Source organism: Shewanella aestuarii, assembly GCF_011765625.1.
Classification (GTDB): domain Bacteria; phylum Pseudomonadota; class Gammaproteobacteria; order Enterobacterales; family Shewanellaceae; genus Shewanella; species Shewanella aestuarii_A.
In genome coordinates this window covers 1-177,500 of the sequence record NZ_CP050313.1, presented here as the reverse complement: position 1 = coordinate 177,500, position 177,500 = coordinate 1, and the positions used below count along the sequence as shown (strand labels likewise).

The window sequence follows — 177,500 nt, the reverse complement described above, 5'->3', positions numbered from 1 at the left end:
GTACAAAATCACCATAACGGCTAGTCATAAACTCAACGATTTCATCGTCTGACTTCCCTTCATCGACCATTTCATATACCTCTAAACGTAAGTCTTGGGCAACCGGTGAATTGGAATCAATTAGGTTTTGATTTTGACATTGCGGACAACGCAATGAATGCGCTAATGAAAGCGCACGTTTCTGATTACTGTCAGATTTAAACTCATAAGTATCAACAGGTGTTGCCAATAACGTGTTGCTAAATAGCAAACCTACTATAAAGACAATTGTTAAACTCACTTGCTTCATGAAGTCGCTCCTTCGGCTTTAGCTTCGGCTTGTAACTGTTGAACCATTGGGTACAGTGTGTTTTGCCAAATATTTTGATCAATTGGCCCTGCATAACGGAATCGAATAATGCCGTTATGATCCACTACAAATGTTTCAGGCGCACCATAAACACCAAGGTCTAAACCTAAGCGTCCGTCTTTATCAAAGAAGTTAGTGGTATAAGGATCACCTTCTCGCTTTAACTCTTTAATAGCCGCAGCACGATCATCACGGTAATTAATACCATACATAGGTACAATATTACGGCGAGATAGCATAGTTAAAAAGGGATGCTCGTATTTACATGCTGGACACCAAGTGGCCCAAACATTCAACAGTGCAACTTGTCCTTTCATATCTGCTTCGGTCAACATCTCACCTGGAGTTTCAAGTCTCTCAAGTTGGAAAGCCGGTATCGGCTTTCCTTCTAATGCTGAATCCAACTGTTGAGGATTAAGAAATAAACCTTGATATAAGAATATTCCCATTACCAAAAATATCGCTAGTGGTAAAAACAGCACCAACTTTTTCATAAACTCTCCGTAATTATGCCGTTGCTAACTTTGCTTTTGCTTCGGTTTCAGTTGCGACTTTCTTTACACGATATCGCTTATCTGATGCTGCGATAAAGCCACCCACCATCATGAAAATTGAACCGAACCAAATCCAACGCACATAGGGTTTGTAATTTAGACGTACGGCAAATTCTGTAGTACTGATTGGATCGCCCATGGTGATATAGAGGTCACGGAACAAGCCCCAGTCGATACCTGCTTCAGTCATGTCCATTGTACGGACATTATACTGGCGACGGTCCGGCTTTAACAAGGTGACATACTTATCGTCTTGATAAACTTCAATTTGGCCCTGTTGCGCTGTGTAGTTTGGACCAACAACATTTTTAGTCTCAAGATATTTAAAGGTATATCCTGCTAATTCTTGGCTAACACCAGGCCCCATACGAACGCTGCGCTCAACTGAGTAGTTAGACACCATGGTTGCGCCAACAACAGAAACAGCGATACCTAAATGTGCAATGATCATTCCTGCTTGGCTACGACCAATACGATTTAAGCTGATCGCGCCATCTTTATCTTTCACCATACCGTAAGCAGCTCGGAATGTTGCTAAGGTAACCCACATGGCAGCAGCCATACCACAGGCAACCCAAATATTGAATTCACCACCCATCATAAATGGCACAGCTGAACCAAATAGAATTGCAACAATGGCTGGGATCAATAACTGACGTTTGATCTCGCCTTGCTTAGATTTTTTCCAACGAATAATTGGACCAATTCCCATAAAACCAAAAAGCACTAATACGATTGGTACAAATACGGCATTGAAATATGGAGGTCCTACCGAGATTTTACCCATGCCTAAAGCATCGATAAGTAACGGATATAAAGTACCAAGTAACACTGTACCCGCTGCAACAGTTAGTAAGACATTACATACCAGCAACATGGTCTCTTTCGATTTCAAATCAAATCGTGCAGGACTGCTCATTTCACTGGCTCGGAATGCGAATAGAGTCAGTGAACCACCAATAGCGATTGCAAGTAAAAGTAGAATAAACATACCCCGACTTGGATCAGCTGCAAAAGAGTGGACAGAAGTCAATACGCCTGAACGGACAATGAAGGTACCTAACAAACTTAGTGAAAAAGCGAAGATTGAAAGTAAAACTGTCCAGTTACGGAACGCGCCACGCTTTTCAGTAACCACTAAGGAGTGGACTAAAGCAGTACCAATTAGCCAAGGCATAAACGATGCGTTTTCAACTGGATCCCAGAACCACCAGCCACCCCAGCCGAGTTCGTAATAAGCCCACCATGAACCAAGAGAAATACCACCGGTTAAGAATACCCAAGCAGCTAATGTCCATGGACGAGACCAACGAGCCCATGCAGAATCAAGGCTACCGCTCATTAACGCAGCGATAGCAAATGCGAAACTTACAGAGAAGCCCACATAACCAAGATATAGCATAGGTGGATGGAAGATTAGTCCAACATCTTGCAGCATTGGATTTAAATCTCTTCCTTCCATTGGAATTGGGAATAATCGTTCAAATGGGCTAGAAGTTAGCAACATGAATAGTGTAAAACCAACAATAATCATTGCTAATACAGCGAGAACGCGCGCTGTGAAAACTTCTTCTAAGCCTTTACTGAATAAAGCAACAGCTGCTGCCCAGACAGATAATGAGAATACCCAAAATAATAACGACCCTTCATGACCACCCCATACAGCAGCGATTTTGAAGAAGATAGGAAGCTGAGAATTTGAATGATGAGCTACATAAGCAACAGAGAAATCATCAACAGCAAAGCTATAACCAAGCGTTATTACTGAAACAAAGATAAAAAAGAACATGCCGTAAGTAAGTGGCCAAGCATATCTGACCAAATACGGATCTTTCTTGAACGAACCGATTAATGGAACACTGGTTAAAAGGATGGCAAACGCCAAGCCTATAATCAGTGAAAAATGTCCAATTTCTGGAATCATGGGTATTCCTTAGTTAAATAAACATTGATTTGATTTTTACAAACCACGTTAAGTTTCATATGAGCATATCCGAATATACGCACATTAGCTTAAACGAATTTTAAAACATTCTAGAGCTTGCTAGTGCTGATGTCTGCCACTTTCGTGTAAAACTGGGTTACTTGTCTCATTATCAGTTCCAGTAATGATCTAAAAACAACTGATTACAATATCAATGTCTATGACTAACAAACTGTCTGATAGTTTCTACAAATTTACATCTGGTAACTAAATTGTGAACCAGTGCTCAACTATCAGGATTGCGTTTTATATCTCTCTTATATTACTGTTCAATGAATAATCTTTACGTATAATCGAGCACTCAAGCTCAGCGGAGTTCCGCTTTCCTATAAACTAAAAGTGAATATTGAAACGATGACCACATTTTGGATTTTTATCGCGCTTGTCCTCATCATCAGTTTAATTATGATTTGGGTGCCCCACTTCCGTCAGCAAAAAATGCTACAAGCAGAAGAGTCGGGAGTGCGTAAACAAACGAACCTCGAGCTATTCAATGAACGGCTATCTATCCTAGAGAAGGAATTAAAAGAAGAGTTACTTGATCAAACTGAATTTGATGCTTTAAAACAAGAACTCGAAATTAGCCTGCTGCAGGATATGAAGCATAAAGGTGATGACTCACTTAGCGCCGCAAAACCTAAAAGCATTTTATGGCCATCGTTAATGACAGTTGCAGTGGTTGCATTAGCTGGCTATTTTTACCAACAGCTTGGTGCATACAACGAACTTTCAAACCCTCCTCAAGCCCAAAGTCCACATCAAGGTATGACGGCTGAACAAATCATGGCTCAGCGTGTACAAATGATGGAAGCACAGGTTCAGCAACAACCTGAAAATAGCCAAGCTTGGTTTAGTCTGGGTCATGCTTATATTTCATCTAGTCAGTACTCTTTAGCGATTGCAGCGTTTGACAAAGTGATGGAACTCGTTGGCACTCACGCAGAATTATTAGGGCCTAAAGCCACGGCAATGTACTATCAAAATAATCAAAAAATCACCCCAGCTATTCAAGCAATCATTGACCAATCTTTGGCGCTAGATGCTCAAGATCCCTCAACGTTATTGCTCGTCGGCATGGATGCATTTTTCAATGCTCAATACCAAAATGCAATTGATGCATGGCAATTAATCCTAGATAGTAACCGTCAGGATGTTGATCGAACCGCACTAATGAATGCTATTGCGTCAGCAAAAATGAGCATGCAATCTGAAACGGGCGTAATGCCGAACGATGATAATCACAATCCGATGAAAAAACCTGCTCAAACACAACCGGCGGCCGCTACAGCTAAAACAGTCAATGTGGTTGTTCAAATTTCGCCTGAGTTAGCAGATAAAGTTGCTGCCACTGATGAGGTATTTATTTTTGCACGCGCAACCACAGGACCAAAAATTCCTTTAGCTGCAACGAAAGTAAGTGCAAGTGCATTACCATTAACCGTTACACTAGATGACAGCTCCTCAATGGGTAGTGATGTAACACTTAGCAGCGCAAATGAAGTTGAAATTATTGCTGTACTATCTAAGCATGGCAGTGTGAAACCGCAAACAGGAGACATTAAAGGCGTTATCGATGCTGTAAAAGTTGGCCAGCAAGCAACACTCACATTAAACACTTTGGTTCAATAACCACTAAATTGATGATTAATTATTGTTAATCAACCCAAAAGCCACATATAAATGTGGCTTTTTTGTGCCAGCTACAAGGTAAAACCGCACAATTTAACCCACTACAGACATAAAAAAACCGGCTGCTTAGCCGGTTTTTACATTCTTAAGAAGAATTACTTAGACATGAACTCAATTGCGTTCTTGTAATCTTCATCAGAACAATCAGTACACATACCGCCTGGTGGCATAGCATTTAAACCAGACTTAACTGATGTTACTAATGCATCCATCCCTTTTGCTAAGCGAGGCTCCCAAGCTGCCACGTCATGAGACTTTGGCGCACCAGCAACACCCATACTATGACATACTTGGCATGCCTTGTTATAAACAGCTTCACCTTCTTGAGCAAATACATTTGCAGACAAAGTTAATGCAGCTACTGCAGTCATTGCTAACAATTTTTTCATGTTCAACGTTCCTAAATTGCAAATACTTACAAAGCTTATCTCTGCCGTGTCATTTTTGAAGGCAGACTAATGTTTTAGCGTGGGTAGATTACTACATACGGCAAGAAAACTCACCTTTTTGTGATAATTATCTCAACTTGATGTTGAAATAAAAATCATAAGGTAAGATTAATTAATATATTAGGAAATGATGAAAAAGTTCAAAGTTTATTAATATTATTGGAACTAGCTCAAATAGCTCAAACATAATTTCTAGCAAAGGTAACTGCATAATACTGTTTATGTTAATATCTTTCAGCATATATAGCAGTCGTAAACAGAGGGTTCAGTGACAAAAACAACATCTACCACCCCCTTGATCAGTGCTCACAACTTAACCTGTATTCGAGAAGAACGTGTTTTATTTGACGAACTCAGTTTCAATATCAATTCAGGGGATATAGTACAAATTGAAGGTCCTAACGGGGCAGGCAAAACAAGTTTATTACGCATTCTAGCCGGGCTATCTCGCCCCTATGCGGGTGATGTTAAGTATCTCAATGACAACATTACTCACTCAAGGGATGAGTTTAACGAGGCACTTTTATATATCGGACATTTAGCTGGCGTAAAAAGCGAGTTAACTGCAGAGGAAAATCTTAACTTCAATTTAAGAATCAGTGGTTATGATAATCACAATACTTCTGACATATTAGCAAAAGTGAATTTAAGCGGGTTTGAAGAGGCACTTGCAGGGCATTTATCTGCGGGACAACATCGCAGAACAGCCTTAGCAAGAATGTGGCACACCAACTGTAAAATTTGGATCTTGGATGAACCATTTACAGCCATTGACAAAAAAGGTGTTGAAGAATTAGAAAAATTATTCTTAACACATGTAAGCAATGGCGGGTGCGTGATAATGACAACTCATCAAGATATGAGTTTAATTACCGAACCACGACTGCGTAAAATCAAACTTGATTACCGTTTCATATAAGGTGCTGAAATGAACAGAGGCATAAGCTATACCAGTGCATTTATCACCCTTTTGCAGCGTGATTTGAAAATTGCAATTAGACATCGGGGAGATATTTTTAACCCGTTACTATTTTTTATTTTGGTTGTAACACTATTCCCACTTGGTATAGGACCAGAGCCACAAGTATTAACTCGTGTTGCACCAGGTATTATTTGGGTATCAGCATTGTTGGCATCAATGTTGTCGTTAGAACGCTTATTTAAAGCAGATTATAATGACGGCAGCTTGGAACAAATGTTATTGAGTCCACAACCACTAGTAATCTTAGTATTGGCAAAAGTCTTAGCTCATTGGATTTTAACAGGAGTACCTTTGATCTTGGTTGCACCGCTTCTTGCAGTATTACTTCATCTAGATGCAAACAGTTATGGAGCATTAATGGCTACTCTTGCGCTAGGCACTCCAGTGTTATCATTATTGGGTGCGATTGGTGTGGCATTAACCGTTGGTCTCCGCAAAGGCGGGGTATTGCTAAGCTTGCTAATTTTACCTTTATACATTCCAGTATTAATTTTTGCGACAAGCGCAATCGATGCCGCTGGACTTAATTTACCTTACACTGGTCAACTCGCTATTATTGGCGCCATGTTGGTCGGATCGTTAATCTTGGCACCATTTGCTATTGGTGCATCATTAAGAGTGAGTACAAACTAAATGTGGAAATGGCTTAATTCATACGCTGATCCAGAGCGTTCTTACAAACTTGCTGGTACTTTGCTTCCTTGGTTTGCATGTTTAGCAATCGCAATGATTGGAGTAGGTACTACTTGGGGTTTACTATTTGCTCCAATGGATTACCAGCAAGGCGATAGTTTCCGTATTATCTACATTCATGTACCAGCTGCTTCTATGTCTATGGCTGCCTATATGGGCATGGCTACAGCATCTTTTATTGGTATCGTATGGCAAATTAAAGCTGCGGATTGGGCCGCTGCATCGATTGCACCAATTGGTGCCGTCATCACTTTCATTGCTTTATTTACCGGTTCTGCTTGGGGTAAACCCATGTGGGGGACCTGGTGGGTATGGGATGCTCGCTTGACATCTGAATTAGTATTGTTATTTCTTTATCTGGGCGTTATTGCACTTTATGCATCCTTTGAAGATAAGGTTTTAGCTGCAAGAGCAGCAGGTATTTTAGCCATAGTTGGCGTAATTAATATCCCTATTATCAAGTACTCAGTTGAGTGGTGGAACAGCTTACATCAACCTGCAACGATTAAAATTACCGAAAAGTCTACAATGACAGGCGACATGCTTTACCCACTACTAATTAACATATTCGGTTTTGGGATGATGATTGGCGCCATAACATTAGTTAGATTTAGATCTGAAGTCCTTGCACGTAACGCTATGCGTCCTTGGGTTAGGGAATTAGCAATACAAGAGGTAAGCAAATAATGCAATTTGATTCAATTAGCGATTTTTTCAATATGGGGGTTATGCCTTCTTTGTATGGCTAGCCTATGGTGTCAGTTTTTCAAGCTTAGCAGTACTCATTATTATGAGTGCTCGCAGAAAACGTAAAGTACTAACAGAAATTGCAGCCAAAATGGCCCGCGAAGCAAGACTTAAAGAATCAAGAGGTAATAAATCGTGAATCCTAGACGAAAAAAAAGACTCACTCTAGTAGTGGCATTAATCGCGGGTGTTTCATTAGTTGCATCACTGCTTTTATATGCGCTTAACTCAAACTTAAATTTATTTTATACCCCATATGAAATTGTTAACGGTAAGAATGACACTGGCGTTAAGCCTGAAGTAGGTCAACGGATACGCGTTGGCGGGATGGTGACGGTCGGGTCAATGATCCGCGATCCTGAAAGTTTATACGTTGAATTTGCAATTCATGACGCAGCCGGTGGTGAGATCATTGTAACCTTTGATGACTTATTACCGGACCTATTTCGTGAAGGTCAAGGTATTGTTGCTCAAGGCGTGTTGATAGAATCAGGTAAACTCGAAGCAACCGAAGTATTAGCAAAGCATGATGAAAACTACATGCCTCCAGAAGTTGCTGAAGCGATGGGACAAACTCATCAGAAACTGGAGTATCCAGAGCAAGAGAAATCTAAAGGGTATAAATACCAGTAGAGTTTTACTTAAATCCCCAAATGCCAATCTTTTGATTGGCATTTTTTTACCTCAAATTTGTAGTCATAAGCTATCGTAATCTAATTATCTTACTCATCCACCTATAGATTAAGCCGAATCTGATTAAATATACACTTAGCTGACACGAGAAGGTTTGACAATTACATCAGAGTTACGGCGACGACCAAAAATTATCATGCTTCATAGCAATCACTATAACCTTCGTAAACCTTGCAAACCTATACAAAGGCTATTGCATTACCAACTAAAACAAAGCATCAGAAGACGAGGTAATTGTTTATGCAATGTATCAATAGAGCAAATTTTTGATATTTAAAAACTGAATAGATACTAACATCCGACTATCCAAGTTTGAATGAAGCTAAGATATAAATTGTAAAAATACTATGAGTTATGACACTCAGATAAAGTCACATCAGTAAAAGAGTAACCAATACATAATTCGCCAGCATAAATCTCAACTGATAGTGGAAGTAACCCATCAATGATTTTTGCACCATCAAGATAGATTTAAACCGTAAATTGCATGAATTAAGGCTATTCAGTAAGGCTCAATCAATGTTGAAAATTCAGGTGATATTTTATGAGATGATACCCGTCTGAGCATATCTCAAATCAAGCTGTCAGCAAATGAGCCAGTAAAATACCGACAAGTTGATGTCGTTTATAGAAAAGTTAGGCTTGTGTATCAAAGCTATATTTATCAAATTGCAGAGGAATACTATTTTAAGAAAATTCAAATGCCAGCCGAGTTAATATGCGCAGACCTGACAGACTAGTTTATCCTCCAATAGCATAGATAACAAACGCCTAGGAAGGAAGTTAATGCTCTATTGATAGGACACTCAAGGCTGATCATTTACAAATTTGACGCCAAATCTAGACTTGAGTAAAAAGCTTTAGAGCTTTATCGGAATAACAAAGATAAAGGACTTCAACTTCCATAGGTATATCCATCCCTAAATATTCCCTAGGTAAAGCTTATAAGCGAAGTGAAATAATTCATTACTGATGTCGAATTCAAGCTAACTATATACCATTAGGAACTATTAACTAAAAGAATGCGAATGGTATATCACAACAAAAAATAATTACGAGCATAAAAAAACCGAGCCTAAGCTCGGTTTTTATTAAGTAATCCTAAGATTACTCAGCAGCTTCAACTTCAACAGCTTCAGCAGCTTCAGGGCGACCTACTAACTCGATGTAAGCCATTGGGGCTTTATCACCGGTACGTAGACCACACTTAAGAATACGAGTGTAACCACCAGGACGTTCCTGGAAGCGTGGACCCAATTCAGTAAATAACTTACCAACAACTTCAGCGTCGCGGGTACGAGCGAAAGCTAAACGGCGATTTGCAACGCTGTCTACTTTAGCTAGTGTTATTAGAGGCTCAACTACGCGGCGCAGTTCTTTCGCTTTAGCTACAGTTGTCTTGATTAACTCATGACGAACTAGTGAGCATGCCATGTTACGGAACATAGCTTGACGATGACTGCTGTTGCGGTTTAGTTGACGACCACTCTTACGATGGCGCATGACCTAATCCTTATAACCTTAATCTGTACTAACCTGAGACTTATAGGTCGTCTGCTAAACTAGCTGGAGGCCAGTTTTCAAGACGCATACCTAACGACAGTCCGCGAGATGCTAAAACGTCCTTAATTTCAGTAAGAGATTTCTTACCTAAGTTTGGCGTTTTAAGTAACTCAACTTCAGTGCGTTGTACCAGATCTCCGATGTAATGAATCGCTTCGGCTTTCAAACAGTTAGCCGAACGTACAGTTAGCTCTAAATCGTCGACAGGACGCAACAATATCGGATCGAATTCCGGCTTATCATCTTCCTCAGGCTTAGCTGCAGGCTCACGTAGATCAACAAACGCATCTAGCTGTTCTGCTAAAATTGTTGCTGAGCGGCGAATTGCCTCCTCAGGATCGATAGTACCATTTGTGGTCATATCAATAACGAGCTTATCTAAGTCTGTGCGCTGTTCTACACGAGCTGCTTCTACATTGTATGCAATGCGAGCAACAGGTGAGAATGAAGCGTCAACCAACAGGCGACCAATTGGGCGATCATCGTCTTCAGTTTGTGCACGAGCCGAAGCTGGCACATAACCACGACCACGCTCAACGCGGATACGCATGCTGATATCATTATTACCTGTTAAATGACAGATAATATGATCAGGATTCATAATGGTAACATCGCCATCATGCGTGATATCTGCTGCTGTAACAGGGCCTGCGCCGGACTTGCTTAATGTAAGCATAGCCTCGTCTTTCCCCTCGATAGTTACTGCTAAACCTTTAAGGTTTAACAATATCTCAAGGATATCTTCTTGTACGCCTTCCTTACTGCTGTATTCATGCAGTACGCCATCTATTTCGACTTCAGTAACTGCACAGCCGGGCATAGACGACAATAGGATGCGACGCAACGCGTTACCTAAGGTATGGCCAAAACCACGTTCTAGTGGCTCTAGTGTAACTTTAGCGCGAGTTGAATTAACCTGCTCAATTTCAACGAGACGCGGTTTAAGAAATTCTGTAACAGAACCCTGCATTGTGTCCTCTCTTGTTTGTTAGCTTTACTTAGAGTAAAGCTCGACGATCAGCTGTTCGTTAATATCCGCAGACAAATCGCTACGTTCTGGCAGACGCTTGAAAGCACCTTCCATTTTCGCACTGTCGACTTCTACCCATGTAGGCTTTTCGCGTTGACCAGCCACTTCTAAAGCCGCTTTGATACGAGCTTGAGTGCGTGATTTTTCACGGATGCTTACAACATCATTCGCAGACACTTTGAATGACGGAATGTTAACTACACGACCGTTAACCATAACTGATTTATGGCTTACTAGCTGACGTGATTCTGCACGAGTAGCTCCGAAACCCATACGATAAACAACGTTATCTAAACGGACTTCTAAAAGTTGCAATAGGTTTTCACCAGTATTGCCTTTTAAGCGTGCAGCTTCTTTATAGTAGTTACGGAACTGCTTTTCTAGCACACCATAAATACGACGAACTTTTTGTTTCTCGCGTAACTGTAAACCGTACTCAGACAAACGAGGCTTACGAGCGCCGTGTTGTCCTGGTGCAGCTTCAAGCTTACACTTCGAATCGATTGCTCTCACACCGCTTTTTAAGAAAAGGTCTGTACCTTCTCGGCGGCTGAGCTTGAGCTTAGGACCCAAGTATCTTGCCATGATCTTTCTCCAACTATCCTATAACGAGGTGTTATACACGACGTTTTTTAGGTGGACGACAACCATTGTGAGGGATAGGTGTCACATCAGTAATGTTGGTAATTTTATAACCAACTGCGTTCAGTGCGCGAATCGCTGATTCACGTCCTGGACCTGGACCCTTCACAAAAACTTCAAGGTTTTTAACACCATAATCTTGCGCAGCAATACCTGCACGCTCTGCCGCAACCTGCGCAGCAAACGGGGTCGATTTACGTGAACCACGGAAACCAGAACCACCAGAGGTAGCCCAAGATAAAGCATTACCTTGACGATCGGTAATGGTTACGATTGTGTTGTTGAAAGACGCATGGATATGAGCCATGCCATCTGCAACCTGTTTACGTACGCGCTTACGCGGAGAACGTGACGGAACTTTAGCCATTTTGGTTTACCTTCCCGTTACTTTCTAATTGGTTTACGTGGACCTTTACGCGTACGCGCATTGGTCTTAGTACGTTGCCCACGAAGAGGCAGGCTACGACGATGGCGGAGACCACGATAACAACCAAGGTCCATAAGACGCTTGATGTTCATTGAAATCTCACGACGTAAGTCACCTTCTACAACATATTTGGCAACTTCTTCGCGTAGAATGTCGATTTGAGCTTCGCTCAATTCCTTGATCTTAGCATCTTCAGCAATTGAAGTAGCTGCGCAGATTGCTCTTGCGCTTGTACGTCCAATACCAAAGATAGCAGTCAATGCAATGACTGTATGCTTTTGATCAGGAATGTTAATGCCAGCGATACGGGCCACTATGCACTCCTTAAAGTTAAAGGCCATCTGCGAAAAGCCCGAAAGGATACTCGACAGATGACAGATTTGCAAACAATTTTTTTGGTCAGCCCATAATTGAGCTGACCAAACTTCTTACTTAGCCTTGACGCTGTTTGTGTTTTGGTTCAACACAGATAACGCGTACAACACCACTACGCTTGACGATCTTGCAATTACGGCAGATCTTCTTCACGGAAGCTCGAACTTTCATTTCATCACTCCGTAAAAGCTAACTATTTGCCAAAGCGATCTAAATTCGCTTTGTTCACAAGGTTAGCTTTCTTCATCACAGACTCATATTGATGAGACATCATATGGGTCTGAACCTGAGCCATGAAGTCCATGATTACGACTACAATAATTAGTAGTGAAGTACCGCCAAAATAGAACTGTACTTTCCACGCAATTAACATGAACTCCGGAATTAAGCAGATAAACGTAATATACAACGCACCCGCAAGGGTTAAGCGTGTCATTACTTTATCAATGTAACGCGAAGTCTGTTCACCAGGACGGATCCCAGGAATGAATGCACCACTCTTTTTCAGATTATCCGCTGTTTCGCGTGGATTGAAAACCAACGCAGTATAGAAGAAACAGAAAAAGATAATTGCTGTCGCGTACAATAATGAATACAGCGGTTGTCCTGGCGACACAGCTAAAGCGAAATCACTTAACCATGACAAGGACTCATTTTGACCAAACCACTGAGCTAGTGTGCCTGGGAACAAAATAATGCTGGATGCAAAAATTGGAGGTATTACACCTGCCATATTAACTTTTAATGGTAAGTGGGTGCTTTGCGCAGCAAAAACCTTTCGGCCCTGTTGACGCTTGGCATAGTTTACAACGATACGACGTTGTCCACGCTCCACAAATACCACTAAGTATGTAACAGCAAATACAATAACTGCGAGCAACAGTAGTACCAATACATTCAAGTCACCTTGACGCGCCTGCTCGGCTGTTGAGCCGATAGCCGATGGTAATCCTGCAACAATACCTGCGAAAATAAGAATCGAGATACCATTACCAATACCACGTTCGGTAATTTGTTCACCTAGCCACATAAGGAACATAGTTCCTGTCACTAAGCTTACAATTGCCACAAAGTAAAATCCAAATCCAGGGTTGGCAACAAGGCCAGGCATTAAATTTGGTAAACCTGTAGCAATACCGACAGATTGCAGTGTACCCAACACAAGTGTGCCATATCTTGTATACTGACTTATTTTCTTACGTCCTGACTCACCTTCTTTTTTCAATTCAGCAAGTGCAGGATGCACAACAGTCAATAATTGCATGATAATCGATGCCGAAATATAAGGCATGATACCCAATGCAAAGATAGAAGCACGCTCTAAAGCACCACCCGAGAACATGTTAAACATGCCAAGGATGGTATCTTTTTGCTGAGCAAAAAGCTCTGCTAATACAGCTGCGTCAATACCAGGAATTGGCACGAACGAACCCGCTCTAAAGACGATTATCGCACCAATCACGAACAGAAGGCGAGTTTTCAATTCAGAAAGACCACCTTTCGCGCTTTTTAAATCAAGTCCTGGTTTTGCCATCGACGTATTATTCCTCGATCTTACCGCCGGCAGCTTCAATAGCTGCACGTGCACCTTTGGTTACCTTTAGACCTTTTACAGTCACAGGGCGCTCAATGGTACCTGAAAGAACGATTTTCGCAAACTGGATGTTGCGAGTAATTACGTTCGCATCTTTCAGAGCGTTCAAATCGATAACATCACCGTTAACTTTTGCTAGTTCGAGTAAACGAACTTCAGCTGACACCAAAGCTTTGCGCGAGGTGAAACCGAACTTAGGTAAACGGATTTTAAGAGGCATTTGACCGCCTTCAAAACCAACGCGTGGACCGCCGCCAGAACGAGACTTTTGTCCCTTATGACCACGACCAGCAGTTTTACCTAAACCAGAACCGATACCGCGACCTACACGCTTAGGAGCAGACTTAGCGCCTGCAGCTGGAGATAGAGTATTTAAACGCATTATTAATCCTCCACCTTAACCATGTAGTAAACTTTATTAACCATACCGCGAACTGAAGGTGTATCCTCAAGTTCTACAGTGTGGTTAATACGACGCAGACCTAAACCCGCTAAACATGCACGGTGCTTTGGTAAGCGACCGATGCTGCTTTTAGTCTGTGTTACTTTAATTGTTTTAGTAGCCATGGTGCATTACCCCCGAATTTCATCAACACTCAGGCCACGCTTTGCAGCGATTTGAGCTGGTGACTTCATGTGCACCAACGCATCGACTGTTGCGCGAACGATGTTGATCGGGTTAGTAGAACCGTATGCTTTAGACAGAACGTTATGAACGCCTGCAACTTCCAATACGGCACGCATTGCGCCACCGGCGATAATACCGGTACCTTCCGATGCTGGTTGCATGTAAACACGCGAACCAGTATGGCGACCTTTAACTGGGTGATGTAAAGTACCAGCATTCAGTTCAACGTTAACCATATTACGACGGGCTTTTTCCATTGCTTTTTGAATAGCAGCTGGAACTTCGCGCGCTTTACCATAGCCATAGCCAATCTTACCGTTACCATCACCCACTACTGTTAGTGCTGTGAAGCTAAAGATACGACCGCCCTTAACTACTTTAGAAACACGATTAACTGCAATTAATTTTTCTTGCAGATCGTCTTTTTGCTGAGCTTCTAATTTAGCCATTTTATAACCCCTTAGAACTTCAGGCCAGCTTCACGAGCAGCGTCTGCTAATGCAGCTACGCGACCGTGATACTTGAAACCAGAACGGTCGAACGCAACAGTAGTCACGCCCTTCTCGATCGCACGCTCAGCAACAGTTTTACCTACTGCTTTAGCCGCATCTACGTTTCCGGTACTCTTTAGTTGCTCTTTAACTGCTTTTTCGACAGTTGATGCAGCAGCTAACACCTGAGCTTCAGGACTGATCACCTGAGCATAAATGTGACGCGGTGTACGATGTACAACCAGACGATTCACGCCTAGCTCTTGGATCTTCTTACGAGCACGCAAAGCGCGACGTAAGCGAGATGTTTTCTTATCCATATCGCGTTACCTACTTCTTCTTAGCCTCTTTACGGCGTACAACTTCGTCGTCATAACGAACACCTTTGCCTTTGTAAGGCTCTGGTGGACGATAGCCACGAATGTTGGCTGCTTCTTGACCTACTAACTGCTTATCAACGCCTGAAAGCACGATGTCAGTTTGTGTAGGACACTCAGCAGTAACGCCTGCGGGTAGCTTGTGTACTAATGGATGTGAGAAACCTAACGTTAAGTCTAGATCGCTACCAGCAACTTTTGCACGGTAACCAACACCAACTAATTTTAGTTTTCTAACAAAACCTTCAGAGACACCAACAATCATATTGTTAACTAGTGCACGAGCAGTACCAGCTTGAGCCCAAGCGTTAACAACGCCTTCAACTGGACCAAACTTGATTTGTGCATCTTCAATAACAATATTTACCGCATTGTTGATTACTCGAGTCAGACTTCCTTTACTGCCTTTAACAGTTAAAGTCTGTTCGTTTAAAGTCACCTCTACGCCAGCAGGGATAGTGACTGGTGCTTTTGCAACACGAGACATTACTAACTCCTTACGCTACGTAGCAGATAACCTCGCCACCCGTGCCATTTTGGCGGGCGGCACGATCAGTCATCAAGCCTTTAGAAGTGGACACGATTGCGATACCCAGACCGCCCATCACCTTTGGTAACTCGTCTTTACCTTTGTAAATACGAAGACCAGGACGACTTACGCGCTGGATAGTCTCAACGACTGGTTTGCCTTGGAAATACTTTAAAGTGATTTCTAATTCAGGCTTAGCTTCGTCTGCTACGGCGTAGTCAGTAATGAAACCTTCTTCTTTAAGTAATTTCGCGATTGCTACTTTTAACTTAGCTGAAGGCATCTTTACAGATACGTGGTTAGCAGCTTGGCCGTTACGAATACGGGTTAACATATCCGCAATAGGATCTTGCATGCTCATATTAGCTTACTCCGTGACAAGTCTTACCAGCTGGCCTTACGCAGACCAGGAACTTCACCGCGCATAGTAGCTTCACGTAATTTAATACGGCTTAAGCCGAATTTACGTAAAACGCCATGTGGGCGACCAGTTTGATTACAGCGATTGCGTTGACGCGATGCGCTTGAATCACGTGGTAGTGCTTGCAACTTAAGTACTGCATCCCAACGATCTTCGTCAGAAGTCTCTGGGCTACTGATAGTAGCTTTAAGTGCTAAACGCTTTTCAGCATATTTAGCTACGAGCTGTGCACGTTTTGCTTCACGTGCTTTCATAGATGTTTTAGCCATTATGCTACCCTTATTTCTTGAATGGGAAGTTAAATGCGTCTAACAAAGCACGACCTTCTTCATCATTCTTCGCAGTAGTAGTGATAACAATATCCATACCACGAATCTTATCGATCTTATCGTAATCGATTTCTGGGAAGATGATCTGTTCTTTCACACCCATTGCGTAGTTACCACGGCCGTCAAACGCTTTAGCGCTTAAGCCACGGAAATCACGAATACGTGGAATTGCAATGTCAACTAAACGCTCTAAAAATTCCCACATACGCTCACCGCGTAGGGTAACTTTACAGCCAATAGGGTAGCCTTCACGGATTTTAAAACCAGCAACTGATTTACGAGCAACAGTTACAACTGGTTTTTGACCAGCGATTGCAGTCATATCACGAAGCGCGTGCTCCATAACTTTCTTATCTGCAACAGCTTCGCCAACACCCATATTAAGGGTGATTTTTTCAATCCGAGGGACTTGCATGACACTGCTATAACCGAACTTTTTAGCTAGTTCAGCAACTACAGTCTCTTGATATTTATCATGCAGTTTCGCCATCGTTTACTCCAAATTACTTAACGAGTTCGCTGTTCGACTTGAAAAAACGAACTTTTTGGTCGTTTTCAAATCGGAAACCAACACGATCTGCCTTGCCTGTGGCTTGGTTAAAGATCGCTACGTTTGATGCTTGAATCGGTGCTTCTTTCTCGATAACGCCACCAGTCACACCCAATTGAGGGTTAGGCTTTTGGTGTTTTTTAACAAGATTGATGCCTTCAACAATTAATTTACCAGTAGGTAGAACTTGAGAAACTTTACCACGTTTGCCCTTGTCTTTACCTGCTAATACAATTACTTCGTCTTCGCGACGGATTTTTGCTGCCATTTTGAAGCTCCTTACAGTACTTCAGGTGCCAGTGAAACAATCTTCATAAATTGCTCAGTACGCAATTCACGTGTCACTGGTCCAAAGATACGAGTACCAATCGGTGCAAGGTTTGCGTTTAGCAAAACCGCTGCGTTCCGATCGAAGCGAATGACAGAACCGTCTGGACGACGTACGCCTTTCTTAGTACGGACTACCACCGCGTTATATACATCACCTTTCTTCGCTTTAGCGCGAGGAATTGCTTCTTTAACAGAAACCTTGATGATGTCGCCGATACCGGCATAACGACGATGAGAGCCACCCAAGACCTTAATACACTGAACTCGACGAGCGCCACTGTTACATGCGACGTCTAGAGTCGATTGCATTTGGATCATTTTAAGTGCTCCGCTATCGTTACTACACAAATCCCATTATTGGGACAATATTTGACCAAATTTGAGGATAGTTTTACTCAAAAATGGCGCGCAAGTATAACACCACAATATCGGATTGCATAGTAAAAAAAACAAACGGCCCCAAAAAATTGGAGCCGTTTAGAATAACCTAATAAAATTAGGCCTTAGTTACTACTTCAGCTAGGGTCCAAGATTTTGTCTTAGATAAAGGACGACACTGACTAATAGTCACGATATCACCTTCATTACACTGATTAGTTTCGTCATGTGCATGGATCTTAGTAGTACGCTTAATGTACTTCCCATAAATAGGATGTTTCACTTGGCGCTCAATAGCAACAGTAATAGACTTGTCCATTTTGTTGCTAATTACTTTACCTTGCAAAGTACGGATTTTATCAGACATTACGCACCTGCCTTAGAAGTAATAATGGTCTTAACACGTGCAATGTTACGACGCACTGTTTTCAATTGATGAGTTTGGCTCAATTGACCAGTAGCGTGTTGCATACGCAGGTTAAACTGCTCACGCAGCAGACCAAGTAATTCAGCGTTAAGTTCTTCAACGCTCTTTTCTCTTAGTTCGCTCGCTTTCATTACATCACCGTCTTAGTTACGAAGGTAGTCTTTAATGGTAATTTCGCAGCAGCTAAAGCAAACGCTTCACGCGCTAATGCTTCAGATACGCCGTTCATTTCATAAAGAACCTTACCAGGTTGAATCTGACATACCCAGTATTCAACGTTACCTTTACCTTTACCCATACGCACTTCAAGAGGCTTAGAGGTAATTGGTTTGTCAGGAAAAACTCGAATCCAAATTTGTCCTTGACGTTTAATGTGACGTGTCATGGCACGACGTGCAGACTCGATTTGACGAGCAGTTAAACGGCCACGGCCGACTGCTTTCAAACCGAAAGTACCGAAGCTAACTTCAGTACCGTTCGCTAGACCGCGGTTGCGGCCCTTGAACATCTTGCGAAACTTCATACGTTTAGGTTGCAGCATTAAAGTTTCTCCTATTTACCACGAGGCTTACGCTTAGGTTGCTGCTTTGGCTCTTCAAGCGCTGGAATGATACCGTCAAGAACTTCACCTTTGAAGATCCAAACTTTGATACCAATCACACCATATTGAGTGTGACTTTCTGCAGTTGAATAGTCGATATCAGCACGTAGAGTGTGTAAAGGTACACGACCTTCACGGTACCACTCAGCGCGTGCGATTTCTGCACCACCTAAACGGCCGCTCACTTGAACTTTGATACCTTGAGCACCAATACGCATTGCGTTTTGTACTGCGCGCTTCATAGCGCGACGGAACATAACACGACGTTCTAATTGCTGTGCAATAGAGTCAGCAACTAGCTTAGCGTCTAATTCAGGTTTACGGATTTCAGCGATGTTGATTTGAGCAGTTGTGCCTGTAATTTTAGACACGTGTGCACGTAATACTTCAACGTCTTCACCTTTCTTACCAATCACAATACCTGGACGGGCAGTGTGAATAGTAACGCGGATGCTTTTCGCTGGGCGTTCAATAACAATCTTAGATACTGATGCGGCCTTTAACTTTTCAGTTAAATATTGACGCACTTCCCAGTCGCTGTTCAGATTATTTGCATAGTCTGACTTATCTGCGTACCAGGTAGAGATCCAAGGCTTCGTGATACCCAGACGGATACCATTAGGATGTACTTTCTGTCCCATTGCTCTCTTCTCCTAGCGATCTGATACAACCACAGTGATGTGGCTGGTACGCTTCATGATACGATCAGCGCGGCCTTTAGCACGTGGCATGATACGCTTCATAGTTGGGCCTTCATCTACGAAGACAGCTCCAACTTTTAGCTCATCAATGTCAGCGCCTTCGTTGTGTTCGGCGTTTGCGATAGCTGAGTCAAGTACTTTTTTAACTAGTACGGCGGCTTTCTTTGGGCTGAAGGTCAAAATTTCGAGTGCCTTAGAAACAGGCAAACCACGAATTTGATCAGCAACTAGACGGGCCTTTTGCGCAGACGTACGAGCAAAACGATGTTTAGCTAAAACTTCCATCTTATTCCTCCCGTATTAACGCTTCTTCGCTTTCTTATCAGCAGCATGGCCGCGATAAGTGCGAGTTGGTGAAAATTCACCAAGCTTGTGGCCGATCATTTCGTCAGTTACGAACACAGGTACGTGCTGACGACCATTATGGACAGCGATGGTCAACCCAATCATATTAGGGATGATCATTGAGCGACGAGACCAAGTCTTAATTGGCTTTTTATCTCCCGCTTCCATCGCTTTCTCTACCTTCTTCAGCAAGTGCAGGTCAATGAAGGGACCTTTCTTGAGAGAACGTGGCATGGCGAATCCTCTTACTATTTATTACGACGACGTACGATGTACTTGTCAGTGCGCTTGTTACTACGAGTTTTGTAACCCTTAGTTGGCACACCCCATGGACTCACTGGATGACGTCCACCAGAAGTACGGCCTTCACCACCACCATGTGGATGGTCTACTGGGTTCATTGCAACACCACGAACTGTAGGGCGAATGCCTCTCCAGCGCTTTGCACCTGCTTTACCTAACTGGCGTAGCATATGTTCGGCATTACCAACTTCACCAAATGTCGCGCGGCAATCAACTGGAACTTTACGCATTTCGCCAGAACGAAGACGTAGAGTTGCATATTCACCATCACGAGCAACAACTTGTACATAAGCACCAGCTGAACGAGCAATCTGAGCACCTTTACCAGGCTTCATTTCTACTGCGTGAACAACTGAACCGACAGGTATATTGCGTAACGCTTTAGCGTTACCAGTCTTGATCTCTGCATCGTTACCAGATTGGATTGCGTCACCAGCTTGCATACCTTTGGCAGCAAGAATATAACGACGTTCACCATCTGCATATAATACTAATGCAATGTGAGCTGTACGGTTTGGATCGTACTCAAGACGCTCAACTTTACCAGGAATACCATCTTTATTACGTTTGAAGTCAATAATACGGTAGTGCTGCTTATGTCCGCCACCTACGTGACGTACAGTGATACGGCCAGTGTTGTTACGGCCACCACTTTTAGATTTTTTCGCCAACAGGCCAGCAAAAGGTTTACCCTTGTGCAGATCCGTATTCACCACTTTAACAACGTGGCGACGACCTGGAGAGGTTGGCTTACACTTAATAACTGCCATGATAATTCTCCTTTGCTTACTCAGCGCCGCCGACGAAATCGATGTCAGCACCTGCAGCTAGAGTTACGTAAGCTTTTTTCCAATCGCTACGGCGGCCTGAACGGGCACCAGTACGCTTGGTTTTGCCTTTGTTAACTAAAGTGCGAACTGAATCTACTTCAACTTCAAATAGCTTCGCTACTGCAGCTTTGATCTCTGCTTTAGTCGCATCGATTGCTACGCGGAAAACTACAGTGTTGTTCTTCTCAGCTACGATAGTACTCTTTTCAGAGATATGCGGAGCTAGAATAACTTTTAGCAAACGTTCTTCGCGGATCATGCTAGCATCTCCTCGATTTGCTTCACTGCATCAGCAGTAACAAGAACAGTGTTGAACGCAATTAGACTTACTGGGTCAAGACCCGCAACGTCACGTACGTCAACTTTGTATAAGTTGCGAGCTGCTAAGAATAAATTCTCATCAACTTCTGCAGTAACAATTAGAACGTCTTCTAAGTTCATTGCTTTTAATTTAGCTTTTAGCTCTTTAGTTTTAGGAGCTTCAACACCAAATGATTCAACAACGATTAAACGCTCTTGACGTACCAATTCAGAAAGAATGCTCTTAAGAGCACCACGGTACATCTTTTTGTTAACTTTTTGGCTGTGATCTTGAGTTTTAGCAGCGAATGTTACGCCACCTCCACGCCAGATTGGGCCTTTAACACTACCGGCACGAGCACGGCCAGTGCCTTTCTGGCGCCATGGCTTTTTGCCAGAGCCAGTTACTTCCGCACGAGTCTTTTGAGCACGAGTGCCCTGACGCGCGTTTGCAGCGTAAGCTACAACTACCTGATGAACCAGTGCCTCGTTAAAGTCACGGCCGAAGGTAGTTTCGGAAACTTCAAGAGCGCTTTGCGCGTCTTTCAATACCAATTCCATTACTATCTCCTCAGACCTTAAGCTTTAACAGCTGGCTTGATAATCAGGTCACCATTGGTAGCGCCTGGAACTGCGCCGCGTACTAATAACAAGTTACGCTCTGCATCAACACGTACAACGTGTAGATTTTGAGTTGTTACTTGTTCAGCACCCATATGGCCTGACATTTTCTTGCCTTTGAAAACACGACCAGGCGTTTGGTTCTGACCAATAGAACCATTCGCGCGGTGTGCTAATGAGTTACCGTGAGTCGCATCTTGAGTAGCGAAGTTCCAGCGCTTAATACCGCCTTGGAAACCCTTACCTTTTGATTGACCAGTAACGTCTACTTTCGCCACATCTGCGAAAATATCAACATTTAGCTCAGCACCAACTTCAATACCTTCGCCTTCACCGTCAGCTAAACGCATTTCCCATAAACCACGACCGGCTTCTACGCCGCCCTTGGCAAAATGACCTGCTTCTGCTTTAGTGATGCGATTGGCTTTTTTGGTACCTGTAGTGACTTGAAGTGCACGGTAACCGTCAGTTTCTAAAGTTTTCACTTGAGTAACACGGTTGCCAGCGATTTCAATCACGGTTACAGGGATTGACTGACCATCTTCAGTGAAGATGCGAGTCATACCCACTTTACGACCAATAAGACCGATAGCCATCTCTCAAACCTCTTCTAAGGATCTCAATTAACCTAAGCTAATCTGAACGTCGACACCAGCCGCAAGATCTAAACGCATTAATGCGTCTACAGTCTTTTCTGTTGGCTCTACGATGTCAACTAAACGCTTGTGAGTACGGATTTCGTACTGATCACGTGCATCTTTATTAACGTGCGGAGAGATCAAAACGGTATAACGCTCTTTGCGAGTCGGCAGTGGAATAGGACCACGTACCTGCGCGCCTGTACGCTTAGCAGTTTCAACGATTTCCGCTGTAGACTGATCAATCAAACGATGATCAAAGCCTTTTAAGCGGATACGGATTCTTTGGTTCTGCATTGACCAGAGCTCCTAAAATGGACACATAAAAAATCACCCTCTAGCTACTTCCTTACTGGAAAAGCAGAGTGAGATGATTTAACCGTTCGACTCCCAATCGGAGTCGCTATTAATATGAAAAATCTAATCGATCTTTCTTTGTTCACACCACACTAGTGCGGCGAGACGGGCAATTATACAGATCTAAAACTGTAGATCAAGCCCATTGTGCGATAAGTCTACAAATAAATCTATCCACAACTTGGTGACGCGCATTTTACACATAAAAATTCAAATTGCTACTAAATTTTTATGAATAAAAAAGGAAGCCGAAGCTTCCTTTTAATTAGTGTGAACTAAAGTCGCTATTAAGCGATGATTTTAGCTACAACACCAGCACCAACTGTACGGCCACCTTCACGGATTGCGAAGCGTAAACCTTCGTCCATCGCGATTGGGTAGATTAGAGTAACAACCATCTTAATGTTGTCACCAGGCATTACCATTTCTACGCCTTCTGGTAGCTCGATAGTACCTGTTACGTCAGTTGTACGGAAATAGAACTGTGGACGGTAACCTTTGAAGAATGGAGTGTGACGACCACCTTCTTCTTTTGATAACACGTATACTTCTGATTCAAAAGTTGTATGTGGAGTGATTGTTCCTGGCTTAGCTAGTACTTGACCACGTTCTACGTCATCACGCTTAGTACCACGTAATAACACACCACAGTTCTCACCTGCACGACCTTCGTCAAGCAGTTTACGGAACATTTCTACACCAGTACAAGTTGTCTTAGTGGTTTCTTTTACACCAACAATTTCAACTTCATCTGATACGCGGATGATACCACGCTCAACACGACCTGTTACCACTGTACCACGACCTGAAATCGAGAATACGTCTTCGATTGGTAGTAGGAATGGCTTATCGATATCACGCTCTGGCTCTGGAATATAAGTATCAAGCGCTTCTGCTAACTCAAGTACTTTTGCTTCCCATGCTGCATCGCCTTCTAACGCTTTTAATGCAGAACCTTGGATTACTGGTAAGTCATCACCTGGGAAGTCATACTCTGAAAGAAGTTCACGAACTTCCATTTCTACTAATTCTAGTAACTCTTCGTCATCTACCATGTCACACTTGTTCATGAATACGATGATGAAAGGTACACCAACCTGACGTGAAAGCAGGATGTGCTCACGTGTTTGAGGCATTGGACCGTCAGTTGCAGCTACTACTAAGATTGCGCCATCCATCTGTGCAGCACCAGTGATCATGTTTTTAACATAATCCGCGTGACCTGGACAGTCTACGTGTGCGTAGTGACGAGTTGGTGTGTCATACTCGATGTGAGAAGTATTAATAGTAATACCGCGCTCACGCTCTTCTGGAGCGTTATCGATTTGTGCAAAGTTTTTAACTTCACCACCATAAGTCTTAGATAAAACAGCAGAGATAGCTGCAGTTAAAGTTGTTTTACCATGGTCAACGTGACCGATGGTGCCTACGTTTACGTGAGGCTTACTACGTTCAAATTTAGCTTTTGCCACGATATATTCCTTTCTTTTCAGAAGTGCTCGTTTAATTCGAGCAATATAACATTTATGTCGTAACCAATATTAGTTACGAGATTCAATAATCGCTTTTGCAATGTTTTGTGGTGCATCAGAGTACTTCAAGAACTGCATAGAGTATGAAGCACGACCCTGAGATGCAGAGCGCAAATCAGTTGCATAACCAAACATTTCAGATAGAGGTACTACAGCGTGAACGAGTTTAACACCAGCGATGCCATCGTCCATACCTTCAATTATGCCACGTCGACGGTTTAAGTCACCAACAACGTCGCCCATATAATCTTCAGGTGTAGTAACTTCTACTTTCATACAAGGTTCGAGTAACACAGGGCTTGCTTCTAACGCGCCCTTTTTGAAGCCCATTGAACCCGCAATTTTAAACGCCATCTCATTCGAGTCCACATCATGATATGAACCATCAAACAAAGTGACCTTAACGTCAAGCACAGGGAAGCCAGCTAATACACCGTTCTTCATCTGTTCTTGAATACCTTTATCAACGGCAGGGATAAATTCGCGAGGAATTACACCACCTACAATTTCATTGACAAACTCGTAACCTTTGCCTTCTTCGAGTGGTTCAATTTTGAGCCAAACATGACCAAATTGTCCACGACCACCTGATTGGCGAACGAACTTACCTTCCACCTCTACTGATGAGCGAATTGTTTCACGATAAGCAACCTGAGGTTTACCTACGTTACATTCTACACTGAACTCGCGACGCATACGGTCAACGATGATGTCTAAGTGTAGTTCACCCATTCCAGATATCAGCGTTTGAGCAGACTCTTCATCAGTTTCGACCCTAAAAGATGGATCTTCTGCTGCTAACTTCTGCAGCGCAATCCCCATTTTATCTTGATCGGCCTTTGAACGAGGCTCAACGGCAATGGTAATTACTGGTTCAGGGAACTCCATGCGTTCAAGAATCACTTTGTGATCATTATCGCAAAGAGTATCACCTGTTGTTACGTCTTTTAAACCAATAAGCGCAGCAATATCACCAGCGCGAACTTCTTTTAGTTCTGTGCGATCGTTTGCGTGCATTTGCACCATACGACCAATACGCTCACGTTTCTGTTTTACAGAATTGTAAACTCCAGCACCTGATTGAAGTACGCCAGAATACACACGCACAAAGGTCAATGTACCAACAAATGGATCAGTCGCAATCTTAAATGCCAATGCCGCAAATGGTGCATTATCATCAGATAAGCGTTCAACTTCAGCTTCGTTCTCATCAATACCTTTAATTGCAGGTACGTCGATAGGCGCAGGTAAAAAGTCAACCACAGCATCTAACACCGCCTGCACACCTTTGTTCTTGAATGCAGAACCACAGGTAGCAAGGACGATTTCATTATTGATAGTACGCTGACGCAGCGCTTGCTTGATTTCTGTTTCTGTCAATTCACCTTCTTCAAGGTATTTATCCATTAACTCTTCAGAGGCTTCAGCTGCTGCTTCCACTAGATACTCATGCATCTCAGCTGCTTTAGCAGCAAGATTTGCGGGAATTTCTTCATAAGTGAAAGTAGTACCCTGATCTTCTTCAGACCAGTTAATTGCTTTCATCTTAATTAAATCAATAACGCCTTTGAATGTTTCTTCTGCACCAATATTCAATTGAATCGGCACACAAGTTGCACCAAGGCGGTTACGGATTTGGTTAACAACACGATCGAAATCAGCGCCAGCACGGTCCATTTTATTAACAAATACCAAGCGTGGAACGCGGTATTTATCAGCTTGACGCCATACAGTTTCTGATTGAGGTTCTACGCCAGATGAGCCACAGAAAACAACTACTGCACCATCTAAAACACGTAATGAACGCTCTACTTCAATAGTGAAGTCAACGTGACCTGGGGTATCGATGATATTTATACGGTGTTCAGTGAACTGGGCATCCATACCACGCCAGAAAGTAGTAACAGCAGCAGAGGTAATAGTAATACCACGCTCTTGCTCTTGTACCATCCAGTCCGTTGTGGCGGCGCCGTCATGGACTTCACCAATTTTATGAGACAGACCGGTATAGAACAGAACGCGTTCTGTTGTGGTAGTTTTACCTGCATCCACATGAGCACAAATACCGATATTACGATAACGCTCAATTGGGGTTGTACGAGCCACGATTATACCCTCACAACTAAAGCAACTTTTGCTTTAGACAATATCAACAATATGGAGCGGGCTATTGCCCGCTCCATCATATTACCAACGGTAATGAGCAAAGGCTTTGTTAGCTTCAGCCATGCGATGCACGTCTTCACGCTTCTTAACAGCAGTACCTTTGTTTTCAGATGCATCTAGCATTTCACCTGCTAGACGTAGAGCCATAGATTTTTCACCACGCTTGCGAGCAGCTTCAACTAACCAGCGCATCGCTAGTGCGTTACGACGCACTGGACGAACTTCACATGGTACTTGATAAGTTGAACCACCAACACGACGAGATTTAACCTCGACTGAAGGGCGAACGTTATCAAGAGCTGCTTCAAGGATTGCCAAATGTTCTTCGCTTTTCTTTTCAGCGACAACATCTAGTGCCTTGTAGATAATTTTTTCTGCAGTCGACTTTTTGCCGTCCTGCATAATGACGTTGATGAACTTAGCCAACAACTCACTGTGAAACTTTGGATCTGGTAGGATTTTACGTTGTCCTACAACGCGACGTCTTGGCATATCAATTCTCCGTATGCTTCAGGTATTTCCAAAACTGGAATGTCAAATAAATACTAGCTTGGCCTTACTTTTAACGGGATACGTTAAGACTTAGGACGCTTAGCACCGTACTTAGAACGGCCTTGGCGACGTGTAGTCACGCCAGCACAGTCTAATGCGCCACGAACAGTGTGGTAACGCACACCAGGTAAGTCTTTAACACGACCACCACGGATTAGAATTACGCTATGCTCTTGCAAGTTATGGCCTTCACCACCGATGTACGAAGTTACTTCGAAACCGTTAGTTAGACGCACACGAGCTACTTTACGTAGTGCAGAGTTAGGTTTTTTAGGTGTAGTAGTGTACACACGAGTACAAACACCACGTTTTTGTGGGCACGCATTCAACGCAGGCACATTAGTCTTTTCGACTTTTGGCGCACGTGGCTTACGTACCAACTGGTTTACAGTTGCCATGTATAGCTCCGACAGTTGAATAACTCAACAATTAGGTGTGAAAAATCTATATCCCACAATGGTGGGACGCGGAATTTTAGAAAGGTAATGGCTGCCTGTCAAGAAATAGCCAACTTTTGATCGAAATTCGAATAAAAAAGGCGCCAAAGGCGCCTTTTTTTAACATTACTGCAACTTAATCTTGGCTACCAGCCAAATTTAACAAGTCTGCTAGGTTTTGTTCCGCTTCGCTAGCGGTTACCACTGAAGTCTCAACTTGAGCAGCGCCTTTACCTTTAGCACGCTCTTCGTTGCGAGATTTGTGATACGCATAACCAGTACCAGCTGGGATCAAACGACCTACGATTACGTTTTCTTTAAGACCACGTAATGGATCGCTCTTACCGCCAACAGCAGCCTCAGTAAGTACACGTGTTGTTTCTTGGAAAGAAGCAGCAGAGATGAATGATTCGGTAGCTAAAGAAGCTTTAGTAATACCTAATAATTCACGCTCAAACAATGCAGGCATTTTGCCTTGCGCTTCAAGTTCGCGGTTAGCGATCTTAACGCGTGCAACTTCTACCTGTTCGCCTTCTAAGAATTCACTGTCACCAGCGGCTGTAATGACACATTTACGTAGCATTTGACGGATGATCACTTCGATATGCTTATCGTTGATCTTTACACCCTGTAGACGGTATACATCTTGAACTTCGTTCACGATGTAATTGGCTACATGGTGGATACCGCGAAGACGTAGAATGTCATGCGCAGCTTCTGGACCGTCAGCAATAACTTCACCGCGTTCAACTTTTTCACCTTCGAACACGTTTAAGTTACGCCACTTAGGGATCATCTCTTCATAGTGATCGCCACCATCAGCTGGTGTAATCACTAGGCGACGTTTACCCTTAGTTTCTTTACCGAACGAAATCGTACCAGAAATTTCTGCAAGAATTGCAGGCTCTTTTGGTTTACGCGCTTCGAACAAGTCAGCAACTCGTGGAAGACCACCGGTGATGTCACGTGTTTTAGACGATTCTTGTGGAATACGTGCTAATGCGTCACCAACGTTAATTTTAGCGTTATCGTCTTTAGAAACAATCGCATTACCCGGTAAGAAGTATTGAGCCGGTACATCAGTACCTGGGATCATTAAGTCATTACCGTTAGCATCTACTAAGCGAATAGCAGGACGCATTTCTTTACCAGCTGATGTACGTGCACCTACGTCAAGTACAACAACAGAAGAAAGACCTGTTAATTCGTCTGTTTGACGTGTCATGGTAACACCGTCAATCATGTCAACAAACTTAACGCTACCCGCAACTTCAGAAATAATTGGGTGAGTATGTGGATCCCAGTTAGCGATGATTTCGCCAGCTGCAACTTCACTGTCTTCCAATTTTTCTAACACAGTACCATAAGGTACCTTGTAGCGTTCTTTCTCACGCCCTAGCTCATCAATGATGGCAATTTCAGAAGAACGAGAAACAATAACCAGCTTACCGTCGGTATTTGAAACATGTTTCGCATTGTGTAGTTTTAAAGAACCCGCGTTCTTAACTTGAACGTTGTTCTCTGCTGACGCACGAGACGCCGCACCACCAATGTGGAAAGTACGCATGGTAAGCTGTGTACCTGGCTCACCAATTGATTGTGCCGCAACAACACCAATCGCTTCACCATGGTTGATAATATGACCACGTGCAAGATCACGACCATAACATGCCGCACAAACACCAAAGTCAGTATCGCAGGTAATTACGCTACGAACGATAACCTCATCAACACTGTGCTCTTCTAACGTGTCACACCATGCTTCATCTAATAAAGTATTACGTGGTGCTAAGATTTCATCAGAGCCTGGCTTGATAACATCAACAGCAACAACACGACCTAATACGCGTTCACGTAACGGCTCAACAACATCACCACCTTCAATTAGCGGCTTCATTGTTAAACCATGCTCAACGCCACAGTCGTCTTCAACAACTACTAAGTCTTGGGCAACATCAACAAGTCGACGTGTTAGGTAACCAGAGTTAGCTGTCTTCAATGCTGTATCGGCAAGACCTTTACGCGCACCGTGAGTTGAAATAAAGTACTGAAGTACGTTTAGACCTTCACGGAAGTTCGCGACAATCGGTGTTTCGATGATCGAGCCATCTGGCTTAGCCATCAGACCACGCATACCCGCTAACTGACGGATCTGAGCAGCACTACCACGAGCGCCCGAGTCGGCCATCATATAGATGCTGTTAAACGATGCTTGTTTCTCAGGAACACCATCACGGTTAATCACTGTCTCAGTAGACAGGTTTTCCATCATAGCTTTAGAAACTTTTTCGTTTGCTGATGCCCAGATATCGATAACCTTGTTGTAACGCTCACCAGCAGTAACAAGACCAGATTGGAATTGCTCTTGAATTTCAAGCACTTCAGCTTCAGCGTCAGCCACTAAGGTGTATTTCTCGTCCGGAATAACCATGTCATCGATACCTACAGAGGCACCAGAAATGGTTGCAAAACGGAAACCGGCATACATTAATTGGTCAGCAAAAATTACAGTGTCTTTAAGACCTAGTTGGCGATAACAGGTATTGAGTAACTTAGAAATCTGCTTCTTACCCATGTTTTGGTTAACCAAATCATATGATAAGCCTTCTGGCAGAATCAAAGATAACAATGCACGGCCGACTGTAGTGTCTACAATACGTGTAGTTTTGGCTTTGTCACCATTGTCAGCAATATGCGTTTCTGTAATACGAACTTTTACACGAGCATGTAATTCAGCAGCACCAGTAGCATAAGCTTTTTCTACTTCAGCAACTGAAGCAAAAGCCATGCCTTCACCTTTACCGTTAATGCATTCACGGCTGGTGTAGTACAAACCTAATACAACGTCCTGAGACGGAGTAATAACTGGCTCACCGTTAGCAGGTGACAAAATGTTGTTGGTAGACATCATTAGCGCACGAGCTTCTAACTGAGCCTCTAGCGTTAATGGTACGTGTACCGCCATTTGGTCACCGTCGAAGTCAGCGTTGTACGCAGCACATACTAACGGATGCAATTGAATTGCTTTACCTTCAATTAGAACTGGCTCAAATGCTTGAATACCTAGTCTATGAAGTGTTGGTGCACGGTTAAGCATGACCGGATGCTCACGAATTACTTCGTCTAACACATCCCATACTTCAGCCTGTTCACGCTCAACCATTTTCTTAGCTGCTTTGATCGTAGTCGCTAAACCACGGCCTTCTAACTTGCCATAAATGAATGGTTTGAATAGCTCAAGTGCCATCTTCTTAGGAAGACCACACTGATGCAAACGCAACGTAGGACCTACGGTAATTACCGAACGACCTGAGTAATCAACACGCTTACCAAGTAAGTTCTGACGGAAACGACCTTGCTTACCTTTGATCATATCAGCCAAAGACTTAAGTGGACGCTTGTTAGAACCAGTGATAGCACGACCACGACGACCGTTATCTAATAATGCATCAACAGATTCTTGTAACATACGCTTTTCGTTACGTACGATAATATCTGGTGCAGCAAGGTCTAATAGACGCTTCAAACGGTTGTTACGGTTGATCACGCGACGATATAGATCGTTAAGATCCGATGTCGCGAAACGACCACCATCTAACGGCACTAATGGACGTAGATCAGGTGGCAGAACCGGTAATACTTTTAAGATCATCCACTCTGGCTTGTTGCCAGATGAGAAGAATGCTTCCATCAATTTCAGGCGCTTAGTCACTTTCTTACGACGCGTTTCTGAATTGATTGATGGTAGCTCTTCGCGCATTTGCTCAATTTGTTGCTCAAGATCGATAGCACGTAGCAATTCTAAAACTGCCTCAGCACCCATCTTAGCTTCAAACTCATCACCGTACTCTTCTAACGCATCTAAATACGTTTCTTCAGTAAGCATTTGGCCGCGCTCAAGCGTGGTCATGCCAGGCTCGATAACAACAAATGATTCAAAGTACAATACGCGCTCAATATCACGTAAAGTCATATCAAGCATTAAGCCGATACGAGACGGAAGTGATTTTAAGAACCAAATGTGGGCAACTGGGCTAGCCAGTTCAATGTGACCCATGCGCTCACGACGCACTTTAGTCTGGGTAACTTCTACGCCACACTTTTCACAAATAACACCACGGTGCTTAAGACGTTTGTATTTACCACACAAACATTCGTAATCTTTTACTGGACCAAAGATACGCGCACAGAACAAACCTTCACGCTCAGGCTTGAATGTACGGTAGTTAATGGTTTCTGGCTTTTTAACTTCACCAAAAGACCAAGAACGGATTAGGTCAGGCGATGCCAAACCAATTTTAATACCGTTAAATTCTTCAGTCTTGCTTTGCTGTTTAAGAAACTTTAATAAGTCTTTCACGTTTCTCTCCTGAAGGAGTTAAACCAGATGCTTTGCCTATGCAAAGCACCCTTGGTTACCAAACATTGCTTAAGTGCGATGCTTACTCTTGATCCAACTCGATATTAATACCAAGTGAACGAATTTCCTTCAACAATACGTTGAAAGACTCAGGCATGCCTGGTTGCATCTGATGATTACCGTCGACGATGTTCTTATACATCTGAGTACGACCGTTAACGTCATCTGACTTAACTGTAAGCATTTCCTGTAGCGTATAAGCAGCACCATATGCTTCAAGTGCCCATACTTCCATCTCACCGAAACGCTGACCACCGAATTGGGCTTTACCGCCCAATGGTTGTTGAGTCACTAAGCTGTACGAACCGGTAGAACGAGCGTGCATCTTGTCATCAACTAAGTGGTTCAGTTTGAGCATATACATATAACCAACAGTTACTTTACGCTCAAATTCGTTACCAGTACGGCCATCGTATAATGATAGCTGGCCAGAAGTAGGTAAGCCTGCAAGCTCAAGCATTTGCTTGATCTCTTTCTCTTTCGCACCATCAAATGCTGGTGTAGCGACAGGCACACCGCCTTTAAGATGCTTAGCAAGACGAACAACTTCATCGTCTGTGAATGAATCGATATCAACGCGCTGTAACACGTCATCACCTAATTCATACACTTGCTTGATATAGTCACGAAGTTCTGCAATCTCGCGCTGCTCTTCAAGCATAGCAGTAATACGATTACCGATACCTTTAGCTGCAGCACCCATGTGGACCTCTAATACCTGACCGATGTTCATACGCGATGGTACGCCCAATGGGTTTAGTACGATGTCGACAGGATTTCCTTCATGATCGTAAGGCATATCTTCAACTGGACAAATCTTCGAGATAACACCTTTGTTACCATGACGACCTGCCATTTTGTCACCTGGTTGAATAGTACGTTTAACTGCTAAGTAGACTTTAACAATTTTTAGTACACCCGGTGCTAAGTCATCACCTTGAGTGATCTTACGACGCTTAACTTCAAACTTCTTATCAAAATCAGCGCGCAACTCTTCATGCTGCTCAGCTAATTGCTCTAGTTCAGTTTGTTTAGCTTCGTCATCAATCACTTGGATTAGTAGGTCTTTACGTGGGATCTCATCTAATTTTGCTTCAGAGAAACCAGCAGCAAGTAACAAATTACGTGCACGGCCTAATACACCATCTTCAAGAATTTTGAACTCTTCGCCAAGGTCTTTACGAGCTTGACGAACGTGCATTTCTTCAATTTCAAGTGCACGTTTATCTTTTTCAACGCCGTCACGAGTAAATACTTGTACGTCGATGATGGTACCTTTAACAGAGTTAGGTACACGTAAAGAGCTGTCTTTAACGTCAGATGCTTTTTCACCGAAGATGGCACGCAATAACTTCTCTTCTGGAGTTAGCTGAGTTTCACCCTTAGGTGTCACTTTACCAACGAGAATATCGCCACCTTTCACTTCTGCACCAATGTAAACGATACCTGACTCATCTAATTTAGATAAAGCAGACTCTCCTACGTTTGGAATATCAGCCGTGATCTCTTCACTACCCAACTTAGTATCACGAGCAATACATGAAAGCTCTTGAATGTGGATAGTCGTGAAACGGTCTTCCTGCGCAACGCGCTCAGAAATTAAGATCGAATCTTCGAAGTTGTAACCGTTCCAAGGCATGAATGCGATACGCATGTTCTGACCAAGAGCCAAATCACCTAAATCGGTAGATGGGCCATCAGCTAAAACGTCACCACGAACCACAGGTTCACCAACAAAACAACAAGGACGTTGGTTAATACAAGTGTTTTGGTTAGAACGGGTATACTTAGTTAAGTTGTAAATGTCGATACCCGCTTCGCCTGGGCGTAGCTCATCTTCATTTACTTTAACAACAATACGGCTAGCATCAACGTAATCGACCACACCACCACGCTTAGCAGCAACAACCACGCCTGAGTCAACAGCAAGAGTACGTTCAATACCAGTACCCACTAACGGCTTATCAGCACGTAAAGTAGGAACGGCTTGACGTTGCATGTTTGCACCCATCAATGCACGGTTAGCATCATCGTGTTCTAAGAACGGAATAAGTGATGCTGCAACAGAAATAATCTGTTGTGGCGATACGTCCATATACTGAACATCAGCTGCGCGCATAAAGGTAGATTCACCTTTGTGGCGACAAGCAATTTGCTCTTCAACCATGCGACCAGTTGAGTCAACTTCAATGTTTGCCTGTGCAATAACATAACGGCCTTCTTCAATTGCTGATAAGTATTCAACTTCATCAGTAATCACACCATCAACTACCTTGCGGTAAGGTGTCTCTAAGAAACCGTAAGAGTTAGTACGCGCAAAACTTGCTAACGAGTTGATTAGACCAATGTTTGGACCCTCAGGAGTCTCAATTGGACATAAACGACCGTAGTGAGTTGGATGTACGTCACGGACTTCGAAGCCAGCACGCTCACGAGTCAAACCACCTGGGCCAAGTGCAGAAATACGACGCTTGTGCGTAACTTCTGATAGCGGGTTGTTTTGATCCATAAACTGTGACAACTGTGAAGAACCGAAGAATTCTTTTACAGCCGCAGAAATTGGCTTAGCGTTAATTAGGTCTTGAGGCATTAACTCGTTTAAGTCACCTAAAGATAGGCGCTCACGAACTGCACGCTCAACACGAACTAGACCAACACGGAATTGGTTTTCAGCCATCTCACCTACGCTACGAATACGACGGTTACCTAGATGGTCAATATCGTCGACTTCATCATAGCCATTGCGGATTTCGATGATTTTCTTCATTACTGCTACGATATCGTCTTTAGACAATATGCCAGTACCTTCATCTTCTGCAATTTCAAGACGACGGTTGAACTTCATACGACCTACTTTAGATAAGTCATAACGTTCTTCACTGAAGAATAAGTTTTGGAATAAACCTTCAGCAGCATCTTTGGTTGGTGGCTCACCAGGACGCATCATACGATAGATTTCAACTAACGCTTCTAAGCGATTAGTTGTTGAATCAATACGTAATGTGTCAGCAATATAAGCACCATGATCAAGATCATTGATAAATAAAGTATCAATTTCTTTAATGCCAGCTAAAGATAAATTGGCTAAGTCTTCTAACGTGATTTCAGTATTAGCTGTAACTAATACTTCACCAGTATCTTCGTCGATATAGTCTTGTGCAGCATACTTACCAACAATGTAATCAACTGGTACTTCAAGCTCAGTTGTATTGGTTTTTTCTAGCTGTTTAATATGACGAGCTGTAATACGACGACCAGCTTCAACTAATAAGTTGCCTTCAGCATCTTTAATGTCATAGCTTGCTGTTTCGCCACGTAAGCGATCAGGTACTAACGCCATAACTAAAGAGTCTTTCTTAATCTTGAATTGAATACGTTCGAAGAATAAGTCTAAGATATCTTGGGTGCTGTAATCTAAGGCACGTAATATGATAGTCGCAGGTAATTTACGACGACGGTCAATACGTACAAATAAGGCATCTTTTGGATCGAATTCAAAGTCAAGCCATGAACCACGGTAAGGAATAATACGTGCGTTATAAAGCACTTTACCGGAAGAGTGGGTTTTACCACGGTCATGATCAAAGAATACGCCAGGACTACGGTGTAGCTGAGATACGATTACACGCTCAGTACCGTTGATTACGAAAGTCCCATTTTCAGTCATTAATGGGATATCACCCATGTAGACTTCTTGCTCTTTAATGTCTTTTACAGTTCCAGCTGCGGCTTCACGATCAAACAACACCATGCGTAATTTAACGCGTAGTGGAGCAGAATATGTAACACCACGGATCTGACATTCTTTCACATCAAAAACTGGCTCGCCTAGTTTGTAGCTGACATATTGCAGCTCAGAGTAACCAGAAAAGCTCTTGATAGGAAAAACGCTACGAAATGCCGCTTCAAAACCGCGCTCACCCGTAGGGTCTTGATCGGTGAATTTCTTAAAAGAGTCTAACTGGATAGACAACAGATAAGGGATGTCCAAAACTTTTGGACGCTTACCAAAGTCTTTGCGAATACGCTTCTTTTCAGAATAGGAGTAAACCATGGGTTTCCTCTACTTACAAGATGTGACCAAGACTGAAATAAACTTAATTAATTCAGCACGTTTGTCCGTCACCGTTGTCGCAAGAACCTAACCAGTAATCTCTGCTAGGAACTGCTAAAACTGGCGATAAACGGTGATTAAAAATCGCCTGCGCATAAAGCGCAAAAAAGGCCGACGGTTAAAAAACCGCCAGCCTTCACCTAATTGCTTAGGTGACAGGTAAGTTAATTAAAACTTACTTGATTTCAACTTCAGCACCAGCTGCAACTAACTCAGCTTTAAGTGCTTCTGCTTCTTCTTTAGAGATAGCTTCTTTAACTGCTACTGGAGCAGATTCAGCCATAGCTTTAGCTTCTTTTAGGCCTAAACCTGTAGCGCCACGTAATGCTTTAATAACAGCAACTTTGTTAGCACCGTGTGAAGTTAGAACTACGTCAAACTCTGTTTGCTCTTCAGCTGCAGCACCAGCGTCAGCACCGCCAGCTACAACAGCAGCAGCAGCAGAAACGCCGAATTTTTCTTCCATAGCTTCGATTAGTTCAACAACTTCCATTACAGACATTGCTGCAAAAGCTTCTAAGATTTGATCTTTAGTGATAGACATTAGAAATATTTCCTATTGTTCTGAATTCAATTTAATTAAGCAGCTAATAAAATATTAAGCGGCTTCTTTCTGATCGCGTAGGGCGGCCAATGTACGTACAAACTTGCCAGCAGATGCTTCTTTCATAGTCATCATTAACTGAGCTAGTGCTTCTTCGTATGTTGGTAGTTTCGCTAAACGATCAATATCAGCTGCAGGGATAAATTCCCCTTCGAAAGCTGCACCTTTAACTTCAAACTTTTCTTGCGCTTTAGCGAAATCTTTTAAAAGACGCGCTGCAGCACCTGGATGATCAGTAGAAAAAGCTAATAAAGTTGGGCCAGTGAACGTTTCTGCAAGGCATTCAAATGAAGTACCTTCAACAGCACGTTTAGCTAATGTGTTACGTACTACACGTACATATACATTTGCTTCACGAGCTGCTTTACGCAGACCGGTCATAGCGCCTACAGTTACACCGCGAGAATCGGCAACAACTGCAGAAAGTGCACCTTTGGCAGCTTCGTTGACTTCAGCAACAATTGCCTTTTTGTCTTCGAGTCTTAATGCCATTGGCTTTACTCCTGGATTCTACCTAGGGTTAACCCTAGTATTTACCAAACCAAGCACAACATGTACTTAGTTACTTACGGTGCAGAGATTCCAGCAGAAAAAATTCTATCTGGGGCCTGTCACCGTCTACGCAGGAAATTAAGTAAATCGTTAGAAAAACACCTGCGGTCTTGGACGGAAGCCGACTTTTTATTCAGATTTAGTTAAAAATCAGACTAAATTACGGCTTCAACCCACAAAGTGCGCGCATTATAAACTAATGCACGCAATTTGTAAAATTACTTAACGTCTTCCAAGCTAGCTTGGTCAACTGCAACACCTGCACCCATAGTGGTAGAGATGCTAACTTTTTTCACGTAAACGCCTTTTGCAACTGCAGGCTTAGCCTTTTTCAGTGCAGACACTAACGCTTCTAAGTTTTCTTTAAGTTGTTCTGTGGTGAAATCCACTTTACCAATGGTAGTGTGAATAATACCGTTCTTGTCGTTGCGGTAACGAACTTGACCAGCTTTTGCATTTTTAACTGCTTCAGCAACGTTTGGCGTTACAGTACCAGTCTTAGGGTTAGGCATTAAACCACGTGGACCTAAGATTTGACCTAACATACCAACAACGCGCATTGCGTCTGGAGATGCGATAACAACGTCAAAGTTCATTTCACCAGCTTTAACTTGTGCAGCTAGATCATCCATACCCACAAGTTCGGCGCCAGCTTCTTTAGCAGCTTCAGCGTTTGCACCTTGTGTGAATACAGCAACACGAACTTCACGACCAGTACCGTGAGGAAGTACAGTAGCACCACGCACGTTTTGATCTGATTTACGAGGATCGATACCTAGGTTTACAGCTACGTCTACACTTTCAACAAACTTAGCAGTTGCTAATTCTTTTAAAAGAGCCACAGCTTCGTTGATGTCATACAATTTTGTTGCATCAACTTTTTCGCGGATTACGCGAGCGCGCTTAGTTAGCTTTGCCATTATATTAGTCCTCTACTACCAAACCCATTGAACGTGCAGTACCTTCAATTGAGCGAGTCATCGCTTCAATGTCAGCACCAGTCATATCAGCGGCTTTAGTTTCAGCAATTTCCTGAACAGCGCTACGCTTGATAGTTCCTACTTTTTGAGTGTTAGGACGACCAGAACCTGATTTCAAACCAGCTGCTTTAAGCAGTAGGAAAGACGCAGGAGGAGTCTTAGTTTCAAAAGTGAAAGAACGGTCGTTATAAACAGTGATCACAACAGGAATTGGCATACCTTTTTCGAACTTTTCAGTACGAGCGTTGAATGCTTTACAGAATTCCATGATGTTCACACCTTTTTGACCTAAAGCAGGACCAACTGGTGGAGATGGGTTTGCAGCACCGGCTGCTACTTGTAGCTTAATATAAGCTTCAATTTTCTTTGCCATGTCGACATTTCCTCTATTTGGGTTCAAACGCATCTCGGCGACATGCCAATCTGCTCCCCTGAAAACAACGGGTGCGGATTATACAAAAATCCTCACCCGCAAACAATTACTTTTTGTGGTTATTTTAATCAGCTTTTTTCAACTTGATTAAAATCTAGTTCTACTGGTGTAGAACGACCGAAAATCATAACTGAAACCTTTACACGACTCTTATCGTAATCCACTTCTTCGATTGTGCCGTTAAAGTCAGCAAAAGGACCGTCACATACACGAACCACTTCACCAGGTTCGTAGATAACACGATGAGTAGGTGAACTAACTGTGTCTTGTAAACGTTGTAAAATCGCGTTGGCTTCTTTGTCAGAAATCGGCGCTGGACGATCTGAAGTACCACCAATAAAGCCCATCACACGTGGGATGCTCTTCACTAAATGCCAACTTTCATCGTTCATTTCCATCTGCACTAATACATAGCCAGGAAAAAACTTACGTTCACTTTTACGACGCTGTCCTGCACGCATTTCAACAACTTCTTCGGTAGGCACTAAAATCTCACCAAAGTAATGTTCCATATTGTGCATTTTGATATGCTCAAGCAGTGTTTTTAATACACGGCCTTCATAGCCTGAAAAGGCCTGAATCACATACCATCTTTTTTTCGCTTCTGTAGCTTCAGTCATCTTAAATGCCTATACGCCTGTAATTAAATTCACAACTCGCAACAAGATTGCATCCAGACCCCAAAGGATCAATGCAACAACTGCTGTTGCAGCAAGTACAATAAAAGTCGTGTTAAGTGCTTCTTGGCGAGTTGGCCAAATCACTTTACGCACTTCGATGTGCGCTTCACGAGCAAAAGATAGTGCTTGCTTGCCTTTTACGGTTTGGAAGGCAATGAAACCAGCAATTGCAAAAGTAACAATTACGCCAGCGGTACGTGCAACTACGCTAGCTTCAGCAAAAAATTGGTTTGCAACAACTGCAGCTGCGATTAGCAGTACAGCTATGCCCCATTTTACGATATCCAGAGAGTTACCCTGGCTTTCAGTATTTGTTGTCATCGGTTAATTCCGTTACTCACTACGACCTGAGCTTAGTAACAGCTTTGCTGTCACACTATTATTCCGAGCATTCCCAGAAACTATACAGCACAGGGTCAAAAATCGGCCATAGATTGTATTCTGATTCGGCTTTATTCGCAACAAATCAGGCAATGTTATCGGCACAAATCAGAAAAATAGTTTGATTTTATTAATGAAGCACCATAGACAAAAAAGGAAGCCGAAGCTTCCTTTTAATTAGTGTGAACTAAAGTCGCTATTAAGCGATGATTTTAGCTACAACACCAGCACCAACTGTACGGCCACCTTCACGAATTGCGAAGCGTAAACCTTCGTCCATCGCGATTGGGTAGATTAGAGTAACAACCATCTTAATGTTGTCACCAGGCATTACCATTTCTACGCCTTCTGGTAACTCGATAGTACCTGTTACGTCAGTTGTACGGAAGTAGAACTGTGGACGGTAACCTTTGAAGAATGGAGTGTGACGACCACCTTCTTCTTTTGATAACACGTATACTTCTGATTCAAAAGTTGTATGTGGAGTGATTGTTCCTGGCTTAGCTAGTACTTGACCACGTTCTACGTCATCACGCTTAGTACCACGTAATAACACACCACAGTTCTCACCTGCACGACCTTCGTCAAGCAGTTTACGGAACATTTCTACACCAGTACAAGTTGTCTTAGTGGTTTCTTTTACACCAACAATTTCAACTTCATCTGATACGCGGATGATACCACGCTCAACACGACCTGTTACCACTGTACCACGACCTGAAATCGAGAATACGTCTTCGATTGGTAGTAGGAATGGCTTATCGATATCACGCTCTGGCTCTGGAATATAAGTATCAAGCGCTTCTGCTAACTCAAGTACTTTTGCTTCCCATGCTGCATCGCCTTCTAACGCTTTTAATGCAGAACCTTGGATTACTGGTAAGTCATCACCTGGGAAGTCATACTCTGAAAGAAGTTCACGAACTTCCATTTCTACTAATTCTAGTAACTCTTCGTCATCTACCATGTCACACTTGTTCATGAATACGATGATGAAAGGTACACCAACCTGACGTGAAAGCAGGATGTGCTCACGTGTTTGAGGCATTGGACCGTCAGTTGCAGCTACTACTAAGATTGCGCCATCCATCTGTGCAGCACCAGTGATCATGTTTTTAACATAATCCGCGTGACCTGGACAGTCTACGTGTGCGTAGTGACGAGTTGGTGTGTCATACTCGATGTGAGAAGTATTAATAGTAATACCGCGCTCACGCTCTTCTGGAGCGTTATCGATTTGTGCAAAGTTTTTAACTTCACCACCATAAGTCTTAGATAAAACAGCAGAGATAGCTGCAGTTAAAGTTGTTTTACCATGGTCAACGTGACCGATGGTGCCTACGTTTACGTGGGGCTTAGAACGTTCAAATTTAGCTTTTGCCATGGTATTGCCTCAATCCAATAGTTTGGTGATGGAAACGCACATATAATAAAAATCCGATGTATTAAGTACACATCGAATCGTTTAATTTAGTTAGGAACTTAATATGGTAGGTTGATACTGAAAGGGTAGCTATTATTGCCGACCTCACCTTTGTTTAGATGTGCTCTACAAACTGAGCTATATCAGCATTCAAATTTTGGAGCGGATGGCGGGAATCGAACCCGCGTTATCAGCTTGGAAGGCTGGAGTAATACCATTATACGACATCCGCGCAACCTACATAGGCTACCTAACTAGAAAATGGTGGAGGGAGAAGGATTCGAACCTTCGAAGGCTGAGCCGTCAGATTTACAGTCTGATCCCTTTGGCCACTCGGGAACCCCTCCAGAAAATGGTGCCGGCACCAAGAGTCGAACTCGGGACCTACTGATTACAAGTCAGTTGCTCTACCAACTGAGCTATGCCGGCTAATCATTTCGGAAACGGATATTAGGTAAATGTTCGCACAAGTGCAATAGAAAAATTATAAAAAAGCTAAAAAAAGTCTTAATCGATGTTTTTTTGTGCTCAAATGCCATTTCAAGCTAGATTTTTAATCAATTTCAATTATCAACTAGGTAATTGAATGGCAAAGTATTGTCGAGGTATTAGGGATCGTGTACTGTGCCAAACTCATTATAAAGGTTGGTTAGGTCAATGAAAAACTCCATTCAAGAAGCTTTATATCTTTCTTTTCAGCGCCAGCAATGGTCCAAATTAAGAAAATCAGTTCCATTGACTCTCAGTCAAGAAGAACTTGAAGACCTTCGTGGTATGAATGAAAAGTTATCATTGGACGAAGTTACCGATATCTATCTTCCCTTGAGTCGTTTATTAAATCTTATCGTGGGAGCAAAACAACAACGCGGTATGATAGTCAATAAATTTCTTGAGCAGAACTCGTCGCAGTCCCCCTACATCATCAGCATTGCTGGTAGTGTCGCAGTAGGTAAAAGTACTACTGCTCGTATTTTACAAACTTTGCTTCAACGTTGGCCTGAGCATCCAAAGGTAGATCTTGTAACCACTGATGGATTTTTATATCCATTAGCAGATTTAAAGCGCAAAGGCTTACTACAGCGCAAAGGCTTTCCTGAAAGCTATGACATGAAAATGTTGGTTGATTTTATATCGGCCGTAAAAGCGGGAGAAACTAAAGTCCTTGCACCTATCTATTCACATGTTACCTATGATAGATGCCATGATAAAAATCAAGTTATTGAACAACCCGATATTCTAATTTTAGAAGGCCTTAATGTACTTCAAACCGGTTTAGATTCCCCCGTTGATATCCGCAGACCATTTGTATCGGACTTTGTAGACTTTTCTATTTATGTAGATGCTGAAGAATCGTTATTGAAGAACTGGTATCAACAACGGTTTTTGCAATTTCGAAAAGGCGCATTTAGCGATCCTAATTCATTTTTCCATCACTATGCGGGTTTATCAGATGAGGAAGCCAACACCATATCAGCTAACATCTGGGACACCATTAACGGTCCCAATTTAAAGTTAAATATTCAACCCACTCGTGAAAGGGCCAACTTAATACTTAAAAAAGGTCAAAACCATCTCATGGATATTGTTTTACTGCGTAAATAACTATTAATAGCGCCTAAAGGGCATTAGGCGCTACGCAAACTAATTTCACCACCAATATAAGCTTTTACACTGTCTTCGGTCTCAATCAGCACTGCACCTTGTTCATCAATACCTTTGTAAAGACCGCATACTTCATTAGGTGACATGATCAATCTAATTGGTTGATTATCATACAAGTCATATTTCGCCCATTGCTTAATAAACGGCGCTAAACCAAATTTAGCAAACGTCTGAATATCTTGCTTTAATTGTTTGTGCAAACAAATAAGCAATTCAGTCTTATTAAGCGGCTCCATTAAACCACTTAAATCACTCCAAGGTTGATCAATTAACTCTCCCTGAGACAAAGGCATATTGAGATTAATTCCAAAACCAATAACTAACGATGTGCTACTTTGGGGAGTCGGTACCATTTCTATCAAAATGCCCGCAAGCTTCTTACCCTCTAAGTAGATATCATTTGGCCATTTTAACCCTAAACCCGTCACGCTAAGGTGCGACAACCCCTCAACAATGGAGCAAGCAATAACAAGGCTTAATCCCACCGTTTTAGCGGGTGGTTGATCGAACTGCCAGAACAAAGATGCATACAAGTGATGAGCATACGGAGATACCCATTGACGACCTCTACGCCCACGACCTGCAGACTGATATTCACTAACACAAATATCACCAGATTTTAAATCTTCATAATGATTCAGCAAAAAGCTATTAGTGCTTGTAATCTCATCAAAGTAAAAGCATCTATTATCGATTCCGTTAATTAATTTTTGCTCATCTACTAGCGTAATAGGAGTTGCAAGTTTATACCCCTTGCCTTTAACGCTAAAAATCTCAATTCCATAATCTGCTAGCGAATTGATATGTTGATTAATCGCCATACGAGACAAGCCTAATTCATTTGCTAACCATTCACCTGATACAAAATTCTTGGCATTGAGTAAGGCTAATATTTCTCGTTTACGAACCCAATGATTATTCATGATAAAATCACTTCTCCAAATTCAGCAATTATCCTAGGCTCAACTTCCAATTGCACATCAAACCGCTGTTCAATCTCATCAATTATTTTCAAAGCTAAATTACAAACATCGGCCCCTGTCGCACTATTGTTATTGACAATAACCAAAGCCTGTTGCTGATGAATACATGCACCACCAACACACACTCCTTTCAACCCAGCGTTATCAATTAACCACCCCGCTGCCAATTTATGTTGAGAGTTATCTAAGTTGTAATGCACCATATTCGGGAATTCAGTCAGTAACTGCTTAAGCTTTTCAGTATCGATTATTGGATTTTTAAAAAAACTACCCACATTGCCCAATACTCGAGGATCAGGCAGTTTAGATGCTCGCGTTTTGCACACTAAATCTACAATCATATCCGCATCAACTGTTTCTTTATTCAAAGAAGTCAGCGGCACATAAGAAAGATTCGGCTTCCAACATCTTGATAATTTCAAGGTGACAGCAGTGATTAAAACTTTATTCCTCAATTGCTGTTTAAAAATAGATTCTCGATAAGAAAATTGACAATCTTGATTACTGATTTCATACATTTCACCAGCATCCAAATCAACAAATTCGACAGAATGACAGACATCAGCAAGCTCAACACCGTAAGCACCAATATTTTGGATAGGCGCTGCACCAACCGAACCTGGGATCAGTGCTAAATTTTCAATGCCATAGATACCATGAGCAAGACAATATTTCACAAGATCATGCCAATTTTCACCTGCTTCGACAGTTAAATATACATTTTCGGCATCTTCCTGTTGAGTAATGCCCTTTGTATCCACCTGAATGACAGTTCCCGCAAAATTTTCTGAGAATACAACATTACTACCGCCGCCTAAGATCAGCATAGCCCGATCAGAATGATATGTTTCATAGCAGACATTAACTAATTCTTGCTTATCAGAGATTGAAAGAAACTCATCACAACAAACATCCAATCCAAGGGTATTAATTTCACGCAAACTGGCAGGCATAACAGATACTATTCAGGTCATATACAATTAATACATTGTAACAGGCTTCTTTACTTATGTAGAAGTACAGCTTTTTTGATGTTCAAAAATGATAAAAAGCAAAAAGCACATTACGTTAATAAAGGGCTTTTTGGCTTTAATTGGCGCTTGGAAATGACATACTTTCACATGGGCATATCGAGCACACTATCGTTTGTTGCAAAGCTTCAATAGTATTTGATAAGCACTATTCGATATTAAAAAACCAAAATGCAAAAAGCCCGTTACGTTAGTAACGGGCTTTTTGGCTTTAATTGGCATCTGGAAATGACCTACTCTCACATGGGGAGACCCCACACTACCATCGGCGATACTGTGTTTCACTTCTGAGTTCGGAATGGGATCAGGTGGGACCACAGCTCTATGGTTTCCAGACAAACTTTTCTCTAGGGCATAACACTAGACTATTCGTGGTGCTGATACCCAGAATCGAACTGGGGACCTCATCCTTACCAAGGATGCGCTCTACCGACTGAGCCATATCAGCAAAACTCAGTATGTCTTTTTTAAAAAGACATCAAGCTTAATGCTTGTATTAATTTAGCGCCTGGAAATGACCTACTCTCACATGGGGAGACCCCACACTACCATCGGCGATACTGTGTTTCACTTCTGAGTTCGGAATGGGATCAGGTGGGACCACAGCTCTATGGTTTCCAGACAAATTTGTCTATTTAACGCCTTGGCATTAAATAATAATTCGGAAAGCTGATTTGAGTTCACACTGCTTAAGTGCTTTATCCTAATACTAAGTATCAGTACGACCTCCACGGAAGGAGGAAGTGCTTTAAACGTCTGGAACGTTTTAAGTAAAACCCATCTGGGTTGTATGGTTAAGCCTCACGAGTCATTAGTACATGTTAGCTCAACGCCTCACAACGCTTACACACCATGCCTATCAACGTCCTAGTCTCGAACGGCTCTTTAGAGGTCTTAAAGACCTAGGGATGACTCATCTTAGGGCTCGCTTCCCGCTTAGATGCTTTCAGCGGTTATCGATTCCGAACGTAGCTACCGGGCAATGCTATTGGCATAACAACCCGAACACCAGCGGTTCGTCCACTCCGGTCCTCTCGTACTAGGAGCAGCTCCCTTCAATCATCCAACGCCCACGGCAGATAGGGACCGAACTGTCTCACGACGTTCTGAACCCAGCTCGCGTACCACTTTAAATGGCGAACAGCCATACCCTTGGGACCGACTTCAGCCCCAGGATGTGATGAGCCGACATCGAGGTGCCAAACACCGCCGTCGATATGAACTCTTGGGCGGTATCAGCCTGTTATCCCCGGAGTACCTTTTATCCGTTGAGCGATGGCCCTTCCATTCAGAACCACCGGATCACTATGACCTACTTTCGTACCTGCTCGACGTGTATGTCTCGCAGTTAAGCTGGCTTATGCCATTGCACTAACCGTACGATGTCCGACCGTACTTAGCCAACCTTCGTGCTCCTCCGTTACTCTTTGGGAGGAGACCGCCCCAGTCAAACTACCCACCAGGCACTGTCCTCAACCCCGATTAGGGGCCAGAGTTAGAACATCAACACTACAAGGGTGGTATTTCAAGGACGACTCCACACAAACTAGCGTTCATGCTTCAAAGTCTCCCACCTATCCTACACATGTAGGGTCAATGTTCAGTGCCAAGCTATAGTAAAGGTTCACGGGGTCTTTCCGTCTAGCCGCGGGTATACGGCATCTTCACCGCAATTTCAACTTCACTGAGTCTCGGCTGGAGACAGCGTGGCCATCATTACGCCATTCGTGCAGGTCGGAACTTACCCGACAAGGAATTTCGCTACCTTAGGACCGTTATAGTTACGGCCGCCGTTTACCGGGGCTTCGATCATGAGCTTCTCTTGCGATAACCCAATCAATTAACCTTCCGGCACCGGGCAGGCGTCACACCGTATACGTCATCTTGCGATTTTGCACAGTGCTGTGTTTTTGATAAACAGTTGCAGCCACCTGGTATCTGCGACTCCCAGCAGCTTAGAGAGCAAGTCTCATCACCACCAGGAGCGTACCTTCTCCCGAAGTTACGGTACCATTTTGCCTAGTTCCTTCAGCCGAGTTCTCTCAAGCGCCTTGGTATTCTCTACCCGACCACCTGTGTCGGTTTGGGGTACGATTCCCGCTAACCTGAAGCTTAGAAGATTTTCCTGGAAGCATGGCATCAACTACTTCATCACCTTAGTGACTCGTCATCAGCTCTCAGCGTTATGTGTTCCCGGATTTGCCTAAGAACACCGCCTACTACCTTAAACGCGGACTACCAACGCCGCGCTAGCCTAGCCTTCTCCGTCTCTCCATCGCAGTTAGCGGAAGTACAGAAATATTAATCTGTTTCCCATCGATTACGCCTTTCGGCCTCACCTTAGGGGTCGACTCACCCTGCCCCGATTAACGTTGGACAGGAACCCTTGGTCTTTCGGCGAGGGAGTTTTTCACTCCCTTTATCGTTACTCATGTCAGCATTCGCACTTCTGATACCTCCAGCGTGGGTTACCCCTTCACCTTCAACGGCTTACAGAACGCTCCTCTACCGCTTGCACCTAAGTGCAAACCCGTAGCTTCGGTGTATTGCTTAGCCCCGTTACATCTTCCGCGCAGGCCGACTCGACTAGTGAGCTATTACGCTTTCTTTAAATGATGGCTGCTTCTAAGCCAACATCCTAGCTGTCTAAGCCTTCCCACATCGTTTCCCACTTAGCAATAACTTTGGGACCTTAGCTGACGGTCTGGGTTGTTTCCCTTTTGACGACGGACGTTAGCACCCGCCGTCTGTCTCCCGAGTAGTACTCATTGGTATTCGGAGTTTGCAAAGGGTTGGTAAGTCGGGATGACCCCCTAGCCTTAACAGTGCTCTACCCCCAATGGTATTCGCTCGAGGCGCTACCTAAATAGCTTTCGAGGAGAACCAGATATCTCCCGGTTTGATTGGCCTTTCACCCCCAGCCACAAGTCATCCGCTCATTTTTCAACATAAGTCGGTTCGGTCCTCCAGTTGATGTTACTCAACCTTCAACCTGCCCATGGCTAGATCACCGGGTTTCGGGTCTACGCCTTGCAACTAAACGCGCAGTTAACACTCGGTTTCCCTACGGCTCCGCTATTCGCTTAACCTCGCTACAAAACGTAAGTCGCTGACCCATTATACAAAAGGTACGCAGTCACGGTCTCAAGAACCGCTCCCACTGCTTGTACGTATACGGTTTCAGGTTCTATTTCACTCCCCTCACAGGGGTTCTTTTCGCCTTTCCCTCACGGTACTGGTTCACTATCGGTCAGTCAGGAGTATTTAGCCTTGGAGGATGGTCCCCCATATTCAAACAGGATATCACGTGTCCCGCCTTACTCGTTTTCATCAATGGTTAGTTTTCGTGTACGGGGCTATCACCCTGTGCCGCTGTGCTTTCCAACACATTCCACTAACACCCCACTGACTTAAGGGCTAATCCCCGTTCGCTCGCCGCTACTAGGGGAATCTCGGTTGATTTCTTTTCCTCCGGGTACTTAGATGTTTCAGTTCCCCGGGTTTGCCTCCTACAGCTATGTATTCACTGCAGGATAGTTGCTTATGCAACTGGGTTTCCCCATTCGGACATCGTTAGCTCAAATGCTTGTTACTAGCTCGCCAACGCTTTTCGCAAGTTACTACGTCCTTCATCGCCTCTGACTGCCAAGGCATCCACCGTATACGCTTAGTCACTTAACCATACAACCCAAATGAGTTTCACTTGAGCTGTATTGCAACTAGCTGGTTTTTACTTTGATAATTCATGCACTTTCGCACACGAAATCGCCTTAGTTTTAGAATATTCAAGACACTTAAACAGTGTTTTGAGAACTCAATGTTTAATACTTATCGTATTAAACGATTTGTAAGTAATCACATGACAGACTCATGTAATTAAATACTATCAGCTTTCCAAATTGTTAAAGAACGGGCTTAAAAAAGCCAAAGATAAATTTCTCATTTATCTTTGGCATCTCTATCCATATACAGTGTAAATGGTGGAGCTATGCGGGATCGAACCGCAGACCTCCTGCGTGCAAGGCAGGCGCTCTCCCAGCTGAGCTATAGCCCCATTTACATGCAGTTGAGAATTACGTTTACGTTATTACCAAATCATTTCTAATCAAGGCGGTTGATGACGACATTTAGTTTACTAAACGACTTATCAGCCAACGCAGAATAGGAAAGATTTTGGTGGGTCAGAGTGGACTTGAACCACCGACCTCACCCTTATCAGGGGTGCGCTCTAACCAGCTGAGCTACAGACCCAACGTAATTTCTCTTTTCTTCTATCAAGTAATCTGTGTGAACACTCAGCAAATATTGAGTTAGTCGTATAGGTAAGGAGGTGATCCAGCCCCAGGTTCCCCTAGGGCTACCTTGTTACGACTTCACCCCAGTCATGAACCACAAAGTGGTGAGCGTTCTCCCGAAGGTTAAACTACCCACTTCTTTTGCAGCCCACTCCCATGGTGTGACGGGCGGTGTGTACAAGGCCCGGGAACGTATTCACCGTAGCATTCTGATCTACGATTACTAGCGATTCCGACTTCATGGAGTCGAGTTGCAGACTCCAATCCGGACTACGACGAGCTTTGTGAGATTAGCTCCACCTCGCGGCTTTGCAACCCTCTGTACTCGCCATTGTAGCACGTGTGTAGCCCTACTCGTAAGGGCCATGATGACTTGACGTCGTCCCCACCTTCCTCCGGTTTATCACCGGCAGTCTCCCTAAAGTTCCCACCATTACGTGCTGGCAAATAAGGATAGGGGTTGCGCTCGTTGCGGGACTTAACCCAACATTTCACAACACGAGCTGACGACAGCCATGCAGCACCTGTCTCAGAGTTCCCGAAGGCACCAATCCATCTCTGGAAAGTTCTCTGGATGTCAAGAGTAGGTAAGGTTCTTCGCGTTGCATCGAATTAAACCACATGCTCCACCGCTTGTGCGGGCCCCCGTCAATTCATTTGAGTTTTAACCTTGCGGCCGTACTCCCCAGGCGGTCTACTTAATGCGTTAGCTTGAGAGCCCAGTGTTCAAGACACCAAACTCCGAGTAGACATCGTTTACGGCGTGGACTACCAGGGTATCTAATCCTGTTTGCTCCCCACGCTTTCGTGCATGAGCGTCAGTCTTTGTCCAGGGGGCCGCCTTCGCCACCGGTATTCCTTCAGATCTCTACGCATTTCACCGCTACACCTGAAATTCTACCCCCCTCTACAAGACTCTAGTTACTCAGTTCCAAATGCAATTCCCAGGTTGAGCCCGGGGCTTTCACATCTGGCTTAAATAACCGCCTGCGCACGCTTTACGCCCAGTAATTCCGATTAACGCTCGGACCCTCCGTATTACCGCGGCTGCTGGCACGGAGTTAGCCGGTCCTTCTTCTGTAGGTAACGTCACAGCTAACAAGTATTAATTGCTAACCTTTCCTCCCTACTGAAAGTGCTTTACAACCCGAAGGCCTTCTTCACACACGCGGCATGGCTGCATCAGGCTTTCGCCCATTGTGCAATATTCCCCACTGCTGCCTCCCGTAGGAGTCTGGGCCGTGTCTCAGTCCCAGTGTGGCTGATCATCCTCTCAGAACAGCTAGGGATCGTCGCCTTGGTGAGCCATTACCTCACCAACTAGCTAATCCCACCTAGGTTCATCCAATCGCGGAAGGCCCGAAGGTCCCCTCCTTTCCCCCGTAGGGCGTATGCGGTATTAGCAGTCGTTTCCAACTGTTATCCCCCTCGACTGGGCAGATCCCTAGGCATTACTCACCCGTCCGCCGCTCGCCGGCAAAGATAGCAAGCTATCTTCCCGCTGCCGCTCGACTTGCATGTGTTAGGCCTGCCGCCAGCGTTCAATCTGAGCCATGATCAAACTCTTCAATTAAAAGTTTTTTCGAACTAAGTTCGACTCAATGAATTCTACTGTCATGCGCTAACTCTATTTAAAGAGTTAACTTGTCTAGTATGAACATTCTATTGAGATTTAAATTTTTGATTGCTTCCTAAGAAGCAATTTCGAATAACTCAATACCTGTGAATGTCCACACAGATTACTTGATAAATTGTTAAAGAGCGTTGACCGTTTCAACCGGTCAGGGCTGCGTATTTTACGCATTCCCGTTGTGGCGTCAAGTGTTTTTTCAAACTTTCTTTTCGCCTTAATTTGATTGCCTATTTGCTAATCAAATCAAGCTGGCTCGGTGTTGGCTATTGCTGTCTGCCGTGTCAGTGGATGCGCATTATAGGCAGATAAGATTTTAGCGCAAGAGGCAATATCGATCTTTTTATCCGACCGTCGATCTTTTGTTCAAATTGTATATTTGGAGTTCAATGACTACGTATTTGTTAGCCTAATCGGACAAAAAACGTGTATTTTTCATATTTAAGCTAATTTTAAGGTCGTTTTTTCAACACTACACTGGTTAATCTGCTGATTATTAATTAACATATAGCGGTTTTTTAACAGTTATTTTTCAATTTTCATTTTATTAGAGATTATTTTATGCAGAAATCATTCGTGATTGTATTAGTTTCGGCGCTTGTAGGTGCTTTTGTTTTTTTCCAATTTGTTAATATTGCTGCTTCTGTAGCTTTTATCGCTGGGATTGTAACCGCTAGTTTAATTTTTAGTTTTATTCCATCAAGTCAAGCTAAGGGATCTGATGAGCCTTACGTTGGACCAACAATGACTTTATATGTAGGTAACTTGCCTTATCGTGTACATGAAGGTGAAGTGAAGGAGTTGTTTGGTGAGTATGGTCCAGTGAATAGCGTGCGTTTAGTTCGAGATCGTAAAACTGGTCGTCGTAAAGGTTTTGGTTTTGTTGAAATGTCTGAAGCAGGTGCTCAAAAAGCAATGGGCAAATTAAACGACTACACTTTTCAAGAACGTACTCTGAAGGTAAGAGAGGCCAAGTCACAAGAATCAGAAGGTTCTGACTCTGCTAATTAATTTTACTTGCTGCCACTTCACCAAGTGACAGCTCAATTAACCAGTTATGTGATTAACAGATGTGAATCCGTAACTGGTTAATGCTTTATATAATCCCGCTGTAATTTCTCTTGTATAACTCACCGCTAAATGGCCACTACTTTTATTAGTTGATTGAATTAGTGATTTCACTCTATTCGCTATTGCTGAACCAGAATCCAACAATTTTATATCATCACCTAATATTTGCTGTATTTGTTGGGCGATGATTGGGAAATGAGTACAACCTAGCACCAACACATCCATATCAGCTTGTTTTATTGGTTCTAGAATATTGGCTAGCTGGGTTTGATTTATCTCACCTTGGGCGACATATTCTTCAGCCATCAATACCAGCTCTGATGATCCAAAAAGGATAACTTGGCAATCATGAGCAAACTGATTAATTAATTCATTTGTGTAATCGCGTTTTACTGTACCGGGAGTGGCTAGCAGTCCAATACGCTTTTTTACTGATATTGTTGCTGCAGGCTTAATTGCTGGCACAACACCCACAACCGGAATCGATAACCTATCTCTAAGTGCCGGTAAAACCAATGTGCTTGCGGTATTGCAAGCAACAACAACTATACTAGGATTAATTTTTGCTACTTGCTGCTCAATCAATGCAACACAGCCATTTACTAAATCTTGCTCACTTAAGTCACCGTATGGCAATCGAGCATTATCAAACAAATAATGATAATCATGCTGTGGTAACAGTTTACGAATTTCTGTCAGAACCGATAAACCACCAATACCTGAGTCGAATACAAGAATAGGTTCTAACAAAATTATCTCCATTAAAAAAGTGATGCTTAATCACACTATGATGTTTACATTGGATATCAGCGCTATTTGTTATAAAATTTGCGCCCTTTTTTATTGCCTTTGGTGGACAAGATGAATTTAGCAGCCATGGATCCTAAAAACTATGATGCGCAACTCGAGCAAAAACGTATCAAGCTTGAACAAATTTTTGCTGAGTTCTCTCCACCAGCACTAGAGGTCTTCCCTTCCGAACCTGCGCATTATCGTATGCGGACCGAATTTAGAATGTGGCACGAGGGTGACGACTTATATTACTACATGTTCGATAAAGAGCTGAATGAGAAAGTGCGTTGTGATCAATATATTGCAGCTAGCACCCTGATTAACCAAATGATGACAGCGTTAATTAATGAATTGAAGCTTAATCCGGCGTTACGTCACAAGTTATTCCAAGTCGATTTTCTTTCAACTCTAAGTGGCGAGATCTTAGTGTCTTTGCTTTATCACCGTCAATTAGATGATGAGTGGTTATCACAAGCAAAATTATTAAAAGCCAAATTATCTGAACAATTTAATGTCAATATCATTGGTCGTGCCCGCAAGCAAAAAATTGATTTAGATAGAGAGTTTGTGGTTGAAACTTTAACAGTTAATGGTCAAACGCTGCATTATAAACAAATTGAAAACAGTTTTACGCAACCCAATGCCAAAGTATCGGTCAAAATGCTTGAATGGGCCATCGATGCCACTAAAAACAGCCAAGGTGATTTACTTGAGCTCTATTGTGGCAATGGCAATTTCTCTATTGCACTCGCACAAAACTTTAATAAGGTTTTAGCCACTGAACTAGCAAAACCGTCAGTTGATGCAGCACAATTTAATATTGAAATAAATAAAGTCGATAATCTACAAATCATTCGCATGTCAGCAGAAGACTTTAGCGATGCCATGGCTAAAAAGCGTAGTTTTAGACGTTTAGAAGGAATTGATTTAGACAGCTACGATTGCAACACGATATTTGTTGACCCACCGCGTGCTGGGATTGACGATGAAACCTTAAAGCTAGTGCAAGGCTATGAGCGAATTTTATATATTTCTTGTAATCCACAAACCTTAAAAGATAACTTACAAACCCTAAGTGCTACTCATAAAATCACTCGTTTCGCCTTATTTGATCAGTTCCCATACACTGACCATATGGAATCAGGTGTTTTGTTAGAGCGAAAGTAAACCTATCGGATTAATCCACACCATTAAAAAGGGCAGATTGAATCTGCCCTTTTTGTCACTTAATGCTACATCGACTAACTGCTTCGCTCAGCTTTTAAATCCATCTTATGCTGTAGCGCCTCAGCGCCAGTCGCCACAATACGCAAATGCAATACCAGTTGGTCCGCCAATAACTTGCGCTCGCTGCGCTTCAAATCTAACGCACTCGCTCCAGCATTGAACACCAAAGTCACTAATGCCTCAGCTTGCGCACGTGCAAGCAGCGGATGACGATTGGCATGAACTTCTGTGTAGTGAGTCAATTCAGATATAAAGTGTTCAATTTCACGCTCTACCGCAGCGCGAAAAGCCGCTGATGTACCCGATCGCTCATGTAATAAAATACGAAAAACGTTGGGATTAGACTCAAGCACTTCCATAAAGGTGTCGACCGAAATTCGGATCACACTCCCCCCCGCTTCCGCACGTTGCCTGCCCTTGCGCATCATTTGTCGTAAAGTTAGTCCACCTTCATCAACCATGGTTAACCCAAGCTCATTCATGTCTTTAAAATGACGATAAAAAGAGGTTGGTGCTATGCCCGCCTCGCGAGCGACTTCACGTAAGCTCAAACTAGAAAAACTACGCTCTGCACTTAATTGATTAAATGCCGCATCCACTAATGCGCGACGAGTTTTCTCTTTTTGTTGTGCTCTTACACCCATTTAACAGCCCGTTTAGTCAATAATAATTAACAGATAATAGCGCTTTTATTCGTAAAACGCAGCCTTAATGAACTTGACCGCAAGGCAATCAGAGGCTAAATTAGCGTACATATGTACGCTCAATTAATCTGGTCTTATAATCTAAAGCTTGCAGGATATATATTTAATGAAAAAACCTCCTATTATTTGGCTTAACACTCTGCTGTTTGCCATCACTTTTATTGGTGCTATTGTGCTGGTTCCTTGGCGTGGTATTGCTCATGGTTTTGATGGCATAGAATGGTTGGCATTTGTGGTTTTAGCCTATGCAAGCGGGCTATCAATCACTGCTGGTTATCATAGATTGTGGTCTCATAAAGCGTATAAAGCGCATCCTGCAATGCGAGTTCTGTTTGCTTTAGGCGGTGCGTTAGCACTTCAAAACAGCGCACTACATTGGTGTAGTGATCACAGGGTTCACCACAAACATGTTGATAATAATGATAAAGATCCCTATTCAGCCAAAATGGGATTCTGGTATAGCCACATTGGTTGGATGCTGCGTGAGTATCAAGCGAGCCGCTATAGCGATTATAACAACGTACGCGACTTACAAAATGACCCCATCGTTATGTGGCAACATAAGCATTACCTTGCACTTGTTATATTAATGAACATAGGTCTACCAGCATTCTTAGGCTGGTTAAATGGTGATATTATTTCAATGGTATTACTGGCGGGCTTATTACGTTTGGTGGTTGTTCACCACTGCACCTTCTTTATTAACTCGTTAGCCCACATTTGGGGTAAACAACCGTACACTAACAAAAACACCGCCCGTGATAACGCCTTTTTAGCTTTGTTAACCTATGGTGAGGGTTATCACAATTTTCATCATATTTTCGAAAATGATTATCGTAATGGCATCAAGTGGTGGGATTACGACCCAACTAAGTGGTTGATTAAACTAATGAGTTGGACAGGCTTAGCCAAGGATCTTCGTAAAGCCCCCAAGAGCGTATTGAAGCCGCTAAATTGCAAATGCAGTTATTAAGGGTTAAGCGCAAAGTCGCTCATTTACCTAATTGCGATGAGATGGTTGAAAAATTTCAAACCGAATACGAGCTAATGAAGCAGCACTTAATGGAATACTACCAAGCGAAAAAGAGTTTGCTTGAGGCCAAACGTAAGCAAATTGCGGTGGGCAGTTTGAACCAGCAAGTTCAAGAATTGCGCCAGCGCTTTTTAGCACAGCAGCGTCATTGGAAATCATTAACTGCCGCTTATGCATAATCGCTAACGACTTAACGGTAAAGGCCACGTCAAAGCGTGGTCTTTTTGTATCTGACCTAAGCACCTTCGCAACCTTAAATACCTTAAACTGCGCAGATTAAGGTCAACTATTTATCTTCGAGTGATATTTTTAAGTTAATTGGCTCACTCAGCTAGACTAGCCATAGCCTAATCTGTAATTTAGCTTATACGCTAACATGCCAATGTATAACGCCAAGTAGTCAAATATGAAAACAAATTATCCTGAAGTTCGTTTAACCGAATACAGTCATGGCGCCGGTTGTGGCTGCAAGATTTCACCACAAGTATTAAGTACCATTCTTGCATCGCAATTACCCACTTTTACCGACCCCAACTTATTAGTAGGCAACCAAACCCGAGATGATGCTGCGGTTTATAAACTTAATGAACATACCGGGATTATCAGTACCACAGACTTTTTTATGCCGATTGTGGATGATGCCTTTACCTTTGGCCGTATCGCAGCAACGAATGCCATTAGTGATATTTATGCTATGGGCGGAACCCCAATGATGGCAATTGCCATTTTAGGCTGGCCAATTAATAAACTGCCTGCTGAAGTGGCGCAGCAAGTGGTTGATGGCGGGCGCAAGGCGTGTGCCGATGCGGGTATTATGTTAGCTGGCGGTCATAGCATTGATTCTCCTGAACCGATATTTGGTCTAGCCGTAACAGGACAAATTCCATTACCAGAGCTAAAACAAAACAGCACTGCCAAAGCCGGCGATAAATTGTATCTCACAAAACCAATTGGTATTGGCATATTAACAACTGCCCAAAAGCAGAAAAAACTGCAACCACAGCACAGTCAAATAGCGATTGATGCCATGTGTCAACTCAATCGAATTGGTTGTGATATTGCTAAAATAGCAGGCGTTAATGCGCTAACCGATGTCACAGGATTCGGGCTAGGGGGTCATCTTATTGAGCTATGCCTTGGTGCAAGCCTACATGCGAGGTTGAATTTTAATGCTATCCCTAAATTAGAGCAGGTTGATCATTACCTTAATCTTGGCTGCATTCCGGGAGGGACAAGTCGTAATTATCAAAGCTATCAACAGCATTTACCTGAACTGAGCGATTACCAACAAGCCATCATTTGCGACCCACAAACCAGTGGCGGCTTATTAATTACTGTTAATTCAGAGTCTGAACCAGCTTTAATTAACCTACTTGAGGCTAATCATATTGGTGTTGACTGCATTGGCGAGTTACATCAGTGCGACAACTTTGATCCTCAAGCAAGTCTAATCAGCCTTATCGAGAGCCACTAATGGCAAATATTGTTCCCGCATCTGAATATCGACAGCTACTGTTAGCCAAACGGCCACTCATAGATGTACGTGCGCCGATTGAATTTCACAAAGGTGCATTTCCGCAGGCCGTTAATTTACCTCTAATGAATGATGCAGAGCGTACTAAAGTCGGCACCTGTTATAAACAACAAGGACAACAAGCGGCTATTGAATTGGGTCATTCGTTAGTTGGCGGGAAGATTAAACAACACCGTATTGATGCCTGGTGTCAGCATATACAGCAATACCCTAACAGTTATTTATATTGTTTTAGAGGTGGATTACGCTCGCAATTAACCCAACAATGGTTAAAAGATGCTGGCGTTGATCTACCTTATATTCAAGGTGGCTATAAAGCCATGCGGACATTTTTAATCAACACCATAGACTACGCAGCGGAAAACAGTCCCATATTAGTGATCAGCGGCAGCACGGGGAGTGGGAAAACCGAGTTTATCCATCAGCGAAATGATGCTATTGATTTGGAAGGCATCGCCAATCATAGAGGGTCGAGTTTTGGCAGACAGATTTCTGCCCAGCCGAGCCAGATTAACTTTGAAAATAACTTAGCCATCGCGCTATTAACTCATCAAAAATACCATCAGACAAGCAATGCTAAATTAATCGTAGAAGATGAAAGCTTTCTTATTGGTCGCGCAGCTATTCCCCACCATTTTTTCCAATCTATGCAGCAAGCACCTGTGGTTATCGTTGAACAAAGCTTTGATGAAAGAGTACAGCGTTTACATCAAGAATACGTCCAAAAAATGCGTTTACAATTTTGTCAGCAATTCGGTGAGCAAGACGGCTTAAATGCTTTTGCAGATTACTTGCAGCAAAGTATCACTAATATTCGTAAAAGATTAGGGGGTAAACAGCATGATGAATTGCAAAAGCTTGTCCAACAGGCACTACAGCAAACTCACTTAGATGGTCATTATGGCTGGATACGTCAACTACTGGCCGAGTATTACGACCCTATGTATCAATATCAATTAGAAAAGAAAGCCAATAAAATCGTGTTTAAAGGCTCACATCAAGCAGTACATCAATGGCTAGATGAGCATTAAACACTGCAAACCTCATAAAAAAATCGCCTAATATTGTAGACGATTTTTATCATGGCATGCGCTTCAAAATGGGCTATGAATGACCAACCACAAGCGCATTCCACGCAATATTTTCTGTACCGACAACAATAAAGTTTGGATTTTCTAGGGTATCCCGCTCGTTGTATGTCATCGGGTGCAAATCAATATCAACTAACGCCCCGCCAGCTTCTTCGACAATTATTTGCGCCGCGCCAGTATCCCACTCACCCGTTGGACCTAAACGTACATAACAATCGGCTTGGCCTTCTGCGACCAAACAACTTTTTAATGCCGCACCACCGAGTACAACTAAATCACAAGTCGTTGGATCATTAAATAATCGCAGGACTTTTTGCGGATCTTGGCGGCGACTGACAGCAATTCGAAGATGGCCTTGTTGTTGCTCATCTAACTGAGTACTACTAATACGCAGCTCACCTTGCGGATCACGCTTATAAGCACCTAATCCTGCTATAGCGAAATAACACACTTCTGTCATTGGTGCATAAACAATCCCCATAATTGGACGATTATGTTCAACTAAGGCAATAATGACAGAAAAGTCACCACTACCCGCAATAAACTCCCCAGTGCCATCAAGTGGATCGACCAACCAATATGTTGACCAAGTTTGCCTTTCTGATAACGGCACATCTGCATCTTCTTCACTCAGAATCGGTATATCAGGGGTTAATTCGGCTAAACGAGAGCAAATAATATTGTGGGCGGCGAGGTCGGCTGAAGTAACAGGGGTGTTGTCAGACTTAATCTCACGCTTAAAATCACCTTCAATATAAATTTGGCGGATTTTTTTACCCGCTTCGATGGCGATTTCAATAGCTTGTTCAAGAACATCTTCAGGCTTCATTACAACTCCAATTGCTGGAAAATAAGCATGTTTGACTGATTAAATCTAACTTTAGCTAATATTGTCCAAAGTGCGAGGATCCGGTCAATATTACTGCTTTAGCCATGCTTCAAAAAAGAAATTATTTAATTGTTTGGGCTAAATACTGCTGCGCTAAAAAAAGCGCGCCTACACTGCGTGATTCTGAAAAATCTGCGTTATCAAGCAACGCTTGCCAGTCACTCAATGCCCAAGGGATCACTTCAATTGGCTCAGGCTCATCACCCTCAAGTTTGCTTGCAAAGAGATCTTCAGCGATAAAAATTTCCATCTTACTGGAGAAGTATCCGGGTGCCAGTGACAAGGTTTTAAGATGAGTTAATTTTTTACTGGCAAAGCCTATTTCTTCTTGCAGCTCTCGATTTGCCGCATCAACAGCCTGCTCGCCGGGGTCAATCAAGCCTTTAGGAAAGCCGAGCTCGTAATTATCGGTACCTGCCGCGTATTCTTTGGCGAGCAATAATTGCCCTTTATGCACAGGCACCACCATTACTGCGCCACGGCTACCGCCTTTCATTCGCTCGTATTGACGCTCTACGCCATTGGAAAATTTAAGATGCACTTGCTCAATTTGAAACAGTCGGCTTTTTGCGACAACTTCCGTGTGCAAGATTTCCGGCTTGCTATGCCGCTGTGTCATTGCAACCTCATGTGACGAATGAATATAGACAAGTTACAATCTTACTATCCTAAGCGTAATCTACAACCGGAATTTTCATGTTTCCTTGGCATAAGATAGATACAGTTTTACTTGATATGGACGGCACCCTGCTTGATTTGCACTTTGACAATCATTTTTGGCTGCAATTAGTCCCGCAGCAGTTAAGCCAACAACGACAAATAAGCCTTGATGCGGCCAAACAAATTGTTGAAACCGCATATCACAAGGTAGTTGGTACATTAGATTGGTATTGTATTGATTATTGGCAGCAGGAATTAGACTTAGACATACTCACCCTGCATTACTCAATGGTTGAACGCATTCAAATGCGCCAAGACAGCATGCCCTTTTTACTGGCTTTAGGGCAGCAAAACAAACGTCGAATTTTATTCACCAATGCTCACCCGAAAAGTTTGGCATTAAAACTTGAACACACTGAGCTTGCTCGCGGTTTAGATGACATGCTATCCAGTCACCAGACAGGTTATCCCAAAGAGCATCCGTTATTTTGGCAAATCGCGATTGAAAAATTCAACTTAGACCCTGCCCGCTGTCTATTTATTGATGACAGCGAGCCAATTCTTGAGGCGTCTAGAAAGGCAGGCATAGGCTATCAGTTAGGGATCAATAATCCGGACAGCCAAAAAAACCACAATGTATTTAACGACTTCCCAGCTATTGATGACTATCATCATTTATTTGATGAATTAATTCGCTAAATAACAGCAACAATAAAGGCGCATTTCAGCGCCCTTATTTTGGTTAATCAATCTGAACTCAGGTCTATCAGCAAGTAAAAACTATAACCCTGGCAGCGTACCTTGATAATTAATCGGATAATAACCTTGGCTATCTTGCTTGCCTAAAAAGCTTAATGCTTTACGTAAGTCATCTGGCTGACTATCTGTTGGTTTAATTTTGGCACTAATCTTAACTAAGTTTTTTTCAGCTAATATGAGCGTACCTTGCAAACCAAGCTGATTGGTTTGCTCGTCAGTATTAAGCTGCACTTGGCCATCGATACAGGATAAGCCTAACACCACATCCCCTAACGGATACTCGCCAAATTGATTGGTCACATTAGTGCTGTTTAAGAATAGTTTGCCATTAAGCTGCTCACACCAAGGTTGACCTTGCTCAAGGGTTTGCACCATCAAACTGACATCACCACTAATTTGGGTCCTAAAAGGTAAACGTGTACCCGCTAAAATAAAGCTATTAGGCGCTTCAAAACGCACATTTTCTGCACTTAAACCCGATAATGAATAACTTACACTGCCACGACCACTAACCGCAGTTGCACGATTACCAATTTGAAAATCAACATTGGCTTGGCCTAAAAAGAGCCCCAAAGGGCTCAATTGCCAACTGACGTTTTCAAGCTGACGATTATCTATCTTGACTAAATCAGCTTGACCATCCCACAAGGTGCCATCAACACCAGCTAATGAAACATTACTAGGCAGCGGCGCAATGCTGACCAACCAATTTGCTGGCAGGTAGGCCACGAGAAAGAAGAGATAAAGCAATACTGCTATGCCAATTTTGACAAATAACTTCACAAAAAATCCTTACTGGGAAAGCTGAATACGTCTGACTTTGACTAAGCCAAGCGTATCTGACTCAGCAATATCAACACTGTCTAAAGTTAAGCCTTTTTGGTCAACTAGATCATTTAGGTAACTTAGTAATGTATCGAAAGGCACTTCGTCCATCCATAACTGAATTTTGTTACCTTGAGGCTGCATACGAGTAATTTCCAACTTATATTGCCCCGCAGTTTGGTTAACAATGGAGCTTAAACTACCGGTCACTTTTGCTTTTGCACCCGTTTGTTTTAAGCCAGCAATTTTATTAGCCGATTGCTTTACATAGGTTAATGTTTGCTGCGCTGCCGCATGATTGCGTTCAGCGTTTTCTTGCGCATTAGATATTGGCGCCCAAATGCCCCAATACAAAATACCAATCACCACAAACACACTACAAAAAGCCACTAACTGCTGCTCACGTACCGCTAAGCCCTGCCACCAATTACGCAAATTATCCATGTTATTTGCTCCTCAAGGTCAAGGTACTGATTACGCTATCTTCGTTGCTGTTCATGGCGCCACCATCTAACTGAAAATCTTTTGCGACGATTTCTTTAAACGTGTCGATTTGCGCATAGGTTTCTGCTGTTACCTGCATACGTAACTCATTGCGATTTGCTTCAAAACGCAAGGAATTAGGCTTCAATTTTGGCACCTGAGTAAAAGCAGGTTCAAGCCCTTGAAGCATTTCAAAAAATGCCGCACCGCCACCTTGCCCTTGTAAACTTCGTAACTGACTATCCATTTGTGAGCGAATATTCACAATCCGGTTTACACCAGGATTAACTGATTTAAATATCGCCTCACTTTGTTGGCGTAGCTCAGCTGTTTGAGTATCAAGTTGATAAATCGCTAAACCTTTATTCACTAATGCCATCACTATCACCACTGCGGTGATAATCGCTGCATTTTTCCATAATAGTAAGTGTTTGCTGTATTCGCGCTTTGGCTTATAAATACCTTGCAACAGATTAACTGGCGCTTGCAAAATGCCTTTCGCCAGCACCATCATAGGTAGCTCAAGCGGCTTGGCCTCAAGGTTGACACCTTCTAGCACAATATCACTGCTATAGTTGGCCACATTAATATTGGCATCGGCATCATCTTGCTTCGCATGGTTAATGAGTTGCGGTATCGCAAACTCAGCCCAAGGTTTAGGTAAACTTAAGCCGGCCCCTTCACCTGTGCGTAATAGGTACTCATCTCCGACACTCATCATCGCCCATCGACACTGCCCTAAAGGTAGCGCAAGGCAATCTGGCACTATGCGTTTTGCTTTTAAGCCTGCCTCGCTCAGCCATTCAAGCCATTGCTGCATTTGTTCATGGGCAACTGCGATGACATTGATATTTTCACCATCGCGCGGGCCAACCACAAAATGCATGCTATCAACATCGCTGGCTAATGACTCTTCTAACATAAAAGGTAACGCTTTGAGTGCTTGGCGCTGACCTTTTTCAGGTAAGGCAAGCTCAGTTAACGTCATGCTGGCAGCGGGTACAAGCACGTCAACGGGGCGATTCCCCACCCGTTCCGTTAAGCTTGTCAGACTGTGCGCATCAGGCAACTCACCCGAGGCAATAATCTCTTGCTCTTGCTCAGACCACACAAGCCAAGCGCAAGGGTGCTCTGATGTTTTTCCTAATCGGATAAATAGCCTTTCAGACACTGTTTTTCTCCACCAATCTCTCGCCGTTTATATCACAGCTGAGCTTGTTATTATTGTTGACCACCGTACTGGCGGGTGATCACATCTATATTGTTGCCACTGCGCTTTAATACACTGTCCATTATGAATACGGCATTATCAACTTTGGCACCAGCGCGTAATAAAAAGTAATTGCTGGTGATCACAAAGCTTGAACGAAAATTGGCTTCGGCTTTCAAACTCGTTAAAGCCGAATTTTGCCAAAAATCATCTATGGTTTCATAACCATCCGCTGGACGTTGATTAATCACACTCTCAGCATCAGACAAGGATATTTGGTTATCTAACATACCCACAAGCAATGCAGCTTGCTCGACCTCTATAGAATTCACATTTAACAGTTGGCGATTATCGCCCGGTATTGCACAAATGTAAGGCCGTAACTTAAGATAAATATCTTGGTTATAACCCAACACGGCGCGTAACTCACTGCGATGCTGCATTAACGTATTAGCGGCGCGATACGGCACATTACGCGATTCATATTCAGAGTCTTCAGCGCCAAAGGGGCTAGCAACGGTATCTGCATCGATATAGTCTTTTAGCGTATGAGTTAGGCGCTCTGCGCCAAACTCATCCATGCCTAAAGCCACTAATAATCCTTGATATTGCTTAGCCGCTAGGGTCATTTTAGGCTGACCATTTTCAACTTCTTTTGATTCTTGTGACACTGAATTTAAATTAAAGCAAGCGCGCATATCACTTATTTCACCACCAATTTGGCCATATTCCGCAGGAAACACCATATCGGTTAATGCCCAATACTGCTGGCGATGAATCACATTGCCATCGGCATCTTCAAAATCTTGTTTGAGCACTTTCATGGCGAGCTCTTCACCCGACAAGGCATACCAATATGCTTGATCATACTGCGCCATATTCAGGGTGCGTCGCATTGATAATTGATTGCGACTGGTAATGTTAGTGGCAATAATGGCCACTACTGCCACAATTAATATCACCACAATAAGGGCGACGCCCTGCTGGTTATGATACTTCATTAAGTACCATCCCCATCATTTTCAGTGCCATCTTCACCGCTAGTATCATCCTGCGGATCATCTTCGTTACCAGAATTACCACTGTCATTTTCTGATTCGGTCGGTGCCGATGCGCCCTTAGGCAGCAAAAACTGGCGCTGAATTTTACCCAAACCGTCAATTTCAATTTCAATTGCAATTCCACGTGGCATCACAGTGCCATCGACTTTTCGTTTCCACTCTTTGTCAACATAAAAGGAATACTCTATCGATAACACGTTTTCAATAATCAAGGTTTTTAACGGTTCAGCCCCCGTTACCGGTTCAGGATATGGATAATACCAACGCTCTAAACGTCCTTCTTGCACGACATAAGCAACCGATTGAATACTGCCTCTAGGTAGTATTCCATCAGGGTTTAGCCAACCTAAGCGGTAAAAAACTAACGCTTCGGTTTCTGAATCAAACAGATTGTCACCGGTTTGAAAATAATTACTGCTGCGTTCGCCATCAAGACCTCGATAAGTTCGCGCCACCATTTGGCCTAAATCACGCTCAATGGCACCAAAACCTTGTTGCAGCGCTTTTAAACGAACTGAAAACTTTTTGGTCACTTCGTCATTGGCCATTACGGTCGATAAGACTGAGTTTGCCGCCAAACCAATCATGGCAAAAATAGCAATGGCAATCAGCATTTCAAGCAGGGTAAACCCTTTATTTGCTTTAACTACGGTTGTGTACATAACTACTCACTTGTGCCACAACACGCTGAAACCTTTGATCGTCACTGACAGTAATACGGATCATTCTAAAATTATCATCTGTGGTTTTAACCACCTCTTGACGCCAATACCAATCGCGGCCTGCAAGCTCAACTTCACCTTCTCTTTTACCAATTGGCGGAAACTCTTCAGGCAAGCGCGCTTCAACCATACGATTACTGGCAACCCACTGTGCTAAGGTGCGCTCTTCCAAAATTGGCATATTGGCCATTTGCTCGCCTAAGCTTTTGGTCACTGACACTGCTGCAATGGAAAATACCGCCAATGCCACAATGACTTCGAGCAAGGTCATGCCTTTATGCTTGATCATCAAAACGCCCTAGCGATAAACGCCCCAATGCATCACCAACAACTAAAGACTCAATCGGCTGACGACGATCATCGACAGTAGTAAAACGTAATTCAAATGGTGTCATTTCACCGCTTGGAAATAATAAAATTTGTGGTCGAGGATTTTTAATTTTTTCTTCAGCACTAAGCTCATCAATAAAGGGTTCATCAAACCAAGAGTCTTGTTCTTCATCCTCTTGCATTAATGGCATGCCATCAAGAATTAAATCCAGTTTAATCCCGGGCTCAAGTTGCTGGGTAGCGAGCATTTTATCTTGCTCGATTGGCACCCACTTCCCCTCGTTATAAAGCACAAATTGGTATTGGGTTTCGTCCACCACAATACCAATAAACTGGCCACTTAATACGGTTTCACCAAGCACAAGTTCAGTCGCCGCCATAAAACGCTGCGCCTGTTTGTTTAGAACCTGCTCGGGGCCTGCGCTGCTTATCGATAGGGTAACGGCTGATGCAGCCAACCCCATCAACAATGCCACCAACAAGACCTCTAATAAGGTAAAGCCTGCTTGACGATTGATTTGCATGGGTTATTGGAAATCTTGTAAGTTCCAGTTACCGATGTCGTCTTCAGTACCCGGTTGCCCATCAGGGCCCGCACTAAAGATATCAATTTTGCCGTTTTCACCAGGGCTTAATAACAAGTAATCATTGCGCCATGGATCTTGCGGTAAACGTTTCACATAACCGCCTTCACGATAATTACGCGGCTCAGGTGAAGAGGTTGGCTTTTGTACCAAAGCATCTAAACCTTGATCAGTCGTTGGGTAAATACTGTTATCTAACTTGTACATATCCAGAGCATTTTCCAGAGCAACAATGTCAGAAACTGCTTTTTGTTGATCGGCCTTGTCTTTGTTACCCATTAAGTTAGGCACAACCATTGACGCCAAAATACCTAAAATCACGATAACCACCATGACTTCTAATAAGGTAAAACCACGTTGTTTATGTTGCTTTTGCATTTATTACTTCCTCAAAACTCACTGATACAAAAAAATTAACCCAGATAATACTAACAATGAGTTAGCCACTGATTAAATTGTTTAACTCTAAAATAGGTTGCAAGATAGCCATGACAATAAACAACACGACCCCAGCCATGCTGACGACTAACAAAGGCTCAAACACCCCGATTGCAATATTGACATTTGACTCAAACTCGCGGTCTTGGTTATCTGCCGCGCGTTCTAGCATGTCCTCTAATTGACCACTTTTCTCGCCCGATGCAATCATATACAGCATCATGGCAGGGAACAATTTAGTATTCGTTAACGCCGCGCCTAAACTGGTACCTTCACGCACTCGTGCGGTGGCATCATCGACTGCCGCGCGAACTTTAACATTCAGTAATACCTCACTGGCAATACGCATTCCGTCCAACAAGGGGACTGAACTGGCCGATAAAATACTTAAGGTACGCGCAAAACGAGCCGTATTGATACTTTTACTGACCTTACCGATTACCGGAAGTTGCAATAAAGCAGTATCAAATTTCATCCGAATGTTAGGGTTGGTCAATAAACGCTGAGCTAAAATAATTAAGCCAACAATGGCCCCCACCAAAATCAAGCCGTAATCTTGCATAAAATCTGAAGCCGCAATTAAAAACTGAGTCGTTGCCGGTAGCTCTTGCCCCATATGCTCAAACTGACCAACCACTTTAGGCACAACAGTAGTAAGCAGCACTGCAATTACCGCAATGGCAACTGTGGTTAGGGCAGCAGGATAAATCATTGCTTGGGTAAGCTTGGACTTTAATTGCTGGCGACGCTCGGTGTAATCGGCAAGACGATTAAGCACGACTTCTAAATGGCCCGACTTTTCACCCGATGCCACCATGGCGCGATATAAATCATCAAATACATGGGGGAACTCGGCTAATGAGTCAGCCAAGCTGTACCCTTCTACTACCCGAGAGCGAACGGCCATAATCATATTACCCAAACGGGCTTTTTCAGATTGTTGCCCAACGGCTTTTAACGCCTCCTCAATGGGCAAACCTGCAGCAACCAAGGTCGCAATTTGACGGGTAATTAACGCAAGCTCAGCAACTGAGATGCGCTTTTTGAATAATAGACCTAGACTAAAACCACTTTTTTGCGAACGCGCTTCTTTTTCTGATACGGGTTGCAGCTCAAGCGGCATAAGTCGCTGCTCACGCAATTGACTGCGGGCATGACGCGCTGAATCAGCTTCTATAACGCCTTTTTGCTGCTTACCTTTACTATCTAGCGCTTTATACTCAAATGCAGCCATCGATTATTCCTCACGGGTAACGCGCAATACTTCTTCAAGGGTGGTGACCCCATCAAGCACTTTGCTCATACCATCATGACGAATACTCGGAATCGTTTTTCGCACGTATTTTTCAATGGCAAGTTCGCCGCGACCACCATGGATCAGCTCACGAACATTGTCATCAACCACCAATAACTCGTGAATACCGGTACGCCCACGGTAACCATTATGACCACAAGCTTTACAACCTTTAGCACGATATATCATCCGCGTATCGTTGGCCGTAATGCCTAACAACTCACGCTCACGATCATCAGGCTCATGTGCCTCTTTACAAACTGGGCATAAGGTACGGATCAAGCGCTGGGCTAACACACCCAATAAACTGGATGACACCAAGAAAGGCTCAACACCCATATCTTGTAAACGGGTAATCGCACCAGATGCAGTATTGGTATGCAATGTTGAAATAACTAAGTGACCCGTTAACGAGGCTTGCACAGCAATTTGAGCGGTTTCTAAATCACGAATCTCACCAATCATCACCACATCAGGGTCTTGACGTAAAATAGCACGTAAACCACGGGCAAAAGTCATATCCACTTTGGTGTTAACTTGAGTTTGGCCAATACCTTCTAGTTCATACTCGATAGGATCTTCAACAGTTAAAATGTTGGTATCTTTAGAGTTAATCTCAGTTAATCCGGCATACAGCGTGGTACTTTTACCTGAACCTGTGGGACCGGTCACCAAAATAATTCCGTGTGGTTTACGGATAAGTTGGTCGAAGGTATGGCGAATGCTGGCTGTCATGCCTAGCTGTTTTAAATCTAGGTTACCGGTATTTTTATCTAATAAACGCATTACCACACGTTCGCCATGGCTTGATGGCATGGTAGATACCCGCACATCAACCGCACGACCAGCAATACGTAGCGAAATACGGCCATCTTGTGGTACACGTTTTTCGGCAATGTCTAAACGCGCCATCACTTTAATACGTGATACCAGTAGCGATGACAATTTACGATTCGGTTTCAATACCTCTTTAAGTACGCCATCAATACGAAAACGCACAACCAACTGTTTCTCGTAGGTTTCGATATGAATATCAGACGCTTCTTCTTTAATAGCTTCAGATAATAACGCGTTAATCAGTTTGATGATTGGCGCATCGTCATCACCCTCTAGCAGATCTTCTGTTTGCGGCAGCTCTTCTGCTAGAGTAAATAGGTCCATCTCATTACCCAAATCTTCCATAAGCTGCTGCGCTTCAGAGGAGTTGGCTTGATAAGTTTGCGTTAGTTTGGCTTCAAAGGATGTTTTTTCGAGCTTAATTAACGGTAAATCAAGTCCTGAATAACGACGCACTTCCAACATGGCACTTAGCGGTGTCGAATCAGTATAAAATAACGTTAATTGCTCATTTTGCTTGGCCATCACCACTTCAAAGCGATGGGCAAATGAAAAAGGTAACCGCTCTTTACTGTTAGAGTGAAACGTCTGATCACCTTCCACTTCTAGCGCCAACTCTGATGATGCCTGCGCTAACGTTTCCGCTGCGATATCAGTCATCATTTTGCTCACTATCTAGTTGACTATCTTTAAGTTTACTTTCGCTGATCGATTTTAGTGCAGGATCAGTTTCGCGCATTTGAGTGTCTAACCCTTTACCACTTTTGTAGCGCTCAAGCACATCGTTAACTTCATCTGGTAAGTACGCTTCTTGATTCCATTCTTCAAGCACTGGCACCTTAGTTTTCGGCATTAAATTCACACCACGCTCTTGCTGCTCAAGCTGTAATGCACGGAAGTAGTTGTACTTACGACCAGCAATGCCTTCCATGGTAATACCATCACGAATAATGGTTGGCTTGATAAATACCATCAAGTTTTTCTTTTTCTTGCCACTTGAAGACGATCTGAATAAATGACCAATAACAGGGATGTCACCCAAGAATGGGACTTTCTGAACGCTTTCTTGCACTTCTTCGTTAATCAAACCACCCAGTACCACAATTTGACCCGAGTCAGCCATCACTGTAGTGGTTAAACGACGTGTAGCAAAGGTAACGTCTACACCTGTTTTACCATTAATGCCTGACACTTCTTGTTCGATGGTTAGCTTAACTGAAGTCCCTTCGTTAATTTGAGGCACCACTTTTAGTTTAACGCCCACTTCTTTACGTTCAACCGTTTGGAACGGGTTACTGTTACCATTGCTAGAATTTTGGCTACCCGTCAGAATTGGTACTTCATCACCAACGATAAATGAGGCTTCTTGATTATCCAAGGTGGTAATAGAAGGCGTTGCTAGTACATTTGATTTGGTATCACTGGAAACCGCTTGGATTAAGGCACCGAAGTCACCCATTGCCACGCCCCAGGCCATGCCATTCACTTTACCTAAGGCTTGAGCAAGAATAGTAATGTCGCCACGGCTATCTGGATTTTCAGTACATGTACCATTTTCAGTACAAACTTTTGTTCCCTCTTCACCTTGAGCTTGCCATACACCTGCGCCAATCTCACCAATGGTTGGGCCTAAGTTATTAAATTGAGTACCACCACCGGAAGCTGATGCCCATTGAATACCAAAACCAACATCATCACCTTCTGATACTTCAACAATAATGGCTTCAACCAACACCTGCGCGCGGCGAATATCTAATTGATTAATGACGCTTTCAATAGTACGCATTTGATCAGGCTCTGCGCTTATCACCAATGCGTTGGTATCAGCATGTGCCATGATATTGATTTCGCTACGACGTTTACCACCCGATTGCTGAGAGCCACCGTCTTTGTCGCTTTGCAGCTTTTGTGCAAATCCGGTTAGCACTTCAACCAAGTCTTCGGCTTTGGCATAACGTAAATAGCGCACTTTGGTATTACCAGTGCTAGCTTGCTCGGCATCAAGGCGTTTGATTAACTCAACCACACGTTGACGGCTTTTTTCATCACCACTCACAATAACCGCGTTCATGCGCTCATCTGCAACCACTTTAGGCGCTTGACCAGGCATTTGTGCTTGGTTAGCGCTGGCACGATAAAGGGTATCAACAATACGAACGATTTCACCTGCAGAAGCAAACTCTAATGAAACCACTTGAACAGCGGTATCACCTTGCTTATCAACACGACGAACAATATCAACTAGTTTGTTAACTACGGCGGCGCGGCCTGAGATCATCAATACGTTTGATGGGTCGTAGTTAACAACGTTACCGCCACCAGCGTTATCATTAAGTTGGCGTAATAAAGGGGCAAGCTGCTTCGCTTCGGTGTTGTATAACGCCACAATGCGAGTCACCATTTCATCACCGATCCCAGGGTCGGAGTCGTCAGCAACGCGAACCGCTGAAGTTTTAGCGTCTTTGTCTTTAATGACTTTAATGACGCTGTTTTCCATTTCAACAACGGCATAACCATAAACTTGCAGTACGTTTAAGAAGAACTGGTAATATTGCTCATCATCGAGAAGATCATAACTACGGACATTAATTTTTCCGCGTACTGTTGGATCAACAATGATGGTTTTATTCAAGTTTTTACCAACAATATTAATAAACTCTTGAATATCTGTACCTTTGAAATTGGCAGCATATTGTTCCGACCAAGCAGCATGAGAAGCAAGCATGGCGGCTCCTGCAAGCATACCCGCAATAATCTTGTGTCGAAGCCCTTTGTTATTCATTTTACTCATTCCCCTAATGCCACTGCTTATTCTTCTGGCAAACTAAACATGATTTCGACTAACTGTCCTTCGCGTTCAACCATGACTGACATTTCAGTCAATTCTGGCAGTTGCGCCATCACTTCTAATGCCTGACTCATATCGGTCAGTTCAAATCCATTAATTGATTTCGCCAAATCACTAGGTTTAAAGCCGGCTTGCTTAAACAGCGCCGCATCTTTGCCCGGATTAAGGCGATAGCCCACTAATTCACCTTCCACCTGCACAGGCGAAATAGCAATAAAATCGGTGATTTTACTTGGGTCAGCTAATAACTCATCACGAGAATTGGCTAACTCTTCTGAAAACTCACTATTACGTAAATCCACTTGACGTACATTACGATTGTTGGATTTGGCCTCTTGTAATTGTTGATTCACATCACTTTGACTGGTGTATTTAAGACCATCAAGCATCAAGGTTTCGTAACGGCCTGAGTTGGTGATAATGATACGGTCGGCATACACTTCTTTTAATGAGGCTGAAGTGCCTTTAATTTTGTCGCCAAGGCTGTAGGTTTCTTGGCTACCGCTAGACTCAATGATCGCTAAACCTTTGGTATCTGTGGTTGAGGCAACCACGCCGGTTAACTGAATAGATAAATTGGTTTTTGGGGCATCGGTGATTTGTTCAACCACCTCAACTTTCGGCTTAGCAGCCTCGCTATTGACCTTACCAAATAGCAATAAATTTTGCACAGCATCAAGGTCAACACGCTTACTAGCGGTTGTCGACACTTGGGATGGTTGCCAAACTGCATCTGATTGCGATGCAGGCATTAACTTCCATGTAATTTGCGCTGCCAGCAGCATCGCAATTATGAGACCAAACCAAAAAACAACATTGCTCAATTGTTTATGAGGAATAACTGCAGTTTTGGCGATCAGTTTATCTAATAAATCCATATCTTCTTGGACCCTCTATACTATTTTTAGTACAGGCCTCTGTTTTAATGTTAGTTAATTTAGTGATTGCGACTCAATGCTAACCTACACAGCACTATGCAACAAGCCCATCGCATTCAATTGGCGAAATACAGTCAAATATGCTAACTTTGCGCGCCTAAAAAGGCTGTGAGTATTGCCACCTTTTACGATGATACTTTTTAAGTACCACGGTAAAATGACTCAGCTTGTGAACTTAATCCAGTTTTGGAGGCCACTTGAGTAACGCTAAGCTTGAAAAAACCACAGTTCGCCTCGATAAATGGTTATGGGCAGCCCGTTTTTACAAAACGCGCGCCATCGCCAAAGAGATGATTAACGGTGGCAAGGTACATTACAACGGCCAGCGGACGAAATCCAGCAAGAACGCCGACCTCGGTGCCACAATAAGAGTACGCCAAGGACACGATGATCGTGAAGTCGTCATCATAAAATTATCCGAGCAGCGCCAAAGTGCGGCGATTGCTCAAACCCTATACGAAGAAACCGCTGCCAGCATAACCAAACGTGAGTTTAATGCCGAAGCAAGACGGTTGAATATTTTACACAATCCGGCGCCAGATCATAAACCGGATAAAAAGCAGCGCAGACAAATTTTGCGCTTTAAAGATTTATAAATGAGACATGCTATGACAAACGATATGTTACACCGCTACCTGTTTGATGATGCCGATGTGCGTGGCGAAATCGTCCAGTTAACACAAAGCTATCAGCAAGTACTATCTGCTCACGCTTATCCGTCTGCAGTAAAGCGCCTACTGGGTGAGCTAATGGCGGCAACCTCATTACTTACCGCAACCATTAAATTTAACGGTGATATCAGTGTACAGTTACAAGGCGATGGCCCAGTATCGTTAGCTGTGATTAACGGTAACAACTTACAAGTGCTGCGCGGTGTGTCTCGCTGGAAGGGCGACATTGCTGACGATGCTACGTTGCAACAAATGATGGGCAAAGGCTACATGGTGATAACATTAACCCCTGATGAAGGTGAGCGTTATCAAGGTATTGTATCCTTAGACCATGAAAACCTAGCTGCCTGTTTAGAAGAATACTTTAACCAGTCTGAACAGTTACCAACCCAAATTCAGCTATTTGCGAATGGCGAGCAAGCTGCAGGTATGTTATTGCAAGTGCTGCCAAGCAAATCAGATGAAAATACTGAATTTGAACATTTATCAACCTTAACCGCCACGATCAAAGCAGAAGAGCTATTTAGCTTAGAAGCTGAACAAGTGTTACACCGCCTCTACCATCAAGAACAGGTGCGTTTATTTGATCCTGTTGAGGTGACATTCAAATGCAGCTGTTCACGGGAAAGAAGTGCTGGTGCAATCCGTACGATTTCGCAACAAGAAGTGAACCAAATTTTAGCGGAAGAAGGCAAAATTGAAATGGGCTGTGAATATTGCACTGCACTATACAGTTTTGATGCTATCGACATTGCAGCAATTTACGCAGACAGCCCTAAACATAATACAGCGCAATAAACCTGCGTAAATGAGCGAGCACTAATGAATCATAAACTGTAACTCTTTCACAAAAGGCGCTAAAAATGCGCCTTTTTGCTGTTTGTTCGACACAAGGAATTAACAAACCTGAAAAACTTTCAAAAAAATTACCAAACTGTTCGCCACCCCACCGTTAACATAAGTTACAATCACCCTACTGAACAACATATAGCCCAATTAAATGAGGCACATAATAATAGTCTGTTCAGCCTACCTCTATTTGATGCTTAAAGCGGAAACGACCTTAAAAATTGGAGAATTACACTATGGCGGACTTATCAAACAGTGTTCACCTTAATCCTACAACAGCGCAACTTGTTGAAATCGCGCTTCTTCGTGGCGAAGGTCAACTCACCGCAAATGGTGCATTAGTGGCGAAAACCGGTGCAAGAACAGGACGTTCAACTAACGATCGTTTTATTGTTAAAGAGCCAAGCTCGGAAGCAGATATTGAATGGGGCAAGGTTAACCGCCCATTTGATGCGGGAAAATTCGATGCTTTATGGGGCCGTGTCGAGGCCTATTTATCGGAGAAGGAACTGTTTGTCTCTGAACTTGAAGTCGGCGCATCTGACGAACACTATCTCCCAATGAGAGTAACAACGGAGTACGCTTGGCATCAAATTTTTGCTCGTAACCTGTTTATCACTCCAGAAACCTTTAATCGTGGCAACAAAGATGTTTGGCAAATCATCAATGCGCCAGGGTTTGTGTGCGACCCAGAGCGCGATGGCACAAACTCTGACGCTGTAGTTATCCTAAACTTTGCTGAACGCAAAGTATTGCTAGCAGGCCTTAAATACGCCGGTGAAATGAAAAAGTCGATGTTCTCGGTGCAAAACTTCTTATTACCCGCCAAAGGCGTGCTACCAATGCATTGTTCGGCCAACGTTGGTCATGACGGCGATACCACTTTATTCTTCGGTTTATCTGGTACGGGTAAAACAACCTTATCAGCGGATCCAAAACGCTTTTTAATCGGTGACGACGAACACGGTTGGGCACCTGGTGGTGTATTCAATATTGAAGGCGGATGTTACGCTAAATGTATCGATTTAAGCCAAAAAAATGAACCCGTTATTTGGGATGCGATTCGTTTTGGCACAGTACTTGAAAACGTTGTACTTGACGAAAACCGTGTACCTGATTACACCGACACCAGCTTAACTGAAAACAGCCGCGCAGCTTACCCATTAGAGCATATTGCCCAACGTACAGAAGAAAACCGCGGTGCAGAACCTAATGCCGTCGTATTTTTAACCTGTGACGTATCAGGCGTTTTACCGCCAGTGTCAGTGCTAACGAAAGAACAAGCGGCTTATCACTTCCTGTCGGGTTATACCGCCAAAGTCGGCTCAACTGAAATGGGCTCAACGGCTGCCATTCAATCAACCTTCTCAACTTGTTTTGGTGCCCCATTCTTCCCACGTCCCGCAGGTGTTTATGCTGAACTATTAATGGAGCGTATTGAAGCATTCGGTAGCCGAGTTTATTTAGTAAACACCGGCTGGACAGGCGGCCCACATGGAGTTGGTAAGCGTTTTGACATCCCAACAACTCGTGCAATTGTTGATGCGATTGTCAGCGGTGAGCTTAAAGATGTTGAAACCGTACACATTGACCAATTGAATCTTGATGTGCCCGTGGCCGTGTCTGGCGTTGATACCCAACTACTCAACCCAGTCAACACTTGGGCAGATAAAGCCGAATACGCTAAATTTGCCGCGCAACTGGCGCAAGAGTTTGCGGCTAACTTTGCTAAATATGATGTGTCTGATGCAATTAGACATGCCGGCCCTAAAGCATAAGGCCATGATGCCTTAGCGCGAAAAAATTAATTTGTACAATAAGCCCTAACCTAGTTAGGGCTTATTTATTGCCCATAAAACAAAATGTAACAAGAGTTATCGTCCCCTTTCTTCTTAATCATTCACTGCTATGATGTTGGCTGCCTGTACTCACCACAATAATCAACAACTAACGAGTTCATTATGCGCCAACTAACCTTACACGCTGTCATTAGCGCGATACTGCTTTGCCCTTTGACCTTTGCCGCGACATCAGCAAGCCCAACACCCTATGTTAACGACAGCATTTTACCGCCGCCATTAACATGGCAAGGACAAAGTGAAGCCTTATTAAAAACGGCTAGCCACCCGTGGGCGACACCATTTGAGCAGCATGACTATTTAACAAGTCCAGACTATCAACACACAATGGCATGGCTAGATAAACTGGTTGCTAGCAGTGACCAATTACACAAAGTGAGTATTGGAAAAAGTCCACAAGGGCGGGATATTTGGATGATTATTGCCGCTAAAAATGGCGCAACCAATCCACAACAATTAGCTCAAAATAACGCTGCGACATTATTGGTACAAGCAGGGATCCATTCTGGTGAAATAGATGGCAAAGATGCCGGTATGATGTTGCTTCGCGATATTGTTCACGGAGATAAGCAAGCCCTACTTGAACATGCCAATCTACTATTTATTCCAATTTTGTCTGTCGATGCCCATGAACGTAGCAGCCAGTTTAATCGTGTTAATCAACGCGGTCCTGTCAATATGGGCTGGCGCACCACAGCCACAAACCTTAATTTAAACCGAGACTACGCCAAAGCGGAAGCCCCTGAAACTCAACATGTTATCAGCGTCATTAATCAATACCAACCAGACTTATATATTGATGTTCATGTAACTGATGGCATTGATTATCAATATGATGTCACCTTTGGCTATAACGTCAAGCAAGGTTACAGTCCCAGTATTTTCGATTGGTTAGAGCACACTTACCGACCCGAAATTGAAACCGCCTTAGCAAATAATGGCCATATTCCCGGTAAGTTAATTTTTGCCAATGACAACGCCGACATGAGCAAGGGATTATCTTATTGGAATGCCAGCCCGCGCTATTCAAATGGCTATGGCGATGCGCGTCACCTACCGACCATTTTAATTGAAAATCACAGCTTAAAACCCTTTAAGCAAAGAGTGTTAGGCACTTATGTGATGCTAGAGCAAAGCCTAAAAACCTTAGCCAAGCACAATAAAATACTCTCTGCAGCGATTCATCTCGATACTCAACGCCAAGCAAACCCGATCACCCTCACGTGGCAAGACGAAGCCCAACCCGATTGGGATTTTAAAGGAGTAGATTACCAGATCGAGCACAGTGAGATTAGCGGCGCAAATGTGGTTCGCTGGACAGGTCAGCCAAAGTTATACCCAGCATTGCCAGTGACAGGCAACACCAAAGCCGATATCCGCGTTACACGCCCTGCAGCGTATTATATTCCACCACAATGGGCCGCTGTGATTAATACACTGAGCATTCATGGCATTGAAATGAGCAAGACCACAGAAGCCATTACCCAGCAAGTGGAGCAATACCGTTTTACTCAGCCCAAGTTTGGTAAACAAGATTATGAAGGCAGACAAACGGTAAAAGCTAAAGTGCAAAGTGAAACACTAATGAAGACTATTCCAGCAGGATCAATAAAAGTCTCCACCGCACAGCCATTGGGTGACTTAGCAATACTATTACTTGAGCCGCAAGCTGAGGACTCGCTATTTTACTGGGGCATGTTTAATACTATTTTTACGCGCACCGAATACATTGAAGACTATGCCGTTGAGCCGATGGCCGCACACATGCTGGCCCACGATCCTAAGTTAAAAGCCGAGTTTGAGAAAGCGCTTGCTGATGAAGACTTTGCCAAAGACAGCAAGGCGCGTTTACGTTGGTTTTATCAACGCAGCCCTTATTATGACAAGCAGTATCAAGTTTATCCTGTGTTAAGGGCGCACCAATAATCGCCTAACATCAAGTTCAGTATGATCCAAAAGTTAACCAAGGTTTAAGACTGGGGAATAGATAACCAAAGCGCCGCGTCATCAATAGGAATTGAGCTTGGCAACATTGGGTTAGTTAACTCAAAAATCAGTGACTGGCTAAATTGCGTTAATGGGAAAATATCACGGGTGGTTGGATGCTGTTTTATAAAAGCATTTAACTCGCCCGAATCCACCATACGCTGAAGACCTAATGTAATCCTTTGCTGTAAGGCTTGATTGTTTTTAGCGACAAAAAAGTACATCGGCAAAGGATATCTAAGCACAATGCCCTCAAAAGCAATTAAATTCTTATTCGCGGGGGCGGTTAACTCGGCATAAACCTCGTTCATACCTCGAAGGAAATAATCGCAACGCCCTTGCTGTAACATTGAATACATAAGATTAAAGCTAATCACTCGCTCAACTTTATAGCCATTAAACGCTAAAATATCCGTGTCAGGCCATTGCGAACCCTGACAAGCCTCTAACTGCTTTAACTCATCTGCGGATGTGATAGCCTCAAATTGAGATAGGCTTTCTTGGCGAATAACCGGTACTCTTATGCCCAACAGCCCACCAATAAGCGGGATCGGAATGGCTGCAAATTGTTGCTCACGCTCAAGGTTAGTGCCTGCCCATATAACATCAAGCTGGCCAGTTTTAAGTAACTGAAAAGCACGAGCTTGAGAAACATAGATATCAACCGCCTGAACCTCAACCAAACCGTTTTCAGCATCGGTTTTAGCTAATACCTCATGCAACAAATCGACAAAATAAACATAGCTACGGTTGTCATCCGACTGAATCGCCTCCACTCGAATAACCTCTCGAGCCGTACTATAGGGCGCTGCGAAAGTAGCTAGAAAAAAAATGATGAGTAACCAATATGACTTCATTACAAATCTAAGTTGAAATGGCAATAGACGCTAGTGTAACGATTTATTCAGAGCAAACCAAAAAAATTAAAATAATAGTTTATACAACATAAACTTGTTTGCCTTTTGTTAATAAAAGCTTTTGTGCTCTACTCAGTTTTTTTACGGCTATTTCACGCTTTGAAGCGCTGCTTCGACAAGGGTGTATTTCTTGATAAACCAATTCAAGCGGCCCTTTACCTTTTAAAAACTTAGCCGCTTTAGGGCCACTTGATTGATGCTCACTAAAACGGCGATCTATATCTGTGGTAATCCCCGTATAAAGATGACCGTTGGCACATTTTATGATGTATAGAAACCAAGGTTTATCGACTGAATTTTGTGACATATAGTTTAAAAACCTTAAGTTTAATCATAAAAATTACCCGCTAACGTGGCATACTATCCAACAAATTTGGATAGATGAATCAAGACGCACCTTTCTAAGGAATATCTGATGGTAACAACTCAAGACCCATGCGCTCAACCCGCTTTACTGCATCCTGACGAAGCCATAGTACAATTACTCGCCCAAGTACAGCCAACAGATGATACTGAAATGGTTGATTTACCCAATGCTATTGGTCGAGTCTTAGCTGAAGATTTAGCATCAGGAATCGATTTACCACCATTTGATAATTCAGCAATGGATGGCTACGCCTTTAAGTTTTCAGACTTATCCCAACACAGTGAAAAAACCACATTAACATTAGTAGGCAGCTCTTTTGCAGGCCATCCCTATCAAGGGCCTATCAAACCAAATACTTGCATTCGCATTATGACAGGCGCACCAGTACCTGTGGGATTCGACACAGTACAAATGCAAGAAGAAACACAAACTAATGGTGAAGCGATCACCATAAACCATCCCGCAAAGATGGGCGCGAATGTACGTTGCTGCGGTGAAGAGTTAACGGCAGGAACGAAAGTATTGTATCAAGGCACATTGATTAGGGCCGCAGAAATGGGTGTGCTGGCTACCATAGGCATCAGCCAAGTGAGAGTTAAACGCCGTTTAAAAGTTGCCTTTTTCTCAACAGGTGATGAGCTACGCCCTGTCGGATCTGAATTGGCTCCTGGTCAAATCTATGATTCAAATCGTTATTCAATCCAAGGTTTAATGGCCAAGGCAAATGTAGACTGGATTGACTTAGGCGTTATCGAAGATGATAAAGAAGCCATTAGAGCTGCATTTAAAGATGCGGCGAGTTGTGCAGATATGGTCGTCACCTCAGGCGGGGTATCTGTAGGCGATGCGGATTATACTAAACAAATATTGTCAGAAGAAGGCCAAATCACATTCTGGAAGCTGGCAATAAAACCGGGTAAACCTTTTGCATTTGGCAAAATTGGCAAGGCCGTTTTTTGTGGTTTACCGGGTAACCCTGTGTCATCCATGGTGACATTTTATAAGCTGGTGTGGCCAATTTTAAATAAAATGCAAGGGCTACCACATATTGATGCCCTGACTTATCAGGCAAAATTAACCACCCCCATTCGAAAACAACCTGGGCGAGTCGAATATCAACGCGGCATACTTAGCCAAAATGCACAAGGTGAGCTCGAAGTTGCAGTTACCGGTGGTCAAGGGTCAGGCATGCTAACGTCAATGAGTATTGCTAATTGTTTTATCAATTTAGCCCAATACCAAGGCGATACTGAAGCTGGCGCCATGGTGAGTGTTGAGCCATTTAATAGCGTTCTCAGCTAAACACTTTAACAACAATAAGCCGACCTGTTGCTAATCTCAGCAACAGGAATAACAGGAGGCGGCATGAGCCAGCCTATAGATGACATTCTAAGCGACAATGAAATGCTGCGTTACAGTCGCCAGATTTCAATTAAAGCCATGGATATTGATGGCCAAGAACAATTAAAGCTCGCCAAAGTGTTAATTATTGGCGCCGGCGGATTAGGTTGTGCTGCCAGCCAATATTTGGCCGTCGCTGGGGTGGGTGAAATGACCATTGTCGACTTTGATACGGTTGAACTGTCTAATTTACAAAGACAAGTTTTACATCAGGATGCCAATATTGGCCAAGCTAAAGTCGATTCAGCCAAGCAAACCTTAGCGCAACTCAATCCGTTGATCACCATTAATACCATTAACGCTTTGTTAAATGAGCAGCAAATTGATCAACTCATTGCCCATCATCACCTAGTGCTAGATTGCACTGACAATATACAAATACGTGAACAATTAAATCAAAGCTGCTTTAAGCACAAGGTGCCATTGGTATCTGCAGCGGCGATTAGAATGGAAGGCACTGTAACTGTGTTTGACTATCAAGCTCACTCACCTTGTTACCATTGCTACAGCCAACTGTTTGGTGAGCAGCAACTAACCTGTGTTGAATCAGGTATTCTTGCGCCCGTTGTTGGGCTAGTTGGCTGCATTCAAGCTACAGAAGCCATTAAAGTTATCTGTCACATGGGCACCCATTTGGCTGGACGCGTTTTAATGATTGATGCCATGACTATGGAATTTCGAGAAATGAAGCTACCTAAACAAGCGCATTGTAAGGTATGCGGTAATGCTTAACCAAGGTTAGCATTTGTTGATAAGGTCTCAACTAAAGTTGCGGCCTGACTATTCAGCGCCTGCTTGTCCATAACAGAATAGCCATTCACTAGCTTTTCACGGTCAGCTTTCGCAATATATTTAGGTTTATTGCTTGTTCCTGCCAGTTTTTTATTGGCTTTTTTTGCCTTGGCTTTTAGGGTTTGATTGATTTTCTTTTTACGATTCACAACTCTGCTCTCACCTTCACATTGGCGAGAGATTATAGCTGTTTGAATCAATCTGTGCATTAAACAGCTATCAGACTTATACAAAACAAGATCGAAATCTAATCTTGTAAGATCACCCACAAAGCATGAATAATCCCTGGTACATAAAAGAAAATACACAGGATGATATTGATAAGCAGATCTTTACCTACGCCTTTTTTTAAAAATACAGCAACAGGCGGCAATAAAACTGCTAGTATAATTAATAGTATTTTGTTGGCACTCATGTTTATTCCCTTATTTTTAGTACACACTCATTACTTGCAACACAACAACAAGATACAACATAGGTTACAAGTTATATCTCAACATTAAAAGACTATCTTCTGTGCAAATAAAATTAATGTTAACTCATTAGAAAAATTAATTACTATCTAAATCAATGAATAGTCCATTAGCTCTAGTTTATGTTCAATTTTTTTGTGCAATGGCTTTAGCGGCAGCGTTTGCTTGGATGCTAATGGCCTCGCCTATTCGTATTGCGCCAAAAGCCAGCAAACTGTTCTCAATAACTAACCTGTGCATGTTTATTGGCATGATGCTGTATTACTTTCGCTCAGATACCATCAACTACTTATATTGGTACGGTGCAGATTTCATTTACCTCGTCGGATATTGCTGCTTGAGGTGGGGCGGACAAAGCATATTTAAACAACCGTTATCTATTAGTTTCGATCTAACCATTGTCAGTATTACCACTTTATGCATGTTTTTATTCCCACCCCAACAAGAGTTTGCGAGTTACTTAATGGTCATAGCATGTTTGGGGGCATTTATCATTTTTAGTTGCATTGTCTTTGATACTTACCACGCGGTTAGAAAAAACGTCTCTGTGTTTTATACCTCACTTATCACCTTACCTTTCGCTTTTGTTAGTCTATTTTTTATAGCAAAAGCAGTTTCGGTGATCATTTTCATAGATAATCAGCAACTTAGCAATGAACTAACCACATTGAACTCATCAACAGTTTCATGGCTTAACATTAGTTTTCTTTTTACTATTAACTGCATGTTATTTGCTAATGTATTAACCAGTTTAATCCTCAGAATTAGAGAACTAGCCAACAAAGACCAATTAACTGGCGTGTGGAATCGGCATGCGTTATTAGCACATTTGAAATTAGTTGATAACCTATGGAAACGAAACCAAATATGCTTCAGTTTAATAATGCTAGACTTAGATCGTTTTAAGAAAATTAACGATTCCTTTGGCCATCTAGCAGGGGATGCTGCCCTTAAACATGTTGCCAACTTACTGAAAAATACACTAAGAGAGGTCGACTTTATTTGTCGATATGGGGGGAGGAGTTCTTAATTATCTTGCCATCGACGAATGCTGAGCAAGCTTATTTAGTGGCAGAAAAAATCCAAGCAGCGTTAAATAAAAATCACTTAAAATGGCAGCAACAACACATTGCAGTCAAAGCCAGCATTGGATTTGCCACCATCAACAAAAATCAAACAGTTGAACAATTGTTGCAGATTACAGATGATGCGATGTATCAAGCAAAACAACAAGGGCGTAATACCATTTGCACAGGAACATTGACCGATAATAATCAATTACAGTCAGTACCAAGTATGGCTTCAGCTGAAAGCAAAAGCGTCTAGCAGTAAGCTTAAGGTTTGGCTGGCCAAGGTAATTGGTTGGGCTGCTGCCAATCATTTTGCAGTAATATTTGCATAGGTTGAGCTAAAAATCGCTCACCAGCATCAGGAAACTGACTAAAGCTAAACTCCTGCCCCTGATAATTGAAATGCAATTGATAAGCATGCAAATAACAACGATCACTTAACGCTTTGCCATATAACGTATCCCCTAATATCGGTACACCAATACTGGCCAGAGCCACTCTTAATTGATGGGTTTTACCGCTGTGAGGCTTAAGTAAATAAGCTCGAATCCCCTGCTCAATGGATACGGAAAAAAACTGGGTAATGGCTGGATTCTCTTTGCTACGAAGTAATTTGTACATGCTGCGACGCGACTTGGCCATATCACCAATCACCCAACCTTGCTTCTTTTTCGGCTTACCTTGCGCTAAGGCTAGGTAATACTTTTGCACTTGATGAGCACTAAACATCTGAGTAAATTGATTGGCTGCAAATGCCGATTTAGCCAAAATAATTAACCCAGATGTGGGTGTATCTAATCGATGAACCGCAAATAACTTAATGCCTAAATCAGCCTCAGCTTGTGCAACGACACCAGCACTGCCATCTTGACTATGAAAGTGCACATTGGCAGCTTTATTAATCACAATAAAATCGGTTTCATCGCTCACAAGTTTATACATAAGATTAGATTGCTCTGTGTGGGCACACGCTGACTATTTGAAATGAATTTTAACTAATAACCCAGGATGATTATCGCTAAGTTCAATACTGGCTTGATGGCGAGATAAAATCGCTTTCACCATCGACAAGCCAAGCCCTGTGCCTTTGTAATGGCGACTTGGGTCAAGCCGGACTAAACGCTCAAATACCCGCTCTTTATCTTCATCCGCAATGCCAGGGCCATTATCGGCAATGTGAATGGACTTTCCTTGCTGCGAAATATGAATAGTCGCGCCTTCAGGTGAATACTTAATTGCATTATCAACTAAGTTAAACAGCGCTTGGAATAACAAGTATTTGTCACCTTGAATCGTCGCATTTTGCTGCAAGTCTAAGGTAAATTGCTGATCTTTGGCTTCAGCTAATACCTCTGCCATTTCAAATAAATCTTGGCAAATATCTTGTAAACTTATGGGTTGTACATCTAACGATTGCTGACCTTCTTCAATCCGAGTTAACGACAACATAGCGTCAAAGGTTGCCAAGCAATCATCCAATTCTTCTAGCAACTCTGCACGCGCATCGGCGAGCTCTTCCATTGGCTTTTGTGATAATTGCTCAATCCCAATGCGCAAATGCGACAACGGGGTACGTAAATCATGGGCAATATTATCGGTCACACCTCGTACGGCCAGCAGGTTTTGCTCTAAAGTATCCAGCACGCGGTTAAATTGCAGTGCCAGCATGTCAAACTCATCTTGTTGAGAACTAACTGGTAAGCGGGTTTCATAATGACCAGCTTCAATTTGCTCACTCAGTTGATTGTATTGCACCAGTCGTCGCAAGATGGCTTTGGAAAAAATATAGCCCAGCGCTAAGGTTAGCCCCAATGTGAAAGCAACGGCCCAAAAAGCTGCGTTGATAAACTTTTCAATTAATATCGCCAATTGGTCGGTACGCGTCGCAATCAAAACCGGCCCATAATTGGTCATTGCTAAACCGCCAGTAAGAATATGAAGTTTTTCTGGCCCGCCAGAGAAAATGGGAAATTCTCTGGTTTCAGGCAAAATAGGCATGTCATCAGGCAAAAAGGTTAATGCGCCGACCATATCAACGCTATTTTTCCAAGCAATCAGTGCCGTTTTAGGATCTGCGGCTTTAATCTGCGCAGCAAAGCTTCTACGATTAACCGTAAGAGCTAATTGCTGGTAGCGCTGCATTTCTGCGGCAAGATGACTATCTACTTGATTTTCTTGCTCGATAATCAGCTGTCTGTATAAGCTGAAAACAAGCATCACGATCAAAATCGTCACCAGAGTGGAGAAGATTAAGGTGATCCGCCATGCGCTACTTTGATAAGGCTTAATGGCCTTTGCAGAGGCGATAGCCAGAACCTCGCACGGTTTCAATTAACTCACCATGACCAAGCTCTTCAAACTTACGTCGTAGTTTAGCAATATGCACGTCAATCACATTTGTTCGTGGGTCAAAGTGATAATCCCATACGGCTTCAAAAAGCAAAGTTCGGCTGATAACTTGATTAGGATGCTCCATTAGATACTTCAATAACTGAAACTCTTTGGGTTGCAGCATTAGCTCTTTGCCATCTAAAGTGACCTTACGTGTTAACAGCTCCATTTTTAAGCCACCCACTTCAATATCTGTTGAAGCTGGCTCAACAATAGTACGCTGCGCTAATTTCTCGGCACGCACTAATAGCTCATCAAATGAAAATGGCTTAGTCATATAATCGTCACCGCCCGCGCGCAGGCCTTTAACCCGCTCATCAACATGGCTAAGTGCCGATAAAATCAGTACCGGTGTTTTGTTGCCGCTAGTACGCAACGCCGATAATAAGGTTAGGCCATCAAGTTTCGGCAACATACGATCTAACACTATCAAGTCATATTGATTATGCTTAGCAAGTGTTAGCCCTTCTTGACCATCTGTTGCGCTATCAACGCTATATTGTTGTGCGGTAAATCCCTGCGCCACATACTTCAATGTTGTGGCATCGTCTTCAACGATCAAAATACGCATAGTCATAGTCGCAGTTAATCCCATTTAAGTAGTGGTAATGGACGGAGATTTTCAATATCAAAGGCAATCGTCTTTTGCTGTTGTTGATTTAACAACTTCAGCTCAAGATAACTAATTGATAAATCATGATCTAATTCGGCTTGAATTAAATGCCCGCTTTTATTCTGGGTCGCTAAGTTAATTAAAGAAGAGAAGGTTAGGTTTTTTTTAAGCATCAAACTTACTGCATGTAATTGTTCAATGCTGTCGCCATCATAGGGTTGGCTAGATTCAGCCAATAGCTGACCATCGGCGGCATTATACTCAAGTTTATAGAGTAATTTGGCTTTGGTATTGATTGCAGAAAATAAGTAAACAAGCTGCTCGTTGTCGATATCAAGATTGAATCCACAGATGGTACCCAAATCTTGTTGCTCCCATTTTTCCATTACAGAAACGGGAGTCAATAAGCCTTCTTGGGATAACAGTGATTGCATGGATGGAGCCGCCATCGACACAAATGGAACCAAGCACAGCGCGAGTAGCAACCGAACCATTTTAAGCCTCAAGTTAGAAGATTTATACACAGTGTTACTTTACCTAACTCCAACACAAGACCCAAGAAATCTAAGATTAATAATTGATCATGCAAATGAAATATCGACAAATCATCACTTAATCTGCCTGTAAAATATGAATTTGATCAGACTTTAATGCAACTGTAGTTCTCATCCCATTTTCAAGCCCAAGCTTTTGGCATAAATGAATCGGTATATCCGCATTCATCACTTGTTGAATACCATCTACTCGTGCAATCACCCTGACGGTTTCACCCATCACCAGCAATGACTCAATTTGCACATCCAATTTATTCAAGCTTTTACATAAACGGCCACTGGTAATGGCATTAAAGCGTATTCCCTGATTTGGAATTACCCAACGGACATGCTGACCCACAGTTAAAGGCGGAGCGTTTTCTGTGGCAATTTGGTGATCACCAAACCTTAACCAGGTCATGTTTTTACCAGCCTGTTGATCAACCACAGTTGCATCGAACATATTGCGCAACCCCATCTGCTTGGCGACCGCCTCATTGCGAGGATGCGACATCACCTCAAAAGGTTTACCTTGCTGTAGCATTTGTCCTTGGCTAATTAAAATCATTCTGTCGGCAAGCAACTGGGCCTCATGAATATCATGAGTCACCATAATAACTGGGATAGCCAATTGAGATTTTAACCGCGCCAATTCAATATATAAGCGCTCACGGGTTTCTCTATCAACCGCAGAAAAGGGCTCATCCAATAACAACACTGCAGGCTCGCGGGCTAACGCTCGTGCCAAGGCGACTCGTTGGCGCTGCCCGCCAGATAAATGATTCGGTAAGCGATCAGGAAGCCCCTCTAAATTTACCCTTTCTAACCAATCTAATGCGCGCTGTTTACGCTTAATTTTTGGCACATGCTCAAGCCCAGACATGACATTTTGAATCGCTGTCATATGTGGAAACAACCCAAAGTGCTGCGGCACATAACCAATATGACGCTGTTGCGGGGTTAAAAATACCTTGTTTTGACCATTAAACCACGTTTGCTCGCCATAGCTAATACTACCCGATTGCGGTTGGCTTAAGCCTGCAATCATTCTAAGCAAAGTTGTTTTGCCGCCGCCAGAAGGGCCAACCACAGCCAATAACTCACCCGCCTTGCAACTAAAGTGGGCTTCTAACGGTATGGGATGTTGCTGCGAAATATCACAATGCAGATCAGCGATGGCTGCCAAGATGACCTCCTAATCGCCGAGACATGCTACTCGTTAATGCTAACGCTGAAATGGCGAATATGAGTAGCACCAATGACATGGTGCCTGCACCATCAAAATCGAACGCCTGCACACTATCATAGATAGCAATTGAGATGGTTTTCGTTTCGCCGACAATATTGCCACCTAGCATTAACACCACGCCAAATTCACCCAATACATGCGAAAAACACAATACCATAGCCGTTAACACTCCCGGCCACACCATAGGCAGTTCAACTTTAAAAAATAGGCTTAAACGACTCATACCACAGCAAGCTGCGGCATCACGAATATCAACAGGAATGGTTTCAAATGCGCGCTGTATCGGCTGCACAGCAAATGGAATATTGACCAACATTGAAGCAATCACCAAACCAGAAAAATGGAACACTAACTGTTGGCCAAAGATTTGCTCTACCCATTGCCCAAGCCAGCTTTGATTACCCATCCCCACCAGCAAGTAATAGCCCACGACAGTTGGTGGTAATACTAATGGCACCATGATTAGTGCCTCAAACCAAGACTTACCTCGAAACTGGTTGTAAGCTAAAAAGCGTCCCACCCATAGCGATGATGGAACCAGTAGTAATACGGTAACAGTGCTTAATTTGATTGATAACCACAACGCCTGCCAATCCAAAGTTAGCGCCCTTCCATTGTTGTTAACTCGTTTGATTTGCTTGCCGTTATTGGTGGCACATCAAAACCATACTGGCGCAAAATGTGGTGTGCTGGAGCAGACAAGATAAAGGCATAAAATTGCTGCGCGACACTAGAAGCATTGTTTACTAATACCATCCGCTGATTGATAGGATCATACAGCTCATCAGCAATCACCACATAATTACCCATGCGCGAAAAATTGTCTGACATAGCGAGCGAGAGCGGCACGATACCGCCTTGGGTTGAACCGCTCACTGCAAATTGAGCTGCTTGGGAGGCGTTTTCACCTAAAATGATATTTTTTTCAATATCTTGCCACAAACCTTTAGTTTGTAATGCTTGTTTGGCTCGTTCGCCATATGGTGCATGTTCAGGATTAGCAATCGCAAAACGTTGCAGCTTGTGTCCATCAATCAACTGCTTTAGGCCGTTTAATTGGCCATCAAGGTGCATCTGCGAATGCTTAGGCACGGCTAGGGCTAAACGACCAATGGCATATACCTCACCGGCATCTTGGGTTAACCCTGCTTCAATAAGTTTGTTTGGATAAATTTCATCCGCGCTAAGCAAAAGCTCAAACGGAGCGCCATGCTGAATTTGACTCGCGAAATTCCCTGAAGAACCATAGCTTAAGCGTAATCTAAAACCAGTTTGTTGAGTAAACTGCTTGGCAATATCGTCAATGGCGAATTTCATGCTGGCAGCTACGGCGATATTGGGTGGATTAGCGGCCACAACAGTAAATGTCGTGAACACACTTAAAAAGCAAACAAGAAAGGTCACCTGCAAAATATTAATCTTGCTAGATAAAGCTTGAAAACAACCCACCAGAATCAACTCCTAACCCATGATGCTTTACTTAGATGTTCACTTTTTGAAAGCAGATAAAACAACTAATCCTGTTGCCACATTTTGGCCGCTTGTTCATCGCTATCACGGGCTTCAACCCAATGACTACCAGTGTCACCGGCTTCCAATTTCCAAAAAGGAGCTTTGGTTTTTAAAAAATCGATTAGAAACTCACATGCAGCAAAAGCCGCTTTACGGTGGGCGCTAGTTACGCCAATAAATACGATTTGCTCACCTAGTGCCATGGTGCCAACACGATGAATAATCGTCACAAAGTTAAGCGGCCAACGCTCATGCGCTTGCTGCGCAATTTGCTGCAATACCGCTTCAGTCATACCTGGGTAGTGCTCTAATGTTAAATCCGTTACAGGATTACCATCATTGAAATCACGCACTTTACCCACAAAAGTAACTACAGCACCATCGCTGTTATCCTTTGCTAGTAACTCATACTCATGGGCCACATCAAAATCAGCAGTTTGCACCCGAATAGTTGGCAGTTGGCTCATATTAGCCCCCGGTTACTGGTGGGAAAAAGGCCACTTCGTCACCATCAGCAACGCTTGCCTCCCAGTTGCTAATGGTTTGATTGACCGCGACCAATAACTTGTCAGATGCCATCACTTTGGCCCATTTATCATCTTGAGCAGCTAAAGCGGCACGTAATTGCTCTGTGTTGTTAATGCCTTGCGCAGAAAACTCAAGCTTTGCAGTACCCAATAACTCACGCACTTGGGCAAAAAATAATACTTGGATCATAGGTATCTCTACTTAATTTAAACCAATCGATATACTAAAAGGGGCTGAATAGTTTTAGGCTTTAAAGTGACCCGATTTGCCGCCACGTTTTTCAAGCAATTTAACCTGTGAAATCACCATGTCTTTTTGTACGGCTTTACACATATCATAAATGGTTAATGCCGCTACAGACGCCGCGGTTAACGCTTCCATTTCAACACCTGTTTTACCTGATAACTTACATAAGCTGTTAATACGTACACGATTAAATTCAGGCTCAGCCACCAAATCAACCTCAACTTTAGTGAGCATGAGTGGATGACATAAAGGGATAAGATCGGCGGTTTTTTTCGCAGCTTGAATACCCGCTATGCGCGCAGTCGCAAACACATCACCTTTATGATGACTGCCGCTCATGATCATCTCTAATGTGCTTGGTGCCATTTCAATGAATGCTTCTGCACGTGCTTCGCGTTCGGTAACTGCTTTTTCAGTCACATCGACCATATGGGCATTGCCATCGGCGTTAATATGGGTAAAACGATTGCTCATGAATTTAAAGCCTTAAATGTATGCTACTTGAATGAATAACTAGCCACCAATGGATGCCAGATGCTGCGTGACACCTGTGATCCCTTGATGTAAATAATGGGTTTGCTCTTTTTGAGTCAATTGCCCATGTAAGCGCTCGATAAGCTCTGCACGCTGCTCAGGATGTTGTAATAAATCACGTAAATCAAGGCCATTTTCGGTAAACAAACACAAGTGAAGCTTACCTTTGGCTGACACCCTTAAACGGTTACAGCTGGCACAAAAGTTTTTGGCATATGGCATGATTAAACCAATACGGCCCTTATGATCAGGACGACTAAAGTTTTGCGCAGGACCATCATCTTTACCTGGCTGGTCATATAACCAACCTTCTGCCATTAAACGCGCTTTGATGTCGGCACCCGCTAAATGGTGCGCTTTAAAATAGTCATGACCTAAGCCGGTTTCCATTAATTCAATAAAGCGTAAATCAATCGGCGTGTGCTTAATCCAATGCAAAAAACGCGGCAAATCTTTATCGTTTAAGTCTTTAAGCAGAACCGCATTGACTTTGACTCGCTCAAAACCTGCCTCAAGGGCCGCATCAATACCACGCATGACTTCATCAAATTTGTTTTCACCAGTAATTTGATAAAACATCCGAGGGTCTAAGCTATCTACCGACACATTAATACGGCGCAAACCTGCGTCGTACCATTCTTTGGCATTTTTAGCTAAGCGGTAGCCATTGGTTGTGGTTGCAACAGTATGAATGTTGGGGTTGTCGGCCACGATACGCACAATATCGGTAAAATCTTTACGTAAAGTGGGCTCACCACCAGTAATACGAATTTTTTGAGTACCGACCTCACCAAAGGCGGCAACTAAATTTTCGATTTCAGTAAGTGTCAAAAAGCTTGGCTTGCCGTCGGGACGGTAACCATCAGGTAAACAGTAGGAGCATTTGAAATTACAAACGTCAGTGACTGACATTCGCAAATAGTGAAACTTCCGACCAAAATTGTCTTGTAATTGGGACATGTTAACCTTTCCAAATGTGGGAGGAGAGTGCATTTCTTTACTCACCCCGGTGGCATTATTACCACGGCTAAAAACCCGTATCGTCTGACGTAGGATTAAAAGCTCGGAGAACCGTCGAAGTTGATTATAGGCCGAAACAAGCCCAAACAGACAGACCTTTTGATTAAATATTGTGTCGTTATGTCATTTGCATCACCTATTTGTGACTCTGCTCACGATGATCAAATACACTGAAATACTGGGCGAACGACGAATTTTGCGGTAAGGTAAGCATCAAGATGAAACGATCGTTTGATTGTCGTAATAAAAACAATAAACCCGACGTATCGGGAACTAAAAAGGTGAGAAGATGGAACGTGAGTCAATGGAGTTCGACGTAGTCATTGTTGGCGCAGGCCCTTCAGGTTTAGCAACAGCATGCCGTTTAATGCAAATATCAAAAGATGCCGAAAAAGAGATCACCGTCTGTGTGGTTGAAAAAGGATCTGAAGTTGGTGCCCATATTTTATCTGGCGCCGTATTTCAGCCCGATGTACTCGACGAGCTTTTTGATGACTGGCGTGATAGCGATATTCCATTAACTACTCAAGTTACTCATGATGACATCTACCTATTAAATTCATCAACAACATCTAAATTAATACCTAACAGCCTTGTGCCAAAAACCATGCACAATGAAGGCAACTATATTATCAGTGCTGGTAATCTTGCACGCTGGTTAGCTAATCGCGCTGAAGCGATGGGGGTTGAAATTTTCCCCGGATTCGCTGCCAGTGAATTACTGTTTAATGATGACAACAGCGTAAAAGGTATCCTAATTGGTGACATGGGTGTTGGCGCAGATGGCCAACCCAAAGACAGCTATATGCCAGGTATGGAACTTCATGCTAAATACACTGTTTTTTCAGAAGGTTGTCGTGGCCACTTAGGTAAGCAGCTCATTGAAAAATACCATTTAGATAATGGCAAAACGCCACAACATTATGGCTTAGGTTTTAAAGAGATTTGGAAAGTACCTGCAGAACAACACGAGTTAGGAAAAGTTGTCCATACTGGTGGATGGCCATTAAATAACGGCTCATCGGGTGGTGGCTTTTTATATCACATGGAAGACAACCAAGTTGCAGTTGGGCTAATTGTTGACCTTAATTACAAAAATCCACACCTCAGTCCATTTGACGAATTCCAACGCTATAAAACTCACCCTGTTATCGCCCAGTATTTAACTGGTGGTGAGCGCATAACTTATGGTGCTCGTGCCATCACAAAAGGTGGCCTAAATTCACTGCCTAAAATGAGCTTCCCAGGCGGCCTTATCATTGGTTGTAACGCAGGCACACTTAACTTTTCTAAAATTAAAGGTATTCATACCGCAATTAAGAGTGGCATTGTGGCTGCTGAAACTTTAGGCGAAGGTTTAATTGCAGGTCTGGAAGGCGGTAAAGATTTAGATTGCTTTCAAACTCGCTTTGAAGAAAGCTGGTTACATAAGGAGCTATTTAAATCTCGCAACTTTGGTCCAGCATTACATAAGTTTGGCACCTTTGTTGGCGGCGCATTTAACTTTATTGACCAAAATTGGTTTGGTGGAAAATTCCCTATCACACTTAGAGACACCACCCCTGATTACGCCAATATGGGATTAGCGAGCGATTATGCCAAAATCGATTATCCAAAGCCTGACGGCAAATTGAGTTTTGACAAACTATCTTCGGTTTATTTATCTAATACCTACCATGAAGAAGATCAGCTTTGTCATTTAAAGTTAAAAGATAAGAGCATTCCTATTGCTGTTAATTTAGTAAAATTCGATGAACCTGCACAGCGTTATTGCCCAGCAGGGGTTTATGAGGTGGTTGAAGAAGCCGGCGAGAAAAAGTTTGTCATCAATGGCCAAAACTGCATTCACTGTAAAACCTGTGATATTAAAGACCCTAGCCAAAATATTACTTGGGTAACACCTGAGGGCGGCGGCGGCCCAAATTATCCAAATATGTAAGCGACTGATCAAAAACAAAAATGCCGCCAATCACTATGATAGGCGGCATTTTTATTGCTATTTTTATTTTAAAAACTTAATTGTTAAAGGGTATTGATAAGCCTTGCCTTCAGTAGCTTTAATAATCGCGATAATGGTACAGATAATATCCATTAGGGCTAATACGCCTAATAAAATAAAACCTATACCCACAAAGGCTAATACCATTGAGATCATGACATAAATAAACAAGCTAATTTTGAAGTTCAAACAGTTTTTGCCGCATTGATTAGCAAACTCAAACTCATCTCGCTTCATTAACCACACAATGAGGGGTCCTAAAATACTGCCTAGTGGAATAATATATCCGGCAAAACTAGCAGCATAAATAAGTACGCCCATGTCCCTAGCTTGCTTATCGATTGATTCTTGAAAATCTTCCATGACTATCCTTATATATATTTAAATTCTACGTTAATTAACTTGCTTTACCATACAAGCGCATTTGCCATTCTTCAATAGATTCAGTGTTTAATCTATGCTGTAGTGAATCAACCCAACTTTGTGCCAGCCCGGGGCATTCGAGCAACATTTGATATTGCAGCGCATCAAAGTCTTTTAAAAAGTAAATCTCCATTGCCCGAGAAACACTGATATGAGAGAGCCGCTCAATTAAGTGGACCGAGTCGCTCAACCCGATATCCCCTTCAGACAGCACCTTATAAAACCAGCCACACATACGCGTTTTTTGCATAACCAATGCAAAATCTTGATGGCCAAATTGCTGATTCAGTTTAAAGCAAGGTGAGCGCGGCTGAGTCACTTGCAGGGTGACATCCCCAACTTGAACAATATCACCAATGTTTATTTGTGATTCATTAAGGCCAACGGTACTGATATTTTCTCCCATAGAGGGCGCATCTTTAAAAGAGGACATTAAGTCCCAGCGACGATACTGACCGTAATGCTCCCGAGGGAAATGATGTATAACGCGATCTAACCCTCCATGATGTTTCGGATCAGCCTCACCATTACCCACCACGCGATTAAATTGCACCGTTAGCTTCTCAACCGAATGTTTTTGATTGATGCAACTTGCAACACCGTTACGCATTTCTATCTGATCACCTAGGTATAAACCCGACATCCGATCCACTAATCGTTTACTCACAAGCGCACTCCATTGAAAGTCATCTCAAACTAATATACCTAAAAAACAAGCAAAAAAAGCCTTACCAGGGGAGCAGTAAGGCATAAACAAGATGTCAGATTTGGGGAGAACGCACTCAGCAACCAAAAATAAAAGCAATTGACACTTAGGAATGCTATTAGAGTATCGCTAAGATAGCGCATCAATATGACAGCACAATGACAAATTCTGATTGGTAGCAAAAAGCACTACACAGCTAAATGGCTAATGTAATTTAGCGGCTATGTATTGCTAACCTAATCCCTGCTGAATGAGATATTGCTGTAAACCTGCGCCCGGAACAGAACTAGGCGTAGCGACAGCTAAAGCAGCCCAGCGAGCCCCTTCTTCCATGGCTTCGGTTATTGATTTATTCGCACACAAGCCATGAATAACACCTGCAGCATAATTATCGCCAGCCCCAGTAGTATCTACCACTTTGGCAGGAACTGCTGGTACATGCTGTTGGCCATCGGCACTGTAAACCGTTGCACCATTTTCACCATCGGTGACAATAAAATGCTGTAATTTATCCCCGCAAATTTGTTTGGCAAACTGCCAAGGATGTTGCAAGCAACGTCCCTGCATATCAGTGATGGAAGCAATTAATATATGGCAAGGGCGGCTGCGCTCATCTTTGGCAAGTTGTGCAACCACCAGCGTATGCCCTGCATTAATGGCTGCCTGCGCCCATGTTTCTGTGCCCACTGCAGAAGTATTAATGTAAAACGCCTGCCAATGTTGCCAGTTAGGTTGGTGGTGCAATTCAAAAATAGGTCTTTCTGGGCGAATAATGGTTCGTTCGCCGTCTGGAGTCATAACCAACAGCATTTCACAGGTATTCCCTTCAAAACGCTGTACCATACGACAATCTAAACCTTGGGTACTGGCTTGGGCCACAATCCAATCACCAATATCATCATTACCCACTTCACTAACCAGAGACACATTATGTTGTGCCCAAACTAAACCAATACCGGTATTCGCCCCGCCGCCGCCAAGACGTAATCCGCCATCTTGGTAATGATAGCGACATCCCGATTGAAGTGGTTTATTCAAACGTAAAATACGGTCACAATTGATATTAGCGAGAAGCAGAATATTGGCCATAGCTGAGTCGTCAGAAAAATAATGAATTTGAGTATAACAAAAAGGCAGTGTTGTTCACTGCCTTTTTAATCTTAGCGGTCTTGCTACATATCTAAGTCGGTTAAGGGCTGACGTAACTGAGCGCGAACGTTATCCATACCGGAATAAAACTCTTTCATCATCAACAGCCCCATCATTTTACCGTTATCGGTCACTATTAAGCGGTCTGGATGTGCGGGGTCATTTTTGATTGCCCCTATGGCCTTCATCGAGCTCATTTCTTTAAATAATGCGGTATCAAGGTTCACCCCAAATTCATCACGAAAATATTTACGTGATAATCGACCTGAAAACATGCCTAACAGAAAACGATATTGCATCACTTCTTTTTTGTGATAAAACTTTTGCTGCTCGACTGCCATACGACCTTGGGCAATACGCTCTTGGTATTTTTTCAATGAGAAAGTATTCACATACAAGGTGTCATTTAAAAAGCTGAATGATCCAGACCCCACACCTAAGTATTCATCATGATCGATCACATACTCGTCAAAGCCCTCATTATTTGCTTTACCAAAAGCCCATGCAGATAACTGAGTATATTGACCTGTTAATCTATTTAAAATCTGACGATATTGATTAACCATTTCACCATGCGGAGCTGCTAAGGTACCTTTAACACTCTTTCGGGTTTGATGCGTTATCATCAAAGGATAAGTGGTAATTTGGCGAGGATCTAGCTTAGATGCCATATCTAAATCCGCTTGGATAACCTCGTCAGTTTGCCCTCTAAAACCAAAGATCAAATCAACATTGATGATTGGAAACAATTCTTTTGCCGCCATGATACGGTCAAAAGTTTGCTGACCCGTGCCAAACTTTTCTAAGCGGTCGGTCATTTTCAAAATATCATCATTGAAGCTTTGCACCCCAATCGACATTCTGTCGACTAACCCTTTTAGTTGTTTAAACTCAGGGTTAGCTAAATGCTGTGGGTCTGACTCACAAGACACTTCTTTGATGTCAGGAAATAGGGTTTTGGCGTGCTCAATGGTTCTTGCTAACTCATCTTCCAGTACGGTTGTTGTACCGCCGCCAATGTACATAGAGTCAAACTGATACCCTAAATCTTTGGCCATCTGCATTTCTTTACGCAATGCAATAAAGTACTCACGCGCTTTATCTTCACGGAATAAAAATCGATGAAAAGTACAAAATGAACACAGGGTATGACAAAACGGAATATGCGCATAAAGCATGTACTTACGCCCTTCAACCGGCTTTGGCATTCTGTCAGTCGAGATCGTGTCTAAACGTAAATTTTTATCAACGTAATACTGCATTACTTTTTCCATTGAACTGACCATCCAGTTTGGAACCGTAATGTTAGATTGATAAGGTGTAATCAACGCATCAGATGTTGATTGAATAATAGAAGACATAGAAATCCTAGTGAGCAAAGCTTGAAAGCAAAATCGTTGATTACAAAGCAGTAAAAAACATATCCCGTTAGCGGAGCCTAAAAATACCACTTTAGATATAGATAAGATGTGAAGTAGACAACGCTATGTAAACCGAAAGGTAAACTAACAGGATTTTTAATGCTTATTTGTTAAGCAGGTCATGTTTTAGCAACTATTAATATATCGAACAATTGAAGCAACTTTGCAAAATCCCGATTCCTCACTGGCAAAGCTAACAGCCCTTCTCGATAGCCTCAATGCAAATAAAGTATGAGTCGTTATTGAGTAACTCAATATCGATAATGTTTTTGTAGCCTCAATGCCTGAGATAAATCGTGGTGCTTCGGCCACACTAATTACGAATGTCGTGAGCTCTAGTGGCATATGTGGTGGCATAGATGTGAAGGGGACAACCTTATGTGTAAGCAATACGCGCGGCCTATCCTTATCCGTTAGGTGTCCGACCGCTGAACCTGATTTAGTAGTGGTAACGACACGAAATTACCGTTATTGCTTGATCATCGACCACGTAAACAAGCCTATTAGTATCATCAATTCGACGAGACCAAAAACCAGCTAGGTTCTCTTTCAACGGCTCTGGTTTGCCGATACCCTCAAATGGAGAGCGCTTAACATCATTGATAAGTTTGTTGATGCGCTTGAGAGTTTTCTTGTCTTGAGTTTGCCAATACAAGTAATCATCCCAGGCGTCATCAGTCCATGACAGTACACGTTGGCTACTACTCATCAATTAACTCTCGTGCCGTTGTTTTACCTGCACGGTACTGAGCTATTGAACGATTTAGATGCTCAGCGTTTTGAGGAGAGCGTAGTAAGTGAACCGTCTCCATAAGGCTGTTGTAATAGTCTAAAGACATTACCACTGCATCTTCAGAATCACGACGCGTAATAATTGTTGTATCGGCATCATTAACGACACCATCCAAAACAGCTTTAAGACCATTTCTCGCTTCAGTAAAAGATACGATTCTCATAAGAGCCTCCACATGTACAGTTAATGGAACAAGTATAATCTTCACTCAGGTACTTGTACAGTAAGTTGAACATGCGATATTAATCCGGAAACTAACGCCCGCAGCACATGAAAGTTGGAGCACAGCGTAAATTTTGACCATTAGTGATATCAAATTGTCGGCTAACCTCGAAAACAATCATTGAGCACGACATTTAGGAAAGAAGAGGAAGAAGATGCCATTCAATCACATGCGCGGTTTAATTCCCTTTTTAAATTTTACTCTGCCCATTAATTACGAATGTCGCGAGCTGTAGTGGCATATGTGGTGGCATAGATGTGAAGGGGCCAACCTTATGTGTAAGCACTTCTGTGACACGCTGCAAGTACGTCCGTGTAAGCTCAACGATGGCATCCATGCCATCGACGGCCACAGCCGCGCTTACACCTAATAATTTATCTCTTCGATTAAGCTTATTCAGCCCCCGCTAATTTCGATATTTACACTATAAAGGTATCACTCAGGCTTGTTCCACACTTGGGACAAGAACGCGGCTTATCTTTACTCGTTAGCTTTGTTGATTGATTTTTCAGCTATTAATTGCCATGAGTGTACATCTGGCTGACATTGTAATAATTTTAAATCTTTGCGTCCCCATGAAAGAAGGATCTCTTTAAGTTCATCATCGGAGAAATCGTTCTTTTTAGTTACATTTTTATATATATGCCGACCTAAATATATTTCCTTAACAGCATTTTCTGGTATATCCAAACAATACAATGGACGCCCTGCTACCGAGATTTTATTCCAAGCGTTACTGCGTCCCTTACCGACATGGTAGCTAAACGGTAGAGCTGATATATCCTTAACAACTCGAATTTCTTCTTCGTAGCTCCATTCAATAGATTTGTACAAAAATGCCCTTTTGACTAAATTAAAGGCATCAGAGTTAAATTTGATGCCATTTCCTATACTCATCAATTCTTCACTACTTAAAGTAGACAAATTTTTATGTGGCTTAGTTGCCGAATAGACGATTTCACCATACTGACAGGGTATGACGCATGCATCTTCATCAGTAAATCCAGCTAATTTGACATCAAAGCCAATTACTACGCCTTGGTGTTCGTCCCCATAGTGAGCCCACATTAACGAATTCAATGGTTGCCTAGTAAGTGACAGCACACCATAGTTTCTTGAAAAACGATTTTTACAAGCATTTGTAGCCATTGTTGTGGTTACGAATGAGTCACCACACTCATCAAAACCAAAGGCTGTACACTCAAATGGATCATTCAGATCTTCTAAGCAAGAGAAGCCGAGTGATGAGTTTTCAATAACTGAAATAGCCGCTTTAAACGACATATATTTATATAGAATCAACGTTTATCCTCAAAAAACTAACGCCCAAATTTAGTGGGTTCAGATCAACTCTCCTAAACCAACTCAAATGAAATCATAAACAAGGATTGTTGGTTTGGGTAAACCTGTTGAATAATCTGTTTTAGCTCATCCAGAGGCAGGCTTTCTTGCTCAGCATGGAACTCATTAATGTCATCAAACGCCAAGGGCTCAACTGACAAAATAGTAATATCACAGACCTTTTGATGGGTCTCAAGGGTGAAGACTTCCACTTGCGTACCGGGTACGTAGTGATTTTCTGACGCATCTCGAATGGTGATGGTTTTAGCGCCGCTGGCCACCAGCGGGGTTAGGTATTCAAAAAACGTGATACTGGTTGGGATCATTATTGTAGCCTTATGTCTGTTATTGGCGTGCACAATCACCGGGGCTTTGGTCGAAGTAACGTTTAAACTCTCGGCTAAATTGCGCGCTGCTTTCATAGCCAACTTGCGAGGCCACATCTTTTACTTTTAACCGCTGGGCTTGAAGTAGTTCTTTCGCGCGCGTTAATCTAATTTTCTTCAAATATTGAATCGGTGAAGAGGCCGTTACCTCTTTGAAGCAACGATGAAATGCCGATGGGCTCATGTTCACCAGCCCCGCTAAGGTATCTACCTCAACTGACTCACCATAATGCCGATGGATATAACTTAACGCCTTTTCGACTCGCGATAAGCGAGTGTGGCTAAGCGATAATGCATACAAAGGCGCGGCATTGGGGCTTTCAAGTAACCGATATAACAGCTCAAGCACTAATGCTTCGCCCATCACCTTAGCTTCGAGTGGCGATTGTAAAGCTTGCAGCAACCTAAACACACTGCAATCCAACTCTTCTGTGGTCGGCGTGACAAAATATCCCGATTGACGCGATTCATTCAAATTTTTGGGTATTTGATTATGCTCATCCATCAAGCGAATAATGTGATTCAACTGCACCAAATCAATATCGACCATTAATACCAACACAGGTTCATCTGGGCTGGCAAAGGTTTCACACTCCACCGGCAATGGCACCGTCATCACTAATGCATTTTGGCTGTCGTAATCAAACGTTTGCTCATCTAAATACAGGCGCTTTTTACCTTGCCCAACAAATAGCATCCCCTGTGAATAACACATAGGCCCACGTGCGCCATATTGCGAGCCTCTAAAAACATGCACGCCTTTTAAATGAGTTGGATTCACGCCTTCTTTTGGCGCTAATGCTGCCATTAATGTTGCGATATCTGTCATTGCTACTACTCGTTACACATCATGCAACAAGATTACCACCAAAGCAGAAAAGTGCATCAAAAATACAATTAAAATGCTATTTAAAACAAAAATAAGTAGGAATAGGCACAATTACAATAGTTATGTGTCTGTTTATTTTGTGGCAGAGGTTTATGATTATGCCATCAAATTTAATTGTGATGACAAGGCACTTATCGTCGTCATGATAACCTGCTTAACTTCATGCTCCGTCACGCTGTGGCTGATGCAACAAATAAGGTGACAACTCTATGCTGAACTTTAATTATCGTAACCCTACCCATGTTGTTTTTGGTAAAGACCGAATTGCAGAACTTGATCAATTAGTGCCAGCAAATGCACGAGTATTAATAACTTATGGTGGCGGCAGCGTAAAGCGCTTTGGCACCTTAGATAAAGTGAAGGCTGCACTTGGTAATCGTATCGTATTTGAGTTTGCTGGTATTGAAGCCAACCCTAAATACGACACCTTAATGCAAGCCGTTGAAGTGGCCCGCAAAGAAAACATCGATTTTTTATTGGCTGTAGGTGGCGGCTCTGTGATGGATGGCACTAAGTTTATTGCCCTCGCCACCCAGTTTGAAGGTGATACCACCAGCCTGCTGTATCATGGTTTTGCCCCTGTACCTGTTGCTGACGATAAAGTGATCCCGCTTGGCGTTATCGCTACCTTGCCTGCAACAGGATCAGAAATGAACGCCTTTGCTGTGGTTAGCTATCAGGGTGGCAAGTTCCCTGTAAACCACCCTAATGTTTACCCAACATTTGCGATGCTTGATCCAGAATTGACCTTCAGCTTACCTAAAATTCAAGTGGCTAATGGCGTAGTTGATGCGTTTGTGCATGTCATTGAGCAATATGCCACTTACCCTGTGGATGGCCGAGTACAAGACAGAATGGCTGAAGGTATTATGCGTACCTTAATTGAAATTGGCCCTATTACAGTGGCAGAGCCGACCAATTATCAAGCGCGCGCTAACTTAATGTGGAGTGCGACATCAGCCTTAAATGGCATGATTGGGGTTGGCGTACCTTTTGACTGGACGACCCACATGATAGGTCATGAGTTAACCGCTATCTTTGGTATTGATCATGCACAAACTCTAGCCGCAGTATTACCTTCGGTATGGCGAGTTCGTAAACCCCAGAAACATGCCAAGTTATTACAATTTGCAGAGCGAGTTTGGGATATTACAGAAGGTGATGACGACAGCAGAATTAATCAAGCTATCGATAAAACTGAGGCTTTCTTCCAGCAAGTTGGCTTAAAAACCCGTCTACGAGACTATGGTATCGACAAAGCTCAAATTGATGATGTGATTGCTGCGTTAGCGGCTCATGGGATGACCGCTTTATCTGAAACCGGTGATTTGGGCTTAGATATTAGCCGCGAGATTTTAGAAAAGGCGTGGTAAGTCTGTTTTAGATTGTCAATCTTAGCCATTCACTCAGCTAAATGAGTGAGCCAAAATGCCAGTCTTAGATATGACTGGCATTTTTGTATTATTGGTATGGCTGACACAAGCTTGCAAAATCACTTTTAGGATCTAATAAAAATTCTTGGCCGACAATCGATGTCATTTGTTGCTCTGACACCAAAGGATTATCAATTTTTAGCACCACACGCTGATTCAATTTACTTTGGCGTAAAAAATCACAATGGTGTTGATAGAAAAACTGATCAAACTTGCCGTTGCTAATGATTCGTTCAAGGCCCACTCTGACTCTTTCAGCTAATCGAGGTTGATTAGGGGAAACATAAAAGTAAGTTGCTAAAGGGATATGTAATACCAGATGTTCATCTAGCATCAATTGTGGGTATAGCTTCTGATATGCTGTGACCTCCTGAAACGCCTCATTGACACCACGGCCAAAAGTAATAAAGCGCTCCTTAGACAACATATTAAACAAGCTATCATAATGAGTGCTTTCCACCACATTAAATCCCGCCTGTTGCATCGCTATCTTTGTTGTCCACTGACTACCCGAGCCAGTAGGAAACTGCATAAGTTGCTCAAGAGACTTCACATGGCTCAGTTTTTCCGCATTATTTTGAGTAATAATAAAAACCCTAAAACCTTGAACACCTTTACGAATGGGAATGTAAACCGGCAGCAATTTGTCATTCCACTCAGTATTTGCCGCCTCGGCCATGATATTAATCACCTCACCACTTTCAAGCGCCCTTAATTGCCGATTACGGCTCATCACCACACTCGACACTTGTAGATTAGCCTCTCCAAAGTCTGCTTGAGTTGCTTCTATGACAAGTTGCAATAATGCATAGGTATATTCATATCTAAAATCATTGGCTGATTCAGAATGGTTAATAATAAAACTGTCCACAGCTTTAGACTGCGGCACATACAGGTAGGCCATTAAGACAATTGAGAAGTAACACAATCGCTTTATATTAGCTAATCGACTACCCATGTAAAAATAACCCCATTACTGAAAATCTTTTTCATTATGCTGCATTAGAACTTAGTGTAGTTTAAATTTACTCATAAATGCGATATTACACTGCTAACTTATACACTTACAAAAACGCCCAGCTTGATCCAAGCTGGGCGTTTGATTAACGGCAATATAAATTAACTGAGCATTTACTCTTTATATTTTAATGTGCCGTTTTGTTTGATTTCGTCATACCATAAGTTATGGTGCTGGCTTGCCCAGTTTTCATCACAGTAACCTGACACCATACACTCCATACCGCCTTCTGACATAACCGTTGCCATAAAGATATGTACGATAGAGAACGCGGTAATAATAATCGCGCTAACCGAGTGCAACACTAAAGCGATTAAGCTTAAAGTACGGCTTGGTTCAAATAAACTTGGGAACAATAACAACATACCCGATGCTGAAATCACTAAACCAAATAGGGCAAAAGCCCAGAACCACATTTTTTCACCGGCGTTAGCAAAACCTGCATCTGGGTGCTTGCCCTTAAATGGGCCAAAGTTAATGTATCCACCAACAACCATCATCCATTTAAGGTCATACATTTTCGGCATTTGGTTTTTCGCCCAAAGCACCGACATTAATAACCAACCAATCATGAATGGAATAGCCATGTAGTCATGGATAAGTTTGGCAGCATTGATCATGCTTGCCCACACGCCATCACTCACATAAGGCTGAAAGAAGAAACGCCCAGCCAGCAAGGTTAAACCGGTTAAAATAAGCAATAAACACGGTATTGCACCTAACCAGTGAATCGACACATCAAACTTAGACCAGCGATAGACTAGCTTACCTGAGAAACCACCATGTAATTTTGAAATTCCGTTCACTTTAACAAACAGAACAAAAATGATGATCATCCCAAATAAAGCAGCCATCAAGGCTGGCGCCAATAGATCACTACGTAATTCAAACACACGTAAATCGTAAGTATTGATGAGTTGCGCATGCTCTTGCCCTGTTGAAGTGGTCACACCTTGAGCACCTTCTTTTAGCTGCGCCCAAATTTGCCCTTCTGTTTGGCCTGCTTCAACCTGATTTTGAGCAAAACAACTGACGCTCAAAAACAAAGTTAATGCGACACCTAGTGTCATTAGTATTTTTTTCATGCTACATCCTTATGTATCACTAGGCGCTTAATCACTTAAACGCCTAGTAACGCTTCGGACTAACCGCGCATTAGAGAATTAACCCCAAATCGCCTTGTTAGAACCACGAGAAGCAACACGCTCACGATAGATGTCAGACACCACGCCAGCGTCACCTGCAAGTAACGACTTAGTCGCACACAGTTCAGCACACATAGGTAACTTACCTTCTGCGATACGGTTTGAACCGTATTTTTTGCGCTCAGCATCAGAATGGTTGTCTTCTGGGCCACCAGCACAGAAAGTACATTTATCCATTTTGCCACGACCGCCAAATGTTGACTTAGACGGGAACTGAGGTGCACCGAACGGACATGCGTAGAAGCAGTAGCCACAGCCGATACAAGTATCTTTGTCGTGCAATACAATGCCATCTTCGGTTTTGTAGAAGCAATCTGCTGGGCAAACCGCCATACAAGGCGCATCGCTGCAGTGCATACAAGCCACTGAAATTGAAGCTTCACCTTTAACACCATCGTTAATCGTCACTACGCGACGACGTTGAATACCCCACTCTAAAGCAGAGTCGTTTTCGTTTTTACATGCAGTGACACAGCCGTTACATTCAATACAGCGTTTGGTATCACATAAAAATTTCATTGTAGCCATGTTGGCAATTCTCCTCGCTTAGCTGCAATTAGGCTTTTTCGACCTGACATAGTGACACTTTGGTTTCTTGCATTTGTGTCACAGGGTCATAGCCGTATGTCAGTACTGTGTTTGCAGATTCGCCTACAACATAAGGCTTAGTGCTGTCTCCGCCAGACTCTGGGTACACTAATTCTTCACCGTGCATGACACCGGCAAAGTGATATGGCATCCAAGTTACACCCGGTTTAACACGGTTAGTGACCATAGCCTTAATGAAGATGTAACCGCCTTCAGCGCCTTCAACACGTACATTGTCACCATCGCGAATGCCACGATCAGTTGCATCTGCTGGGTTAATTTCAATGAACATTTCTTGTTGCAGTTCAGCAAGCCAAGGGTTAGAACGAGATTCTTCACCACCACCTTCGTACTCAACTAAACGACCAGAAGACACTATTAATGGGTACTTCTTATCTAAGTTGTCACTGATAACCTTGTCTTGTAATGTCTTATACAAAGTCGGTAGACGATGAACTTGCATGTCGTCGTGAGTTGGGTATTTAGCAATTAAATCACGACGCGGCGTGTATAACGGCTCACGGTGCATCGGGATCTCATCAGGGAAAGTCCACACACGACAACGTGCTTTGGCATTACCATAAGGGATCATGTTGTGAGCCAGTGCCACACGTACGATACCGCCGCCTAAGTCTGTCGCCCAAGTGCGGTTTTCAGCTAAGGCTTTCTCTTCTGCGCTTAGCTCGTCCCACCAACCAAGCTGTTTAAGCATGACGTCGTCAAATTGTGGGTAACCGTCTTGAATTTCTGCCCCAACAGAGGCTGAATCTTCAGCAAGAATGCTCTCGCCTTCAAATTCCACACCAAAGCGAGCACGGAAGTTACCACCACCTTGATTAACGTTACGGTCAGTACGGTAAAGGATTTGTGTACCTGGATGCTTCTGCTCTGGAGTGCCCCAACAAGGCCAAGGTAAACCGTAGGTTTCGCCTTTATTCACACCACCTGGTGCTTCTAATGTTTCCGGAGAGAAATCACCCCAGTTCATGGTGTGAGCTTTAATACGCTCAGGGCTCCAACCTGTGTAGCCGATTGAACGCATACCTTTAGCGTATTCACGCATGATGTCATCAGGGCTTGGCATATTGCCTTCCACCTTGATGTGCTTAGTTAAGGTATCGGCGATACCGACTTTAGCCGCTAAGCGATACATAATCTCTAAGTCGTTTTTAGACTCAAATACAGGCTCAACCACTTGTTGACGCCATTGAGCCGAACGCCCAGAGTTGTTCACCGAGCCTTCACACTCAAACTGAGTTGCCGCCGGTAAAATGTACACACCCTCTTGACGACGGTGCATGACAGCCGCCATTGTTGGATAAGGGTCAACAACCACGATCGTTTCTAACTTATCTAACGCATCACGAACTTCCATCTGACGAGTTTCAGTGTTGACTGATTGCCCCCAGAAGAAAGCTAAACGCACGTTATCTTTTTGCGCTAATTTTTCTTTGTCTTCTAATACACCGTCGTGCCAACGTGAACATGGAATACCTGGTGTGGTCATAGGATCACGACCTAAGTAAGGTGTTGCATCGAAACGACCTTTAACTTGATCAAATGGTAAATCCCATACCCGCGCCCAGTGTTCCCAAGCGCCGGTGGTCACACCGTAGTAACCAGGCAAGTTGTCAAATAACAAGCCCATGTCGGTTGCACCTTGAACGTTGTCATGGCCACGGAAAATGTTAGTACCGCCACCTTGTACGCCCATGTTACCTAACACTAGCTGAAGGATTGAATAGATGCGCGTGTTGCCGTTACCAACGTGGTGCTGAGTACCACCCATACACCAAATTACAGTACCAGGACGGTGATGTGCCATGTGCTTCGCTGCTGCATAAACGGCTTCACGAGAGACACCGGTAACGTTTTCAACTTCTTCAGGAGTCCAACGCTTGGCTTCTTCGCGGATCTTATCCATGCCCCAAGCGCGTGTGCGGATGAAGTCTTTGTCTTCCCAGCCATTTTCAAAAATGTGCCACATTAAGCCATACACTAATGGAATATCAGTACCTGGGCGTAATGGTAAATGCACATCTGCATGAGCCATAGTGCGAGAGAAACGAGGATCTGCAACGGTAATCGTTGCGCCACGCTCTTTGGCAGTCAAAATGTGCTGCATTGCAACAGGGTGAGCTTCAGCAGGGTTTGCACCAATGATAAAAATGTTTTTCGCGTTGCGAATATCATTGAATGAGTTAGTTTGCGCACCATAACCCCAAGTGTTAGCAACACCGGCTACAGTGGTAGAATGACAAATACGAGCAGAGTGGTCGACGTTGTTTGTGCCCCACATTGCGGCAAGTTTACGGTATAAGTAAGCGCCCTCGTTAGAGAACTTAGCGCTCCCCATAAAGTAAACTGAATCTGGGCCAGATGTTTGCTTAATATCTAACATCTTGTCACCAATTTCATTGATGGCATCATCCCAAGATAAACGCTTCCACTTTCCGCCTTCCAGCTTCATTGGATATTTCACACGCTTATGAGAGTGAGTGTGATAACGTAAAGATGCACCTTTAGCACAGTGCCCACCTTGGTTAAATGGATGGTCGAATGCTGGCTCTTGTCCAGTCCATACACCATTTTGTACTTCAGCGTAGATACCACAACCTACAGCACAATGAGAGCAAATAGTACGTTTTACTTCTGTTGGTGCGGCATGAGGAATATCTTTAGCCTCGGCTTTACGCATCATACCAGTGCCAAGCATAGAAGCTGCTGCAATACCACCAGTAGCCACACTCATGTGTTTCATAAATTGACGACGGTTAATGCCAAGCTTAGCGGTTTCGGTTTGTGGCACCGTGGTTGACTTGCGAGTTAATTTCATCGCTGTAATTCTCCTAAACTAGCCGCGTAAACTATCGTAGTAACTACGAATATGGGCTGTTTCTTGATAACCATTAGTGTTGGATTTAACGGCACTTTGCTCGGTTGCATGAGCAACCTTGATGCCAGTTGCTGCAATGGCGACACTTGCAGTTCCGCCAATGGTTAAGGCTTTCAGCAGAGATCTGCGATTCAGATCAGCTTGTTGCTTACTCATTTAATCTCCCATTGAAAGTATTCACTTTCAGGTATGCGTATGCACCTAATGGTGCTAACAAATGGTGTTGTAAAAACCAGATAACGTGCATATTTGCTCGTTATGGCAATTTCGCGGGCATATTAGGGATTTAGTTATACTGATTTATTGATCTAAACCATTATTTGGGGGTTCATCATGGTATTAAAACTAAAAAACGACCTAGATCACACTTTGCAAGTGCATGAAAATAAATGGGTAAATACATGGATACAAGAATGTTAACCCATATTGGTGGGTATGTTGTTGAATTGCTACCTTAGCGTGTAATCACTACAAACTTAATTACATGATACTGCTAATAGAGCAATACAAAACGCAGATATAAAAACACCCCGTAGCGTTAAACTACAGGGTGTTTATTTTGTATACGCAGTACTAACGCTTAAGTTAACTCTTGTATTTTATTGAGCCATTAGCTTTGATTTCGTCATACCATACATTGTGATGCTGGATGGCCCAGTTTTCATCACAATAGCCAGAAACCATCGACTCCATACCACCTTCACTCAGTACCGTTGCCATCCAAATATGCACAATAGTAAATGCAATTAAAATAGCAGCACTAATGCCGTGTACGAGTAACGCTGCAATTGAGGCTTCACGTGGTAGATCAAGTGTCGGTAACACTAACATTAATCCAGAAATGCTGATAAATAGACCAAAGATAACTAAAGTCCAAAACCACATTTTCTCACCCGCATTAGCAAAACCACTATCAGGATGTTTGCCTTTGAACGGGCCAAAATTAATATAGCCACCCACCACTAAAAACCATTTTAAGTCATACATCTTAAAGGTTTGTAATGGCATCCATTTGATGATGCATATAAGCCAAGACACAATAAAAATAGGCCCTGACCAATCATGAACAAATTTGCTAACAGCAATAATACTTGCCCATAAACCATCACCCACATAAGGGGCAATAAAATGGCGTCCAAGCATAATAAATATGCCCGTTAACATTAAGGTTAAACAAGAAATTGCCATAACCCAATGTAACTTAATGTCGGCCTTGGTCCAACGTTCTAACATCTTGCCAGAAAAACCATGAGCTAGTTTTGCCGGGCCATTAACCAAGTAAAAGAATAAAAACGCACCAAATACACCAAACACAGCAACCACGATTGCCGGTTTGATATATACATTACGAATTTCTTTGCCTTCATTACCCGCTTTATTGATTAACACATTAGCTTCTATTGCTTTGTCAGTACTGTAACCTGACTCACCGGCCTTCACAGCTCGCCAAAGATCGGCATCACTGGTACTAGCTGCTTGTTGCTTGCTAGATTGATCATCCGCAGCATAGGCTGTCGGCATAATCAAGCCGATACCAATGATCAGCGCTAACAAAGCAAACATCATCCGCAGTGATTTGTTTAACGATGTGTTTAACATTGTCACTCCTCATTGGGCTGCAAAACTCGCAGCCCATACTTTGGGTTTAGATCATCTCACCTGTTTTTGGGTTGTAACCCCAAATAACATTTGGATTACCACGCTGTGCCATACGCTGACGATAAATGTCAGATACCACACCAGCATCACCCGCAAGAAGTGCTTTAGTTGCACACAGTTCAGCACACATAGGTAGCTTGCCTTCAGCAATACGGTTTGCACCGTACTTTTGACGCTCTGCATCAGAATGTGCTTCTTCTGGGCCACCAGCACAGAAGGTACACTTATCCATTTTCCCGCGACTTCCAAAAGCAGTCTTTTTAGGGAACTGTGGTGCGCCAAATGGACAAGCATAGAAGCAGTAGCCACAACCGATACAAGTATCTTTGTCATGAAGCACAATGCCATCTTCAGTACGGTAGAAACAATCTGCCGGACAAACTGCCATACAAGGTGCATCAGTACAGTGCATACATGCGACTGAAATAGATGCCTCACCAGGCTGACCATCTTTAATTGTCACCACTCGGCGACGTTGAATACCCCACTCTAAAGCAGAGTCGTTTTCGTTCTTACATGCTGTGACGCAACCGTTACACTCGATGCAGCGTTTGGTGTCACACAAAAATTTCATGACTGCCATAATGGCTTATCTCCTCATCAAGTTAGGCTTTGCTGATCTGACACAAAGAGGCTTTCGTCTCTTGCATCTGAGTCACAACATCATAACCGTAGGTCAATACTGTGTTTGCTGATTCACCCACCACATAAGGCACTGTGCCTTCTGGATAGTTCTTCGCCAAACTTTCACCTTCAAACACACCCGCAAAGTGGTAAGGCATAAAACACTCACCAGCAATAACACGTGGTGTCACCATTGCTTTTACGGTAATTTTTGCGCCTTCAGGACTATGTACAAACACATTATCACCATCACGAATACCGCGATCAGCTGCATCAGCAGGGTTCATTTCGATGAACATTTCTTGCTGTAATTCAGCAAGCCATGGGTTTGAACGTGTTTCTTCACCGCCACCTTCATATTCAACCAAACGACCAGAAGTTAATGCTAATGGATGGTCCTTAGCAAAATCTTTGTCTTGGATTGATTTATACAAAGTAGGAAGACGCGCAACCATACGGTCATCATAAGTTGGGTACTTAGATACTAAGTCACGACGAGGTGTGTATAGTGGCTCACGATGTAATGGAATATCATCAGGGAAGTTCCATACAATACAACGCGCTTTTGCGTTACCGTAAGGGATACAACCATGCTTGATAGCCACACGTTGAATACCACCAGAAATATCTGTCTTCCAGTTTTTGCCTTCAGCATGCACTTTCTCTTCAGCGGTTAAATCGTCCCACCAGCCAAGTTGTTTCAGCATGTCAGCAGTAAACTCTGGGTAACCATCTTTGATTTCGCTTCCCTTAGAGAAAGAACCTTCAGCAAGAATGTTATTACCATTATGTTCAACACCATAACGAGCACGGAAGTTACCACCACCGTCTTTCACTTCACGACCAGTACGGTAAAGAATTTGAGTACCAGGGTGTTTCATCTCTGGAGTACCCCAACATGGCCAAGGTAAACCATAGGTTTCACCTTTAGCTGGGCCACCAGGCGCTTCAAGCGAATCAACATCGAAAGTACCCCAGTTTTGTTGGTGCATTTTCAAACGTTCTGGGCTTTGGCCTGTGTAACCAATCGTCCACATACCTTTGTTAAATTCACGGGTAATGTCTTCAACATTTGGCTCGTCGTTATTGACTGCTATGTGCTTACATAATTGATCAGCAACGCCCCACTTTTTAGCCAATTTATACATGATCACGTGATCAGGTAATGACTCAAATAATGGTTCAATAACTTGGTCACGCCACTGAAGTGAGCGGTTTGACGCTGACACCGAACCGTAGGTTTCAAACTGAGTTGCCGCAGGTAACAGATAAACACCATCTGTACGTTGATGCATTACACCCGCCATCGTTGGGAATGGATCCACAACCACAACGGTATCCATTTTGTTCAATGCTTCACGCACTTCACGACCACGAGTTTCAGTGTTAACCGATTGTCCCCAGAAGAACGCTAAACGAATATTGTCTTTTTGCGCAATCTTGGTTTTATCTTCTAACACGCCATCATGCCAACGCGAACAAGGAATACCTGCAGAGGTCTGTGGTGACTGACCTAAATATTCACCTTGGTCAAAACGCTGCTTGATCCAGCTTGGTTCTAGATCCCACACATTAGCCCAGTGATCCCATGCACCAGAAGTTAAACCGTAATAGCCTGGTAAGTTATCAAATAACAAGCCAAAGTCAGTCGCGCCCTGTACGTTATCATGACCACGGAAAATGTTGGTTCCGCCACCTTCAACGCCCATATTGCCGAGTGCTAACTGTAAAATACAGTATGCACGAGTATTGGCATTACCTACGTGATGCTGAGTACCACCCATACACCAAACGATGGTGCCTGGCTTAGTTTCCGCCATCATTTTAGCAACGCGGTACATTTGTGCTTTCGGCACACCGACAACATGTTCCACTTCTTCAGGGGTATACTTTTTCACTTCTTCTTGAATACGTTCCATGCCGTATACACGCTGCGAGATGAAGCTTTCATCTTGCCAACCGTTTTCAAAGATGTGCCATAACAAACCATAAATAAATGGAATATCAGTACCAGGACGAATATGAACATACTCATCAGACTTAGCTGCTGTACGAGTAAAACGAGGATCGACAACAATGATTTTTGCGCCACGCTCTTTACCAATTAAAATGTGCTGCATCGCAACAGGATGAGCTTCACATGGGTTAGAGCCGATAAACATCATGCATTTTGAGTTGCGGATATCGTTAAACGAGTTAGTTTGCGCACCGTAGCCCCAAGTGTTTGCAACACCGGCTACCGTGGTAGAGTGACAAATACGAGCTGAGTGGTCGACGTTATTCGTGCCCCACATCGCTGCAAATTTGCGATAAAGATAAGCTTGCTCGTTTGAAAATTTCGCACTACCCATGAAGTAGATAGAATCTGGACCTGACTCACCACGAATATCGAGGGCTTTTTGGCCAACTTCTTCAATAGCTTGATCCCAAGATAAACGCTTCCACTTTCCGCCTTCCAGCTTCATTGGGTATTTTAAACGTTTTTCACCATGACCATGCTCACGTAGTGCAGCACCTTTGGCACAATGTCCACCTTGGTTAAATGGATGGTCGAACGCTGGTTCTTGTCCAGTCCACACACCATTTTGTACTTCAGCGTAAATACCACAACCCACAGAACAGTGAGAACAAATGGTACGCTTAACTTCAGTTGGCGCGTTATGAGGTACATCTTTGGCTTCTGCTTTACGCATCATGCCTGCACCTAACATAGACGCTGCTGCAATTCCGCCTGTCGCCAAACTGGCAGACTTGAGGAACTGACGGCGGTTTAGGCCTAGACCTGGCTTTTCAGCCTTGGCGACCGTATCAGATTTACGGGTTAATCGCATTTCACCCTCTCCTATTGGTTATTTACTTAACGAAGCATAGTAATTACGAATATGCTCTGTTTCACGATAGTTATTGCTCGACGTTTCAGTCGTTGCTTTGGGGGATGCCGCTAATGCAGGGGCACTCACACTTGCAACAGCACCAGCCGCACTACCTAAAGCCAAGGCTTTAAGCATTTGACGGCGACCCATGTCGGAAGCTTGCTTCTTCATAGTTTCTCCTTCTTTTTATCTATAAAAGATAAGGTTTAATGCCTTAGTGATTTAAGGCATTTATGATTAAACAGTGACATAGACTAAGTATAGCCATATGCCACCAGATCATTAGTTTATTTGCACCGCTTGGTTTTCAGCCGGTTCAAGCTCTTCACTGCCGGGGCAGTTAACCGGAATATCTAAACTAAGCTGCTCAAATTCATTCGCTTCAGCAGTAAAAAATGCCTGCGCTAATTGCGCCACTGGTAAATAAAACACTGCGCTTGGTGCTTTGGCCAAGCTTTCACAAAAACGGTTTATCCAAGAACCAATATGACGCTGATAAAATGCCAGTTGACGATAACCAGGCGCTTCTAAAATCAATATCGCCATGATTTCACATAAAGCAGCCACATGATCTTCAGGTTCTTTAACGTTTTCTTCTCGCTCAAAGCCGAGTTGCATTAAGTCATTACGTAAAAGCGCCAGCGGCTTATCCATCAATGAACCTGTCATAAACCAACTACCATAAGGCAATATTTCACCACGGCCTACGCCTAAGAAAATAGTAAAATACTCGTTTTCCAAGCTTTCAACATCGCTAGTAGCAGCTGCGTTTTTTAAAGCAATCCATGCTTGGCTCATTGGGTTACTCTCATCGGCTTCAACGTCTAAATTTGCTAAAAACTGTAATAACTCTTGATTCGGATGACGACGTAACAATGCCGCCAAAAGCTGATAAATATCGGCTCTTAATTGATCGTTTTCGCTGATTTCTCTTGTTGTTTCGGTCATAGCGGATCTCTTATCGCAATTGCTTTTCTGGATCTTGAAGAATGTCTTCAAACATATCTTTTACGCGGCAGTCACCGCACATTTTCAAGCGTTCAATATTGGCACTAAAGGCGCTGTGAGCACCCACCATATCAACCATTTTGCGTACCATAGATTGGGTAGCAAAAGCGCTGCCACACCGAATACATTCAAACGGTGCCTCTTCTTTTAGGGTGCTGGTGGCTTGACGACTTTGCTGGTCAAAATTTATTTGTGGAACAAGACTAATGACTTTTTCAGGGCATGAGCTTTCACATAAACCACATTGCACGCAATCTTGCTCAACAAATTTAAGTGCTGGAGTTTCACCGCCATCCTTTAAAGCCTGAGTTGGACAAGTTGAGACACATGACATACATAAAGTACATTTTTCAACATCCACTTTAACCTGACCGTAAGGCACATTAGCAATGGCAACTGCAGAAGAAATAGCACCCGCTTGGCTGTTTAAATGATCAATCGCTTGGTAAAGAATATTGCGTTTTGGGTTAGTGGCCGTGGCAATCTCAAGCTTAATAGGCACAATCATTGGCCAAGTAACACTGATAGCAAGAGGCTGATCTAAATTATCTAAATCCGCTGCAGTAATAACACGTAAACGCTGTGGTTGGCCCATTTCATCTAAAATACGATTTGCCAGTGATAGCTCACCCTGCAGCATTTGAGTTAAGGTTGGTGCTATTGCATCGGTATTTAAAATAAGTACTTCACGTGCACCATGAGCCAATGCCGCTAACCAGTGATCAATACTGGCAACGGTTATTTCTTCCATTGCTACCGGTAATACATCTCCTGGTAAATCATCAGTGACAAGTTCACTACCTAACATGTTGTCATGAAATAATATCACGGGTGCGACTTGGGCCTCTGCACGATAGCGACTAATGAGTTTTTCAAGATAACTATGCAGTGATTTTGGTGTTGGTAAGTCGTAGCTAATCGCACCTGTAGGGCATAAATTAGTACAACTACCTGCGCCGTGACAAAGGTAAGGATCGATTTCAATTTTTTGTTCAATGCTGCTAATGGCATCGGCGGGGCAGAAATTTAAACAGCGGTTACAACCATTAACACCATTGCGATTATGAGCACAAATGTCACTGGTGACTTTGACATAGCGCGGCTTGTCAAACTCACCAATTAACTCTGGAATTTGCTCTAAAGCATCGGCGAGCTTAGCCGCATCTTGACCAACATAGAAATAACCTGCTGGGAGCATTTCAAGATTAATACAAGGAGAAGAGCTTAAATCAAGAATGATATCGAAGTGGGCTTGACGAATTGCCACTTTACTTAGCTCAGCAACGCCGCCAGCATCGGCATCAACACTGACTTGGAATTGACCTAAAAAGCCTTTAATACCCTTTAATTTGTTATAAAAGCTCTCAACACCTTCTGCGGCGCTCATCACTTTTTCGAGATGGGATTCATCTTGGCTAGTAATTGATTCATTGGCCAAAATAACCCGGCTGGCCATACTATCAAGTTGGTCAGCAGCAAGACGGGCCAAGTCTTCTGGGCCAATAACTAAGACATGGCCTTTTGTGGTATAGCTGACTGTTGGCGGGATCAAATTCTGCAGAATTTGGGTACTCGCCATCACTTGTTGCCGAGCTTGCTTTAGCTCTGGCTGGGATTGTCTCATACTCATTGCGTTCCTAAGCGTTTATGTTTTGGCGGTCTATGCCGCCTGCAATAATTCGCGTTTTAGATTTACAGCGATAAATTAATAACAAAATCAGCTAACTGGTACCGAGTTAGGGGTAACAACATGAGGTGATTGCTCATCATGCAACTCGCTCATTTCAGTTAACGTTTTGTCTACTTCGACTTTATTAGTGGCGTCTATGTCACCACTGCCCACTTCATCAGCCGGTTGCAGTTCATCTGACTGTTCGGCTAAGGCAGATTGTGAAGCTTCATCGATTTCTTCACTTGACGCTTCATCTACTAATTCGTCTGATTTTTCTTGTTTTTCAATTACATGTTTAAATACTTTCTTCGCCAACTCGGCTGAGACTTCAGCTGATAACTTTGGCTGATTTGAATAATCTAAAGCGTATTCTAATAATCCATCAATATGGTTATATTGAGGTTGCTTCCATAGCGCACGTAATGCAGCGGTTTTTGCTGCAGGGTCAACGTTTGCGCCCATGAAACTTGCAAAACTACCACCAATTTCGATTGACTCTGGATCAGGTAAATCTTCAGCAGTAAGTACTTTAGGCTCAGCCTCAGGTAATGCATCATGGATCACATTGGCATTATCTGAATTAGAAAGGTCCTTTTTATTATCAGCAACTGACTCCGGCAAACTTGCAGCCAGCTCACTTTGCTCAGCCTCTTTAGCAACCTCTTCCCGACGTTGCGTCCAACGGCTTAAAAAACCACTCATTACCTAACCTCTTTATGCATATGATTAGTACTTGGGCCTTCATTTTTGCGGCGATTAACATGCTTACGACGATGAGCGCTAATTTCAACTTCACCATGACGAGTAATGAACGCCTCAATCCAACATGCAATCGCTTTTGGCATTAAGGTATTTAACACAGGCGTATCAGATTCTAAGCAACCGGCACCGACATTTTGGTCAGCTGAAATCATCGCTGGAACCCATGTTCCATCAACTAATTCATCACAAACGATATACAGCATGGCATTGTCCATATCGACATTAATCCGATAACTGGCACGCTCATCTCGATGCAATTCAAGTAAAACAAGTTTAGCCCCTTCAGGAGCCGGCTGAGTCGCTGGAACCATTTGATCAAGTTCCCAGCAGTGTGATGACCAGCGACCAACTTGCTTGGTCACTTTTTTTAATGACACGTACATGGGCCAAACACTTTCGGTATGTTGCATGTATTCACTTACCTTTTAATACTTGATGACTTTTTATGCAATTACGATTAAGCCTTATTGCATCCGTCGTTTCTGCAATAAAGTAGAGCAATTTTAATGCCAACATATTAACGAATAGATTTATGAGCCAGATCGCAAAAGCAACTCAACATCGGGACATTTTGTCCAAGCTGTAATTTAAAATAGGACAGAAATACACGTTTGGATAAGTTGGTAATACAAAACTTGCGCTAGATCACGCAATATCAAACATATCCATGTCCAAAACATAAAAGTTGATATTCTTGGATGAATTCGCTTTTATAGCTGGTTGCTTTGATTTTGCTTTTACAAATCAAAACGGCCACAAAACTCACAAGGTAAACCTTGCTTATGACCCACAGTTCAGCGCAACCCAATACACAGATAAAATTTGTGAGAACTCAAGCAGAAGTCCCATTGACCTTACCCGTTATCGCCTATAACGAGCAAGGTGAAGCGCTTGATAAGTTTGTTGCCTGTGAGCGCCCTTTAACGGTGTATTTAAATTGGCAACCCATTGTGACCTTGATGACCTTAGGTGCAAAACCTGAGTCATTAACCTTAGGTTATTTGAAAAATCAGGGCTTTGTTACTGACATCACGCTACTTGAATCAGTAATTGTTGATTGGGAGGTTAATTCAGCTGCAGTGATCACCAAAGAAATTACTGACGATATAGCCGAGAAGATGTCTGAAAAAACAGTCACCTCTGGTTGTGGACAAGGCACTGTTTATGGCAGCTTTTTGCAAGGCTTAGATGAAATTCAGTTGCCCACTCCTTCACTGAAGCAGTCGGTTATCTACAGCCTACTTAAAAATATTAATGCTTATAATGATACTTATAAAAATGCAGGTGCGGTTCATGGATGTGGCATTTGTCAAAATGATCAAATACTTGCATTTGTGGAAGATGTAGGACGTCATAACGCAGTCGATACTTTAGCCGGTGATATGTGGATGGAGCAGCAGTCTGGTGGAGATAAAATTTTCTACACGACTGGGCGGTTAACCTCTGAGATGGTGATAAAAGTCGCCAAAATGGGCATTCCGGTATTACTGTCTCGTAGTGGGGTCACGCAAATGGGCTTAGAGCTTGCTCAACAGCTCGGAATAACCTTGATTGCTCGAGCTAAAGGGCGACATTTTTTAGTTTACCACGGTGTTGAAAACATCGAATTTGATGCTAAATAGACACTTTTTTAAGGTTCAAATGTTATGGGCGAGATTTCGTCCATAGCTCTCGCTGTGGTGGCGCTAAAAAGCTCCACGCTAACACTCTAGTTTGCTTATTACCTTGACTCATTTGTATTGTTTCAATCGTTTGCGCCCCCAAATGCGTCAATAATTGATAACAAGGTTTGACGTTTTCAGCTTTTGACACCAAAGAGCTAAACCATAACACTTGATGCTTAAACGAAGCACTTTCGGTGATCATATTGATTAAAAATTGCTTCTCGCCACCTTCACACCAAAGTTCCGCTTTTTGACCACCAAAATTTAATTGAGTTTTATGTTGGGCAATATCGCTCTGCGGCAGCCTTTTGGCTCTATTCGCCGTTAAATTCGCCACCTTACGCTGACTTCCAGCCATGGCGTCAGCTAATGACTGATGAAAAGGAGGATTACACAAAGTGATATCAAAACGATCATCAGCTTGAATAATGCCATTAAATATCGCCTTAGGGTTAGCCTGCTGAATTAAGGTTAACTTAGCGGCAATCTTGGCATTATGCTGGCGTATTTTTTCTACATTTTGTAAAGAGACAGGATCAATATCTGAGGCTGTAAAACGCCAGCCGTAACATTGAATGCCTAATAGTGGATAAATGCCATTTGCACCGGTCCCAATATCGAGCGCGTGAATACGCCCCCTTTTGGTACCTTACCTTTATGAGCTAATAAATCGGCGATGTAATGTATATAATCCACACGCCCTGGAATAGGTGGGCATAAAAAACCCTCAGGAATATCCCAAGCCTCAATGTGATAATCGGCTTTTAATAACGCTGCATTTAATGCTTTGACTGCATTGGGATCGGCAAAATCTATAGATAAATTACCGTAAGGAGTAGGCCTTACAAACTGGGACAATTTGGGCAATACCGCAGTTAGTTTATCAAAGTCATAACCTTGATTATGTGCATTACGAGGATGTAATGCTTTTACTGTCATGGCATGTTTGGCAGGACGCTTGCCCTGCTCAGGAGATTTTTTACGCATGAAATTAACGATTAATCGTAAAGATATTTGGTAAACAATAGATTAACCACAAGTGGCTTGCCGGTCTCAGCTTCAAGTAAACGATTGATCACTTCATAACATTCACGGCGAACTTCTTCCCTACCAGATAGCGATTTAATTTTATCTTCCGCTTGGTTCCCTAATATTTCAACAATGGCTGCACGCAGCAAAGGATCATGCTTTTCTATGCTAACAAGGTCACTCGGGTTCTTCACCATTAGCTCAACACTAATGCGCACAAAACCTAATTTTTTTCGGTTAGAAATATAGTTAGTGACAATTTCTGGCTCAAAACCATAATAGGCATATTCTTCTAATGCGCCATCATCAGCACCTTGAGCATTAAATGCCGCTAACAGCAGAAACAGGCATGCTGAAGCAATTTTTTTCATAGTGTGATGCTCTCCTTGAGTAAATTGTCTACAGTTACCCGCTTTTATGTGTCGCGCTATTCAGGGCATGGTAAACTGCTGTGGTCTAGATATATTGTAACGAGTTTTTGATGAATGTGACCAGCATTAGCTTTCCTTATGGTGAATCAATTCAATGGTTTTCACCCGAGCATACCGACAAACTGCCTAATACACCGCTTAAAGACTGGTTATTAGCCAATGGAAGTTTAACTGAAAAACTCAAAAAGCACTGCGATACTTTTACTGTCACCGTTTTAGGTGAGCACTTGCTTAACCCATTACCGGGGGAGTTTCCTACAACAGATAACAATAATCACCCCATTTGGGTAAGAGAAGTGTTACTGAGTTTAGACAATATTCCTTGGGTATTTGCGCGTACATTAATCCCGCAAGATTTACTCCACAACCCACAACATAATTTTAGCCATTTAGGCAATCGTCCTTTGGGAGAACTGCTTTTTACCAGCGATAATATTGTGCCAGGGAGAATTGAAGTCGCCGAGTTTGAAACCTGCAGCCGTCTGGCCCAATTGGCCACCAGCCTTTCACAAACGGTAAATGACACCTTGTGGGGCCGACGCAGATATTTTCATATTGGCAACTCACAATTAATTGTCAGTGAAATTTTTTTACCTGCGGCGGTTCAGCAAATATATCAAGCTCACTCAAAATAGCGATATGGCATTAAGCTATTCGAGTGAGCCTCAAGGTTATATTCATGCGACAGAATTCATGTAACTTGATATGCCATCTAATAGCATTTGTACCGATATCATCACCAACACCATGCCCATCAGCCGCTCAACCGCAGTAAGGCCTTTTTCACCAAGCACTCGAGTAAACACTTTATAAAACATTAAGATTATCGCACTCAGTCCCCAAGCTGAGACAAGAGCGATAGTCCAATCAGTCATTCTGTTGCTATCAGTATGAGCCAATAGAATCAGCGCGGCCAACACAGAAGGCCCAGCCATCAATGGAATCGCCATCGGCACAATAAAAGGCTCCTCACCTGCCGCTAAGCCAACAACGCCACCAGGTTGAGGGAAAATCATTCTGATGGCGATTAAAAATAAAATTATCCCACCCGCTATGCTCACCGACTCAGAACGAAGATTTAAAAAATTAAGAATGGCCTCACCTGCAAATAAAAATAGCAACATAATGACTAAAGCAATCAGCAGTTCACGGATCAAAACTTTGCGTCGCTTTTTGGGATCAATATGACGAAGAATAGATGCAAAAATAGGTAAGTTACCTAATGGGTCCATAATCAAAAACAACATAACAGCAGCAGAAAAAATATCCATTATTTACAATCTATTTTAAGGTGAATAACAATAACCCATATTGTATACCTAAATGATAATAAGAGTTTAGCTAGATTAGCCCGATAATTTCTTGTTGAGATAAATTAGTTTTTCTAAGGCTAATTTATTTTCAACAGTAGATGATAAAATTACACTTTGAAATGGGCTTGAATAGCTACAAGCTGATACATAAATGATATACTTCAGTGTTTTTGTCGATTTTATTCTGTGGATCACATGCTCTATCTTGTCGCTAGTTGTATCGCCCTACTGTTTGGGCCTTTGTTTTATCGCTACTTTTCGTCAGGTAGCGGATTGCAAAAAGGCTTAGATGGCTTTATTTTCGTCTCATTAGGCGGGCTAGTGCTCATCCATATTTTGCCAGAACTCCTTGAACATGGTGGATTTGTTACCTTATTGTTTGTGGTGTTGGGTCTTTGGGGGCCAACTGCGAGTGAGAAAGTTTTTCATCGCTATTCCGAAATTACCCACAATATTACCCTTGGCTTAGGCATACTGGGTTTATTGTTACATACCATTACCGATGGCGGCGCCATGGTATTAGCACAACAACAAGATAATTCCCCATTATTAGCCCTTGGGGTTATTTTGCATCGATTACCGGTAGGATTAGCAATATGGTGGCTACTAAAGCCGCAAGTTGGTACGCGTTGGTCAAGCATTGTTTTAGTGGCAATGATGGCATTAACGGCTGTTGGCTATTTTGCTGGCGAACAATTGATCCACCAACTCAGCATTGAAAACACTGTTTACTTACAAGCCTTTGTAACCGGTTCAATATTACATGTGGTATTGCACCAGCCCCATGGTGATCATACACCCGACAAACAAGACAAATATCAATACCAAGCAGGTATTGGTAGCTTATTGGGCCTTGGTTTACTCGCGCTATTGTTACTAATGGATAGCGGTGAACATGCCCACGCTCATCATGGCCACGATCATGGTGTCGAGCAATTTGTTAGCTGGCTATTAACTATTTCACCCGTGCTGCTGCTTAGTTATTTATTTGCCACTATTCGATTTAAGTTTGGACTGCAACCACAGCATAACCAACTAGCATCTAGATGGTTACAGCGCTTAGCAGGCCCTGAATCACTGATTATCACTTTAGCATTATTAGGACCCTGGTTTGCTTTGTATCAGGTGGTTGGCCTAACCATAATTGGTGGCCTATTAACTTGGTGTAAAATTCCACTGACCGATCCACATCATCATGTACCAGTATCAGCATGGCGCTTTGGCTTTGCCCATTTAGTAGACCGAAGCGCCCCATGGATTATACTCAGCTTGGTATTAGCCAACCTGATTGGTCACCCGTCTGTTCCACTTGAAAATCCTGCACTGCAAGTCTTTATCTTGCTATTAGTGTTTATTCCAATGCGCTTTTGTAATTTAGGCGCGGCAGTATTAGCATTGGCGTTATTTTACAGTGGTTGGAATCAGGTAGCCGTTGCTTTTAGCTTATTAGCTGCACCCGTGATCAATATTGCTCAGCTTAAATTGATGAAGTGGAAACAAGGATTAATGTTAGGCGGTGTGCTATTAGGAGCATTTATTTTTGCAGACTTAGTCGATTTAACGTCTAGCTTTGTACTAAGGTTACCTGAGTCTATCAACATATTTGCGTTAGGAATTGTATGCTTATTGTTTGGCGCAAGTTTACTGCGTCTTGGCCCGCGTAAATTTTTAAGCAAGATGATGAGCCAGTTTAAGTCTGAACACAGCCACGATCATGGGCATTCTCATAACCACAATAATCATAACAAGAACCAAAGTCATGCTCATAACCATTCAGGTAGCGTTCACAAACCACACAAGTAGCCATATTAGGGTCTGCGGCTTACCAAAATTGGTGAGTGGCAGCTATTTTATTGATAGCGGACTACTCAAGGATTAGTTATGTGTATCTTGTTTTTTGCCATAGACAGCCATCCTGAATATCCGCTGATCATTTGTGCGAATCGAGATGAATTCCACCATCGCGCTACTCAGCCCGCTCATATTTGGCCTAACACTCCCAATATTATTGCTGGTAAAGATTTACAAGCAGGCGGCACTTGGTTAGGGGTTAATCAAGCGGGAGAGTTTGCCGGCATCACCAATTTGCGCACAAAGACGCAAGATGATGGGGTCCGATCTCGAGGAGAATTGGTGATCAGCGCATTAACTTCGTCAATAACTCCTCAATGGCTAGAAACCCACGCTCACAATTACAATCCGTTTAATCTGGTTTTTGAACATCAAGAGCGTTTGCACTGTTTTAGTAGCCGCCATTTAACCACTCAAGAGCTCAAACCAGGATTTCATGCTATTTGCAATGGTGATTTAGATGATGTGTGGCCAAAAATGGCTCAAGGACAATTAGCCCTACAAACATATCTTAGTCATAATGAACACATTAATATCGGTGATTTGAAAAACCTAATGCTAGACACAACTCAAGCTGAGGATCACTTGTTACCTCAAACGGGTGTTGAGTTGGAATGGGAGCGCCATTTATCATCAATTTTTATTAAACATCCTCAATATGGTACCCGTTCAACCAGTATTATTTTGAAAGACAATCAGGGTAACATCGACTTCTATGAAACCCGTTTTGATGGAAAAAGCCGCAACTTAGGTCAGCAACATTTTCAATTTAAAAGCGAAAAGTCATAAGTACTTGCGTCAAAGATCTAAAAATTGCAAAGACTGTCACGTTCAAATATCAATTTTACAACCTAGATCAAGGTTATTTAACGCTTAACTCTGCATAATTCGTCTATTGCTAATTTACCTTCGGAGTACATGTCTTGAAGCAACCAACACAGATTAGTTGGGATCAGTCGATGATCGAGAAATACAATTACAGCGGTCCTCGTTATACGTCTTATCCGACTGCACTCGAATTCGACGACACGTTTACCGAGCAGAACTTATTAACCTCGATTGAAAACAGTCAATCAGACAAGCTTTCGCTTTATGTCCACATTCCATTTTGTGCCAAGCTTTGCTATTACTGCGGCTGCAATAAAATTATTACTCGCCATGCACATAAAGCCGATCAATATATTGAGTATTTAGCCGCTGAAATTGTAAAGCGTGCCCCTTTATTTAAAAACTATACTGTCACTCAAATGCATTGGGGCGGCGGTACGCCAACCTTCTTAAACCCCGAGCAAATTTTAAAGCTAACCAGCTTAATTAAATCACACTTTAACTTTGCTGAAGTGGGTGAGTTTTCAATTGAAGTTGATCCACGAGAAATTGAGCTAACCATGCTTGATACCCTTAAAGAAGCTGGCTTTAACCGTATCTCTATTGGTGTACAAGATTTCAATAAAGATGTGCAAGTGGCGGTTAATCGTGAGCAAGATGAGCAATTCATTTTTGACTTAATGGCAAAAGCTAAGGCGCTGGGTTTTGTTTCAACAAACGTCGATTTAATTTACGGGTTACCACTACAAACACCCGAAACCTTTGCAAAAACCATTGCGCGTATTATTGAGTTATCACCAGATCGTTTATCGGTATTTAACTATGCTCATTTACCATCACGCTTTGCAGCTCAACGCAAAATTAAAGATGTCGATATGCCATCGCCACAACAAAAGCTCGATATGCTGCATCAAACCATTGAATCATTAACCAATGCTGGCTATCAGTTTATTGGTATGGATCACTTTGCTAAGCCTGATGACGAGCTCGCAAGATTACAACGTGAAGGCAAATTACATCGTAACTTCCAAGGTTATACCACCCAAGAAGAGTGTGATTTATTAGGTTTGGGCGTTTCTTCAATCAGTCAAATTGGCGATTGTTATGCGCAAAACCAAAAAGACTTACGTCCATACTATGAAGCGATTGATGCACAAGGTCATGCACTATGGAAGGGTTGTAGCTTAAATCACGATGATGAAATTCGCCGCGTGGTCATTAAGCAGATCATCTGTCACTTTGATTTAGATATGGCAAAAATCGAGCAGAAATTTAATATCGTATTTGAAGATTACTTTGCTGAAGACCTAAAACTGCTACAAACCTTTGTTGATGATAAATTAGTTGATATTACAGATCGTCGTATAACAGTCAGCCCTACGGGTCATCTGTTAATTCGTAATATCTGTATGTGTTTTGATGTCTACTACCGTCAAAAAGCACGCCAACAACAATTCTCGCGAGTGATCTAACAACACCAGAGTTAAGGTTTTAACCTTAAACTAGGCTTCAAAAAAACCGCTGATAGTCAGCGGTTTTTTATTTTTCCGGTTTAGCTATAACTTTGAAGCGTATAATGCCTTACGCTCAGAGTCGGATATAAATGCCATATCAACCCCATTACGCTGCACTTGCGCCAGTTGCTCATCCGTCAACCCCAGCTCAGATTTAGCAATTCGATATTCATGGTTGATATCAATATTACTCACACCTGGGTCATCAGTATTTAAGCCTATCAACACCCCTGCGTCCAAAAAGGTGCTGAATGGATGAACGCCATAATCGGCAACTGTAGAAGTATGTAAATTACTGGTTGGGCAAGACTCAATCCCAATCCCATGTTTAACCAAATATTCCATCAGTTTAGGATCGCTTATCGCATTAACACCATGGCCAATTCGGGTTGCACCAAGTACCTTGATAGCCTGCCACATACTTTCTGGACCATCTGCTTCACCAGCATGAGCGGTAATTTGCAAGCCAGCATCACGAACACGTTTGAAGTGTTCTGTAAATAAATCCCCAGGGAATCCACGCTCGTCACCAGCCAAGTCTACCCCAACCAGTGCATCACGGTGAGCGAGTAGACCTTCCAGCTCTAAACGACACTTGTCTTGCCCAAATGAACGCGACATAATTCCGATAAGATTTATCTTAACTGCATGTTCTTTTACACCAGCCTTTACGCCGTCTATGACAGCTTCAACAACTCCTTCGATTGGCAAGTTATGATTCATCGCCATATAATATGGACTAAAACGTAACTCCGCATAATCTAAACCAGACAATTTAGCATCGACCACATTTTCATATGCAACGCGCTTAACGGCGTCTAAATCAGCTAATACAGCGACCATCCAATCAAGCTTTTTTAAAAAAGCGATCAGATCAGTTTCCTTACCTTGAATTTGAACAAAAGGCGCTAAGGTCTCAATACTATCAGCAGGTAAGGTTATACCGTGCTGCAGACCAAGCTCCCAAATCGTTTTAACACGCACATTACCATCCAAATGGCGATGTAAATCAACTAATGGTATCGACGGATTAATCATTTCTGACCCCTATTAATTTTTATCGCTAAATGTGTTTTCTATTTTATGGACACTTAGCTTGGCAAAGTCTAACACGTCATCCCAAAAAGTAACCTATCTATCAACTTATTTGCATCAGCATAACAATTATTAAGCTCAATATACTGGTAGCTTACTCATTCAATTGTTATGTTGTTGAGTACTCATATAAACTTATGCTTTATTGTCGATTTAAGGAGCTCCCATGCGTAAGCTTATTCTGCCAGCATTAATTGTGCTTTCTGTTACTGGATGTAAAATGACAACAGGCTCAAAAGCTTATTATTACTTGGGGATACCAGTAAAGCCACTGTTGCTAAAACTGATAATGCTAAAAGCGAACCAATCAAAAAAACTGATTTACAATCAATTATTGATGCAAGTTGGGCCCTTAACCTTGAATATTCGCCTGAACTTGCTGCAAGCTTAGGGGACAAACAAGCTGCAGGAAAACTTGCCGACCTTTCGCCACAATCTTTAGCTGAGCAAAATCAAAAAACACTGCAACTGTTGGATGCGTTGACGCTGTTAGATAAAAGTCACTTATCTAAGGCTGATGTGATTAACGCCCAAATTTTGCAAGATCAGCTACAAAATCAAGTCGATATGTATCGATTCAAACAACACTACATTCCTATCACTGCCGAAAGTGGCTTCCACGCTTATATTGAAAGCATGTCACAGGTACCATTTAATTCAATTGAAGACTATCAAAATTACATCGCAAAATTAGGCGCTTTACCCACTTACTTTGCTCAGCAAACCTTCTGGTTACAACAAGGCTTAACGGAAGGAATAACGCCCGCTAAAGTCACCTTAAATGGATTTGAAGACAGCATCAGCGCATTTATTGTTCCAGTTGAAGACAGCGGCTATTTTGCGCCCTTCAAACAATATCCTCCACATTTTAGCGATGAGCAAAAACAACAACTGACCACGCAAGGTAAAAAGCTAGTGGCAGAAAAAGTGTTGCCGACATATCAGCAGTTCTTCGACTTTATGACTCAAGAATATATCCCAAACGCCCGAGAACAAATTGCAGCCTCAGCATTACCTGATGGACTAGCTTTTTATCAAAACCGAGTTGAGTACTACACTACGCTCCCCATGACCATTGATCAGGTTCATCAACTTGGTTTAAAAGAAGTGGCAAGAATTAAACAAGAAATGCTTACAGTTATTGCCGATGTAGGTTTTAAAGGTAGCTTTGCCGATTTTCTGTATTTTTTACGAACTGACTCGCAGTTTTATCCACAGACAGCTGAAGAGTTATTAAAAGAGGCTTCATACATCGCTAAAAAAGCTGATGCTATGCTGCCAAAATACTTTGGTAAACTGCCACGCACACCTTATGGTATCGCCCCTGTTCCTGCTGAAATCGCCCCTAAATATACTACTGGACGTTACGCGGGCTCTAACAGAGATGACCAACCCGGCTATTACTGGGTAAATACTTACGCCTTAGATAAACGTCCGCTTTATGAACTAGAAGCCTTAACACTTCACGAAGCAGTACCAGGACATCACCTACAAATATCCTTGAATAAAGAACTTGATAACCTACCTAACTTCCGACGTTATAGTTATATATCCGCATTTGGCGAAGGCTGGGGATTGTACGCTGAGTACTTGGGATTAGAAGCAGGCTTTTACCAAGACCCATACAGCAACTTTGGTAGACTAACCTATGAGATGTGGCGCGCCGCAAGATTAGTAGTTGATACCGGAATGCATGCAAAAGGTTGGTCACGCAAACAGGCGGTTGACTTTATGGCCAACAACACAGCGCTATCAATGCATAATGTTAACACTGAAATAGATCGCTATATATCATGGCCTGGACAAGCACTATCTTATAAAGTTGGTGAGTTAACCATTAAGCGTTTGCGTGCAAAAGCTGAAAAACAACTTGGTGCCAAATTTGATATTCGAGAGTTCCACGATGCCATCCTTGAAAATGGCTCTGTTCCAATGGCAATCCTCGAACAAATGATTGATGCTTATATAGAAAAAAAGCTAAGCTAACAACATCTTGAAATAAAGGCTTCTGAACATTTGAAGCCTTTAGTCATAAACACTGAAACAGAAATAAAACCTCATATGATTTATAAAAAGTTTTCGTCCGAAAAGAAGCTCGCCACCACCGAACAACAACGCTTTTGGGAAAACGTATCACATTGTAGTTTTACCGCTGATGATGGCACTAACATCGCTTATTGCCAAATTCTACAGCCAGATAACCAACAAGCCATTGTTATCAGCAATGGCAGAATTGAATCATATATAAAATATCAGGAATTAATCTTCGACTTATTTCACCAAGGTTACAGTGTTTTTGCTATCGATCATCGTGGCCAAGGTTTATCTGATAGATTAACAACAAATCCACATCAAGGTCATGTTGGGCAGTTTCAAGATTACGTTGATGATTTTAAACTGTTTATTGATAATAAAGTATTACCAACAAAGCATACTTCTTATTCACTACTCGCACACTCGATGGGCGGCGCTATTGCAGCCCATTATTTACATCAAAATCAAAATGTTTTTGACTGTGCAGTGTTGTGCGCCCCAATGTTTGGCATCTGTTTGCCTTTTAACACTAAAGTAATCCTGTGGTTAGCAACCAAATTGGATAAAACACAAGCTATTGATGGCTCCAACTTAGTCAATACCAACTATGTGCTAGGAGGGACTAATTATCAGTCTGAGCCATTTATTAGTAATCATTTAACCCATAGTAAACAAAGATATGAACATTTTCGCGAGCTTTATCGAAAACAACCTCAACTCCAACTTGGTTCACCAACAAATCGTTGGTTGATTGAATCAATTACAGCTGCCGAACAGAGTATTTCATTCGCTAAAGAGTCACAAATGCCAATACTCATCCTACAAGCCAGTGGCGATGAAATTGTCCGTAATCAAGCACAAGACAAAGCATTAAGCGCTCACTGTCATAAGGTGGTTATTGAGGGGGCTTCACACGAAATACTGTTTGAGCTAGATAAGTTACGCAATAAAGCGTTAAGCCATACGATGAACTTTATTAAACAACATTCAAAGTCAGATGTGATTTAATCAGTGATATTAAGTCGTCTTCGACTAACGGGCGACAGAATAGATAACCTTGGAAACCATCACATTTGGCCTGAATAAGTTTATTAAGCTGTAATTTTGTTTCAACTTGTTTAGCAATCACATTGTAATTTAGCCTTGATGCCAACTGCACTAAAGCACATAAAACGGTTTGTGCTTCGGTCGTCATATTATCCTCATCAATATAACTTGCCACCAACTTAACTTGCGAAAAATAGATCCCTTGCAGTTGATAAAAAGCACAAGAACCAGAGCCAAAATTGTCTAACGCCACCTTGATACCATGAGCCTGAAGATTGGCGATTTTAGCTTTTGTTTCTAAAGGATTGACGACAAATATATCTTCATTTAATTCAAACTGTAGCTTACTTGTATTCACTTTACTACTTTGAATTCTATTCATAACAATGCTGACAAAGTGATCCTGATGAAAATGCCTAGAAGATATGTTCATCGACATTATCGGCGGCTCAATTCCTAACGACTGGAATTTATTAAGCAATATGCAAACTCGTTCTAGGATCCATAATTCAATTTCGAAAATGAAATCAGATAATTCAGCTGCTGCAATAAATTTACGTGGACTGATAAAGCCATATTGTTCATGGTGCCAACGTGGCAACACTTCAACACTGGCCACATTACCATCAGGATCAACCACAGGTTGAAATACTAAATGAAGCTGCTGCTGTTCAAGAGCAATTTTTAATTCATGGTTTAATTTAAACGGTTGAACTTGCTCTTGATCTAATTTGTGCTGGTATATAGCACAGCCATTTGAACGCGCTTCTTTCGCATGCTCTAAGGCATTATCGGCACGGGCAAGTAACGTTTGCGGCTCAAGTGATTCAACGCCATCACAAGTGACCACACCAACTCTTGCAGATATCGATAAGTTTTGATCGGCAATAGCAAAACTACGGCTAATTAGTTGCCTAACCTCACTAGCTAACGCTAATGCTCGCTTATTGGCTTGACTCACCTCCGCACCTAAGTTTTTAGCTAGCAATATAAATTCATCTGAGCCAAGACGAGCGACAAAACCTGACGATGAAAATGCACCCGATAAGCGAGCGGCAATTTGCATTAATAATCGGTCACCTAATTGATGCCCTAGCGCATCATTGATCACTTTAAAGTTATCAAGGTTGAGCAGCAAAACTGCTGAAAATTGATTTACCTTCCGGCTATGTACTTGAAGATCATAAAGTGAATCGGTTAAGGCCTCACGATTAATGAGATCGGTCAAGCCAGCTGGTTTCTGCGATTCAACATCTATCCGCTGGTTTTTTACATCACCAGACACATCAGTTATTGTACCAATAACGCGAAGTGGTTTACCGACCTCAGTCCATTCGACAATTTTCCCTCTATCAAGAACCCAAATATACTTACCGTCTTTATGCCTTAAACGATGGACGCTTTCATATTCATTACTCTTGCCATCAATATATTGTTGTAAAGTATCAAGCACTTGATCTTTATCTTCTCGATGAAGACGTGACTCCCAGACAGAATAATCACTATCAAGTTCATACGATTGATACCCCAACATTTCTTTCCAGCGATCTGAGACATAAACATCTCCGGTAGCAATGTTCCAATCCCAAATACCATTACGAGAGCCTTCAACAGAGAATAACCAACGCTGCTCAGCATCATTCAGACGCTTCTGATTACGCTTTAAACGGCCTCGAACATGGTTTAGGTAATCTTTTAAATCGACCAGCTCTGAAGATAAACAGGGAAAATCACCATCGAAACTATCTGACTCGATATCTTTTGCGGCTTGGGATAATCTTGCCAGAGGCCAAATCCACAACCAATAAATCCAAACGCAAAAGATCGTTAATATAATTGCACCGACTCCCCAAACTTGAATAAAACGAGATGTCAAATTATCCGAGGCCGTAGCTATCAACTCTGAAATATCGTATTCAATATAGATAACCTCAATCGACTGAGCGAAGTTAAAACGATTATTATCAATAATAGGGTAATAACCTTGAATAGATAATCTATCAAAGTTAACAATTAACATCGGTTTATTGGATTGAATAACACTCTTATGGATCGACTGAGAATATCCTTCTAATACATTATTAGCATCACTCTCACGCCATATAATATGATTAGCAAACTTTATCACGCTCATCTTATCAACAATCACGTAAACCATCATATTCATGTCTGTTGAAATTAAAGCGACTTCTTGGTCAATCAGATTAAAATCTTGTTTCTGAACTGCGGAATCCACAACATGACGCATTCTGAATAGATCTTTTTTTAGCTGCTCAGTTTGTGATTTGGCTAATTGCTGTTTTAGATCCGCGTGCTCATAATAATACCCTCCCATAACCATCGCTAAATAGAGAGAGAAAAGACACAAAGGAACGACAAGCGTAAGTGAGATATTTCGCAGCTTGAACAAAATAGATCCAAAATAAAAAAACTGCTATATGCTAGCGGTAAAAGATGACGTAAGTAAAGGAATAGTTAATTGCTATCAATCCTGTAACAGACATGGCAATAGTCTTGGTATTCGTCACAAGCACCAGCTGACCTTAGTAACCATGGTAAATGTAACCTTGATAAATTCTTGCTGCTTTGAAAATTGCTATTACCGATTCCCAGTTTATGAATGACCAATTATTTTTAAATATTAAGCATATTGAGGCTAACAATAGTTGCATAAACTCATTATCTGCTGTGTTATTTTAAAATAGTGATTAAATAGATACTGATACGAAAAAAGCCCAAGCATTTCTGCTAGGGCTTATCATAATGCTGGCTGAGCAGACGGGACTCGAATATGCCTTCGGTACGCGTGACAGGCCGCTTGTTATGTAAAAGAGCCTAACCAACTGAACTGCCCCTTCGATGATTTTTAGAAACAAAAAAGCCTCGTCATTTCTGACGAGGCTTCTATGTAAGTGGCGGAGCGGACGGGACTCGAACCCGCGACCCCCGGCGTGACAGGCCGGTATTCTAACCAACTGAACTACCGCTCCACAAAATTGGCGCCTGGAAATGACCTACTCTCACATGGGGAGACCCCACACTACCATCGGCGATACTGTGTTTCACTTCTGAGTTCGGAATGGGATCAGGTGGGACCACAGCTCTATGGTTTCCAGACAAATTTGTCTATTTAACGCCTTGGCATCAAATAATAATTCGGAAAGCTAATGCATGCTCTATTTCAAACACGCTGTCTTGAGTTATCACTGCTTAAGTGCTCTATCCTAATACTAAGTATCAGTACGACCTCCAAGGAAGGAGGAAGTGCTTTAAACGTCTGGAACGTTTTAAGTAAAACCCATCTGGGTTGTATGGTTAAGCCTCACGAGTCATTAGTACATGTTAGCTCAACGCCTCACAACGCTTACACACCATGCCTATCAACGTCCTAGTCTCGAACGGCTCTTTAGAGGTCTTAAAGACCTAGGGATGACTCATCTTAGGGCTCGCTTCCCGCTTAGATGCTTTCAGCGGTTATCGATTCCGAACGTAGCTACCGGGCAATGCTATTGGCATAACAACCCGAACACCAGCGGTTCGTCCACTCCGGTCCTCTCGTACTAGGAGCAGCTCCCTTCAATCATCCAACGCCCACGGCAGATAGGGACCGAACTGTCTCACGACGTTCTGAACCCAGCTCGCGTACCACTTTAAATGGCGAACAGCCATACCCTTGGGACCGACTTCAGCCCCAGGATGTGATGAGCCGACATCGAGGTGCCAAACACCGCCGTCGATATGAACTCTTGGGCGGTATCAGCCTGTTATCCCCGGAGTACCTTTTATCCGTTGAGCGATGGCCCTTCCATTCAGAACCACCGGATCACTATGACCTACTTTCGTACCTGCTCGACGTGTATGTCTCGCAGTTAAGCTGGCTTATGCCATTGCACTAACCGTACGATGTCCGACCGTACTTAGCCAACCTTCGTGCTCCTCCGTTACTCTTTGGGAGGAGACCGCCCCAGTCAAACTACCCACCAGGCACTGTCCTCAACCCCGATTAGGGGCCAGAGTTAGAACATCAACACTACAAGGGTGGTATTTCAAGGACGACTCCACACAAACTAGCGTTCATGCTTCAAAGTCTCCCACCTATCCTACACATGTAGGGTCAATGTTCAGTGCCAAGCTATAGTAAAGGTTCACGGGGTCTTTCCGTCTAGCCGCGGGTATACGGCATCTTCACCGCAATTTCAACTTCACTGAGTCTCGGCTGGAGACAGCGTGGCCATCATTACGCCATTCGTGCAGGTCGGAACTTACCCGACAAGGAATTTCGCTACCTTAGGACCGTTATAGTTACGGCCGCCGTTTACCGGGGCTTCGATCATGAGCTTCTCTTGCGATAACCCAATCAATTAACCTTCCGGCACCGGGCAGGCGTCACACCGTATACGTCATCTTGCGATTTTGCACAGTGCTGTGTTTTTGATAAACAGTTGCAGCCACCTGGTATCTGCGACTCCCAGCAGCTTAGAGAGCAAGTCTCATCACCACCAGGAGCGTACCTTCTCCCGAAGTTACGGTACCATTTTGCCTAGTTCCTTCAGCCGAGTTCTCTCAAGCGCCTTGGTATTCTCTACCCGACCACCTGTGTCGGTTTGGGGTACGATTCCCGCTAACCTGAAGCTTAGAAGATTTTCCTGGAAGCATGGCATCAACTACTTCATCACCTTAGTGACTCGTCATCAGCTCTCAGCGTTATGTGTTCCCGGATTTGCCTAAGAACACCGCCTACTACCTTAAACGCGGACTACCAACGCCGCGCTAGCCTAGCCTTCTCCGTCTCTCCATCGCAGTTAGCGGAAGTACAGAAATATTAATCTGTTTCCCATCGATTACGCCTTTCGGCCTCACCTTAGGGGTCGACTCACCCTGCCCCGATTAACGTTGGACAGGAACCCTTGGTCTTTCGGCGAGGGAGTTTTTCACTCCCTTTATCGTTACTCATGTCAGCATTCGCACTTCTGATACCTCCAGCGTGGGTTACCCCTTCACCTTCAACGGCTTACAGAACGCTCCTCTACCGCTTGCACCTAAGTGCAAACCCGTAGCTTCGGTGTATTGCTTAGCCCCGTTACATCTTCCGCGCAGGCCGACTCGACTAGTGAGCTATTACGCTTTCTTTAAATGATGGCTGCTTCTAAGCCAACATCCTAGCTGTCTAAGCCTTCCCACATCGTTTCCCACTTAGCAATAACTTTGGGACCTTAGCTGACGGTCTGGGTTGTTTCCCTTTTGACGACGGACGTTAGCACCCGCCGTCTGTCTCCCGAGTAGTACTCATTGGTATTCGGAGTTTGCAAAGGGTTGGTAAGTCGGGATGACCCCTAGCCTTAACAGTGCTCTACCCCCAATGGTATTCGCTCGAGGCGCTACCTAAATAGCTTTCGAGGAGAACCAGATATCTCCCGGTTTGATTGGCCTTTCACCCCCAGCCACAAGTCATCCGCTCATTTTTCAACATAAGTCGGTTCGGTCCTCCAGTTGATGTTACTCAACCTTCAACCTGCCCATGGCTAGATCACCGGGTTTCGGGTCTACGCCTTGCAACTAAACGCGCAGTTAACACTCGGTTTCCCTACGGCTCCGCTATTCGCTTAACCTCGCTACAAAACGTAAGTCGCTGACCCATTATACAAAAGGTACGCAGTCACGGTCTCAAGAACCGCTCCCACTGCTTGTACGTATACGGTTTCAGGTTCTATTTCACTCCCCTCACAGGGGTTCTTTTCGCCTTTCCCTCACGGTACTGGTTCACTATCGGTCAGTCAGGAGTATTTAGCCTTGGAGGATGGTCCCCCCATATTCAAACAGGATATCACGTGTCCCGCCTTACTCGTTTTCATCAATGGTTAGTTTTCGTGTACGGGGCTATCACCCTGTGCCGCTGTGCTTTCCAACACATTCCACTAACACCCCACTGACTTAAGGGCTAATCCCCGTTCGCTCGCCGCTACTAGGGGAATCTCGGTTGATTTCTTTTCCTCCGGGTACTTAGATGTTTCAGTTCCCCGGGTTTGCCTCCTACAGCTATGTATTCACTGCAGGATAGTTGCTTATGCAACTGGGTTTCCCCATTCGGACATCGTTAGCTCAAATGCTTGTTACTAGCTCGCCAACGCTTTTCGCAAGTTACTACGTCCTTCATCGCCTCTGACTGCCAAGGCATCCACCGTATACGCTTAGTCACTTAACCATACAACCCAAATGAGTTTCACTTGAGCTGTATTGCAACTAGCTGGTTTTTACTTTGATAATTCATGCACTTTCGCACACGAAATCGCCTTAGTTTTAGAATATTCAAGACACTTAAACAGTGTTTTGAGAACTCAATGTTTAATACTTATCGTATTAAACGATTTGTAAGTAATTACATGACAGACTCATGCAATTAAATACTATCAGCTTTCCAAATTGTTAAAGAACAATGCATACCGGCTCGCGGCGCATTTCACTCTACTTCCGAAGAAGTTAACAAGTAATCTGTGTGAACACTCAGCAAATATTGAGTTAGTCGTATAGGTAAGGAGGTGATCCAGCCCCAGGTTCCCCTAGGGCTACCTTGTTACGACTTCACCCCAGTCATGAACCACAAAGTGGTGAGCGTTCTCCCGAAGGTTAAACTACCCACTTCTTTTGCAGCCCACTCCCATGGTGTGACGGGCGGTGTGTACAAGGCCCGGGAACGTATTCACCGTAGCATTCTGATCTACGATTACTAGCGATTCCGACTTCATGGAGTCGAGTTGCAGACTCCAATCCGGACTACGACGAGCTTTGTGAGATTAGCTCCACCTCGCGGCTTTGCAACCCTCTGTACTCGCCATTGTAGCACGTGTGTAGCCCTACTCGTAAGGGCCATGATGACTTGACGTCGTCCCCACCTTCCTCCGGTTTATCACCGGCAGTCTCCCTAAAGTTCCCACCATTACGTGCTGGCAAATAAGGATAGGGGTTGCGCTCGTTGCGGGACTTAACCCAACATTTCACAACACGAGCTGACGACAGCCATGCAGCACCTGTCTCAGAGTTCCCGAAGGCACCAATCCATCTCTGGAAAGTTCTCTGGATGTCAAGAGTAGGTAAGGTTCTTCGCGTTGCATCGAATTAAACCACATGCTCCACCGCTTGTGCGGGCCCCCGTCAATTCATTTGAGTTTTAACCTTGCGGCCGTACTCCCCAGGCGGTCTACTTAATGCGTTAGCTTGAGAGCCCAGTGTTCAAGACACCAAACTCCGAGTAGACATCGTTTACGGCGTGGACTACCAGGGTATCTAATCCTGTTTGCTCCCCACGCTTTCGTGCATGAGCGTCAGTCTTTGTCCAGGGGGCCGCCTTCGCCACCGGTATTCCTTCAGATCTCTACGCATTTCACCGCTACACCTGAAATTCTACCCCCCTCTACAAGACTCTAGTTACTCAGTTCCAAATGCAATTCCCAGGTTGAGCCCGGGGCTTTCACATCTGGCTTAAATAACCGCCTGCGCACGCTTTACGCCCAGTAATTCCGATTAACGCTCGGACCCTCCGTATTACCGCGGCTGCTGGCACGGAGTTAGCCGGTCCTTCTTCTGTAGGTAACGTCACAGCTAACAAGTATTAATTGCTAACCTTTCCTCCCTACTGAAAGTGCTTTACAACCCGAAGGCCTTCTTCACACACGCGGCATGGCTGCATCAGGCTTTCGCCCATTGTGCAATATTCCCCACTGCTGCCTCCCGTAGGAGTCTGGGCCGTGTCTCAGTCCCAGTGTGGCTGATCATCCTCTCAGAACAGCTAGGGATCGTCGCCTTGGTGAGCCATTACCTCACCAACTAGCTAATCCCACCTAGGTTCATCCAATCGCGGAAGGCCCGAAGGTCCCCTCCTTTCCCCCGTAGGGCGTATGCGGTATTAGCAGTCGTTTCCAACTGTTATCCCCCTCGACTGGGCAGATCCCTAGGCATTACTCACCCGTCCGCCGCTCGCCGGCAAAGATAGCAAGCTATCTTCCCGCTGCCGCTCGACTTGCATGTGTTAGGCCTGCCGCCAGCGTTCAATCTGAGCCATGATCAAACTCTTCAATTAAAGTTTTTTGAGACTAAGTCTCGGCTCAATGAATTCTGATTGCTTTATCAACCGAAGTTAACAAAGTCTTTTGTACATATTGCTATGAACATTCATCATTCTCATTTAAGAGAGAAGACATTGAGTTTAAATTTTTGATTGCTTCCTAAGAAGCAATTTCGAATAACTCAATACCCGTGAATGTCCACACAGATTTCTTGTTTAGTTTGTTAAAGAGCGTTACTAATGCCGAAAGAATTAACCTTCGCTTAGCGGCCGTTGACGCTAGGTCGTTGGCTTGGGCTGCGTATTTTACGCTTTCCCGTGTTGGCGTCAAGTGTTTTTTCAAACTTTCTTTTCGCCTTAATTTGATTGCTTATTTGCCAATCAAATCAGGCTGGCTCGGTGTTGGCTATTGCTGTCTGCCGTGTCAGTGGATGCGCATTATAGGCAGATAAGATTTTAGCGCAAGGGCTTTTTTGAAGTTTTTTATTACTTTTAGCTTGTTTGTTGATAAAACGACCTGACCAGTCAGTTTTTAAGCATTATACTGTTATAAACCGCTATTTTTAAGGAAATGTATGTCTTCAAATTTAAGATCTTACCAAGGAACTCATCCGCAATTAGCTAATAATGTTTATGTGGACAATAGTGCAGTATTAGTTGGCGACATCTCACTTGATCACGATGCAAGTATTTGGCCGTTAGTTGCAGCTAGGGGAGATGTGAACATTGTTCGTATTGGTAAGCGCAGTAATGTGCAAGATGGCAGTGTTTTGCATGTAACCAGAAAATCCGAATCTAAACCCGAGGGCCATCCATTAATTATTGGTGATGATGTGACTATTGGTCATAAAGCAATGCTTCATGGCTGTAAGGTCGGTAACCGTGTATTGATAGGCATGGGGGCTATTATTCTTGATGGCGCCATCATTGAAGATGACGTCATTGTTGGTGCGGGTTCTTTAGTGCCGCCGAACAAGGTATTACAAAGTGGTTATTTATATGTGGGTAGCCCTTGTAAACAAGCAAGAGAATTAACTGCTGCGGAAAAAGCCTTCTTACCAGCATCTGCTGATAATTATGTTCAATTAAAAAACGAATACCTTGTTGAGTTGAATCAAGAGGCTAGCTATTAAGTCTTTTTGAGCATATCGAGATCTTACGGTAAGCACTATGCGAGAATGAATTAGTTATTCTCGCATATTTTAATCCATTATATCCGAACACTGCCATCATCTTGATAGCACTCATGATTGATAGCTTGTTCTGCCAACTCTTCAATATCAAAACGATATTCTTCATATATAGTGGCTGCATTTGTTGCATTAACCGTCTCACCAGACAAATTTGATAACATCTGAAAGTCTATGATGCATTTGATTTTCATACCTTGTAGCTGTGCAACAAAGCAGATCTCTTGAGGCTTAATATCAAATTGATCATTAAATAGAATGCCTTGATTCATAAGTTAGCTCATTTGTTGACGTAGTTTTAGCATGATTGGTTTTCCGTCTGGCATGATACCTTGCCAGAGACTAAAGCTTTTTGCCGCTTGCCCAACCAACATCCCCAAGCCATCAGCCATTTTAGCCGCACCACAATGTTGAGCCCACTGATTAAATAAGGTGACCTGTTTGCTGTAGGTCATGTCATAGCAAGCTGTTTGTGAATTAATAATAGTACTGGGCAGTTCGATAAGTTGACCCGCTAGCCCGGCCGATGTGGAGTTGATCACAATATCAAATGGCATATTAAGCTGTTCGATGTCAATCGCGGATACATTGCCATAGTCGGCAAATAGTTTGGCTAAGTGTTGAGCCTTACTAAAAGTTCGATTACATATTACTAATTCTTTTACACCAGATTGTAAGATTGGCAGAATGCAGCCTCTTGCCGCACCACCTGCTCCAACCAATAATATGCGCTTGTTTAGTAAAAAACCAAAATGGTAGATAAGATCATTAACTAGGCCTACACCATCGGTGTTATCCCCCTTAATTCTGCCATCTTTATCAAAGCTTAATGTATTAACCGCACCGGCAAGTTGTGCGAGCTCACTTAGCTCATCACATAAAGCAAATGCCTGCTCTTTAAATGGTGCGGTCACATTTGCGCCTTTCCCACCTTTATCGATAAAGGCTCGCAATGTCGATTCAAATTGGTCAACCGGAGCAAGTATGGCTTGGTAGTCAATATCTCGCATGGTTTGTTTGGCAAACTCTGCGTGGATAAATGGTGATTTACTTTGTGCAATCGGGTTACCAAATACGGCATACTGCTCGGTCATTAATTTGTCTCTCTTTTATTTTGAATAAGCGCGAGGCATATCTGATTGCGTCATATAGCGATCACGTAATTTATCATGCCGACTCTTGGTCTGTTGCTCTTTACCATCAATAAACATCTTAACCACTTGGCTGCTATATTCAAATGGATCGCCACTCCAGATAACTAAGTCAGCGGTTTTACCTGGTGCAATGCGGCCAGTGTCAATTTTAAAGGTATCTGCAACATTGGAAGTAATGGCTTCAATTGCAGCCTGATAGCTCATACCATTTGCTACGGCATTACCCGCACTATAACGTAATCCATAAACATTATGGCTATCGCCCATATCGGTTAAAATCACTTTTACGCCAGCAGCAGTCAGTTTTCCCGCATTAGCAAGATGATTGTGTAGCGAATCAAAGTTGTCAGGTAAGTTGCGCATGGCATCAATCATTACCGGCACATTGGCTTTAGCTATTTCATCTGCAACCAATACCGCATCTGCACCACCAATTAATACCATGTTTAAGCCAAACTGTTGTTTGATTTTCAACATGGTAAGAATATCTATGGCTCTATCCACCGCAACCACTAATGGCTTTTTACCAGCTAATAGCTCATTAATAATTTCATCAGCTAACTCTGGCTCGGCGGCATCAGATTTATCTTTAGCGTCGGTCGATTTCGCTTGGGCTTTTTGAGCTTTTTCAAGCTTAGTAACCAACTCCTGTACATAAGCAGCACGAGAACCTTCACTGTTTGCGCCTAACTTAACATAAACCGCAATATTAGATTGCTTAACGCTATCCCACTCCCCCGACAAATCGACTAAAAATGCTTGCCCTGCAAACATATCTTCACCACCAGCACCGGTAACAACATTACGAGTAATTCCCCCCTTACGTGTATAAGCAATACTGCTGGCTTTGGGATTATAGGCGTAGCTCGGATCAAAGGTAATGTCGGCATTTTTATGATGCGAGTCTCGAGAGTCTGCAACTGCGCTGACTTCAACCAACCCCAGCGCATTCATTGAAGCGATAAAACCGGGTGTTACAACCCCACCTTGTGCGTCTATAACGTTATCAAAGGTTAATGCTGCTGCGTTTTCGCTTGATGTCACCGAAGTAATCATCCCATCGGTAACCACTACAACGGCATTATCAAGTACGCCCAGTTCTGTTGCGGTATAAACTTTGGCATTAGTAATGGCAAATGAATCAGCCATTGCAAAAGAGGGTAAGCAGCCTAAACATGCGGTAACGGTTAAGGCAACTAACGATTTTGTTTTTAATTTCATAGTCATCACCTTATTCCTGCCCTAGTAAAAAGTCGCTCTGCGCCTGATAACGCTCATCTTGATGGTCATACACTTTGGCACCATCAATAAACACTTGCTCTGCTTTTGCGTAAACACTAAAGGGGTTACTGCTCCAAATAACAACATCGGCATTTTTACCCACTTCTAACGACCCCGTTTTATCAGCAATACCTAAGGACTTAGCCGCATTTGAGGTGATCCAGCTAATAGCGTGTTCTTCTTTGTAATCAAAACCGTTAGCATTGGCATTATGCATAATCTTGGCGCTTTCTTGATTCAACCGCTGGATCGTTATTGCGGAATCAGAATGCACAACTGCGCAAGAGTTTTTAACGGAATCCACAATGGCGACATTTTCTAGCACCATGTCATAGGCTTCCATTTTAAAACCCCACCAATCTGGCCACATTGCTGCACAATTACCATTTTCAGCTAGCTCATCTGCAATTTTGTAAGCCTCAATAGCGTGATGGAAGGTTCCAGAGTGATAATTAAACTCTTTACCTAAATCGATCATCATCACCATTTCTTCAGCTTTATAACAATGATTATGAATTAAAATCTCACCCTCTAGCACACCTCGAAGCGTATCTTTATTTAAGTCACGCTCAGGTGGAGTAGGATTTTTACCGGCTGCATAGTCGGCATCGTATTTATCCCATGCTCGCTTATATTCAGTCGCTTCAATAAAAGCTTGCCGATAGCCAGCCATGTTACCCATACGCGTCATAGGTTGTACTTTGCGCCCACCATAAAGCATTTTAGGGTTTTCGCCACACGCCATTTTTAATCCATATGGCGCATCAGGAAACTTCATGCCCTGCATCGTTGGAGATGGAACATTTTTAAGTGTCACCCCGCGCCCACCAACTAAATTGGCTGAGCCTGGCAAGATTTGTAGCGTAGTAATACCACCCTCACGAGCACGATTAAAGCCAGGATCTTGCGGCCAAACGCTATGCTCAGCCCACACCTCAGCCGTTACCGGGCTGGTCATCTCATTGCCATCGCTATGAGACTCGGCATTAGGGCTTGGATAAACACCTAAATGTGAGTGAACATCAATAATGCCTGGGGTGATCCACTTACCCTTGGCGTCAACAACGCTGGCGCCTTCGGCAATAAGATTAAGGCCTACGGCAGTAATTTTACCATCCACCATCACCACATCGGCATTGTCAATTCGCTCACCCACGCCTGTTAATACAGTGGCATTTTTAATAATTGTTTTACTGCTTGGCAATACTTGATAGGTACTTGGATAAGGGTTTTTATTTATGGTGACTTTTGGGTCTTGGACCTCAGATTGGCCACAGCCAACCAGCGAAGCGGTAACCGCCAACATCACCAAAGATGGCATCATCTTTGTCATTATTGATCTCCTTAATTAATTGCAGACAATCTAGCAAGATAATGCTTTGAACTACACAAATTAATTAACTAATTAGTTTCAAAATATTAACCAACAATGTTTCAACTAGACGCCACTTATTGACTCGATATTTAGTTATAATCACCCCACGAAATAATTGATGATGTAATTAAAAATGAATTGGCTTAAAAAAATTTTTGGCAAGCACAGTCCAGCAGAACGCGACTATGAACAATCTAATGCCTATGATTTAATTGGTGGGGATAAAGTCATTAAAGCCATTGCCCATGAGTTTTATCAGCAAATGCAGCAACGACCAGAAACGCAGTCGTTATTGAGTATTCATAAAGCCCCCATCGCGCAATCAGAGCAAAAGCTATATGAATTTTTAAGCGGCTGGCTTGGTGGCCCTCAATTATACTCGAAAAAATATGGCCACCCAGCACTACGAGCAAGACATATGCCTTTTGCGATAGATGAGTCTATGCGAGATCAATGGTTGATATGCATGCAAGCAGCGGTTGATAAATGTATAAAAAAGCCTGAACATCGCCAGGCGATTATTCAGGCCATTTCTACATTAGCGGATCACATGCGCAATCAATAATACTAACGAGCTAATTTAAGCCAATCTTGAGGTTTGAGATAGTGGTCATATAACTCAGCCTCAGGTGTACCTTCTTCGGGAGTAAAGCCATATTCCCAACGAACAAGAGGTGGCATTGACATCAAAATTGACTCAGTTCGACCGCCAGTTTGTAACCCAAACAAGGTGCCACGATCATAAACTAAGTTAAACTCCACATAGCGCCCGCGACGGTAAAGTTGGAATTGACGCTGTTCATCTTGGTATTCCAAATCTTTATTACGTTCAACAATCGGTTGATATGCTTCAATAAAGCCATTAGCCACTGCTTGCATAAAAGCAAAGCTTTGTTCAAAACCTGGCTCGTTGAGATCATCAAAAAATAAGCCACCAACGCCACGAGTTTCATTCCTATGGGGTAAAAAGAAATACTCATCACACCACTTTTTATATTTAGGATAAACCTCATCGCCAAAAGGCAAACACAAATCATATGCAGTTTGATGCCAGCTCACTACATCTTGCTCAAAAGGATAATAAGGCGTTAAGTCAAAGCCGCCACCAAACCACCAAACCGGATCAGCGCCTTCTTTGCGGGCAATAAAAAACCTAACATTAGCATGAGTTGTTGGCACATAGGGGTTATTGGGATGGATCACTAACGACACCCCCATCGCTTCAAAGCTTCGTCCAGCAAGCTCAGGGCGATGAGCGGTTGCAGACGCTGGCATTGCAGCCCCCATTACATGAGAAAAATTCACTCCGGCTTGCTCAAACACATTACCTTTAGTTAGCACCATACTGGTGCCACCGCCGCCCTCTTCTCTGTTCCATGATTCAGCACTAAAAGATGATTTGCCATCAAGAGCTTCTAAGCGAGTACAAATGTGCTGCTGAAGTGCCAGTAAGAATGTTTTGACTTGATCAGCATTTGGCAGGTTTGCTGGATCTGAGCTACTTTGCATAAATTAACTTCCGTTTCTGAGAATTTGTCCGCTACGAATATCAATAATTGTTGATGGTTGGCGTTGTTCGCCTAGTTCACCTGACACTAAGCCTTGTATTTTACCGACAAAGTCAGTCAAAATATCTTGTGCATCAACAACGGGTGGTTCACCGGCTAAATTAGCGCTGGTTGATACTAACGGTTTCTGAAGTGTGTCGCAAAGTTCGCGCACAATAGGATGGGCAGAAACTCGTACTGCAATGGTATCAAAATCGCCACACAATAATTTCGATACCGAGGCTTTTACAGGCATAACAAAAGTAAATGGCCCAGGCCATTTGGCAAATGCGCTGTCTAGTTGCTCTTGGTTTAATTGAGACTCATCAATATAAGGTTGTAGTTGGCTAAAGTTACTGGCAACTAAAATTAACCCCTTTTGCCAAGGTCTTTGTTTCACATCAAGCAGCTTTTGAATCGCGCTATTGTTGTCGGGATCACATCCCAAACCAAATACCGCTTCAGTAGGGTAAGCAATTACCCCTCCTTTTGAAATAACATCAACAACCGCATTAGGCTGTAATTGCAACATGATCGATCCTTAACACTGATTTATAACGGGCGTTTATATTTACACGTCTTTTGTGGACATTCTAAACGAGAACCAGCAGCACCTTTTCGTTCAACCAAAATACCAAAACCGCAATCTGGGCAAGCTTGATTTACCGGTGGGTAATTTACGATATATTTGCATTTTGGATAAGCACTGCAAGCAAAAAAAGTTTTGCCGTAACGGCTGGTGCGTGATTCCAATTGACCTTTTTGACAATGAGGACAAGTGATAACTTCTGCATCTTGATTATGATCGTGCTTTTCTATGTGGTGACACTCAGGGTAGTGCGTACAACCAATAAAAATACCAAAACGACCAGACTTCACAGCAAGTTCATGGCCACACTCAGGGCAACTTGAACCACTAATCACCTGAGTTTCTATCGACTCATGTTGAACTAAAGGCCGAGTATAATCACAGGTTGGATAGTTATTACATCCGACAAAACTGCCGTGTTTACTGTGCTTTACTGACAGCTCACAACCGCACGTAGGACAAAGCTCAAACTCTTTTTCCAAGGCATGTTCGTGAGCTGAAAATAGTTGCTGATCAATTTTTGACATGACGTCTCTAATTCTTAATGCATTGAAGTAAAAAGACTTGCTCAGAGTATATTCGAGATAACTTAAATAACACTGAAGTTATAAGTGGCTAAACATGTTCAAGCAAGATCTAAAAAAGGAGGCTAAGCCTCCTTCTATTAAAATAAATCAGTTAGGAATGTAATCGTCCTTCGGGCTGCTCAAAGATTAAATCTTCCATTTGCTCATAGGCGGACTCATTGCCCGGCACATTAAACAGTACCATTAATACAACCCATTTGAGATCTTCTAACACTAAGGTAGGTTCATCAAGATCCATCACTCGATCAATCACCATCTCACGGGTTTCAACACTCAAGACTTGAATTTGTTCTAAAAACAATAAAAAACCACGACATTGAACGTCTAACTTAGCCATTTCCGCTTTGGTATAAATGCGGAAAGAATGTTGAGCATGATTACATAGATACGGCTTATCACTTTCTTGTAAGTCAGCTAAATGTTCAAGCCATGTCAATGCCTTGATAATATCAACTTGATGAAAGCCTGCGCGCGTCAACTCTTTAGTCAATTCATCTTCATCGACCAATAATTCTACTTCACTATGAACATAGTTCTCAAATAAATACATGAGGATATCAAACATGGCTAACTCCTCTTTAGTCTGACGTAACCACCGGGCACAACAGCGACCCACCCTTGTAACTCAAGCTCAAGCAATTGTACTAACACCAGATCTATCGGTTTCCCACTATGCTCGACAACAGCATCTACGCTCGTTGTCTCATATCCCACACTTGTTAACAGACTAGCTAACTGTGAACAAAATGGCAAATTACTCGTTTCGTTATCATCAATATGGTGGCGCAAGTGCAATTGTTCAAGGTGGTACTGCGATAAACTTGTTAACTCTTGTATTATATCGGCAGCATCTTCAACAAGTTTTGCGCCATTTTTAATTAAATCATGACAACCTTGATGATATCCCGCAACAATAGAGCCAGGCACAGCAAATACTTCGCGATTTTGCTCCATTGCTAATCTAGCTGTAATTAATGAGCCACTTTTACGTGTAGCCTCAATAACCAGCGTACCCAAAGCTAAGCCACTGACAATACGATTCCTTTTAGGGAAGTTGCCCGCTAATGGGCTGACTTGTGGCCAGTACTCACTAATGATACAGCCTTCGTCCTGTATTTGATGGTACAACTGACGATGCCTTTTAGGGTAAATAACATCAACTCCGCAACCTAACACTGCCAAGGTTTTGCCATTTTGCTCTACCACGGCTTTATGCGCGGCGCCATCAATGCCTGCAGCCATACCACTAACAATGCTAAGCCCTAGAGATGACAGTTCAGTGGCCAGCTTTGCCGTGGTATCTAAACCATGTAATGAAGTATTACGGCTACCAACAATGGCAATGGATGGGGGTAACAATGCATTTAATTGACCTTTAACGAATAAAACTAAAGGGGGATCTGAAATCTGTTGTAACAACACGGGATAAAAAGTGTCTGACAAACAAACTAAATGATGATTATCGGCTTGCTCAAGCCAACTTAGTGCGGAATCCACTTTATCATAATCAATTTTACACTGACGCAGGATGCCTGAGGACAGGGGCAAAGACTCTGGTTCAAATTCAAGTCTTTGCCTTAATTCCTCAACATCCATGTGAGTTAATAATTGTTTAACCCGGGAGGGTCCTAGCCCGGATACAGCACAAACAACTAGCCAGTCGACCAGTTTATCAGTAATTACTCACCTTTAAAGCTCAGTTCTGCTGGCGTTATCAATTTATCTTTTACTCTTACAGGACGATCACTAAACATAATTAACCCCATGCTGGTTTTATCAAAAACCTTAAATACCATTAAATTACCATGGTAGACATCAGGTACTTTATATACATTGTCATCTGAAAAATGGGCAACCATTTTATCGTAAGCAGAGCGGTCAATCGCACGAACAGGTACGCCATCATTACCAATAACTATCTCTTCGCCATCACGGTAAATTGCAAACACATGCCCAGGTTGTAAGCCTGCATCATTACCTTTATCGAGGTAAACCACCTCTAACTTGCCTGCTTCACGATTTTTATTGGCAATAGCCAGTACATTGGCAGGCTCAGGTAATTGCGCAGCCATTGGTGTAAAGAAAGCTGACATCAACGAGTCATCTTCAACGGCTATCACGGAATAACCCACTTTGGTTTCACGTAAACTGCTAAGTAACTCAACTTTAGATATATCACCATCAGCAATCACTCGGCCACTAGAGGTAAGAATTATCTCACGCCCCAGCGTTTCTCCGGTTTCAGGATGCAAGAACTCACGCCCATGTTCATATATCGCGAGCTTTTGACCATTTGGTAAATTGGCGTTAACAAAAACCACATCACCCACAATATGGTGCTTTGAAGGGCTTTCACCACTTAGCACGATTGGTTGACCATTAAGCCACTCTTGTTCAACCACGCGATTTTGTAACAAATAAGGTTGAATAAGCGCTAAATCTATCGCTGGAATTGCGCCATCTTTTGCTAAAATACGACCTTCAACACCTTTTTTAATGTGTTGTTTTTTGACGAGACGAGGCTGTCCATCAATAAAAACCAATGTCAGTCTATCGCCGGGATAAATCAGATGAGGGTTAGCTATTTGCGGGTTTACCCCCCACAATGTCGGCCAACGCCAAGGATCTTTAAGAAAATAGCCTGATATATCCCATAATGTGTCACCTTTTTTGACAATATATGTATCTGGATGTCCGGCTTTTAACGTTAAGGTATCTGCGTTTAATCCAAAGATATTCAATGAAATAAAGGCAAGTAGTAATATCCGTTTCATGGTGATGTCCATGTTATTAAGCTCTTTAATTGAGCTTTTTGCTGTTATTGAAGGTCCGTAAGGATTAAAATTATCCTATTTTCTATCGACAGTATAGCTAACAAGCTAAAATTTGTCAGACTTGTTAAGAGTTTATCTATGCCATTATTAAATGTTTTACGCTTTCCAGACGAACGATTACGCACTGTAGCCAAGCCTGTGACCGACTTCGGCCCAGCACTACAAACACAAATCGATAACATGTTAGAAACAATGTACCACGAAAAAGGTATTGGCTTAGCGGCAACCCAGGTGGATTTTCATCAGCAATTAATTGTGATGGATTTGCAAGATGACGTTGAGCGCCCAACAATTTTTATCAATCCTCAAATCGTCGCCTCTTCGGGTGATTTTGCCAATGAAGAAGGTTGTCTATCGGTACCTGGGGTTTACGCTAAAGTCGATCGTGCTGAGCACATTACTTTAAAAGCACTTGATCGAAATGGGCAAGAATTTACCGTGGAAGCTGATGAGTTGTTTGCTATTTGTATTCAGCATGAAATGGATCACCTCAAAGGTAAGCTTTTTGTGGATTACTTATCACCATTAAAGCGCCAACGTATTAAAACCAAACTTGAAAAAGAAGCACGATTAGCAGCTAAAGAGGCATAGGGATCAACTTGAAACCGTTAAATATTATTTTTGCTGGCACGCCAGACTTTGCCGCGCGTCATTTACAAGCGCTAATTAATTCTGAACACAATATCTGCGCGGTATACACCCAACCAGATAGGCCTGCTGGTCGAGGTAAAAAATTAACACCCAGCCCAGTTAAACAACTGGCGCTGGAACACGCGATCCCAGTATTGCAACCAGCTTCATTACGTAACGAAGACGCACAAGCTGAATTAGCGGCGCTAAATGCCGATATTATGGTTGTTGTCGCTTATGGACTCATTTTACCCAAAGTCGTGCTTGATACCCCAAAGCTTGGCTGCATCAATGTACATGGTTCAATCCTGCCTCGTTGGCGAGGTGCTGCACCAATTCAACGTGCGCTTTGGGCGGGCGATCAAGAAACCGGTGTCACGATAATGCAAATGGATATTGGTTTAGACACAGGTGACATGCTGCTTAAAACTTCATTAAAAATTGAAGATACTGATACATCTGCTAGTTTGTATGAAAAGCTTGCTCAGCAAGGCCCTGATGCATTAATCAAAGCCTTGGTCGGTATTGCGGATGGCTCTCTAAAAGCTGAAAAACAAGATGAAGCATTGGCTAATTATGCTGAAAAATTGTCTAAGGAAGAGGCTAAACTCGACTGGAACAAACCTGCCAAACAATTGTGGCAAGAAGTTCGCGCATTTAACCCATGGCCAGTGAGTTATTTTGAACACCAACAAAGCACAATTAAGGTTTGGCAAGTCCATTTTGACGTCACACCTGTTACAGCAAAACCTGGTACCATTTTACAGGCCGATAAAACCGGCATATCTGTTGCCACGGCTCAAGGGACATTAGTCATTGAAAACATGCAATTACCTAACAAAAAGCCACTAGCAGTAGCAGATATCTTAAATTCACGCGCTGATTGGTTCAGTGTCGGCACCCAACTAAGCCAAGAGGCTATCTAGCATGAATTTGCGCGCATTGGCCGCTAAAGCCATTTTTGATGTATTAGAAAAAGGAATGTCACTGTCAGTGGCACTACCTGAGCAACAGCAACATGCTGTAAGCAGTAAAGATAAAGCATTAATGGCTGAGATTTGTTATGGCGTGATGCGTCAACTGCCTCAATTAGACAAATGTATCAGTGATTGTCTAACAAAACCTTTTAAAGGCAAACAACGTATTTTGCATCAATTGCTATTAGTTGGTTGTTACCAGTTGTACTTTACTCGTATTCCCGCCCACGCAGCAATATCAGAAACCGCTGAAGCCTGTCGTCAATTAAGGTTTGATGGCTTAGTTAAAGTCGTTAATGGTGTGCTACGCAATATTCAGCGCAGTGAAAAACCGTTAAACACTGATTCAGATACCCTTCGCTATAACACACCTGCTTGGTTTATTAAGCGATTACAACAAGCCTATCCGAAAGATTGGCAACAGATTATCGAACAAAGCCACCAGCGTCCCCCCATGTGGCTGCGCAACAATCAGTTGTCGCAAACTCGAGATAGCTACCTTGCTCTTTTGGCAGAACAACAAATTAACGCCAAAGCAGGAAACAGCCCTAATGCTATTTTACTTGATAGCGCCAAAGATGTTGCTGCACTTCCCGGCTTTATGCAGGGCACAGCCTCAGTTCAAGATGGCGCAGCACAATGGGCAGCAACCTTGTTAGCTCCCCAAAATGGTGAGTTGATATTAGATGCTTGCGCTGCACCCGGCGGCAAAACATGCCACATCATAGAGCAAGCACCACTTGCTGAAGTCGTCGCCGTTGATTTTGATGAAAAACGCTTAGCTCGGGTGCAACAAAACCTCGACAGATTAAATTTAAAAGCGCAAGTTATTCATGGTGATGCGGCCAATATTGATGCTTGGTGGCAAGGTGCTAAATTTGATCGTATTTTGCTTGATGCCCCCTGTTCAGCGACAGGAGTTATTCGTCGTCACCCTGATATTAAATGGCTGCGTAAAAACAACGACATTGCAGAGTTAGCACAATTACAGCGACAAATATTCGATCATTGTTGGCAATGGCTAAAGCCAGGTGGAACCTTGCTTTATGCCACGTGTTCAATTTTACCCGAAGAAAATCGACAGCAAATCGAGGCCTTTTTAGCACGAACACCTGATGCGCAACTTGTGCCAATCAGTCAACAAATGAACGAGCAAGATATTGGCTGGCAAATATTGCCAGGGCAAGACAATATGGACGGTTTTTATTACGCTCGCTTAGTTAAAGCACAGTAAGGATATTGGCAGGGACATGAAGATTATTATCTTGGGCGCTGGACAAGTTGGTGGCACATTAGCTGAAAACTTAGTGGGCGAGAACAACGACATCACTCTTGTTGATAATGACCGTGCACGTTTGCGCTTATTGCAAGATAAGTTTGATTTGCGAGTTGTTGTTGGTCATGGTGCGCACCCTAGCGTACTAAAAGAGGCTGGTGCAGAAGATGCAGATATGCTTATTGCAGTAACCAATAGTGATGAATGCAATATGGCAGCTTGCCAAATTGCCTACAGCCTATTTGGCACCCCGACAAAAATTGCTCGAATCCGCTCAGAGCCATACCTAGATATTCGTGATCGACTCTTTTTTAATTCGGAAGTTAAATCCGGCGACACCAAACCACGTGGCGGATTTATTATTGATGAATTAATTGCCCCAGAACAGTTAGTGACCGCTTACATCCACAGATTAATCACCTATCCAGGTGCACTTCAAGTACTTGAGTTTGCTCAAGGTAAACTGAGTCTCGTCGCGGTTAGAGCCTATTACGGCGGTCCTTTAGTCGGTAATGCATTAGCGACGCTACGGGATCACATCCCAAATATTGATACCCGTGTTGCCGCTATTTTCCGGCAAGGCAAAGCGATTATGCCGCGCGGCACCACAATCATAGAAGCCGATGATGAAGTATTTTTTGTTGCCGATAGTCGTCATATTCGTGCGGTAATGAGCGAAATGCAGAAGCTGGATAACTCCTATCGCAACATCATGATTGCCGGCGGCGGTAATGTGGGTTACGGCCTTGCTCAGCGATTACAAAAACATCATTCAGTTAAACTAATTGAACATCGTCAAGACCGTGCTGAAATGCTGTCAGAAAAACTCGAAAATACCACAGTATTTTGTGGTGATGCCTCAGACCAAGAACTGCTAAATGAAGAGCACATTGACCAAACCGATGTATTTATTGCTGTAACCAATGACGATGAAGCAAATATTATGTCAGCGCTTTTGGCTAAACGTTTAGGTGCGAAAAAGGTTATGGTGCTAATTCAACGTGAAGCCTACGTGGATATTGTTCAAGAAGCCAACATTGATATTGCTATATCGCCACAGCAAACGACGATCTCGGCATTGCTGACCCACATTCGTCAAGGTGATATTTGTAATGTTTATTCGTTACGTCGCGGGGCGGCTGAGGCTATAGAGGCGATTGCTCATGGTGATTCAAGCACCTCAAAAGTGATCGGCAAACAAATTGGTGACATTAAATTACCACCAGGCACGACAATTGGTGCGATTGTGCGTAATGACGAAGTGTTAATGGGCCATGATAAGACGGTGATTGAACAAGGAGATCATGTGATTCTATTCCTAGTAAATAAAAAGTTTATTAGTGATGTAGAAAAACTCTTCCAACCCAGTGCATTTTTCTTCTGATCAAAATGTTAAATGTAAAGCAGCTGGTGTATGTGATAGGTTTTTTCCTCTCATTATTAACCGGTTTTATGTTGATACCTATGGTATTTGCGCTAATTTATGGCGAGGAAACCATAGGTGCTTTCATGATTTCAGCGCTGCTTACCGGTAGCATAGCCATCTTGTGTATTCAGTCTGGCAGAATGCACAATATCACTTTAAATATACGCGACATGTTTTTACTCACCAGCCTAACTTGGTTTGTAGTGAGTTTATGTGCAGCTCTGCCTTTTACTCTTTATCACGGTATTAACTATACCGATGCCTTCTTTGAGACCATGTCTGGGATAACAACCACCGGCTCAACTGTGCTATCGGGGCTAGATAAAATGGATCATAGCATCCTTATTTGGCGCTCATTATTACAATGGCTAGGTGGAATCGGATTTATTGTGATGGCAGTGGCCGTACTACCGTTTTTAAACGTCGGCGGTATGCGCTTATTTAGAACTGAGTCTTCTGACTGGAGCGACAAAACCACTCCCAGAACACAGCACATGGCGAAGAACTTATTCTTGGTTTATATCGGCCTCACTATAATGTGCGCTATTGCATATCAGCTGACGGGCATGTCATGGTTTGAAGCGATTAACCACGCAATGACCACCCTTTCAACTGGTGGTTATTCCACCTCTGATAGCTCAATGGCACACTTTTCAAATGCATCACATTGGGTTGGCGTGTTTTTTATGTTGGCAGGTGGATTACCCCTACTAATGTTTGTGCAATCCATACAGATGCGCAATGTAAAAGTTTGGAACGATCAGCAAGTTAAAGGTTTCTTAGTATTTGTTGCATTAATCTCTCTATCTATCGCCATTTGGCTTATGCTACACAAACAATTGGCGCTTATGGATGCATTACGCTTATCAAGTTTTAATGTTGTCTCGGTTGTTACCACCACAGGTTATGGACTGACTGATTATCAGTCTTGGGGGGCGCTCGCAAATATAGTATTTTTATTCTTAATGCTTGTGGGCAGCTGCTCGGGGTCAACCTCTGGCGGGATTAAAATATTCCGTTTTCAAATAGCCTTATCTATCATGCGGCAGCAAATTAAGCTGCAAATTCATCCTAGAGGCTTATTTAAAGAAACCTACAATGGTCATAAAGTTCGTGAAGATATTGTGCGTTCGCTAGTCACTTTTTTTATGTTGTTTTTTTTGGTGATTATTGGACTCTCGATTGTATTGGTATTAACCGGAGTTGACCCAGTTACTAGCTTTACCGGCGCCATTACTGCGGTAGCCAATGTTGGCCCTGGGCTTGGGCCAGTGATTGGCCCAGCGGGTAACTTCGCAAGCCTGCCTGATCTGGCTAAATGGGCATTGTGTATTGGTATGCTATTAGGCCGACTTGAAATATTAACCGTGGCGGTATTATTTCATCCTAAATTTTGGCGCTACTGATTAGCTAAACCCACTAGGTGATCAGCGTAGTGCTTAACATCTTCCCAATCGGTATAGTCAATAATAGCTTTGGGGTCTGTTGGGCCATCGGTCATTTTCATAATCAAGCGGATCATTAAACTGTCATACCAAGGCCATGATGGATAATCTACTTTACCCGCAATGATTTTCACATCTTGAGGTTTCCAAGCAGATAAAGCTAAAAACTTTTGTAAATACTTGTTGTTCTCAGGGATTCGTTTTTCTGCGTTACGCGCAACCACGTTAACACAAAAAAAGCTATTGGGTACTGAGGCAAGCTTATCTTGATAACGCTGCACAAACTCAAAAACAGATTTGTGATATGAACCATAAAGCACACAAGCACCAAAAGCGATAAGGTCATATTGGGACCAATCAATTTCTGCTTTTTTGGCATCATGAATATTCAATACATCGCACCCATTACCGGTTGCAATAATTTGTTGTGAAATTGCACGACTAATTTGCGCCGTATGGCCACCGCGGGAATAATAAAGCACTAATACTTTTGTCATGATAAGCCTTTAATTCACTAATTTACCTATTAGTTTGCCAAGATTTGGCCAAAGAATCTGATTAAATGGTCACAAATTAGAATTAGCTCATATAATTAATAGTAAGAATTGAGATCTGTGTTAGGCACGAGTATCATTCTTAGCATATTTACATACTCATCATTGAGGAAATAACCATGCAACAAGAAATCGATGTATCCTCGATGCTTTGCAACGCTGAAACAGCGGCTAAATGGCTAAAGGCCATTGCTAACCCTTATCGCTTGATGATCCTTTGTTTATTATTAGATAAAGAACTGAGTGTGACAGAGCTTAACGAAACCGTACCATTAAGCCAGTCTGCATTATCACAACATCTCGCCGTTTTACGGTCAGAAGATTTAGTTAACACCCGCAAAAGCTCACAAGTAGTTTATTACACATTGAAAAATGCTGAGGTTACCGAAGTTATCTCTATTTTGCACCGCCGCTATTGTGCTGCTTAACTGATTTAACTCATGATTAGCAAAAAGCCCGCATAGATTGCGGGCTTTAGTTTTATAGCAATGTTTAATGATAAACAGCGAAGAGTTAGTCGTTATTGCTCAGATAACCGCTTAGCAAATTCATCTACCTTGTGCCAATTGGTAAACTCAAACGTTCCAGAGGTGTCTGTTGGCCCCTTAGTTATCCACATAATGAAGCGGATCATCATCTTGTCGAAGAAACCGTATTTGGGATAATCAATTTTACCCGCAAATACAGCCAATAGCTGAGGCTGCCACGCAGAAAGTTGGAGAAACTTCTGTATATATGGATTGGTTTCAGGGGTATTTTTTTCAGGCTTACGAGCCACCACATTGACGCTAAAAAAGCTGTTCAGTTTGCTGGTGATTAACGCTTGGTTGGTGGCAATAAAATTATATAACGCCGGACGATGCTTACCATAGCGAATACTTGCTCCCATCACTATTTGCTCAGCATCTATCAACTGTTGTTGAGTCACATCTTTAATGTCTACCACTGTCACTTGATGCTTAGCATCAACTAAACGCTGCGCAATGCGCTGACATATACTGATGGTTTGCCCATCCACCGTGGAGTAAATTATTAGTGTGTTCATTAGTTTTTCCAAAATGTAGGGGTGAATAACACTAATAAGGTAAATACCTCTAAGCGCCCAAATAGCATGGCAATAACTAATACCCATTTAGCGCCATCGGTAATGCTAGCGTAGTTATTGGCTACATCACCAAGACCTGGACCTAAGTTATTTAAACTCGCAGCGGTGGCACTAAAAGCGGTGATGGCATCCATGTCCATGGCCATGAGAATAACCATACAAATCACAAACACCAATGCATAAGCGGAAAAGAAGCCCCACACCGCATCAATAATTCTATCGGGTAAGGCAGTTCCACCAATACGAATTGAGTACATAGCTTTAGGGTGAATCAAGCGTTTAAGCTCGCGTGAGCCTTGCAGCACCAATAAGATCAGACGGATCACCTTCATCCCGCCCCCCGTTGAGCCAGCACAACCACCAATAAAGCTAGAAAAGATTAACAAAATAGGTAAAAACAGTGGCCAAGAGTGGAAGCTTTCGGTACCAAAGCCTGCAGTTGTTGAAATAGAAACCACTTGGAAAAAAGCATAATCTAAGGTTTGCTCGGGCGAGTCGTAAATGCCTGATGAATATAACGTAATAAAACAAATGGCGGTCAAAACTATCTGAACCGCAATCAAGACTTTAAATTCAGCATCTTTAAAGTAGATTTTAAAATTGATGCCTCGGCGAGTAAACGCAGCAAAATGCAGACTAAAATTGACTGCCGCAATAAGTAAAAATACCGCACAGATAATATTGATAATAGGGCTATCGAAGTACCCCAAACTCGCATCATGGGTTGAAAAACCACCAATGGCAATGGTGGAGAATGAATGACAAATGGCATCAAACACATCCATGCCAGCAAAATAAAATGCAGTGGCGCAGGCAATTGTTAACATTAAATAAATATACCAAAGCGCTTTTGCTGTTTCGGCAATTCGAGGGGTCATTTTACTGTCTTTAACAGGCCCTGGCACCTCCGCTTTGTAAAGCTGCATGCCACCAATCCCTAATAGCGGTAAAATGGCTACGGCCAATACAATGATCCCCATTCCGCCCATCCATTGCAGTAAATGGCGATAAAACAGTACGGCTTTAGGCAAGGTATCAAGGCCAACAATAACAGTTGCCCCTGTCGTGGTTAATGCGGAGAAGGATTCAAAAAAGCTGTCAGTCCAAGATAAATCGGGCTGTTTTGAAAAGATAAATGGTAACGCCCCTATTGAGCCCAGAACCGTCCAAAACAGCACCACAATCAAAAAGCCTTCACGGGTGCGTAAGTCACTTTTTTGTTTGCGGTTGGGATACCAAAGTAAAAAACCCAAAAAGAGACTCACAAAAAAAGCTTGGATAAATGCCGCTCCGCCACCATCTTTATAAAACACGGCAACTAAAGCCGGTGGCAGCATGGTGATGGAGAACAGCCCCATTAGCAAACCTGTGATTCTAATAATTGTTCTGTATTGCATTAATGGCTTCTGGTTTTTTACAATTGATTAATATAAAAGGTCATTTTGGCATAAGTTAGCCATAGCTCAAACTGTAAACTTCACTTGTAAGCTTCCCTGGCTCATTGCAGCCAACTGTATATTAAACTCAGCAAGCGCAGCTTTAGCTAATTCAAAGCTTATAACGACCTGCTCAGCATAGTCTTGGGCAATGACCACCCCATCAAACTGACGCACGAGATATTCAATATCATTAACTTGATGATAGCCGCAGCTTAAGGTGATCGGGTAACGAATATATTTGGTTACTAACCCTAACTGACTTATGCCTTGCTTAATCCCCGAGGTGTAAGCGCGCACTAAACCACCCACACCAAGTTTAGTCCCACCATAATATCGCACTACAATCGCACCAATCTCGCCTATGTTGGCACCTTGTAGCGTTGCCAACATAGGCCGCCCAGCACTACCAGCAGGCTCACCATCATCACTTGAGCCAATATTCACCATGTCATCTGGCTTCCCGGCTATAAAGGCATAACAGTAATGGCTTGCACCGGGGTAGTTTTGCTTAATGTTAGTGAGCGCTAACTTTAAAGCGTTTTGATCAGCGCAATGAAATAGCGAAGTGATAAAGCGACTGTGCTTTATCTCTTCTTCAATCGCTAAATCAGCCTCGGGTATACGGTAGCTCTCACTCAAGTCCACAATCTCGGGTCATATTTTCATTTCTATCAGCATGCACAATCACGTTATCTTCGATGCGAATGCCCCCAAAAGGTCGCAACTCGTCAACAACTTGCCAATTCACAAGTTGCTTAGCCTGCGCCGACAATTCATTCAGTAATGAATCGATAAAGTAAATACCTGGTTCGATAGTTAACACCTGATTAGCAGCCAAAGTGCGCGTACAGCGTAAAAATGGGTGAGCTTCTGGTGCTGGAATATGGGTGCCACGCTCATCATGGGAATAGCCCCCCATGTCATGCACCTGCAAACCGAGCATATGCCCCAACCCATGAGGGAAAAAAGCAGAAGTCACACCGCTTTCGACCAAACCTTCGCTATCACCACGAGCAATATCGAATTCGATTAGTAGATTAGCGATTCGATCATGGGTTTGTAGGTGTAAATCGGGATACTTCACGCCAGGCTTCATCGTCTCAATAATAGCTAACTGCTGTTTATTAAGTGCGCTGATCAACTCACAAAAGCGATTTTTCTCAAAGGCATATGTCCGAGTAATGTCTGCAGCATATCCATGATAATTTGCACCAGCATCAATCAAAAATGATAATCGCTGAGCAGGACTGACATGCTCAAGAGCGGTGTAATGTAATATCGCGGCATTTTGATTTAAAGCAACGATATTGCCATAAGGTACTTCATTTTCACCTTGGCCAATTTCAGATAAATATTGTTGCTGGATCTCAAATTCGGTCGCACCATTAAAAAAGGCGTTTTTTGCAGCTTTGTGCCCTTTCACTGCAATTTGATTAGCGCGGCGTAAACAAGCTAATTCATATTGAGTTTTATCTGCTCGATGGTAATGCAAGTAATTCATCACCCCATCAGGATTACGAGAAGTAAATTCTAATACATCGGCAACATCAAGATGCTCACCTATATATGCCCAACCGCATAAATCTTGAGGTAAATGTTCAGCAACCCTATCCGCTTTAGATAAAATCTTTATGTCAAAGTGTTCTGTCCAAAAAGCCTCGGGAACATCATTTACTTTATGCCAAAAATCCACCGGACGATAAAAAACCAGTCTGGGTTTATCAATACCATTGGCAATAATCCAACAATTGGGATTATCCAATATAGGTAACCACGCCTTAAACTGCGGGTTAACTTTAAATGGGTAATTCATATCATCTAAAAATTGACGATGGGGCTGTCCAGAATGAATAACTAATCCAGCAAGATTTTCGCGTTGCGAAATTTCGGCAACCCGACGACTTAACTCGGCAATATGCGCATAATATAGGTTAGCAATCTGCTCCATGTTTTATCCCTTTTAGATGATTAGCAAACGTTAACAGTCTATCACAAAGGCAAAAAATCACCTCGGCAGATAAAAAATTAAACGGTCGTTTAAATTGGGTGTTGTATTTTGCGTAAATAAGTCGCACACTGTTGTGCAACTGGTCAAATGATGGCCGACACTGCTGTAAAACAAGCTTGATAACCACACGGTATAGATGTGGCAATCGCTTAAGCAATAAGGAAGCAAGCAATGATCTACCAAAGCCCTACCATTCAGGTTGAGTTACTAGAAGACAATATTGCCAAGCTGTGCTTTGATGCACCGGGCTCGGTTAACAAGTTCGATAGAGAAACTCTAGCCTCATTAGATGCTGCACTAGACAGCATCAAACAACATTCAGATATCAAAGCATTATTACTGACCTCTGCAAAAAGTACATTTATTGTAGGTGCTGATATCACAGAATTTTTAGATCTTTTCAAACAAGATGACGCCACGCTTCTTGCTTGGGTTAACCAAGCTAACAGCGTTTTCAATAAACTTGAAGATTTACCCTTTCCGACTGCATCAGCCATTAACGGTTTTGCACTAGGTGGTGGCTGTGAAACCATCTTGGCAACGGATTTACGTATTGCAGACACCAATGCTCGCATTGGCTTACCTGAAACCAAACTCGGATTAATTCCTGGTTTTGGTGGCACAGTTCGCTTACCTCGCGTTATCGGTGCCGATAATGCCGTAGAATGGATTACCACAGGCAAAGAACAGCGCCCAGATGACGCCTTAAAAGTCGGCGCAATTGATGCTGTTGTTGCACCTGAAAACTTACAAGCAACAGCGATTCAAATGCTAAAAGATGCCCTAGCGGGTAACTTAGATTGGCAAGCACGTCGTACGCAAAAACAATCTCCATTACAACTTGGCAAACTTGAAGCCATGATGTCATTCACCACGGCAAAAGGCATGGTTTATGCCGTTGCCGGTAAACACTATCCAGCACCAATGGCTGCAGTGAGTGTGGTTGAACAGGCTGCGACCATGGATCGCACAGGAGCACTACAAGTTGAAGCTCAAGCATTTATTAAGCTAGCTAAAACTGACGTAGCAACGGCCTTAATTGGTATTTTCTTAAATGACCAATTTGTGAAAGGCAAAGCTAAAAAAGCGGTTAAGTTAGCAAATGATGTGAACAATGCAGCGGTATTAGGTGCGGGCATTATGGGCGGTGGTATTGCATACCAAAGCGCTAGTAAAGGCACCCCAATAGTGATGAAAGACATCGCTCAACCTGCACTAGAGTTAGGTCTAAATGAAGCCGCTAAATTGCTTTCAGCTCAGGTAGCCCGCGGGCGTTCAACACCTGAAAAAATGGCAAAAGTGCTAAACAACATTACCCCATCATTAGATTACACTGCGATTAAGCATAGTGACGTAGTTGTTGAAGCCGTTGTTGAGCATCCAAAAGTAAAAGCAACGGTATTAGCAGAAGTAGAAGACTATGTGTCAAAAGATGCCATCATTGCCTCTAATACTTCAACCATTTCAATCAACCTATTAGCTAAAAGTCTTAAAAAGCCTGAGCGCTTCTGCGGTATGCACTTCTTTAATCCCGTGCATAAAATGCCATTAGTTGAAGTCATTCGTGGTGAGCACAGCTCAGAAGAAACCATCGCATCAGTAGTGGCTTACGCCAGCAAAATGGGCAAAACCCCAATCGTTGTTAATGACTGCCCAGGCTTCTTTGTTAACCGCGTATTGTTCCCATACTTTGCAGGCTTTAACGGTTTATTGGCTGACGGCGCAGACTTTGCTGCGGTAGATAAAGTCATGGAAAAACAATTTGGCTGGCCAATGGGCCCTGCTTATCTGCTTGATGTGGTTGGTTTAGATACTGGCCATCACGCACAAGCAGTAATGGCTGAAGGATTCCCTGATCGCATGGGCAAAACAGACAAAGATGCTATTGATATCATGTTTGAAAACAATCGCTTAGGACAAAAGAATACTAAAGGTTTCTATTCTTACTCTGTTGACCGCCGCGGTAAGCCGAAAAAAGATATCGACCCAACTAGCTATGAATTACTCAAAGGCACATTTGGCGAACTTAAAGCATTTGAAGCTGATGACATCATCGCACGTTGTATGATCCCAATGATCATCGAAACTGTTCGTTGTTTAGAAGAAGGTATTGTCGCTTCTCCAGCAGAAGCCGATATGGGCTTGGTGTATGGTTTAGGATTCCCTCCATTCCGCGGTGGTGTATTCCGTTATTTAGACACTATGGGCGTAGCAAACTTTGTTGCCCTAGCTGATAAATATGCGCATTTAGGTGGCTTATACCAAGTGACTGATGCAATGCGTGAACTTGCAGCCAACAACGGTAGTTACTACCAAGCCTAATTAGTGCGAAAGGAATAAAATCATGAAACAAGCTGTTATCGTAGACTGCATTCGTACCCCAATGGGCCGCTCTAAGGCTGGAGTATTTAGAAATGTGCGCGCAGAAACTCTTTCTGCAGAATTAATGAAAGGGCTACTGCTTCGTAACCCACAACTAGACCCTAACTTAATTGAAGATGTAATTTGGGGTTGTGTTCAACAAACATTAGAGCAAGGGTTTAACATTGCTCGTAATGCTTCGTTACTAGCTGGTGTACCAAAAACCGCTGGCGCAGTTACCGTCAACCGTTTATGTGGTTCATCAATGGATGCCATTCATCAAGCTGCTCGCGCGATTATGACCGGCATGGGTGACACCTTTATTGTTGGCGGTGTTGAGCACATGGGCCATGTGCCAATGAACCATGGTGTCGATTTTCACCCAGGGCTGGCAAATCGTGTCGCTAAAGCTTCAGGCATGATGGGCTTAACCGCTGAAATGCTAGGTAAACTTCACGGTATTACTCGTGAGCAACAAGATGCATTTGCTGTACGCTCACACCAACGAGCTCACGCAGCAACTGTAGAAGGCCGTTTTGCGAGAGAGATTTGGGCCATTGAAGGTCATGATGCAAATGGTGCATTAATCAAAGTGGCTCACGATGAAGTGATCCGCCCCGAAACGACCATGGAGTCACTTGCTGGGTTACGTCCAGTATTTGACCCAGCCAACGGTACTGTGACTGCAGGTACATCGTCAGCACTTTCAGATGGCGCATCTGCAATGCTCGTCATGGAAGAATCTAAAGCACGCGCTTTAGGTCTACCAATTCGCGCTCGTATTCGCTCAATGGCGGTTGCCGGTTGTGATGCTGCGATTATGGGTTACGGCCCTGTGCCAGCAACGCAAAAGGCATTGGCTCGCGCAGGCTTAACTGTTGCAGATTTAGATGTGATTGAGTTAAACGAAGCATTTGCAGCACAGTCTTTACCTTGCGTTAAAGATCTTGGCTTGCAAGATGTGGTTGACGAGAAAATCAACCTTAACGGCGGTGCGATTGCACTGGGTCATCCACTAGGCTGTTCTGGTGCACGTATTTCTACGACACTTATCAACCTAATGGAAGATAAAGATGCAACTTTAGGGTTAGCAACAATGTGTATTGGTTTAGGCCAAGGTATTGCAACGGTATTTGAGCGCGTTTAATCACTCATTATGAAGCGCGTATTCGCCAAGTAATATTGCTTTAGCTATATTTTTAAAACCGAATTATTAAATAATAATTCGGTTTTTTATTTTTCATGAAACAGCTAATGTTCCACGTGAAACCTATTTCAGAAAAATTCAAAAACAACTTTAAAACAAGTTTTGGCTGATTTAGTGAACAGATCACATTAGCTGCAGCTAAACTTGGCAAGCCATATGTTGCAGAGTAAAATTGACCAAGATTTAATTTGTAGAGTTTATTATCCTGATGTCAGAAATTTTTCAACAAGCACAACACCAACTTGATGCTCTTGGCTTACGCTGTCCAGAGCCAGTTATGATGATCCGCAAAACCGTGCGTAAAATGACAGACGGAGAAACGCTGTTAATCATTGCCGATGATCCTGCAACCACGCGAGACATTCCTAGTTTTTGTGAGTTTATGGATCACACCCTTATTGCTAGCGATACCACAAAAACGCCATACCAATATTTGATAAAAAAAGGCTTATAATGTCTGCTATCACATTACAAAGTATTGCCTACAAAACGGCAAAGCGCGGCAAGATGAACCAAGTGTTTTGTGCCAATGTCACCACTGAGCGTGGTGTTGAAAATGACATATTCGGTCGTCCCGGTAAAAGACAAGTCACGGTTTTATCACAGCAACAATGGCAAATGGCCTGTAAGCAAATTAACCTCGATTTAGATTGGCTTACTCGTAGGGCCAATTTATTAATCAACGGTTATCAATTTAGCGCTAACGATGTAGGTAAAATAATTCATATCGGTGAACATCTACAACTTCAAATAACCGGTGAAACAGACCCATGCGCGAAAATGGATCAAGCTTATGCAGGCTTAGAACATGCACTTACACCAGACTGGCGTGGCGGCGTGACTTGTCGAGTCATCAAAAGCGGCTTAATTCAAAATGGTGATATCTGCCTAATAAACTCAGTAATCTGAATCAAAAAATCTACTATTGAACTTGCGAGAACAAAGCATACGGCAAAGTTTCTCCAACAAAAACACCAAAGCACCTCACCTTTTGTCATCAATTGAAACAGAATTTTAGTGTCGTTTCACTCTCAATTATGCGATAAAGGTTGCCAAGTTTTATCTTGCTAGCGACCAAGTACTCAATAATATAAACCAATCGCTAGCATTCATTTTCCTATAACGATAAATGGATCTTGCATGCTGACACAAAAACTCACCCCTATATATACCGCGATAGCCTTATCATTAGCCATTCCAACGATGGCGATAGCAAACACAGAAGAAGCAGCCAAATGGCAAGTGAATGCGCCAGAAAATGCCCCATTACAAAAAGTCGACATCAATGTCACTGAAGGTACATGGATGAACGTCAACGTTTCTCCTGATGGCAAAACCATTGTATTTGATCTACTTGGTGATATTTATCAAATGCCGATTAGTGGCGGAGAAGCCAAACCGCTCGCTACTGGCATTGCTTGGCAAATGCAGCCGGTATACAGCCCTGACGGAAAATATATTGCCTTTACCTCTGATGAAGATGGTGGCGACAATATTTGGGTTATGAACGCTGATGGCAGCAATCCACACCCAGTCACAACTGAAACATTTCGCTTATTAAACAGTCCTGCATGGAGCCCTGATTCACAGTATCTTGTTGCTCGTAAGCACTTTACTGCAAGCCGTAGTTTAGGTGCTGGCGAAGTGTGGATGTATCACGTTGCCGGTGGCGAAGGCGTTAAATTAACTGAGCGCCCTAACGACCAAAAAGATTTAGGTGAACCAGCTTACTCACCTGATGGCCGTTATATTTACTTCAGCCAAGATGCGACCCCAGGCAAAACTTTCCATTACTCAAAGGATTCGGTCAAAGGTATTTATAAAATCAAGCGTTATGATACCCAAACTGGCGATATTGAAGTCTTAATTGAGGGTACAGGTGGCGCAATTCGACCAACACCGAGCCCTGATGGTAAAAAACTCGCATACATTAAGCGTGATGGTTTCCAATCCACCTTATACTTACTTGATCTCAAGTCGGGAGAAACCACTAAGTTATACGACAGACTCGACCGTGATATGCAAGAAACTTGGGCTATTCATGGTGTCTATCCAACCATGTCTTGGACACATGACAACGCTGAAATCGTGTTTTGGGCTAATGGTAAAATCAACAAATTAGATGTTAAATCTAAGTCTGTTAAAGACATCCCCTTTAGCGTAAAAACCCAATTAGATGTTCAACCTTCTGTGCGTTTTAGCCAAAATCTTGATCAAGACCAGTTTGATGTAAAAATGCTGCGTATGGCACAAGTCTCACCCAATGGTGAAAAGGTAGTATTTGAAGCATTAGGAAAACTGTGGATACGAGATATTAAAGATGGCAAACAAAAGCGTCTTACTCGCTTAGATGACAATATTAATGAGCTATTCCCGCAATGGTCACGTGATGGCAAAAATATCGTGTTTACCACTTGGAACGATCAAGACCAAGGCACTGTCAGTCTTATTAGTGCCCGAGGTGGAAGCACCAAAGTACTAACTGACCAACCAGGTAAATATGTAGAACCAACATTCTCACCTGATGGTGATACCATAGTGTATCGCAAGGCTAAAGGTGGTTACGTGACACCACGCACTTGGTCACAAGAACCCGGCTTATACAAAGTAGATATTAAAGGCAAAAACAACACCAAGATCTCTGCAAGCGGGCACCAGCCACAATTTGGTGCTGACAATCAGCGCGTCTTTTTCATGGATTATGATGAAAAACAGCAACTTGCCTCTATCGGGTTAAATGGATTTGAAAAGCGAACCCATTACACCAGTGAGCACGCAACAGAATTTAGAGTGTCACCAGACGGTGAACACTTAGCCTTTGCAGAGCGCTTTAGGGTGTATGTCACACCTTTTGCTAAACACGGCGAAACCATTGATATTGGCCCAAAAGCGAATAACCTACCCGTTACTCAACTAAGTAGCCGCGCTGGTGAAAGTATTAGCTGGAACAATGCTAGCAATCAACTCTACTGGACACTTGGCCCTGATTTATATCAAGCTCAAATAGATACCCAATATGCTAAAACTGATGCAGAAACTAAACCTCAAGTCACTGCAATTGGTTTCAAGCAAACAGCTGATGTTCCACGTGGAACAGTGGCATTTGTTGGCGGAAAAGTGATTACCCTAGAAAATGACCAAGTAATTGAAAACGGCGTGGTCATCGTTAAAGATAATAAGATTGTCAGTGTTGGCGATGCGACAACAGAGATCCCATCTAGTGCTGAAGTCATCGATATTAAAGGCAAATCAATTATGCCAGGATTATTTGATGCGCATGCACATGGTGGCCAAGCGGATGATGAAATCATTCCACAACAAAACTGGGCACTCTACTCTGGTTTATCTTTAGGTGTAACCTCTATTCATGATCCATCTAACGATACCACAGAGATTTTTGCCGCATCAGAACAACAAAAAGCCGGTAACATTGTAGGTCCACGGATCTTTTCCACTGGCACAATCCTGTATGGTGCTAACCTACCGGGTTACACATCCCATGTAGATTCATTGGATGATGCAAAATTCCACTTAGAGCGTTTAAAGAAAGTCGGTGCCTTCAGTGTTAAAAGCTATAACCAGCCAAGACGAAATCAACGTCAACAGGTTATTCAAGCGGCACGAGAGTTAGAAATGATGGTGGTGCCTGAAGGCGGCAGTTTATTGCAACATAACCTATCAATGATCGCCGATGGCCACACAACCGTTGAACACTCGTTGCCCGTTGCTTCCATCTACAGTGACATTAAACAGTTCTGGCAACAAACCGAAGTGTCTTACACGCCAACATTAGTTGTGGCATATGGTGGCATTTCGGGTGAGCATTACTGGTATGACAAAACCGATGTATGGGCCCACCCACGACTAAGTATGTATGTTCCATCAGACATACTTGATGCCCGTTCGATGCGTCGCACAACCGCGCCGGACGAACATTACAACCATTTCAATGTTGCTCGCGTAGCCAACGAGCTAAACGATGTCGGCGTTAAAGCTAACATTGGTGCTCATGGTCAACGTGAAGGTTTAGCGGCACATTGGGAAATGTGGATGTTTGCTCAAGGCGGCATGAGTAATATGGAAGTACTAAAAACCGCCACAATAAATCCAGCGAAAACCTTTGGCATGGACCATCAGCTTGGTTCAATTAAACCTGGTAAGTTAGCTGACTTAATTGTGATTGATGGCGACCCACTTGAGGATATTCGCACAACAGACAAAGTAGCTTACACCATGGTCAACGGTAAACTATTTGATGCAGAATCAATGAACCAACTTAATGGCGACAAGAAAAAGCGTAAAGCATTCTTTTTTGAAAACCGGTAATCGTTCACGCTCAAAGTAATCTAGATAAATAAAAGGGTGTTCCACGTGGAACACCCTTTTAATTTATAAAATAATATTATTTTTTATAGCAAAAACAATCTGTCGTGTGGTCGTTAACCATGCCGACCGCCTGCATAAAAGCATAACAAATTGTTGGGCCAACAAAATTAAAGCCTAGCTTTTTAAGGGCCTTCGACATGGCCTCTGACTCCGCGGTCTGAGCTGGTAAATCCGCTGCAGTTTGATAATGATTAACTTTAGGCTGCCCATTAACAAAACTCCACAGAAATGATGAAAAGTCGTTACCCTGTTCGGTAAACGATAAATATGCTTTTGCGTTGCGAATAATAGAATTGATTTTTAAACGATTGCGCACAATACCCGGATTTAACATCAACTGTTCAACTTTATCTTGATCGAATTGAGCGATGACTTTCGGGTCAAAATTCGCAAACAAATCTTCATAATTATGCTGCTTCTTTAAAATGGTTATCCAAGATAACCCCGCCTGCTGACCATCTAAACACAACTTAGCAAATAACTGTTGCGAGTCATAAACCGGTCGCCCCCAAACCTCATCATGATATTGTTGATATAAAGGGTCATCACTCACCCAATCACATCGATTTATTTGCATGTTTAGCGTCCATTAACAAAATCCGTAATACGATAAAAAATAACCTACATCTAGCTGGTTCTACAAGGTATAATCAATGCCATTTTCTATTAATAGCCTGACAGTAGTAGACATGACGACGAAACACGACGTAAAGACATTCCAGGGTTTCATCCTAACCCTACAAGAATACTGGGCGCAACAAGGTTGCGCAATTGTTCAACCACTGGATATGGAAGTGGGCGCGGGAACATTTCATCCGCAAACATTTTTACGTTCATTAGGCCCAGAGCCAATGAGCAGCGCCTATGTGCAACCATCGCGCCGCCCTACTGATGGCCGCTATGGTGACAACCCAAACCGCCTGCAACACTACTATCAATTCCAAGTAGTGCTAAAGCCATCGCCAGACAATATTCAAGAGTTATATTTGGGCTCATTAGAAGCATTAGGTATTGATACCCAAGTACATGATATCCGCTTTGTTGAAGACAACTGGGAATCTCCAACACTTGGCGCTTGGGGTTTAGGCTGGGAAATCTGGCTAAATGGCATGGAAGTGACGCAGTTTACCTATTTTCAACAAGTTGGTGGTTTAGAGTGTAGCCCTGTTACCGGTGAAATCACATACGGCCTTGAGCGTTTAGCCATGTACATTCAAGAAGTCGACAGTGTTTATGATCTCGTCTGGACTGACGGTCCTATGGGTCGTGTTACCTATGGCGATATTTTCCATCAAAACGAAGTTGAACAATCAACCTATAATTTTGAACACGCCAATGTAGAAGTGTTATTCAAGCAATTCGAGGATTGCGAAAAAGCATGCCAACACTTACTTGGTTTAGAAAAGCCATTACCTCTCCCTGCTTATGAACAAGTAATGAAGGCATCACATGCATTCAACTTGCTTGATGCTCGCCATGCCATTTCAGTGACAGAGCGCCAGCGTTATATTTTACGCGTTCGCACCATGGCCAAAGCCGTAGCAGAGTCATATTATCAAGCACGTGAAGCCTTAGGCTTCCCAATGTGTAAGTAGAGGTATCCGATGAATTTTGAAAACTTACTCATAGAGATTGGTACAGAAGAACTACCACCAAAATCATTACGCAATTTAGCAGAATCATTTTTAGCTAACTTTAGCGATGAATTGGCCAAAGCTGATTTACCCTATAAAGCGTCAACTTGGTATGCTGCTCCACGCCGTTTAGCCATTAGCTTTACTGAGTTAGCGTTATCGCAAGCAGATAAAGTGGTTGAAAAACGTGGTCCTGCGGTTAGCTCTGCATTTGATGCAGAAGGCAACCCCACTAAAGCTGCTATTGGCTGGGCTCGTGGAAACGGTATTAGTGTTGACCAAGCTGAACGCTTAGTGACAGATAAAGGTGAATGGCTTGTACATAACGCTAAAATTGTTGGTGTGGCCACCAGCAGTTTAATTGCCGATATGACTCAGCGCGCATTGGACAAATTGCCAATCCCAAAACCAATGCGTTGGGGAAGTAGTAAAACCCAATTTATCCGCCCAGTACACACAGTTACCATGTTACTCGGTAATGAGCTAATTGAAGGTGAAGTATTAGGCATCAAGTCTGAGCGCACGATTCGTGGTCACCGCTTTATGGGCCAAGCTAGCTTTGAACTCGATCATGCAGATAACTACATCAGCATGCTTAAAGAGCAAGGCAAAGTGATAGCTGATTACCAAGAGCGTAAAGCTTTAATTAAAGCGGATGCCGAAAAAGCAGCACAAAGCATTGGTGGTGTCGCCGATTTAGAAGATAGCTTATTAGAAGAAGTCGCATCACTTGTTGAGTGGCCAGTAGTATTAACAGCACACTTTGAAGATAAGTTTTTAAATGTACCGGCTGAAGCCTTGGTTTATACCATGAAAGGCGATCAAAAATACTTCCCTGTATTTGACGCTGCAGGCAAGCTATTACCTAACTTTATCTTTGTGTCTAACATTGTGTCTAAAGATCCACAGCAGATTATTTCGGGTAACGAAAAAGTGGTTCGCCCTCGTTTAGCCGATGCTGAATTCTTCTTTAACACCGATAAAAAGCAAACTCTTGAGTCTCGAATTGCCAGCCTAGAAACCGTTGTTTTCCAAAAACAACTTGGCACTTTAAAGCAGCGTGTTGAGCGTATTTCTGCCATGGCAGCCTTTATTGCTGCACAACTCAATGCTAATGAAGCTGATGCGAGTCGTGCCGGTTTATTGTCTAAAGCAGATTTAATGACCAATATGGTCATGGAATTTACCGACACCCAAGGCACCATGGGAATGCACTATGCTCGTCTTGATGGCGAAACAGAAGCGGTTGCGGTTGCGATTGAGCAGCAATATAAACCAAAGTTTTCTGGTGATAGCGTCCCAACTGAAGCAGTATCTTGTGCTGTAGCCTTAGCTGAAAAGCTTGATACCTTAGTGGGTATTTTTGGTATTGGCCAAGCACCTAAAGGCGCAGCGGATCCTTTCGCACTTCGCCGTGCGGCTATTGGTATTTTACGCATTATTGTCGAAAACAATCTGCCACTGGATCTCGTTGACCTTATCGCTAAAGCACAAGCATTGCATGCAGACAATCTAAGCAACGCCAATACTGCTGATGATGTTTTAGAGTTCTTAATGGCACGTTTCCGCAGTTGGTATCAAGATAAAGGCATTCAAATCGATGTTATTTTAGCGGTGCTTGCTAGACGCCCAACTCGCCCAGCAGATTTTGATAGTCGCGTAAAAGCGGTATCACACTTCCGAGCCTTAGAAGCCTCTACGGCCCTTGCTGCTGCCAATAAACGTGTATCAAACATCTTAGCAAAAGTTGAAGGTGAACTACCTGCAAATGTTAACACCAGCTTATTAGTTGAAGCTGCTGAAGTTGCACTGGCAGATAAGCTCGCCCAACTTCAACCAGAATTAGCGCCACTGTTTGCCAATGCTGACTATCAACAAGCATTAACTTTACTGGCTGACTTGCGTGAAAGTGTGGATCAGTTTTTTGAAGATGTGATGGTAATGGCTGACGATGAAGCATTAAAGAATAACCGTTTAGCGTTATTGAATAATCTTCGTGAGCAGTTTTTACATGTGGCCGATATCTCGTTGCTTCAGTAATTAAATATCGACCCTAAAAAAGCGCCCTAGGCGCTTTTTTTATACCAAAAATCAAACCTTAAAACTGCTGCAGCTTTTGGTGGATATCAAGATAACTTTGCTTGTCTAGTTCTACTTGGGCGAGCAGTTTTTCTAATACATCATCAGGTAATTTGTTCGCTTGCTGTAGCATAGAGCATTCGCTAATGATGTTCGCTCGCCAGATAATCTTAGCTATCCCACTCTTTGGTATTACATCACTGTTAGCCAACAAAGCTAAACTCTCTGAAAAAGCCAAAGGCAATTGCCAATATTTAGCTAATAAGGCACTTAATGTTAATGACTTTGTCGTCATTAACTGACTGAATAATTGCGAATTAGGTTGCTCACCCGGTTCAGCCTGACAAAAAGCATCAATTAATAATTTGAAAATAGCAATTTTACCCACATCATGTAGTAGCCCAAGAAAAAAAACACTGTCTTGCTCATCATCGGCTAATTCACTGGCCAAAAATGATACTTGCATCGAATGTCGCCAAATTTCAGCGCCAAAACGCCTGAAATAAATGGGTTTAATCTCTATCATTTCTCTGGCTAGACAACTAGCAACAAAGCGTCTTAATTGTGCTCTGCCTAGTTGTACCAAAGCCTGCTGCACACTGGTGATATCTTTATCGCTGCGTCTATATGCAGGTGAATTACACAAACTCAGTACTTCAACACTTAATAAAGGATCTTGTTGAATAAGTGCAATTAATTCTTTTATGTCTACCGATTCATCTGCCAGCTTTTTATCTAACTCAATAATTTTACCCGGCAGCTTTAATACATGTTCGGCAATGTCTTTTGGCGAGCTTAATGCGGCTTCAATTTGTGCCATCACTTGACGCTCAAGGTTATTGGCAATACCACCATTATCTTGTTGCTGTCTTGGAAATAATAAACTGTAAAACAAAGCAGACAGATCAACTTGAGAAAATGTTGTTGACGATAATTTTGCTTGGTTTATGCAGTTGTTAACTGTGTAACCTGCCGTATTTGATATAGAAATGGCTGATTTTTCATCCGGTTTAGTTATCACCATTTTTGATGAACGAACTTCACCAGTGAACTTAGCTTGTTCGTGATTAACCCGAAAATTAAACAGCTTGCGAAACAAACGTTTTATCACTGATCACTCCTAATATAAAACAGACTAATACAAGCTAACCACACCTTATTAATCTTAGTATTCAAATACAAAAATGGGCGCTTAAAGCACCCATTTTTGATTAACATCAATGATAATTAAACGTCTAAGTTTGCCACATTTAATGCATTAGTTTCGATGAACTCACGACGAGGCTCAACTTGATCACCCATTAAGCAAGTAAATAGCTGATCTGCTGCAACCGCATCCTCAATGGTCACGCGCAACATACGACGAGATTCAGGATCCATGGTGGTTTCCCATAACTGCTCAGGGTTCATCTCACCCAGTCCTTTGTATCGTTGAATATAAAGGCCACGCTTAGCTTCACTCATGGTCCAATCTAACGCTTCTAAGAAGCTTTCAACTTCTTTAACACGATCACCACGTTGCACATAACCACCCTCTTCAATCATGCCATCTAACGCAGCACCAAGCTTGGCGATACGCTGATAATCAGTAGAAGTAAAGAAGTCATAACTAAATAGATAGTTAGTATCAATACCATGCTTACGAATAGTAATACTTGGAATATAAACCTGACGTTCTGGATCCAGTACGACTTCAGAAGAGTAGATAATCCCACTTGCTTCACGCTCAACTAGGTTAGCAACCAATGCCTCAGCCCAAGTTTTCATTGCACCTTCGTTAGCTAACATTTCTGTCGTCACTTCTGGGTGATAGAGCATGCGATCAGTAATATTAGTCGGGAATCGCTTCTCTAAACGACTAATGATTCTTTCCACTTCACGATACTGTCCCACTAAACGCTCGAGGGGCTCACCACTCATACCAGGGGCACCTTGGCTTGGGTATACGTGTGTATTATCCAATGCCTGAGTTGTGAGGTATTCAGTTAACGCTAACTCATCTTTTAAATACTGCTCTTGCTTGCCCTTTTTCACTTTATATAACGGTGGTTGTGCAATATATACATAACCGCGTTCAATAAGCTCTGGCATTTGACGGAAGAAGAAGGTCAACAGCAAGGTACGAATATGCGAGCCGTCGACGTCAGCATCGGTCATGATAACGATATTATGATAACGAGTTTTGTCAGGGTTGTACTCATCACGGCCAATACCACAACCCAATGCAGTAATTAAGGTTGCCACTTCTTGCGATGATAGCATCTTGTCAAAACGCGCTTTTTCTACGTTAAGAATTTTACCTTTCAGCGGAAGAATAGCTTGGTTTTTACGGTTACGTCCCTGCTTGGCTGATCCGCCAGCAGAGTCCCCTTCCACTATGTATATTTCAGAAAGTCCTGGGTCTTTCTCTTGGCAATCTGCAAGCTTACCTGGCAAGCCGCCTAAATCTAATGCGCCTTTACGACGAGTCATTTCACGGGCTTTACGTGCCGCTTCACGAGCACGTGCAGCATCAACAATTTTACCAACAATTAATTTTGCATCAGCAGGGTTTTCTAATAGGTAATCATTTAACTGCTCACCCATAGTTTGCTCAACCGCACCTTTCACTTCACTTGAAACCAGTTTGTCTTTGGTTTGTGAGCTAAATTTAGGATCAGGAACTTTTACTGAAATAACAGCGGTTAAACCTTCACGCGCATCATCACCCGTTGCGTTGGTTTTACCTTTTTTATTGAAGCCTTCACGCTCCATGTAATTATTTAGGTTACGTGTTAATGCACCACGGAAACCGGCTAAGTGAGTACCGCCATCACGCTGAGGAATATTGTTAGTAAAACAGAAAATATTTTCTTGATAACCATCATTCCACTGCATAGCCACTTCAACGGTAATACCGTCTTCACGCTCTTGAGAAAAGTGGAATACATCTTTATTGATAGGAGTCTTATTACGGTTCAAGTAATTAACAAAAGCGCTAATACCACCTTCGTATTTAAAAAACTCATCACGGTCATCGCGCTCATCAACCAAGCGGATACCCACTCCTGAATTCAAGAATGATAATTCACGAACACGTTTTGCTAAGATGTCAAAATGAAAAAGCACATCAGAGAAGGTTTCTTTGCTTGGCCAAAAACGAATAGCTGTACCAGTTTTGTCTGACTCACCTACAGGGGTAATTGGTGAATCCGGAACGCCCATAGTATAAAACTGCTCATAGACTTTACCATTACGACGAATGGTCATTTGTAGCTTTTCGGATAATGCGTTTACAACCGATACACCCACACCGTGTAAGCCGCCAGATACTTTATAAGAGTTATCGTCAAACTTACCACCAGCATGCAGTACCGTCATGATAACTTCGGCAGCAGAAACCCCTTCTTCTTCGTGAACCTCTACAGGAATACCACGGCCATCATCTTGCACTGATACAGAGCCGTCAGAATGAATAATGATAGTAATCTCACTACAGTGACCTGCTAAGGCTTCATCGATAGAGTTATCGACCACTTCGAATACCATGTGATGAAGACCTGTACCATCATCGGTATCACCAATATACATACCAGGGCGCTTACGGACCGCATCAAGACCTTTTAAAACCTTAATACTCGAAGAATCGTAACTATTCTCTGACATATTTCTCTCTCGTTGTTATTCAATAACCGTTACTTGCCCATGTTCCACATGAAACATCCTGTCGGGAGGGCTTAATAACGAATCGACTATTGCTGCAGGATCGATTGCGGTGACAAAAATTTGCGCGCCGGTTTCGGTTAACTGTTTCAACAATAGCTGCCTATGCTGTGCATCCAACTCTGACGGTAAATCATCGACTAAATAAATACTGTTTTTATTTAGCTGTTGTTTGAGCAACTTTCCCTGTGCAATACGCAGTGCACAGACTAATAATTTTAACTGACCCCGTGATAACGCATCCTGCGCCGGCAAACTGCCCACACGTAATCGTAAATCCGCTTTATGCGGGCCGCTTACCGTGTGTCCGGTGGCTAAATCTCGTGGATATTGGTTTTCGAGTAATTGCGAAAAATCCGTTTTGCTATCCCATCCTCGGGTAAAAGAAACGTTAATATCAACCTGAGGTAAAAACTCGCTTATTATACCCTTTAGTAGCGCATTTAACGAGTCTACATAGTGATTTCGTATCAGGGTAACTTGCTCAGCATACCGTACCAATTCTTTATCCCAAAACTGTATTTGAGAATAGCTTGCTTGATTTCTAAGAAGCTGATTTCGTTGTTTTAAAATACGCCTGGTATTCATCCAAGCTTGATAGAATTGTGGGTCAGAATGAAATGCTCCCCAATCAACAAATTGCCTTCTGGCTTTTGGCCCTTCAAACAATAAGGCAAAACTTTCAGGGGTAATGACTTGAATGGGCAATGCTTCAGCCAAAATAGATAATTTTTTGACTTTATCACCGTTAATTTTAACTTCAATGTCGCCACTACGATGACGACGTAAACCTATTTTTGTTTGCTCTTCTCCATCTAAAAGCTGAGCAAATAAAGTTAAATTATCGGCATCGGTATTGATCACTCGCTGAGATAAGTGGCTACGAAAAGATCGCCCCATACCTAAAAAGAAAATAGCTTCTAAAATACTGGTTTTGCCACTGCCATTTTGGCCATAAATTAAATTAAGCCCACCGCCTGTGCTGAGATTAGCTGACAGAATATTTCGAAATGAGCTAATGGTTATACGACGAAGACTCATGTAGACCTATGGTTAGATGACAACAATACACTGACAAAGACAAAGAAGGAGCATTAAAGCTCCTTCTAAACAGACTAACATAAAGCTGCTATAGACGCATTGGCATCACAACATACATTGAATCTTCTTCTTTGTGGTTTTCAATTAACGCACTGGAATTACCATCAATAAGCGTAATACGAACATCATCACTGGCTAAGTTATTAAGTACATCTAATAGGTAGCTCACATTAAAACCTATTTCTAGGTTATCGGAGTTGTAATCTACATCGATAATTTCTTCTGCTTCTTCTTGTTCAGGATTATTGGCTGTAATTCTCAATAACCCCGGTTCAAGCTGAATGCGCACACCACGGAACTTTTCATTAGATAAAATAGAAGCACGGGTTAATGCTTGCTTCAACTGGTTACGGCTGGCGATAACCACTTTATCACCGCCTTTGGGTAATACTCGGCGATAATCAGGGAAACGGCCATCAACCAACTTACTAGTAAAAACCGCATTGGCAGTGATAGCACGAATCGCATTATCACCTATGCTAATAGTGATATCTTGATCATCGCTGTCCAATAGACGCGACATTTCAACTACCCCTTTACGCGGTACAATCACTTGCTTTTCGGGTAAGGTTTGCTCAACTTGACGATGACTTAACGCAAGACGGTGACCATCTGTTGCAATGGCTCGCAACATATTAGCCTCTGTTTCAAATAACAAACCATTTAAGTAATAGCGAACGTCTTGGTTAGCCATTGAAAACTGGGTGCTATCAATAATCGACTTAAGCACACCTTGCTTAAGGCTAAACTCAATATCAGCGTGAAAGGCTTCAACGTTAGGGTAATCTTCAGCAGGTAGAGTAGCTAATGAAAAACGGCTACGGCCAGAACGCAATAACCATTTGTTATCTTGTTGTTCAATGTGCAGCTCAGACGAGTCGGGTAAAGACTTCACAATATCTAATAACTTTTTTGCGGGCACAGTTGTGCGACCAGTTATGATGTCGCCATGAATAGCGGCTTGGCCAACCAATTCCACTTCCAAATCGGTACCGGTTAAACGAAGTAAGTCTTCACTAACTTCTATCAACAAATTAGCAAGAATGGGTAAATTATGTCTACGCTCAACAGCACCACAAACTAATTGTAATGGTTTTAACAGCGCATCCCTATCTATTGAAAATTTCATTGTGTCCGTATTCCCTGAATTAAGAAGAAAGCGTTCTAATTAAGTTAGCATAATCTTCTTTAATATCATGACTCTCTTCACGAAGCTGTGCAATTTTACGACAAGCATGCAGCACGGTAGTGTGGTCACGACCACCAAATGCATCACCAATTTCAGGTAAGCTTTGGTTTGTTAGTTCTTTAGATAACGCCATCGCAACTTGTCTTGGTCTAGCCACACTGCGCGAACGACGTTTTGACAGCATATCTGCCATTTTAATTTTGTAGTATTCAGCCACTGTTTTCTGAATATTATCTATAGTGACTAATTTTTCTTGAAGTGCCAATAGATCACGCAATGCTTCACGAACAAAATCAATCGTAATCGGTCTACCTGTAAAGTTAGCATTAGCGATAACACGATTTAATGCACCTTCTAACTCACGTACGTTAGAACGTAAACGCTTAGCAATAAAGAAAGCAACTTCATCAGGCAAGTTAATACCACTCTCTTGAGCTTTACGCATTAAAATCGCGACACGGGTTTCTAACTCTGGTGGCTCAATCGCCACAGTTAACCCCCAGCCAAAACGAGATTTTAAGCGATCCTCTACCCCGTCGATCTCTTTTGGATAACGGTCTGAAGTTAAGATGATCTGATGATTGCCTTCTAGTAAAGCATTAAAGGTATGAAAAAATTCTTCTTGAGAGCGATCTTTATTAGCAAAAAATTGAATATCATCAATGAACAAAGCATCAACACTGCGATAATAGCGCTTGAACTCTTCAATCGCGTTATTTTGCAGTGCTTTAACCATATCCTGTACAAAACGCTCGGAATGCATATAAACCACTTTGGCATTCGGGTTATTTTTAATAATCCCATTGCCAACTGCGTGTAATAAATGGGTTTTACCTAACCCCGTACCACCGTATAAAAAAAGCGGGTTATAAGCGCCACCAGGATTTTCAGCCACTTGAAGTGCAGCTGCCTTACCTAATTGGTTTGACTTACCTTCAACAAAGTTATCAAACTGATAGGTAGGATTAATATTACTGCGATGATTAGCATTAGCGGCAGGTTCAGCTTGAGTATTAAAACTGGTACCAACTCGCGCCTTAGTTTGTTGGCCTACAGGCTTTGAATAAACGGGTGCGGTAACAACCGGTGTTTGGCGAGCAGATGGGCGACTACCAATATCAAAGCGTAATTTAGGGGCATTACTACCCATTTGCTCAGTAAAAAACTGATTGATAATATTGATGTATTTATCGCGAACCCAATCAAGCACAAAACGATTTGGTGCATACAATACTAATGTATCACCATCCATTTCAGCTTGTAACGGACGGATCCACATACTGAACTGCTGAGCGGATAACTCATCTTGCAGTCTGCCGATACATTGTTGCCAAAGTGAAACCGCCAC

The 177,500-nt window shown here is 42.8% G+C and carries 166 protein-coding genes, 7 tRNA genes, 7 rRNA genes, 5 pseudogenes and 1 riboswitch (1 of these 186 running past the window's edge); of the genes and pseudogenes, 45 read left to right on the top strand and 140 right to left on the bottom strand.

Annotated features, from left to right (window positions below; genetic code table 11):
- The 3 genes in view from nrfF to HBH39_RS00920 are tightly spaced (at most 13 nt apart) and all read right to left on the bottom strand, a layout consistent with a single transcriptional unit that may run on beyond the window.
- Nucleotides 1-289, bottom strand: the 5' portion of a protein-coding gene (nrfF, locus tag HBH39_RS00930) for a heme lyase NrfEFG subunit NrfF (protein ID WP_167674746.1). It extends 185 nt beyond the left edge of the window; the window shows 289 of its 474 coding nt (coding positions 1-289); its start codon is at nucleotides 287-289; the stop codon falls past the left edge of the window.
- The gene (locus tag HBH39_RS00925) at nucleotides 286-843 is read right to left on the bottom strand and encodes a DsbE family thiol:disulfide interchange protein (RefSeq protein WP_167674744.1); all 558 of its coding nucleotides are present in this window, start codon (nucleotides 841-843) and stop codon (nucleotides 286-288) included. The genes nrfF and HBH39_RS00925 overlap by 4 nt, the downstream gene beginning before the upstream one ends.
- Before the next feature lie 13 nt (nucleotides 844-856).
- Nucleotides 857-2,827 (bottom strand): heme lyase CcmF/NrfE family subunit, encoded by a 1,971-nt coding sequence (locus tag HBH39_RS00920; protein WP_167674741.1) that lies wholly within the window; start codon nucleotides 2,825-2,827, stop codon nucleotides 857-859.
- Nucleotides 2,828-3,241: 414 nt separating this feature from the next.
- On the opposite strand from HBH39_RS00920, the gene ccmI reads away from it, so the two are divergent.
- Complete coding sequence (ccmI, locus tag HBH39_RS00915; RefSeq protein ID WP_167674739.1) at nucleotides 3,242-4,516, top strand: c-type cytochrome biogenesis protein CcmI; 1,275 nt, start codon at nucleotides 3,242-3,244, stop codon at nucleotides 4,514-4,516.
- Between the two features lie 155 nt (nucleotides 4,517-4,671).
- On the opposite strand, the gene HBH39_RS00910 is transcribed toward ccmI, so the two are convergent.
- On the bottom strand, nucleotides 4,672-4,965 hold the full coding sequence (locus tag HBH39_RS00910; protein WP_167674737.1) for a c-type cytochrome: 294 nt from the start codon (nucleotides 4,963-4,965) through the stop codon (nucleotides 4,672-4,674).
- A gap of 328 nt (nucleotides 4,966-5,293) precedes the next feature.
- On the opposite strand from HBH39_RS00910, the gene ccmA reads away from it, so the two are divergent.
- The 5 genes and pseudogenes from ccmA to ccmE all read left to right on the top strand — a co-directional run bounded on the left by ccmA (nucleotide 5,294) and on the right by ccmE (nucleotide 8,080).
- Nucleotides 5,294-5,944, top strand: a complete 651-nt coding sequence (ccmA, locus tag HBH39_RS00905; protein WP_167674735.1) for a cytochrome c biogenesis heme-transporting ATPase CcmA — start codon at nucleotides 5,294-5,296, stop codon at nucleotides 5,942-5,944.
- Nucleotides 5,945-5,953: 9 nt separating this feature from the next.
- Nucleotides 5,954-6,640, top strand: a complete 687-nt coding sequence (gene ccmB, locus HBH39_RS00900) for a heme exporter protein CcmB (protein ID WP_167674733.1) — start codon at nucleotides 5,954-5,956, stop codon at nucleotides 6,638-6,640.
- Nucleotides 6,641-7,387, top strand: a complete 747-nt coding sequence (locus HBH39_RS00895; protein ID WP_167674731.1) for a heme ABC transporter permease — start codon at nucleotides 6,641-6,643, stop codon at nucleotides 7,385-7,387. It abuts the gene before it with no gap.
- Nucleotides 7,387-7,586, top strand: a pseudogene (ccmD, locus tag HBH39_RS00890) (heme exporter protein CcmD). Before HBH39_RS00895 ends, ccmD begins: the two are co-directional and overlap by 1 nt.
- A complete protein-coding gene (ccmE, locus tag HBH39_RS00885) occupies nucleotides 7,583-8,080 on the top strand; it encodes a cytochrome c maturation protein CcmE (protein WP_167674729.1) in 498 nt (165 codons plus the stop codon). The pseudogene ccmD and the gene ccmE overlap by 4 nt, the downstream one beginning before the upstream one ends.
- A gap of 1,167 nt (nucleotides 8,081-9,247) precedes the next feature.
- Here the strand turns inward: ccmE and rplQ are convergent.
- The 44 genes from rplQ to HBH39_RS00665 all read right to left on the bottom strand — a co-directional run bounded on the left by rplQ (nucleotide 9,248) and on the right by HBH39_RS00665 (nucleotide 41,630).
- Nucleotides 9,248-9,643 carry a 50S ribosomal protein L17 gene (rplQ, locus tag HBH39_RS00880; RefSeq protein ID WP_167674727.1) on the bottom strand — a complete coding sequence of 132 codons (396 nt, stop codon included), beginning with the start codon at nucleotides 9,641-9,643 and terminating at the stop codon, nucleotides 9,248-9,250.
- Between the two features lie 40 nt (nucleotides 9,644-9,683).
- Nucleotides 9,684-10,673 carry a DNA-directed RNA polymerase subunit alpha gene (locus tag HBH39_RS00875; protein ID WP_167674724.1) on the bottom strand — a complete coding sequence of 330 codons (990 nt, stop codon included), beginning with the start codon at nucleotides 10,671-10,673 and terminating at the stop codon, nucleotides 9,684-9,686.
- Nucleotides 10,674-10,697: 24 nt separating this feature from the next.
- Nucleotides 10,698-11,318, bottom strand: a complete 621-nt coding sequence (rpsD, locus tag HBH39_RS00870; protein WP_167674723.1) for a 30S ribosomal protein S4 — start codon at nucleotides 11,316-11,318, stop codon at nucleotides 10,698-10,700.
- 31 nt (nucleotides 11,319-11,349) lie between these two features.
- A complete protein-coding gene (gene rpsK / locus HBH39_RS00865) occupies nucleotides 11,350-11,742 on the bottom strand; it encodes a 30S ribosomal protein S11 (protein ID WP_011635661.1) in 393 nt (130 codons plus the stop codon).
- 17 nt (nucleotides 11,743-11,759) lie between these two features.
- Nucleotides 11,760-12,116, bottom strand: a complete 357-nt coding sequence (rpsM, locus tag HBH39_RS00860) for a 30S ribosomal protein S13 (RefSeq protein ID WP_167674721.1) — start codon at nucleotides 12,114-12,116, stop codon at nucleotides 11,760-11,762.
- A 118-nt stretch (nucleotides 12,117-12,234) separates the two neighbouring features.
- Nucleotides 12,235-12,348 (bottom strand): 50S ribosomal protein L36, encoded by a 114-nt coding sequence (gene rpmJ, locus HBH39_RS00855; RefSeq protein ID WP_006083579.1) that lies wholly within the window; start codon nucleotides 12,346-12,348, stop codon nucleotides 12,235-12,237.
- Between the two features lie 22 nt (nucleotides 12,349-12,370).
- Nucleotides 12,371-13,711 carry a preprotein translocase subunit SecY gene (gene secY / locus HBH39_RS00850; RefSeq protein WP_167674719.1) on the bottom strand — a complete coding sequence of 447 codons (1,341 nt, stop codon included), beginning with the start codon at nucleotides 13,709-13,711 and terminating at the stop codon, nucleotides 12,371-12,373.
- Between the two features lie 7 nt (nucleotides 13,712-13,718).
- The gene (gene rplO / locus HBH39_RS00845) at nucleotides 13,719-14,153 is read right to left on the bottom strand and encodes a 50S ribosomal protein L15 (protein WP_167674717.1); all 435 of its coding nucleotides are present in this window, start codon (nucleotides 14,151-14,153) and stop codon (nucleotides 13,719-13,721) included.
- Between the two features lie 2 nt (nucleotides 14,154-14,155).
- Nucleotides 14,156-14,338, bottom strand: coding sequence for a 50S ribosomal protein L30 (rpmD, locus tag HBH39_RS00840; protein ID WP_167674715.1), 183 nt, complete (start codon nucleotides 14,336-14,338; stop codon nucleotides 14,156-14,158).
- Nucleotides 14,339-14,344: 6 nt separating this feature from the next.
- Nucleotides 14,345-14,848: a 30S ribosomal protein S5 gene (rpsE, locus tag HBH39_RS00835; RefSeq protein WP_167674713.1), complete on the bottom strand. Its 504-nt coding sequence runs from the start codon at nucleotides 14,846-14,848 to the stop codon at nucleotides 14,345-14,347.
- An 11-nt stretch (nucleotides 14,849-14,859) separates the two neighbouring features.
- Nucleotides 14,860-15,210 carry a 50S ribosomal protein L18 gene (gene rplR, locus HBH39_RS00830; RefSeq protein WP_167674711.1) on the bottom strand — a complete coding sequence of 117 codons (351 nt, stop codon included), beginning with the start codon at nucleotides 15,208-15,210 and terminating at the stop codon, nucleotides 14,860-14,862.
- Between the two features lie 10 nt (nucleotides 15,211-15,220).
- On the bottom strand, nucleotides 15,221-15,754 hold the full coding sequence (gene rplF / locus HBH39_RS00825) for a 50S ribosomal protein L6 (protein ID WP_167674709.1): 534 nt from the start codon (nucleotides 15,752-15,754) through the stop codon (nucleotides 15,221-15,223).
- Between the two features lie 10 nt (nucleotides 15,755-15,764).
- Nucleotides 15,765-16,157, bottom strand: a complete 393-nt coding sequence (gene rpsH / locus HBH39_RS00820) for a 30S ribosomal protein S8 (protein ID WP_167674707.1) — start codon at nucleotides 16,155-16,157, stop codon at nucleotides 15,765-15,767.
- A 23-nt stretch (nucleotides 16,158-16,180) separates the two neighbouring features.
- Complete coding sequence (gene rpsN, locus HBH39_RS00815; RefSeq protein WP_167674705.1) at nucleotides 16,181-16,486, bottom strand: 30S ribosomal protein S14; 306 nt, start codon at nucleotides 16,484-16,486, stop codon at nucleotides 16,181-16,183.
- Between the two features lie 10 nt (nucleotides 16,487-16,496).
- Nucleotides 16,497-17,036, bottom strand: coding sequence for a 50S ribosomal protein L5 (gene rplE / locus HBH39_RS00810; RefSeq protein WP_167674703.1), 540 nt, complete (start codon nucleotides 17,034-17,036; stop codon nucleotides 16,497-16,499).
- A gap of 13 nt (nucleotides 17,037-17,049) precedes the next feature.
- Complete coding sequence (gene rplX, locus HBH39_RS00805) at nucleotides 17,050-17,364, bottom strand: 50S ribosomal protein L24 (RefSeq protein ID WP_167674701.1); 315 nt, start codon at nucleotides 17,362-17,364, stop codon at nucleotides 17,050-17,052.
- 11 nt (nucleotides 17,365-17,375) lie between these two features.
- A complete protein-coding gene (rplN, locus tag HBH39_RS00800; protein ID WP_011494644.1) occupies nucleotides 17,376-17,744 on the bottom strand; it encodes a 50S ribosomal protein L14 in 369 nt (122 codons plus the stop codon).
- Between the two features lie 178 nt (nucleotides 17,745-17,922).
- Nucleotides 17,923-18,171, bottom strand: coding sequence for a 30S ribosomal protein S17 (rpsQ, locus tag HBH39_RS00795; RefSeq protein ID WP_167674699.1), 249 nt, complete (start codon nucleotides 18,169-18,171; stop codon nucleotides 17,923-17,925).
- Nucleotides 18,171-18,362, bottom strand: a complete 192-nt coding sequence (gene rpmC / locus HBH39_RS00790) for a 50S ribosomal protein L29 (RefSeq protein ID WP_115134503.1) — start codon at nucleotides 18,360-18,362, stop codon at nucleotides 18,171-18,173. The genes rpsQ and rpmC overlap by 1 nt, the downstream gene beginning before the upstream one ends.
- Nucleotides 18,362-18,772: a 50S ribosomal protein L16 gene (gene rplP / locus HBH39_RS00785; protein ID WP_167674697.1), complete on the bottom strand. Its 411-nt coding sequence runs from the start codon at nucleotides 18,770-18,772 to the stop codon at nucleotides 18,362-18,364. Before rplP ends, rpmC begins: the two co-directional genes overlap by 1 nt.
- Before the next feature lie 11 nt (nucleotides 18,773-18,783).
- Complete coding sequence (rpsC, locus tag HBH39_RS00780) at nucleotides 18,784-19,473, bottom strand: 30S ribosomal protein S3 (protein ID WP_167674695.1); 690 nt, start codon at nucleotides 19,471-19,473, stop codon at nucleotides 18,784-18,786.
- 12 nt (nucleotides 19,474-19,485) lie between these two features.
- Nucleotides 19,486-19,818 carry a 50S ribosomal protein L22 gene (gene rplV / locus HBH39_RS00775; RefSeq protein ID WP_160056441.1) on the bottom strand — a complete coding sequence of 111 codons (333 nt, stop codon included), beginning with the start codon at nucleotides 19,816-19,818 and terminating at the stop codon, nucleotides 19,486-19,488.
- 15 nt (nucleotides 19,819-19,833) lie between these two features.
- Nucleotides 19,834-20,112 carry a 30S ribosomal protein S19 gene (rpsS, locus tag HBH39_RS00770; protein ID WP_006083596.1) on the bottom strand — a complete coding sequence of 93 codons (279 nt, stop codon included), beginning with the start codon at nucleotides 20,110-20,112 and terminating at the stop codon, nucleotides 19,834-19,836.
- 14 nt (nucleotides 20,113-20,126) lie between these two features.
- Nucleotides 20,127-20,951, bottom strand: coding sequence for a 50S ribosomal protein L2 (rplB, locus tag HBH39_RS00765; RefSeq protein ID WP_167674693.1), 825 nt, complete (start codon nucleotides 20,949-20,951; stop codon nucleotides 20,127-20,129).
- A gap of 16 nt (nucleotides 20,952-20,967) precedes the next feature.
- Nucleotides 20,968-21,270, bottom strand: a complete 303-nt coding sequence (gene rplW, locus HBH39_RS00760) for a 50S ribosomal protein L23 (protein ID WP_167674691.1) — start codon at nucleotides 21,268-21,270, stop codon at nucleotides 20,968-20,970.
- Nucleotides 21,267-21,872, bottom strand: coding sequence for a 50S ribosomal protein L4 (gene rplD, locus HBH39_RS00755; RefSeq protein ID WP_167674689.1), 606 nt, complete (start codon nucleotides 21,870-21,872; stop codon nucleotides 21,267-21,269). Before rplD ends, rplW begins: the two co-directional genes overlap by 4 nt.
- Before the next feature lie 17 nt (nucleotides 21,873-21,889).
- Entirely contained in the window at nucleotides 21,890-22,528 is a 639-nt protein-coding gene (gene rplC, locus HBH39_RS00750; protein WP_167674687.1) for a 50S ribosomal protein L3, read from the bottom strand.
- Between the two features lie 27 nt (nucleotides 22,529-22,555).
- The gene (gene rpsJ, locus HBH39_RS00745; protein WP_011635639.1) at nucleotides 22,556-22,867 is read right to left on the bottom strand and encodes a 30S ribosomal protein S10; all 312 of its coding nucleotides are present in this window, start codon (nucleotides 22,865-22,867) and stop codon (nucleotides 22,556-22,558) included.
- Between the two features lie 347 nt (nucleotides 22,868-23,214).
- Complete coding sequence (gene tuf / locus HBH39_RS00740; protein ID WP_167674670.1) at nucleotides 23,215-24,399, bottom strand: elongation factor Tu; 1,185 nt, start codon at nucleotides 24,397-24,399, stop codon at nucleotides 23,215-23,217.
- Between the two features lie 69 nt (nucleotides 24,400-24,468).
- A complete protein-coding gene (fusA, locus tag HBH39_RS00735; RefSeq protein ID WP_167674685.1) occupies nucleotides 24,469-26,565 on the bottom strand; it encodes an elongation factor G in 2,097 nt (698 codons plus the stop codon).
- An 81-nt stretch (nucleotides 26,566-26,646) separates the two neighbouring features.
- A complete protein-coding gene (rpsG, locus tag HBH39_RS00730) occupies nucleotides 26,647-27,117 on the bottom strand; it encodes a 30S ribosomal protein S7 (protein ID WP_028764731.1) in 471 nt (156 codons plus the stop codon).
- Between the two features lie 83 nt (nucleotides 27,118-27,200).
- Nucleotides 27,201-27,575, bottom strand: coding sequence for a 30S ribosomal protein S12 (gene rpsL / locus HBH39_RS00725; RefSeq protein WP_025823559.1), 375 nt, complete (start codon nucleotides 27,573-27,575; stop codon nucleotides 27,201-27,203).
- Between the two features lie 175 nt (nucleotides 27,576-27,750).
- Nucleotides 27,751-31,974 carry a DNA-directed RNA polymerase subunit beta' gene (gene rpoC / locus HBH39_RS00720; protein ID WP_167674683.1) on the bottom strand — a complete coding sequence of 1,408 codons (4,224 nt, stop codon included), beginning with the start codon at nucleotides 31,972-31,974 and terminating at the stop codon, nucleotides 27,751-27,753.
- An 82-nt stretch (nucleotides 31,975-32,056) separates the two neighbouring features.
- Nucleotides 32,057-36,088 (bottom strand): DNA-directed RNA polymerase subunit beta, encoded by a 4,032-nt coding sequence (rpoB, locus tag HBH39_RS00715; RefSeq protein WP_167674682.1) that lies wholly within the window; start codon nucleotides 36,086-36,088, stop codon nucleotides 32,057-32,059.
- A 235-nt stretch (nucleotides 36,089-36,323) separates the two neighbouring features.
- Nucleotides 36,324-36,692 carry a 50S ribosomal protein L7/L12 gene (gene rplL, locus HBH39_RS00710; protein WP_167674680.1) on the bottom strand — a complete coding sequence of 123 codons (369 nt, stop codon included), beginning with the start codon at nucleotides 36,690-36,692 and terminating at the stop codon, nucleotides 36,324-36,326.
- Nucleotides 36,693-36,746: 54 nt separating this feature from the next.
- Nucleotides 36,747-37,244 carry a 50S ribosomal protein L10 gene (rplJ, locus tag HBH39_RS00705; protein WP_167674678.1) on the bottom strand — a complete coding sequence of 166 codons (498 nt, stop codon included), beginning with the start codon at nucleotides 37,242-37,244 and terminating at the stop codon, nucleotides 36,747-36,749.
- A 278-nt stretch (nucleotides 37,245-37,522) separates the two neighbouring features.
- Entirely contained in the window at nucleotides 37,523-38,224 is a 702-nt protein-coding gene (rplA, locus tag HBH39_RS00700; RefSeq protein ID WP_167674676.1) for a 50S ribosomal protein L1, read from the bottom strand.
- A gap of 4 nt (nucleotides 38,225-38,228) precedes the next feature.
- A complete protein-coding gene (gene rplK, locus HBH39_RS00695; RefSeq protein ID WP_160056465.1) occupies nucleotides 38,229-38,657 on the bottom strand; it encodes a 50S ribosomal protein L11 in 429 nt (142 codons plus the stop codon).
- A 128-nt stretch (nucleotides 38,658-38,785) separates the two neighbouring features.
- The gene (nusG, locus tag HBH39_RS00690) at nucleotides 38,786-39,337 is read right to left on the bottom strand and encodes a transcription termination/antitermination protein NusG (RefSeq protein ID WP_167674674.1); all 552 of its coding nucleotides are present in this window, start codon (nucleotides 39,335-39,337) and stop codon (nucleotides 38,786-38,788) included.
- A gap of 9 nt (nucleotides 39,338-39,346) precedes the next feature.
- Complete coding sequence (gene secE / locus HBH39_RS00685; protein WP_167674672.1) at nucleotides 39,347-39,718, bottom strand: preprotein translocase subunit SecE; 372 nt, start codon at nucleotides 39,716-39,718, stop codon at nucleotides 39,347-39,349.
- Between the two features lie 259 nt (nucleotides 39,719-39,977).
- Nucleotides 39,978-41,162: an elongation factor Tu gene (tuf, locus tag HBH39_RS00680; RefSeq protein ID WP_167674670.1), complete on the bottom strand. Its 1,185-nt coding sequence runs from the start codon at nucleotides 41,160-41,162 to the stop codon at nucleotides 39,978-39,980.
- A 197-nt stretch (nucleotides 41,163-41,359) separates the two neighbouring features.
- Nucleotides 41,360-41,433, bottom strand: a tRNA-Gly gene (locus tag HBH39_RS00675).
- Between the two features lie 30 nt (nucleotides 41,434-41,463).
- Nucleotides 41,464-41,548: transfer RNA gene (locus HBH39_RS00670), tRNA-Tyr, on the bottom strand.
- A gap of 6 nt (nucleotides 41,549-41,554) precedes the next feature.
- Nucleotides 41,555-41,630: transfer RNA gene (locus tag HBH39_RS00665), tRNA-Thr, on the bottom strand.
- A gap of 228 nt (nucleotides 41,631-41,858) precedes the next feature.
- Between HBH39_RS00665 and coaA the strand changes: the two genes are divergently transcribed.
- Nucleotides 41,859-42,803 carry a type I pantothenate kinase gene (gene coaA, locus HBH39_RS00660; RefSeq protein WP_167674668.1) on the top strand — a complete coding sequence of 315 codons (945 nt, stop codon included), beginning with the start codon at nucleotides 41,859-41,861 and terminating at the stop codon, nucleotides 42,801-42,803.
- A 23-nt stretch (nucleotides 42,804-42,826) separates the two neighbouring features.
- On the opposite strand, the gene birA is transcribed toward coaA, so the two are convergent.
- The 9 genes from birA to HBH39_RS00615 form a co-directional block, all read right to left on the bottom strand.
- Nucleotides 42,827-43,786, bottom strand: a complete 960-nt coding sequence (gene birA, locus HBH39_RS00655; protein ID WP_167674666.1) for a bifunctional biotin--[acetyl-CoA-carboxylase] ligase/biotin operon repressor BirA — start codon at nucleotides 43,784-43,786, stop codon at nucleotides 42,827-42,829.
- Nucleotides 43,783-44,799 carry a UDP-N-acetylmuramate dehydrogenase gene (murB, locus tag HBH39_RS00650; RefSeq protein ID WP_167674664.1) on the bottom strand — a complete coding sequence of 339 codons (1,017 nt, stop codon included), beginning with the start codon at nucleotides 44,797-44,799 and terminating at the stop codon, nucleotides 43,783-43,785. The genes birA and murB overlap by 4 nt, the downstream gene beginning before the upstream one ends.
- Before the next feature lie 298 nt (nucleotides 44,800-45,097).
- Nucleotides 45,098-45,213, bottom strand: a 5S ribosomal RNA gene (rrf, locus tag HBH39_RS00645).
- Between the two features lie 36 nt (nucleotides 45,214-45,249).
- A tRNA-Thr gene (locus HBH39_RS00640) sits at nucleotides 45,250-45,325 on the bottom strand.
- Nucleotides 45,326-45,383: 58 nt separating this feature from the next.
- Nucleotides 45,384-45,499 (bottom strand): 5S ribosomal RNA (rrf, locus tag HBH39_RS00635).
- A gap of 168 nt (nucleotides 45,500-45,667) precedes the next feature.
- Nucleotides 45,668-48,558: ribosomal RNA gene (locus HBH39_RS00630) — 23S ribosomal RNA — on the bottom strand.
- Between the two features lie 297 nt (nucleotides 48,559-48,855).
- Nucleotides 48,856-48,931: transfer RNA gene (locus tag HBH39_RS00625), tRNA-Ala, on the bottom strand.
- 120 nt (nucleotides 48,932-49,051) lie between these two features.
- A tRNA-Ile gene (locus HBH39_RS00620) sits at nucleotides 49,052-49,128 on the bottom strand.
- A 72-nt stretch (nucleotides 49,129-49,200) separates the two neighbouring features.
- Nucleotides 49,201-50,745 (bottom strand): 16S ribosomal RNA (locus HBH39_RS00615).
- The 16S, 23S and 5S rRNA genes sit together here with 3 tRNA genes alongside, the layout of an rRNA operon.
- A 618-nt stretch (nucleotides 50,746-51,363) precedes the next feature.
- Here HBH39_RS00615 and HBH39_RS00610 point away from each other — a divergent pair.
- Nucleotides 51,364-51,813, top strand: a complete 450-nt coding sequence (locus HBH39_RS00610; protein WP_167674662.1) for an RNA recognition motif domain-containing protein — start codon at nucleotides 51,364-51,366, stop codon at nucleotides 51,811-51,813.
- Between the two features lie 36 nt (nucleotides 51,814-51,849).
- Here the strand turns inward: HBH39_RS00610 and murI are convergent, their stop codons facing one another.
- Nucleotides 51,850-52,623: a glutamate racemase gene (gene murI, locus HBH39_RS00605; RefSeq protein ID WP_167674660.1), complete on the bottom strand. Its 774-nt coding sequence runs from the start codon at nucleotides 52,621-52,623 to the stop codon at nucleotides 51,850-51,852.
- Between the two features lie 111 nt (nucleotides 52,624-52,734).
- Here murI and trmA point away from each other — a divergent pair, with 111 nt between their 5' ends.
- The gene (gene trmA, locus HBH39_RS00600; RefSeq protein WP_167674658.1) at nucleotides 52,735-53,832 is read left to right on the top strand and encodes a tRNA (uridine(54)-C5)-methyltransferase TrmA; all 1,098 of its coding nucleotides are present in this window, start codon (nucleotides 52,735-52,737) and stop codon (nucleotides 53,830-53,832) included.
- A 74-nt stretch (nucleotides 53,833-53,906) separates the two neighbouring features.
- Here the strand turns inward: trmA and fabR are convergent, their stop codons facing one another.
- Complete coding sequence (fabR, locus tag HBH39_RS00595) at nucleotides 53,907-54,536, bottom strand: HTH-type transcriptional repressor FabR (RefSeq protein ID WP_167674656.1); 630 nt, start codon at nucleotides 54,534-54,536, stop codon at nucleotides 53,907-53,909.
- 166 nt (nucleotides 54,537-54,702) lie between these two features.
- On the opposite strand from fabR, the pseudogene HBH39_RS00590 reads away from it, so the two are divergent.
- The 3 genes and pseudogenes from HBH39_RS00590 (at nucleotide 54,703) to mnmH (ending at nucleotide 58,194) form a co-directional block, all read left to right on the top strand.
- A pseudogene (locus HBH39_RS00590) lies at nucleotides 54,703-55,808 on the top strand (fatty acid desaturase).
- Between the two features lie 227 nt (nucleotides 55,809-56,035).
- Nucleotides 56,036-57,103, top strand: coding sequence for a selenide, water dikinase SelD (gene selD / locus HBH39_RS00585; protein ID WP_167674653.1), 1,068 nt, complete (start codon nucleotides 56,036-56,038; stop codon nucleotides 57,101-57,103).
- Entirely contained in the window at nucleotides 57,103-58,194 is a 1,092-nt protein-coding gene (gene mnmH, locus HBH39_RS00580) for a tRNA 2-selenouridine(34) synthase MnmH (RefSeq protein ID WP_167674651.1), read from the top strand. The genes selD and mnmH overlap by 1 nt, the downstream gene beginning before the upstream one ends.
- 73 nt (nucleotides 58,195-58,267) lie before the next feature.
- Here mnmH and cysQ read toward each other — a convergent pair whose 3' ends face one another.
- Together cysQ and nudE are read right to left on the bottom strand one after the other, a co-directional pair.
- Nucleotides 58,268-59,083: a 3'(2'),5'-bisphosphate nucleotidase CysQ gene (cysQ, locus tag HBH39_RS00575; RefSeq protein ID WP_167674649.1), complete on the bottom strand. Its 816-nt coding sequence runs from the start codon at nucleotides 59,081-59,083 to the stop codon at nucleotides 58,268-58,270.
- Nucleotides 59,084-59,204: 121 nt separating this feature from the next.
- Entirely contained in the window at nucleotides 59,205-59,762 is a 558-nt protein-coding gene (gene nudE, locus HBH39_RS00570; protein ID WP_167674647.1) for an ADP compounds hydrolase NudE, read from the bottom strand.
- A gap of 77 nt (nucleotides 59,763-59,839) precedes the next feature.
- On the opposite strand from nudE, the gene yrfG reads away from it, so the two are divergent.
- Nucleotides 59,840-60,502, top strand: a complete 663-nt coding sequence (gene yrfG, locus HBH39_RS00565) for a GMP/IMP nucleotidase (protein ID WP_167674645.1) — start codon at nucleotides 59,840-59,842, stop codon at nucleotides 60,500-60,502.
- 81 nt (nucleotides 60,503-60,583) lie between these two features.
- Here yrfG and HBH39_RS00560 read toward each other — a convergent pair whose 3' ends face one another.
- The 12 genes from HBH39_RS00560 to gspC form a co-directional block, all read right to left on the bottom strand.
- Nucleotides 60,584-61,345 (bottom strand): type II secretion system protein N, encoded by a 762-nt coding sequence (locus tag HBH39_RS00560; RefSeq protein ID WP_167674643.1) that lies wholly within the window; start codon nucleotides 61,343-61,345, stop codon nucleotides 60,584-60,586.
- Between the two features lie 9 nt (nucleotides 61,346-61,354).
- Nucleotides 61,355-61,831 carry a type II secretion system protein M gene (locus HBH39_RS00555; protein WP_167674641.1) on the bottom strand — a complete coding sequence of 159 codons (477 nt, stop codon included), beginning with the start codon at nucleotides 61,829-61,831 and terminating at the stop codon, nucleotides 61,355-61,357.
- Nucleotide 61,832: 1 nt separating this feature from the next.
- Nucleotides 61,833-63,041, bottom strand: coding sequence for a type II secretion system protein GspL (gene gspL, locus HBH39_RS00550; protein WP_167674639.1), 1,209 nt, complete (start codon nucleotides 63,039-63,041; stop codon nucleotides 61,833-61,835).
- Between the two features lie 50 nt (nucleotides 63,042-63,091).
- Nucleotides 63,092-64,081, bottom strand: coding sequence for a type II secretion system minor pseudopilin GspK (gene gspK, locus HBH39_RS00545; protein WP_167674637.1), 990 nt, complete (start codon nucleotides 64,079-64,081; stop codon nucleotides 63,092-63,094).
- The gene (gene gspJ, locus HBH39_RS00540) at nucleotides 64,081-64,803 is read right to left on the bottom strand and encodes a type II secretion system minor pseudopilin GspJ (RefSeq protein ID WP_167674635.1); all 723 of its coding nucleotides are present in this window, start codon (nucleotides 64,801-64,803) and stop codon (nucleotides 64,081-64,083) included. Before gspJ ends, gspK begins: the two co-directional genes overlap by 1 nt.
- Complete coding sequence (gspI, locus tag HBH39_RS00535) at nucleotides 64,784-65,152, bottom strand: type II secretion system minor pseudopilin GspI (RefSeq protein ID WP_167674633.1); 369 nt, start codon at nucleotides 65,150-65,152, stop codon at nucleotides 64,784-64,786. The genes gspJ and gspI overlap by 20 nt, the downstream gene beginning before the upstream one ends.
- Nucleotides 65,139-65,717 carry a type II secretion system minor pseudopilin GspH gene (gspH, locus tag HBH39_RS00530; RefSeq protein ID WP_167674630.1) on the bottom strand — a complete coding sequence of 193 codons (579 nt, stop codon included), beginning with the start codon at nucleotides 65,715-65,717 and terminating at the stop codon, nucleotides 65,139-65,141. The genes gspI and gspH overlap by 14 nt, the downstream gene beginning before the upstream one ends.
- Nucleotides 65,718-65,720: 3 nt before the next feature.
- Nucleotides 65,721-66,155, bottom strand: coding sequence for a type II secretion system major pseudopilin GspG (gene gspG / locus HBH39_RS00525; protein ID WP_167674628.1), 435 nt, complete (start codon nucleotides 66,153-66,155; stop codon nucleotides 65,721-65,723).
- Nucleotides 66,156-66,216: 61 nt separating this feature from the next.
- Nucleotides 66,217-67,449, bottom strand: coding sequence for a type II secretion system inner membrane protein GspF (gspF, locus tag HBH39_RS00520; protein ID WP_167674626.1), 1,233 nt, complete (start codon nucleotides 67,447-67,449; stop codon nucleotides 66,217-66,219).
- A gap of 3 nt (nucleotides 67,450-67,452) precedes the next feature.
- Complete coding sequence (gene gspE / locus HBH39_RS00515) at nucleotides 67,453-69,006, bottom strand: type II secretion system ATPase GspE (RefSeq protein ID WP_167679915.1); 1,554 nt, start codon at nucleotides 69,004-69,006, stop codon at nucleotides 67,453-67,455.
- On the bottom strand, nucleotides 68,999-71,128 hold the full coding sequence (gene gspD / locus HBH39_RS00510) for a type II secretion system secretin GspD (protein WP_167674624.1): 2,130 nt from the start codon (nucleotides 71,126-71,128) through the stop codon (nucleotides 68,999-69,001). Before gspD ends, gspE begins: the two co-directional genes overlap by 8 nt.
- A 26-nt stretch (nucleotides 71,129-71,154) precedes the next feature.
- Entirely contained in the window at nucleotides 71,155-72,072 is a 918-nt protein-coding gene (gene gspC, locus HBH39_RS00505; protein WP_167674622.1) for a type II secretion system protein GspC, read from the bottom strand.
- A gap of 257 nt (nucleotides 72,073-72,329) precedes the next feature.
- Here gspC and hslR point away from each other — a divergent pair, with 257 nt between their 5' ends.
- The 4 genes from hslR to HBH39_RS00485 all read left to right on the top strand — a co-directional run bounded on the left by hslR (nucleotide 72,330) and on the right by HBH39_RS00485 (nucleotide 77,437).
- Nucleotides 72,330-72,728: a ribosome-associated heat shock protein Hsp15 gene (gene hslR, locus HBH39_RS00500; protein WP_167674620.1), complete on the top strand. Its 399-nt coding sequence runs from the start codon at nucleotides 72,330-72,332 to the stop codon at nucleotides 72,726-72,728.
- A gap of 12 nt (nucleotides 72,729-72,740) precedes the next feature.
- A complete protein-coding gene (hslO, locus tag HBH39_RS00495) occupies nucleotides 72,741-73,601 on the top strand; it encodes an Hsp33 family molecular chaperone HslO (RefSeq protein ID WP_167674619.1) in 861 nt (286 codons plus the stop codon).
- Nucleotides 73,602-73,888: 287 nt separating this feature from the next.
- On the top strand, nucleotides 73,889-75,430 hold the full coding sequence (locus HBH39_RS00490) for a phosphoenolpyruvate carboxykinase (RefSeq protein ID WP_167674617.1): 1,542 nt from the start codon (nucleotides 73,889-73,891) through the stop codon (nucleotides 75,428-75,430).
- A 183-nt stretch (nucleotides 75,431-75,613) separates the two neighbouring features.
- Nucleotides 75,614-77,437: a M14 family metallopeptidase gene (locus HBH39_RS00485; protein WP_167674614.1), complete on the top strand. Its 1,824-nt coding sequence runs from the start codon at nucleotides 75,614-75,616 to the stop codon at nucleotides 77,435-77,437.
- Nucleotides 77,438-77,481: 44 nt separating this feature from the next.
- Here HBH39_RS00485 and HBH39_RS00480 read toward each other — a convergent pair whose 3' ends face one another.
- Together HBH39_RS00480 and HBH39_RS00475 are read right to left on the bottom strand one after the other, a co-directional pair.
- Nucleotides 77,482-78,354 carry a substrate-binding periplasmic protein gene (locus HBH39_RS00480; RefSeq protein WP_167674612.1) on the bottom strand — a complete coding sequence of 291 codons (873 nt, stop codon included), beginning with the start codon at nucleotides 78,352-78,354 and terminating at the stop codon, nucleotides 77,482-77,484.
- A gap of 79 nt (nucleotides 78,355-78,433) precedes the next feature.
- The gene (locus HBH39_RS00475; RefSeq protein WP_167674610.1) at nucleotides 78,434-78,721 is read right to left on the bottom strand and encodes a GIY-YIG nuclease family protein; all 288 of its coding nucleotides are present in this window, start codon (nucleotides 78,719-78,721) and stop codon (nucleotides 78,434-78,436) included.
- A 108-nt stretch (nucleotides 78,722-78,829) separates the two neighbouring features.
- Between HBH39_RS00475 and moeA the strand changes: the two genes are divergently transcribed.
- Nucleotides 78,830-80,083 carry a molybdopterin molybdotransferase MoeA gene (gene moeA / locus HBH39_RS00470; RefSeq protein WP_167674608.1) on the top strand — a complete coding sequence of 418 codons (1,254 nt, stop codon included), beginning with the start codon at nucleotides 78,830-78,832 and terminating at the stop codon, nucleotides 80,081-80,083.
- Nucleotides 80,084-80,146: 63 nt separating this feature from the next.
- Nucleotides 80,147-80,914, top strand: a complete 768-nt coding sequence (gene moeB, locus HBH39_RS00465; protein WP_167674606.1) for a molybdopterin-synthase adenylyltransferase MoeB — start codon at nucleotides 80,147-80,149, stop codon at nucleotides 80,912-80,914.
- Here the strand turns inward: moeB and HBH39_RS00460 are convergent.
- Nucleotides 80,911-81,123 carry a DUF2986 domain-containing protein gene (locus tag HBH39_RS00460; protein ID WP_167674604.1) on the bottom strand — a complete coding sequence of 71 codons (213 nt, stop codon included), beginning with the start codon at nucleotides 81,121-81,123 and terminating at the stop codon, nucleotides 80,911-80,913. The two genes, moeB and HBH39_RS00460, sit on opposite strands and share 4 nt — an antisense overlap.
- A gap of 98 nt (nucleotides 81,124-81,221) precedes the next feature.
- On the bottom strand, nucleotides 81,222-81,389 hold the full coding sequence (locus HBH39_RS00455) for a YqaE/Pmp3 family membrane protein (RefSeq protein WP_167674602.1): 168 nt from the start codon (nucleotides 81,387-81,389) through the stop codon (nucleotides 81,222-81,224).
- 155 nt (nucleotides 81,390-81,544) lie between these two features.
- Between HBH39_RS00455 and HBH39_RS00450 the strand changes: the two are divergent.
- Nucleotides 81,545-82,773, top strand: a pseudogene (locus HBH39_RS00450) (GGDEF domain-containing protein).
- 8 nt (nucleotides 82,774-82,781) lie between these two features.
- Here HBH39_RS00450 and HBH39_RS00440 read toward each other — a convergent pair.
- From HBH39_RS00440 to moaA, 11 genes are all read right to left on the bottom strand, one after another.
- A complete protein-coding gene (locus HBH39_RS00440) occupies nucleotides 82,782-83,459 on the bottom strand; it encodes a TIGR01621 family pseudouridine synthase (RefSeq protein ID WP_167674596.1) in 678 nt (225 codons plus the stop codon).
- A 33-nt stretch (nucleotides 83,460-83,492) separates the two neighbouring features.
- Nucleotides 83,493-84,752 carry a sensor histidine kinase gene (locus HBH39_RS00435; RefSeq protein WP_167679914.1) on the bottom strand — a complete coding sequence of 420 codons (1,260 nt, stop codon included), beginning with the start codon at nucleotides 84,750-84,752 and terminating at the stop codon, nucleotides 83,493-83,495.
- A 49-nt stretch (nucleotides 84,753-84,801) separates the two neighbouring features.
- The gene (locus HBH39_RS00430; RefSeq protein ID WP_167679913.1) at nucleotides 84,802-85,479 is read right to left on the bottom strand and encodes a response regulator transcription factor; all 678 of its coding nucleotides are present in this window, start codon (nucleotides 85,477-85,479) and stop codon (nucleotides 84,802-84,804) included.
- Between the two features lie 14 nt (nucleotides 85,480-85,493).
- Nucleotides 85,494-85,955, bottom strand: coding sequence for a hypothetical protein (locus HBH39_RS00425; protein WP_244325710.1), 462 nt, complete (start codon nucleotides 85,953-85,955; stop codon nucleotides 85,494-85,496).
- A gap of 178 nt (nucleotides 85,956-86,133) precedes the next feature.
- Nucleotides 86,134-87,243 (bottom strand): ABC transporter ATP-binding protein, encoded by a 1,110-nt coding sequence (locus HBH39_RS00420; protein ID WP_167679912.1) that lies wholly within the window; start codon nucleotides 87,241-87,243, stop codon nucleotides 86,134-86,136.
- Nucleotides 87,224-87,901, bottom strand: a complete 678-nt coding sequence (gene modB, locus HBH39_RS00415) for a molybdate ABC transporter permease subunit (RefSeq protein ID WP_167674592.1) — start codon at nucleotides 87,899-87,901, stop codon at nucleotides 87,224-87,226. Before modB ends, HBH39_RS00420 begins: the two co-directional genes overlap by 20 nt.
- Before the next feature lie 2 nt (nucleotides 87,902-87,903).
- Nucleotides 87,904-88,752: a molybdate ABC transporter substrate-binding protein gene (gene modA / locus HBH39_RS00410; RefSeq protein WP_244325709.1), complete on the bottom strand. Its 849-nt coding sequence runs from the start codon at nucleotides 88,750-88,752 to the stop codon at nucleotides 87,904-87,906.
- Between the two features lie 65 nt (nucleotides 88,753-88,817).
- Nucleotides 88,818-89,282, bottom strand: coding sequence for a molybdopterin synthase catalytic subunit MoaE (gene moaE / locus HBH39_RS00405; protein WP_167674590.1), 465 nt, complete (start codon nucleotides 89,280-89,282; stop codon nucleotides 88,818-88,820).
- A 1-nt stretch (nucleotide 89,283) separates the two neighbouring features.
- Nucleotides 89,284-89,532, bottom strand: coding sequence for a molybdopterin synthase sulfur carrier subunit (moaD, locus tag HBH39_RS00400; RefSeq protein ID WP_167674588.1), 249 nt, complete (start codon nucleotides 89,530-89,532; stop codon nucleotides 89,284-89,286).
- A 54-nt stretch (nucleotides 89,533-89,586) separates the two neighbouring features.
- A complete protein-coding gene (gene moaC / locus HBH39_RS00395) occupies nucleotides 89,587-90,063 on the bottom strand; it encodes a cyclic pyranopterin monophosphate synthase MoaC (RefSeq protein ID WP_167674586.1) in 477 nt (158 codons plus the stop codon).
- Between the two features lie 39 nt (nucleotides 90,064-90,102).
- Complete coding sequence (gene moaA, locus HBH39_RS00390; protein WP_167674585.1) at nucleotides 90,103-91,083, bottom strand: GTP 3',8-cyclase MoaA; 981 nt, start codon at nucleotides 91,081-91,083, stop codon at nucleotides 90,103-90,105.
- A riboswitch (molybdenum cofactor riboswitch) is annotated at nucleotides 91,071-91,204 on the bottom strand. (Overlaps the previous gene by 13 nt.)
- A 228-nt stretch (nucleotides 91,205-91,432) precedes the next feature.
- Between moaA and HBH39_RS00385 the strand changes: the two genes are divergently transcribed.
- Nucleotides 91,433-93,082, top strand: coding sequence for an electron transfer flavoprotein-ubiquinone oxidoreductase (locus HBH39_RS00385; RefSeq protein WP_167674584.1), 1,650 nt, complete (start codon nucleotides 91,433-91,435; stop codon nucleotides 93,080-93,082).
- Between the two features lie 63 nt (nucleotides 93,083-93,145).
- Here HBH39_RS00385 and HBH39_RS00380 read toward each other — a convergent pair whose 3' ends face one another.
- From HBH39_RS00380 to HBH39_RS00340, 9 genes are all read right to left on the bottom strand, one after another.
- A complete protein-coding gene (locus HBH39_RS00380) occupies nucleotides 93,146-93,505 on the bottom strand; it encodes a DUF4870 domain-containing protein (RefSeq protein WP_244325708.1) in 360 nt (119 codons plus the stop codon).
- A gap of 34 nt (nucleotides 93,506-93,539) precedes the next feature.
- On the bottom strand, nucleotides 93,540-94,232 hold the full coding sequence (locus HBH39_RS00375) for an MOSC domain-containing protein (RefSeq protein WP_167674583.1): 693 nt from the start codon (nucleotides 94,230-94,232) through the stop codon (nucleotides 93,540-93,542).
- Nucleotides 94,233-94,502: 270 nt separating this feature from the next.
- On the bottom strand, nucleotides 94,503-95,360 hold the full coding sequence (locus HBH39_RS00370) for a PfkB family carbohydrate kinase (protein WP_167674582.1): 858 nt from the start codon (nucleotides 95,358-95,360) through the stop codon (nucleotides 94,503-94,505).
- A gap of 83 nt (nucleotides 95,361-95,443) precedes the next feature.
- Complete coding sequence (locus tag HBH39_RS00365) at nucleotides 95,444-96,781, bottom strand: coproporphyrinogen III oxidase family protein (RefSeq protein ID WP_167674581.1); 1,338 nt, start codon at nucleotides 96,779-96,781, stop codon at nucleotides 95,444-95,446.
- Nucleotides 96,782-97,280: 499 nt separating this feature from the next.
- The gene (locus tag HBH39_RS00360; protein WP_167674580.1) at nucleotides 97,281-97,550 is read right to left on the bottom strand and encodes a Txe/YoeB family addiction module toxin; all 270 of its coding nucleotides are present in this window, start codon (nucleotides 97,548-97,550) and stop codon (nucleotides 97,281-97,283) included.
- The gene (locus HBH39_RS00355; protein WP_027849617.1) at nucleotides 97,543-97,797 is read right to left on the bottom strand and encodes a type II toxin-antitoxin system Phd/YefM family antitoxin; all 255 of its coding nucleotides are present in this window, start codon (nucleotides 97,795-97,797) and stop codon (nucleotides 97,543-97,545) included. Before HBH39_RS00355 ends, HBH39_RS00360 begins: the two co-directional genes overlap by 8 nt.
- Before the next feature lie 540 nt (nucleotides 97,798-98,337).
- Nucleotides 98,338-99,159 carry a DUF2971 domain-containing protein gene (locus tag HBH39_RS00350; RefSeq protein WP_167674579.1) on the bottom strand — a complete coding sequence of 274 codons (822 nt, stop codon included), beginning with the start codon at nucleotides 99,157-99,159 and terminating at the stop codon, nucleotides 98,338-98,340.
- Nucleotides 99,160-99,212: 53 nt separating this feature from the next.
- Nucleotides 99,213-99,524 (bottom strand): N(4)-acetylcytidine aminohydrolase, encoded by a 312-nt coding sequence (gene yqfB / locus HBH39_RS00345; RefSeq protein ID WP_167674578.1) that lies wholly within the window; start codon nucleotides 99,522-99,524, stop codon nucleotides 99,213-99,215.
- Nucleotides 99,525-99,543: 19 nt separating this feature from the next.
- On the bottom strand, nucleotides 99,544-100,413 hold the full coding sequence (locus HBH39_RS00340) for an AraC family transcriptional regulator (RefSeq protein ID WP_167674577.1): 870 nt from the start codon (nucleotides 100,411-100,413) through the stop codon (nucleotides 99,544-99,546).
- A 269-nt stretch (nucleotides 100,414-100,682) separates the two neighbouring features.
- On the opposite strand from HBH39_RS00340, the gene HBH39_RS00335 reads away from it, so the two are divergent.
- Nucleotides 100,683-101,846: an iron-containing alcohol dehydrogenase gene (locus tag HBH39_RS00335; RefSeq protein WP_167674576.1), complete on the top strand. Its 1,164-nt coding sequence runs from the start codon at nucleotides 100,683-100,685 to the stop codon at nucleotides 101,844-101,846.
- Nucleotides 101,847-101,934: 88 nt separating this feature from the next.
- Here the strand turns inward: HBH39_RS00335 and HBH39_RS00330 are convergent, their stop codons facing one another.
- The 13 genes from HBH39_RS00330 to HBH39_RS00270 form a co-directional block, all read right to left on the bottom strand.
- Entirely contained in the window at nucleotides 101,935-102,864 is a 930-nt protein-coding gene (locus HBH39_RS00330; protein ID WP_244325707.1) for a hypothetical protein, read from the bottom strand.
- A 173-nt stretch (nucleotides 102,865-103,037) separates the two neighbouring features.
- A complete protein-coding gene (locus HBH39_RS00325; protein WP_167674575.1) occupies nucleotides 103,038-104,009 on the bottom strand; it encodes a formate dehydrogenase subunit gamma in 972 nt (323 codons plus the stop codon).
- A 78-nt stretch (nucleotides 104,010-104,087) separates the two neighbouring features.
- The gene (fdh3B, locus tag HBH39_RS00320; RefSeq protein ID WP_167674574.1) at nucleotides 104,088-104,657 is read right to left on the bottom strand and encodes a formate dehydrogenase FDH3 subunit beta; all 570 of its coding nucleotides are present in this window, start codon (nucleotides 104,655-104,657) and stop codon (nucleotides 104,088-104,090) included.
- A gap of 28 nt (nucleotides 104,658-104,685) precedes the next feature.
- Nucleotides 104,686-107,553 (bottom strand): formate dehydrogenase subunit alpha, encoded by a 2,868-nt coding sequence (locus HBH39_RS00315; RefSeq protein ID WP_167674573.1) that lies wholly within the window; start codon nucleotides 107,551-107,553, stop codon nucleotides 104,686-104,688.
- Between the two features lie 18 nt (nucleotides 107,554-107,571).
- A complete protein-coding gene (locus HBH39_RS00310; protein WP_167674572.1) occupies nucleotides 107,572-107,769 on the bottom strand; it encodes a twin-arginine translocation signal domain-containing protein in 198 nt (65 codons plus the stop codon).
- Nucleotides 107,770-108,198: 429 nt separating this feature from the next.
- Complete coding sequence (locus HBH39_RS00305; protein WP_167674571.1) at nucleotides 108,199-109,212, bottom strand: formate dehydrogenase subunit gamma; 1,014 nt, start codon at nucleotides 109,210-109,212, stop codon at nucleotides 108,199-108,201.
- 46 nt (nucleotides 109,213-109,258) lie between these two features.
- Nucleotides 109,259-109,855: a formate dehydrogenase FDH3 subunit beta gene (fdh3B, locus tag HBH39_RS00300; protein ID WP_167674570.1), complete on the bottom strand. Its 597-nt coding sequence runs from the start codon at nucleotides 109,853-109,855 to the stop codon at nucleotides 109,259-109,261.
- A 22-nt stretch (nucleotides 109,856-109,877) separates the two neighbouring features.
- Entirely contained in the window at nucleotides 109,878-112,727 is a 2,850-nt protein-coding gene (locus tag HBH39_RS00295; RefSeq protein WP_167674569.1) for a formate dehydrogenase subunit alpha, read from the bottom strand.
- An 18-nt stretch (nucleotides 112,728-112,745) separates the two neighbouring features.
- Complete coding sequence (locus HBH39_RS00290) at nucleotides 112,746-112,940, bottom strand: formate dehydrogenase (RefSeq protein ID WP_167674568.1); 195 nt, start codon at nucleotides 112,938-112,940, stop codon at nucleotides 112,746-112,748.
- Between the two features lie 111 nt (nucleotides 112,941-113,051).
- The gene (locus HBH39_RS00285) at nucleotides 113,052-113,717 is read right to left on the bottom strand and encodes a TorD/DmsD family molecular chaperone (RefSeq protein ID WP_167674567.1); all 666 of its coding nucleotides are present in this window, start codon (nucleotides 113,715-113,717) and stop codon (nucleotides 113,052-113,054) included.
- A gap of 10 nt (nucleotides 113,718-113,727) precedes the next feature.
- Entirely contained in the window at nucleotides 113,728-115,407 is a 1,680-nt protein-coding gene (locus tag HBH39_RS00280; RefSeq protein ID WP_167674566.1) for a 4Fe-4S binding protein, read from the bottom strand.
- An 87-nt stretch (nucleotides 115,408-115,494) separates the two neighbouring features.
- Nucleotides 115,495-116,151, bottom strand: coding sequence for a DUF3306 domain-containing protein (locus HBH39_RS00275; RefSeq protein ID WP_167674565.1), 657 nt, complete (start codon nucleotides 116,149-116,151; stop codon nucleotides 115,495-115,497).
- On the bottom strand, nucleotides 116,151-116,621 hold the full coding sequence (locus HBH39_RS00270; RefSeq protein WP_167674564.1) for a DUF3305 domain-containing protein: 471 nt from the start codon (nucleotides 116,619-116,621) through the stop codon (nucleotides 116,151-116,153). Before HBH39_RS00270 ends, HBH39_RS00275 begins: the two co-directional genes overlap by 1 nt.
- 372 nt (nucleotides 116,622-116,993) lie before the next feature.
- Between HBH39_RS00270 and HBH39_RS00265 the strand changes: the two genes are divergently transcribed.
- Entirely contained in the window at nucleotides 116,994-117,833 is an 840-nt protein-coding gene (locus HBH39_RS00265) for a formate dehydrogenase accessory sulfurtransferase FdhD (protein WP_167674563.1), read from the top strand.
- A gap of 22 nt (nucleotides 117,834-117,855) precedes the next feature.
- On the opposite strand, the pseudogene rlmF reads toward HBH39_RS00265, so the two are convergent.
- Nucleotides 117,856-118,862 (bottom strand): annotated as a pseudogene (gene rlmF, locus HBH39_RS00260) (23S rRNA (adenine(1618)-N(6))-methyltransferase RlmF).
- An 11-nt stretch (nucleotides 118,863-118,873) separates the two neighbouring features.
- Nucleotides 118,874-119,275 carry a flagellar basal body-associated protein FliL gene (locus HBH39_RS00255; protein WP_167674562.1) on the bottom strand — a complete coding sequence of 134 codons (402 nt, stop codon included), beginning with the start codon at nucleotides 119,273-119,275 and terminating at the stop codon, nucleotides 118,874-118,876.
- Nucleotides 119,276-119,385: 110 nt separating this feature from the next.
- On the opposite strand from HBH39_RS00255, the gene HBH39_RS00250 reads away from it, so the two are divergent.
- Nucleotides 119,386-119,970 (top strand): chorismate--pyruvate lyase family protein, encoded by a 585-nt coding sequence (locus HBH39_RS00250; protein WP_167674561.1) that lies wholly within the window; start codon nucleotides 119,386-119,388, stop codon nucleotides 119,968-119,970.
- A gap of 42 nt (nucleotides 119,971-120,012) precedes the next feature.
- Here HBH39_RS00250 and HBH39_RS00245 read toward each other — a convergent pair whose 3' ends face one another.
- The gene (locus HBH39_RS00245) at nucleotides 120,013-120,606 is read right to left on the bottom strand and encodes a YhgN family NAAT transporter (protein ID WP_167674560.1); all 594 of its coding nucleotides are present in this window, start codon (nucleotides 120,604-120,606) and stop codon (nucleotides 120,013-120,015) included.
- Between the two features lie 237 nt (nucleotides 120,607-120,843).
- Here HBH39_RS00245 and HBH39_RS00240 point away from each other — a divergent pair, with 237 nt between their 5' ends.
- The 3 genes from HBH39_RS00240 (at nucleotide 120,844) to hemN (ending at nucleotide 124,799) form a co-directional block, all read left to right on the top strand.
- Entirely contained in the window at nucleotides 120,844-122,451 is a 1,608-nt protein-coding gene (locus HBH39_RS00240; RefSeq protein WP_167674559.1) for a metal transporter, read from the top strand.
- A 78-nt stretch (nucleotides 122,452-122,529) separates the two neighbouring features.
- Complete coding sequence (locus tag HBH39_RS00235; RefSeq protein WP_167674558.1) at nucleotides 122,530-123,288, top strand: NRDE family protein; 759 nt, start codon at nucleotides 122,530-122,532, stop codon at nucleotides 123,286-123,288.
- Nucleotides 123,289-123,422: 134 nt separating this feature from the next.
- Complete coding sequence (gene hemN / locus HBH39_RS00230; protein WP_167674557.1) at nucleotides 123,423-124,799, top strand: oxygen-independent coproporphyrinogen III oxidase; 1,377 nt, start codon at nucleotides 123,423-123,425, stop codon at nucleotides 124,797-124,799.
- 84 nt (nucleotides 124,800-124,883) lie between these two features.
- Here hemN and add read toward each other — a convergent pair whose 3' ends face one another.
- Nucleotides 124,884-125,879, bottom strand: a complete 996-nt coding sequence (add, locus tag HBH39_RS00225; protein ID WP_167674556.1) for an adenosine deaminase — start codon at nucleotides 125,877-125,879, stop codon at nucleotides 124,884-124,886.
- Between the two features lie 223 nt (nucleotides 125,880-126,102).
- Between add and HBH39_RS20070 the strand changes: the two genes are divergently transcribed.
- From HBH39_RS20070 to HBH39_RS00210, 3 genes and pseudogenes are all read left to right on the top strand, one after another.
- Complete coding sequence (locus tag HBH39_RS20070) at nucleotides 126,103-126,327, top strand: hypothetical protein (protein WP_167674555.1); 225 nt, start codon at nucleotides 126,103-126,105, stop codon at nucleotides 126,325-126,327.
- Nucleotides 126,234-127,922 (top strand): annotated as a pseudogene (locus HBH39_RS00215) (DUF885 domain-containing protein); the annotation flags it as partial. The gene HBH39_RS20070 and the pseudogene HBH39_RS00215, both read left to right, overlap by 94 nt.
- Before the next feature lie 75 nt (nucleotides 127,923-127,997).
- Nucleotides 127,998-128,978, top strand: a complete 981-nt coding sequence (locus HBH39_RS00210; RefSeq protein WP_167674554.1) for an alpha/beta fold hydrolase — start codon at nucleotides 127,998-128,000, stop codon at nucleotides 128,976-128,978.
- Here the strand turns inward: HBH39_RS00210 and HBH39_RS00205 are convergent.
- The 5 genes from HBH39_RS00205 to HBH39_RS00185 all read right to left on the bottom strand — a co-directional run bounded on the left by HBH39_RS00205 (nucleotide 128,947) and on the right by HBH39_RS00185 (nucleotide 137,091).
- Nucleotides 128,947-131,427, bottom strand: coding sequence for a putative bifunctional diguanylate cyclase/phosphodiesterase (locus HBH39_RS00205; RefSeq protein ID WP_167674553.1), 2,481 nt, complete (start codon nucleotides 131,425-131,427; stop codon nucleotides 128,947-128,949). The genes HBH39_RS00210 and HBH39_RS00205 overlap by 32 nt on opposite strands.
- Before the next feature lie 503 nt (nucleotides 131,428-131,930).
- Nucleotides 131,931-132,007 (bottom strand) — tRNA-Asp (locus tag HBH39_RS00200).
- 11 nt (nucleotides 132,008-132,018) lie between these two features.
- Nucleotides 132,019-132,134, bottom strand: a 5S ribosomal RNA gene (rrf, locus tag HBH39_RS00195).
- A 194-nt stretch (nucleotides 132,135-132,328) separates the two neighbouring features.
- Nucleotides 132,329-135,219 (bottom strand): 23S ribosomal RNA (locus HBH39_RS00190).
- Nucleotides 135,220-135,546: 327 nt separating this feature from the next.
- Nucleotides 135,547-137,091, bottom strand: a 16S ribosomal RNA gene (locus HBH39_RS00185).
- A 560-nt stretch (nucleotides 137,092-137,651) separates the two neighbouring features.
- On the opposite strand from HBH39_RS00185, the gene HBH39_RS00180 reads away from it, so the two are divergent.
- Nucleotides 137,652-138,209, top strand: a complete 558-nt coding sequence (locus HBH39_RS00180) for a gamma carbonic anhydrase family protein (protein WP_167674552.1) — start codon at nucleotides 137,652-137,654, stop codon at nucleotides 138,207-138,209.
- A 77-nt stretch (nucleotides 138,210-138,286) separates the two neighbouring features.
- Here the strand turns inward: HBH39_RS00180 and HBH39_RS00175 are convergent, their stop codons facing one another.
- The 4 genes from HBH39_RS00175 to HBH39_RS00160 are packed head-to-tail and all read right to left on the bottom strand — an operon-like array spanning nucleotide 138,287 to nucleotide 142,034.
- Entirely contained in the window at nucleotides 138,287-138,538 is a 252-nt protein-coding gene (locus HBH39_RS00175) for a DUF1488 domain-containing protein (RefSeq protein ID WP_167674551.1), read from the bottom strand.
- A 3-nt stretch (nucleotides 138,539-138,541) separates the two neighbouring features.
- On the bottom strand, nucleotides 138,542-139,360 hold the full coding sequence (aroE, locus tag HBH39_RS00170; protein ID WP_167674550.1) for a shikimate dehydrogenase: 819 nt from the start codon (nucleotides 139,358-139,360) through the stop codon (nucleotides 138,542-138,544).
- Between the two features lie 15 nt (nucleotides 139,361-139,375).
- Nucleotides 139,376-140,641, bottom strand: coding sequence for an amidohydrolase family protein (locus HBH39_RS00165; RefSeq protein ID WP_167674549.1), 1,266 nt, complete (start codon nucleotides 140,639-140,641; stop codon nucleotides 139,376-139,378).
- A 10-nt stretch (nucleotides 140,642-140,651) separates the two neighbouring features.
- Complete coding sequence (locus tag HBH39_RS00160) at nucleotides 140,652-142,034, bottom strand: amidohydrolase (RefSeq protein ID WP_167674548.1); 1,383 nt, start codon at nucleotides 142,032-142,034, stop codon at nucleotides 140,652-140,654.
- A 175-nt stretch (nucleotides 142,035-142,209) separates the two neighbouring features.
- Between HBH39_RS00160 and HBH39_RS00155 the strand changes: the two genes are divergently transcribed.
- Nucleotides 142,210-142,641: a group II truncated hemoglobin gene (locus tag HBH39_RS00155; protein ID WP_167674547.1), complete on the top strand. Its 432-nt coding sequence runs from the start codon at nucleotides 142,210-142,212 to the stop codon at nucleotides 142,639-142,641.
- A gap of 2 nt (nucleotides 142,642-142,643) precedes the next feature.
- Here the strand turns inward: HBH39_RS00155 and hemF are convergent, their stop codons facing one another.
- The 6 genes from hemF to HBH39_RS00125 form a co-directional block, all read right to left on the bottom strand.
- The gene (gene hemF, locus HBH39_RS00150; RefSeq protein WP_167674546.1) at nucleotides 142,644-143,585 is read right to left on the bottom strand and encodes an oxygen-dependent coproporphyrinogen oxidase; all 942 of its coding nucleotides are present in this window, start codon (nucleotides 143,583-143,585) and stop codon (nucleotides 142,644-142,646) included.
- Nucleotides 143,586-143,588: 3 nt separating this feature from the next.
- Complete coding sequence (locus HBH39_RS00145) at nucleotides 143,589-144,155, bottom strand: L-threonylcarbamoyladenylate synthase (protein WP_167674545.1); 567 nt, start codon at nucleotides 144,153-144,155, stop codon at nucleotides 143,589-143,591.
- Between the two features lie 20 nt (nucleotides 144,156-144,175).
- Nucleotides 144,176-144,739 carry a DNA topoisomerase family protein gene (locus tag HBH39_RS00140; protein ID WP_167674544.1) on the bottom strand — a complete coding sequence of 188 codons (564 nt, stop codon included), beginning with the start codon at nucleotides 144,737-144,739 and terminating at the stop codon, nucleotides 144,176-144,178.
- 151 nt (nucleotides 144,740-144,890) lie between these two features.
- A complete protein-coding gene (locus tag HBH39_RS00135; RefSeq protein WP_167674543.1) occupies nucleotides 144,891-145,364 on the bottom strand; it encodes a DUF494 family protein in 474 nt (157 codons plus the stop codon).
- A 2-nt stretch (nucleotides 145,365-145,366) separates the two neighbouring features.
- Nucleotides 145,367-146,395 (bottom strand): DNA-processing protein DprA, encoded by a 1,029-nt coding sequence (dprA, locus tag HBH39_RS00130; RefSeq protein WP_167674542.1) that lies wholly within the window; start codon nucleotides 146,393-146,395, stop codon nucleotides 145,367-145,369.
- 83 nt (nucleotides 146,396-146,478) lie between these two features.
- A complete protein-coding gene (locus HBH39_RS00125) occupies nucleotides 146,479-147,585 on the bottom strand; it encodes a LysM peptidoglycan-binding domain-containing protein (protein ID WP_167674541.1) in 1,107 nt (368 codons plus the stop codon).
- A gap of 126 nt (nucleotides 147,586-147,711) precedes the next feature.
- Between HBH39_RS00125 and def the strand changes: the two genes are divergently transcribed.
- Genes def through HBH39_RS00100 form a run of 5 tightly spaced genes read left to right on the top strand, consistent with a single transcriptional unit; the run spans nucleotide 147,712 to nucleotide 153,348 of the window.
- A complete protein-coding gene (def, locus tag HBH39_RS00120; protein WP_208764176.1) occupies nucleotides 147,712-148,224 on the top strand; it encodes a peptide deformylase in 513 nt (170 codons plus the stop codon).
- 8 nt (nucleotides 148,225-148,232) lie between these two features.
- Nucleotides 148,233-149,189 carry a methionyl-tRNA formyltransferase gene (gene fmt / locus HBH39_RS00115; protein ID WP_167674540.1) on the top strand — a complete coding sequence of 319 codons (957 nt, stop codon included), beginning with the start codon at nucleotides 148,233-148,235 and terminating at the stop codon, nucleotides 149,187-149,189.
- Between the two features lies 1 nt (nucleotide 149,190).
- On the top strand, nucleotides 149,191-150,474 hold the full coding sequence (gene rsmB, locus HBH39_RS00110; RefSeq protein WP_167674539.1) for a 16S rRNA (cytosine(967)-C(5))-methyltransferase RsmB: 1,284 nt from the start codon (nucleotides 149,191-149,193) through the stop codon (nucleotides 150,472-150,474).
- Nucleotides 150,475-150,490: 16 nt separating this feature from the next.
- Complete coding sequence (gene trkA / locus HBH39_RS00105) at nucleotides 150,491-151,900, top strand: Trk system potassium transporter TrkA (RefSeq protein WP_167674538.1); 1,410 nt, start codon at nucleotides 150,491-150,493, stop codon at nucleotides 151,898-151,900.
- A gap of 5 nt (nucleotides 151,901-151,905) precedes the next feature.
- On the top strand, nucleotides 151,906-153,348 hold the full coding sequence (locus tag HBH39_RS00100; RefSeq protein WP_167674537.1) for a TrkH family potassium uptake protein: 1,443 nt from the start codon (nucleotides 151,906-151,908) through the stop codon (nucleotides 153,346-153,348).
- On the opposite strand, the gene hemG (HBH39_RS00095) is transcribed toward HBH39_RS00100, so the two are convergent.
- Nucleotides 153,342-153,884 (bottom strand): menaquinone-dependent protoporphyrinogen IX dehydrogenase, encoded by a 543-nt coding sequence (gene hemG / locus HBH39_RS00095; protein ID WP_167674536.1) that lies wholly within the window; start codon nucleotides 153,882-153,884, stop codon nucleotides 153,342-153,344. The two genes, HBH39_RS00100 and hemG (HBH39_RS00095), sit on opposite strands and share 7 nt — an antisense overlap.
- 176 nt (nucleotides 153,885-154,060) lie before the next feature.
- Between hemG (HBH39_RS00095) and HBH39_RS00090 the strand changes: the two genes are divergently transcribed.
- Nucleotides 154,061-154,369 carry an ArsR/SmtB family transcription factor gene (locus tag HBH39_RS00090; protein ID WP_167674535.1) on the top strand — a complete coding sequence of 103 codons (309 nt, stop codon included), beginning with the start codon at nucleotides 154,061-154,063 and terminating at the stop codon, nucleotides 154,367-154,369.
- A 92-nt stretch (nucleotides 154,370-154,461) separates the two neighbouring features.
- Here the strand turns inward: HBH39_RS00090 and hemG (HBH39_RS00085) are convergent, their stop codons facing one another.
- From hemG (HBH39_RS00085) to pepQ, 4 genes are all read right to left on the bottom strand, one after another.
- Nucleotides 154,462-154,986, bottom strand: coding sequence for a menaquinone-dependent protoporphyrinogen IX dehydrogenase (gene hemG / locus HBH39_RS00085; RefSeq protein WP_167674534.1), 525 nt, complete (start codon nucleotides 154,984-154,986; stop codon nucleotides 154,462-154,464).
- Nucleotides 154,986-156,443 carry a TrkH family potassium uptake protein gene (locus HBH39_RS00080; protein WP_167674533.1) on the bottom strand — a complete coding sequence of 486 codons (1,458 nt, stop codon included), beginning with the start codon at nucleotides 156,441-156,443 and terminating at the stop codon, nucleotides 154,986-154,988. The genes hemG (HBH39_RS00085) and HBH39_RS00080 overlap by 1 nt, the downstream gene beginning before the upstream one ends.
- A gap of 66 nt (nucleotides 156,444-156,509) precedes the next feature.
- Nucleotides 156,510-157,124 (bottom strand): YigZ family protein, encoded by a 615-nt coding sequence (locus tag HBH39_RS00075; protein ID WP_167679906.1) that lies wholly within the window; start codon nucleotides 157,122-157,124, stop codon nucleotides 156,510-156,512.
- The gene (gene pepQ, locus HBH39_RS00070; RefSeq protein ID WP_167674532.1) at nucleotides 157,117-158,433 is read right to left on the bottom strand and encodes a Xaa-Pro dipeptidase; all 1,317 of its coding nucleotides are present in this window, start codon (nucleotides 158,431-158,433) and stop codon (nucleotides 157,117-157,119) included. Before pepQ ends, HBH39_RS00075 begins: the two co-directional genes overlap by 8 nt.
- Before the next feature lie 231 nt (nucleotides 158,434-158,664).
- Here pepQ and fadB point away from each other — a divergent pair, with 231 nt between their 5' ends.
- The 5 genes from fadB (at nucleotide 158,665) to HBH39_RS00045 (ending at nucleotide 166,387) form a co-directional block, all read left to right on the top strand.
- Nucleotides 158,665-160,815 (top strand): fatty acid oxidation complex subunit alpha FadB, encoded by a 2,151-nt coding sequence (gene fadB, locus HBH39_RS00065; RefSeq protein WP_167674531.1) that lies wholly within the window; start codon nucleotides 158,665-158,667, stop codon nucleotides 160,813-160,815.
- A gap of 22 nt (nucleotides 160,816-160,837) precedes the next feature.
- Nucleotides 160,838-162,001 (top strand): acetyl-CoA C-acyltransferase FadA, encoded by a 1,164-nt coding sequence (fadA, locus tag HBH39_RS00060; protein ID WP_167674530.1) that lies wholly within the window; start codon nucleotides 160,838-160,840, stop codon nucleotides 161,999-162,001.
- Nucleotides 162,002-162,269: 268 nt separating this feature from the next.
- The gene (gene tusA, locus HBH39_RS00055) at nucleotides 162,270-162,515 is read left to right on the top strand and encodes a sulfurtransferase TusA (RefSeq protein ID WP_167674529.1); all 246 of its coding nucleotides are present in this window, start codon (nucleotides 162,270-162,272) and stop codon (nucleotides 162,513-162,515) included.
- Complete coding sequence (locus HBH39_RS00050; RefSeq protein WP_167674528.1) at nucleotides 162,515-162,970, top strand: MOSC domain-containing protein; 456 nt, start codon at nucleotides 162,515-162,517, stop codon at nucleotides 162,968-162,970. The genes tusA and HBH39_RS00050 overlap by 1 nt, the downstream gene beginning before the upstream one ends.
- A 231-nt stretch (nucleotides 162,971-163,201) precedes the next feature.
- Nucleotides 163,202-166,387: an amidohydrolase family protein gene (locus HBH39_RS00045; protein WP_167674527.1), complete on the top strand. Its 3,186-nt coding sequence runs from the start codon at nucleotides 163,202-163,204 to the stop codon at nucleotides 166,385-166,387.
- A 76-nt stretch (nucleotides 166,388-166,463) separates the two neighbouring features.
- Here the strand turns inward: HBH39_RS00045 and HBH39_RS00040 are convergent, their stop codons facing one another.
- Nucleotides 166,464-167,024: a DNA-3-methyladenine glycosylase I gene (locus tag HBH39_RS00040; RefSeq protein ID WP_167674526.1), complete on the bottom strand. Its 561-nt coding sequence runs from the start codon at nucleotides 167,022-167,024 to the stop codon at nucleotides 166,464-166,466.
- Nucleotides 167,025-167,136: 112 nt separating this feature from the next.
- On the opposite strand from HBH39_RS00040, the gene glyQ reads away from it, so the two are divergent.
- Together glyQ and glyS are read left to right on the top strand one after the other, a co-directional pair.
- A complete protein-coding gene (glyQ, locus tag HBH39_RS00035) occupies nucleotides 167,137-168,042 on the top strand; it encodes a glycine--tRNA ligase subunit alpha (protein ID WP_167679905.1) in 906 nt (301 codons plus the stop codon).
- A 9-nt stretch (nucleotides 168,043-168,051) separates the two neighbouring features.
- The gene (gene glyS, locus HBH39_RS00030) at nucleotides 168,052-170,121 is read left to right on the top strand and encodes a glycine--tRNA ligase subunit beta (protein ID WP_167674525.1); all 2,070 of its coding nucleotides are present in this window, start codon (nucleotides 168,052-168,054) and stop codon (nucleotides 170,119-170,121) included.
- 58 nt (nucleotides 170,122-170,179) lie between these two features.
- On the opposite strand, the gene HBH39_RS00025 is transcribed toward glyS, so the two are convergent.
- The 5 genes from HBH39_RS00025 to dnaA form a co-directional block, all read right to left on the bottom strand.
- A complete protein-coding gene (locus HBH39_RS00025) occupies nucleotides 170,180-171,271 on the bottom strand; it encodes an HDOD domain-containing protein (protein WP_244325705.1) in 1,092 nt (363 codons plus the stop codon).
- Nucleotides 171,272-171,387: 116 nt separating this feature from the next.
- Complete coding sequence (gene gyrB, locus HBH39_RS00020; protein ID WP_167674524.1) at nucleotides 171,388-173,805, bottom strand: DNA topoisomerase (ATP-hydrolyzing) subunit B; 2,418 nt, start codon at nucleotides 173,803-173,805, stop codon at nucleotides 171,388-171,390.
- A gap of 15 nt (nucleotides 173,806-173,820) precedes the next feature.
- On the bottom strand, nucleotides 173,821-174,903 hold the full coding sequence (gene recF / locus HBH39_RS00015) for a DNA replication/repair protein RecF (RefSeq protein ID WP_167674523.1): 1,083 nt from the start codon (nucleotides 174,901-174,903) through the stop codon (nucleotides 173,821-173,823).
- An 88-nt stretch (nucleotides 174,904-174,991) separates the two neighbouring features.
- Nucleotides 174,992-176,092: a DNA polymerase III subunit beta gene (gene dnaN, locus HBH39_RS00010; RefSeq protein ID WP_167674522.1), complete on the bottom strand. Its 1,101-nt coding sequence runs from the start codon at nucleotides 176,090-176,092 to the stop codon at nucleotides 174,992-174,994.
- A gap of 19 nt (nucleotides 176,093-176,111) precedes the next feature.
- The gene (gene dnaA / locus HBH39_RS00005) at nucleotides 176,112-177,500 is read right to left on the bottom strand and encodes a chromosomal replication initiator protein DnaA (protein ID WP_167674521.1); all 1,389 of its coding nucleotides are present in this window, start codon (nucleotides 177,498-177,500) and stop codon (nucleotides 176,112-176,114) included.

Coding starts and splice junctions, on each gene's coding strand:
- HBH39_RS00925 (WP_167674744.1), bottom strand. CDS start 843: ATGAAAAAGTTGGTGCTGTTTTTACCACTAGCGATATTTTTGGTAATG.
- HBH39_RS00920 (WP_167674741.1), bottom strand. CDS start 2,827: ATGATTCCAGAAATTGGACATTTTTCACTGATTATAGGCTTGGCGTTT.
- ccmI (WP_167674739.1), top strand. CDS start 3,242: ATGACCACATTTTGGATTTTTATCGCGCTTGTCCTCATCATCAGTTTA.
- HBH39_RS00910 (WP_167674737.1), bottom strand. CDS start 4,965: ATGAAAAAATTGTTAGCAATGACTGCAGTAGCTGCATTAACTTTGTCT.
- ccmB (WP_167674733.1), top strand. CDS start 5,954: ATGAACAGAGGCATAAGCTATACCAGTGCATTTATCACCCTTTTGCAG.
- HBH39_RS00895 (WP_167674731.1), top strand. CDS start 6,641: ATGTGGAAATGGCTTAATTCATACGCTGATCCAGAGCGTTCTTACAAA.
- rplQ (WP_167674727.1), bottom strand. CDS start 9,643: ATGCGCCATCGTAAGAGTGGTCGTCAACTAAACCGCAACAGCAGTCAT.
- HBH39_RS00875 (WP_167674724.1), bottom strand. CDS start 10,673: ATGCAGGGTTCTGTTACAGAATTTCTTAAACCGCGTCTCGTTGAAATT.
- rpsD (WP_167674723.1), bottom strand. CDS start 11,318: ATGGCAAGATACTTGGGTCCTAAGCTCAAGCTCAGCCGCCGAGAAGGT.
- rpsK (WP_011635661.1), bottom strand. CDS start 11,742: ATGGCTAAAGTTCCGTCACGTTCTCCGCGTAAGCGCGTACGTAAACAG.
- rpmJ (WP_006083579.1), bottom strand. CDS start 12,348: ATGAAAGTTCGAGCTTCCGTGAAGAAGATCTGCCGTAATTGCAAGATC.
- secY (WP_167674719.1), bottom strand. CDS start 13,711: ATGGCAAAACCAGGACTTGATTTAAAAAGCGCGAAAGGTGGTCTTTCT.
- rplO (WP_167674717.1), bottom strand. CDS start 14,153: ATGCGTTTAAATACTCTATCTCCAGCTGCAGGCGCTAAGTCTGCTCCT.
- rpmD (WP_167674715.1), bottom strand. CDS start 14,338: ATGGCTACTAAAACAATTAAAGTAACACAGACTAAAAGCAGCATCGGT.
- rpsE (WP_167674713.1), bottom strand. CDS start 14,848: ATGGCTAAATTAGAAGCTCAGCAAAAAGACGATCTGCAAGAAAAATTA.
- rplR (WP_167674711.1), bottom strand. CDS start 15,210: ATGGATAAGAAAACATCTCGCTTACGTCGCGCTTTGCGTGCTCGTAAG.
- rplF (WP_167674709.1), bottom strand. CDS start 15,754: ATGTCTCGTGTTGCAAAAGCACCAGTCACTATCCCTGCTGGCGTAGAG.
- rpsH (WP_167674707.1), bottom strand. CDS start 16,157: ATGAGCATGCAAGATCCTATTGCGGATATGTTAACCCGTATTCGTAAC.
- rpsN (WP_167674705.1), bottom strand. CDS start 16,486: ATGGCTAAAACATCTATGAAAGCACGTGAAGCAAAACGTGCACAGCTC.
- rplE (WP_167674703.1), bottom strand. CDS start 17,036: ATGGCGAAACTGCATGATAAATATCAAGAGACTGTAGTTGCTGAACTA.
- rplX (WP_167674701.1), bottom strand. CDS start 17,364: ATGGCAGCAAAAATCCGTCGCGAAGACGAAGTAATTGTATTAGCAGGT.
- rplN (WP_011494644.1), bottom strand. CDS start 17,744: ATGATCCAAATGCAATCGACTCTAGACGTCGCATGTAACAGTGGCGCT.
- rpsQ (WP_167674699.1), bottom strand. CDS start 18,171: ATGTCTGATAAAATCCGTACTTTGCAAGGTAAAGTAATTAGCAACAAA.
- rpmC (WP_115134503.1), bottom strand. CDS start 18,362: ATGAAAGCGAGCGAACTAAGAGAAAAGAGCGTTGAAGAACTTAACGCT.
- rplP (WP_167674697.1), bottom strand. CDS start 18,772: ATGCTGCAACCTAAACGTATGAAGTTTCGCAAGATGTTCAAGGGCCGC.
- rpsC (WP_167674695.1), bottom strand. CDS start 19,473: ATGGGACAGAAAGTACATCCTAATGGTATCCGTCTGGGTATCACGAAG.
- rplV (WP_160056441.1), bottom strand. CDS start 19,818: ATGGAAGTTTTAGCTAAACATCGTTTTGCTCGTACGTCTGCGCAAAAG.
- rpsS (WP_006083596.1), bottom strand. CDS start 20,112: ATGCCACGTTCTCTCAAGAAAGGTCCCTTCATTGACCTGCACTTGCTG.
- rplB (WP_167674693.1), bottom strand. CDS start 20,951: ATGGCAGTTATTAAGTGTAAGCCAACCTCTCCAGGTCGTCGCCACGTT.
- rplW (WP_167674691.1), bottom strand. CDS start 21,270: ATGATCCGCGAAGAACGTTTGCTAAAAGTTATTCTAGCTCCGCATATC.
- rplD (WP_167674689.1), bottom strand. CDS start 21,872: ATGGAATTGGTATTGAAAGACGCGCAAAGCGCTCTTGAAGTTTCCGAA.
- rplC (WP_167674687.1), bottom strand. CDS start 22,528: ATGGCTATCGGTCTTATTGGTCGTAAAGTGGGTATGACTCGCATCTTC.
- rpsJ (WP_011635639.1), bottom strand. CDS start 22,867: ATGCAGAACCAAAGAATCCGTATCCGCTTAAAAGGCTTTGATCATCGT.
- rpsG (WP_028764731.1), bottom strand. CDS start 27,117: ATGCCAAGACGTCGCGTTGTAGGACAACGTAAAATCCTACCAGATCCA.
- rpsL (WP_025823559.1), bottom strand. CDS start 27,575: ATGGCAACTGTAAACCAGTTGGTACGTAAGCCACGTGCGCCAAAAGTC.
- rpoB (WP_167674682.1), bottom strand. CDS start 36,088: ATGGTTTACTCCTATTCTGAAAAGAAGCGTATTCGCAAAGACTTTGGT.
- rplL (WP_167674680.1), bottom strand. CDS start 36,692: ATGTCTATCACTAAAGATCAAATCTTAGAAGCTTTTGCAGCAATGTCT.
- rplJ (WP_167674678.1), bottom strand. CDS start 37,244: ATGGCATTAAGACTCGAAGACAAAAAGGCAATTGTTGCTGAAGTCAAC.
- rplA (WP_167674676.1), bottom strand. CDS start 38,224: ATGGCAAAGCTAACTAAGCGCGCTCGCGTAATCCGCGAAAAAGTTGAT.
- rplK (WP_160056465.1), bottom strand. CDS start 38,657: ATGGCAAAGAAAATTGAAGCTTATATTAAGCTACAAGTAGCAGCCGGT.
- nusG (WP_167674674.1), bottom strand. CDS start 39,337: ATGACTGAAGCTACAGAAGCGAAAAAAAGATGGTATGTGATTCAGGCC.
- secE (WP_167674672.1), bottom strand. CDS start 39,718: ATGACAACAAATACTGAAAGCCAGGGTAACTCTCTGGATATCGTAAAA.
- tuf (WP_167674670.1), bottom strand. CDS start 41,162: ATGGCAAAAGCTAAATTTGAACGTTCTAAGCCCCACGTAAACGTAGGC.
- coaA (WP_167674668.1), top strand. CDS start 41,859: ATGAAAAACTCCATTCAAGAAGCTTTATATCTTTCTTTTCAGCGCCAG.
- birA (WP_167674666.1), bottom strand. CDS start 43,786: ATGAATAATCATTGGGTTCGTAAACGAGAAATATTAGCCTTACTCAAT.
- murB (WP_167674664.1), bottom strand. CDS start 44,799: ATGCCTGCCAGTTTGCGTGAAATTAATACCCTTGGATTGGATGTTTGT.
- HBH39_RS00610 (WP_167674662.1), top strand. CDS start 51,364: ATGCAGAAATCATTCGTGATTGTATTAGTTTCGGCGCTTGTAGGTGCT.
- trmA (WP_167674658.1), top strand. CDS start 52,735: ATGAATTTAGCAGCCATGGATCCTAAAAACTATGATGCGCAACTCGAG.
- fabR (WP_167674656.1), bottom strand. CDS start 54,536: ATGGGTGTAAGAGCACAACAAAAAGAGAAAACTCGTCGCGCATTAGTG.
- selD (WP_167674653.1), top strand. CDS start 56,036: ATGAAAACAAATTATCCTGAAGTTCGTTTAACCGAATACAGTCATGGC.
- mnmH (WP_167674651.1), top strand. CDS start 57,103: ATGGCAAATATTGTTCCCGCATCTGAATATCGACAGCTACTGTTAGCC.
- cysQ (WP_167674649.1), bottom strand. CDS start 59,083: ATGAAGCCTGAAGATGTTCTTGAACAAGCTATTGAAATCGCCATCGAA.
- nudE (WP_167674647.1), bottom strand. CDS start 59,762: ATGACACAGCGGCATAGCAAGCCGGAAATCTTGCACACGGAAGTTGTC.
- yrfG (WP_167674645.1), top strand. CDS start 59,840: ATGTTTCCTTGGCATAAGATAGATACAGTTTTACTTGATATGGACGGC.
- HBH39_RS00555 (WP_167674641.1), bottom strand. CDS start 61,831: ATGGATAATTTGCGTAATTGGTGGCAGGGCTTAGCGGTACGTGAGCAG.
- gspK (WP_167674637.1), bottom strand. CDS start 64,081: ATGAAGTATCATAACCAGCAGGGCGTCGCCCTTATTGTGGTGATATTA.
- gspJ (WP_167674635.1), bottom strand. CDS start 64,803: ATGTACACAACCGTAGTTAAAGCAAATAAAGGGTTTACCCTGCTTGAA.
- gspI (WP_167674633.1), bottom strand. CDS start 65,152: ATGATCAAGCATAAAGGCATGACCTTGCTCGAAGTCATTGTGGCATTG.
- gspH (WP_167674630.1), bottom strand. CDS start 65,717: ATGCAAATCAATCGTCAAGCAGGCTTTACCTTATTAGAGGTCTTGTTG.
- gspG (WP_167674628.1), bottom strand. CDS start 66,155: ATGCAAAAGCAACATAAACAACGTGGTTTTACCTTATTAGAAGTCATG.
- gspF (WP_167674626.1), bottom strand. CDS start 67,449: ATGGCTGCATTTGAGTATAAAGCGCTAGATAGTAAAGGTAAGCAGCAA.
- gspE (WP_167679915.1), bottom strand. CDS start 69,006: ATGACTGATATCGCAGCGGAAACGTTAGCGCAGGCATCATCAGAGTTG.
- gspD (WP_167674624.1), bottom strand. CDS start 71,128: ATGAATAACAAAGGGCTTCGACACAAGATTATTGCGGGTATGCTTGCA.
- gspC (WP_167674622.1), bottom strand. CDS start 72,072: ATGGATTTATTAGATAAACTGATCGCCAAAACTGCAGTTATTCCTCAT.
- hslO (WP_167674619.1), top strand. CDS start 72,741: ATGACAAACGATATGTTACACCGCTACCTGTTTGATGATGCCGATGTG.
- HBH39_RS00490 (WP_167674617.1), top strand. CDS start 73,889: ATGGCGGACTTATCAAACAGTGTTCACCTTAATCCTACAACAGCGCAA.
- HBH39_RS00485 (WP_167674614.1), top strand. CDS start 75,614: ATGCGCCAACTAACCTTACACGCTGTCATTAGCGCGATACTGCTTTGC.
- HBH39_RS00480 (WP_167674612.1), bottom strand. CDS start 78,354: ATGAAGTCATATTGGTTACTCATCATTTTTTTTCTAGCTACTTTCGCA.
- HBH39_RS00475 (WP_167674610.1), bottom strand. CDS start 78,721: ATGTCACAAAATTCAGTCGATAAACCTTGGTTTCTATACATCATAAAA.
- moeA (WP_167674608.1), top strand. CDS start 78,830: ATGGTAACAACTCAAGACCCATGCGCTCAACCCGCTTTACTGCATCCT.
- moeB (WP_167674606.1), top strand. CDS start 80,147: ATGAGCCAGCCTATAGATGACATTCTAAGCGACAATGAAATGCTGCGT.
- HBH39_RS00455 (WP_167674602.1), bottom strand. CDS start 81,389: ATGAGTGCCAACAAAATACTATTAATTATACTAGCAGTTTTATTGCCG.
- HBH39_RS00440 (WP_167674596.1), bottom strand. CDS start 83,459: ATGTATAAACTTGTGAGCGATGAAACCGATTTTATTGTGATTAATAAA.
- HBH39_RS00430 (WP_167679913.1), bottom strand. CDS start 85,479: ATGCGTATTTTGATCGTTGAAGACGATGCCACAACATTGAAGTATGTG.
- HBH39_RS00425 (WP_244325710.1), bottom strand. CDS start 85,955: ATGCAATCACTGTTATCCCAAGAAGGCTTATTGACTCCCGTTTCTGTA.
- moaE (WP_167674590.1), bottom strand. CDS start 89,282: ATGAGCCAACTGCCAACTATTCGGGTGCAAACTGCTGATTTTGATGTG.
- moaD (WP_167674588.1), bottom strand. CDS start 89,532: ATGATCCAAGTATTATTTTTTGCCCAAGTGCGTGAGTTATTGGGTACT.
- moaC (WP_167674586.1), bottom strand. CDS start 90,063: ATGAGCAATCGTTTTACCCATATTAACGCCGATGGCAATGCCCATATG.
- moaA (WP_167674585.1), bottom strand. CDS start 91,083: ATGTCCCAATTACAAGACAATTTTGGTCGGAAGTTTCACTATTTGCGA.
- HBH39_RS00385 (WP_167674584.1), top strand. CDS start 91,433: ATGGAACGTGAGTCAATGGAGTTCGACGTAGTCATTGTTGGCGCAGGC.
- HBH39_RS00380 (WP_244325708.1), bottom strand. CDS start 93,505: ATGGAAGATTTTCAAGAATCAATCGATAAGCAAGCTAGGGACATGGGC.
- HBH39_RS00370 (WP_167674582.1), bottom strand. CDS start 95,360: ATGGCCAATATTCTGCTTCTCGCTAATATCAATTGTGACCGTATTTTA.
- HBH39_RS00365 (WP_167674581.1), bottom strand. CDS start 96,781: ATGTCTTCTATTATTCAATCAACATCTGATGCGTTGATTACACCTTAT.
- HBH39_RS00360 (WP_167674580.1), bottom strand. CDS start 97,550: ATGAGTAGTAGCCAACGTGTACTGTCATGGACTGATGACGCCTGGGAT.
- HBH39_RS00355 (WP_027849617.1), bottom strand. CDS start 97,797: ATGAGAATCGTATCTTTTACTGAAGCGAGAAATGGTCTTAAAGCTGTT.
- yqfB (WP_167674578.1), bottom strand. CDS start 99,524: ATGATCCCAACCAGTATCACGTTTTTTGAATACCTAACCCCGCTGGTG.
- HBH39_RS00340 (WP_167674577.1), bottom strand. CDS start 100,413: ATGACAGATATCGCAACATTAATGGCAGCATTAGCGCCAAAAGAAGGC.
- HBH39_RS00335 (WP_167674576.1), top strand. CDS start 100,683: ATGCTGAACTTTAATTATCGTAACCCTACCCATGTTGTTTTTGGTAAA.
- HBH39_RS00330 (WP_244325707.1), bottom strand. CDS start 102,864: ATGGGTAGTCGATTAGCTAATATAAAGCGATTGTGTTACTTCTCAATT.
- HBH39_RS00325 (WP_167674575.1), bottom strand. CDS start 104,009: ATGAAAAAAATACTAATGACACTAGGTGTCGCATTAACTTTGTTTTTG.
- fdh3B (WP_167674574.1), bottom strand. CDS start 104,657: ATGGCTACAATGAAATTTTTATGTGATACCAAACGCTGTATTGAATGT.
- HBH39_RS00315 (WP_167674573.1), bottom strand. CDS start 107,553: ATGAAATTAACTCGCAAGTCAACCACGGTGCCACAAACCGAAACCGCT.
- HBH39_RS00310 (WP_167674572.1), bottom strand. CDS start 107,769: ATGAGTAAGCAACAAGCTGATCTGAATCGCAGATCTCTGCTGAAAGCC.
- HBH39_RS00305 (WP_167674571.1), bottom strand. CDS start 109,212: ATGTTAAACACATCGTTAAACAAATCACTGCGGATGATGTTTGCTTTG.
- fdh3B (WP_167674570.1), bottom strand. CDS start 109,855: ATGGCAGTCATGAAATTTTTGTGTGACACCAAACGCTGCATCGAGTGT.
- HBH39_RS00295 (WP_167674569.1), bottom strand. CDS start 112,727: ATGCGATTAACCCGTAAATCTGATACGGTCGCCAAGGCTGAAAAGCCA.
- HBH39_RS00290 (WP_167674568.1), bottom strand. CDS start 112,940: ATGAAGAAGCAAGCTTCCGACATGGGTCGCCGTCAAATGCTTAAAGCC.
- HBH39_RS00285 (WP_167674567.1), bottom strand. CDS start 113,717: ATGACCGAAACAACAAGAGAAATCAGCGAAAACGATCAATTAAGAGCC.
- HBH39_RS00280 (WP_167674566.1), bottom strand. CDS start 115,407: ATGAGTATGAGACAATCCCAGCCAGAGCTAAAGCAAGCTCGGCAACAA.
- HBH39_RS00275 (WP_167674565.1), bottom strand. CDS start 116,151: ATGAGTGGTTTTTTAAGCCGTTGGACGCAACGTCGGGAAGAGGTTGCT.
- HBH39_RS00270 (WP_167674564.1), bottom strand. CDS start 116,621: ATGCAACATACCGAAAGTGTTTGGCCCATGTACGTGTCATTAAAAAAA.
- HBH39_RS00265 (WP_167674563.1), top strand. CDS start 116,994: ATGACCCACAGTTCAGCGCAACCCAATACACAGATAAAATTTGTGAGA.
- HBH39_RS00255 (WP_167674562.1), bottom strand. CDS start 119,275: ATGAAAAAAATTGCTTCAGCATGCCTGTTTCTGCTGTTAGCGGCATTT.
- HBH39_RS00250 (WP_167674561.1), top strand. CDS start 119,386: ATGAATGTGACCAGCATTAGCTTTCCTTATGGTGAATCAATTCAATGG.
- HBH39_RS00245 (WP_167674560.1), bottom strand. CDS start 120,606: ATGGATATTTTTTCTGCTGCTGTTATGTTGTTTTTGATTATGGACCCA.
- HBH39_RS00240 (WP_167674559.1), top strand. CDS start 120,844: ATGCTCTATCTTGTCGCTAGTTGTATCGCCCTACTGTTTGGGCCTTTG.
- HBH39_RS00235 (WP_167674558.1), top strand. CDS start 122,530: ATGTGTATCTTGTTTTTTGCCATAGACAGCCATCCTGAATATCCGCTG.
- add (WP_167674556.1), bottom strand. CDS start 125,879: ATGATTAATCCGTCGATACCATTAGTTGATTTACATCGCCATTTGGAT.
- HBH39_RS20070 (WP_167674555.1), top strand. CDS start 126,103: ATGCGTAAGCTTATTCTGCCAGCATTAATTGTGCTTTCTGTTACTGGA.
- HBH39_RS00210 (WP_167674554.1), top strand. CDS start 127,998: ATGATTTATAAAAAGTTTTCGTCCGAAAAGAAGCTCGCCACCACCGAA.
- HBH39_RS00180 (WP_167674552.1), top strand. CDS start 137,652: ATGTCTTCAAATTTAAGATCTTACCAAGGAACTCATCCGCAATTAGCT.
- HBH39_RS00175 (WP_167674551.1), bottom strand. CDS start 138,538: ATGAATCAAGGCATTCTATTTAATGATCAATTTGATATTAAGCCTCAA.
- aroE (WP_167674550.1), bottom strand. CDS start 139,360: ATGACCGAGCAGTATGCCGTATTTGGTAACCCGATTGCACAAAGTAAA.
- HBH39_RS00165 (WP_167674549.1), bottom strand. CDS start 140,641: ATGAAATTAAAAACAAAATCGTTAGTTGCCTTAACCGTTACCGCATGT.
- HBH39_RS00160 (WP_167674548.1), bottom strand. CDS start 142,034: ATGACAAAGATGATGCCATCTTTGGTGATGTTGGCGGTTACCGCTTCG.
- HBH39_RS00155 (WP_167674547.1), top strand. CDS start 142,210: ATGAATTGGCTTAAAAAAATTTTTGGCAAGCACAGTCCAGCAGAACGC.
- hemF (WP_167674546.1), bottom strand. CDS start 143,585: ATGCAAAGTAGCTCAGATCCAGCAAACCTGCCAAATGCTGATCAAGTC.
- HBH39_RS00145 (WP_167674545.1), bottom strand. CDS start 144,155: ATGTTGCAATTACAGCCTAATGCGGTTGTTGATGTTATTTCAAAAGGA.
- HBH39_RS00140 (WP_167674544.1), bottom strand. CDS start 144,739: ATGTCAAAAATTGATCAGCAACTATTTTCAGCTCACGAACATGCCTTG.
- HBH39_RS00135 (WP_167674543.1), bottom strand. CDS start 145,364: ATGTTTGATATCCTCATGTATTTATTTGAGAACTATGTTCATAGTGAA.
- dprA (WP_167674542.1), bottom strand. CDS start 146,395: ATGGATGTTGAGGAATTAAGGCAAAGACTTGAATTTGAACCAGAGTCT.
- HBH39_RS00125 (WP_167674541.1), bottom strand. CDS start 147,585: ATGGACATCACCATGAAACGGATATTACTACTTGCCTTTATTTCATTG.
- def (WP_208764176.1), top strand. CDS start 147,712: ATGCCATTATTAAATGTTTTACGCTTTCCAGACGAACGATTACGCACT.
- rsmB (WP_167674539.1), top strand. CDS start 149,191: ATGAATTTGCGCGCATTGGCCGCTAAAGCCATTTTTGATGTATTAGAA.
- trkA (WP_167674538.1), top strand. CDS start 150,491: ATGAAGATTATTATCTTGGGCGCTGGACAAGTTGGTGGCACATTAGCT.
- HBH39_RS00100 (WP_167674537.1), top strand. CDS start 151,906: ATGTTAAATGTAAAGCAGCTGGTGTATGTGATAGGTTTTTTCCTCTCA.
- hemG (WP_167674536.1), bottom strand. CDS start 153,884: ATGACAAAAGTATTAGTGCTTTATTATTCCCGCGGTGGCCATACGGCG.
- HBH39_RS00090 (WP_167674535.1), top strand. CDS start 154,061: ATGCAACAAGAAATCGATGTATCCTCGATGCTTTGCAACGCTGAAACA.
- hemG (WP_167674534.1), bottom strand. CDS start 154,986: ATGAACACACTAATAATTTACTCCACGGTGGATGGGCAAACCATCAGT.
- HBH39_RS00080 (WP_167674533.1), bottom strand. CDS start 156,443: ATGCAATACAGAACAATTATTAGAATCACAGGTTTGCTAATGGGGCTG.
- pepQ (WP_167674532.1), bottom strand. CDS start 158,433: ATGGAGCAGATTGCTAACCTATATTATGCGCATATTGCCGAGTTAAGT.
- fadB (WP_167674531.1), top strand. CDS start 158,665: ATGATCTACCAAAGCCCTACCATTCAGGTTGAGTTACTAGAAGACAAT.
- fadA (WP_167674530.1), top strand. CDS start 160,838: ATGAAACAAGCTGTTATCGTAGACTGCATTCGTACCCCAATGGGCCGC.
- tusA (WP_167674529.1), top strand. CDS start 162,270: ATGTCAGAAATTTTTCAACAAGCACAACACCAACTTGATGCTCTTGGC.
- HBH39_RS00050 (WP_167674528.1), top strand. CDS start 162,515: ATGTCTGCTATCACATTACAAAGTATTGCCTACAAAACGGCAAAGCGC.
- HBH39_RS00045 (WP_167674527.1), top strand. CDS start 163,202: ATGCTGACACAAAAACTCACCCCTATATATACCGCGATAGCCTTATCA.
- HBH39_RS00040 (WP_167674526.1), bottom strand. CDS start 167,024: ATGCAAATAAATCGATGTGATTGGGTGAGTGATGACCCTTTATATCAA.
- glyQ (WP_167679905.1), top strand. CDS start 167,137: ATGACGACGAAACACGACGTAAAGACATTCCAGGGTTTCATCCTAACC.
- glyS (WP_167674525.1), top strand. CDS start 168,052: ATGAATTTTGAAAACTTACTCATAGAGATTGGTACAGAAGAACTACCA.
- gyrB (WP_167674524.1), bottom strand. CDS start 173,805: ATGTCAGAGAATAGTTACGATTCTTCGAGTATTAAGGTTTTAAAAGGT.
- recF (WP_167674523.1), bottom strand. CDS start 174,903: ATGAGTCTTCGTCGTATAACCATTAGCTCATTTCGAAATATTCTGTCA.
- dnaN (WP_167674522.1), bottom strand. CDS start 176,092: ATGAAATTTTCAATAGATAGGGATGCGCTGTTAAAACCATTACAATTA.